Source organism: Trichococcus flocculiformis (genome assembly GCF_963662535.1).
GTDB classification, from domain to species: domain Bacteria; phylum Bacillota; class Bacilli; order Lactobacillales; family Aerococcaceae; genus Trichococcus; species Trichococcus flocculiformis.
In genome coordinates, this window is the sequence record NZ_OY759718.1 from 2,042,100 (window position 1) to 2,272,785 (window position 230,686).

The following is a 230,686-nucleotide window of genomic DNA, read 5'->3' on the forward strand; positions in this document are numbered from 1 at the left end:
AATAGAGCAAGGATGAGAGTATGTCGAATGTCGTATTGAAAGTAACGATGGGTCAACTAAAAAATTTGGCCGTCCATTATCAGGATTATGCTGTGAAACCAGTGCCGCACAGCCTTTTCACAGCCAAGAAGAACCAGACCACCATCACCGGTTACAACTCCGGGAAAGTGCTGTTTCAAGGCCAGAACGCCGAAAGCGAAGCAGCGCAGTGGCAAGCATCCGGCGACCAGGTTGTGGCCACTAAATCCCATTCCGCAAAAAACGGACTGAAAAAAGAGATTCCGAACAAAACCGGGCTCCCTGCAGGTTTTTCCGAATGGTCCGTCATCGGCAGCGATGAAGTGGGCAACGGCAGCTATTTCGGACCACTTACGGTCTGTGCCGTCTATGTATCCGCCGACCAATTACCGTTGCTGAAAAAGATGGGCGTTCAAGACTCAAAAGCTTTGACCGATGCCCGCATCATCACCATTGCGAAGCAATTGTTGGAGCATGTTCCGCACAGCGTCATCAACTTGATGCCCGAAAAATACAATGAGGTCCAACCAACGATGTCTCAAGGTAAAATGAAGGCATTGCTGCACAACCAAGTCCTCGATCAGCTGTTGAAGAAAATCGAGCCGGAAAAGCCCAAAGCGATCCTGGTCGATCAGTTTGAATTGCCTTCCACGTATTTCAAACATATCGCCGATCAAAAAGTGCAAGTGAAGGAAAACATTTATTTCCAGACAAAAGGCGAATCCCACCATCTGGCGGTGGCGGCGGCTTCCATCATCGCCCGCTACTACTTCCTGAAGACTTTGGCGGACATGACCGCAGCCTCCGGTTATCCGATCCCTTCAGGCGCCGGCGCCAACGTCGATCTGATCGCTGCGGAAATGTATCGTGAAGGCGGCTTGGAACTGCTGGACAAATACACGAAACTACACTTCGCAAACACCCAAAAAGCCATTAGATTGGCGAACAGATAGCTTGCCGGCGAATCGTACGGGGAATTCCCTTCAGCTGGGTCCGATGCTGAGTAGGTTGTCCGACAATCCGAATGAATCGGACAACTGATTACTAGCCACATCTTAATCTTCGCAAAACAAAGAGTGGACCGTCTCATCCCGAGACGGTCCACTCTTTGTTTGTACATCATTCTTCTAAATTAACGGATGGCAGCTCCACATTCGGTTTCCAAAGCTGCGACTAATTTCGTGAAGGCTTTGTTGATGTCTTCATCGACAAGCGTCGCTTCAGGATTCAGGAATGACATGGAATAAGCAACCGACTTCTTGCCGTCTTCGATGCCTTTGCCTTGATAGATATCGAACAGGTGGACATCCTTCAGGAATTTCCCGCCGTTTTCCTTGATGGTCTTGACGATCTGTTGGTGTGTTACGGTTTCATCCACCAATAAAGCCACATCGCGGGTCACGCCAGGGAATTTAGGGATCGGCTGTTGCGTGATCACTTCCTTCGGTGCGGCGATGATCGCTTCGAAATCGATTTCGAAAGCATACGTTTCCTTCAGGTCATAGGCATTTGCCGTTGCCGGATGGACTTGGCCGACATAACCGATATAGGCATCGCCCAGATAGACGGCAGCCGTTCTGCCTGGATGCATCCATTTCAGGTCTTTGGCAGCTTCAAAACGGATCTGATCGCTCAGGCCCATCGTCTCGAAATACCCATCCAGTACCCCTTTGGCGTGGTAGAAATTGACGGGTTCGGCATCCATTTGCCAATCTTTTTGGTAGGCCATTCCTGTCATCACGCCAGCCAAACGTTCCGCTTCGATCGGCAAAACGCTGTCAGCAGACGGGAAGAACACGCGACCGATTTCGTAAAACTGGATATCCGTGTTCTTGCGGGCAACGTTGTAAGCAGCGTTGTCCAAAAGCGTGCTCAACAAGTTCATCCGCAGCGTGCTGCGATCTTCGCTCATCGGCCAAGCCAAACGGATGCCTTCCTTGTCTTCGACTGCGTATTCCCGCGCTTTTTCGGCGGTAGTCAAGACATAGCTGATGTTCTGAGTAAGTCCCGCACCTTCCATGAATCTTCTGGTGATGCGCATCGTGTGTTGTTTAGGCGTCAATGCAGTCGGCAAAGCCGGTGTGATCGGCAATGTTTCCGGAAGGTTGTCGTATCCGTAGATGCGTGCGACTTCTTCCAGGATATCCGCATAGATGGAGATATCCCATCTTCTCGGTGGAACAGCAACGGTGAATGTTTCGCCATCAAACGTCGAGGCAAAACCCAACTGGTTAAAGATGGCAGTCACTTCACCGCTGGAAATGGCGGTCCCCAACGAACGGTTGATTTTTTCCAAAGTGATGACCACTTCCGTATCCTTCACTTCCACAGTATCGACGGAAGCTGTACCGGCAACGATAGTGCCCCCTGCCAATTCATGGATCAGTTCAGCTGCATGTTCTCCGGCTGTGCGGATTGTTGCGACGTTGATGCCTTTTTCGAAACGGGAACTGGATTCGCTGCGCAAGTTGAACTTCCCAGCTGTTTTGCGGATCAAAACCGGATTGAACAAAGCCGCTTCCAAAGCGACAGTCACGGTTCCATCAGTAATTTCTGAATCCAGACCGCCCATGACACCAGCCAATGCAATCGGTGCAGTACCATTCGTGATGACGATGTTATCTGTGTCGAGCGTTCTTTCGACCCCATCAAGCGTCGTCATTGTTTCATTCTCTTTGGCACGACGGACAATGATTTCCTTGGAACCGATTTGATCATAATCGAAAGCATGCAATGGCTGGCCGTATTCCAACAGGATATAATTCGTGATGTCGACTACGTTGTTGATCGGACGGATACCGCCGTTCATCAGTTTATTCTGCAGCCAAAGCGGACTTTCCGCAATTTTTACGTCTTTGATCACTTGGATATGATAGGCAGGCGCATCGTTCGTGTCCTCAACGGCAACTTTGATGTAATCCGTAACAGAACCTGTTTTTTCAGAAACCGGAGCCTCCGGGAATTTCAATGCTTTGTTGTAGATGGCTGCAACTTCATAGGCGGATCCGCGCATGCTTAAAGCATCGGCACGGTTAGGCGTGATATCGATGTCCAGGATTGCATCATCCAGTTCCAACAAGTCAACGACTTCTGTTCCGGGAACAGCTTCAGCAGGCAGGACAAATATCCCGTCCGCATATTTTTTTGAAACAACGCTTTCCGAGTAGCCCAGTTCAGCCAATGAACAGATCATCCCGTTCGATTCTTGGCCGCGCATCTTACCTTTCTTGATTTTTGCGTTGCCGGTGATCCGCGCGCCATGCAAAGCCACGATGACTTTCTGGCCTGCAGCTACATTCGGTGCACCACAGACAATCTGGATCGGTTCCTCAGCCCCGATATTTACTTGGCAGACATGCAGATGGTCTGAATCAGGATGGTCGACTACGGACAACGTTTCCCCGACGACGATCTTTGACAAACCTTTGCCCGGATAGATGACGTCATCCACTTCAATACCGGTACGCGACATTTTTTCCGCTAATTCATCTGGTGTTACATCTGATAGATCTAAATATTCTTTTAACCATTTATAGGATACTTTCATTATGTTACTCCTTTACATCGAATTGACTTAAGAATCGGATATCATTTTGGTAGAAGTGGCGGATGTCATCAACACCATATTTCAACATCGCTACACGTTCCTGGCCTAGACCAAATGCAAATCCGGAGTATTTCGTAGAGTCAATTCCAGACATTTCCAGAACATTGGGATGGACAATACCTGAACCCAGGATTTCAATCCAGCCGGTTTGTTTGCAGACGTTACAACCGGATCCGCCACACTTGAAGCAGCTGACATCGACTTCCACAGAAGGTTCCGTGAACGGGAAGTAGCTAGGGCGTAAACGGATTTCACGTTCTTCCCCGAACAATTTTTTGGCGAAGACGGCAAGGGTCCCCTTTAGGTCAGCCAAAGTGATGTTCTCTCCGATTACCAATCCTTCAATCTGGTGGAATTGGTGCGAGTGGGTCGCATCATCGCTATCACGGCGATAGACTTTCCCAGGACTGATCATCTTCAACGGACCTTTGGAAAAATCATGCTTCTCCATCGTGCGCGCTTGGACAGGTGACGTATGCGTACGCAACAACAATTCATCGGTGATGTAGAAAGTGTCCTGCATATCGCGGGCCGGATGATCTTTCGGGAGATTCATCTTCTCGAAATTGTAGCTGTCCTGTTCCACTTCTGGGCCGTCCACGATTTTGTAACCCATCCCCAAAAACAGATCTTCGATTTCCTCGTTGATCTGCGTCAATACGTGTGTCGTACCTTGCGCAATCTTCTTGCCCGGTAGGGTGACATCGATCGTTTCAGCCGCAATTTCAGCTTCCATTTTTTTAATTTCAAGTGCATCTTTTTTGGCTTGGATGGCGGCTTCAATATCGTCACGCAATTCATTTGCTAAAGTTCCGATGACCGGGCGTTCTTCAGGACTTAGATCTTTCATCCCTCTCAAAGCCTCCGTGATTGGTCCTTTTTTTCCCAAATAAGAAATACGGACTTGATTCAATGACTGCAGCTCCTCTGCAGATTCGACTTGCTGCAAGGCATCTATACGTAACGTTTGTAATTTCTCTTTTAATTCCATGTTCTGTCCCCTTCTCATAAAAAATGCAAAAAAATCCCGTCCCTGGTAAGGGACGAGATTTTCGTGGTACCACCCTTGTTTCGTTGCAAGCAACGACACTTCATTTGTTTAACGGTAATAAACCGGAACTTTATTCATTGCACAGGGCAAATCCCAAAGTCAGCTCGGGGAGTGAAAAAACACAATCATCTTCTATAAAGGCTCGCAGTCAATGGCCATTATTCCCTGAAAAAAGTTGCAGATTGTGAAGATTCCCTTCAACGCTTTTCGTATTCATTTTACTTACTTTGCCAGTTTAACCGGAAATGCCGTTTCCGTCAAGTTCGGATTCAGACCCACGCATCCGACCAAGTTTGGATTTCCTGCATCACACTGTTCAATGCCTTACCTTTTTCCGACAATCCGTACATCACTTTGATTGCCGCCGCAGGATTTTCGGTTCTTACCACAATTTTTTCATCTTCCAGCTCTTTTAAGCGTTCAACTAATACTCGATCACTGACATTAGGTATCTGTGCGGCCAATTCCTTGAATCGTTTATCTCCGTCCATCAAGACTTCGATGATTAAGCCGGTCCATTTCTTCCCTAAAATAGAGAATGTCTTTTCGAATTTTGGACAAATACATTTTTTTACTTCCAGCATTTCATTCACAGCCTTCACCTCTTTGACCTATTATAAACACCCTCATTTCCCCTGTCAAAGGGAATGTGCCTTTTGTCACAAAATGTTTACAAAAAATAAGCATCCTATCCCGCAAACAGCACTAACTGAATTGGTTCCCCAGATAAATGCCTGCAGGCGCCGAATATTTCCATCAAATTAGGAAAAACTTCACGAAAAATATTCGTGAATATTCGGCAACCAGCTTGCAAGCTGTACAAAAAGTTCATGTCTGTTTCTTATAATAGGATAGGAATTTCACAAAGGCAATACTTTTTCACGTTTAAATGAAAAAATAGCGATTTTTTAAAGATTTCTTCAGCCGACGAAGTGATAAAGCAAGATACCTGCCGCGACCGCAACATTCAAGGACTCGGCTTCGCCAAAAATCGGAATGTACAAATTCTGATCCGTCAACGCCAATATTTTTTCAGAAACGCCATTTCCTTCATTACCCATTACCAATACAACCGTATCGGTCGGAGGAAGAGTGCGGTAATCGACGGCAGCTTCGTTCAGTTCGGTTCCGTAAACGGGCATGCCTTTACTCTTCATTTCAGGTATCAACTCTTGCAAAGCGGCGCGATGAACCGGCAGATGGAAATGACTACCTTGCATAGAACGCAATACTTTATCATTGTACAGATCAACCGATCCCTCACCTAAAAAGACACCAGAATAACCGGCAGCATCCGCCGTCCGGATGATGGTGCCGACATTCCCTGGATCCTGGACCTGATCCAAAAGGATATATTTGCCCTTGTAATCCAAAATCGGAGCCGCTTCAGGAAACTGAACAATCGCGACGACTCCTTGCGGCGTTTCTGTCTGGGCCAGGCTGGCCAGGATTTCCTGGGAAACGATGATGATGTCCCTCTCACCAAGCGGCAGATCCGACTGTTGGTGAAAAGCTTCAGTCATCAAAACTTCCTGGATGCTTGCGTTTGCTTTGATGGCCTCTTTCAAAAGATGCGTCCCCTCGATCAGATAAGCGCCCGCCTCTTTCCGGCCTTTGGTGGTCTGCAGTTTTTTCCATTGTTTTACTTTTTGATTTTTCATCGATGCTATCTTTTCCATTTTGTAACTCCTCAGTTCAACATATCCCCTATTATAACGCATTTATTATTCCCTTTTCATCCAAAGATAGAAAAAAGAGACTGGGGAACTCCCAATCTCTTCGAAATTTTAAGTATATTAGCCACCGATATAATTCAATGGATCAACTAATCCACCATTTTCATGAACTTCAAAATGGAGATGAACACCCGTTGAATCGCCGGTTGTACCCATTATTCCAATTTGTTGACCTTGACTGACTGTTTGTCCCGGTGCGACCAATAACCCTGGTTGCATATGCGCGTAAAGTGTTTCAACGGTCACACCATTGATGGTGCCATGGTTGATTACCACATAGTAGCCAAAGCTAGCGTGATATGTTGCTGTTACTACAGTCCCGGATTGTGCAGCAGAAATAGCTCCACTGCCCGCAATATCTTGCCCTCTATGCAATTCAGAGCCACCTGTGATTGGTGAAAGACGATATCCAAACGGAGATGAGTAGTAGCCACTGGCTGGTTTTATGAAACCACTAGAGTTTACAGTATAACTGCTGGATGCAGTCGTAGTCGGCGCTGCTGATGCAGTCAAATTATTAGCTGCCGTAGCTGCTGCTGCAACTGCCGCCGCTTCAGATGCTGCTTGTTCGGCTGCTGCCCTCTCAGCTGCAATCCTTGTTTCTTCTGCTACCATGTCATTGCTGATGGTTTCAGTTTGTGCAGCCAAGTCAGCTCTGGTTGATTCCAAGCCATTTTTCTCGGCTTCAGTCAATTCGTAGTTCTCAATGACTTGCGCGATTTGGATGTCGATTTCAGTTTTTTGGGCTACGACATTATTTTTTGAAATCAGAATGTCTTGTCTCAATGCTTCAGCAGCAAGTTTTTCTTCTTCAACAGCCACTTTGCTGTCTTCGACTTTTTGCTGATCCGCTTCCTGTTGTTCCACGATGTCCTTGTTGGCAGTCACAATCTTTGAAACGACCGTGATTTTTCCGACTAAGTCAGAAAAATTCTCTGAAGACAACAGCATTGAAGCTATATCCGTAACACCCGCATCCGTTTGGATATAACGAGCCTGTGTATTTAATTTTTCGGTTCTCTGGTCGATGACCACTTGTAATGCTTCAATTTCAGCTTGCAATTCCAGAATTTTTGATTCGATATCAGCTAATTTTTGCTCTTGAGTCGCTAACCGATTCATCAATTCATCCAATTGCGATTGAAGTTCATTCACTTTTGTTTCCAAGTTTGCTTTTTCGGATTCCAAAGTATTCAATGAATTTGATTTTTCTTCTATCTGCGATTGAATCGTATTCGTTTCTAATTGCAAAGCATCTTTTTGTTGTTGTAATTCTTCTAATGTAGCCGCCTGAGCAGTAAATCCACCTGCAATCGGACTAAGCAATAAGATTGATGAGAACAACGCGATATGTTTTTTTCCCAATTATACTTCTCCTCCTGTTTCTACTACGAGATGAAGTATATCAAAATTAAAATACCATTGCATGATAGAAATATGACAATTGTGTTTCAATTTGTTACGACAGTCGTAAATCGTGAAATATTGTTCATGTTTACACATCGGTTTCCGAACACAGTCTGCATTTGATTGTTCGCGCTTCCAGCGATATACTTAAGCTGTACCAAGTGTTTCCTCCACCATCGCTCTTCAAGAAAGAAAGGGGCAATAACATGAGAATCGATCAAAAAGATTTACACAAACCAGGTACGGACAACCTTCCTCCTGGCGTCTACAAGGAAGTCGGCCCAAGAGGGGGCAAAATTACCGGCAGCAAAGAGGTCCATATCGTTGAAGGGCATAGACTTCCGCCTACCAACAAAGCCGGAAACAAATGGATCAAAAAAGACTGATTGTTCGCTGATAACTGATCATTTGAAAGCTTCGCGGTGGAGAAAACTTGGAAAGGCGTTCAGAAAAGGACCGTGCAGCAAGCGCCGCACAGTCCTTTTCTTATCCGATGCATTATTTTGCCAGAAGTTCCTTGATGATTTTGGATACGAGTGCTTTATCGGCTTTGCCATCCAGCACTTGCATCGAAAATTTCATCGCATCCTTCAATGACATTTCGGCTACACCGTTTTCGGCCAAAAAGAAGCGAACTTCCCGTTCATCCATCATCTTAGGCACATAAGCCTCCAAAATTGCCAACTTTTTCTGATTTTCTTCAATTAGGTCCGTGCGTTCAACTTGCTTTGCAAAAGCGATCGCTTCATTGGTTTTTTTTATGTCCTTCATAAAAACATGGATTTCCTCTGCTTCAGTCATTTCGCGCTTGTTGTCGATAATGAAAGAATCGTATTCCGTTTTGATCAGGCGGAGGACATCTGCCTTCAACGTGTCTTTGTCTTTCCTTGCTTGGATGAAGTCTTTGTTGACTGTTTCTTTCAATGTCATGATTACTGAGCTCCTCTCCGAAATTAGTTATAGACCGCCCCTCATTATGGATTCTTTCCAAGATCAGCGTCCTCCCTTAATTCTAAGGAATAGAATCGGAATTGGCAAATCTGTAACCATTGGCGTCGTTTCATCATTTTCTGAAAAATTTTACTCTATCTTATTTCATCTACTTGAAAACCTATTATCGTGTTAAGGAAGCATCATCAGATGAATTTCACCAAAAACAGAAATGCTGATTTAACAGCATTTCTGTTTTTGGTGGTATGAAACAATCAGACAGTTTGTTTATTTCAGCAATTCGTACATGGCTAATCTTATCAATCACTGATAAATCAAGATTTCTAGCATCAAATAGAAAAATATCCCGGGAAAATCCCGAGTAACAAAAGTCCGGGCAGGGCTTTTTTTCTTCCTATAATATTACTTCTAAAACAGATAAACAAAAATATAGGCAAAGTTCGCTCACATTGATACCATTGACTAAAGGAGGTGCCCGATGATCCCATTGCATTTCACACAAATCTTATTAGTCTTAGAAGTTTTGGATAATGAGGAATTTATCGCTGCGAGAAATAGCATCCAGCTGTAGCTCAATTTTTCGATCAAAATCCGGAGCAATTTAAGAAAGCGGAAATGCTGCGTGTGCTGACTTAAGAAGACCTGAAAAAGTACTTGCAAGGTTAAACTGAATAATAGTCATACAGTCAAGGCAGTTTGATAAAGCTAAAGACTACATACCCCTCTTTTTGCTCATAACTTGTAACATAAGTGATTCGGCATATTATCTTTCTTCCAGTGTAAGTTAGGCTTATATTATTCCATTCATTCAAGATAACGATATCTCCAACTTTAAAATTCCGATCGTTTTTTCTTATTTCAAAAGTTTTTGTACCTAATAATACATGTTCAAAATATTCGTTATCAATTTTTAGATCGTGCATAGCTAGCCCTTCTTATTCTTCAATAATAAATTTTTTCAGATTACCATATTTATTTATATTATCATATACAAATAAAGGTACATGATATGTTTCGCTCAATTTTATCGCACATTCTTCCTCGCATTTTTGAAATTTTTTAATAAATTCTACTTCATATTCCTTGTTGTCTCTTTTCCAGAGATTTCCGACTATTACTTCAGGATTATTCTTAATTAAGATTATTTTATTAAGGTCAGTATCTTTAAAAGTGTCTTGGGGTATTTCGTAAATGTTACCATTTTTATCTAGAAGACAACAATGACCATCTAACAGTAATTGGGCATTATTTTCGACGTTAATATCCAGTAACTGTTTTTTCCATAATTCTTGATTTCCACTAATATTTCCCGTATTTTTTTCACTCGTATCGATATTATTACCTGCGGAACGGATCAAATCACTTACAGAATAAGCACTAAGTTTAATTTCTTTTTGTAACTTCCTAATCAGAGTTGTTTTTCCTACACCATGTATACCCGTCATAAAAATATATCCCATTTTATCAGACTCCAATGTAACAAAATGACTGAGGCGCAACTTTAATATTCTTATCAAATTCTTGAAGCGTCAATGGTTCCTCAAACATTTTGAAACTTTTAATTTTAATAGCAAATGCTTGGTCTCGCCCTTCAAAATACTCATTATAAAAACGTTTTGAGGTTCCAGAATATTTTTTTGTTTTTTCCCATAAAGCTGAAGGAGAGTCAGAAATAATATTATCTATCTCAAATTCACCAACAACCTTACCGTATGGTTTTGTTGCATACACAACAACTGTAGATATATCATCACGCTTGAATATTAATTTACGGTATTCATATTTCTTATTACCATTTACTATTTCTTTAACAAACTCAGGTCTAATTGATAATAAAACTTTCATTTACTTCACCTAATTCTAGTATTTTATTGAATTGCTCTTCACTTAATTTCATAAACCCTGCATATCCGGTATCGATTCCTACTTTTTCCAATAATGCATCTCTTACAATACGTTTTTGTAAAGCTACATTGTATATCATTTTTATTACGTGAGGATAGTCTTTACTTCTCCAAAAAGACTTTAACTCACTTTCTTGAAAAATTGTACCCTTACCAACAAATTTACTGTATTCTTCAAAACTAGAAAATTCGGATATATTCTTATAATCTACAACCGTACATACTGACGTTGCAACAGAACTAAATCTAGCAGCTTTTCCATTCTCTGCAGTTCTATAAATAATTAGCAAATCATTTTTTTTGAGATTTTCAATCCCATACATTTTTGTTAAATAAACTTTTTCAATTGTATTAGTAAATGATAAATCCTGAATAACATGATCTCTTTCCGTGATTAATCTTGATTGAGGAAACAATAAAGTATGGAATTTTGGCCAAATACCCAATAAGTAATAATTTGCGTTCGAAACTTTTAACCGCGGATAGTTTTTAAAAATATCATCATAAACTTGAAGTGACTTTGTATAGACAAGTTCATGATTACTTTTCTCTCCCCACTTTAAAAATCCGAACTTTTCAAATAATCTTATTAGTCCTTCTTGTTTATCAAATAAAGTAACATAAACTTCATCATAATTTCCATAAATCATTTCATTCATAATAATACTCATAAATCGTTCACCAAGAACAGTTCCATGCGAATCAATTTTAAATGTTCCAATTTTTAACCGTCTTTTCTTCTCAAAAGGAGGGGCAATATCATTTGATGCTTCGTCCTCATCTTTTAAATAAAGAAACCCTCTCATTTTACCTTCATTTAAAATATATGCCGATTCTTCACTTTTTCTTATAAACCAATCTTCAAAACCAGGGTAATCATCTTTTAGTGAATCAAAAAAGGAATTACTTAAATCTATTTCTGAGAATTTAACATACTTTATGACATCGTTTTCCAAAAATATTCCCCCTAATTTAAAAGCTTAACTCCGTTTTATACAAAGTATGATCAAAAAATTAGTTTCTTTGTCACACAAATTTATATAATAACAAGAGATTACTCACTTAGTATAACACAAGAACATAGGTTTGCGTATTGATATGTAAAAACTACCTTTCCAGAGAAACTATAGTTATCGTTCAATCAAAATAATTCTTTTTTGAGTATATATTTTATTCGTTACGAAACTAGCCACCCTAGGAGCATTTCCTATGCATTAGATATGAGACTGGCTAACTTGGGGGGGGATAAAAACCAGCCTCACTAATACTATACGTATTTCTTTAAAAGCAATTTTTATTTATGCATATTTTTTCTCAATAAAAGCACCTTTCGACTCATCATAGCGAATCGCCACGTTGTCATTCTCTCAACGTGTTTAGCCCTTCACTCAGAATAACGAGAGCAAAAAATCAGCCTACCCTCATTTGAGAGCAGGCTTTTTAGGTTGAACACTAACCAACGCGGAACTCAATCGCCTCAATACTTAACCCTTTCCCCTTAGTACCTGACCATTCGCCACTGCGGACCCATGGTCTCCATCCTTGGTTCGCAACATGCGCCCTATACTGCACGCCGTTGCCGACGTTTATCAAAACTGCTTCCAGGCGTTTCTCCTCTCCTGCTGTACCAAAAATATTGGTACCGGAATTATACGACACGTCTCCGATATCCTGAATGTGTACAGATCCGTTTATAGGTTGGGCTTTACCGTTGTTTTTTACGACCAAGGAAAAAGCCTCCAATCGTAATCCCTTCCCGACTGTACCAAGAGTATTGTTGATCATCTCGCACCAACCTTTTTGCTGAATGTGTGCCTGACCTCCAAAGGTCACTCCAGCATCAGTTGTTGTGACAGGCGCTGCTACCGTCGTGCTAGGCTGCGCCAATTTTGCGCGGAAGGCATCCATCTGAGCTTTGGTATAACCCGGACAAGATGAGTTGTTATAAACCTCCCAGTGTCCCTTGACCTTGCTTGCTGGCACACTCAAATCACCCATGATTTTGCGTGTCAGCCAATCGCGTGCATCAATTTGCGCTTGTGAGTAATCATTGCCGTTTCCGGCCTCCACGCTAATGTGCACGCAGTACCCGTTGTTATTGTAGACTCCCCAAGTGATTCGCTCGTAGTCATAGTTCTGCCAGATATTCCCGTCCACGTCGATGTAAAAGTGATAGCCGCCACGATCCCAACCGAGCGTGTTTTTCCAGTATTCCTCGTGGCCAGTGATAAATTTGCGCACAGATCTAGTAACTGCAGAATAATGCCATACTATTGTCGTGATTGTAGACCGAGAGCGGTCTTTACTTTGGCCACCAAGCGCTGATGCGCGCCGATCATTAATTGTATAAGCCATTATTATTTTACCTCCTTAAGTGTCTTCGTAGCTACATCCCACATTCCTGAAGCTGAAGCGCCATACAGCAAACCTTCAAAAGCATTGACAAAGATGTCGCCTTTGTAGATAAAGCCGTACAAAGCGCCGAATAGAGCCCCAAAAACTACGGCCACAAATGCCAGGTACTTGCTTTCTAGCCCTGCGCGCTTGGTCATTTCAACAGCAATCATCGTGATCGGTGCGATAAAAATATTAAATTCCATTTTCTTGATCCCCTTTCAGGATGGCGTTCTCGATTTTCAACTCGTCATTTTCTTCCCGCAGAACTTCGACTTCATCTTCCAACTTTTCGACTATTAACTTGTAACCATTGATATCCTTGACGTACTTGTTTTCGATGTCTTTTATTTGTGATTTCAGTTGCCTGACCTCTTCCCCCAACGCATCAACCTGCTCTTTATAAAAAGTAAAAAGCTTGGTGATATTTTCGGTGTATTGCTGCTCAACTGATCCATTTGTCTGTTTATTAGCGACCGAGAAGGTCACCACGCCCGTTACCGCACTTGCGATTATTGCGGATATCCACTCCATTGCCCACGCTCCTTTTTCCATAATAAAAAGGCTGCCCGGGTGAGCAACCTTTTTTGTAGGTACTATTTACCTGTCAGTAACGCAACGAGGATTACTTGCTTATCCTCTAATGATAACTTATCGAAGTCAGTCATATGTCATTCTCCTCTCGGTTTAGTTACCTGTAACCTACCCCTTTACTCGAATCTCTGTCAAGTAGGAATCACAACTAAACGTGAGCCATTACCAAAGTGATCTCTTTCTCTTCCTCAGCGATGCGTCCTTTCCTTACTTCTCTGGAACGGATGAAGAAACATATATTACAAAAAGAGCAACCAAAATGGTTGCTCTTAATTAAATATTCACTTATTTCTTTATTTTTTTAACAAATATTCGATTAAATTTTCTTCTTCTTCGATATATTTATCAACTAAAATCCAAATATCCATTACATTCCGATGCGCAGATTCTAAATAATTATTATTATTCCCCATTATTCGAGATTCTGCAGAACTTGCTAACCACGTTGCGAGGGAAGTGCAATTATCCCTCAATCGTTCTGCAAATTTATTTTTCCGATTAATATTAATCCAAACTCCAACTTTATAACTAAGGCTTTCCAATAGAATAGATGATAATTCATCTTCTGTAATTTTTGAGTAAATGAATTTCTTTTCGATATCTAGTAACCCATTGACATTATCAAATAGCTTTCGTTGTTTTTCTCTTTGGTCTTCTACAGTCACCGAAATGCGCCTATCTATTTTTCTTTGTCTGCTGTTGTAGAAAACCTCATAAACAAGCATTCCAAATGTTCCTATTGAAAGTGATATCTGAACCATTCCAATCCAATCCATTGTTGAGAACCTCCTTCGATATAATATTAAGAATATTATATCACTTTTAGTTCTTTATTAATTTTCAGCCGTATGAGAACGGCCATTTTCATTTCACGGTGTCAACGTTATGGTTCAGCAACTAGTTTCTGAACTTCTCGAAGTATTGTTTGTATGTGATAACTTCCGCTTGACCTGCATCTACATAACCTTTTATTTTATTAAGGATCAATCGGTACTGACTCTCAATGATATTAATGCCGCTAGCATCATCGGTAGGCACAATCTTGTGAGTAAAGATAGCCAACGATCCACCGTTTGCGATTGCAGTATCAATGCCTGTCATGGTGTGAGAATACCAGTTTGTCGTGTTGTCACTCACGTAGATTTTTGTAAGCTGATTTTTACTAAAACTTGTCGGCAACATCGTGCCGCTTGTCCGCAATCGCTCAATGGCAAAGCCGTATTTCTTGAGCGCATTCTCCAAGTTGATTCCGGTTGTGAATTGTCTAGTTGACCAAACGAGTTGATCCTTAAATCCTAGCGCTTCTTGCATGTCAATTGCGCCTTTTACATAGGCATCCACCTTGTCAATATCCGCTTGTACCGCGCTTGAAAATTGCTCGGTTGTCGGAAGATAAGCAGCATCATTAAAGTAGGTTGCCATTTCACACCCTCTGCGAACCAAAGCACGGGCAATGGCTGCGTCTGTCGATACCCCGAAGTTAAATTTAAACGGATAGCCAAATTCATCCAGTACGATTGCAATATTTGCATCCGTCCAAGCCAAAGGAGAGTAGTCAAAATCAAGGATAAAGTAAGATTTTTGTGGTACATTTTCCAACGCTCCTACCCTACCGTCAATAGCCGTCACATCCGTTTCAAGCGTTCCTACTGTTGTTTCAAGGTTTTCAGTCCTTGCGACAATATCAAGGTCTTGTGCAATCACTGTTTTTAATTGCAGATTGCGGATGGTTAGGTGATTTTCGCCTGCAGCAAAAACGTTATAACCAAACAAGGTGATTTTTAACTTGGTTGCGCCTGCCGGCATTGTAATCGCTTGTGATTTACTTGTTGTCCCTGCTGTATACCCAATGTATTTTGTATCTAGCGTATTTGTACCATCCGTAATAATCATGGTAAATATACCAGCAACACTGGCATCGCCTTCGCACGTAAACAGATAGTCTGTCGGAGTCACGTCAAATTCGTTTTCGATTGCAATATAAGGTTTAGATGCTCCACCGAAAGCCGCAGTAGTGGATATTGTATACTCTTTTATTCCATTTACAATTGGTTCAGCATAGGCGGTATTGGCGGCATTACCAAAATAAGAAACAGTTGTCGAATCAGTGTTAAGTATTTCCATTGCGTTCGGGTTCGGGTCAAGTGGGAAAAGCAAGTTTATTTCATTTTCCAAGTCTGTGGATAGCTTGGATTTTGTCACACTATTATCTTGCGGAACAGACAACAAATTAATCGGTCCTCCGGTTCCTGTGACTAACCCAAGCGTTGCGGCGGATAAATCTTCAGGCTCGGCTTTTACTCCCCCACCTATCTTATGCTCCAGCTGCGCACCCAATGAATTTAACTCCTGTGGATATTTCGCTTCCATATTAATAGCTCGTTGGATGAAATCCTGCTCCACCACATCAATCCGCGCATTCCAGCCATTCACTTCCACGAGCGCATTCTCCAATGTGCTAAAACTTGTCTCACCCTGAATTGCCGCTGGATTAATCGCGCTGTTCTTAACAGTAAGCTTGAAATTATTGGATTCTATCGGCCTTCCTTCCCCAGGAGGAACGAGCTGCAGGGATGCATTCAGCGGTCCAATATTCGTGAGCATACCACTTGTATATTCAATCTCAAAAATCCCTTTTGTGATGTCAATATCATCGAAAGCATCCAGTCCAAACTTGGACGGGTCTCTTACGCTGGTCCAACCGAGGTTTAATGTATACCCCGTTAGGTCCTCTATGATGCCGGCATTCACAACTTGCACGCGCATAATCCGGCCGGGTTTCGCTTCTGGATTTTCGAAAAACGTCTTGCCGACCTGGTCCCAAATAATGTCGGCATCAATTATAAATTGTTCTAAGACCAATATGTATCACTCCTTTTTGGTAACTAAAAAAGGGCTACTCAGATGAGCAGTCCTTCTCTTAATTTTCCATTAAAATATTGTGTTTATTTCCATTGGATATCCCTTATACTAAAGATAGAAAGCGAGGTGAAAAAATGGATGAATTAAATTCTTACTACAAAGATCAATTGATTGATCAATTAGAGTCTCTAATTGAGTTATGTGCATCTTACGATTCAGGCAATTTTACACGTGCAAAAGGTATGTCAGCGATCATAAGAACGATGGTGAAAGACCCAATTCCCAGATCTGGTAAAAAATCTGATACAGTTAGTTTACTTAAAACTCTAAACATAAAAGATGACATGAAATTTTATAACACAGCTTATGAAGCTGTTGATCCTGAATTCATGTTCAATTTAGTGGGTTTTGTTACTGTTCCAACTAAAAATGTAAAAGAACATTTTGCACTCGAACATATTTATCTTCCAGTCTTTGAAAATAGTACTCAGGTTGATTGTGAGTGGTTAGATTTTGAGAATTGGTGGACAGCTAAGGTCTTAGTATCAAAATCTGAATCAAAAAACATCATTTTAAGCAGGAAAGACATCGTTTTAAGGTTAGCCGAACAATTTGGTGGAGTTCATGTTGATGAAGTAAAAGCAGGAAATCGAGACTATTTCGATTTAGTTACTTCAAGATATAGTATCTTAACTCATGTTACTAAAGAGCAACAAGAAGCAATTAAGTACTTGCCGTACGCTCTTGTTCGACAAATTGCACATGAAGTAATTGTCAGTTTGAAAAATAAATTAAATCTGACGATCGTTTATAATCCAACAAATAAAAACAATTTACGTGGGATTCCAGAGAGTAACATCCGGCAGCCCGGAATGTTTTCCGAGAGTACTAAAGCATATTCAAAGCACACCAAAAAACCTTTTAGGCTTGCAAAACAAACTGTTATAAAATCCCCTCCCAATGCTGCATATGTCAAATTATTCTTCTGAAGCCTTATAGTGTTTGAGGATGGACAAGTCGTCCATCCTTTTTTAATCTCCGTAATGGGATATGTCGACTATCTGTTCCTTACAAATATTAATTTCATTAACTTTCAAGTTTACATTTTTGGGTTCATCTCTAAATTGCCATTTTTCTATCGCCATCACCAATGCACGTTTGGCTGATGCGGCAACAATTACCATAGACACATCTTCATCAAATTGATAATCTTGTGACTCAATTTTAAATACTTTCATCGTATCCCTCCTCAAACTAAAAAGGACTAACTTATGCTAATCCCAATGATTTTTTTATCGTCGCAATGTCTGTTTTCATCATTGCATTTTCCGTCTCAAGTGCCTCAATCCTAGCCAACAACTCCTGGACTCCCTTTGTGGTCAATGCGATTGCCTTGTACAAATCAATACTCTTTCCACCGCTCCCTGATATGTATGGGCTGTTCTCTGCAATGAAGCCAAGCTGCTTGTTCTCTATTCCAGATTCAACGTTGTAGTTCAAATCGTATTCCACGACTGCTAAACTACTTATTTTATCCAAAGCACTTATTTCTGTACTCATGATGTTCTGTTTAAAGTCCTCACTAGATCCGACCTCAAACGCTGAAGCAGCAATCGGTGCAAATGATAAATCAGAGTCGTGTACAACGTGAACCCGATCAATCGTTTGAAAATACATGATCGCATTTCGCGCCGTGATACGCTGGTGGTTGGAAAGAGTTCCAGTCTCAAAATCTTTGTCCATAAAATCTATATACTTGTCTGATCCGAAGCCTCCACGCAGAATCAGCGAAGTGTTCAGCGATGTGCCTGTATTGCCTTCACCGGGTTCAAAGATGAAACCTTCTTCTGAATATCTTAAACGCCTCACCTTGGTTCCGTTTTGATAATAGATTTCCCCCTGATCAAACACCAAAATGTCGCCCGTCACTGGATTCGTGAACTGCATGATGCCGGTGATGAGGTTTAGCCAGAAGTTGGCGCCGCTCAGTGTTCCCGTAGAAATAGCATTGGCATCGATGTTAATTGCTTGTACCGTGGCAAAATCAACTGTTCCGGCTAAAGCGTCGGCACTGGTCTTTTGCAGGGCCCAAATGATACCGTCCCATCGATACATCTCTACCGCTCCGGACTCGACTGGCTTATACCATAAATCATTAATATTTGACGCAATGGGTTCAGCCACACCGGTGTAAATCTTCGTTTTGCCATCAGCAGCTAAGCGAATTGTATTCAGATTAACTGCTACGGTTTCCAACTTCCCATCAACGGTTGTGTTGATGCTCTGCGCCAAACTTGCCCGCGCCTCACCGACTTCGATTGAATCGTATTGCTGCAGCAAGTCATCCCAAACGGTTTTTATGATTTTCTCGTTTGTTTTGATGCCGTACTCTTCAAAATAGATCGTTACCCAATCGCAGACGTTCACTTCTTCAATCGCTTGCGTCGCTTCATAGTCCAAGGTTTTGGCCAGATCTACATACTTGATTTTAAGATTCACTTTCGGCACACCGATACGATTATTGATGATGTAGGCCTCGGCTTTGGCCCGGAGCTGTTCGACCGTCGTGACATCATTTCCCGAAAAATCAACAGTGAGAATTTTCCTTCTTGCATAATTGCTGACATATTCGCTGTCGAGATAGTATTCCGGCAGCGTCTGAATGATTTCATTCTGATTGTCGTCCGTCACCACCGCATTGGGATAGATGGAGGTATAGGTCTCTGCTATATTCTCTTCTTGTTCGAGATCCGTCAGATTTCGGCCGTATGCAATGAGCGCCCCAGACTGTTTCCCGCGGTTTGCATAAAGTCTGATATCGTAGTTATCAAACATATACTCCCCGCCATACGTGTCCAAAAATGAACCCTCGACACCACCGAGCGCGTCCCTTGCATTCTTGACTTCCTTGATGGACCAGGAGCCGCTGCCCGGCAGCGGAAGGAGAAACTACAATGACAAAAAGAATGAAGACAAATTATCCAAACATATACAAGTACGAAACAAAAAAAGGAACGCGTTACCAGGTTCGGCGCGCGTATGTGATCAATGGCGCTCCTGGTGAATTCGATAAATCAGGATTCAAAACGATGACGGCCGCCCGTGCCAAGTTGCGTGAGATCGAAGAATTCATTGAGAATGAAGAATTCGGGATGATCAGCAATCCCAATATCACCCTGGACGAATACTATCAGAAATATAAAGAAAAACGGATCGCCCGAAAGGAATGGACGGCCGATTCTCTTTCCAGCATCGACAGCCACTACCGGAATCACCTATCGAACCGCTTTGGCCAAACGCCGTTGAAAAAAATCGATCGGCATAGTTATGAGCTGTACCTGAATGAAATGCTGCACGATGAAGGATTGGCTGAAGAATCAGTCAAGACCTATCACCATCTGATGTGCGCCATCTTGAATGATGCCGTACGCAGCGGAGTCCTGGAACGTAACCGGTTATCTTACGTGAAGATCCGCAAGGAAGGCGCCAAGCCAAAATCGAAGAACATCGATCTCGCGAACTATAATCTATTCATGGATAAAGCAAAAGAAATTTTGACAAAACAGAATTATGCGATGCTCTACCTCACTACTTTTGGTCTCAGACGCGGTGAAATCATGGGTCTGACACAAAAGAACGTGGTTTTCCGGCCGGATGGGACGTTCATCAGGGTTTTACTCACTCGAACGCTAAAACGTCCTGAAGGCAAAGGAACGAAGACTCCGAGCAGTGAGCGTATGATTGCTTTGACTGAGGAAGCGGCAGCGCTTCTGGAGTATTGCATCCAGGAAGCACGAGACATCAAAGCGGACTTCGGCCAGATCCTGAACCAGGATGATTTTATCTTCTTGAATCCGAAACGAGGCGTCCCCTACTGCGTTACCCACTTGAACCGTATTATGTCCTATGTCTCGGAAGAAAGCGGCGTGAAGGCCAGCCCACACATGATGCGGCACACCTTCACCACACAAGCATCCCTGGCAGGCGTGAACGGAAGAGCCCTGGCAGATTACCTGGGACACAAAAAAACCTCCATGACGGAGCATTATACTCACGCCACAGAGGAAGGCAGTCAGAAAGTCATTCAGATTGCCAGCACCCGTATGCATGGCTAAAATGGCTACATAGCAACGAAAACGCACTCGGGATTTTTTCCGAAATGGATCAAAAAATCCCGGATAAATCCCGAGTGCGCATATTTTCGCATCGTTTCAAACCGATTTCAAAAAATTGGAAATGTTGATTTAACAGCTTTTCGTTTCATTTTTAAAAATAATTGAAACGTTGAAAAGTCAACATTATTTCAGCAATTCGTACATGGCATCCGCATAAATCGCGGTCGCGCGGAAAAGATCATCCAAAGCGATGAATTCGTTGGCTTGGTGCATCGTGTCGATGCTGTCAGGGAACATCGCCCCATAAGCAACACCGCGCTCCAACAAGCGCCCATAAGTTCCGCCGCCGATGGACTGTTCATGTCCCTTTAAGCCGGTGTGTTTCTCGTAGACAGCCAACAACGTTTTTACCAACGGATCGTCAGCCGGCACGTAATGCGGCAATTTTCCGTGTCCGCCTTTTGCAATCGTCACGCCATAAGTAGCCAAGGCAGCTTCTAACTTAATTTCGATGCCCTCTTCGGAAACGCCTTGCGGATAACGGAAGTTCAACGCCAATTCGCCGCCAGTTGATGGTGTAAAGGTGAAAATGCCGGCATTCATGGTCAATTCGCCCATTACTGAATCCGTGTAAGCCAAATTTAGTTTCTGAGCATCATGCTGCAGATGGATGCGGCCCGCGATCAATTCAAGGAACGTGGCCGCTTGTCCGCCGAAGTTGAACTTGTTCAAGAAAGTGGCAAGATAGGTTCCCGCATTCACGCCGGCAGCCGGATTCATACCATGAGCGGCTTTACCGATCAATTCGATTGTTACTTGTTCTCCAGCTACAGAAATCGTTCCTTTGACTGGATTATTTTCTAGGAAAGCAGCGAATGCCTGTTCAATTTTGTCGGCTTCCGGACTGATGAATACGGCAGTCGCATCCTGAGGGACCATGTTTTCGCGCAGCCCGGCATCAAAACTCAACAACTCGTTCTTTCCGCCTTTGTTGTCGCCTCTGAATTGGACCATGAAAGTCTGCATGCCTTTTTCACCATTGATGATCGGGAACTCTGCATCCGGAGAAAAACCGAAATCAGGTATCCGCTCGTTTTCAAGATAGTGGTCCATGCATTTCCAACCGCTCTCTTCATCCGTACCGATGATGACGCGGACCTTTTTGGAAATCGGTAGCTTCAGGTCGCGGATGATCTTCAATGCATAGTAGGCAGCCATCGTAGGCCCTTTATCATCGCTCGATCCGCGGGCGTAGATGCGGTCATCAATGATCACGGGGACAAAAGGATCCGTATCCCAGCCGGTCCCGGTAGGCACAACATCGACGTGACCGAATACGCCCATCAATTCTTCACCTTCGCCAAATTCGATATGTCCGGCCAGATTGCCGACATTTTTCGTGATGAAACCGTCCCGTTCACCGATAGCCAAGAAAGCTTCCAAAGCTTCTTTAGGGCCTGGTCCGACCGGTGCATCAGGAGTTATTTTCGAATCATCCCTTACACTGTCGATCCGCAATAATGTGAATAAGTCCTCCAACAGTTCCGTTTTTCTGATTTCCACTTCTTTTTTCCAATTGATTTCCATGAACGCACATCCTAACTTAAAATATCATGCTATCATCATATCACTTTTGGCAAAATATCCAAATAAAAGCTTGGTATTTTGGCCCTACCGAAGACAAAATCTTAGCCTTTTTTAATCGACTCCGGCAGATGTTCCCGCAATGCCGCAAGTTCCTCATCGCGCAACGGACGGTAATCACCTTTTGCCAGTTGCTCATCCAAACGAAGAGGCCCCATCGTCAACCGTTTCAGGAAAGTGACCTCTTTTCCGCAGGCCAGCACCATCCGTTTCACCTGATGGAACTTCCCTTCTTTGATCGTTATTTCTACCTCCGAACTGTCCCTTTCTTCATCGTAGCCCAGGATTTCAAGTTTGGCCGGCAAACAACGGTAGCCGTCTTCCAGAATGATCCCTTCTGCGAAGGCCTTTTGGTCCTCTTCCGTCATCCGTCCCGCTGCTTCAGCGAAATAGACCTTGTCCACATGCCGTTTCGGCGACAGCAGGAAGTGTGCTAATTGGCCGTCGTTCGTCAGCAGCAACAGACCTTCCGTATCTTTGTCGAGACGACCGACAGGAAAGAGCTCTTGCTGATGCAGTTCAAATGCCAATAGGTCGATGACCGTTTTTTGATGGTTATCCTCTGTTGCACTGAGGACACCCTGCGGTTTGTTCATCATCAAGTACATGTATTCCTGATAGTTGACCGGTTCACCTCCTACAAGAACAGTGTCCTTTTCGCTGTCCACTTTGGCTTCAGCTTTTGTTTCAACTTTCCCGTTCACCGTCACCCATTTCTTTTTCAATAATACTTTGACTTCTTTTCTGGATCCGAATCCGGAATTCGACAGCAGTTTGTCCAATCGCATGTGTTTTCTCCCTTATAAACCAAAAAGCACCCACTAAGGCTGCTTTTCGGTTTCGTTTATTTTATTTGATACGCATTTTTCTGCGCAGGCTGTTCGCTTTAGCACCCAAAATGTCATCAGCGATGCGCAATTTCAGGGTCAGAAATAAGTAAACGAAGCCTCCGACTGCCGCTACGATGGCGACTACCACCAATGCTGTCAATTTGCGATCGATTGGGATGACCAGCATACTGGTTTTCAAGGCGATGAACGCGCAGGCCGTCATGACCAAGGCCACTGCCAAAATTTTCCCGGTTTTCCGCAATGTATCAACCAGACCGAAATGGGTCAGGTGATAGATTTTCCAACCGCTCAACAGTACAGTCACGATGAAACCGATCGTCGTCGCAACCAAAGCGCCTGCCGTATCGAATAAAGCCAACATCGGATACTGCATGATTGCTTTGACAACAAGCCCTACCAGTAGATAGGAGATCATTGTTTTATGGCGACTCAAAGACTGCAAAATCGATCCGAGCACCGTGAAAAGTCCCAATACAATGCTCATCAGAGCCGATACCGCTAATAGTGTAGGACCTACCGGATGAAGCGGATAGAACACGTTGTAGATCGGTTCTGAAACGACCATCATCCCAAAAGCTGCCGGCAACATGATGAATGCGAAAAGCTGGATGATCTCCCTCACCTGGCTCTGCAGTATACGAAAGTTTCCTTTCGTGAACTCGGCGGCAATCAGAGGCACCGCTGCCGTAGCCATGCCGACCGCCAACGAAACGATGATCATGATCAATTTGTCGGCGTTGAAACTGAACAGTCCGAATAAATCCTCGATTTCTTTGCCGGAGTAGCTCGTCAAGTTCACCATCATCGGTTTGAACGTCACCTGATCGATCAACTTGGCGAAAGTGATGCCTGAACCGATCAGGATGAATGGAATCGATTCCTGCAGCATGCTCTTGATGGCCGCAGTCGTCTGGATGTTGCTTGAAGGTTCACTGTTGGCGATCAACGGTTGATATTCCTCCATCTTCTTTTTGTAATAAAAAAGAAGGATGATGGTTGCAACAATCGCACCCACGAACGCCGCGAAAGTGGAGTGCGCAACCGCTGTGGCGATGTTGCCATCCAGCAGTTGCATCACGATGTAGGTGGCTCCCAAAAGGTACACTACCCTACCAATCTGTTCGAACACTTGTGAAATCGCTGAAGGCACCATATCCTGATAGCCTTGGAAAAAACCGCGCATCAAGCTCATGCCCGGCACCAGCAATAAGGCGGGAGCTAACGCCCGGATCACCAACGCCCCGTCTTCAGGCGAAGCCGCCGGACTGTTCTCAGCGATCATCGGTGCCAATCCGTACATCAAGGCGGCACTGACCGCACCCGTCAAAAGCATGAAGAACATGCTCTTCTTGAAGATGTCGATCCCGGTACGGTATTGATTTTTGGCATTGTACTGGGCTACTTGCTTGGACATCGCTGCCGGGAAGCCTGCTATACCGATTGAAAGGAAAAGCTGATAAGGTGTATAGCCTATCGAATAAAGGGCATTGGCTGTATTGGCCGCATCAGTCGATCCCATCAAAGCATTCCACGGGATGATATAGAGTGCGCCGATCAATCGGGAAAAAATGCTCCCGAAAGTCATCCAAAAAGTCCCCTGTACCATCTTGTTGTTTGTTGTTTCATTTTCTTCTTTGACATTTCTATCTGTTGACATGTGCAACCTGCTTTCTTCCTGATGAATGAAAGAGAATAATAATACCATCACTCAAGTATTTTACCAAATATCCGTTTTTTTTCAATCTATAGTAGACTTATTTTGCAAAATCCTAACAATTTCAGAATAATCCCTGACATTTCCAGGTCGAACATCCCATCGATTTGCATGCGTTTTCATACCATCACCTGAACGTTTATGGTAAAATGTAAGTGTGGAAAAGAACTGAGCCAATCCAGTTTTTGTCAAAATCTCAAATCACCACCACTTGGCTTTCACTTCAACCCTGTCGCTCAGGCTGCAATAGAAAAGAGGAATAAAAATGAACACCTCAAGAAAGGCGTTCAGACGTTTATTCGGAGTCATCCTTTCGCTCCTGCTTCTCCTCACCCTTTCGGCAACCCCTGCTTTGGCCGCTACCTCGCAAATTATTTATCAAGGTTCGACATCCAATAAGGTTGTTGCCTTAACGTTTGATGATGGATCGGACGGATATAACATCCAATCAATTCTGAACGCATTATCAGCCAATAACATAAAAGCCACTTTCTTCCTCACCGGTCAAGGTGCTGAAAATCATCCGCAGGCAATCAAGAACATTGTCTCAGCTGGCCATGACATCGGAAACCACTCCTATAATCATCCGGATTTCACAACCGTAGCAACGACCGAAATGACAAACCAACTCACCCGAACCGAAACGATCATCACGAATCTCACCGGCAAGAGCACAAAACCATTTTTCCGCGCTCCATTCGGATCCTATAACAGTACCGTCCTACAAACTGTCGGAAACGCCGGCTATACTTACACGTTCCAGTGGACTATCGATTCGCTCGACTGGACAGGGAATTCAGCCACTGACATCTACAACCGCGTCATCAATAATATCGTACCTGGAGCCATCGTTCTGATGCACACCGGTTACGGCGCCAACGGGACGACTGCCGCATTGCCGAACATCATCAATCAGTTGCGTGCGATGGGCTACTCGTTTGTGACCCTTTCCCAACTTATGAACACCACAAGCACTCCGGGAACAGGAACGGGAACGAGCTACACAGTCAAAGCCGGGGATACGCTCTATGCCATCGCTTTGCGGTATGGTGTGACTGTCCAAGCGATTGTTAACGCCAATGGCTTGACTAATGCCAACCTGATCCGCGTCGGACAAGTGTTGACGATTCCGGGAACAGGCACACCGACTACCCCTACGACTCCAACAACAGGGACAAGTTACACAGTCAAAGCCGGGGATACGCTCTATGCCATCGCTTTGCGGTATGGTGTGACTGTCCAAACGATCATTAATGCTAATGGCATCACAAACGCCAACCTGATTCGCGTTGGACAAGTGTTGACGATTCCGGGGACAAGCACGCCGACAACACCTACGCCCCCTACAACGCCGACGACTGGCACAACTTACACAGTCAAAGCCGGGGATACGCTCTATGCCATCGCCTTGCGGTATGGGGTGACGGTCCAACAGATCGTTACCGCTAATAACATCACCAACGCCAATCTGATCAGTATCGGTCAAGTATTGACGATACCTGGCACAGGAACGCCGACGACTCCAACTACGCCTACAACCGGCACGTCTTATACGGTCAAAGCCGGAGACACTTTATATGCAATTGCGCTTCGCTACGGTGTAACCATCACCCAGCTCGTTAACGCCAACGGCATAGCCAATCCGAACCTTATCCGGGTCGGTCAGGTGCTGATCATCCCTTAAGCATAACACAGAAAAAAAAGAGAACGCACGCCCCAAAGCTGAAGGTGTGCGTTCTTTTTGATATGTTAAGATTAATTCGCTACAATATTGACCAATTTGCCTGGGATGGCGATTGTTTTCCTTACCGTTTTACCTTCGATGCCTTCTTTGATGATGCTGTTTTCCAATGCCATCGCGATCATGTCATCATTTGAAATATCGGACGGAACCATTTCTTTGGTTTTTACTTTGCCGTTGATCTGGAATACCACTTCGATCTCGGCTTCGACAAGGAAAGCTTCATCATATGTTGGCCATGCAACGTAAGAAATGCCTTCCGGTTTGCCCAGTTTCACCCAAAGTTCTTCACTGAAGTGCGGTGCGATCGGCGCAAGCAACTGAATAAAGCCGGTAACGTATTCGAACGGCAATGCGTCCACTTTGTAGGCTTCATTGATGAAGATCATCATCTGCGAGATTGCCGTATTGAAGTGCAGATTATCGTAATCCTCGGTTACCTTCTTGACTGTCTGATGGTAAACCTTGTCCAATTCATGCGTGTTGATGGTTGTGATGCGGTCCCGCATTTTATCGTTTTCATCCAGAAGTAAGCGCCAAATGCGATCCAGGAACTTACGGCTGCCTTCGATGCCGCCCTCGCTCCATGTCGATGATGCATCCAACGGTCCCATGAACATTTCGTACATGCGGAGCGTGTCTGCGCCATATCTTTCCACGATGTCATCCGGATTGACGACATTTCCTTTTGATTTGGACATTTTTTCATTGTTTTCGCCCAAGATCATGCCTTGGTTGTACAATTTTTGGAACGGCTCTTTCGTTGGAACGATGCCGATATCGTAAAGGAATTTATGCCAGAAGCGCGCATACAACAGATGAAGCACCGCATGCTCGGCTCCGCCTATATAAAGATCGACGTTCTGCCAGTAGTCCAATCTTTCTTTTGAAGCAAGGTCGTTGCGGTTATGCGGATCCATGAAGCGCAGGAAGTACCATGAGCTGCCAGCCCATTGCGGCATTGTGTTGGTTTCACGTCTGCCTTTCATGCCAGTCACCGGATCGACAACATTGACCCACTCATCGATGACGGCAAGCGGAGATTCCCCAGTGCCGCTCGGTTTCACCTGATCGGTCTTCGGCAACAGCAACGGCAATTCATTCTCGGGAACCGTTGTCGATGTGCCATCTTCCCAGTGTATGACAGGGATCGGTTCGCCCCAATATCTCTGTCTCGAGAACAACCAATCACGCAGACGATAGGAAATCACTTTTTCACCCAATCCGTTTTCGGACAGCCAGTCGTTCATCTTCGCGATCGCTGTCGCTTTATCCAATCCGTTCAAGAAGTCGGAGTTGATGTGTAAGCCATCTTCCGTATAGGCTTCCTCTTCGACGTTTCCACCTTCAAGAACCGGAATAATCTCCAAGTCGAATTTTTTGGCAAATTCATAATCACGCGTATCATGGGCAGGGACAGCCATGATGGCGCCGGTTCCGTATGTCGCCAATACATAATCGGCGATCCAGATCGGGATTTCTTTGCCATTGACTGGATTGATTGCATAAGCGCCTGTGAATACGCCGGTCTTTTCTTTTGCAAGCTCCGTACGGTCCAGATCGCTCTTCAGTGAAATGGAATCGATATAAGCTTTGACAACTTCGGCTTGTTGGTTGGACATGATTTCCTTCACCAACGGCAATTCTGGCGCCATGACCGCATAGGTCGCGCCATACAAGGTATCCGGTCTAGTCGTGAAGACCGTAAATTCCTTATCCGAATCTTTGATTTTGAAAATAACGTTCGAACCTTCAGAACGTCCGATCCAGTTCCGTTGCATCTCCTTGATGCTCTCAGGCCAATCCACCAATTCCAGATCATCCAGCAAGCGTTCTGCATAAGCAGTGATTTTCAGCATCCACTGTCTCATCGGTTTACGGTAGACCGGATGACCGCCGCGTTCGCTGACGCCGTCGACAACTTCTTCGTTGGCAAGAACGGTACCCAATGCCGGACACCAGTTGACGGAAACTTCCGCCTCATAGGCCAAACCTTGTTCGTACAATTTTGTGAAGATCCATTGCGTCCATTTGTAGTAGCTTGGGTCCGTCGTATTGATTTCACGGCTCCAGTCATAACTGAACCCTAGCGATTGGATCTGGCGCTTGAAAGTTTTGATGTTAAGCTCGGTAAAATCAGCCGGATCGTTACCAGTATCCAGCGCATATTGCTCAGCCGGCAAACCGAAAGCATCCCACCCCATCGGATGCAATACATTGAAACCTTGTGCGCGTTTTGCACGGGCAACGATATCCGTTGCCGTGTAGCCCTCCGGATGGCCTACATGCAAGCCTTGTCCGGATGGGTAAGGGAACATATCCAATACATAATATTTCGGTTTCCCGCCCGCTTCGGTCGTTTTGAAGGTGCGGTTGTCTGCCCAATATTTCTGCCATTTTTTCTCGATCGTTTTATGCGTATAACCCATTTCCAGCAACATCCTTTTCTTTTCATTCATCCAAACAGGCGATGGCCATAAAAAAAGTCCTATAGGCAACGTCCATCACTGGTTCTGCCTATAGGACGAAATGTTCGCGGTACCACCTATATTGAATGTCTTTGCATTCCTTATCATGCCTGTAACGCAGCGATGCGGTCCCGCTTACTGATGCTTTCGGCGGAACAACTCAAAGGCGAGTTCAAAAGGCTCTTTGTGCATTTTCACCACCCATGCACTCTCTTCAAAAAAGCTGCTCTCTACTATTCCTTCTCTATGTCTGTTTCAGTTATGAATTGATTCATCTGCTATTTTAACAAATAAAACTCATTTCATCAAGACTTGATGCCTTCAAGCGTGATTCAGTTGATTACTTAAAAAGTGATGACTTGTCCGACATAAATGACGTTGGAAGTCATATCATTCGCTTCGATCAAAGCTGCTAAGCTAACACCCTTTTTCTTGGCGATGCTGTACAAAGTGTCGCCTTTTTGGACAGTATAAGTATTGCCGGATGCCTCAGGCTCACTTGTGGTCGGCGCTGTTGTCTGCGTTGAACTCGTCGTTGCAGCCAACTTCAAGGATTGGTTCACAAAAATGATATCCGTGTTCAGGTTGTTCCAAGCCTTCAATTCAGCAACCGAAACACCATTAGCGGAGGCTATTTTATAAAGCGTGTCCCCTTTTTGGACCGTATACATTTTATTCACGACTGTCGGAACAGAAGGCTTCGTCACAGTCGGTGGCGTTACGCCTGTGGAATTATTCCCATTCGTAACTGATTTTGTTACTTTCAAGGATTGACCCGGATAAATATAATCGGAACTCAGATTGTTCAGAGTCTTCAATTCAGCTACACTCAATCCGTTCGCATTCGCGATTTTCCAAAGCGTATCGCCGGATGCCACAGTGATTGTGCTTACAGTCGAAGGCGGTGTCGGCACTGCTGGATTGCTTGGCGGCGTCACACTCGGTGTTGTCGTAGTTTTTTTAACCAATAATGTTTGCCCCGGAACGATGACATCACTCGTCAGGTTGTTCAGAGTCTTCAATTCAGCTACACTCAATCCGTTCGCATTCGCGATTTTCCAAAGCGTATCGCCGGATGCCACAGTGATTGTGCTTACAGTCGAAGGCGGTGTCGGCACTGCTGGATTGCTTGGCGGCGTCACACTCGGTGTTGTCGTAGTTTTTTTAACCAATAATGTTTGCCCCGGAACGATGACATCACTCGTCAGGTTGTTCAGAGTCTTCAATTCAGCTACACTCAATCCGTTCGCATTCGCAATTTTCCAAAGCGTGTCGCCGGATGCCACCGTTATAGAAGTTGTTCCAGGGGTCACTGTCGGCGTGGAAGGTTTGTTTGGCGTATCTGTGCCCGCGCTCTTCAAAATCAGTACTTGACCTGTCATAATAGCGTCACTTGTCAAGTTATTCAATTTTTTTAATTCCGCAACGGTCAATCCGTTCGCATTCGCAATCTTCCACAAAGTATCTCCGGACACGACAACGACACTGTTGCCGTTGGATGGTGTAGTTGGCGTTGTTGCTCCAGGGGTTCCAGTAGTGATGCCGTTGATGTAATTCATTGGGTTGACGACAGCCCCATTTTCCTGCACTTCGAAATGCAGATGGACGCCTGTCGAGCTGCCGGTTGTTCCCATCACGCCGATTTTTTGTCCTTGGCTGACGGTCTGTCCTACGGATACCGATAGACCTGATTGCATATGCGCATACAACGTTTTGATGGTCACGCCGTTAATTTTGCCGTGGTTGATGACGACATAGTTGCCGTAGCTGTAATGATAAGTCGCGACTTCCACTACGCCTGCCTGAGCCGCGGAAATATTACCACTCCCTGCGATATCAACACCTCGATGGAATTCCTGTGCCCCATTTATAGGAGATGTACGGTATCCGAAGGGAGATGAAATGTATCCACTGGCTGGTTTGATGAAAGCACCTGTGATAGTAGTGCCTGTATTCGTTCCAGTAGTTGGTGCTGACGTGCCAACAGTCTTCAAGACTTGACCCGGATAGATTGCATCGGAAGTCAAACTGTTTACGGCTTTGAGTGCGGCAACGGTCATGTTGGTTGCATTCGCGATCGACCACAATGTATCACCCGATTTAACGGTGTATGATTGGGTAGTTGTTTGACCAGCATTGTTGTTTGATTCATTTTCGGTCTTATCGGGAGCAGTCGTTGTTGTTTTAACCAGTAACAATTTTTGGCCAACAAAGATTGTATCACTCGTCAACGCATTCAAACTTTTCAACTCACCAACCGTCAAGCCGTTTGCTGCAGCTATTTTGTAAAGGGTATCGCCAACAACTACCGTATATTCTGAAGTTGGAGTGGTTGGTGCTTTTTCTTCATCCGTATCTTCATCAGGGTTGTTTCCCTCGACTATAACGCTGTCAGGCAACACCAGACGATCTCCCACATAGATCATATTGGAAGTCAGTTTATTCAGCGTCAACAGATCCACTAACGAAATACCATACTTTTTAGCGATTGCATAAAGCGTGTCGCCGGGTTGAACGACATGGAAAGCCTCCCCCGCTTGAACCGGAGCATCCGGTGTATCAACTTCTTCCGAATCTTCTTCAGGTTCACTTGGTTTCTCTTGTTCTCCAGTATCTTCTTCTGAATTCTCGGGCAGGTCGACATTCGGCAGGTCAGGAGTATCAGTAGGCTTTTCAAAATCGACATTGCCTGCATCCGGATTTTCGACTTCTTCGTCATCTACAAGTTGATAGTTATCATATTGATCCAAACCGTATTGTGCAATGATTCTGTTCAACTTGGCACTGTAGGCTGTATCCGTAGCATAGCGACCGGTCAAATAAGCTGTTGCATCCTGGTAAGAGGCTGCATTGCTTTTCCAAGCACCGGCATAATAATTCGGATTCCAACTTGTTCCATTCGCAAGAAGATTTGCATAATCCTGCAAGGATTCGGCATAGGAAGGATATTTTCTGAATTCAGCATTGATTGGGTAGTAATTCTGCCCGCCGCTGTCCTCAAGTGTTCCCATGTTGACAGATTCTCCGTTATAGTTCCCTTTGATCCCGAACAGATTATAGTTGGGAGCCGAAGCTAAAGCGCTGGTACCCCAACCGCTTTCGAGGATGGCTTGAGCCATCATCACAGAGGCATAAAGATCATTTTTGGCAGCGATTATGGTCGCGGAAGGGATGATCTGGTTCAAAAAGGGATTAGTGGAATATACTTGTGTATCCTTTGTTCCGAGCGCAGTCTTCTCTGCTGCCAGAACCATTTCGACTGGCTTCACGACAGTTGTCATGAATAAGGATGTACTCAATACCGCTACGCTGCGTTTCAGTCTTTTATTCGTGGTGATAAAAGAATTGGTCAGTTGTTCTTTTTTCTTTTGGTTGATGCGTTCGTTTCTGGATAACACCAAAATATACCACTCCTTGTATCAAAAATACTGCCTATATGGCAGTGAAAACATCTGGTTTTTTAACAATGATGGAAAGATAATTTAAATTTCTTTTAAGAAATAATCCAACATACCTATTATATGTTTGTTTATCACATTTTTGAATGGCTTTCATAATCATATTCTATATTTAATAATTGAAATAAATCTGTAACAAACCATTCCACGAACAATATGTAACCCCTTTCCCCATTCAACTTCTCCTGAAATCCGGAAAAGCTATCAAATAGACTACAGACAGACCAAAAATCATGATAAAATGGATACTGAGGTGAAAGTATTGACAAATCAATTTTTATACAGTGACACGAATAAACGTTACCATACATGGAATTATCATCTGCAACAACATTTCGGCGAAAAGATTTTCAAAGTAGCCATCGATGGCGGTTTTGATTGCCCAAACCGCGACGGCACTGTCGCACGCGGCGGCTGCACCTTCTGCACCGTTTCCGGATCCGGCGATTTTGCCCAGGACAGGGTCGATCCGCTGCCAGTCCAATTGCGCAAAGGCATTGATATGATGCACAAAAAATGGCCGAATGTTAAAAGCTACATCGCCTATTTCCAGAACTTCACCAATACGCACGCACCGGTTGACATTCTGCGCCACCGCTATGAACAGGTCGTAAACGAGGACGGCGTGGTCGGCATCATGATTGCAACGCGCCCGGACTGCCTGCCGCCGGAAACAATCGCGTACTTAGCTGAACTGAACAAGCGCTATTATATATGGGTGGAATTGGGACTTCAGACCATCCATGAGGAGACAAGCAAAATCATCAACCGCGCGCATTCCTATGATACCTACCTGAAGGCGGTCGATGAACTTCGTGCGCACAATATCCCGGTGTGTACCCATCTCATCAACGGTCTTCCGGGAGAAACTCATGACATGATGATGGAGAGCGTCAAACGTGTTATCCTGGATTCGGACATTCAAGGCATCAAAATCCATTTACTGCATTTGATGAAAAACACTAAAATGCTTCGGGACTACCATCAAGGACGGCTACGTTTGTTAGAGAAAGACGAATATGTTGGGCTTGTCTGCGATCAGCTCGAAGTCATTCCGGAAGAAATCGTCATACACCGGATTACGGGAGATGCTCCGCGTGACACGCTTGTCGGCCCGATGTGGAGCCTCAAAAAATGGGAAGTGCTGAACGCAATCGACCATGAGCTGGAGCGCCGCAGTACCTATCAAGGAATCCACAATATCAGAAATAAGGGTGAGGAACATGTTATTGTCCGCAGTGGACTTCAGTCATAGTTTGCTGAAGGAAACAGTCTGCAAAGGAGATTTAGTCATTGATGCCACTGTCGGAAACGGCAGCGATACCGTCCTTTTGGCTACACTGGTCGGTCCGACAGGCAAAGTGATCGGTTTTGACGTCCAGAAACAAGCCATCGAAAATACTGCACAAAAACTATTGTTGGCAGGACTGACGGATCAGGTTACCCTTCTTCATCAAGGGCATGAAACCCTTGGGGATGTGCTGGCCGACAATGCAAAAATCGGCGGTGCCATCTTCAACTTAGGATACCTGCCAGGATCCGATAAAACGATCATCACCAAAAAAAATACGACCATCCGTGCCATCGAAGCCTTGCTCCCGAAATTGCGGATCGGCAGTTACATTCTCTTAGTCGTGTACAGTGGGCATCCTGGCGGCATGGAAGAGAAGAATGCCCTGCTTGATTACTGCAGTAGCTTGAATCAATCCTTATTCAAGGTACTGCAGTACGGCTTCATCAATCAGATCAATCATCCGCCGTTCTTGATTGCCATCGAAAAAAAGAAAACTCCTTACATGAAATAGAAAAAAGGAAAGCGTTCCGGCAAATGACCGCAACGCTTTCCTTTTTTTGCTTGCTTTTATTTGTTCGCTTGAACATATGAAAGCAAAGCTTCTGTTTTGTCTGTCTTTTCCCAAGTGAAGTCAGCATCTTCACGGCCAAAATGTCCGTAGGCTGCCGTCTTTTTAAAGATAGGACGACGCAGATCCAACATTTGAATGATGCCAGCTGGCGTCAAGTTGAAGTTTTTGCGCACTGCCTCTATCAAAGTGGCTTCGGGATATTCGCTTGTACCGAATGTATCGATCGCAATCGATACTGGTTCAGCAACTCCGATCGCATAGGCCAATTGGATTTCACATTTTGTCGCCAATCCAGCCGCAACAATGTTCTTCGCAATGTAACGGGCCGCATAACTTGCAGAACGATCCACTTTTGTAGCATCCTTACCTGAGAAAGCACCGCCACCATGACGCGCATACCCACCATAAGTATCAACGATGATTTTTCTCCCAGTCAGACCGGAATCGCCTTTAGGTCCTCCAATGACAAAGCGACCAGTAGGATTGATGAAGTATTTCGTATCAGCATCCAACAAGGCATCGTCGATGACCACATGGATGACATGCTCCAAAATATCTTTTTTCAATTGTTCCAACGTGACATTCTCATCATGCTGCGTGCTCAAAACGATTGTGTCCACACGTTTCGGTTTGCCGTCTTCGTCGTATTCCACGGTGACTTGCGTTTTTCCGTCCGGTCTTAAATATTCCAAAGTACCGTCTTTGCGGACTTCAGATAAACGTTTCGCTAATTTATGACTAAGCGAAATAGGTAATGGCATCAGTTCTTCCGTTTCGTTGATGGCAAAACCGAACATCAACCCTTGATCCCCTGCCCCGATTTCATTGTAGTCCGTAGTCACCAGTTCTCTGCGCTCCAGTGATTCGTTGACACCGATTGCGATATCGTCGGATTGTTCGTCCAAGGATACCATAACGGCCAAATTATCCGCATCGAAACCAAATTTACCCCGCGTATAACCAATTTCAGTTACAGTATCGCGGACGATCTGCTGGATATTTACGTATGCGCTTGTCGTGATTTCTCCGAAGACAACCACCAGTCCGGTCGTGACTATCGTTTCGCAAGCAACACGCGCGTTTGGATCAGCAGCCAACAACGTATCCAAAATTGCATCGCTGATCTGATCAGCGATTTTATCCGGATGACCTTCCGTTACTGATTCTGAAGTAAATAATCTTTTTTCTACCATTTTTCATTCCCCCATTTTTTGGTTACAAGGCGTCTTCACATATTGTGAATCCTATCGGGATATTGCAATTAGCCTCTGAAATGCAACATGTCTAATATACGCTATCATCGCTAAAAAAGCAACATAAAATAAGAAGATTTCATCTTTGTATCATAGATGACGCAAACAAATACTGATGTAAATATTTTACGTCAGCTTTTTTCAATCCTGACATCGCTTGACATCGCAAAGACGTTAACCTATGATGAATTTGCGCAATAGATACGAGATGAAACACACTCTATCATTAATAGAGAAGGAAGAGATTATGCTGACAATCCAGAAACAATTCATGAATCTTATGCACAATACCTTTTTGTCGATGCTGACAGCCCCGTTGACGCTGCTTCTTTTCGGGGCATGGAGAGGAACGACTTTCAACGGTCCCAACTATCTGTTACTATTTATACTTTATCTTTTTTTGCTTTTTTCCCATGCCTTGGAACGCCTACTTTCAAAAAGAGAACATTCCAAAAGAAAGCTCCCCTATAAAATGATTTTGGTTTTAGGGTTTCTCTCAATCGTAATGCTGACCATCATATTTTATCTATCGAATATAGTCCTGACTGCGGTTCTTTTCCTGTATTTAATTTACCTGATCTTACAGTTTTATCCTTACAGTATGGCAAATACATTTTACGAAGTAATGCTGCAGCCTTTCTTTAAGGTGCTTATTCTTTCATCAGTATCTTTTTTTTCGCAGGCAAACTTTATTCCGTTACAGCTTCAATACGAAGTACTTCCAATGATCCTGTTCCATATTTTTTGTTTGATACAGGTCCAAATTAAGAATACTACATACAGCAATCAGCCAAATTCTTATTATCAAGAACTACTATTAGAGCATTCAAATTTTCTAAGAATGACCACTTTTCTGCTTCCCTACGCGGCAGGTATTCTCCAGATAGTTAATCTCAACAGCCCACTATGGGCCATAAGCTTATTCGGATTATCTATCCTAATGGTTTTCCCTTTATTCAAGAGAACACTTCAAAACGATCTCAGAATCGAACAATATTTAACTAACTATGCTTTTCTTTTCACACTAAGCTACTCATTATTATTTTTGGTCTAAGAAAAACAGGCATATGCGTCCTTCGACTGATGCATCTACCTGTTTTTTTGCAGGAATAGCTTTGTGGGTTCTTCATTCAGCCCTGAATAAGCAAACACTTATCACTTTTCCGAAGGGCTTACACGTGAAGCTGGCCATAAAATTTGATTGCATGAAACATGTTGTGAATCTGTGAAACACCTACGGTGACGCACTTTTCAATTCGAAAAATTTTATGCTTTCCCAATTATTAAAAAAAAACACTCAGAAGAGTGCTTTTCGATGATGATCCGTACGGGAATCGAACCCGTGTTACCGCCGTGAAAGGGCGGTGTCTTAACCGCTTGACCAACGGACCATAAATATACTAAAAAGAAAATCAGAACCAATTGCGGGGACAGGACTTGAACCTGTGACCTCCGGGTTATGAGCCCGGCGAGCTGCCAACTGCTCCACCCCGCGATAATAATAATAATAATAAAAGGAGGATAAGGGATTCGAACCCTTGCGCGCTTTTACACACCTGACGGTTTTCAAGACCGTTCCCTTCAGCCGGACTTGGGTAATCCTCCAAAGTTTATAATGATCCGTACGGGAATCGAACCCGTGTTACCGCCGTGAAAGGGCGGTGTCTTAACCGCTTGACCAACGGACCATCTTATTTATTTTTCTGATAAAGCTACGGAGAAGGAGGGATTTGAACCCTCGCGCCGCGTTAACGACCTACACCCTTAGCAGGGGCGCCTCTTCAGCCACTTGAGTACTTCCCCATAACAAGAAACGTTCTATTACTGTTTGTGCTTTATCAATGGGCCTAAATGGACTCGAACCATCGACCTCACGCTTATCAGGCGTGCGCTCTAACCAGCTGAGCTATAGGCCCTTCTTAAAAAAAGCGGGTGAGGAGAATCGAACTCCCGACATCAGCTTGGAAGGCTGGGGTTTTACCACTAAACTACACCCGCATGGCGGCTCCGACGGGATTTGAACCCGCGATCTCCTGCGTGACAGGCAGGCATGTTGACCCCTACACCACGGAACCATGCGTTAAACTTTTATGAGGTTACACTGTGGGCTTTCGCCCAAGTGTATCATGCTTGTAAGCTACTGAAGCAGCGACAATCATGACAATTGCGGGGACAGGACTTGAACCTGTGACCTCCGGGTTATGAGCCCGGCGAGCTGCCAACTGCTCCACCCCGCGATAATGAATAATAAGGAAACACTGTGAGATTACGCTCAAGTGTATCATGTCTGTACTGTCGCTAAAGCACCAACAGCCATGACAATGGCCGAAGGCCCCTAAAGGAGGATAAGGGATTCGAACCCTTGCGCGCTTTTACACGCCTGACGGTTTTCAAGACCGTTCCCTTCAGCCGGACTTGGGTAATCCTCCATAAGCTGATACATTTTTTCATGGACCTTGCAGGACTCGAACCTGCGACCGGACGGTTATGAGCCGTCTGCTCTAACCAACTGAGCTAAAGGTCCGAAGCAAGGCATTATAGCGGCGAAGGGGGTCGAACCCATGACCTCCCGGGTATGAACCGGACGCTCTAGCCATCTGAGCTACACCGCCAATAAATAAAAAAAATGGAGCCTAGCGGGATCGAACCGCTGACCTCCTGCGTGCAAGGCAGGCGCTCTCCCAGCTGAGCTAAGGCCCCATAATTTTAGTTATCGGGAAGACAGGATTCGAACCTGCGACCCCTTGGTCCCAAACCAAGTGCTCTACCAAGCTGAGCTACTTCCCGAAGTATTCTGTTAATGCACCCAACAGGAGTCGAACCTGTAACCGCTTGATTCGTAGTCAAGTACTCTATCCAATTGAGCTATGGGTGCCTAAATGCCGAGAATCGGAATCGAACCGATACGGTGATCACTCACCGCAGGATTTTAAGTCCTGTGCGTCTGCCAGTTCCGCCACCCCGGCATGTTACTGTTGTTTCTTTCATAAGGTCTGGCATAGTCCTTATGAAAGCGGAAGACGGGGTTCGAACCCGCGACCCCCACCTTGGCAAGGTGATGTTCTACCACTGAACTACTTCCGCGAATGGTGCCGGCTAAAGGATTCGAACCCTCGACCCTCTGATTACAAATCAGATGCTCTACCAACTGAGCTAAGCCGGCGTATTCAATTATGCGGGTGAAGGGACTTGAACCCCCACGCCTTGCGGCGCTAGATCCTAAATCTAGTGCGTCTGCCAATTCCGCCACACCCGCAAATGAGTTATGCAGGGCTCGAACCTGCGACCCTCTGATTAAAAGTCAGATGCTCTACCAACTGAGCTAATAACTCATGGATGGAGGTTGACGGGATCGAACCGCCGACATCCTGCTTGTAAGGCAGACGCTCTCCCAGCTGAGCTAAACCTCCATGATATAAATATAAATGCGCGGCAACGTCCTAGTCTCACAAAGGGAAACCCTTCACTACAATCGGCGCTAAGAAGCTTAACTTCTGTGTTCGAGATGGGAACAGGTGTGACCTTCTTGCCATCGTCACCGCACATTTTTAATTAGAGAACGTTGTTCTCTCAAAACTGAATCTACAAAAGTAAAGGGATTCCGAAAACACCACTTGAGTTTTCTTCTTTTTAAAAATTGGTTAAGTCCTCGACCGATTAGTATTGGTCCGCTCCATACATCGCTGTACTTCCACTCCCAACCTATCTACCTGATCATCTCTCAGGGGTCTTACTCACTTAAAGTGATGGGAAATCTCATCTTGAGGGGGGCTTCACGCTTAGATGCTTTCAGCGTTTATCCCGTCCACACATAGCTACCCAGCGATGCTCTTGGCAGAACAACTGGTACACCAGCGGTGTGTCCATCCCGGTCCTCTCGTACTAAGGACAGCTCCTCTCAAATTTCCAACGCCCGCGACGGATAGGGACCGAACTGTCTCACGACGTTCTGAACCCAGCTCGCGTACCGCTTTAATGGGCGAACAGCCCAACCCTTGGGACCGACTACAGCCCCAGGATGCGATGAGCCGACATCGAGGTGCCAAACCTCCCCGTCGATGTGAACTCTTGGGGGAGATAAGCCTGTTATCCCCAGGGTAGCTTTTATCCGTTGAGCGATGGCCCTTCCATGCGGAACCACCGGATCACTAAGCCCGACTTTCGTCCCTGCTCGACTTGTAGGTCTCGCAGTCAAGCTCCCTTCTGCCTTTACACTCTACGAATGATTTCCAACCATTCTGAGGGAACCTTTGGGCGCCTCCGTTACATTTTTGGAGGCGACCGCCCCAGTCAAACTGCCCGTCTGACACTGTCTCCCTGCTCGCTAAGAGCAGCGGGTTAGAGTGGTCATATCACAAGGGTAGTATCCCACCGTTGCCTCCTCCGAGACTGGCGTCCCGGTATCTTCGGCTCCTACCTATCCTGTACATGTGATACAAACACGCAATATCAAACTGCAGTAAAGCTCCATGGGGTCTTTCCGTCCTGTCGCGGGTAACCAGCATCTTCACTGGTACTATAATTTCACCGAGTCTCTCGTTGAGACAGTGCCCAAATCGTTACGCCTTTCGTGCGGGTCGGAACTTACCCGACAAGGAATTTCGCTACCTTAGGACCGTTATAGTTACGGCCGCCGTTTACTGGGGCTTCAATTCAAAGCTTCGCTTGCGCTAACCTCTCCTCTTAACCTTCCAGCACCGGGCAGGCGTCAGCCCCTATACGTCATCTTTCGATTTTGCAGAGACCTGTGTTTTTGATAAACAGTCGCTTGGGCCTATTCACTGCGGCTGACCTTGCGGTCAGCACCCCTTCTCCCGAAGTTACGGGGTCATTTTGCCGAGTTCCTTAACGAGAGTTCTCTCGCACACCTTAGGATTCTCTCCTCAACTACCTGTGTCGGTTTGCGGTACGGGCAGTTACTTTCTCACTAGAAGCTTTTCTTGGCAGTGTGACATCAGGAACTTCGCTACTAAATTTCGCTCCCCATCACAGCTTGTCCTTGAGAGAAAAAGCATTTCACTCGTTCTCAGACTTGCTGCTTGGACACACATTTCCGATCGTGTGCATTCCTTAGCCTCCTGCGTCCCTCCATCGCTCAAACAAAAGCAACTGGTACAGGAATATCAACCTGTTGTCCATCGCCTACGCCTATCGGCCTCAGCTTAGGTCCCGACTAACCCTGGGAGGACGAGCCTTCCCCAGGAAACCTTAGTTATTCGGTGGACGGGATTCTCACCCGTCTTGCGCTACTCATACCGGCATTCTCACTTCTAAGCGCTCCACCAGTCCTCACGATCTGGCTTCGATGCCCTTAGAACGCTCTCCTACCACGGAACCCATTGGGTTCCATCCACAGCTTCGGTGATCTGTTTAGCCCCGGTAAATTTTCGGCGCAGGGTCACTCGACTAGTGAGCTATTACGCACTCTTTAAATGATGGCTGCTTCTGAGCCAACATCCTAGTTGTCTATGCAACCCCACATCCTTTTCCACTTAACAGATACTTTGGGACCTTAGCTGGTGGTCTGGGCTGTTTCCCTTTTGACTACGGATCTTATCACTCGCAGTCTGACTCTCGGATCTAAATCAATGGCATTCGGAGTTTATCTGAATTCGGTAACCCGAGAAGGGCCCCTAGTCCAAACAGTGCTCTACCTCCATGATTCGCATATCCGAGGCTAGCCCTAAAGCTATTTCGGAGAGAACCAGCTATCTCCAAGTTCGATTGGAATTTCTCCGCTACCCACACCTCATCCCCGCACTTTTCAACGTGCGTGGGTTCGGTCCTCCAGTGCGTATTACCGCACCTTCAACCTGGACATGGGTAGGTCACTTGGTTTCGGGTCTACGACCTCATACTTATTCGCCCTATTCAGACTCGCTTTCGCTGCGGCTCCGTCTTTTCAACTTAACCTCGCATGAAATCGTAACTCGCCGGTCCATTCTACAAAAGGTACGCCATCACCCATTAACGGGCTTTGACTACTTGTAGGCACACGGTTTCAGGTACTGTTTCACTCCCCTTCCGGGGTGCTTTTCACCTTTCCCTCACGGTACTGGTTCACTATCGGTCACTAGGGAGTATTTAGCCTTGGGAGATGGTCCTCCCGGATTCCGACGGAATTTCTCGTGTTCCGCCGTACTCAGGATACTGGTAGAGCTGATTTGGATTTCGCATACGGGGCTATTACCCTATGTTGCGCAACTTTCCAGTTGGCTTCTGCTATCCATTGCAGTCTCATGTCCCAGTCCTACAACCCCAAAGAGCAAGCTCTTTGGTTTGGGCTTTTCCCGTTTCGCTCGCCGCTACTAAGGGAATCGAATTTTCTTTCTCTTCCTGCAGGTAATGAGATGTTTCAGTTCCCTGCGTGTTCCTCGATACACCTATGTATTCAGTGTAACGTAATATCCTATCAAAGATATTGGGTTGCCCCATTCGGAAATCTCCGGATCAAAGCTTACTTACAGCTCCCCGGAGCATATCGGTGTTAGTCCCGTCCTTCATCGGCTCCTAGTGCCTAGGCATCCACCGTGCGCCCTTATTCACTTAACCTATGGTTAAGCTCGCCATTGCTGGCTTGCTAACTTATTTCGTTAAAAACTCATTTAAGTCAACTTAAAACGCGGTAAAATGTTTAGGTTTCTTACTTTATTTTTGTAGTATTCAGTTTTCAAAGAACAACTTTTTTCTTGCTTGAGAGATTGATCTCTCAAAACTGAACAAAGAATGATTGGACCAAGCAAGGATTCCATTATATTCCTTAGAAAGGAGGTGATCCAGCCGCACCTTCCGATACGGCTACCTTGTTACGACTTCACCCCAATCATCTGTCCCACCTTAGGCGGTTGGCTCCATAAAGGTTACCTCACCGACTTCGGGTGTTACAAACTCTCGTGGTGTGACGGGCGGTGTGTACAAGACCCGGGAACGTATTCACCGCGGCGTGCTGATCCGCGATTACTAGCGATTCCGGCTTCATGCAGGCGAGTTGCAGCCTGCAATCCGAACTGAGAATGGCTTTAAGAGATTCGCTTGACCTCGCGGTCTTGCTGCTCGTTGTACCATCCATTGTAGCACGTGTGTAGCCCAGGTCATAAGGGGCATGATGATTTGACGTCATCCCCACCTTCCTCCGGTTTGTCACCGGCAGTCTCATTAGAGTGCCCAACTGAATGCTGGCAACTAACAATAGGGGTTGCGCTCGTTGCGGGACTTAACCCAACATCTCACGACACGAGCTGACGACAACCATGCACCACCTGTCACTTTGTCCCCGAAGGGAAAGTCCTATCTCTAGGATTGTCAAAGGATGTCAAGACCTGGTAAGGTTCTTCGCGTTGCTTCGAATTAAACCACATGCTCCACCGCTTGTGCGGGTCCCCGTCAATTCCTTTGAGTTTCAGCCTTGCGGCCGTACTCCCCAGGCGGAGTGCTTAATGCGTTAGCTGCAGCACTGAAGGGTGGAAACCCTCCAACACTTAGCACTCATCGTTTACGGCGTGGACTACCAGGGTATCTAATCCTGTTTGCTCCCCACGCTTTCGAGCCTCAGCGTCAGTTACAGACCAGAGAGTCGCCTTCGCCACTGGTGTTCCTCCATATATCTACGCATTTCACCGCTACACATGGAATTCCACTCTCCTCTTCTGCACTCAAGTTCCCCAGTTTCCAATGACCTTCCACGGTTGAGCCGTGGGCTTTCACATCAGACTTAAGGAACCGCCTGCGCTCGCTTTACGCCCAATAAATCCGGACAACGCTTGCCACCTACGTATTACCGCGGCTGCTGGCACGTAGTTAGCCGTGGCTTTCTGGTCAGATACCGTCAAGGCCGGAGCAGTTACTCTCCGACTTGTTCTTCTCTGACAACAGAGTTTTACGATCCGAAAACCTTCTTCACTCACGCGGCGTTGCTCCGTCAGACTTTCGTCCATTGCGGAAGATTCCCTACTGCTGCCTCCCGTAGGAGTTTGGGCCGTGTCTCAGTCCCAATGTGGCCGATCACCCTCTCAGGTCGGCTACGTATCATCGTCTTGGTGAGCCATTACCTCACCAACTAACTAATACGCCGCGGGTCCATCCATAAGCGACAGCACAAAGGCCGTCTTTCCTTTCTCAATCATGCGATCAAGAAAACTATGCGGTATTAGCACCCGTTTCCGGATGTTATCCCCCTCTTATGGGCAGGTTACCCACGTGTTACTCACCCGTTCGCCACTATCTTCTCAGTGGAAGCAAGCTTCCATAGAAAAGACCGTTCGACTTGCATGTATTAGGCACGCCGCCAGCGTTCGTCCTGAGCCAGGATCAAACTCTCATGTAATGTGGGTTCTTGTACAGAAACCCTCATGAAAAGCTGAAAAGCTCTTAATTTCTTGCTGACTTTATGTTTGCGATACTACGTATCGCCTTCGTTTGCTTCGACCGAAGTCTAAGCTCCCTGCACATTTGGTTCGTTCATTCTTTGTTCAGTTTTCAAAGGTCAATCGCGCATCACGTATTACGTGATTGCTTATTCATAATATCACGGCCACCGCATCTTGTCAACAACTTTTAAAAAATAAATTCGAGCTATTCGACTGATGAATCAGCAACTTTCATATGATAACATCATTTTATCTTGATGTCAACAATGAATCTTATCTTGCCGTCGCCTTACAAAAGACAACTTCACAATACTATCATCATTTCAAATCCATGTCAAACAGATTTTGAAAAAAATGTATCGGATTACCGAGGAACTAAACTTTACCACAAAAATGTAAGCCTTGTCAACACAAGCGTATCAGCATCCTTATGGATCCGACATCCAATTTTGAATTGTTTAACAACTAACTTTTTTGGTTGTGCTGCTCCAGAGAAGCCCTCCTCTCCGGAAGTCCTGACAAGATCGATTCGAATTCCTCCGCCCTTAGGGTTCTGAACTACTACACAAGAAAAAAAGCGGACAACGAATTGTCCGCTTGAAGTAATTTACATCTTATAATCTGTCGTTTAATTCCTTAGCTAATTCTTCAAATCCAGGTTTGCCAAGAAGTGCAAACATATTCTTTTTGTAAGCTTCTACACCTGGTTGGTCGAATGGATTCACGCCGTTCAGGTAACCGGAGATGCCTACGGCGATTTCAAAGAAGTACACTAGATAACCTAAAGAATAAGCATCCATTTCAGGCATAGTGACTAACAAGTTCGGTACGCCGCCGTCTGTATGAGCCAACAATGTTCCTTGGTAAGCTTTTGTGTTTACGAAATCAACGTCTTTACCTTCAAGATAGCCTAAACCATCTAAATCTTCTGCACTTAAAGGAATATCGATTGTTTTGCGTGGCTTAGCAACTTTAACGACTGTCTCAAAGATATTTCTTTGTCCATCTTGGATAGATTGGCCGATTGAGTGCAAATCTGTCGAGAAGTTCGCACTGGTTGGATAAATTCCTTTTTGGTCTTTACCTTCAGACTCGCCGAATAATTGTTTCCACCATTCTGAAAGGTATTGCATACCTGGCTCATAGTTAGCCAAAATCTCAGTCACTTTGCCTTTACGGTAAAGGATGTTGCGGATAGCCGCGTATTGGTAAGCAACGTTGGTTGTCAAATCAGGATTCATGTATGCTTCACGGGCATCAGCAGCACCTTGCATCAATGCATCGATATCAGCACCGCTGACAGCGATCGGAAGAAGGCCAACTGGTGTCAACACAGTGAAACGTCCGCCGACATCATCAGGAATTACGAAAGTCTCGTATCCTTCCATGTCTGCTTCATGCTTCGCTGCTCCTCTTGCTTTGTCTGTGGTAGAGTAAATGCGTTTTACTGCTTCTTCTTTACCATATTTTTTGATCAACAATTCTTTGAAGACACGGAAAGCGATCGCCGGTTCAGTTGTTGTACCTGATTTTGAAATCATGTTAACTGAGAAATCACGATCTCCGATCACTTCGATCAAGTCAGCTAAATAAGTTGAGCTGATGCTGTTGCCTGCAAAGAAAATTTGTGGTGTTTTGCGGTCTGCAGTTGTCTGAACGTTGTAGAAAGTGTTGTTCAGGAAGTCAATTGCAGCACGGGCGCCTAAATAAGAACCACCGATACCGATAACAACCAAAACTTCTGAATCGGATTGGATTTTTTTCGCTGCCGCTTTGATGCGCGCGAATTCTTCTTTGTCATAATCTTTTGGCAGATCAATCCATCCAGTGAAATCGTTCCCTGGGCCTGTACCTTCACGAAGCGCTTTGTCAGCGGCTGTTACTTGGTACTGGATGTAGTCCAATTCATGTTGTGCAAAAAATTTCAAAGCTTTAGAGTAATCAAATTGAATATGTGACATTTAATATCCTCCTAATTTGTTTTTATAAAATGACTACTGATGGGAAATAAGGCACCTTAATGGTAGATAGGTACACTGTCCAATTCCAAATCAGTAAGTATTTCCGAGATTTCTGAAGATTTTTTCCATGCGAACTTGCCGGGTTCATTCAGCAAGCTGTCCAAATCAGAAGGTTTTTCTAATGAATCGAAAACAAACAAAGGCATGTTTTTGCCATTTCCTCTCATGTTCGTCAAGTCAAGCAATCGCAACGACTCAGATTCAATGCCAATATGCGCCAGTAACACTTCCATTATGGATCCTAAGGGAGATTTTCCACTTTCGGATAAGTTCACATTAGGTAGGCTGTAGGTTCCGTTTTCTGTATTGACCAGAAAGTACGTCTCCTCTGCATCATTTGTGACCATAACAGTCCCTGCCACTATGTTTTCTTTTATCATCATGAATGTCCCCTTTCATCGGAAGTCGTATAGACAGGATTATTTCCCGTCGATTTCCTAACTTTCTCGTCTTCTTTGGCCTCTTCGATCCAGGTCGGCATCATTTCTTTCAATGTCTCAAAACCGATTTGCGGTAAGTATCTTCTTTTTCTTTTCTTTCTTTTTGCCGGATAACACGGTGTGGCCAACTTTTCCATAGCCCTGAGAGACAGGCTGATTTTCCCTGTGTACTCATCAATGTCTATAATTTTGGCTTCTACTTTATCATCGATCTGAATGAATTCGTCCAGGTTGGTCACATATCCATGCCTACACTCGGATATGTGGATCAGGCCTTGCGTATTCTTGTCCAATGAAATAAAGACACCATATGATTGGATACCTGTTACATTGCCTTCAATTATGTCTCCGATTTTATATTCCATTTTCATCCATAATTCCCCTCACAGTACCGAATAATTATACCACGTGCCTAAATGAAAGGATAGAATTTCTGATGCAACTTTAATCAGAAGCAACTCTTAGGCGGCTTTGTGATCCCTACTCTGAAAACACTCCAGCAATGTCAGGAGTGACGGAAATAGGATAATCTCATTCAAGTAGAAAAAGGGGCACTCTTTCAGCCCCTACTATTATAGAATCGTAATGCTCTCGATGACAACGTCTTCGACAGGTTTGTCTTGAGCGCCTTTTTTCACGCCTTCGATAGCGTAGACCGTGTCCATGCCCGCTTCCACTTGTCCGAATACGGTATGTTTTTGATCCAACCAAGGCGTTCCACCGTTTGCAGCATACGCTTCAACGATTTCTTTAGGCCAGCCACCCGCTTCCAATTGGGCTAACATTGTCATCGGCACTTCTTTTGCAGTTACGATGAAAAATTGGCTTCCGTTTGTGTTCGGACCAGCATTAGCCATCGACAATGCACCATTGAGGTTGAACAGATTCATTGAGAATTCATCTTCAAAAGAATCTCCCCAAATGCTTGATCCGCCCATGCCAGTTCCTGTAGGATCGCCACCTTGGATCATGAAGTTGTCAATGACACGGTGGAAAATGATGCCGTCATAATAGCCGCTTTCAGCCAAACCTAAAAAGTTCTCGACTGTTTTCGGCGCCATGTCAGGGAATAAACGGATAGTGATATCCCCTTTATTTGTTTTCATAATGACTTTCTTATCGTTTTCTGTTGGTTGTAATTGTGGAAATAAACTCATTATTCATCCTCCTTTTTTTACATTTTACCACAAGATGCAAAAGATTAGTCCTCTGATTCTCCAAAAATGAAAATTCAATCCGTTTTTTCTTTTTCATTAGGTTGTATCTATCGATTCATGTTATCATAAATGGAAAGTAGATATTTAAGTGAAGGATGAAAAATAATGATGATTTTCGAGAATTTTCCCCTAATTTGTTCCCTGGCAGCTATCATGTTCACCCAAGCTTTAAAATATCCGATTGCAATCTTTTCAAAAGACAAGAAAACTTCTTTGTCGATTGTTACGACTACAGGGGGAATGCCCAGTTCCCACTCGGCGGCCGTCAGTTCGCTGATAACGGCGCTTATTCTGCAATACGGCATCGGCTCCGGTTATGTAGCCATCGCTACAACTTTTGGCGTCATCGTCATGTTCGACTCGATGGGAGTCCGTCGCCAGAGCGGCGAACAAGGGATCGTCCTCATAGATGCCATCAAAGAGTTGACCCGCTTGTCACTCAAGTTCCCGAAAAACGAACAGGAATTAATCGCTGAGGAAGCGGAGGAGAAAATCTACCCTGAAGAAATGGCCGTAAAAAAATACCTTGGGCACAAACCTTCGGAAGTTTTTGTCGGACTGCTGACGGGTATTTTTGTGACATTCATCGTCAGAATGTTCTACGAACAAATCTGATACCGCTCCGGGCGACATTTCGCCTGGAACATAAATAACGGAGGAAGAAAATTGACAGATAAAGAAATATACGACATTACCATTATCGGCGGCGGCCCTGTCGGCATGTTCACGGCATTCTATGCCGGCCTGCGGCAAGCCAAAGTCAAAATCATAGAAGCCCTACCCCAGCTCGGCGGCCAACCCGGCATGCTCTATGCTGAAAAAAATATATACGATATCGCAGGCTATCCCGCTATTTCCGGCGGCGACCTCGTAACGAACCTGAAAGAACAGATGGACCGCTTTGACACAAAGTTGGTTTTCGGTGAAGAAGCGTTTGAACTCGAAAAAAACGCAGATGGTATCTTCGAAATTCAAACGACCAAAAATCGCCACTATTCGAAAGCAGTGATCATATCCGCCGGCAATGGCGCTTTCCGGCCGAGAAAATTGGAAATAGAACATGCTGACAAGTACGAAAATACTAATCTGCACTATTTCGTGAACAACATCGAAAGTTTCCGCGACAAGACGGTTGCCATCTGCGGCGGTGGGGATTCGGCAGTGGATTGGGCCTTAACTTTGGAACCTATCGCTAAAAAAGTCTATCTGATCCATCGTCGGCCGCAATTCCGCGCCCAAGAACACAGCGTTCATCTACTGCAAGAATCGTCCGTTGAGATCATGACACCTTTCGTTCCTATCAGTGTCAACGGAAACGATGCGTTCTTGACGAGCGTAACCCTTCAGGAAGCCCGGAAGGATAATACGTTGGAATTAGACATCGATGACTTTTTGATCAATTATGGCTTTTCGTCTTCTATCGGCGGCATGAAGAAATGGGGATTCGAGGTTCAAGGAAATGCAGTTGTCGTGAACTCGAAGATGGAAACCACCATCCCAGGCGTTTATGCTATCGGAGACATCGGTACCTATTCCGGAAAAGTAAAACTGATCGCCACTGGATTCGGAGAAGCCCCAATAGCCGTCAACAATGCGATGGCCTACATCAATCCGGACACCCGCGTGCAACCGATGCACAGTACCAGTTTATTCTAGATTTTATGGAGGACTGTCTCTTTCAGAGATGATCCTCTTTTTGCTTGTAGGCATGGATAATCGGCCGATATCCATCTTTTTTCGCACCCCAGCATCCGAAAAGGTGAATACTTGGCCTTTATTCATGTTCCGTTCATCACACGTATAACCGACCCAATCCAAGGTGCTTCCATACAGCTTATGTCGCAGTATGCGAACGAATACAACTAAATAAAGCAGCCTCAAAATAAAATGAGAGCACCTTTTTTTTACTTCCTCAGGCAGCCTCTCTTCCAAGTCCACCAGTGTAGTGCAAATAATGAATCAAAAATGCCTCTTCTTTTGTTTTCACTTGTCATTCCTCTATAATAAAAGTATCAAATACGAATTCAGGAGGAATTTATATGGTAAAATCAGGCAGCGAGTTGCATGCACGAGCGGTAGTTTTAATGGAGGAACGAGGTGTGAGCGTCGAAGATATTGCAGACCTCGTTTTGCATCTCCAAAAGTCGTATGTAGAAAACTTGACTATGGATGAATGCATCGAGAACGTTAAGGCCGTGTTCCTGAAACGGGAAGTTCAGAACGCGATCATCACGGGTATCGAAATAGATAAACTCGCCGAATCGGGGGAACTCTCACAGCCATTGGCGGATATTATCCTGAACGACGAAGGGCTCTACGGCATCGATGAGATCCTTGCCCTTTCCATCGTCAACGTATACGGGTCCATCGGCTTTACGAACTACGGATACATCGACAAAGTAAAACCCGGCATCCTGCAGAAACTGAACGACAAATCCGATTCAGAGTGCCACACTTTCCTTGATGACATCGTCGGCGCCATCGCCGCCGCAGCCGCCAGCCGCATCGCCCACGACAACCCAAACAAAAGCGACATAATGAAATAGAGTGTGATGATTCGCGGGAGGGGATGAGCACTAAGAAGCTATTACGAGAACGGCCGCTTTTTGGCCGTGACGTAATAGCAGCTTAGGCGGAATCCCCTGCGAATCAGAACACGTTTTAGAGAGTGTGACAAATCCCGGGGAGAAATCGAGCACTATCCAAAACAATAACGAGCCTGAATTGCCATCATAGTAGATAGCAGTTCAAGCTCGTTTGTTTTATGTTGTTTTCACTTTTCTGCGTACCCAGAAGTACACTAGCACAAGCACCAGTTCAAGCAGCACGAAGACCAGCACAAAGCAGTGCATGAAGAAGTCTTGCGGCAACGCAAGTATGATCGGGTCTGTCCGCGCATCAAATATCCAGGCATCATTATTGAAGAAGACGCCGTGAAAAGCCACAAACAAACGATCAAAGTTCATGAAAATAATTGCCAAAGCCACCAGTGGAGCTGCGATCATCACCCTTAACGGAGTCATCATGCGCCAGTATCCCTGCTCTTTTTTCACCATCCGCAAAAATAAGCCGGTCGCAACAGCCGACACACCCAGTATGGCGTAATCCAGCAAAAACAGCTGTTTAACCTCATAAAAATGGAATAATCCACTTTCGGATGCCGGAAAATCGGGCATCTTCAACTCCGTGATCCAGGGCAAATTCAGATACTGCATCAAGATCCGATAATTATCCAAAATGATGTCTTTCGACAATCCAGTCATTTGCTCTATGTTCAAGTAATCAATATCAAAGCTGTAAAGCGGTGTAAAGTTTATCGTAAAAGCAATACTCGCACTCAATACCAGTAAAAACATGGCTACATAGCCAAAAAAATATTTCAGTTTTTGCCCCATCGCTACACTTCCCACTCGGACAGATCATTCACGATGTAGGTCGGTTGCTCATCCTTGCCTTCAATGTCCACCCGTTGCGAGAATCCGGTCAGGACCATCAATGTGTCGACACCATAATGGACGCCAGCCAGAATGTCTGTATTATAGTTATCCCCGACCATTATGACTTCATCTTTCTCCAACTTCATCCGTTTGATGGCTCCTGCCATGATGGTTGGATAGGGCTTTCCGATGATAAGTGGTTCTTTCTGGGTGCAAGCCTTCAGAAAGGCCGTCAACGCACCTGCACCTGGAATAAAACCTCGTTCTGTCGGCAAATTGGTATCAGGATTCGTCGCAACAAACTTAGCCCCTTGTTGGATCGCCAAACAAGCAGCCTCCAATTGTTGGTAGGTAACCCCCCGATCCAACGCCTGCAGGACAAAATCCGGATGCTCATCCACCATTTCAAACCCAGCTGACTGCACTTCTTGCTTCAATGATGCTTCACCGATGACAAGAACCTTTTTACCGATGTTCCATTCACTCAAGTGATCCAATGCCGCCATTGCACTCGTATAGATGTGGTCTTCCGTCACATCAATCTGGAAGTTTTTCAAAAGGTTCTCTTTTACCTCCGCGGCTGTCTTGGTTGCATTATTTGTGACGAACAGGAACGGAATATTTTTATCCTGAAGTTCTTTGACGAAGATTTCCGCTGTCGGGATACGCTCAGCACCTTTATAGACGGTTCCGTCCAGATCGATTAAATAACCTTTATACTTTTTGATGATATTCTCCTCCTGATCATTGCTCAATCTTTTTGATTTGGAAAGTTTTCTTCTGTCCTTTAGCAGATTTGGTTGTCGTAGCCTTTGGTTTATCCTTTGGTTGTGGATCCTTGTCGTTCACATCTTTGATAACAAATCCTTTTTTCTTCGGTTGAGTTTTCGGTCTTTCGGCATTTTTTATTTCCTTATTTTTGTTCGTTTGGGCCGGAGCATGGTTTGGCTTGGCAGCCGCTTGAGCAGTTGTATCGGCCGGCAGTTCTTCCCTGTTTGCTTCACGATTTTTCCGTTTACGATTGCGCTTGGTTTTTGTGATTTTTTCTTTGTCCGCGCGTGTTTTTTCAATCACGAAATAGGCACAACCAAAATTGCAGTACTCATAGAGATAATCCTCCAAAAAGCTGATTTTCTTATCTTGAGCAACTTTACTGTTGTTGTTTCTGTAAAAGCCCTTCAGACGCAACTGATCATAGCCCCAATCCCCAACGATATAATCGTACTTACTCAAAATGGAGGTATATCTTCCGGCTAACGCTTCAGGATCAAAGCCTTCACGGTGATCAATGCTCAATTCGTATTCTTGGGTACCCACCAACAGACGGTTATCGTCCAATAACTTAACAATTTCTTCTTTGTGGTCGTTCTTTTCCGACCCAGTATCATCAGCAATAGTTTCCAGCAAGGAGTCCACTTGCGTTTTCAATGCCTCATCAACTATTTCTTTTTTATCCACGATAGCACCTCACATTTCTCTCATTATGGGAAATTTATTTTCCAAATGCAGACCGAACACATCCCTTAGGAAATACGGGAACAGCAGTCGGCTGCGGCCTTCGTTTTCAATTGTCGGGAAATAGCTGATGTAACGGAAATGGTCCACCGTCACAAAGGTGATGTCTTCTTCATCGAAAATCTGCTTACCTCCCACTATCACGTGGTTGGTGAGCGGATCAACTTCGAAACCCCGGTAGCAGAGCTCTCCGAAAATTCTTCCCCGGAAACCCATGCCGGTTATTTCCTTCGTCATCAGTTCTTCACGTTGCGATTCCATTTCCTCGATCATAGCTTTAAAATCCCGTCCTGTCAGCGTGCATTCCAGTAAGCGCATCGGATGCGGAAGGATTTGATGCAGATGGTTTTTGGTGATGATCCCTTCCGGTAGATCCTCCAAGAACAGTCCTGAGTTCAGGATAGCAAATGGCGTACCGGCATATTCAGTCACCGCGTCCAAACCCAAAAGTAATAAATCATTGATATGACCTTCATCTGCTTTCAATTTAACTGGATTATCCGCAATCGGAATCGCAGACAGGAGATTCTCTCCGCGTTCTTGCAGTTCCTCGACTTCCGCACGATCGCCAGTTTCTTCCGGAAGAGTAGTTGCTTCAATCAACTCGGCTTTTCGATCCAAAATCCTGTCGGAATCATAACTGACCGTGACATGCCCGATGTATTTCCCGAACTTACCCGCGCCCAACAATAGAGACTCATCCACATGCTTGCCTTCCGGAAGTACATGATGCGTATGCGCTCCAATGATAATCGGAATGGAGCGGTACATTTCGCCGATATGGATATCCTCGATGATGCCGACGTGCGAAAGTAGGATGATCAAATCAACGGACGGCGCTACTTTCAACAATATTTTCGGCAGCACTTCATCCGATTCCTTCGGGTCCCAACCGTTCGGAACATAGCTGAGATAAAGAGGTGCCGTCAAGCCGATGATCCCAACCTTCAGACCGCTGGACAAAGTCTTGATCAGATATGGTTGCGCCCAAGTTGGCAGAGCATCCGTTTCCGGATCGTAGAGATTTGCCAATACAACAGGGAACGCGGCATCATCGTACAATTCGTCCAACTGGCGTTTGTCGTTACCGATCCCTTCATTGTTGCCGATTGTCACGGCGTCGAAGGGAACCTGGTTCAGCAATTCGATGTTTGCTTTGCCGTTGGTGGCCTCCGTTAAAGGGTGCACCCTGTCGCAGGCATCACCTATGTCGAAAAGCAGGACTTCTTCTCCGTTCATTTCATGGAAAGCTTTCTTTTCCAACAAAAAGCGTCGGATCTTCGGCCAATTTTCAAAATGCGAATGCAGATCATTGATATGGTAGATGTGCAAATTCTTCATGATACGTTCTCCTTTTCCGTTGACAAAGAGGAACGTGCTTCATTCATCTTTCTCTTTAGTAATCTCTTCAACTTTGGCGTGCGCTGCTATCATCAGGTCGGCAGGACTGAGCTCAATCTGCGTACCGCGTTTTCCCCCGGATACGAGCACGCTCTTTTCATCAAGGATATGATGCGACAAATAGGTAGGAAAAGCCTTTTTCATCCCGATCGGCGAACAGCCGCCTCGGATATACCCGGTGGTTGCTTCCAGATCCTTCAAAGGCAGCATTTCGATCCGTTTATTGCCGCTGACTTTCGCAAAAGCCTTCAGGTCCAGTTCGTTCTGCGCCGGGATGACCCCAACGACAACACCTGTCTTATCGCCGACCGCTACAATGGTTTTGTAGACCGCGCCGGCATCCTGACTCATTTTTTCAAGAATGGACAGCGCATCGAGGTGGTCCTCCGACCAAGCGTATTCGTGGACTGTATAGGAGCACTTCTGTTTATCCAACATGCGCATCGCATTTGTTTTGGTTATTTTCTTATTTTTCACTGTCATCTTTCCTTTTTGTCTGATAATGCCTATTTTACCATATGTATAGGGATTGCATCCGGAAAAAGTGATGGTTCCTGCATAAAAAAGCGCAAAAAAAGGGACTTCCCAGCGCAATGCTGCGGCAGTCCCTGATATTTTGACGCTGGATTCTGATCAGTGCTCCAAGTTTTCGGCATGGAGCCCTACTCGTTTGGCCAAGTCAATGAACGTTTCTACTTCTTTATCTGAAAGGACAGAAAATATATCTGCGATATACGCAGCATGCAATGGGAAAATGCGGTCCATCAATTTGCGTCCTTCTTCGGTAATGGCTGTAAAAATAACACGGCGGTCAGTTGCACATGGGATGCGTTGCACTAGCCCTTTGCTCTCTAATTTATCGACAACGTACGTCAAACTGCTGCTGGCTAGCAAGACTTTCTTTCCGATATTTTGGATCGGTTGCTCTCCTTTATGATACAACAATTCCATCACGGCAAATTCGGAAAAATTCAAACCTTGCTTCATCATATCTTTCTTCAGTTTGTCCTGTACATGTTGGGATGATTTAAATAACACAGTAAGGGCCTTCAAAGTATCGCGATCTGTTGCAGACATCGTAACACCACCTCCCTTTAATATTTCGATTTCGAAGTAATAATAGCACGAAAGAAAAAGTTTGTCAAAATATACAAACGCTTGCATGATGGGAATAATAGCAGAATGTTTCATAATTGGGGAGCAGAGTCCAAGGCATAAACAGGCTGATTCCAAAAACGGCAAACAGTACACCCAAAATTACATGAGATGTATTTTTAATAATAGCTGCTTCTCGGTGATGAATCAGGAATTCCCTAATACACACGCTCAGCCAAATGTACTATACTATCTGAATAGCATATCACAAACAATCTTCATTACGAGGATATTGTTAACTATAAGCAACAAAAATCATCTGGTTTTTGCCAGACTTGAAGGAGACTATCCATTTGAAAAAATACCTATACATCGGCATGGGTTTCTTGACGTTCGGTCTCGGGACTGTCGGGATGTTCTTGCCGTTCCTGCCTACAACTGTCTTCTATCTGCTGACCGGCTTCTTCTGGGTCCACAGTTCGGACCGTTTGCATAAGCAATTCGTCGAATCGGAAAAATACAAGCAATACATCGAGGAGCCATTAGTGAAGAAAAACATCACGAACCCAGGAATGGTCCGGATGTTCGTGATGATGCTCTTTGTCTTTGCGATCCCTTTTGCACTGACCGACAGCGCGTTGTTGCGCATTGTACTGATAATCGTATACTTGGCCCACCTGATCGGATTGACCTGGCATTTGCGGTTCAGGAAATCGAAAAAAATGTAATACCAGCAATTTACTTCGATAAATATTCAATCGCCTTGCGGTATTTCTCTGCCCGCTCCCTGTCTTTTTGGGTGATCTTCTCCAGACGGCTCAAATCCGAATTGTGCTTCAGATCCGCCAGCTTCACGGCAGTGGCCAACCGGTTCTTTTTAACACCAGCCATATATGCGGCATAGTTTTGGTTATGCTTTTTGGTCAATGCTTCAACAGCTTCTACAACATTGTCCGGCAAACCCTTCGCCAGCAACTCACTTGCCGTCACGTCCGTGTCCTCGATGATATCATGCAGCAACGCGACAGCCTTCTCTTCATCCGTCGTCACCTCCGCAGCCACTTGCAAAGGATGCAGGATATAATCCAGTCCGGCTTTATCCGTCTGTCCGGCATGCGCTGCTTTCGCTATTTCAAACGCCAATTCTTCCAACATGATGGCACCACCTTTCTCATCCATTATAATCGACTTTTCTGCAAAACAAAAAAAGGATTAGCGTGAAGTTTATGTCAGTATCTTAATCAACGTGACAACTGTAAAAATGCGGGACCAAGATTGTCGCATGTTACTTGCGTATTCGACAATTGCAGTGCGATTTAGAAGCAATTTGCCGAATGTTTCTCGACATTCGACAATCTCGTCCCGAAGTGAAAGCAATTTGCCGAATGTTCCTCACCTATTCGGCAATTTCGGCCCATTTTGTTGAGTAGTTTGCTTTCTTGAGAATTTTTTGCTTGTCAGAACTGAAAGAGACAGTGGATACGAGTGAATTTATCTCCCGTTTCCACTGTCTCTTATTTTTAAATACCCTTAAGTTAATGACGCTGAGCGTGCACAGATTCTTTTGTTATTTATACTTCAATTTTGAGATCAAAATGATCAAGGCCAAACAGAAAGTGACGACATTTGCGATGAAAAGCGCCATATCACCAATCCTGTATCCGTGCACCATCCATAAAAAGATACCTATCACTGACATAAGATACATGCCCAGCGAAATGGCCTTTGTGTCCTTTGTCTGTAAAACTTTGATCACCTGCGGCAAAAATGCCAATGTCGTTAATACGCCTGCGATTGATCCAATCATGTTCTTTTCCCCCTGATTTGTATGTTTATTTTAGTTTGTAGAGCAAGTAGTCCAGACAATCGATTGCCTTCTGGTCCTCATGGATCTTATCCAACAAGCCATGCCTATGTTTTTTCAGTATCTCTATCTGTTTTAGTTGCTCGTTCTTTTTCCGATAGTAAAGGAAAGCAGCGATGGTTTCCTTCGTGCAACCGGCATCCTTCAGATTTGTGATCAGCATTTCTTCAGTTATGTCCATTCACCCCACTCCTCTTGAAAATAGAATACCTCTAACCTACAACAACATCAAATACCTATATCAGATACCTTGACATACTTGAAAGGCATAGCAAGGAGCGTTAAAATGGTACTGAAGGAGTGGAAGACATGGAAATAAGAGTGTTGCAGTATTTTTTGACAATCGCAAGGGAACAGAGCATTTCAGGAGCGGCAGAATTTTTGCATATTACGCAACCGACCCTTTCCAGACAAATGAAGGAACTGGAAGAGGAACTCGGTAAGCAGCTTTTCATCAGGGGTAACCGGAAAATCACTTTGACGGATGACGGCATGTTGCTGAGAAAACGGGCTGAGGAAATCATCCAGCTTGTGGAGAAAACCGAGTCGGAAATGAATACGGACACTACTGAATTCAGTGGCGACATTTATATCGGCGGTGGCGAAACCAAAGGCATGCGGATCATTACGCGCGCAATCAGCAAAGCCCAATCGGAGCACCCGCTTCTCAAATTTCATCTGTTCAGTGGTAATGCCGAGGATGTCACGGACCGTTTGGATAAAGGTTTACTGGATTTTGGGGTTCTTGTGGAGCCAACGAACATGTCCAAATATGATTTCATCAAACTGCCGACAAAAGATATCTGGGGTGTCCTGATGAGGAAAGAGAGTCCAATGGCTGTTTTGGAAAGCATCACACCGAAGGATCTGAGGGATAAGCCGGTCATCTGTTCGAACCAGCTTCTGGTCAAAAATGAAATCGCCGGCTGGCTCGGTGGCAATGAACGCAGCCTGAATATCGTCACATCCTATAACCTTCTCTATAATGCCTCCTTGCTCGTGGAGGAAAACAGTCATTATGCGCTGTGCTTGGATGGCATCATCCATACCGGTGAGAGCAGCGATTTGTGCTTCCGTCCGTTGGAACCGCGGCTTGAGGTCGGGCTTCATTTTGTATGGAAGAAATATCAAGTGTTTTCAAAAGCCTCGGACTATTTCTTAAGGTTGGTGCAGGAAGAGGCTCAGAGACAAGTCGACCGTTGATTTTCGGATGATTTGTCTGATTGATTTCGCCAGCTCCGGCGACGAGTATCCTTAGCGTAGGTGAAGGCTGTGATCAATTGGCCAGCTCCCCTCAGCCATCATTCGCCGGAGTTGCATACTTATTTCATGTCTTACCACCGCTGGAGCCTTGCCTCGCCGGTGGTAAAGAACCCCACGCAGCCTATTCGTTCAAAATAAAAAGCCCAAGTCTATCTATTGCGACTTGGGCTTTTTATTTTTTTAGTGAATCAAATGATGGTGGTATCAAAACTGATGCTGGCAGGATTGATCAAGGTATCGCCAACTGGGCAATGTGATTCAACAAACTCTACGAAATGATGGATCTCCTCTTCGGTGTTATCAGCTTTGACGCGGTATGTCGCGTGAATGTCAGTGAAACCGATTTTGACGTTCTCATCACCCAAAAATCCGTCCGTGTTCAGGTTTCCGCTCACTTCAATTTCCAGTTCATGAAGTTTGATGCCGAGCTTTTCGGCAAACATTCTTCCGGCGATGGCTTTACAGCTGCCTAATCCGGCAAGCAATGCCTCCACCGGGCTCAATCCGATGTCAGTACCTCCGAATGCTTCCGGCTCATCCAACACGATGGACTTGCCTCTGGCTTTGTTGATCACCTGGAAATTTTCGTGCAAACTGGTCGATGTGACTTTGTATAGTTGATTTGGCATATCTGCTTCCCCCTTTTAGATTAAAATTTGGTAAGGAAAGAGTACCATCTTCCGGGGCGTTTGGATAACATGCAAATTCGAACACATTTGATAGACAAAATCGAATGAACCCATGCAGAAAATCCAGTCATTGGACTATGTACGGTTTTTATTTCTTTTTTACGCTGAATCAGATATGATTAGAACGGCAGGAACAAACGTTCTCGCTTATTTTGTTTTTGAAAGGATTCAACATGACTGGAAAAACACACCTAGCGGTAGGGACTGCCGCCAGCTTGCTGGTTACGCAACCTTCCACGCTGAAAGAACTATTTATCTGTATCGGCGTCGCGATCGTCGGGTCCGTCATCAGCGACATCGATGTCAGCACCTCGGAATCCCATCAGACACTGGACTGGATACTTGGTTTGATACTGGCGGTATCGGTCCTGTTGGCATTCGCGGAGTCCAGATGGTCACTCGGGATTTTCTCAGCCATCTTGAACGATAGCTCCTACTCTCGGATTTTTTTCGGGACCGTCATTTTCTTGGGTATCTGCATCTTCGGAAAGGAACAGCCGCATCGGTCGTTTCTTCATTCCTTCCTTGGACTGACCTTGCTGAGCATGGCTGTCTATATTCTGTCTTCGCTGTTGGTCCCTTATTTTGCGGTTGCGATGGCATCCCATATTGCGATCGACATGCTGAACCACAAACGCGTGAAGCTATTCTATCCGCTGCCCGGCGGCATCCGCCTCGGCTTGTGCAGCGCGAACGGCATCGTGAACGACTGGTTGTTCAAAATCGGCAGTCTGGTAGTCGTCATCGAAATGGTCCTGCTGATCGGCAGAATGGGATTGGCATTCTTTTCATAGCTCTAAACTAAAAAACACAAGTATTCCGGCAACAGTTTAGCCGGGATGCTTGTGTTTTTGTTCATGACCGGCCGCAGAGTTGCTCCGTACTCCCGTGAGATTAGTCTTGGTCGGAGGTGGAATTCCGGATACCCCCTTCCTCCGGTTAAGCGGTCTTTGCAGGCGTTAAGACGCTTTAACTTTGCTGTTCTTCGGCGAAATCTGCTTTCGTCGGAACTGGAATCCCTCTATGCAGTCCTCTCAAATCCGTTCGAATTGTCTGAACCATTTTCTTTTGTACGTCAGCCGCCCATAATCACCGATGACATACTTGCGGTATACCCCTCTGCCAACACGGAAAGTGATGCGTTCGCCGCCGTCTATTTCGAATGTCAACACGTAGGTTGTTGTCGTAACCATAGAATCACCGTTCATGTGGCTCGCGTTCTCCGTATCTTTCCCAATCAATGTAGCTTTTTCGGTAACCTCAACGGCAGTCAGATTCAAAACCATATTTATGATCAGATATCCAAATACACTGATGATTCCGATACTCACCAGAGTCATTATCAACTCAAAATTCTCACCCATGTTCCATCACACTCCTTGTTAAAATAATAACACTTTTTGATGAAATATTATAACAAATCAGCATCTGATTATTTAGGAATACTTGTGATGTGCTCCCTCCAATCTTACACCAAAAAGACCGGGAAGCTTCCAAATGGAAATCATCTCGGTCTTTTTGTGTTTATTTTTTATTGCAATCACTGATCAATTTCTGATACCAATAGAAACTGTCTTTCTTGTAGCGTTTCAGGTCTTTCAGGTCCTCGTCTGTTCGGTCGACGTAAACCAAACCATAACGTTTCACAAACCCTTCCCTTCCGCTCAGGGAATCGAGGAAGGACCAAGGCGAGTAACCCAATAGCGGGATGCCTTCTTCCACTGCCTGGAAGCATTCGTCAAGATGCTCCTTCAGGTAGCCGATCCTGGTTTCGTCATGGATGTGCCCATCTTCCTCCAGTGTATCGCTGTTAGCATAACCGTTCTCCGTAATCATCAGGGGCAGGTTGTAACGTTGCCACAATTTGTAGATGGAGAGCCTCAACCCGGTAGGATCCGTTCCGAAGATCATCCACTCTGATTTAGCGCCTACCGGATTCGGTACAATCCGGTACTGTTGGGATCGGAAGAACTGCGGCATGTTGCTGTCATCCTTACCCGAGTAGGCCTCGGCGCAAAGACTTGCATAATAGTTGAAGCAAATCCAGTCCGCACTCTCCGACTGCAGCAACTGCACATCTTCCTCACGCGTTTCGGGATAAAGTGCTTGTTTTTTGAGTGTGTGCGCAATGCGAGCCGGGATGCTTCCGCGGACCGAGAGATCCAAAAGAGTGAAACTCAATATTTCCTCCGCTGCCATCGCGGCCTCGACATCAGCCGGGGCTGCAGAAGCCGGGTAAATATTTTGGAAAGCCGAAGCCGGACCAATCATCCCGTCCGAAACCAGTTCATGGCACCATTTGAAGGCCAATTTTTCGGCAAGCGCCATATGGTACATAATCTGATAGTTGGCCCGTTCATAAGCTTTTCCCTCATGGTCGCGGATACCATTGAAATCTTTCGAAAACATCACCATCAAAGGCTCATTAATGCTGATCCAATACTTGACTTTGTCACCGAATGCTTCAAATAAGGTTTTGGCATATTGTTCGTAGGCGTAAATCGTCTCCCTTCCCAGCCATCCGCCATATTGGTCCACTAATTTTTGTGGCAAGTCGAAATGATAGATTGTGACGACCGGCTCAATCTTGTATTCGAGCAAGCGATCAATGATTTTTGTATAGAAATCCAAACCTTCCTGGTTCAATTCGCCTTCGCCATCCGGGAATATCCTCGTCCAGGAAATTGAGAAACGGTAGGCTTTTACCCCTAATTCTCTCAGCAGTTCGATGTCCGCTTCCCAATGGTGGTAGAAATCACTTGCGACACTTGTGTCGGCAATGCCCGGTCTGACAAAACGGGTATCTACGGTCGAAGGTCCTTTGCCGCCTGTTTGGGCAGCGCCTTCGATTTGGAAAGCCGAGCTGGAAACGCCAAACATAAAATTCTTCAAGTCTGAATTTTTCATCATCAAGCTTCCTGGCTTTCTGTATTACTCATACTGAAAACTTCCTGATTTTCTATACTGTCCGCGCTTGCTGAACGTTCATTTGCCAAAGCTTGCTTATCCATCAATTTGAAGAATGGATAATAGATTCCTGCTGATAGTGCAACGGCAAACACTTGGAATACTGCGATTTTCCACCCGCCCTGCATCAAACCAGAGAAAACGATCGGCGTGCTTGCCGGAATAAACATGCCAGTCGGCGCAGGCATTATGCCGATAACAATCGCAGCATATCCTAAAAGAAGAATGATGATAGGTGTGAAAACGAAAGGTACGAAGACCAAAGGGTTTAAAATGATCGGCATACCGAAGATCAACGGTTCATTGATATTGAATAAGCCTGGCAATAACACCAACTTTGAGAACTTCTTGTACTGCTGGCTTTTCGCGAAAAGAGCCATGACAATCACAAAACCCAGAGTCGAACCAGCTCCACCAATCGTGGTTAAATCATAAAGAGCGATGTTGAAGATATGTGGAATCGGCAATCCTGCTTGGTAAGCTGCAATGTTGTCTTGGATATATCCCATCCAAATCGGCATCAGGATTGGCAATATTGTATAAGAACCGTGAATCCCGAAGAACCACAGTAGTTGTGCGACCAAAATTAAAATGACGAAGGCCGGTACAGAACTGGTTAAAGTCTGTAATGGTGTCTGCAGAATAGAGTAGACGAAATCAGTTGCAGAGCCAAAGCTGGTGAAAGAGAAGCCCCAGCGCACCAAAGCGAATAAACTCAAGATAATGAAGGCAGGGATGATATCCAAAAACGCTTTTGCAACTTGCGGCGGCACGTCTTCACCCATCTTGATCGTCCAATTTTTATCGATTACAAGTTGATAGATTTTTGCCACCAACAGACCAGTGATGATTGCAGTGAAAGCACCTCTCGAACCAATATAGGATGTGTTCAAATAAATGATTGGCTGGAATGCACCCTCTTCCATAATTTCTGTTAATGGAATTAGTATCAAAAAACTGACAAGCGCTAATATAGCTGTATTCACAGCACCATCCTTTTTACCATAGATAAGAGAGCCTTGGTATGCAACAAAGAATACCATGTAAAGTCCGATGGCGTTGATCGTCACTCCTGGTACAAAGGCGAAGAGAGCTGACAGTCCTGTAGCAGCCAGAAATTCCTGATAAACAGGAATGTTGATAGTGTTCAATAAAGAAAATATGGCACCTACGATGATGATCGACATCAAGGTCATGCTTCCGCCACTAACTGCCCGGACGACCTTATTATTGGAAATTTTTGTAGCCACTGGAATAAATCTGTTTTCCATAAAATTGATAAAATGTTTCATAATTATAATTCCTCCTGTCTTTTGATAGCTTTATGATAACAAGCGCTTTCACTAAAAATAATCATAAAAAAAAAGAGGAAATTCCTCTTTTCAAAGATTCGTTCGAAATTTCTGTGGAGTCTCGCCATGAAAGTTCTTAAACTTCTTGTAAAAGAACGAAACGGAAGAATATCCTATTTCCGCAACAATCTCTTCAACCGATAAGTTGGTGCTCGAAAGGAACACGGTGGCAACGGCCATCTTTTGGAGCTGAACCAATTCCATATAGCTCTTGCCGGTTTCATTCTTCAAGCGGTTGGAAAGGTAATTCGGATGGTAATTGAAATGCGCCGCCATATTGTTCAGGCTGTCGTGCTGGTAATTTCGTTCTATGTACTGAATGAAATCGATGGTCGTATATTTGTCTGCTGCTTTGTTCTCAGGTTTCGTGACTTTTTCGATAAAATGCCCTCGGATCAATTCGATGAAGAACAATGCCATGTAGGAATCGATGATTTCTTCAGAAAACTCTCGTAGATTATAATATTCCAACAAAATCCGATCCAACAGATTTACCGGTTCGTCCTGCTTTTTGGTCAGGAACATCAGATAGCTCTTCTCAAACTTCTTGTTCTTAATTGACTGTAGCATAAAATGTGTAATCAGGCTGTTCTTGGACAGACGATTCAACAGATGTTTGGTCAAATAATTTTTTTTGATGACCAAATTCAAAATGATATTGCCCTTTTTCACTTCTTCCACGCGATGACAAGTCCTCTTATCAATAATCAAGAGGTTTCCTTCGTTCAAAGAAATCCTTTCATCCATTAGCAACACTTTACAAGAACCTTTGTAAACATACATGATTTCCATATAATCATGGAAATGCCAAGGCACGAACGATCCATAAGGTTGTTGCGAAACATTTAGACTATCATTTGCCTGATCAAGCTTGCGATCCATATTGAAGCGGAAACGGTAAATCTCTATCCCATCGACGACTTCCATGTCATCCAAGGCGATATGCTTGATGTCTTTCCACGAAACCATCTTTTGGCGGTTTTCAAAAAAAGTATCCAGATTCTCAACTTTCATCAGCTGCACTCTCCATTAATTATATGTGTTACTGGAATCATATGGCCTAATGAACCTTTTATAGATTCCGTTTTTATATAGTCGTTTTCCTTATTGTATAACAAAATCAGTGAGTGTCCACTTCGGGTATATGGATTTTAATGTTAGACAAAGAACACCGGCATTCTGATCGGTCCGATTCGGGTCGATCTTGCCGAATATCAGACTAACATTCGACAAGTTCATTCCAGTTTTGGGCGAAATTGTCGAATGCTGCCTAGCATTCGACAAGCTGGCTCCTTTGCAGACCGAGTTTGTCGAATACATAACGTCTCAACTTTCGCAGTTAAAAAATCTGTTTAATCCTTTGATATAACGATGTTCTAAAGACTTAACTATCAAAAATGTACACAAAAAGACACCTCTCTTTGGTAAAATGTAGTTACCACACAACACATACGAAAGAGGGATGTCTTATGGCTACTATTTTACCAGAAAATCAAATCAATCAGGAACTTAATTCTTCCGTTCATCAATTTTTTCGCAATCAGAAACTGGGAACGTTACTGAATCAATCCAATATTCGGAAAGAATCAGGCCTTGCACCAGTAATGCTGGTCCAGTTCATCTTTTCATTGGTCCTTCAAAAGAAAAATTTGTATCGGACATTGGAATCCGGACGGGAGCCAGAGGCTCCTGCCAAGGATGCGGTTTATCGCTTGCTCAACAACGCAACCTATAATTGGCGCAAATTTCTGTTGCTGCTGAGTCAAAATGTCATTACCCAGAACTTGCTCCCGCTTGTCTCAGAAAACCGCGAACGCGTCCTGATTTTGGACGATTCCTTATACAGCCGTGCCCGCAGTAAATCGGTTGAGATGCTTGCGCTAGTTCATGATCATACCACTGGGAAGTTCGTCCGTGGCTTTCGCATGCTGACTTTGGGTTGGTCGGATGGGAACACTTTCGTGCCGCTTGCGTTCTCTTTATTGAGCTCAGAAAAACAATCGAACCGTTTCCAGGAAATCAACCCGACCATAGATAAGCGCACCGTGGGTTACAAGCGTCGGAAGGAAGCCGTCAAAAAGTCAACAGAAGCGCTGTTCGACTTGCTTGATGATATAAATCCGCTCCAACTCTGCGCTCGAACGTTACTTTTCGATAGTTGGTTCGCATTTCCAAAAGTAATCAAGCGCGTGGTTTCGGAGTATCCACTCGAGGTAGTCTGTATGCTGAAACGTATGCACCGCGTCTACTACACGTATGAAGGGCAAAAGTATACACTGACCCAGTTGTATCAAGTTGTGCGCAAAAAACGTGGTCGTGCCAAGATCCTCGCATCTGTTGTCGTCAGCTTGGGACTGGACGATAATGAAAAAGAAATTCAGGCCCGTATTGTCTTCGTGCGTGACCGAAATCGCTCCAAAAATTGGCTTGCAATCTTGTCCACGGATGTCAATCTGCCTGAAGAAGAAATTGTGCGTCTCTATGGCAAACGCTGGGATATCGAGTGTTTCTTCAAGGTGGCAAAGTCACATCTGGCGCTAGGAAAAGAGTTCCAGTGCCGCAGTTACGATGCGATGGTAGCCCACACGACAATTGTCTTCACCCGTTACATCATGCTCGCCCTTCGTACACGCGAAGAGCAAGATCCCAGGACCATCGGTCAGCTGTTCTTCTTGTGTTGTGATGAACTGGAGGACATTCGCTTTGCAGAGGCGATTCTATTGGTATTTGACTGTCTGAAGGCTTCTCTGACGGAAGAACCTGTCCTGTCCGAAGAAATGGTGGAGTCCCTTCTGGATAGAGTTTTCGATAATTTACCAACTTTCTTGAAACGAGCATTCCCACAACCGGAAAAGCAGCTTCCAAGTGCTTTAGCGGTATAATATTATAGCTGGAAATGTTGATGTATCAAGTCTATATGGTCTTTTTTAGTGTGCGAAAGTTGAGATAACGTCTATTCGGCTATTTTGATCCTAAATCCATACCGCCCTCGTATTGGTTCGCGGCGGTTGCACCGCCCCATAGACATGTTTCCGGAAATGCTTTATTCACTGTCATTATCCTCTTTGTCTTTGTGTCTGAACACTTATGTCTCCTTCCATTATTGATTTAGGTTATAATATCAGCATAAACAGTTACGGAGGTTTAATAGATGAGGAAAAATACGGAATTTAATAGTAAAGATTTAAAATGGATAAGGGAACCTAAAAACTATAGTATTACCGAAAACAAAATAGAAATTGTAACAGAGCCTCATACTGACTTATGGCAAAGAACCTATTACAATTTTAGGAATGATAATGCGCCTGTTTTGCAAATTAATACGGATGAAAAATACTTTTCCTTTATAGTAAAAACTGAATTTGAAAGCAATCATCGTTTTGACCAATGTGGAGTTGTTATGTATTTAGATAGCGAAAATTGGTTTAAATGCTCTATTGAATATGAAAATGAAGATTTTCAACATTTAGGAAGTGTTGTTACGAATAGTGGCTATTCTGATTGGGCTACGACAGTTATTGATGCATCGATTAAATCTATGTGGTATAGATTTAGTCGGAGAGAGGATGATTATTGTATAGAATCATCGATCGATGGAATTCATTATAGTCAGATGCGGATATTCCATATGTGGAAAGGTAATGGCGCCATTCAATTTGGTATCTATGCTTGTAGTCCAGAAAATTCATCGTTTAAAGCAACATTTACAAATATGGAGATAACAGATTGCAAATGGCTGGCTCATGATGGGCAAGCCTCAGATGGAAATGTATAGAGAGAAATTTCAATTTGATAATCAGATTATTGTGAATAGTTTGAGGCGCAACAATCGTTCAAAAAGAGAGGCTCTCCCACCAAATGATGGGAGCCTCTCTTTTTGAATATATGCTAACTGGCTGTTTTTTGAAACTGCGCAAATGTCAAAAACGGTTCCACTTTCTTCTTGAAATAGTTGATCAAGGGACCGGTGAAAAAGGCTGTGATGATTGTTCCGATACCGATTTTGGCACCCAAGATCAAGCCAACTGCAACACAACTGAGGTCCGTCATAATCCTGATTTCCCGGTAAGTTAATCGGAGAGGCAATTTTTCCAGCAGAATGATTCCCAAGGCGTCATAAGGAGCAATGCCCATATCGGCAGTCATGTAGACGGCCACCCCGAAACAACACGCGATGAGCCCGATGAGCAATCCCAGCATGCGCATCGTCAGCGTGTCGGGCAGATTCTGCAACATTCCCAACAAAAAGTCCGAAAAATAGCCAACGAAGAAGATTCCCAATACCGTCCCTAAATGGATCAACCTCGGCCGGAACCGAAGCATCACCAACAGAACCGCAATATTTGCCAGCATCTGTATCGTTCCGAAGTCCATTCCAATAAATTCACTGATGCCGATATTCATCGTCACAAACGGATCTGTACCCATTCCGCTGAAACGCATCCAAGCTATGCCACAACTGATGAGACTTGCTCCGAGAAACGTGATGCCACCCCGAAACAGTATGTTGCTCTTTCTTTCTATAGATGGTACGTTCATTGTAATAACCCCTCTCGTTGTCGGTTCGCGCTTAACCCATTTAATTATAGGTTGCTGGAAACGCATCCTATAGATTATAATGTTCTAAAATGCAGTCAAAATGTTAGGAGGTAATGATGGAAACTTCTTATTTCAAATCTTACTTTTTCAACAATCAAAAAGACCTCAAGATTCTTTTCTCCGGAAAAGCGCTCTGCGAGTCGCTTTACAGTTTCGGGCCGGCAGTCCGGCCCAATTACATCATCCATATCGTGACGAAAGGCAAAGGCCGCTATCAGCTGGATAATGAGTCCTATGAAGTGACGGCAGGCCAAGGTTTCATTATTCCGCCGGATACCAGAACTTTTTATCAAGCCGACAAAGAAGACCCATGGAGCTACTATTGGATCGGATTCGAGGGTGATCTCGCCGGGTTCTACCTGGATGCACTGGGGTGTTCGGGCCACCATCCGGTTTTCCAAACCGAAAATACGGAACGCATCATCCAAATCATAGAAGAATCCTTTTCCGAGGATCAAGTTTCTCTTTTTTCCGAATTGATGCTTTCGGCCCGACTGTATGAATTTTTGGCCTTGTTTAAACAGACAACGGAACACTCCATCACCAGAGGTCAGCTAAGGAACCCGCACATCCGGGAAGCGATCGCCTACATCAGGAGCTATTATGCCACACCGATGACCATTCAGAGCCTTGCGGAAGCATTGTGTTTGAACCGTAGCTATCTTTCCAGCATTTTCAAGCAGGAGATGGGTGTGACGCTGCAGCAATATTTGACGGATCATCGTCTGACAAGGGCTGCGGAACTCTTAGGTTTGAAGAATTTTTCGATCGATGAAATCGCAGAATACAGCGGCTATCGCGATACCCTGGTCTTTTCCAAAGCTTTCAAAAGAAAGTACTCAGTCACACCGACCACCTACAGAAAGGCGGAATACGAAAAGCGGGAGCAATACAACGAAAAAACGGCGCATCGTTTCTGACGATGCACCGTGTTTTTATTTTGCTTCGAATATATAAATTTTCGAATCGAAGTCACAAGAGGGTTTTCTTCCATCGAGAACCTGACCGCAGGAAGCATCACTTGTCACCAAGCCAATATGCATCAGTTCATCCCCGTAATAGCCCTTCCCATCGGCAATGTCGACGTACTCGGTCGAAGGATCCAATCCGATCAATTGCAGCCTTCTGAAAGGCGCATTGACCTCATTCAGAACTTTATATTGGCCCACCAGCACCGTCCGTTTATCTTCGGAAACAACCATCCATGCACAATAGTTTCCGTCAAAAGGGCTCATGAGACGGTAGAAAGTGCCGCTATGGATGATTTTTCTATACTTCTTGATGAACGTGATCTGTTCCTTGACGATTGCCCTTTCCTGTTGCGTCAGCTTGTTCATATCCAATTCATACCCGAATGAACCGAATGCCGAAACATTCCCGCGCGTCTCCAATGGTGTGTAACGGTGAAGCTGTTCGTTAGGAGCTGCGGAAACATGTGCTCCCATCGAACTCAAGGGGTAAACAAAAGAAGTGCCGTACTGGATTTTCAATCGCTCAACTGCATCCGTATCATCACTGGTCCACCCTTGCGGAGAATAATAGATCATCCCAGGATCAAAGCGCCCTCCCCCGGAAGCGCAAAATTCAAAAAGAATTTCCGGAAACTCGGATGTCAGACGTTCATACAGGTCATAGACGCCGACCATGTAACGATGGAACACCTCACCCTGTCTCCCGGAAGGAAGGCTAGGTGAATAAGCCTCAGTGATGCAGCGGTTCATATCCCATTTCACATAAGAAATTTTGGCTTGGCGCAATATCTTGGAAATCATGGCGTAAATATGATCGACTACTTCAGAGCGGGTGAAATCAAGGACATATTGGTGGCGCCCGTGGGAAACCGGTCTTCCAGGTGTATGGATGATCCAATCCGGATGGGCCCGGAAAAGATCACTATCCGCGTTCACCATTTCCGGCTCGAACCATAGCCCGAACTGCAAGCCGATCGCTTCAATTTTTTCAGCCAAACCGTCAATCCCCTCCGGCAGCAGTTCCCTGTTGACGAACCAATCTCCCAGCCCAGCTTGTTCATGACGTCGGCCACCGAACCAGCCATCATCCAGAACGAACAGTTCCACCCCGTCTTGATAAGCTGTTTCGGCAAAATCCAGCAATTGCTGTTCCGTGAAATCCATCCCGGTCGCTTCCCAGTTATTGATCAAAATCGGACGTTCCTTATCGCGCCACGTCCCTCTTGCCAACCGTTGGCGGTAGAGGCTGTGGAAAGTTTGGCTCATGCCGTTCAAACCATTCCCGCTGTGCACCATCACGACTTCCGGTGCCTGGAAAGTTTCCCCTGGTTCGAGCAACCAGTCAAAGCCGAACGGATTGATTCCCATACTGACGCGCGCAACATTGTAGGTATCCACTTCCACCTGCGCCAAGAAATTACCGGAATACACGAAACTGAATCCCAGGACCTCTCCGGTTTGTTCAGTGGCATCCGGTCTTTTCAAAGCAATGAACGGATTTTGGTAGTGGCTGGATGATCCTCTTGCACTTTCGACACTTTGGATGCCCGGAACCAATCGACGGAAGTACGGATGGCGTTCCCGTCCCCAAGCGCCCGACAACTGCAGCAATTCGTATTCAGCATCGGGCAGATCCAGGTTCATGCTCAGCAAACGTTCCAGCTGCACATTTTTCTGTCCATCATTCCGCACACACACGGATCTCGTCACGACAGGACGATCTTCATAGAGTGTGTAGCTCAGCACGACGACCACCCCTGCCAAGGAATCCTCCAAAGTGATTTCCAAAGTAGTCGCCTCTTCCGGAGATTCGACATAGGTGGCCGGCAATCCGACAAGCGTTTTCTTACCCGAATGGACCGCGTGTCCTTTCACTTGGAAAGCGGACACGCGGCTGCCGTTCTCGTGCAGCACGCTGATGGCCGGATGGCGGAAATCAGTCGTCCCGTAGACCGGAAATTCCTGGCGTGTATGCTCCCTCGAAAAGGAGTAGTCCTTTTGGCTGGCATAGGCTGTGTTCGGGCGATACGCCGATTCGATCAGATGGCTGAAATCCGTCCTGTCGGCTACCTTTTTTCCGAAATATAGATTCCCCAGACTGCCATCCTCCAGTACCTGTATGATGTAGCTGATTTTCTGATTGGTCAGATGAAATAATTTCCCTTGTTGATGAATATGAATTGGCATGGAATCGCCTCCTTTATGGTGTAACTGGATTGTAACCCCTTTTTCGCAAGAACCGGAGAGGATAGCGTCTGTTTAATCAGTCAAAATGTTGGAAATAAACTGAATTACTGCAAACGCTACCTTATGCCATGCGTTTTCTACATTAAGCATGTTAAAATAGAGTGGAAATAGCATTTGGAATGGATCATGCAGAAAAAGGAGTGTTCAAAACTATGATGCAAGCAAACAAGAATGCTTTCCCGAAGGATTTTCTCTGGGGTAGCGCTTCAGCAGCTTATCAAGTGGAAGGCGCATGGAACGAGGCCGGCAAAGGCCCTTCGATCTGGGATGAATTCGTGAAAGTACCCGGCACCACCTTCAAAAACACAAACGGGGATGTCGCGGTCGACCATTACCATCGCGTGGAGGAAGATATCCGCTTGATGGCGGAAATGGGCCTGAAAACCTATCGTTTCTCCATCGCCTGGGCACGGATTTTCCCGACTTCCATGGAAGAGGTGAACCAAAAGGGTTTGGATTTCTATCACAAGCTGATCGATCTGTGCCTCGAAAACGGCATCGAGCCGATGGTGACGATCTATCACTGGGATCTGCCGCAGTTCCTGCAGGAAAAATACCGCGGTTGGGAAAGTCGGGAAGTCATTACCGACTTCAAGAAATACGCTGTGACTTTGTTCGAGGCGTACGGCAGCAAGGTGAAATATTGGATCACGATCAACGAGCAGAACATCTTCACACGGATGGGCTGGCTGACGGCGCAGCATCCGCCGAAAATGAGCGGCGAAGAAAAACTCTATTACCAGGTCAACCATAACGTGTTCTTGGCGCATGCCGAGGCCGTGCTCGCCTTCCAGGATCTGGTTCCGGACGGCATGATTGGTGCGAGCTTCGCGCTGCATCCGAGCTACGCCATCGACTGCAAGCCGGAAAATGTTGTAGCAAAGATGGATTACGACGATCTGAAAAACTATTGGTGGATGGATGTTTACGCGCATGGGCGCTATCCGAAAGCAGCCATGAAGTATCTCCAGACTAAAGGCGTGGCACCTGAATTAGAGCCGGGCGATGCGAAATTGTTGGCGGAAGCGGCCAAGCACGTCGACTTCATGGGCGTCAACTATTACCGCAGCGATACGGTCGAGTACAACCCGTTGGACGGCGTTGATAGCAGCGGCGTGTTCAACACGACCGGCGAAAAAGGATCGATGACTGTTCCGGGCGTTCCTGGCTTGTACAAAAATCCGCTGAATACGAATCTGCCGACGACCGATTGGGATTGGACCATCGATCCGATCGGCATCCGTGTCGGCTGCCGCGACATCACGAGCCGCTATGACTTGCCGATCATCATTTCCGAAAACGGCCTCGGCGCTTTCGACACACTCGAGGAGGACGGCAGCATCCATGACCCTTACCGGATCGCCTATCTGTCGGAACACCTCAAGGAAATCAAACTGGCGATCGAAGAAGGCTCGGAAGTGCTCGCCTACTGCACATGGTCGTTCACCGATCTGCTCAGCTGGCTGAACGGGTACCAAAAACGCTACGGCTTCGTCTATGTCGACCAGTACGAAGAAGCCGTCGAACCTTCCCTTAAGCGCTACAAGAAGGATAGCTACTTCTGGTACAAGGACGTCATCGCAAGCGACGGAAAAACGCTTTTCGAGTGACAGTCCCTCATTCCAAAAATCATAGAATAGCGCAAAATACCCGATGGAGAGGGTTTCATCGGGTATTTTGCTGTACTTTGTCATCTATTTCCCGGTGAACGGACCCTCACTGGGAATTCCGGTCCGCTTTTTTCGAACAAATCTGTGAGCAAAACGTGATCGTGGATTTCCTCTTATTTTCTTTTTGAACGACATTTTACAATGAAAGCCATGTATCAAAAACTTTATTTGAAATCACCCCTTACAAAAACAGTCAATATTTGGTATAATATGTATACAACGTGTTGTTTTGACGAACGTAAGTCCTGTTGTCAAAAATCTGCACGCTTTTTTTGTTGCTTTTGGAAAAGATATGGAGGAAAAAATGTACAAAGTAAATGATTTGATAGTGTATGGTAACGAAGGGGTCTGCAAAGTCGAAGCGATCGAAGTTATGAATGTCACTGCTGTCGCAAATGATCGTCTATATTATGTTTTGAAGCCACTGTATCGTAACGGAACAGTATTCACACCCGTTGATACGAAAGTATTTATGCGTCCCGTTATATCGGCTGATGACGCGCAAGAAATCATCGAACAAATTCCGTCAATCGAAACGGATGTCTTATACAGCAGCGCAAATCTTCTTTCCGATCATTATGATAAAGCCATGGAACGGCATGATTGCAAGTACCTGATCCAAGTGATCAAAACAGTTTACCTCAAGAACCAGATCGCAGCCACAAAGAATAAAAAAGTCTCCGAAACCGACAGACGCTACATGAAAAAAGCAGAAGATATGCTTTACGGTGAATTCGCGGTCGTGCTTGAGATGCCAAAAAACGACGTAAAAGCTTATGTCGAAGAAAAAGTGGCGGCAATTGAACTAAGCTTAATCAAATAAAACACTTTAAATGAAAAACAGAAATCCGGATAAAGGATTTCTGTTTTTTTCTCTCGCATTCGTCTCTTTGCACACGTACACGCACGTGCCCTATTCCATTTGTTTTTCCCAAAAACGGACCGCCTCATCGATCCAGCCTTCAGCCTTCGTGCCGGTGCCCAGTCCGAAGCCATGCCCCAATCCTGCAACCACATTGAAAGCGACCGGTATCCCTAGCCCTTTCATTTTCTGCGCTCTTCTGCGCATGACTTCCGGGTCGCCAATGTAGTCGTTCGCACCGACGATGCTGAAAGTCGGCGCATCATTTTCCGAATAGCCCGCATGCCCGGTGTAGGCCATAACCACTGCTCGCGGCCTAATGACTGTTCCCCCTCCATAAGCACGCGCACCATTAGCACTGATGTTGGCAACGATGCGGGCTCCGGCTGAACCGCCCCAGAGCGAATAGTTCTGTCTATCGATACCCAACTCGGCTGCATGCCCTTCGATGAAATCGATGGCCGCAGCCATGTCTTCGGTTGCCTTCCGGTTCCCCAGACGGTAGCGGAGCACAAACGCATGATAACCATGCTCGGCGATTTTCGCGGCAAACGGGAAACCTTCATGGACGGACCCGACATAAGCAAAGCCGCCTCCGGGAGCGATCACTGCAAAAGGCGATCCGGCTTTGCCGCGAAAGCAGAACAAGCCGGTCTGCCTTTTTTCAGGATCCTTGGCTTTCTCTTCTTCCGAATAAATATCAAAGAAAATTTGTTCGCCCGCATCCACGGCAGCGATCATCCGATTGAGCGCCTGCACGACTGTATCCACATCCACCTGGCTGTGATACGGCAAAAGCCTGGCGATCCTCGATAACGGCAGATCAAAATCCGCCCTGTCGTTCCACGGCAGCAGCAAGTGGCCGAATCCACGGAAAGCCGGGTTAGCAACCATTGTTCCGAGCGTATCGTTTCTGGTGAGGTATGAAGTTCCTATTGTCATCGCTGGTCATCCTTTCTGCCTTGAAATGTGCTCCCTATTGAACAAGAAAAGCGGCTAAATTGAATCAGCCGCTTCCACATGTGTATGATTTTATGTTTACAACTGGCGTTGCCTTCTGATTTTCTTTTAAACGCCCATTTTTCTTTCCGCCAACCATTTGATGATCTTAGGATCGGCATGCGAGAAGAATTGGCTTTCGCCCTCATCAAGAGTCGCGATCTGCGCTTTGTCTTCATCCGTCAAAGCGAAGTCGAACACATCCAGGTTTTCAGCCATCCGTTCCGGTTTGGTCGATTTTGCCAAGACAACGATGTCCTGCTCCACCAACCAGCGGGTGATGACTTGCGCCACTGATTTGTTGTATTTTTTCCCGATGGCGACCAGCACTTCGTTGTTGAAGATGTCATTTTTGCCTTCCGCAAAAGGAGCCCAAGCTTCAGGCATGATGCCTTCCTCATTCAACGCAGCGATGACCTCGATGCGTTGGTGAAACGGATTGATTTCAATCTGGTTCATCTGCGGTGCGACTTTGTTGAAGGTTGCCAAATCCACCGCACGGTCAACGGCGAAGTTGGAAACACCGATTGCGCGCACTTTGCCTTGTTCCTGCAATTCCTCCATTGCTCTCCAAGCTCCATGGACATCACTGTATGGTTGGTGTATCAAAAGCATATCGACGTAATCCAGCCCCAAACGCTTGAGAGAGCGCTCGAATGAAGCCTTCACACCTTCATAGGAAACATTTTCCACCCAAACTTTGGTCGTCACAAAAAGTTCTTCGCGCGGCACGCCGGAATTTGCGATGCCGCGTCCGACAGCTTCCTCATTCATGTAAGACTGGGCTGTATCGATATGGCGATAGCCCGCTTTGATTGCTGCAATGACGGATTGTTCTGCCTCAACAGGATCGGTGATCTGAAAAGTACCGAAGCCTAAAACTGGAATCTCTACACCGTTGTTTAATTTTACTGTTTGCATATCATAACCTCCAATTGGAATATTTACTACAATGCTCAGTCTAAACTATGGAGTTCACTCCACAGCAAGCGGTATTTCTTGTTTTTTGAAATGCTTCATTGTCCAAAGTTCTTCGACCTCGTCATCACTCAGTTCGCCGGCATTGATTTTAGCGACATGATCATCAAACGTCTCAATTTTGTACTCCAGCAGATCCCTCGCCCGCACCATCTCCTCCAATTTGACATTGATTTCCGTCAACTGATCCTGCAGAATCTTTTTTTGGGCTGCCCGCACATTCTCCTTCGATTGCGCCAAGGTTGCGAACTCGATCAGCGACTCGATCGACAAGCCTGCTTTGCGCAAACTCTTTGCCAGAAAAATCCAATTGAGGTCCCGTTTCGCGTAGATGCGGTAGCCATTTTTGTCGCGCGTTATCGGCGGAATCACACCCACCCGTTCATAATATCTGATCGTATCGATCGGCAGGTCGAACATCAGCGCTACTTCTTTACTGTTCATCATCTTCACTTCTCTCTTGTACTTTGTCTATGCATCCATTATAAACCATGGAGTGCACTTCAGGTCAAATCGCGTGATTGAAGGACCAGCAGGCAACATTCTCAATCCCGCTGCAAATCATTCCAAAAAAAATCCCCGCCTCAAATTGTACACGCATCAAGCGTACAATCAGAAGCAGGGGTTATTTTCACTTTTCAGCCATCAATAAACTTTTTTTAGAACGTATCGTCTTTCTTGTAGCCAAAGAACCAAGTTAATGCGAAGGAGACGCTGAATGCTACCAGATTTACAAGTATATAGTAAGGCAATTGTTCATTCAAATATAGCAAGGTTCCAGGGATGCCAGTCAATGCCATTCCGGTTGCGCGCAGATTCAATAGTGAAGCCAAGAAACCACCCACACCACCACCGATCATCGACATCACAAACGGCCTTACCAATCGCAACGTCACACCGAAAACAGCTGGTTCTGTAATCCCTAGTGCGGCTGAAAAAGCTGAAGGATAAGCAATCTGTTTGATTCTTGGGGAAGTAGTTTTGATCGCTACTGCCAAGACCGCGCCAGCCTGCGCAATATTTCCGCAAGTTCCGATAGGATTAAGCATGTTCCAGCCAGTTTGACTCAACATATTTATTTCCAGAAAATTCAGAATATGATGGATACCGAAAATGCCGAGCAATTGTCCGAAGCTTCCGTATATCAATCCGCCAATTCCGAAAGGTAGTGTCAACAAGGCTTCTACTACATGCAATACACCCAATTCAACTTCATGGAATATCGGGCCAATGAAGAACAGCGCAATAATCAATCCAAGAAGCAACGTCAAAAATGGAGTGAGAATCAAGTCCAAAGAATCCGGAATTTTCCGTTTTAAAGCACGTTCAATTTTTGAACCGATGATGCCCGTGACAAAAGCCGGCAATACGGATCCCTGATAGCCGACAACTTTTATGAAACCGAAAAACACCAGAGGCTCAGCTGCTTGTTGTCCTACCTCATAAGCATTCGGCAGTACGGAACTGACTAACATCAAACCGAGAACGATCCCCAATATGGGCGTTCCGCCGAATATTCTGAACGTCGACCAGGCCACCAAAGCAGGCAGGAAAGCAAAAGCTGTATCCGTCAAAATTTGTGTGAACAATAAAAATTGCTGCGGAATATCGCTTGGGGTTAAGCCGATAAGTCCCAGGATTGCTTCCTGTGTCACTAATCCTCTGAGCCCCATAAATAATCCTGTCGCTACCAATACAGGGATGATCGGCACGAACACATCGCCAAAAATCCGAATAGCGCCTTGAAGAGTCATTTTTTGATCTTCTTGCGAATCAGCTGACGCCTGACTTCCGGTATTTTCAACTAAAGGCGCAAATTCGTCGTAGACCTTGTTCACAAGCCCGGTCCCCAGGATGATCTGATATTGACCCGAATTATAGAAACTGCCTTTGACTTTTTCGAGGGACTCGATCCCTTCTACATCGATTGCCTCTTTGTCGTTTGTTATGATGCGAAGTCTCGTTGCACAATGCTCAACCGACTTCACATTCTTTCTTCCCCCAACAAGTGCCAATATTTTTTCTGCAAGTTCTTTGTTGTTCATTAGACTTCCTCCTGATACGAATAATAATCGATTGAGCCGTTTTCTTGTAGACCCTTATAAGAAATATCGCGCTGTTCTTCTTCACAAAAGTAACGCATGGAGAATACTTTTTCACCTTTATTCATAAAAATTTCCATAGCTGACGTATCGTTGAATATTTGAATTTCAAATAGTTCGGGAACGTGCAATTCCTTTTGTTCACGTTGGCCGGAAACCCAGTTGATGCGACTAATGACCAATTTTGATCTGCCATCATAATGGATGACAGTGTTTCCGTTATTCATGGATACTTCTAAAGGAGTTATTTGATTCACGAGTTGTATATGCAGCTCATAAGCCCCGCTGTCAGAAAGAAGAGCAGCACTGCTTTCGGTTAACCTATTTCGTTTCTTCCTCAGCATTTTTAATTCTTCCAACGGCCGTTGATAAAGACGATCGTTTTCCCAAAATAATTCCCTTGGGATCGTAAGGCAATGCAAGTAATTGAAAGCTGCAGTTGGACAAGCCAGTTCTTCTGCTTCATCCATCCGGGACATCCATCCCACCACAATTCTTCTGTTTTTTTCATCGACAAAAGACTGTGGAGCGTAAAAATCAAACCCATCATCCAACAAAATAATATCGCTCTCTGGACGAAAACGCTTATCTCTTTTTTCAAATGTTCCCACAATATAGCCCGCATAGCTGGAAATATTTTCATTCCCATCTGCTATCGAAGTCCTTTTCTGGGGACAGACCACCAAAATTTCAGCATCGTCCAATTGGAAGTAATCCGGACATTCGCACATTTGATCCAGCGTTTGCGCCGAGTAGAACACCCCTTCATATTCCCATTCGCCTAAATCAGTTGCGCTGAACAAATTGACGGCACCAACTTGATCAATTGTCTGCGCTCCTACAATCATCCACCACTTTCCATCTGATTGCCATACTTTTGGGTCTCTGTGATGCTCTGTAAAACCTTTTGGTGTTTCAATTACCTTTTCGCTCTTGGTGAACGTACAGCCATTTGAGGAGCAGGCCATTCTTTGATAGCTTTTGCGTGTTCCATTGTTCTTTGTGTTGCCAGTATAAAAAACATACAGTTTATTGTCATGTTCAATCGCGCTTCCGGAATAAACGCCCTCGCTATCTTCCTTGCTGTCGGGCAGCAGTGCTGAACCCAAATGCTCCCAGTTATTCAAATTCGATGAAACAAATGCTCCCCATTCCTTGTAGCCGTGATCCAAACCAAACCTATTCCATTGATGGAAAAAATAATATCTCCCTTGAAATTGAACAAGCCCATTCGGATCGTTCAAGAGTCCTCGATCAGGTTCCAGATGAAAGAGATTCCGATATGGATTTTCCTTAATGATAATCACTCCTCTAATCAAATTAACAAACTGAAATTATGCGCTTTCATTCGTCCTTGTTAGATACATAATACCAGAGCTTGTCCCGAATAGAATATGGAAAAAATACAGAGGTATATGGAAAATTCTAATATCAAGATAGCCATCGGGAGAGATGTATGTATAATGAAACCATGGATAAAAATATCAGAGAGTACACCGATAAGTTCACAGATTTTTCAAAAAAGAGCATCTCGGATTTCATTCTTTACAACAGTGGGATTGAATATTGTGAAGCTGGGTACAGCTATGGACCAAAGCGCAGAGATTATCACTTTATTCATTTTGTTAAGGAGGGCAAAGGCTCACTGGAAATCAATGATAAAAAGTTTGAGGTTCATGAGAATCAACTCTTTATTGTCCCTGCAGGCGAAATTTCTACTTATACCGCCGCAATGGATTCGCCATGGAAATATTCCTGGATAGGCTTTTTGGGTATCCAATCGCATAATTATGTCCAAATGCTTTTGCAGTCAACTGAAGAACACTTTGTTTTGGACTGCGCGGATGCTGAATTGTATGAAACCAAAATAATGAAGATCATCGAAATGTCCAGCGATGACAGCACCGCTTCTTTCTTAAAGATCAACGGAATCATGTATGACATCATCGGAACCTTGCTCGAAGAATGCATCAAACATTCAAACACCAGCTACTCCTCATCTGTTTCATCGAAAGCAGTGAGATATATGGATTTACATTATCATGACGATATCCATATTTCTGATATCGCTGCCTTTGCGGGCATTCATCCGAGCTATCTGGCGGGAGTCTTCAAATCCGAAATGGGAATCAGTCCAAAAAAATACCTGACAAATTTAAAGATCAACAAAGCCAAAGAGTTGCTGATAGCTACGGAAGATCCCATCAACATCATCGGCAGCTCCGTAGGTTTCAGCGATGCCCTTTCATTCTCAAAATTCTTCAGAAAAGAAACAAGCCTGTCACCATCCCAATATCGAAAGGATTACAAAAAATGAACAAACAGATGATTTTATACGATAATCAACGACAAGTCTTCCACCTTATGAACGACAATATAAGCTATGTCTTTGAGATCGTTGAGGATACCTACTTGGCGCATCGTCATTGGGGCAAAAGAATTGAATCCTATTCCCTATCGAATAAACCGACATTAAAAAAACGGACGTTTGCAGCGATGACTGTTCCCGAGCGTCCTGAATTTTCCCTTGAATACGTGCCACTGGAAGTGAGTTTCCCTAACCAAGGCGATTATCGTGAACCTTCCGTCCAGATAAGAATGGGCAATGGCTATACCGTCAGCCGATTCGCCTATGAAAAATTCGAAATTTCAGACGGGGCACCTGAATTCACTGCTTTTCCGCATGCAAGAGACATCCCCGAATCACACGCGCAGACACTGACCATCCATTTGGTCGATTCCATTTCAAACATTCGCTTGTTGCTGTTTTATACGATTTTTGAGGATGCAGACATCATCATCCGTTCAAGCAACATCATCAACCAGAGCCGTTCAAGTGTGATGATCGAAAAGCTGTTCAGTGCCTCAATTGATATGCGGTACGATGGTCAGTTGAGCACCACTTTTTATGGGACACACCAAAAAGAATATCAATTGAACCGTCAACAGATCAGCCACGGGAAGTTTTCTGTCGGCAGCAACCGCGGCGCAAGCGGGCCTCAATACCCGCCTTATCTCTCGATTTCTAAGGATGCCACAGAATTTTCCGGTGACGTACACGCACTGACCTTGATCTACAGCGGCAACCATCTAAGTAATCTTGAAAGAGACCAGTACAATCATTTGCGTCTGCAGATCGGTTTGAACCCGGATACGTTCGCATGGCAACTTGGACCCGGTGAATCCTTTCAGAGCCCCCAAGCTGTGTTGAGCTTTAGCGACAAAGGCTACAACGGAAATTCGAATGCATTCCACCAATTTTTCAATAAGCATCTGATCCCACAAACCTGGTCCAAGAAACCGCGGCCTGTCTTGGTGAACAGCTGGGAAATGAGTTATTTCGACGTTTCAGAAAAAATAATGAAGGATCTGATCGACTCAGCTAAGGAAATGGGTTTTGAGACTGTTGTGCTGGACGACGGGTGGTTCGGGGAACGGACCAGCAGCAAGACTTCACTTGGCGACTGGCAAGTAGATGCAAACAAATTCCCGAACGGCATCAAACCACTTGTTGATTATGCAAAGGAACAGTGCCTGCAATTCGGCATCTGGTTCGAGCCGGAAATGATTTCGCCAAACAGCGATTTAGTCAAGAGCCATCCGGATTGGGTCATGCGCACCGCGGAATACGAACCCTTGCTGGGAAGGAGCCAGTACATTCTGGACCTTACAAACGCAGAAGTTCAGACTTTCATTATCGACCTGCTGACACGAAGCATCGAAGATTTCGGTGTCAGTTATATCAAATGGGACATGAACCGCCATATTACTGACCCGGCTTCCAACTTACCGAATCGAACTCACGCGAACGAGTACTCGCACCGTTACATGCTGGGGCTTTACCGCATACTCGATACGATAACGACTCTTTTCCCTGAAGTCCTTTTTGAGAATTGCTCAAGCGGCGGCGGAAGATTGGATCCGGGAATGTTATACTTCATGCCCCAAACTTGGGCCAGCGATAACACCGATGGCTTGGACAGACAGCGGATCCAATACGGCGCTTCCTACCTGTTTCCGCCTTATTCCTTGGCTGGTCATGTCTCATCCGTACCGAATCATCAAACGGGACGCGTGACAGATTTTGAAACGCGGAAGCATCTCGCTTCCTCCACGAATATGGGCTATGAGATGGACATCATGCAGCTCAGCGACCACGAAAAAGCTGTCGTCAAAGCTCATGTCGAAGGCTACAAGGAAGATCGGGACTTCTTGATGGCAAGTGAATTTTATCGATTGGAATCACCCTTCGACACCAACCACTGTACCTGGATGTTCACTGATGAGGCGAGGAATAAAATCATCGTTTACCTCTTCCGCAATACATATGACGTATCAGAGTTGTCTTTTCTGATTAAGATTCCCTTTATTGACCTGAAAGCAAACTACGTCAAGGTCAACAGCCAGACTCAGTATTCCGGATCGGAGCTCGCTAATTGCGGCATTGCATTGGAGAACCCGATCGGCGACCACCTAGCTTTGAGATTGGATTTTGAAAAGTGTTAAGAATACGTTTTAAAAATGAAAATAACCTCCACATAGAGCAGTATTGCTTGCTCGTTGGAGGTTATTTCTATTTTTTTATATTCCAGATTGATTAGTTGTGTCCAATCAGATAGATGGCATTGACAGTTCTTCATCCGCATTCAGCAAAAGCTGATACAGGGCTCCCAACAGGTTTGCATCATTCAGGAAGCGGCAGCTGTCGATTTCGACTTCCGTCAATGTGATTTCCACGAAAGGCAGCCCGGCGCGGATGGCGCGGTATTGTTTGCGGATTTCTTCGGTTACGATTGGTTGCGCGCTGATCCCTCCGCCGATGACGATCTTTTCGAGATCTAGGATGGCTTGGATGTTGCAGATCATATAGGCGATTTCCCTGGCGAAGGCTTCGAAAATCGGATAGACGTTCGGGTCTTTTTGGTTGATCGCTTCGAAAGCAGCTGCCCCGTCCTTCAGATCCTCTGTCCCCAACACCCGATTCACGCTTTTAACTAGCCCGACCGCCGAGCCCGTCTTACCGTACGTATCATCGAAACTAGGCTTATCAGACGGCTTCATCATGAAGCTCAATTCGCCGGCTTGGAAATTCTTGCCTTGATAGAGCTTGCCTTCAAGTATCAGCCCTCCTCCGATGCCGGTCCCGAGCACAAGCGCCAGGCCGTTCTCGATGCCTTTCAGGTTGCCGAGCCACAGTTCGGACAAAGCAGCCGCTTTCCCGTCATTGATAACGGAAACGGGAACTTGGTACTTCTCTTGAAATTCCTCGATGAAGGAAATGCCGTCCAAAAACGGCAAGGCTCCGCCGAAGGAAATCAGGCCCGTATCCGTATCGACTTTCCCAGGGCAACTGAAGGCGATTCCGCGAATCTCATCCTGCACCAATTCGATTTCATTTTCCAATGTCGCGATGAATTCACTGTATTCGTGCGGTGTCCGCACCTGCTTCTTGGACTGGATCTGCCCGGAATGGTCGATCAAGGCCAATTTGATGTTCGTGCCGCCGATGTCGATGCTTAAATAGTTTTTTTTCATGTCAGTCCCGCCTTCGCTCATTTATGAATACATCCGCTCTTCAATACAAAAATCAGGGCGCGGCGAGTTAACCCGCCTCACCCTGAACACTATTATTTTTCCAGTTTTCGTTCATCTAAGTCTTTTATAATATTATCATATTCTTTGTCCAATTTATAGAGGTAGACGAAAATTAACGAAACCGCTGTCAGTGCCAACGGGACGTAAATGTAGGCCACATTTACCGCACTGATGACACTGACAGAGAGCAATTCTCTCGCCGGAGGAGATTAGCCAAAAAATGATTACCTCCGACCATAGCGGCTTCGCCGGAGTACAGTCGCCTCAAATACAACCACCTCCGGCCAACATTCCCTCGTCGGAGGTTGCAAGCTGGCGTACTACTGGTCTCCGATGAGCGCACTTCTCATCGGGGCTGATGGTTTCCTCCGGTTAGCTGTTCTTCTTCCGGAGGAGAACATCCCACAAGATGATTACCTCCGACCCCAGCGGCTTCGCCGGAGTACAGTCGCCTCAAATACAACCACCTCCGGCCAACATTCCCTCGTCGGAGCTGACGGTTTCCTTCGGCGGGCCGACCTTCGAAACAGCAAACACAAAAAGGCCAGGATTTCTCCTGGCCCCACATTTATGCTCTTACGCGTTATCCGCGATGTATTTAACCAATTCTTCTGTATCTTCCCAGCCTAGGCATGGATCAGTAATGGATTGGCCGAAGACTGTTCCGTCGTCTTCTTGACGGCCGCCTACTAGGTAGCTCTCGATCATGAAGCCGCGCGCAAGTTTTTTGATGTCATCGTTCCAAGAACGGTTGAACATCGTTTCTTTGACGATGCGGATTTGTTCCATGTGCTTTTTGCCGGAGTTGTCATGGTTCGTGTCGATCATGATGAACGGGTTTTTGTAATCGCCGCCTTCGTATGCTTTCACGACTTTGACAAGATCTTCGTAATGGTAGTTCGGGATGTTTTCGCCGTAATCGTTCGTGCCGCCGCGCAAGACAACGTGCGCCAACGGATTGGAGCTGGACTGGACTTCCACGCCGTTGTGGATGAATTTTTGTTTTTGTTGGGCAGCGTAAACGGAATTGAACAACACTTTCAGGTTGCCGCTGGTCGGGTTTTTCATGCCGGCCGGGTGATCGATTCCGCTGGCAACGAAACGGTGCTGTTGGTCCTCAACGGAGCGCGCGCCGATTGCGTGGTAGCTGACAAGATCATCAACAAAATCCAGGTTTTCAGGGTACAGCATTTCGTCGGCTGTCGTCAGGCCTGTTTCTGTGATGACGCGGTTGTGCAGGCTGCGCACAGCAGCGATTCCTTGGATCAGGTTGCTCTTGCCGGTAGGATCTTGTTTATGCAACAACCCTTTGTAGCCATCGCCGGTCGTACGCGGTTTGTTTGTGTAGATACGGGGAACCATGAACACTTTGTCTTTGACTTGTTCCTGCAATTTCGCCAAACGACGCACATATTCCATTACCGCCTCTTCATCGTGGGCGGAACAAGGTCCGATGACCAAAAGGATGCGATCGTCTTTGCCTTCAATGATGTCGTGCAACTCTTTATCGCGTGCTGCCTTCATCGCTGCTTGCTCAGGCGTCAGCTTGGATAATTCTTTGACTAATTCAAAATCGATTTTTTCACTCAATGCTTTGAAACTCATAGTAATCCCTCCATTTTCTCTTCAACAAAAAAAGCTTCGTCCATTCCAAATTTTCATTGGAAAGGACGAAGCCGTATAGACTCGTGTTACCACCTTTGTTCATAGACCACTCGCGCAAGTCTACCTCGATAGGTACATTATAATACCCTAGCGAAATAACGAACGCTATCACCCGTCGCAGCCTACTTGATTCAGTGCGAAGTTCAAAGATGAATTCGGCTATCTCGCATGTGTGCCTCGCATCGACCGGCACCTTTCTGGTCAGCTCAATAACGTACTACTTCTTATCATCACTTTTTATGTTGTTTCTCAGAATATACTCATTTTTCAAGGAAATGTCAAATGGTTTTTTGAAAAAAAGTGAATGATAGGGTTTTCTTGTCGTAATTAGTCCAAGTCTCTTGCGATTTCGTCTTTAACAGTCACGCCTTCAGCTTCCAAGCGTTCGATCGTTTCAGCGAATTGCGGCAAGTGTTTTTTGTGTGCGATGAACAATTCGTTCATGATTTTGATTGCCGTTTCGCCTGAACGGATCAACGGGTTGATTGTGAATGCTTGCAATGCTGTACCGTAGTCGCCTGTTACAGCCGCTTCGATCGTCAACAACTCCATCGCTTTCATCACTTGCAACCAGCCTTTTTCAGCAGTCGGCAATTCACCGAAAGCAACGTTACGAGCGCCTTGTGCACCAACGTAAGCTGTTACTTCGACTACGCAGTCAGCTGGCAGGTCAGGAACAGCGCCATTGTTTTTGGTCGATACAACGATTTGCGTGTCTTTGTTGGCGTAGATGGCTGCGATTGTCTCACAGGCAGCATCGGAGTAGTACGCTCCGCCACGTTTTTGCAATTGTTCCGGTTTGTGATCCAAGTTCGGATCTTTGTATAATTCGAACAATTCAGCTTCTGTCTCTTTCACTTGTTGCGCACGCGTGCCTACGCCATTGAACTCTTCCAGACCGTGTTCCAGCATTTCTTCTTCGCGGTAGTAGTAACGGTGGTAGCCGCATGGGATCATGCCCATTTGTTCCAATTGTTCTCTGTAGAACGGAATATCATGGATGTTTTTCGGAAGGCCCGCATCTTTGTCGAACATGGCATCGATCACTTTGTAAGTAACATCATTGCCTTTTTTGTCAGCGACTTTATGCCAGTGGAAGTGGTTCAATCCGGCAAATTTGTAAATCAGATCCTCTTTTTCAACGCCTAATGCTTTCGGCTCAGTCATGGTAGCCATAACCGGAACGTTGCACAAGCCCATTACTCTGTCCCATTTGCCGTAGCGGACGACTGCTTCTGTTACCATGCCGCTCGGATTTGTGAAGTTGACCAACCAAGCATTCGGGCAAAGTTCTTTCATGTCTTCAACAATTTCCAGAATGACAGGGATTGTACGGAACGCTTTGAACATACCGCCAGCGCCGTTCGTTTCTTGCCCCAGCATGCCATAGGAGAAAGGAATGCGCTCATCTTTGACGCGAGCATTCAGTAAACCGACACGGAATTGCGTCGTTACGAAGTCAGCATCCTTCAAAGCTTCTCTGCGGTCCAAAGTCATATGGATCTTCACGTCGTAAGGGGAAGCATCCCACATACGTTGCGCCATTGTACCCACGATTTCTAATTTTTCTTTCCCTGCTTCGATATCCACTAACCAGATTTCGCGGATAGGCAGTTCATCGTAACGTTTAATGAAACCTTCCATTAATTCAGGTGTGTAGCTGCTTCCTCCGCCGATTGTTACAATTTTAACGCCTTTTGTCATATGTATATTCCTCCTCGTTTCGTTTACAAGGTTATTATCCATCATGTAAATACCGATAACAAGGGTTCTGGGTACACTTCAAAACCTTTTTACAAAATTCACGCAAAATCCGCCTAAATATTCAAATCTTTTTCGCTTTTTGACCTTTTTTGAGCATAATATCGTTTACATGTCATTTACATTAATTTATAATTTTTGTAAATAGAAAGAAAGGCTGAACGGGTTCGTTTAGCCCTGATTAAGGAAACACTGTGACCTAATCGGTCAAGTGTATCATGCCTCTAAGCGATTAAAATCGCAAGAGTCATGACAATTTAGGAAATCGGTCCGCAACGCTCCCTACGGTCACCTTGTACTGGGACTCTAAGGGATGAATCCCTAAAAGTCCCATGCAACTGAGCATCGAAGAGCGCAATAGGACCGATTTATCTAATTTCCGAAGGGCTAACCCGTGAAGCTGGACAACTTGTTAGTACAACTATTTTGAAAAGGAGGCTCCCCACTCATGCTGATACGCGAAAAAATGGAAACGATCAAGTTTTCTCCGGCTGAAAAAGAAGTCGTGGACTACCTACTGCGTTATCCGGAAGTGTTGGATGAAAAGACGATGCAGGAGATCGCAGCGGAAACCTATACGCAGCCTTCCACACTGATCCGCATCGCCAAAAAGTTAGGTTTTGCCGGATGGGTGGAATGCAAAAAGGCTTACCAGGAGGAGCACGACTATCTGACCCGCAATTTCGTCGACATCGATGCCAACCTGCCGTTCAAAGTCAACGACTCGATCATGACGATCAGTAAAAAGATGGCCTCTCTCGGACAATCAACTATTGAGGACACGCTCTCGCTGATCCACCACGATACGCTGCAGCAAGCGAAGCAGATGCTGCTGAAGGCAAAGCACATTCAAATCTTCGCCACCAATGCCAATATGCTCATCCCACAGGACTTTGCCTTGAAGATGAACCGGATCAAGCATCACACAGCCGTCTCTACCATCAAAGGCGAAGACGTCTACACAGCCTACAACTGTCCCGAGGGCACCTGCGCCATCTTGATTTCCTATACCGGCGAAAGCAACGCAATGAAGCAGATCGCGAATATATTAAAAGCTGAAGGCATCCCCACGATCGGAATCACGAGCATCGGCGACAACTACCTTTCACGTGCGGTAGACTGCTATCTGCCGATCACGACGCGCGAGAAACTATATTCAAAGATCGGCAACTTCACGGTCAACCTTTCCGTCATTTATCTGCTGGATGTCCTGTATTCGATCGTGTTTGCCGAAAAATACGAGGAGAACCTGGCCCATATCATCCGCTTGGGCAAAATAGCCGACAAAAGGAAGACCAGTTCGGATATCATGCAGGAAGATACTGGCGGGGAAAAGATGTAGCGATTTAGTTGGAGAATTGATAACTATAATATTCCATGTTATAATGGCTTTGCGATATGAAATTAAATCAGTGCAAACAGCACAAAAACCACTCCCTGACTGCGACGAAAGGGAGTGGCTTTTTTTACGTCTACTGCGACAATAGACGTGTAGGTTAGCGACAACTTGCGTGGTTATCCGCTAATCATCTAACCAATGCTCAACTAGCAATAATACTAGTCCCACAAAAAGTGGTGCGATAACCAATGAAATTAAATCAAACACAAACAGCACCCCCTTTCGGGGCAAGTTGCCATTCATGATTATAGCGCAGAATAATTTATAATTGAGCATAAACCATACAAAGGGCCACCCCTTAGTTGAGGTAGCCCTTCATTCCAGTATAATTATTCGTGCACCTCATCAGTGTCATGCAGCTAGTGGTATTTACTGACACAAGTCATCTCCGCAGATATTTTCCATTTTTTCGGTCATTTCGTCCGTCAGCACGTTGCTGACAAAAGCACCGTAGTAGTTTTTCTTCATTTCCATTTCAATTTGCAGATGCTCGCGTTCCTGCAACGTCATTTCGTTTGTATTAAAGTAATTTTTCATAGCATTTCCTCCTTGTATGAAACTTATGTAAAAGGCTGATTGTCAAAGCAACCGCGATTGGCAGACTCCTGATAAGGTGTAGTAAATTTATACAATGATTTGAGCTTCAAGTCAAGAATGATGCTCAGCCAATATTGTTCCAAAATAATATTTTGGTCGATAAAATGCAAAAAAACAGGAAGACAATCCTATTCCAGATGGGATTGTCTTCCTGTTGCATTTGTTGTTCTTTTTGTGTATTTACGAGCAATGTTTGCAGTTTTCGTTATACTTTAATCATACAACTAATCGATGACTTCCAAAATTTCATCCAAAGCTTGTCGTTTCTTCGGCGTGATCGGTTCGTTGCGGTAGCCCAACCCGAGCATATAAGAAACGCCGAATTCTTTCAGGTCGACCAGACCTTTTTCCGCCAGGTATTTCTCAACATTAACTTTATTGAAGCCCTCAATCGGACAGCTGTCGATTCCCAAAAGAGCTGCGGTGGTCATCATGTTGGCCATCGCGATGTATGTCTGCTTGGAGGCCCAATCGTACAAGGTACGCTCGTCCGTCAACTGCTGATTGTTCTTCTGGAAGTTGTCGAAGTACTGGCTACGCGGCGAGTCAATCGCAAATTCCGCGCCGAGCACATCCTCCACAATGTGCCGGACATGATCACTTTCGATCGTCACATTTTTTCTGGCCAGCGCAATAATGAAATGGCTGGCGCCGTTGAGACTGTTGACTGCTCCCGCAGCGATCCCTTTCAAATCATCCTTGATTTCCTGATTGTTGATCAAAAGGAATTTCCACGGCTCATACCCAAAGGAACTCGGCGATAAACGTGCTGATTCGATGATCGTTTCCCAATCTTCCTTGGCAATCTTTTTCGTCGGATCGAAGGATTTTGTGGCATAGCGGCTTTGATGCGCTTCAATGATTTGTGCTCTTAATTCAGGCGTCGACATAAATGGATTTCCTCACTTTATATGATGATATTTGCAATACATTCTATCTACTCAATATACTACTTTGATTCAGCACGAGAGTAATTGGTCATCAAATTCATTTCTTATTTGATGATTTATTGGAGTTCTGAAGTGTTTTGAACAATGTATCGAATTGTCCTTTGAACGACATGGCTTGGTCGAAAATATCTTCACCGTCATTCAACATTTTCACGGTTACCCAACCTAAGGATTCTGTGATAGTGCTGGCAACGGCACCGTTAATTGCGGCACCTGCAACAGTGCCTACTGCAGGAACCAATTTCAGGATATTGCCGACTGCAGCTCTCCCAAAACCAACAACGATCAATTCCCTGGATAGGCTTTTTCCAAGGCTTTCGGACCATGATTGACCGAATATCTTGTGCAGACGAGACATCATGGTTAATTGAACAGGAACCAACAAAAAAGCATCTGAAAACGGGATTGGCGAGCAACCGATTATGGCTGCTGTCAAAGAGGCGGCGTGAACAGTCTTATGACATTTCTTGCGTTTCTCTTCGTCGACACCATTCAAAAATTCGTCGAATATCCCATCAAATTGATTTTTACTTTTGTCGAGGATTTTTTCAGCCTGCTCTTTTGACTTGTCATAAGCGCTTAGGATACTGGTTGATGTCTTTTGCGGCAATTTTTTTAATACTTCAGAGAAGAAGGACTCAAATTCTTTTTCTTCTTGCTTCAGTTCACTGACAGGAAGTTCTGATTCAACCTGTACTTCCGCTAGCTCCTCAATTTCTGGATCTCCTGTTTCACCGATATTCGTCTTTTTTCTGAACATTTTTTTCATGATAATCCCACCTCTTTTAGTTAATCATCATAGTCTCTATTCTAATCATACACCAGAGTGCCAGAATCCCCAAAGAAAAGAAAACCCCACAAAACCGGCGCATTATTTAGCGGCCAATTTTTGTGAGGTCAAGTGTAATTAACCTTTATTGCTTGAAGTACAAAATTATTATGGTGCAGATATACGGCAGGCTCTGATCAGAAATGCGTCTCATCAATATCAAGAGCATCCAAGGCTACGTTGATTTCCTTCAATTCCTCTGGGCTCAACTCGATAGCAGCTCCGCCCAAATTTTCTTCCAAACGGTGCATTTTCGTTGTACCGGGAATCGGAACGATCCACGGTTTTTGTGCCAGTTCCCAAGCCAAAACGATTTGCGCGCTCGTGGCGTTCTTGCCGTCGGCGATTTCCTTCAATAAGGCCAACAGCGCTTGATTTTTTTGCATGACTTCAGGGCTGAATCTGCCCATCTTGTTGCGGAAGTCCCCTTCCGGATATACCGTGTTCGCATCATATTTTCCGCTCAAGAAACCATTTCCGAGTGGGGAATACGCGACAAAGCCGATGCCCAATTCTTCGCATACTTTAAATATTTCGTCTTCCGGCTCTCTGAAAACCATCGAATATTGATTTTCGATGCAGGTAACCGGGCAGACTGCATGGGCCCTTCTCAGATAATCCAAAGGTGCGTTGGACAAGCCCCAATGCTTGATTTTCCCTTCAGCCAGCAATTCCTTCATTACCCCGGCAACCACTTCCGGTTCAACCTCGGGATCGACACGGTGTTGATAATACAGATCGATATAATCAACGCCCAATCGTTCCAAGGACCCTTCCAGCTGTTCCCTGATGGAATCCGGCTTGCTGTTCAGATCATTTTCAGGTTTGCCATCAACCATTTTCTGCCCGTAGATGCCGAATTTGGTGGCGATGATCACGTCTTTGCGGTTGTAGATTTCCAAGGCTTTGCCCAACAACACTTCATTCGCTTCGCCGTAGACAACCGCAGTATCAAAGAAATTACAGCCCAATTCGACAGCGCGTCTGATCAGCTTGATCATTTCTTCCCTGTCAGCCGGCGCACCGTAGGCATGATCCATCCCCATGCAGCCCAGCCCGATTGCCGATACTTCCAACCCTTGTCCCAATACTCTTGTTTTCATCTCTGTTTCCCCCTTCTTACTATTACCTCTTCAGTATAGTAAAAAAGAGACTATTAAGAAGTCTCTCTTGGCTCACAAGTTGCAACCCAAAGGTTAGGACTGGACCTCGTATATCCGACTGATGATTTGCAGGAATTTTTTGACATCCTTGGATGGCGTGTTTGAATGCAGGATCCCCATCGGAATCGTATGCTTCCAGCTGATCGGAATGATTTTCAGCAAAGGATGGACATTTCCCCATTCCTTCACACCGATCAGAACCGCATTGTCATTTTCACATTTGTTGAAGACATTCACATCGAAAAATGAAAAATCTTCAATCTGGATCCTCGGATAGTTTTCTGCCAGATTATCCCTGACTTCATCAAAGGCACTCATGTAGCCGCGTTTGATGAGCATGACCTTTTCATCGAACAGGTCCTCGATCGCTATTTCATCATTTGATGCCAAGCGATGATGGAGCGGGACCGCCGCACAAAGAGGTGTATCATACAATTTCAATGCCGAACAACGCCGCTCGCTCAATATATTATCGCTGTAGATGCCGGCGATCACATCGATGTTCCTGCCGAAATGATTCATGATTTCCCGCGCATTCTCCGGGGTGTTCTCGAATGAGACCAGTTCAAATTTCAGATCCGGATTATGTTGGCGGATCTGGGGCCACAGACTGACCAAAAATTGGACCGGCGTCGTCAATGAGGTCCCGATCCTTAGTACGTGCTTGGGCTCTGCCACCATCTTTTCGGCTCTCGCGACGGAATCTTTGGCACATTGGATGAGATACTTCGCATCCCGGTACAAGGATTCGCCTGCTGGTGTCAAGCGGACGCCCCGATGCGTCCGGACAAACAAGTCAAATCCCAGACTGTTTTCCAGAAGATTGATTTGTTTCATGACAGCATTCGGTGATACATACAGTTCTTCGGACGCCTTATTGAAACTGCCCGCATCGGCGACTTTTATGAATGTATCCAATTGATGATTGTACATTTTATTTCACCTCCAAAACATTTCCGTTCAGTATAACCAGAGCGCAGTCTTCCGGTTACTATCTTACCAAACTATCCTGCGAATCAGGAATTTAATTGTTCCAAATAAAATAGAGCCAAATACCTCTGATGGGAGGCTTTCAGCTCTGAATTTCGTTATCGTCTTCCTATTTCAATATTTGATTCTCAGTTTTGCCAATACAGCCTCGGCTTCAGCGAAAAGCTCTTCGATGATTTGTTTGGCAGGACGGATGTTTCCGATCATCCCGGCGATTTCGCCTGCCATGCATGAACCCGTTTCAATATCCCCATCATGGACGGCGCGAGCCAACGACCCGACCGTCAGTTTCTCCAACTCTTCATGGGGTGTGTTCGCTTCTTCCAAGGCAGCGTATTGCTCCAGCATCGCATTGCGGAGTGACCGCACTGGCTCTTTGGCTTTGCGGCCGGTCACGATCGTCGCTGTGTCGTTTGCGTCCAACAGAAATTGTCTGTATCTGTCCGAAATCGGGCATTCTTCCGCGAACAGGAATAAGGTACCGACTTGTATGCCTTGCGCTCCTAATGCATACATCGCGACAACCGAACGGCCGTCCCCGACTCCGCCTGCCCCCAAAACGGGAATGGCAACGGCATCGACAACCTGGGGCAACAAAGATAATGATGAAGTCTGGCCGATGTGCCCGCCGGCTTCCTGTCCTTCAGCAATGACTGCGTCTGCCCCTGCCGCCTCCATTTTTATGGCATGTTTGACCGAGGCGATGACGGGAATCACCTTGATGCCCGCTTCTTTGAAAATCGGCATATATTTCTTTGGCGACCCGGCTCCTGTCGTTACGACTCCGATCCCTTCTTCGAGGATGACTTGCACAAGTTCATCACAATTTGGCATCTGCAGCATCAGATTTACTCCGAACGGCTTGTTTGTGATAGCGCGCGTCAAGCGTATTTCTTCGCGGAGCTGTTCTGCGGACATGCCGCACGCACCGATGATGCCTAACCCTCCCGCTTCCGAAACGGGGCCTACAAGTTTATGTGTTGAGATGTTCGCCATTGCCCCTTGCAGAATGGGATATGCGATACCCAATAGTTGTTCCACAGTTGTCATTATTCATTGCCCCCGTTTTTTATCATTTCGTAACCCATTGCTGTCCTTGCAAAGAGAACCGGAAAATGCTCCCTCTCCGGTTCCACCTGCTTCAAATACAATATTCGGACCTTTCCGGCCGATGATAGTTCCAAACTTGCTCGCTGTTGATCCCGAATACTGTTCCGGTGGGCGTCTTTGGCGAATCGATCAATTGGATTATCCGCGTTGCAACCTGCTCGCTCGAACCAATCCGCCAATAGTCAGGGAAAGGTTCGCCTTTCCTGGCGCATTCTTCCTCAGCGCGCTTGACGGCCGGAATCGTCATGTCGGTTTTGGCGGCTGGCGAAACAGCATTCACCTGGATGTTGAAGCGTTTGACCTCATCCGCCAAAGCATAGGTAAATCCGATCACAGCGGCTTTACTGGCGCTGTAGTTCGTTTGCCCAAAGACGCCGTACATTCCGGCGGTTGAAGTCATGGAATAAATATAACTGGTTTCCGACTGTTTCATCATCTGCTTCACCACTGGCTGGGTGACATTGTATAAGCTGTTGATATTGGTGTCCGTAACGTGATCCCAATTTTCCCCGCTCATCTTGTAAAATTGTCCGTCTGCGCAAACACCTGCATTGTTGATCAAAATATCGATCCTGCCAAATTCCTGAACAATTTCCTGGACCAACTGTTGGCAGTCCTTGCGGTTGCGGGCATCACAGCGCTTCGCCCAAAGCTGATCCTTGTACTGGACCAAAGCCGCCTCTGCCTGTTCAATGCTCTTCGCAGTCTTCGAGGTGATGACGACCTGGTCTCCCGAACTTAGGAATGCCCTTGACAAGGCAAAGCCAATGCCTCTTGTCCCGCCAGTTATCAATACGATCCTATTTGCCAATACAAACACCCTTCCCGACGCATTCACTCTCCCGCCAAACCTCAAATGTTCCTTCATGAAGAACTTTCACCTGTGCCCGTTCGCCCACAAATAAGGGCTTCAGGAACTTGTACTCATATTTGGTGATGGCTTGATAATCCCAATGGGCTGATAAAATCGCCTCGACTCTGGCCATTATCAAAATGCCGAATACCAAGCCGGTGTCATGAATCGGATTCGCATCCCTTGAAATTTTTTTGTAGGCCTGCAATTCCTCCAGAGAGAAAAGCAAGCAGTTTGCTTTTGATGTCATGTGTGATCCTCCACCAGCAAAGTGGTCGCGCATGTCGCAATCACTGCATTTTCTTCCTTGATGACCAATGTATACGTCCAACAAGCTTTGCCGGGTTTAAAAGGGGCTTTATCGGTAAGGCTTAATGAAATGGCATAAGCTTGATGGAATCCAAGTTCGCGGCACGAGCTGAAAGCTTGCTTCATCAGTATCGGCGTTTGATCGGCTAATTCAGGTAAGTCGAATTCCTGCCATAATGTCGCCAGATAGCTGAGACTTATTTTGCTGCCCAAAGTCGGATCGACGAGCTGATTGTACACACGGATATCCGCTTCCGAAAACTGCATGATTTTACTGTTCACCATCAATTGGTCCTGCCTTTCTGATGAGCATGGCCGCACCTTGACCTCCGCCCACGCACATCGTAACGATGCCGCATCGATTATTTTCTTTCCTATTCAGTTCGGTCAACAGCCTTGTGACCAGGATAGCACCTGTGGCGCCGTACGGGTGTCCGAATGCAGTCGCACCGCCGGAAGGGTTGATCTTCTCGATCGGAAAATTGCCCAGCTTGATGCAAGCCAATGCTTGCACGGCAAAAGCTTCATTCAGCTCAATCACATCGATGGCTTCGAGCGTTAACTCTTGGCACGCCAACAGCTTTTGAACGGCAGGAACGGGACCTAACCCAAAGTCATTTGGATTAACCCCTACAGCAACCGCATCGACAACTTGCGCAATCGGCGTCAGATGATAAAGCCGGCATGCGTGTTCCGATGCCAAAATCGTGAAACTTGCCCCATCATTGACGGGACAACAATTCCCGGCAGTTATGGTGCCGTTTGCCTTAAAGACTGGCTTCAACCGGTTCAAACTTTCCAAACTGTTCCGGCTTCTCAGGCATTCATCCTCACTAAGCAAGAGCTCGTCATTGTTCCGAAAAGGCGTTATTTCTGATTGGAATACTCCAGCTTGTTTGGCGGTTTGGTACTTAAATTGACTTTGAAGTGCGAACGCGTCCTGCTGCTCGCGGGTAATACCATACTTTTCAGCCAGTCCCTCAGCAGCTGCGCCCATATCCGGATCGCCATATTCGTTGGTGGACAGTGGCTGGCGGGTCAATATTTGAGGGGCTTGCATGCCATACAGGGATTTAGGCCGTTCAATCTGCCAAGGTGCGCGGCTGCTGCTTTCCACACCGCCACAAATCATCACTTCGCCGAAGCCTGACATTATTTTCATGTGTCCAACAGCAATGGCTTCAAGCCCGGACGCGCATTGACGGTCAACCGTAACCGCCGGCGTTTCCACAGGCAAACCCGCTTTTAAGGCGACGCGTCTGGCGACATTGCCGCCGCCACCGATTACATTCCCGACAATGACCTCATCAATGTGCTCGTTTAGGCCCGGATGCTTGTCCAGCATGGTTTTCATCAGGAATCCGCCTAGTTCTTCCGGACCAACGTCGCTGTACATCCCGCCGTACTTTCCGATAGGCAGACGTGCTGCATCGACAATATAAACTTTAGATGACACTGGGCACTCGCTCCTTTGCTAACTCATGCAGTAATTGTTTCCTGGATATCTTGCCGTTGTTTTGTTTCGGTATGCCTTGGACAACAAAAATGTGATCGATCTTTGCGAGACGGGACATTTGGGACGATAAATAAGTATTGACCTCGTCCAAGCTCATTGCTTGATTGTGGTCGGACCAAACAATGACTGCTCCGATTTTTTCATTGTAATGTGCGTCCGGGATGCCAAGCACGACGATTTCAGCAACAGCTTCCAATTTTAACAGATGACGCTCAAATTCCAGCGGATAGAATTTCTCGCCGCCTCGATTGATGCAGTCATCTTTTCGGCCATAGTATTCCAGTGAATTCCCTGCCAATTTACCCAGATCACCGGTAGAAACGCATGCGACTGTGGCTACGCGATCCTCGCCTTTGCGATGGTAACCCGCAAAATTCAACGGGCTGCGGACCTGTATTTCACCGATGCCTTCAGCATTCGGCTGATCAATGACTACCTCAACTCCGGGAAACAGTTGCCCGACACTATTATCGGAAGGTATGCCCTGCACGGTTTCCATCGAGATGTAACTTGTTTCCGATGAACCATAGAATTCATATAACTGTACATTTGGGCAATAGTGGTACAGCTTCCTGCGGATATCCACATTCAGCTTAGCGCCTGATGAAATGATCGTGTAGTTTTCCGTCAACACTTCATTTTGAACCTCCAACTTGGAAACGAGCGCGTGAATCATGGTCGGCACAAGATAACAAGTCAATGACTCCGTTTGCTTGACAAGGCCGATCAGCCGTTTTGTGGAAAAATGTGGATTCAGGATGAATGTCTGCCCAAAATAGAGCGTCTGCATCAGCGTGTACAGACTCAAAGAATAGTGCATCGAGCCAAAAACCGTGGTGTTTTGATTGCAGGACTGGCGTATCAACGCATTCGTCCCTTCAAAACTCTTGATCCAGGATTGATGGGTTCTGCGGTATCCCTTCGGTTGCCCGATCGTTCCTGAGGTAAAGCCAATAAAGGCCAAATCACTCGGTGACGCGTACTCAGCAGAATCAAACGGAACGGCAGCTTTTTCGGAAATTGTATGGATATCCGTCAACACCAGCGGATCCTCAAACTGATTCAATATGTCCTGCAGTCCCTGATCCGAATGGCCAGCATTGACAGGCACTGCCACTTTGTTCGCCCGGATCAACGCCAAAAAATTAATCAGTTGATCAAGGGCATTCGACATCGGTGCAAGGATCACTTTTTGAGGAATTCCCGCTAATATCTTCGCCCGTTCCTGAACGCGCTCCTCCAATTGCTTGTAGGTCACCAATTCTTTCCCATCAATTATCGCTGTCTGCATAGCATTTTTTGCATGCCAATCATCAATACGCTTCATCATCGCACCTGCCTAAATCAATTTATGCTAACTTTAAGGAAATCAGACTGTAGCGTTTCTTGAGGCGCAAGGTAATCCAAGCTGCTAAAATCGCTTTAACCGTATCCAGAGGAACAAAGCCCAACGTCATCTTCAATCCGTTTAACCAAGAGTTGCCCATGTAATACGCCATGGAAAAACTGCCGCAAAAATCAATCAGCAAAGTCCCTCCGACGATAAAAATAAGAACGGCTTTAGCAAAAGTAAGGTTTTCCCAATTCTTCTCAAGCAAGTAGCCGATCACAAGTGGCGCCAATACGTATCCAACCAAAAACCCGCCGCTTGCGCTGGCGAATATGGCAATACCGCCCCTTCCGCCGGATAAAACCGGAAAACCTACCGCTACCATCAGAAGAAAAACACTTACTGCAAGAGTGCCGAATTTCTTGCCAAGCAGCCCGCCCGCGAGCATCATCATCATATTTTGCAGCACGATCGGAACCGGCAACCCGGGAAGCGGAATCGTCAACACTCCCGATACAATCATCAAAGCCACCATCATTGTTACCCTAGTCAAAACTTTTGTCTTCATCGCTAAACTCCTCCTGTATATGTCTTTTCGATTGTTACCCATATTATATAATGGGTTTACAAAGAACATGATAACCCATTTATTTTTATCCGGCAACGCTCTTTTTAAAGATTCTTGCATGCATCAATAAAAGAACACACCAAAAACAGCAGCAAGGAAACCATCGTCGTGGTTTCCTTGCTGCTGTTTTTGGTGTAGAGATGAAGGGGAGAATTGAACTCCCTCCTGTCGGTCTTGAGCCCCAATTACGATATTCATGGATGCAGCAAATGAGTGCTTCTAAAGATCAAACCGCTTCTCGGTTGTACTTAAGAAATTATCCAGTGCTTCCTCGCTGTCGATGCCCATCCGGTCTGCCAACACCATCAGCCACCACATGCTCTCGCCGATTTTATGCTCCAAACCGGCTTCATTCGAATCACCGACCGGCCAACGTCCTTGCTGCGCCATGGTCAAGCGCCCAACCAAGCCCGCATCCGTCAAAAACGCCAATGCGTCCTCTTCCACGGACCATTCACTACCGTGGTGCTTCAGTTCCAATGAGCGGTAATGCTCCCGGATTTTTTTTGATCTTTCAGCTGCTTGTTTGATTGTTAGTTCGTCCATAATAAATCTCCTTTTTTATAATTCAGGGTGTTATTACAGCTCCGTATATTTCTCTTTATTCCCTTTGCTTTTGTCCACCGGATACTTGATGTTGTTCTTCTCCAGTTTCGCCTCGACGATCTCATCGATGTCCAGATCAAGATTGCTTGCCAGCATGTGGGAATAGATCAGCACATCGGCAAGCTCCTCCTTGATCCGTTCGATGCTGGTCTCTCTAACTTCCTCGGGAGATTTCCATTGGAAGAGCTCCAGCAGTTCTGCGGCCTCCAACGAAATCGAGATGGCAAGGTCCTTTTCGTTATGGAATTGGCGCCAGTCGCGGTCATCGCGGAATTTATTGATTTTGTCCATTGTGTTCATGTGTGTCATCCCTTTCTGGCATCCTTTAGTGCTTGTTGCAGTTCTTCATCTACCGCAAAGAGGTATAAGCCATTGACGCCCCTAGTCAGTAATACGTTCAGTTCGTTCTTCAGCAACGTGTCGGAGAAATATTCCTTGCTTCCGTCCTTCAGGCTCCTCTTTTGGGTGGCTTTTTTGTTTTTGCTCTCCTGACGGTCAAAGATAATTTTGCCGTTGCGGTATTTTACGGATGGCCCGATGATGACTCCTGCATAGTTCAGGTCAAAGCCTTGGACCGTGAAGGTGGAGCCAACTTCGTCAACCGTTTGCTCCTGTTCAGCCCACGAAAGATGCTTATTTTTGATCGACTGCGTCTTCGAAGCGACCGGCAGCTGCAGATTCCACGGCAATTTCCAGTCACCTACCTTGACGTACCAGTAGTCCTCTCCTTCTGGTTTACGCTTATCTACGTAATCCCAATCGAAGGTAGCCGTCAGTCGGGAAATGCCCGAATCCTGACTTGCTGCCTTTGCTTTGATGGCTGCATGCAGTTCCGCCGGGCTATCGAAAATCTGGATATCGTATTTTTTTGAATCGGCAGGTATTTTCCCTACCTCCTGTTCATCGATCAGGGAACGGATCCAATTGACCGTCGCTTTATCGGAATTGATACGCATCTGGTTCGACAGATACATCAGATTGCCGTTAAGCTGGGCTTCATGTTGAAGGCTCATCAATTCCTCGTATTCCCAATACTGTTGTGTCGAAAGTACCTGATTTTGGTCGAACACCGCCACAACTACTTTGGCGCGTTCCAACAGATCGTACAGTTGATTCTTTCCTTGATAGGACTGTTTCCCCTGCGTCCACAGCAAATGCGCCTCATCGACGATCACCACATCCACTTTCTCCTCCGGCTCATGATTATTGATGAAAGGGGTCGGTTTGGAAACGAGGTCGGGCTGTTTTTTGCTATAGATGCCCAATTTGGTCGCGATTTGCTGATAGACTTTCAGCTGCTGCTCATGGTTCACCAATAGGAAATTCTTTGTATCCTTGAAGATCAGATTTTCCGGATCATCCTTGGATAATTGGTTCAGTTCATAAAACAGACTGCTCATCAATACCGTCTTTCCGGATCCCGCTTCACCGGTCACAAGAATCAGCTGACCCGTTTCCCCTTTCGTCAGAGCTTGCATGATGCGCAAAGTGATGAAGTCCTTCGTGCGAATCTGCTCCTCCGTCAGTTTATGGAACGGAGAAGCCTTAAAAATGGCGGAATCCCTGATGATCTGCTCAACCGGAAAAAGCTCCTTATTTTTCTTCTGCAGCCCTCTCCAGACCTTCGAGAAGATATTGTCCAACTCTTGCGAGGTATAATACTCATTCTGCTGGTTGGTCCGGCGGTTGTAGACCGCATCAACGTTTTCAATGCTGGACATATATAGCATCAACTTGTTTTCGATGTCCAACGTAAGTGACTTATTGAAATGTTCATGGCCGATCACATACATCTTCGATGAATCCGAAATGGCCAGGTTCTCCCAATCGGTCCTTGTTTTCGGATCGACCGTCAGATGCTGTATGGTTCTCTTCTTGATGTCAGAAGTTTCCCCGATGTAAACCGAGAACTGTTTCTCTTTATTCTTGTCATTGACGATATACACTGTCGGATAATGCAAAAGGTACTTCGCATCCTTCCCGACCGTTTCTTGGACTTTTGAATCAAAATCCTTGATACCTGTATCACTGTAATCTACCTCATAGATAATCGGATTAGAAATATCTCCCACGCCAGCACCTCCTTATGATGGGATGTTATAACAATCATACAATTTAACAGGTTTCTTTACTAGATATATTTATACTGTAGTCTAGCCAAGTTAGCTTAAATACTCTGCTTTTTGAAATGCTCATCTTATTGTTTTTCACCTAGAAAGTGTTACATGTCTTTTCCAATTGATCGAGGTAAATGTTTGTGAGATACTAAAATCAAATTGGATCAGGATGTGGTGAAAATGCAAAATGAGAACCTACAAAATTTAATTAAACGTCAAATGGAAATACAAGACGCGATCAAAGAACTAAATGAAGAGTCGTTAGAAATCACACGGCAACTGCTGAACCATCAGATTATTTTAGAAAACAGTAAAAGCCGTCAAAAAGAAGATATTACAAAAAAATTAGAAGCCTTGGGTTTCAAGGTTACTGCTACAACTGAAAACAGGATCAGATTATGGAAACTCTCAAAGAACGACAACCATGTAAACTTAATTTACAAAGAGAGTTCATACCATGAAGGACCATATAATGCATGGTACACATTACAACCTGATATAGAAAAAAAGGTTGATTTTGTTATATTTAACTATACTGATGCTGCTCAACACATTAATTCTTTGGTCATTAATAATGAAACTTTGAAACGGATGCTTGCAAAAATCAAGAAGACTCCTGATGGGAGAGCCAACATTAATATCAAAGCAAATGCAATACAAGCTAAAGAGATACATTCAAATATTAACCTGACATCTTATGTCAATAATTTTGATCAACTCAATTGAGCAATCAAGACTCACATTTCTCTTTAGAGTGTTTTTTTGAGAGATCCCTGTGGTTCTTAATCACGAAGAATTAGGGGTAGTCAGGCAGATATTTAAATGCTATACCAATCATCAGAGTGTTCAAACATTCAGAAAATCCATAAATGACACAGATTATATTCTGTTCCTGAGTTTTCTTAGAGAAACTGATACCTAACAACGGATATTTACACAATTATACAATGAAAATCTGCAGTGAACTTTAGACGATTAAACAATATTTTCTGCTCTTCTTCAGCAAACGGGTACGGATTAGATAAAACGATCGCTAGAAACTGCTTAAAAGAATGACTTGCGGTCGGGCAAAAATAGGCTTATTAGAAAAGATTGTTTAATATCATCTATGATTTACCTTCAAAAAAAGCACAATTGATTATGGGAATATGTATATAGGTATTCACCAAACTTGCTTTAGAAGAAGTTTTCTTAAGCAATACTCTTATCTTTTATTTTTCACTAACCATTCAGACTATTGGAACTAAAAAAACTTGCCCCCTATTCATTACAGGGAGCAAGTTTTTATGTGGATCCGGTCTTATTTATCCGAATTTTGACAAGGTGAGTTCAGAGACGTTTAGACTAATATCAGTACCCATATTATTGATTACAATCTCCTCAATTTCACCGTAATCCATTCTTCTATTATTCGAAATAATATTGTTATATAAATATTCTGAAAGAGTATTTGCTTTAATAATTACTATTTCCTGCCCTTCTATATCATACTTCACACTCGGCACATAACGTGGCGTAACTACTATTGTGTATTGTGCTCCAATCAACTCACGGTGTCTTCTTAACCTACCTGCATTAATACCACTTAGTTTTGTTGAAGTTGATTTAGCATCGACAGCAAATTTTTTATTAATATCTAAGTATAGACATTCAATATCAGTTCTACCTGCACCTGAAAGTTTCTGGGCATCAACGTTTTCAAACATATTAAAGGCATCCTCCAAAACGTCCTCAAATTTATCAGCAGTCCGGTTCTCTGGATTAATCGAATATGCTTCAATTAACTTAGGCAATTCAAGCAACTGCATTTGCATAGGTTCTGGAATTTCCCCAATTACTCTTAGCAACTCGTCTGGATAAAAAGAATAAATTTCCTTGACAACATCTCCTGATTTGCGATTAGTGCTGTCCAGGTTAAGTGGAGTATCATAGATTGAGTGGTTATTTAGTAATTCTATAATTAATGATTTTACCGTTTCTGTGAGTGAAATACTACCATTATTTGCTATTCGTTTTGTTGGTCCCGATTTGCTATTTGGCTTTTGAGGATGGTACAAATCAACTGATTCATCACCATCATCTTTGTGAATCACTTTGATAGCAGCTAAAAGAGGTGAAACATAGTATTGCCATTCGTATACAGATTTTACAATTTCATGTTCATACAGTTTTAAATACTCAAATTTTTTACTAAAACTTTCATTTCGTGAAGCTAATATTTCCGAAATCAATTGCTCATACAATTCTTCTGTCATATTGTCCAAATAAATTAGGAACCTATATACTTCGTAATGATATAAAATTCCGTCTAATTTTGGGTCAATTAGCAACCTAAAAATCAATCTGAAAGGATAAAGACTAAAATCTTCGCTAGGTTTGCTTGACGGATGCGGAAACTGAATCCCTATTAGCATTGTTGCAAATATTTTAGAAAGGGCTTCGGTATCATCAAGGTATTTTAAAAACAAGTTTCCCAGTGGACTAAAGATGAATTTTTTTCTACCATTAAGAGTATCTGAGTACCCAAACATATAGTAGTTCAGTCCATCAAGTTTATGGTTTATCGCATCTAACGGTTCGTCTCTTAGAGATTTTCTTGGATTGTAAAATGGTGTCTCACTAAACTCTTCGTACATACGGTTCTTCTCATCTATAGAAATCCCAGCCTTATTTGATTTCAGATAAAGGGCAACCTCAGTAAACAAGTTCATGTCATTCGTATGTTTTTTAAACACCCAGTGCTTCCGTTCGTAGCTCTGTGCTACCAATTAAATCCTCTCCATTCGGAAAACAAATTTCTTCTAACAATTTTGGAGGGATCGCCTCACCAATAATCGTTCTAATATAATTATCTGAGGAACCCTTTGGAAATTCGATGTCGGTTCTAATTGAGCTTACAATGAACGTTTCCAATAGAGTTAGCACCCGTGGATCTGAATATGTACCATCTGACATCACTCGCCCAGGATGAACATTATTATGTGAACTAATACTGCCGCTATAGGTTGTTCTAGCTGGTGCCGGTTTATCCCAAACCATGCGTTTATAAGTATTATGGAATCCTTTGATTCGTTCACCATTATCTTTTTTAGGATAATATACCTTATTTGAAAATGCGCTTGTACCGGGCTTTGTATGGCGCATTGCTTCAACAATTGCTGGTCTTGCCCCTTTTGCCTCATGCCATTTTATTCCAGATTTTGCTCCAGAATCAAGGGATGGCAAATGTCCGATAGCATCTTTTAACGGTACTTCTGGTTGCTCAAGCGGCCATGGCCATTCAAGTTTTTTCTTAAACATCTTTATAATTGCACGAGGCCTTGACTGGCTTATTCCATAATCTTTTGCATTAAGCACTCGAATGTCTATGACATACTTTCCTTCATACCTAGATTTTAGAATATTTTCAAGCAAATAAAAACCACTGTCATACGGAAAGTACATTTCTAAAAATCTAGGCACATTTTCAATCAGCACATAATCCAAATCCAAATTGTCAATGTAATCAAACACTTCCATTACAAGGAAATTTCTCCTATCCTTAATGAAATGATCTTGATGTTTATTCCGTCCAACAGAACTCAAGCCTTGGCAAGGTGGTGTAGCTAGTAAAAACTTCACATTGTTTTTTTTCGCGAAGTTAATCATTTCAGATTTTAACTCGTCATCAACGATGTCTCCTTGAAACATCTTCACTTCTGGATAAAAAAACTCGTATGTCTCTGCTCGTTTGGCAAGTAATTCATTTGCAGCTACGAAGTTTAGATTTCCTTTGTGAAGGTTCAATTCTCCGATTCCAGCACTGGCGAACAGCGAAATCGCATTAATTTTCATACGTAAACTCCTTTACAATAGATTCAATTAATAATGGGGGAATACATTCTCCCATTATTTGCCGAATCAAAATTTCTGGCGTATCATCCGGAATTGGCCAATCATCGGGCAAGCCAGTCAGTCGCATCAATTCAAGTACTGACAGCACTCGTGCATCTGAGTAAGTTCCATCATGCATAAGTTTACCCGGATGAACATTTCTTTGTGAGCTGATTGCATCATTCCTCATAGTTATAGTTGGAGAAGGTTCATCCCACTTAATTCTTCTATAACTCGATTGATAACCTTTTATAGGTGTACCATCAGTTTTCTGCGGAAAGTATTTTTCATTTTCAAAAGCAGAGTGACCAGTTGGCGTATGCTTCATCCACAATACTTGCCTCTCATCATGATTACGACCAAAATGCCATTTGATATCTGATCTTTGGCCAGCTTCCAATGAAGGCAAATCCCCTATTACTTGTCTCACTGTAACCTTTTTTTCCATTTTCTTTGGCCATTTCCATTCAGTATTTTTCTTATACATACGAATGATCGCTCTCTTACGTATTTGAGGGGTTCCATAATCTGAAGTATCAAGAACGTTGTAGTCAATTTCATAGCTATCGTTAAATTCTTTTTCTAAAATTTCTTCAACAGTTAATAATTCACTTTCAATGAACAACTTTAACTTTAAAAGCGAGGGAACATTTTCTATAATAATATGGTTAGGCATTACTTCATGGATCATTCGTATAACATATGTAATCAAGTAATTTCTCTCATCTTGCGCCATATCTTCAATCTTTCTATTCTTCCCTGCCACGCTAATGCCCTGACAGGGAGGTGAGGCAATCATAAATTCAACTTTATTTTTTTTTGCAATATCGCGGACCTCATTGAAAATCTGCTCGTTTGTAATATCGCCAATTATCATACAATGATTTGGATAAATTTTTCTATAAAGTTCCCCTCTTCGAGGAATTAACTCATTCGCCACGACAATTTCAATTCCAGCTCTTGAAAGAAAAAATTCTCCTATACCAGAACTTGAGAAAAGCGACATGCCTTTAATTTTATTTTCCACTTTCAACAACAACCTTTTCCCGAATTGAGCTCATCACATCTGATACATCGCAATCTAGAACAGTGCAGATTCTATCAATCACATCAACCGTTACGTTTTGGTTTTTGCTCAAACGTGCAAGAGTAGAATTAGATATATCTGCCATATCTCTCAGCTGTGTTCGTGTCATTTTTTTATCTATTAATTTTTTCCATAATGAATCATACGAAATAGTCATTTTTCACCTCCTACAGAATTTTATTCTCTTAAAAGAGAATACCAAATAAATGTTCCCTTGTAAACAATCCTTTAAACTATGATAATATTATTTTTTTCAATAACGTAAAACTATATGAGAGTAACAAAATTAGCAATTACACATCATGCGAATAAAAATTTAACAAAGAGATTCATACAATCGTAAAACAGAATGTTCATTAGCAGCAGAGGTACAAGAAGTATCTTTTTACCTGAATTGCTTAGGAAACTCAAGTTATTTTTTTTGAACATAAAATTCGGAAACAAGGATTTTGACTTTTTAATATTCCTAATCTGAAAAAGCCGTAAAAAAAGCCAAGAATGGTAAGCTATAAATTGAAAAACCGATTGGATTTACAAAACTTATTAGTACAGATTATTACCCAGTTTTACCTTATTAAACAAATCAATATACCCTTCATCATATAATTGTGAATAACGTTGATACGCATGAAATAGATATGTTTGCTCATCACTTTCTATGTAATGCTCATATTGTTCAGATTCCTCGCGCTCATCAATTGCATCAATCAGACTATAGTAGACTTGTCCTTTAAGGATAAAAACAGAGTTAGAAAAAAAATTATCATTGCTTGTCATCCCAATAGGAAGCCGTGTGTTATATGTTTCAACTTCCCACTTATCATTTCCAACGTCACGAATCTCATATATATCCAACATTTGATCCACAATCTTTACCATAAAAACATCACTAAAATCTGAAAAAGTTAATTTATCTTGTCCCATGTTCTTACTCCTTAGATTTTTTCTTCTACACACCCACATAATAGAACATATGTTCTGTTATGTAAAGCGTGAACCCCATTTTACATATACTTATGCAATCCAAGTGGGCAAAAATATAGTATTATTTAAACTAGAGTGCCTATTTCTCAATCTAAATATAGGTAGGTGATATTAATGACGGACAGGATTACGCCTGAGCAAAGAAGTAAATTAATGAGTAAAATCAGAGAAAAATCAAATTTAGAGAATAGGGTGGTCCATGAACTATTTAGAAGAGGTATACGCTATAGAAGGAATAACAGAAAACTCCTCGGAAATCCTGACACTTCTATAGCAAAGTACAAAATAGTCATTTTTATAGATTCATGTTTTTGGCATAGTTGTCCAATCCATGGGTCCCGTCCTAAAAGCAACGTTGAATTTTGGAATAAAAAATTGAATCGAAACATAGAGAAGGACATTGAAGTCAACTCTTTCTATATATCAAATGATTGGAACATTTTAAGAGTATGGGAGCATGATATTCGTAATGATTTTGAAGAAACCATAAATATGATTGTAAATTTCATCAATAATTCAAAATTAAAACAATAAAGGGAAATGAATAATATTCTGAAAGATATCCAAAACATAAATGAACTATCTAGTAAAAAAATCATCCCTCACCCGAATTGCTGTAATTGTAAAAATTTCTCTACTTACTTTGCTTGATATAGCTCCAAAAGCTCTTTTTGTTGGATTTCAATCCCGATTGTATACAACTTTTTTTGAAATTTTTTGTACAGTTGATCAATGAGGTGCACACGTTCATAGTTTACACCATAATGAATACAACTATGACATACAGGGCATAGACATGCTATGTTTTCAACTTCATCAATCCCATATTTAAAGATTCCTTGATAGGCAATCGGAATTATATGGTGTGCCTCAACATAGTTTTTTTGGGTTCTTCTGGAAATAAAAAATTTGTGGAAGGAATCTATCTGACATTCATAATTTGATAATGCAATTGCATCAGCTCCGACTTTAGCATCTCTTGCATAACGAGTTGCGCTACCTTCAATAAGTTTTGCTCGAGGCCGAGGGGAGCTATTATATTCAGGCATGTTTGCCAAACTAGCTAAAGTTTCTTCCACCCTGAACTCATATTTATTATCTTCAAGGGTATTTGAGAAATCTGCTGTTTCAGATTGAAATTTTATATAATTGCTGACAGCAGATGAATACATTCTTCGAGGATCTTTTTCCATCAGTTTTTCCAATTTCCGAACGTCCAGCAATAACTGATTCAATTGCTCTACTGAATTGAGCTCATAAAAGCTGACACCAAGATCCTTAAGAATTCTGTTGTGTGATTGAGAAGCGTATTTGCTGACTGAACTTGGAGAAAGTCCTTTTTCCCGAAGCCAATGCTGAAATTTATCATTATTATCGTTGTATATCATCTGCTTCACCTCTTCATTTTAGGATAGCAGCTTTAGGTAAATATGCAAGAAAAATAAAGCTGGATTATTTTCTCTCAACAGAGCATGAAACAATCGGGAGAAGGTTTGGATATTTTTAAGGGGTCTACAATGTAAGTTCAATGAACAGACAAAAAACAAGCGCAAACGTTTTAGTGTTTGCGCTTGTTTTTGAGGAACAATCCAAATATCATTTAATTTTTTTGTGCACTTCCTGAATCCGTTTCGTTTATCCAATACACTTTGCCAAAGCCTTATAAAACCCATTCTCATCATTCGTATCCGTTACACAATCAGCTGCTTGTTTTACTTCGTCAGGAGCGTTGCCCATTGCGATTCCTTTACCAGCGTGTATGATCATCGGCATATCGTTGAAATTGTCTCCGATCGCTAAGGTATTTGCTAATGCAACGCCATATTTTTCGCATAAAAAGTGGAGTGCACCTAATTTTGATACTTGATTATTGACGATCTCCATATAGGTGTCTTTTGATCGGTAGTAGGAAATGTTTGATAAGTTTGCACCTGCCAGCTCATCCTCCAATTTTTGAATGTCATCCGGATTTCCCATGCACAGTATCTTGTGGACAGGAAAATGCTCGTTCAGGAAATCTTCCATTGCGATTGCTTCCGGATCCATTTTGGTGATGGCCGCTTCCTGCTTGACCCACTCATCTTCTCGTTCAACGTACCACCGCTCGCCGGAATAGATATTGAAGCTTATATCCGGAAAATTTGTGGATATTGTTTGATAGAGTTGTAACGCGTCCAGTCGCTCTAAAGTCAGACTGTACAGATCATCAAATGATCCTTCTTTATATTGGGTGATCAGAGCTCCGTTGAAGCAAACCAGTGGTGAAGACAAGTGAACTTCATCGGCGATTGAAGTCATTGCCCCTGGTGGTCTGGCGGATGCCAGAATGATTTTCGTGCCTTTCTTCACCAAGTCCTGAATGATTTGGCTTGCTTCGGCTGTAACTTCATGCTTAGAATCCAACAACGTGCCGTCTATATCGCTGAATACCAACTCGACCTTTGTCATATCGTTTCCTCCTCAAAGATGATCTCTGTTTGATCTTCGAAATAAGCCTGCTGCTTTGCTGTCGGACCTTTATCTGTAATGAAGCAATCGATGTCCTGGTAATTTGCGCCTTTGTACTGCGCTTCTTTGCTGAATTTCTGATTTTCAGCAACCAGTACCACTTGCCGGCTTTGTTTTACCACTTTCTGCTTGATCAAGGCGTTGTTCGGTTCTTTAAAAAAGATGCCTTCTTTCTCCAAACTTGCGGCGCCGATAAAACAAATATCAAATTTTATCGAATCGATTTCTTCCAAACTCCGGACCGAAAAGAAAAACCTGTCCTCATGATTGTACTCCCCGCCCAAAAGGTGAACCTTTATTTTGGGATTCATTCCCAATGCAAAAGCATTGTCCAGCGAATGCGTATAGACCGTACACTTTTTGTTTAATTTCTGCGCTGCCAACAATAACGTAGTCGAGACATCCAAAAACAGCGTACTGTTTTCTGGTATTTCTTCCAAAACTCTCTCAGCCATTTTTTCTTTTTCGGGTTTATGCATGCCTGTCCGTTCTCCAAAACTGAGTATCTTCGTTCTGTCTTCGGCTAACATAATGCCTCCGTGAGTACGGACAGCCATTCCGGTTTTCAAGAATTCCAGGATATCACGACGCGCAGTGTCAGCTGAAATCTGGAATGCTTCCATTATTTCTTTTTTGGAAAGTCTTTTTTTCTTCTCCAGCAGCTGTTGGATCTGCTGAATGCGCTCTTCTTGGTACATCTTCCCACCACCTTTAATTGAATTATATAAGCAATTATAAGCATTTGCAAGTTTATCTAAGTGTTAAAAATAATTAAAAACCCAGCACAAACGTTTAGTCGTTTGTGCTGGGTTATTTTTAGACATTCAAATTAAGATTTTATTTTTGAACGAAGAGCTATTCTTCAAAATGACTTTTTCTTCAAGTCCGCGGATCAGGCGGCCTTCTTTGTCATAGACATGGCTTCGAGCTTTTTGGATGTCAGCCATCGCAAGGATAAGCCTGTCGCGTATTGGTTCAGGCAATTCATCGAAAAGGAACGATTCTTTGTTAAGATTGTATTTCCCTCGCAGCGATTCCACTTCTCCGGCTTTCTTCAGTCGGTACGTTCGTTTGGGCAAGGCGCCTTCGATTGTGCGTTTTTCGATCCGATAGACATAGTTTTTGTCGTCGTAGACGATTTCGAGAGCACCGCTGTTGGTGCGGTTGTACTGCACATGCTTGTGATTTTCCTTATGCAGTTCCCACCAGGCTTTGATCCCCGCAATCGCTTCTTCCTCAGTTTTATAGCTGCCGTGTTCCTTACGAATGTTGCCGATACGATTCTGCCAATAGTTGGTATACACTGTTTGACTCATACAATCCGCCCTTTCGATAATGTTGTAATCGCTATCATTGTATGACTAATCCGGAAAATTTGCAAGGGATGCAACTTAAGTAAATATTGCTGCTCGTTTCGTTTTGTAAACGCATAATAAAATTTCAAATAATAGCACTTTACGTTTGACTTGGAGTACACTCCAAGGTTTAAAGTAGGCTTATACAAATAAATAGCTGGAGGAAAATCACTATGAAGCAAACGTATATCACATTGAACGATGGAAACAAAATCCCGCAATTCGGACTGGGCGTCTTCCAGATTCCGGGGGACGAAAAGACCAAAGAAGCTTGTTTGGAAGCCTTCAAATTAGGCTATCGCCACATCGATACTGCGCATGCCTATCAAAACGAACGCGGAGTCGGTCAAGCTGTAAAAGAAAGCGGCATTCCGAGAGAAGAAATCTGGATCACGACGAAATTGTGGCCAAGCGAATACGGAGAAGGCAAGACGGCAAAAGCAATCGACAAAATGCTGGAGCGTCTTCAGACGGATTACATCGACCTTCTTCTTTTGCATCAACAGTTCGGGGATTACCTGGGCGCATGGAAAGATATGGAAAAAGCTGTCGCTGAAAGTAAAGTGAAGAGCATCGGCTTGAGCAACTTCGAATCCGAGCGTTTGGAAGAAGTACTCGCTGCCGCAACGATCCATCCATCTGTACTGCAGGTTGAATGCCACCCTTACTATCAACAAAATGATCTGAAGAAACGGATCGCCCCTTATAACACAGTCATCGAAAGTTGGTATCCGCTGGGACATGGCGATGCGACCTTGATCGAAGAGCCTGTTTTCACCAAGTTGGCAGAAAAATATGGAAAAACGAATGCCCAGATCATCCTGCGTTGGCACATTCAGGAAGGCATCATTGTGTTCCCAAAATCATCAAATCCGGTGCACATTAAAGAGAACATCGACATCTTCGATTTCGAATTGACTGAGGAAGAAATGAACGAAATCCGCCAACTGGACAAAGGGTTCCGCTACTACACAATGACGCTTAAAGAACAAGAAGAAGCATTGGGCCAGTTTGTACCGGCTGATTAATTAAAATAAGAACAATTTGAAAATCCTCCAGAAATGCTTACACAAAGCATTTCTGGAGGATTTTAGTTTTTAGTAAACTTTGTAAGTTGCCTTATAGTTGACACTAATTTAAATACGTATTATATTACGTATCAAAGAAGGTCGATGCAGACTCTCGAGAAGGTTACGAATTGATTAAGCGGACCATAATTGATGATTCCCCTCAACATCGCAATGAGAAAGGAAGTATCCTGATGATTTTATATTATGCTATTTTTAATCCCGAAGGCACGCAATTCAATATATCGTTTCCGGATTTACCGGAGTTGTTCACCAGCGGAGATGACATGTCCGATGCCCTGCACATGGCAAAAGATGCTTTGGAAGGCTATCTGCTTTGGCTTGAGGATGAAAAAGAGGCTTTTCCTCCGGCATCCGAATATGATGAAATTTCTCCTTCTAAGGGAGATTTGTTGATTCCGATCGAAGCAAATCTCGAAGTGGCTAGACTCAAGGAAAACACGAAAATGATCAAGAAAACTTTGACGATTCCGAATTACGTCAATGCACTCGCGGAAAAAGAAGGCATCAATTTTTCGCAAACATTGACGGAAGTGTTGAAGGAGAAATTACAGATACATTAAGCAGTTGGATGTTCGTATATAGCAATCCTTGTTGGAGATGAGGTCTCACTTTAATGCCATTTGATATTTACAACCCAAATAAAAATCTGATACACTATTCATGTCGCAAGACAAAAATCCTCCTAAGTCCTGAATATTGGTTGGCGAACCGAATTTATTCTGTGGATTATCGAGGATTTTTTTGTTATAAAATTTCAGTTAGTCCGATGTCCTGGAAGGAGCAAAATATGAAAATTTTATATCCAGCAACATTCGAAAAAGACGGTGGCTATATACTCGTCCAGTTCCCCGATATACCTGAAGCAATGACACAAGGTGCAACTGCCCAAGAAGCAAACGCCAAGGCGAAAGAAGTATTGGGCTTGGCATTAGATGGTAAGCAAGATTTTCCTGAAGCAACTGCGGTGGATGTCTTGGAGAGAAAGTATCCGGATAAAACAGTCACTCTGATTGAGATCGATTTCTGACAGTCGGCTTGAGTTCTTTTGAGGACGTGTAGCAACAGCTGCCGTTCCATTTCAAAGCTTTGTTTTGATTTTCCTCACAGTACTCACCACCTTACTTGATTTATATACAACAAACCATAAATGAAAGCAGTACGAAAGTCATAAACAAGGCTTGAAAGAAATACTCGGGGTATGACCACCCCACTACTAAAAGACACAAAACCCATCATCCTCTTATTTTTCATAAAGGATGATGGGTTTATTTTATTATGTTTATTCCAACTAAAGAATTGCGGAAAAGATTTCCTTCAATAGACTGATTTCTTTGAATGATGTGCAGCAACAGCCGCCGATCCATTTGCATCCTGACTCGTGCCACTTCAAAGCTTCGTTAGAGAATACTTCATCAACCGCATGACTGTGCATCCATACTTTTGTAGTGGCATCGTAGGTCGCTCCCGAGTTTGGATAAGCAACTAATGGCTTTGTCGCAATCTCCTTCAGATATTCCAAGGCCGGCAAAACTAAATCCGGCTGCACGCAATTGACGCCGTAGGCAATGATTTGCTCGGACGACTCTGCCAATAGCTGGAATACACGCAGATCGGTTCCATCGCATAAATGATGGGCGTCTTTCAATGTCACTGTCAGCCAGGCTGTCGCCTTCGGATGTTGGGCCAGCAATTCAATCAGAGCCTGGATTTCCGTTAGGTCCGGAATGGTTTCGATGGCCAGCAAATCAGCCCCTGCTTCCAGCAGCAACTCCAACCTTTCGCGATGGAAATCGACCAACTCGGTTTGCGACAGACCGTAATTGCCACGGTATTCAGAGCCGTCCGCCAAATAGGCACCGTATGGCCCGACAGAAGCTGCCACCCATTTTTCTTGCAGGCCTTGGCTTTTCGTTTGGGCCTGTTTCGCTAGTTCTACCGTTCTTTTGATCAGAGCCCGGCTTTCTTCGGTTGTATGGCCCAAACGCTCGAACCCGGCAACCGTCGCTTGATAGCTCGCTGTGATGGCGATGTTTGCCCCGGCATCGTAATAGTTCTGATGGACTTTTTCAATTTTATCCGGTTCGTTCACTAATGCTTTCGCGGTCCATAACTCATCATTCAGGTCCAAGCCTTGCTCCTCCAGACCTAAGGACATCGAACCATCGATGAGGATCACTTTTTGATTCTTTTGCCACTCTTTAAAATTCATCGGAAAGCTCACCCACTTCTTGATTTTCGATTGCTACAGAAGCCTTTTTGCTGAAGAATAACTGGTAATAAAAGAAGCACAAGATCGTGAATGGGATGCCGATGATCAAGGCAATCCGCTGGTTCGGATCAAACGCGATGCCGATGATCGAAACGGAGCAAAGGATAATGACGAGCCACGGAACGATTGGATAGAATGGTGTTTGGTAAGCCAGTTCATCCAGTTTATGCCCCGATTTCAGATAGTATTTGCGGAAATTCAGTTGTGCCCAAGCGATGCTCAACCAAACCGCCACGACCGCGAATGCGGAGATGGATACCAAAGCCAGGTAAACGGTGTCCGCGGAATAGATGCTGGAAAACAGGGAGAGAAGCCCACCCAAAATGGTCAGCAACAACCCGTAAATCGGCAACCCGCGTTTGGATAATTTGGCGAAACGTTTCGGCAATGTTCCTGCATTGGCCAATGACCACAGCATTCTTGATGCTGCGTAGACCCCAGAGTTTGCGCCGGAAAGGACTACAGTGATCAGGACGAGGTTCATGATGTCTGCTGCGTATGGGATACCCATCAAATTCAGGATGACGGTCACCGGACTTTCATCCAAATTAGCCGCAGAATCCGGAAGCAGCGCACCGATCACAACAATCGTCCCGATGAACAGAACCACGAGAATGATGATTGTCTGCAGGATTGCTTTCGGGATATTTTTCTTGGGATCCGACGTTTCGCCAGCGGCTACGCCGATCAGTTCTGCACCGGAAAAAGCGAAGTTAGCCGACAGGATCGCCAAGAAAACGGAGCCTGCCCCTTTCGGAAACCAACCGTTTTCCGTCAAATGGCTGAAAAGTGCTGCTGATTCATTTCCCTGAATCGGTATAAATCCGAAAATGCCACCCAGACCCAGGATAAGGAAAATTGCCAGTGCGAGCACTTTGATCAACGACATCCAAAATTCGCTGACGGAAAACCAACGCACATCAATAATGTTTGAAAGTACAATAATGCCGATAAAAAAGATGCACCAAAGCCATGCGGGAATGCCGGGGAACCAGCGTTGTGACAAAATCGCCAAGGTGATGAACTGCGAACCCAATGCCACTGTCCACGTCAGCCAATAAAGCCACGCCACCACGAAACCTGCTCCGGGATGGATGTATTTTGAAGCGTAGTTGTGGAACGAACTCGTACTAGGCTCGTGGACCGACAATTCGCCCAAGCACATCATGACCAACGTCACCAAAAATGCTCCGATCAGATACGCGATGATGGTTCCGATCGAACCCGTCGTTTGAATTAAATACCCCGAACTCAAAAAGATTCCGGTTCCTATAACTCCACCCAATGAAAGCATAACTAGATGCTTTGATGTCATTTCCCTTACAAATGATTGCTCCATAAATTTTTCCCTCCAAAAATGTATTAAAATATAAAAAAAAAAGCACTCCCCCTATTGAAAGGGCGAATGCTCGCGTTACCACCTTTGTTCATAATCAAAAAGATTATCTCAGCAAGGGACTGTCATCCCTTCACGCGCTATCGGGCGTACCCGTCATCTGCTAAGTTTCCCTCACATGTGATAACTCAAAGACCATTTTCGCTGATTCCGAAACATCTGCTTTCACCATTCGCAGACTCTCTGTGGTTTCTTTCCCAGCTACTTATCTCATCAAAGTTTCATATATTTTTAATAAATATACAAGAATGATGGATGGTTGTCAATTATTTTGTGATATATTTTGTGCTTACTTTCATTCTTGTTGTTTAGTTGGTGTGAGCTTTGGGGGTGGCCGGAATTGGCTGTCCGTTCTTGCGCTGTCCTCCGGCAAGGCGGGTGTGGCCGGAGCTACGATACCGATCACGTCGCTCTGCTCCGGCGGGGAGACGCTGGACGGAGAACAGAGTCGTTTTTGACGCTCTCCTCCGTCCAAGCATTCTTTCACCGGAGGAGAGTTCCCCCGGTAACATTCGAAAAAAACTATAAAGCAAGCCCGCTGCACCCCTTTCAGTTGGGCGCAGAAGGCTTGCTGTTACTGACTTTTATCACCAAGGTTGAATCGTCGGTCCGATTGTAAATTCGTTGACGTTCGTATCCTCAGGCTGATCGATCGCGAAGGCGACCACATTGGCTACGCGATCCGGGCTGATGCCGTATTGTTTGTAGATGATTCCCATGTCTTTGGCCATTTTATCGTCGCTGATCGTTTCCAGCAATTCAGTGTTGATGGCGGCCGGATAGATCGTGGCTGTTCTGATGTTGGTGCCTTCCATCGCAGATTCCATGCGCAACACTTCCATCAGATCGCGGACTGCCCATTTCGTGGCGCCATAAACCGCTCCGCCCGGATAGGCTTTTAGACCCGCGACGGACGAGGTGGTGATCACGTGACCTGATTTTTGTTTCGTGAATTCCGGAAGAACAGCTTCGATCCCGTTCAGAACTCCTTTGATGTTGACGTCCACCATCAGATGCCAGTCCTTCGTTTTTAACTTCGATAACGGCGAGTTCGGCATCACGCCGGCATTAAGGAAAATGACATCCACTCTTCCGAATTTTTCTTTTGCCAGTTCGACCAACTTGTTGTTATCCTCGATTTTGGTGACATCCGTAACGCGGTAAACAGCTTCCCCGCCGGCCTGAACGATTTCGTCAACCAATTTCCGCAAATGCTCTTCCCTGCGCGCGCCCAAAACCAACTTGGCTCCTTTGCTTGCCAACTGTCGGGCTGTCGCCTCGCCAATTCCTGAAGAAGCTCCCGTGATGATTACTACTTTGTCTTTGATTGCCATTATCTTCATCCTTTCCAATTTGACCGGAGTATCAATAAAGAATCGAAAAACGGTTTTCTGCATCTGACAACTGTTTGTCCATTTTTATTATACCACCGGGTGCTTTTTTAGGCTTATTAGAACCTTACTCCTTAACCTCAAGGTGAAGTCAAGAGACAGAAGCTGGAAAGTTCAAAATGTTTGGCTGACTTCAGAACGGTGATCTCCGGTGAAGGGGCCTTTGCAGGAGATAAGATTTTGTTCGTTTCGCTGCTCTCCTGTTAACCGATCCTCACCGGAGAACAGCCCCGGTATCTCAGCCCTTCTCCGGCCAGCAGCCCTTCACCGGAGGAGAGCCCAAGGATTACTTATTTAAAAATGCTAACACTTCTTTTGTGAATTCTTCATGGTATTGAAAGATTGCGCCATGACCGGCATCTTTATAAATCACAAGTTTACTGTTAGGGAGGCGTTGAACCAGATCATAGGAGTTCTCGGTCGGTACCATCCGGTCAGCTTCACCGTTAACGACTAGAATCGGTTGCTTTATTTTTGAAAGGTCTGCTGGAGTTGATTTCCCCCAACGATTGATTGCTTTTAGTTGTGTATAATATCCCTTTAAGCTGATCATTTTGTCTCGATTTTGCTTTCGTTCCTTGATTCTTGCCAGGAACTCTTTTGCTTTTTTTTTGCCATTTGATGTGCGGGTAAAGAATAAATATGTTTTTACATCTTTTAATGTGAAAATGGCCCGCACTAAATCCTGATTGGAAATCTTCGTAACATTTTCAATCCCCTTCCCACCACGAGGACCCGTTCCGGTCAGAATTACTTTTCTAATCAAAGTTGGTTCCAGTTCTAAGAGTTCTTGAGCGATCATCCCACCCATCGAAAAGGACAGAATATCGATCTGCTTAAATCCTAGTGCCTTGATAAGATCAATCGCATCTTCGGCCATTTCTTTAATCGTACCGGGAACTTGTCCACTGGATAGGCCTACTCCTGTGTTATCGAATGTAATCACCCAATGCTGTTTTGCGATGCCGTCAATTATCCTTGGATCCCAATTGTCGAGATTCGCTGATAAATGCGTGAAGAAAACAATTGGAATCCCTATTTTTTCACCTAATTCACGGTACACATAGGTTATTCCATTAGCCGTTCGGATGCTTTTGTTTGGGGCATGAATATAGGTCTCAGATTCTCGCATACTTATACGTCCTCCTTTCTTTTTTTGTCATTCGGAAACCTTGATGACAACTTTCCCTTTTGGATGTCCACTCGCTACCAGACGCAAGGCTTCATTTACTTGGTCTAGCGTAAATTCAGTCGGATCGACAGCCGGGATAATATTATTTTCTTCAATAATTTTTGAAATTTCTTGCAGCTGCGAACCCTCGGAACGAACAAATATAAAACGATACGCCACACCCTGTTTTTTAGCTTTTTTATCAAATTTCGCCCCTGCCAGAGCGAACAGCAGTTGTTTCCACTTTGGAAATCCATGGTCTTTTGCAAACTGTTTATTTGGACCTGTTCGCAGGCTCAACAGTCTACCTCCAGGTTTGATGATTGATAATTCCCGATCGAATTCAGCAGCCCCGAGTGTGTCAATGACAAAATCCACTCCCTTTAGAATTTCCCAATAATTTTCTTTCGTATAATCAATGTATTGAGTCGCACCGGCAGCGAGTAGCTGTTCACGAGCAGATGGATTCCCCGATACAATGACATTCAGTCCCATGGCTTTAGCTATCGGAACAGCCATTTGTCCGAAACTCCCTGACCCACCAGGAATGAAGACCGTTTGCCCGGCTTTAGCATTTAGTTCTTCATGCAGGCCTTGATACGCAGTCAGGCCAGTCAATGGTGCAGCCGCCCCTGTAACAAAATCAAGATTCTTGGGCAAATGCCAGATTGCTTTAGCATCCACCGCGACATATTCAGCAAAAGCGCCTATTTTGTCCAACGGAAGTCGTGTATAGACCGTATCGCCTTTCTTAAATCCTGAAACAAGTTTTCCGACCTCAGAAATGACCCCTGTCAACTCATTGCCGATCGTTAGAGGCATATCGTAATCTTGAATTAATTTGACGCTACCAGTGATGTTCAGGATTTCCAAATGATTGACCGCCGCTACCTTTACTTTCACTAAAACCTCGTGATCACCAATCTCCGGGATAGGAATTTCTACAACTTCTGTTTCAATTTTTTTCGAGTATTTTTTGATTTGAACTGCTTTCATATTCATTTCTCCTTTATTTATATACTGATGATGACGCCATTCGAGAACGACCATTCTCAAAAGAGTCAAAAAAATGGATGATCGGTGATTACAAATTTATCTGCTTCTACAAAATTTGTAATCACCATCATCATTGATCATTTTTCAATATCGATAGCGTCATATCAATCGTTGAATCGAACTCTTTTGGATCTGCTGTCATTTTCACTAATACCCTGACACCGATAAGCGCATTATGGATATAGCGTGCGAGTTCATTGATGTCAAATGAACTTGCAACTTCCCCTCTTGCTTGTCCTCTGATCAACAAATTCGCTATCAAATTTTCAGTCTGCTTAAAAGCGGACTTTATTCTTTGAGAAATTTCATTATCAAGCAAAGACAACTCAACTGCCGTGTTGACCATCAAGCACCCTTTCGGAGAGGCATTATCAGAGTATACGGCCAGTTCAAATATTTTTCTGATGGATTCGACAGTGGTCATCTCTTCTGTAATCTGATTCCTGATTTGAGCAGCGATCAGCGATTCATAGCGTTCCAAAGTTTGTACAAAAAGAGAATGTTTGTCTCCAAACGTATCGTATAAACTCCGGCGATGAATCCCCATCTGATCCACCAAATCCTGGATCGACGTTTTTTCATATCCTTGTTTCCAAAAGATTTCCATCGCTTTATCCAGGGCCTCTTCTTCATTAAATTCTTTACTTCTAGCCAAATTATTTCCCCCTTTCAAAATCCGATTCCGTTTCTAGAATGAACGTTCTCAATACACAATACCACTTCTCATTTAATCCGTAAAGAAAATCAGCTTACCGAAAACCACAAAAAGGAGTGCTCAACTGGTTGGTGAGCACTCCTCTATTAATTTTTTCGCTGTTCTCCGATTAAGCGGCTTTGGCCGGAGTTGGGAATCCGTACGTTAGACTGTTCTCCGGTTGATCGGTTCACACCGGAGAACAGCCCCGGTATCTTCAATCTCCTCCGGCCAGCAGCTACTCCCCGGAGGAGAGCCATCCACACATCGATACCGAATCTATCCCTTCAACAATCCGCGTTCGCGGTACCACTCATCCGGTGTCCAGACCCACTCGTGGTTTTCTTTTTTCAACAAATCAAATGCTTCTTTTGGTCCCATTGTCCTTGCCGCATACTTCGGAATTTCTTCATTGTCGCTGTCCCACGTTTCGCGGATTGCGTCAATGATTCTCCAGGATTGTGCAACTTCTTCCCAACGCGCAAAGTTGGTTGCATCACCCAAAATAACATCGTAAGTCAGACGTTCATAAGCTTCCGGAGTATTTTCCATCATTTCGCTGTCGTGGCGGTACTCCAATTTGATCGGCTGCGTATTGAATCCCTGACCGATTTCTTTCCGGTTCATGGTCAAAGCAAAGCCTTCCGTTGGTTGGATGTAGATGGTCAGATCGTTCGCCGGGACATCTTTTTCAGCATCAAACGGATTAACGGGAACTTTTTTGAAAACGATATTGACGCGCGTTCCTTTTTCCGTCATCCGTTTGCCGGTGCGCACATAGAAAGGCACACCCTTCCAGCGTGGATTGTCCACCATGAACTTGCCGGCTACAAACGTTTCCGTCCTCGAATCGCTAGCAACATTCGGCTCTTCTTGATAGGCAACAAATCCATCATCACCCAAACGGCCTGCCGCATACTGCGCTCTGACAAAATTTTCCCGGACTTCTTCCGGTGAATAGACACGCACATCATTCAATGCTTTGATTTTGGCTGTTTGGATATTTGCATCCGATACGGAAGCTAATGGTTCCATCGCCAGCAATGACAGTACTTGTAGAATATGGTTTTGGACCATATCTTTCAGAGCGCCGCTGTGGTCATAGTAGCCACCGCGTTCTTCCACGCCCAGTTCTTCGGAAAAAGTGATTTGAACATTTTCGATGTACTCACGATTCCACGCGGGTTCAAGAAACGGATTCGTCAAACGCACGGCCAAAATATTTTGGATCATTTCTTTGCCCAAATAGTGGTCGATTCTGAAAATATCCTCTTCCGGGAACACTTTTGTGATTTCATTGTTCAATTTTTCGGCTGATGCATAATCCATCCCGAATGGCTTTTCGATGACGACGCGGTTGAACCCTTTGTCCGTCACGATTTGTTGCCCTTTCAGATGCGTCACGATCGGTCCGAAAAATTGCGGTGCCATCGCCAAGTAATACATGCGGTTCTGTTCCAAATCGTACTTGTCATCCAATTTGTCAGCCAACTCTTTGAGGTGAACATAATGCTCTACATCGGAAACATCATGCGCACGATAATAAAAGTGGCTTAAAAAGCCAGCTTTTTCCGCTTCTGTCGGCTGGAATGATTGAATCGAATCCGAAACAACATCCCTAAAATGCGCGTCGCTCCATTCTCTTCTTGCCGTCCCGATCACTGCGAAACGTTCTGCCAACGCACCGCTTCGAAACAATCGGAAAAATGAAGGATATAACTTTCTTTGAGCTAAATCACCTGTCGCTCCGAATAAAACAATCAATACTGGATTTGTTTTTACCACTCTATCGCCTCCTGCGTTACTTAATATTTCCATAATACCATGATTAGCAGAAAGTTCCTTTACTCTTGGAGAATTTAAACACCAGAAAAATCGAAAAGTTTACTATTTCTTTCGGATTTTCGGGTTTGATCATTTTTCTCCGGCGAGGAGGACTTCATCGGAGTTGAGGACCCGTATTCTGTTTTGAAAAATATTTGATTCACTTCGAAATATTCACGATACGGTTCTTCTCCGAAAAAATCATAAATGGCAGCAATCAAATTCCAACAGATACTCATTATCTTCAGCGAAGAAAAAATAGTTGAAGGAGACTGCTTTTTTTTTTTCGAGGCAGCCTCCTTCAACTATTTTCTACACTCTTCCACTAGGACATAGCAAGCATATGGTTCTGCTTCATGAAGTCCTTTTTCGAATGTTGTTCCTCGTAATACTTCATACATTTGTTTTTCTAGACTGAAAGAGCTCCTTTCATCTGAAAAGTTAACGATCCAATGCTGCATTTTTTCTCCCTTGCTTTCCCGGATAAAATCCAACACACCCTTAGATGTTTGAACAGACTCTCTTTCAGAATCAACTGATTTGCAGTACTTTTGGATCACAAGTGAGTTGAGGGACTTGCCTTGCTCGTCGACCATATCGGCACCCACGAATACGATTTTCCCCTTGCCGATCTGCCCTTCAAAAATGAAGGATAGGCTTTCCGCTTGCTCACCCTCAGTAATCTTACCAAGCACGCGGTTGTTGTTTGTATTCTTCACAGCCGTCACCATATTTTTCAAACAGACTGTCTTTCCTTCGAAATCAGCTTTGATTTCAGTATTTACTAGTGGAAATTGCATTACGCCTGAGATTCCTAAGAACTTGCCCAAATCGCCTAAGCCGTGTTCAGTGAACCATTGATGTTCCTTCGTACGGTCGCCGGACATCGGACCGACAATCCAAGTCCCACCTTGCTCAACAAAAGCGATTGCTTTCTCCATGAAATCCTCTGAAATATAGTGCATATATGGCGAGCACAATACTTTCAAATCTTTCAGACTATTTTGCTCGTTATATAGGCTACATCGTTTTCCTAACTGCATAAAGTGGTCAAAGTAGGCTGTTAAAACATGACGATAATCCAAATAGCCGCCGTTCTCATGATTCAGAAAAGATTTCGATTGATCTGAATATATTACCGCCACATCCGGATCGACTGCCTTAGACTCTAGCAATAAGTCTTTCGTCTTTTTTAGTAGTTCCCCGATGCGCTTGCTGGCTTCATAGCCAATCGTAGGCTCTCCCCAAGCGCTTATGACCGAACCATGTGGCTGTTCGACTCCTCCTCTTTGCTGTCGGAAAGGCCAGAACAAAAAACCTTTTCCTTCTGAAGCAAAGGTTATAAAACTTTCAGCTTCCACGAAACCTTTTGCATGTAATTTACGGTATTCTTGGATATGTCCGGGATAGGAAGTACTCGTTTCCATTAGTATATGCTCTTTAACACCTTCCTTCATGTTCGGCCAATAGGCACTGTTCATGGCAAAGGCAGTCGGATTGTCCACATACGTATCAAACGAAACAAAATCCAAGTTTTCAAACAGTCCAACATTGTCCAAATCAAAGGCAAAAGAGGAATTATGAGTAACCGGGATTGCTGAAATCTTCTTTATGATATCAGCCTGGTCTTTAGCAAATTGGTTGATTCGTTCATGGGTGAAGACAGAATAAGCCTCCACCAAAGATAGATTATGCAGGAACGCAGTTTTTTTCGGGACTACAACTTGTTCGAATGAACTGTATTCTTGACTCCAAATTTTGGTGTTCCATGCCTCGTTCAGATGAGCGATAGTCCCATATTTGTCTTGCAACCAGATATGCCAGTCTTTTTTGCAACCCTCACAATAGCAAGGACCAACATGTGCTTTGAATTCATTGTCCAACTGAACCGCAATCACGTTATCGTGGCCGTTCAGAAATTCAGCCAACCTCTTTGCATAAACCTCTGCCCGCTCTCGGAAATGAGCATTATTTGAACAGACGTGTTGCCGGGAACCATGTCCGTATTCTAGTCCTTGCTCCGTCACATGGAGCATATTCGGTTGACTTTCCGTCAACCAGAGTGGCGGGGTCATGGTCGGAGTACAAAGAATGGCGGACATTCCCTGTTCCTTTAATTCGGTTAGAGTAGTATCCAAAATTATAAAATCAAACTTATCCATTTGCGGTTCCAATGTTGACCAGGCGAATTCCCCAATCCGTGCAACATTCATTCCAATGCGTTTCATTTCGCAGATGTCTTGTCGGACGACTTCCCATTCCCACAACTCAGGATAAAGTGCTGCTCCGTAATAAATATCCCTAAACAATACCTCACCTCTTCTATTTTGTATTAGGATCTGATCATCTTTTCGATTAAACAATTGGAGATCCATTCCGCAATCAATCGTGATCCGGCTTCGCTAAAATGCGTGTTATCCCGAAAACCATCGGGATAGTTTTCGTGTTCACCTGGTTTTAACCACACAAAATGTTTTCTGTTTTCCAGTTCTCCTTTTTTGCGGTACCAATCTTTCGTTTGTTTATGCAGATCGATGCACAATAAATCTTCCTCTTCGGCAAGCGTACGCACGATTGTTGCCTCTTTTTCAAGAGTAGGAAACAGCTCATTCAGGAAAAAATTATTCCGTTCGGGAGGTGTAATCAGCACAGGAATTCCTCTGTTGGCTTTAACTTCTCTCACCATCCTCTGCAGATTGGCGACGTAATCTTCTGTGTATATTTTTCGTTCAGGCTTTTGATCATTATGCCCGAATTGGATGCACACAATGTCGGATACCTTCATCTGTTTGAGCAACATATCCCACAGCTGATCCGCCCTAAAGGAAGCAGTTGTGGAACCTCCTTTAGCGATATTCACTACCTGGATTTCTTTTGGAATATAGTCCTGCAAAAATTGTCCCCAACCTGCCATCGGTGCTTCATTATCCGGACAAGTCGCCACTGTTGAATCCCCTGCTAATAAAATTTTCATGCACACTCGTCCTTTCGTCCAAATATTCTTTAATCAGCCCTTTACGGAACCACCATAAATACCGGCAATGAATTGTTTCTGGGCGAACAAGAAAAGAATCAAGATAGGCAGCACACTGATGACCGTTCCAGTAAGTACCTGCCCGTATTCAATAACTTGCCCAGGTGCGATCAACATAGAGAGCATGACTGGCAATGTCTGTGCTTCATTGTCTTGAAGGATAATCAGAGGCCACAAATAGTTGCCCCATTGGTTAATAAAATTCAGTATAGCCAAAGAAGCGATGCTTGGGCGCATGGTCGGCAGCACAATCCTATTGAAGATCATGAACTCATTCGCACCATCCACCCTTGCCGCTTCGATCATTTCCGTAGGGACGCTCATCATATTTTGTCTCATGAAGAACACCCCGAAAGCATTAGCCAACGCTGGGAAAATGACCGAGATGGCATTATTTTGTAGATGAAGACCGGTAAAAACTTTGAAGAGCGGAATGAGCGTCACTTGGTTCGGCAACATCATCGTTATCAAAATCATGTAGAATAAAGCATCTTTACCTTTGAACTCGAATTTTGAGAAAGCATATCCTGCCAGTGAACAGAAATAAACGTTCATGACAGTGAAAATTACGGCGATGAAAAGGCTGTTCCATAATCCATTCCAAATGGGAGCGGATTCCATCAGACCTTGCAGATTATTCAGGAAATTAGTTCCGGGCAATAAGCGTGGCGGAAATTGAAAAATCTCACTCGTCGTCAAAGTGGAGCCGATGAACATCCAATAGAACGGATAGACGGATACTAAGCTCACGAAGCTCAGGAATAGGTAAGTAAATATTTTGTTGATTGATATTTTATTTTTAGGCATCAATTTTACCTCCCTTTGTTAATTTCATTTGCAGGAAGCTTAATGCTCCGACAATGATTGTCGTTATGTAGGCAGCCGCAGATGCATAACCATAGTTGAAGCTTTGGAAGCCATATTGGAAAATGTACATCACTGGGGTGTTCGTTGAGTTATTCGGTCCACCGTTCGTCAACAATGAGGGTTCGGTGTACAGGTTTATGGTTCCGATAGTTGAAAGAATAGCGCAGAACAAAAGGATTGGTTTCAGCATCGGCAAAGTAATCTGGAAGAACTGCTGCAGTTTCGTTGCGCCATCCAGATCGGCAGACTCATAAAGAGAATCATCGATTGATTGCATACTGGATAGGATGATTATAGTATTATAGCCCGCCCATCTCCAGGTCACAGCGATAACAATCAACGCTTTTGCCCAAAAAGGATTGGTGAACCAAGCGATCGGTTCCAAATTGATAAGAGTCAGCAAATAATTGATGATCCCGTATTCTTCATTAAATATTATCGAAAACACAATAGAATAAGTAACCAAATCGATCAACACCGGAAGGAAAATCATCAGGCGGAAACCACCCTTGAATTTCAGCCCTTTACGGTTTAGTGCATTCGCTAACACGGTCCCAAGGAACAACATCAGGGGTACTTGAATAATAAGAACTACAAAAACATTCCTTAAAGATTGCCAAAATAATTTATCCAAAAGAACAGACTTAAAGTTTTTAAATCCTACCCAATCAGCTGCCATACTCCCTTGTGCTGAAGTAAACGACAGATAGAGTGAATTGAAAATAGGATAAACCATGAACGCGACAAAGAAAAAGAAGAACGGTGCCAAAAACAGATAAGGCGTCAGTTTCTTTTTATCCCATTTTATCTTTTTTATTTTTTTCTCTTCAACACTGGTTATTGAACTCATTATATCTCCTCCATTTTGTTTGGATCAGTATGCGATGGTGTTGTTCTTCTTTGTTTTCATTATAAAACGCCAAAAATCATTGCATGACTCCATTACTAAAACTGAATACAATTTCCCCTTCACGGATCTTGATAAAATCCGGTGAAGGGGAAACAGCAAATTATAATCAGTATGTTGGTGATTGCGTTTACTTTTGTACTTCCACACCAGTTTTTTCAGAAATATCCTCAGCAGTTTCTTTCAACACGGTCTGTACATCTTCACCTGCCAAAATTCTACTTTGCATGTCCAATAATGGTTTTCCGGCATCCAACATGATCGATCCAAAATGGGCCGGTTTAATTTTATCGGTCTGTCCTGCAAAGAATGAATTGATGTCCATTCCGAAGTATTCATTCACTTCAGCAAAAGTCTCTGTATCGTATATCGGCATCCATGAAGGGAATAACGCGTTTTCAAGCATGATTTCTTGCCCTTCTTGTGTGGCCATCGCGTTTTCTATGAACAGGTATGCGGCTTCTTGATTTTCGCTTTGAGTGGTCACCGCCAAAACGGATCCGCCCGAATTGGCACTTGATTCTTGCCCTTCTTCAAAAGCCGGCAGCGGTGCAACGCTCCATTTACCTGATTGCTGCTCCAGTGCAGTTTGCAATGTACCCGCATACCAAACGGGAGTGAACAGGCTGGCTATTTTATCGTTACTCAAAGCCGTGATTCTGCCATCCCAATTTTGCACAGGAATAGCTACACCTTCGTCAACCATTTCTTTAACCAGTGAGATTGCGGTTTCGGATTCCGGAGATGCCAATCCGATAGTGCCCTCTTCATTTACAAAGCTACCTCCTAGTTGATTCAGGAACAATTTATAGAAAGCTGTACTCTCGTCATAGCCAGTCATTGCTGTGCCAGGAATGGCTTCCTTCAGTTGTTTTCCAGCTGCAATATAATCATCCCAAGTCTTGATGTCTTCAATATTGATGCCGGCTGCATCAAATAAGTCCGTACGATAAAATAATCCGGCAGGTCCAATATCCCAAGGCATCGCATAGATTCCTTCATCATCGGAGACGTTCGCCCATACAAAATCTACAAATTCATCTTTCTTGTCTGCAACGTTTTCTTCTATATTCATGAATTGACCCGGGAATTTTTTCATGAATGCTTGGAAGTCGGATCCGTTCACTTGAATCACATCAGGAGCGCCTGATCCGGCCGCTAAAGAAGGTGTTACTTTTGAATAGTCAGCATCGACTCTGAGTATCTCCACTTTGATGTTTGGGTATTCTTCATTGAAGTCAGGGATAGTCGCTTCCAGCGCATCTGCAGCAACGTTCCAGGCAGCGACTTGAATTGTTACATCTTCCCCATCGTAAACCTGCTGCTCCGCCTCTTCTGCTGCATTTCCGCCTCCGCAAGCTGTTAATACTGCCATACCGCTTAATAGTGCTAATGTTTTTGAGAACAAATGTCTTTTCAAAATAATCTCTCCCTTTGTCTGTTTATGTATAACCCTTCGTAAAGTAAGCCCTTTCAACGCTTTGTTCAAGAATTGCACATGAAAAGCTGTTCCGACTCCACGGAAGACAGCATTTCATATGCATGCATATTATCTTAAGGTTGTTTCCCGATGTAAGCCAGGATCCCGCCATCGACGTACAACACGTGGCCGTTGACGAAGTCCGATGCGTTGGACGCCAGGAAAATCGATGGGCCAGCCAAGTCGACCGGTTCGCCCCAACGCTCGGCTGGTGTGCGGCCGACGATGAATTGGTCAAACGGGTGGCGTTCGCCGTTCTCCTGCAATTCGCGCAATGGCGCTGTTTGCGGCGTCGCGATATAGCCGGGTCCGATGCCATTGCATTGGATGTTATATTGACCGTATTCGGAAGCGATGTTTTTCGTCAGCATTTTCAGTCCGCCTTTGGCGGCTGCGTAGGCGCTGACGGTTTCGCGGCCGAGCTCGCTCATCATCGAACAGATGTTGATGATTTTTCCGCTTCGTTTTTCGATCATGTCCGGAAGCACAGCTTTGGCCATGATGAAGGGTGCCGTCAGGTCGATGTCGATGACTTGGCGGAAGTCCGCCACGGCCATTTCGATCATTGGTGTACGTTTGATGATGCCGGCATTGTTGACCAGGATATCCACGGAGCCGACGTCCTCTTTGATTTGTTTGATCATTGCTTGCACGCCCGGTTCGTCGGTCACGTCGCAGACATAGCCGCGCGCTTCGATACCAACCGCTTTATAGTTGGCGATGCCGTCGTCCACTGATTTTTGGTCCAAATTATTGAAAACGATCGTCGCACCAGCCGCAGCCAATGATTTCGCGATCTCGAAGCCGATTCCATATACCGCACCCGTGATGAGTGCCACTTTTCCGTCCAAACGGAACAGATCCATACTAAAGTCCATGTGTATCCCTCTTTCTTGTTTCGTTTATTTTAATTGGTCCATCGGAACCATATCCATGTCAGTGTAAGTGATGTTTTCGCCGCACATCGCCCAGATGAACGAGTAGTTGCTTGTCCCTACGCCGGAGTGGATGGACCAGCTTGGTGAAATCGCAGCCTGTTCATTGCCCATGACCAAGTGCTTCGTTTCATCCGGTTTGCCCATCATGTGGAAAATGCGCGTGTCTTTTTCCATATCGAAATAGACGTAGGCTTCCATCCTGCGTTCGTGCGTGTGGGTCGGCATCGTGTTCCAAGAGCTGCCCGGTTCCAAAATCGTGTAGCCCATCTGCAATTGGCAGCTTTCGCAAACGTTCGGATGGATGTACTGGTAGATTTTGCGTTGGTTCAGCGTCAACGGCTCGCCGGTTTCCATCGGTTTGATGTTGTCGATGCTGATTTTCACGTTCGGATGTTTGTGGTGCGCCGGCACGGAGCTGACATAGAATTTGGCCGGATTCGCCGCATCTTCTGAAGTGAAGACGACTTGACGCGTCTCTTTGCCGATGTAGTAACCGTCCTGTTTTTTCATTTCTTCTTTTTCACCGTCGATTTCGATGAAGCCCGGTCCGCCGATGTTTATGACACCCATCTCGCGGCGCTCCAGGAAGTAGTCGACGCCCAATTCTTTGTCCAGGACAATCTCCAATGCTTTATCTGTTGGAGTGACGCCGCCGAAGATCATGCGGTCATTGTGTGTGTACGTCAGGCTGATTGCGCCCGGTACGAATACTTTCTCGACCAGAAATTCCTTGCGCAGTTGTTCTGTCGAGTAATGACGGATATCCTCCGGACTGTGTGTATAACGTGTTTCCATGTTTTGCATGTGATGATCCCCTTTGTTTTTGTATTTCGTGTTGCTTGTTTGATAGAAGCTTGTGCTTCACTCTGAACCTTTTTTACTTCCCTTTGATCTCGGCAAACTTATCCGCATACTGCCTGGCCACTTCGGTCACTTTGTCGAAGTCGCCGGTCGCTGCCGGTGCCAACAGATTGCCGCCAACTCCGACCGCGATGACGCCGGCAGCGAACCATTCCTGCATATTCGCCAGGCTGACGCCGCCTGTCGGCATCAGGTTCAGATACGGCATCGGCGCTTTGAAGCTCGACACGATGCTCGGACCGTAGGCGCTGCCCGGGAACAGTTTGATGATGTCGGCGCCGCTTTTCAGCGCTTCCTTCATTTCCGTGATCGTCATACAGCCCGGCAGGTACGGGATTTGGTACAAATTACATAACTCTGCCGTCTCTTTGTCGAAGTTCGGGCTGACGATGAACTCGGCGCCTGCCAAGATCGCCAGACGGGCAGTGATGGCATCCAATACTGTCCCTGCCCCGATAACGACTTCCGGTTGATCCTTGTAGACTGCAGCCAATTCGCGGATGACTTCATCCGCGTTCGGGACCGTGAAGGTCAATTCAATGCCCTTCAACCCGCCCGCGACGATCGCGTGACTGGACTTCAATGCTTCTTCTTTCGTGGCGCCGCGGACGACTGCCACGACCCCCGTTTTCTCCAAACGATTTAATATAGATACGCGTTTCATCCGATTCCCTCTTTCCTTATAATCATATTTTTCTGCCCTAAAATGATGTCCAGCATTCCAAGGCTTTCTCTTTTTTTTATAGTTCGAATACTTGCACCAATTCTTTTGAAACCGGCGAGTCATCCGGATTGGTCTCCATGATGTCGGCCATGTAGTGCCACCATTTCTGGTTGATAGCGGTAGCGGCTGTCTCTTTCCAGCGCTCTTCGTCTTCGATTTCGAGATAGCCAAACAACTTGCTCGTTTCCGGATCAAGGAAGATCGAATACTGGTGGGCGCCGTGTTCCTTCAGCATCTCGCGCATTTCCGGCCAGAGTTCGTCATGGCGCCTCCGGTATTCTTCGTGCTTATCGGGATAAATTTTCATGGCGAAAGCTTTTTTGATCAAGTTTATCCTCCTTTCTGCACCTCAGCCCAACAAGTTCAGGCTTCGAAATGTTCATAGTGGATTTTCTGGTTTTCTTTGTTTTTTGCCAAAAACTCTTTCGGCGTCATGCTGAATTCCTTTTTGAAAGCTTTCAGGAAATGCGGGTACGAAGTGAAGCCGCATTGGTTATAGACGAGGTTTGAACTCTGATAGGTCTTCAGCAATTGCTTCGCGTAAAGCAACTTCTTCTTCATCACGAACTGATGGAATGTGAAGCCCGTATGTTTCTTGAACTCACGTGTGATGTAGTACTTGCTGACGAAAAAGTTCTTTTCCATCTCTTCCAGCGTCAAAGGATTGTTCAAATTCGCGGAAATGTAGTCGATCATTTGCTCAATCCGCTCGTTCTGCACAATCACTTTCGGTTCCTCTTCGTTCTCCTCCGACTGCACTAACTGATTCAAGAACAACAGATACTCGATCAGGTTCTGCTCATACTTGATGTCCGAACCGTAGATCGAAGCATCCGGCTGATGGTCGATGAAGGAAAGCTTTTGCCGTAGCAGATCGGCATCAATTTTCAGGACTTTGCTGCGACGTTCGCCGCCCCCACTGAAACAGTCTTCCAGATTCGTCCATTTCGTGGAACTGCTCTGCAGAAATTCGGGCGTCAAAAAGATATAGACGCGTTCGCAAAAGTCCGTGTTCTGTTTGACGATCCGGTGCAAATCATTGTAATGGATGAGGAGAATCGTCCCCGCTTCGATATCGAACTGTTTACCATCCAAATAGAACGTGGCTTCGCCCGCTAACGTCGCATGAACCTCATAATAGTCATGATAGTGGTAGAGTGTCTTCTCTTGGCTGATGACATCCTTCACGTGATAAACCTCGTATTGATCCGATGTCATTGTGTTCACGTTTGAGGACTTTTTTAGTTGCTTCTCTCTGTTCATGCTTATTCCCCTCACCCATTCTTGCGTGTTTCTTCTATTATATAAATGAAATTATGGTTTGACTTCGCTTGCTTCCAAAAGCTGCAGCGCCTGCCCGATATGGTCATCCTTCGTTTCTTCGAGGACGACATAGGAAAGTGGCTTATACTTTGTAATAATTCCGGAAATCGCCGCGTAATCGATCAGACCTTCCCCAAGGTTGATCGGGATGACCCGATCTTCTTCGATTTTGAAGTCCTTCAGATGCACCGCCACGATTTTGTCTCCGAAGCTTTCAAAGGCCCGTTCGACCAAAGCGACCTGTCCTTGGTAATCTTCGCTCGTGATCAGATTCGTTGGATCAAGGATGATCCCCAAGTAGTCCGACTGCACCGCCGCCAGCAACTGTTCCACCCGCTCGAGACTGTAGAGCGGATGATTCAGGCCGGGCTCAATGCCCACCAACATGGCGGCTTCCTCGCCGGCCTTGACCAAGCGGCGGATGACGCCGACCATATCGGCGAAAGCTTCATCAGTGAAATTGTCTTCTGTATATTGGATTTCCGGCAGCACGCAGCCGGTCTCGGAAGCGACCATCGCCGCACCGAAATAGCGGGCATGGCGCAGATAGCTTTCGAATTTCTGCAACAGCTGTTCACGGATCTCCGGATTGGGATGGATCATGTTGATATAGCAGCTCAAAATACCGACCTGCACATCTTCATTTGCTAGTTCTCTTTTGATCGAAGCTCCCATACCCGGATTCAGGTTAGCGGCGCCGGAGGGCATATCCGGAAAGGACATACCCAGCGCCAGCTGCAGATTGTGGACACCTTGCTTTTTCGTTTGCGCAGCCAGTTCCTTTACCGATGCGATACCGGATAGGTCATGACCGCGGATTGTTATATTCAGCATATTTTATTACCCCGCCATATTCGGCAACCACATCACCAATGCAGGGAAGTACGTGATGAGGAACAGCACAGCCAGGATCGCCAAGTAGAACGGCACGAGCGGCTTGAGCATCTGCTCGGCTTTGACGCCCCCGACACTGGCCCCAACGTACAACCCGGTTCCGACTGGCGGTGTGATCGAGCCGACACATAAGTTCATGATGGAGAACAAACCGAAGTGGACAGGGTCGACGCCAACGCTGGTGATGACCGGCAAGAAGATCGGCGTGAAGATCAGGATGGCAGGACCAACGTCCATGAACATACCTACGATCAACAATACGACGTTGACCAACAACAAGATCAGGAATTTATTCGTAGTCAAGCCCAGAATCGCTGCACTGATTGCTTGCGGGATGCCGGTGAAGGCCATCGCGAATGACATCATGGAAGATGTCGCCAACAGGAATGTGATCGTACCGGTCGTCAAAACAGCTTCCTTCAGCATCGGATAAATGTCTTTGACGGTAACTGTCTTATAGAAGAACATTGCAATCAACAGCGAGTAGGCAACCGCGATTGCAGAAGCTTCGATCGCCGTGAAGATACCGGTCAGGATGCCGCCGATGATGATGACGATCAGCATGACACTGGGGATCGCTTCTTTGATGATCTTGAAAGCTGAACCCATTTCGGAAGCTTTCATCGTTGGATATTTATGTTTCTTGGCGTGGACGTAAGCAACCAACATGATCGCCAAACTCCAGAGAGCCCCTACCAAATATCCGCCCAAGAACAGTGAGGAAATGGATGCGCCGCCTGCGACCAACGAGAACATGATGAATGCGGTACTCGGCGGGATGACCATCCCGGTAGGAGCGGACGCGATATTCACCGCTGTAGCGAATTTGCGGTCATAGCCTGATTTGATCTGTTGCGGAATCAATACCCCGCCGATAGCGGTAGAAGCCGCAATCGCCGAACTGGACATGGAACCGAACAAGGCATTCCCCAAAACATTTGTATGGGCCAAGCCTCCAGGGATGCGTCCCACGAACAGCATCGCGAAGTTGACCAGCTTCTCGGCGATCCCACCATTATTCATGATGATCCCCGAGAGCACGAAAAACGGAATGGCGACGAGCGAGAAGCTGTTCAGACTGGAAACCATTTTCTGCGCGGAAGTGAAAACAGCAATTTCAAACGGGACAACCAACAGCAATGTGGCGATTGAGGAGACCGCGATACTGATCGCAATCGGCATCCCCACTATCAGCAATACTACAAAAACAAAGAATAATATCAAACCTGCCTGTAAAGCCATCTTAAATTTCCCCGCTTTCATCAACATTTTCGATCGCGACTTTTCCTTGGATCAGGTTCAGCAGACTATAAACGAACATGATGAATCCGGAGACCGGAACGGACAGATAGACATAGCCCATCGATAAAGACAACGAAGGAGAAATCTGGCCTGTTGTCACGGATACAGCTTTCCAACCGCCATAGACCATGATCAGAGCCGCAAAAACCAAAAACAATGATTGGATAACGATTTCCAGCAAGCGCTTGTTCGGTCCGCTCAAGTTATCGCTCAACAACGTCACCGCCAAGTGGCTGCGTTTGCCGACGACGTAAGCCATCGCCAACATCGATAACCAAACCAGGCTGAAGCGGACAAATTCTTCCGTTACTGTATTTGGATTGTTCAAAACCGTTCTGGTGAAGATTTGGTATAGCGTCGTCAGGATCATCACGACGAACACCGCCGAACAAAGGATCTCCAACGTCTTATCTAAAAACGTTCTTATTTTTTCCATAGTACTCTCCCCTTACTCTGCATCAGCGTGCGCGCGGATCATGTCGTACAATTCGCTGTAGGTTGCGTTATTTTTGAATTGATCATGCAACGGTTGAACAGCTGCCTGGAACGGTGCGATGTCCACTTCGTTGAACACGATGCCGTATTCCTTGACCGCGATTTCTTTTTCTTTCTCGACAGCTTCCTTGAACACACTCTTCTCGTAAGCAGTAGATTCTTCAGCCGCTTCCAGGACTGCTTCGTACTGATCGTCGTTCAAGCGTTCTTTCACGGCGTCGTTCATGATCACGACATCGGGAACACGCGTATGAGCGTCATAGGAATAGTACTTCGCAACACCACCGTGGCCGGCTGTGTACAATACGAATTCGTTGTTTTCCGCTCCATCGATCAGATTGGACTGGAGGGAGGTGTAGACTTCGCTGCTTCCCATCGGAACAGCTGATCCGCCCAACAGTTCGACCATCTTGATCGCCGTCTCACTCTGCATGACACGGATCTTTTTACCTTTCAGATCTTCGGGCGTATTGATCGGGCCATCCGTCATGTAGAAGCTCCGTTGACCGGAATCGTAATAAGTCAGCCCGACAAAGCCAAGTTCTGCAGTCGAGTTGTAGATGCCGTCCATGATTTCAGGATCTTCCATGACCGAGTAGAAATGCTCCTCACTGTCGAAGATGTAAGGGACCCCGAAAATCGAGTAATCTTTCGAAAAACTTTCCAATGCGGAACCGCTGACTTTTGTGAAGTCGATGCCGCCGGTTTGCGTCAATTCAATCAGTTCGGTTTCGCTGCCGAGCTGGCCATCCGGGAAATACTCAACAACCACTTCCCCGTCGGTCTTCTCTTCGATCAGACGACCGAATTCCTTCATCGAGTCAATAACCGGTTGGCTGTTGCTGGCGTAGGCGTATCGCAAAACGATGGCATCTTCGGCCGACGCCTCGGAGTTACCGCAGCCGGCGAGAACGCCGGTGCCCAGTACGGACATCAAAACAACTGATAATAAATGTTTCTTCTTCATGATCTATCTCCCTTGTTTGTATGATCAGCAGTATGATACGAGTAATTCCGTCAAGCACAGCACTGTCAATGATTGTCCGTATGGCATCGCTGTTTTATCGATGTTCTTGTAGAATTCCAGGCAATCGCCCATGCCGGTTCCGACCGATACATTCTGCACTTCGCCTTTTTCATCGATCTGTTCCAACAGACCGCTGATCGCTTTGTAGGCGACTTCCTTATACTCTTGTGGAAGGTAACGCTTATGAACCGCTTTCAGCAAGCCGTAAGCAAAACCGGCTGTCGCGGATGATTCCACATACGATGTCGGATCATCCAACAACGTGTGCCATAAACCGCATTCATTCTGAAGTTCGGCAATCGCTTTCGCTTGTGCTTCCAATGTTTGAATCAAGAATGCACGGAATCCATCGCCTTCACGCAAGTCCATAATTTCGATGATTTCCGGAATCGCAATCGTCAACCAGCAGTTGCCTCGGGCCCAAAATGCTTCAGCATAGTTGTGGTTGCCTTCGAAAGTCCAGCCGTGGTACCATAGGCCTGTTTTCTTGTCCATCAGGAATTTGATGTGCAGCAAAAACTGGTAACGCGCCTCTTCCAAATACTCGGGACGGTCCAGCAAAACGCCGATTTTAGCGAGCGGCAATACGGTCATCATCAATGTATCATCCCACAATTGGTTTGTGTTCGAGGGTCCGTAGGTTTCGTGCTGTAGTCCGTTTTCATCCGTCCGCGGCATATCCTTCATGACCCATTCGGCCCATTGTTCGAGATATGGAACATAGCGTGTATCTTGTGTGTCTTCGTAGAGATAAGCCATCGTCAGTAGCGGTGCCATTGTGTTCACGTTCTTCGGTGGAGCTCCCTCGGCCATCCGTGCTTCAAACCATTCTTCTACAACCGCTAATGAACGCGGATTTTTTGTATTGCGATAATTTTTATAAATACCATACAATCCGACACCTTGTGGCCAATTCCAGATTGTCCAGCTTTTGTCATCGACTTTTAGCCCATCAAAGTCCAAAAGGAACTCTCCACTGTCATCCTTGATTGTTGTCAGATTTTCGATCAGCAAGTCGATTTTAGACTCCACCAATTCCTTCGTCACAAATAATTGTTCTGTAATCACCATTGCTTTACCACCTTCTCAAAGTTATGAATCGCTTTCATTTGATAATCTAATAATAACAAGCAATCAATCTGAAAAAAATGGCGGTTGTTGAACAAAAACTGTCTAAAGTTGCACACCCATTGTATGCGGATTCAGCTGGAGATGCAACATATAATTCGAATAACAGCCTTACCGGTTTGTTTTCAGAGAGGTTTCATCCTAAAATATCCATTTTCCTCCCCGTAGCTGTTCCGCAATTATGAACACATATAAAAAAATCGACCGGAGCATGTTATCGCGGTCGATTTTTTGGGAGGGACAGGGTGTTCCAGATTCAATTATTGATCGGATTCCCCAGCTTTAGGGAATGCCAGAATGACATAACAGTAGCTGTCGAGCAGATGGTTCCCAGTAGCGTACAGCTTTCCCGTCAGCAGGTCCGTCGTCTCCTGCAGAAGCGTGAATTCCGACTCTGCCCGTGCCATATTGGTCAGATAGAGTTGCACTTGATCAGACGTTTCACGCCGATATTTAACGATTCCTTCACTGACAGAAAGCAAGTGCCGATCCGTTTCGTATGGATCAATCTCATCCGCGATGAAATTTTTCCAGAGCGTACTTCCGTTCAGTTCCTGCGGCAGACCGCCCAGATAAATGATTTCACCGTTCGCCAAGATCTGTTTAGCCGCCAACGTCTCGCCACCCGGACCAGAAATCAATGGCTCCCAATCCTTCGGACAGCGGAAAGTAGTCACCAGTCGATTCATGTTTTCCTGCATGCCCCGATAATTTCCCGGATAAGCAATATTTTTTACTGAGAACTGCCGGACCCCGGAAAATCCCAACCACTCACCGATTCGATCCAGTCCGTTCCGATCCGGCCAGGCCAGTTCCTCCGTGCGGTCGCCGGTCATCGGCCCGAGGATCAGCTTCCCGCCGCCTGCCACAAACGCCTGCAGTTTCTCCAGAACAGTCGCGCTGATCCAACGGACGAAAGGAACGATCAGGACTTCGTAGCCGGTATAATCGCTGTTCTCCTGGATCACCTCGAGCCGGATGCCGGCTTTGATCAAAGAGCTGTAGTAATCCGTGACGAGTCCGCGGTGATCCTGATAGCCTCCGTGATCAATCGTGAAAAAGCGCTTGGCGTTGTCCGAATACATGAAAGCAATCTTCGCCTTCCGGTATTCGCTCACCATCAGATGGGGTTCCATCTCCTTGGCCAATTTGCTGCTCTGAACGACATCATTGTAGCCCATATCTGGTTCTCCCCAGGCCGTCACGACCGCGCTGTGGGGTTGTTCGACACCATGACGGTGACCGCGGAAATGCCAGTAGCTGAACGACTTCAAGTTCCCAGCAAAGCCGATGAACATTTCAGCCGTGATGAAACCGACCGGATGCGGTGTCACATGGTTCTCCAGATGGCCGGTATGGGATGTAGTCGTCTCCAAAAGTAAGGATTCGTTGCTGTGCTTCCGCACATTGCGCCAGCGATCGACATTCAACAGGAAAGCTGGGTAATTATCCGCAGATGGGTACGTGTCAAAGCCCGCAACATCCAGATCCGCAAACAAATGGTCATTCATCAGGTTGAATCCAAAGGCTGAATTATGCGTGATTGGAATGGCTGTCTCCATCCGGACGAAATGACTCAGATCGTGGGCAAATTCATTGAGCGTCAACGCGGTAAATTTTCGGAAAGCGTTCATCAAGGAGGAGTTGTGCAGGAACGGTGTCCGCGTCGGCAGCACGATATCTTCGAAACAATCATATGCCTCACTCCAGACTTGCGTGCCCCATTGTTTATTCAAGTTGTCAACCGTTCCGTAGGCTTCCTCCAAGTGCTGGTGCCAACGTGTCCTGCAGGTATCGCAATAGCAGAGATCGACGTGGCATTTGAACTCATTGTCCAGCTGAATAGCGATGACATTCGGATACTTTACAGCCAAGCTGGCCACCTTGCGCGTCATCCGGTAGGCATAACGGCGGAAGTCCTCGTTATTCGTGCAGACATGCTGCCGCGAGCCATGCACCATCACTGTCCCGTCAGCATTCTTGATAAGAGCATCCGGATATTTGCGCGTGAACCAGCGTGGCGGGGTCGGGGTCGGGATGCACAGGCAGACGTCGATTCCATGTTTCTGAAAGGTCTCAAGCGCACGTTCGAACAAGGAAAGGTCAAAGCGCCCTTCCTCTGGCTCGATAGTCTTCCAGGCGAACTCCCCGAAACGAGCAAAATTCATACCAATCTCCTGCATGTGTACGACATCCTGTTCAAAAATTTCCGAGCTCCAGACTTCCGGATACATGCAGGCACCGTAATAATGCTTTTTGAACAGTGGCTCTTGCCGTAAAAATTCCTGCAGCCGGATTTTCACGTAACGAGCAATTTCATGCGCCCCTTTTTCCCGAAAATGGGTATCATCCACACTGCCCATCGGATAAGTCGCCTGCTCGCCCCGTCCCAGCCACATGAACAATTGCTTCGCCTCTTCAAGGCCGTATTCTCGGTACAGATAAAACGTATAGCGGTTCATGTCGAACAAAGGAATCTCCGCTTCCTCCGCAAGCCTGCGGCAGATCGGCAAAAAAGCCTCTAAAGTCTGCACCGCCCTGCCGTTTCCATCCACCCGGCGTTCAACCGGTGTGCACAGGATCGGCTGTCCTTTCTTCGCCTTCACATCTGCTATCATCCGTTGCAGCCGAAGATAATATTCGTTCAGCTTCACCCCGTTGGCCGGATTCTGGTCATTGTGGCCGAATTGGAACAGAACCAAAGCATCTTCATCGACCTTTTCCAGCAACTGCTCGAACAGCCCTTCCTCCATGAAGGACCGCGTCGTGCTACCGGGCTTAGCAAAATTGATCACCTCAGCTGTATCTCCCAGCTGCGCTGCCAACGCTTCCCCCCACCCCATCATGGGCGCAAATTCCTGGCTATAAGTGGCGACTGTAGAGTCGCCGGCAAGTAAAACTTTCATATCTAAACCTCCGTAATTTCCTACGTACTGTCAAAGTTTAGCTCTGCCAGACGTTCAATTTTGTATTTTTTCGTTGATTTAACGGGGTTAACGACAAAAACAACTTGCCACCCCCCAATTTTTGGTTAATAGTAATGGTAACGACACCGCACTATTTCCCCAAAAGAAAGGAAGATGACAAGTTGCTACCTCTATTATTAACCTATTTAGTTGATATTATCAAGCGTCAACGAATGATTATTCTTGCGTTAATTAACCTAGTAATCCTGTTGACGAAAAATTCCCGTATGCCTCAGTTAACTGCTCCGGATAATTTAAATTACCAGAAGCTCAAAGTCGATGAACTGCCTTTGATTGAAAAAGTTGAAAAGTTGGACTATCAGCTGCTTCTCCAAACTCATTTCGAAAAAACTGGGAAAGTTCTCCAGCCTATTCAACGCCGCAATGGCGTTAAAATCAACCTAGACCTCAATACAACCTGCCCACGCTGCAACGCTCCCTCGGACTACCTCTACGCCAATAATGGCTCCAAAGGCCAATGCAACTGTAAAGTCTGTGACGCCTTATTCAACCCTAAAAACCGTTATTCAAAAGAAGCCATTTTAAAGTGTCCGCATTGCTCACATCCGTTGGAGAAAATCAAAGACCGCAATGGATTCGATGTCTACAAGTGTAAAAGAGCGGACTGTCCTTATTACTTGCGTAGGCTGAAAGAATTGACTCCGGAAGAAAAAGAATTGTTTGAGAAGGATTCCCAACAATTCAAGATGCACTATCTCTTCCGCCAATTCAATATTCCTTTTCATCCGATCTCAAAGGATTCAGTCATTCAACCGAAGGTGAATCTGGCCAATATCCATTGTTCGCCCCATACTCTGGGATTGATACTGACCTACCACGTAAACTACGGTCTTTCGGCCAGAAAAACAGCGGCACTTATGTACGATGTACATAATGTCAGAATCTCAGGTCAAACCATACTCAACTACGCTTCCAGTACATCCGTGGTTCTGAAGCCGTTCCTGGAGAACTATCCTTACGAATTATCCGATCAATTCTGCGGAGATGAGACTTACATCCGCGTTGGCGGTCGCTGGAACTATTTGTTTTTCTTCTTTGATGCCGTCAAAAAAATAATTTTGTCGAACTATGTTTCGCCAAACCGAGATACGGAATCCGCTATTTATGCCTTGCGCGAAGTCTTCAAAAAGATGCCCCAGATACCGGAGGACCTAACTTTCATCGTCGACGGCAACCCCATCTACCTTCTGGCTCAACACTACTATGCCCAACACGGCATCCCCTTTGACGTGAAGCAAGTAATCGGACTTACAAATAATGATCCGGTGTCAAAGGAATACCGACCGTTAAAACAAATCATCGAACGGTTGAACCGAACATTCAAAGGCAATTACAGAGCGACCACCGGATTCGGATCCCAACAGGGATCAGTCTCTTTCGTGACCTTATTCTGTGTGTACTTCAACTTTTTGAGACCGCACGCTGCCTTAGAAAAGAAGGTACCCGTGTTGATTCCTGAGCTGGACAAACTTCCCAACATGCCGGCTAAATGGACAAAATTAATCTCTTTATCCCAAGATTGGCTGATGGACCAAACCCCTTAACTTTTGGCACCGGAGCCCTCTAAAAAAAGAGAGAACCAATAAACTAAACACACGGCGGAGCGTACTCTTTACAATCCGAAAAGCCAATGGTTTAAAATTAGCTAAGCCAAGGGCTACTTTGTGCTGCTCCTTTTGTATACCGTCGCCCTTGACGGCAAAGGAAGAAACCATTGGCTCGGTTGTCAAGAGCGTTTGTTTCACCTAACTTTGAATAGCAGGGCTTGGTTTTTCACATCACCTCGTTATTTGGGGCAGTTTCCATAGAATTTTTGGCACTACCATTTCCTAAGTTTTGGGTACAAGAAAAGGCAAGTTCCCAAAATGCGGCTTGCCTTAAATTTGATGTTCAGCGGACAAAAACCGCTTTTCTAAATTCTGCCTTTGCGGAATTGTCCAGGGGTCATGCCATTTATTTTTTTAAACAACCGATTGAAGTAGCTTGGATTGTAACCGATTCCTTCCGCAATCAGATTGATCTGCTCATCCGTTTCCAGCAACAAACGTTTCGCTTCTGCAATCCGTATGTCGGTCAGATAATCAATGAAATTGACTTTTTTGATGCGCTTGAACTCCTTGCTCAGATAAACCGGATCGATCTTGAATTGGTCGGCGACCGTCTCCAAAGAGATCTGCTCGTTTTGGAATTCTCGCTGCATGTACAAAGCGACATCTTGGATCAGTTCGTTTGCGGAGTCGCTGATTTTTTCCTGCCACAACAGTGTGATGGGCTTGAGGAAATCAGTGAAAAGGAAGCGGCTAATTTCATCCGGATCCAGCATCCGTCGAATCCGTTTGAGGATGACGTCTTTCGACAGATAGTCGCTCGAGGAGACGCCGTTTTCGTTCAGTTGAAATTCGATATGGTCATAGAGCCGCTCAACCGATACGAGAACGGCGAATTGGCGCGGTTGTTCATCCGTGACCTGACGGATAAACAAGCTGATATTTTCCTGTAGTTCCTCAAAATAACAACTCTTGAGCGCGGTGATGAGATTACGTTCGCAGCTAATCGGGTATTTCGGCGGTAACATCCGTCCCGTTTCGAGCGCCAATTGTTGGTTTTCCAGTTTCAGATGTTGGTAATCGGTATTCTTGCGCAACTTTTCCACCAATTCCGGAATCTGACGGAATTGATGTGTGATCGGTGTCGCCACGATTGTCACATAGCGCCCGGCGACCCGATTGATCTGTTCGAACAGATGCTGGATATAGGCATCGCCTTTACTTTGGTCCGAGACCATGGCAAATGTCAGCATCGTCAGGCCGTCGAACGGAATCACGACCCCGTCTTCGAAATGCAGACCAGTTATGTCGTTCACGATATTATCCAACGCAAACAGCGTGAACTCATCTTCGCGTCGATTGTCGGCGGTGTGGATTGGTCCATTGATCTGGATAAAGAACAGCTGATAACCGGCATAATCCAGATTCCAATGTTTCTTGCGGAGTAGGCGCCGGAGTTCTTCTTCCGGCAGATAGCCGTAATACCCTTCCAGAATGCGCCGGACGATCGACCGCTTCTCGGTCAGCGATGAACGCGCCGCAATTTTCTTCAGATTGCCCTGCTCGTCCGTCATCTGTTGCCAACGTTCCGCCAGGAAGGTCAGTTCATCCTGGCCCTCCCAGTTGTCGCCGAACATTTTCTCCATCGTTCTTCCAAACGGTTGGTACTGCTTTTTGGCAAAGAACTGGCTCAAAAAGACCATAACAACAATCAGAATCAGGCTGGCCGCCACCAAGGAACTGGCAAATTTGCTGACGGGCTGCGTGATGGCAGCCAGCGGGACCATGGAATAAAAGATCCAGGTCTGGTTCAAGCGTTCCGACGGGACAGCGGTCACGCTGTATTGATCCCCTCCATGGCTTTCGATCCAGGACCCGCTCTGTTTCTTCTCCTCAGTCAAATATTTAATCATACTGCTGTCGCTGGCGGCCGAGAAACGTCCTTTATCGAAAGAAATCGCAGTCGCGCTATAGTCGATTTTGGTGTCATTGAAGAAATGCAGCAGTTTCTTCTGGTCGATGACTGCTACCATATAGATCGAAGGATTGTTCCGGTCCAGATGACCGATATTCTGGATAAATAAGAGTTCATCATCACTGTTGAATTTCCACTGGTAGTCCTGGTCATTATCGATCTGGTACTTTTCATTGAATTTCTCGGCGTCCTGATCCGTGAACTCAAAGGTACCTCCGCTTTCCAACCCGAATGGCTGGTCTCCGAAGGAATAGACGCCGATATTCTTGACGTAGTTCGAACTATTCGTCAAATAAAACAATTCTTCGGATATTTGGTTGAGCGTCATGTAATCGGTGGTCAGCGAGTAGTTCTCGGTCTGGTAGCGTTCCTGAAAAGATTGGCCCCAGACACTCAGCGATACTTCCAGCTGGGAAAGCTGCTGGTTGATGTTCTCGACGACACCTTCGACTTGCTGGGTGTGCTGATCCTGATAGGCTTTTTGGATTGGCTCTATCAGGTAGAAATGCAGCAGAATCGCGACCAAAAGAATCGGCAATGCCACCCATAGGCTGAGTATTTGCAGGCGGCGTTGATAGCCACCCTTCTTAAAAAAAATCATCATGCAACATCCTTACGCTAGTGTATTTAGCCCAGTATGAAGTTTCTTGATTTCACCATCGATGGTTACCCATATCGGTTGATCGGAAGGATTCAGGACCGTTTCTCCGGAAACGGAAAAGACGAGCCGCTGGGACGCGGACATGTACCTCATGAATTCAATATTCGTGCAGTACCAGATATCCGTCCTGTTTCCCGTTGCTCTGCAGAAGGACTCGATCAGATCCCAGTTGCCATCATTATCGAACTCGTAGCTGTGGCCCCAGACATACATCAGGTGCAGATACTGCTTCTTCGATAGGCCGATGAATGTTTCGCCGTGCTTCAGCAAATCATGGTTATGGTGACAGGTCGCCTGCCACTCATACCAATCATTCGGCAACGAAAAGTTATGGCTGCTGCCGACGATGCGCCCGTATTCGATCCCCAACGCCGGCAACAAGCGCTTGATCTCCTCCGTATAGGAACCGTTAGGGTAGGAAAAGCCTTGCACTGGATACGGGACCAACGCTTCCAACGCGCGGCGGTCCTCCAGTATTTCCTCCGTCACCTTGTCCAATGGGCAACGCGCGATGGTCGGATGCGTATACGTGTGGCAAGCCAGCTCATGGCCGGCATAAAGAGCCGCGACTTCTTCTTCCGGGATGCGTTCCGGATCGGGAAAGAGCCCGCCGTTCAGGTGAAAAGTCCCCTTCATACCGTAACGGTCGAAAATTTCTACTAAGCGTCGATCGCTCTGCTTCCCGTCGTCATAACTGAATGTTAGCGCTTTAAATTTACCTTCCGGATAACATATATAGTACTGTTTCATAAGATCCTCCTGGTCAAAGGCGTCTCCTTCATACTCCAACATCATAAAACAGAAATGAAGGATGCGCCACTATCAATTTTTTCACACACTCAAAAAAGCGATGCTCAACCCTTCACGGAACCTACCAACATGCCCTTTGCGAAGTGTTTCTGCAGGAACGGATAAAAAATCAGAATCGGCAACGTCGCCACGATGATGACCGCAAATTTCATGCCTTGCTCAGGCGGAATGTAGTTCGGGTCCAAGTTGCTCAAGGCACTACTTGCGCTCGAAGACATCGTGATCTGGCGCAGCAGCAATTGGATCGGCCACTTTGAGGAATCATTGATGTACAGCAGTCCGCTCATGAAGTCATTCCAGATTCCGACTGCGTAGAACAAAGTGAAAGTCGCGATTACCGGTTTCGAAAGTGGTAGCATGATTTTCCAAAGGATGCCCAACTCGGTGCAACCATCCATCTTCGCGGACTCCTCCAGCTCGATCGGCATCTCCTGGAAAAAATTCTTGATGATCATCAGGTTGAATGGATTAATTGCAATCGGCAGGATCAAAGCCCAATAGGAGTCGATCAGTCCAAGATTCTTCACGACGATAAAAGTCGGGATCATCCCACCGGAAAACAGCATTGCAAAAATGACCAGGTTCAGTAACACGTTTCTACCTTTCAGATTTCTTCTTGAGAGTGGATATGCGAACGTGAACGTGAAGAAAAGCTGCACGAACGTTCCCACAATCGTTACGCCAGTCGTGACTAACAGACTGCGCATGAATGCCGGCGTTGAAAAAATATATTTATAGGATTCCAGGCTGAAGGTATTCGGCCAAAGAAAGAATGCCCGCGTAGACAATTCGTGTTCGGTAGCGAAGGATCCAGCAACCACGTAAATAAACGGGAGGACCATCAAGATGCCGAGCAGTCCCAAAAAGATTATGTTCAGGACATCGAAGATGCGCCCTCCCTTGGTATTGTGCATATTTTTCATATATTTTTCTCCTTTCGTAGCTTAGTAAAGGCCGCTTTCGCCAAATTTTTTCGCTAATCGATTTGTCGAGAAGACTAGGATGATGCCGATTAGCGATTTGAATAGACCGACTGCCGTCGAATAACTGTAGGCGCCATTCGTAATCCCCATCATGTAGACATAGGTATCAAAAACGTCCGCAACCGGCCGATTCAGCTGATTTGTCATCAAGTAGAACTGATCGAACCCCGTTGAAAGTATCGACCCGACTTTCATAATCAACATAATGACAATCGTAGAACGTATTGCCGGTAAAGTGATGTGCCAAACCCGGCGGAATCGTCCGGCACCATCCATGATAGCCGCTTCGTATTGTTCCTGATCGACCCCAGCCAAGGCGGCAAGATAGATGATTGTACCCCAGCCCATCTCCTTCCAAATCGACTGGAGGATGATCATCGGACGGAACCAAGCAGGATCCGTCAAGAAATCTATCTCTCGTCCTGTCAAACTCAAAACGATTTCTGTGATGGCACCGTGATCGAGATTAAAAAGAATGTGCCATAAGCTGACGACGATTGTCCATGACAAAAAATGCGGCACGTAGACGAAAGTCTGGATTGCGCGCTGATAGACTTTCAGGCGTACTTCATTCAACAGGAGCGCCAAAAGTATCGGTGCGGGAAACGCAAACAGGATGTTCAGGAAAGCGATCGCCAAAGTATTCCAGAAGATCCGGAAAAAATCCGGATTGGCGAAGAAATCTTGGAAATTCTGCAACCCGACCCACTTGCTTTCCGAAATTCCCAGGAAAGGCACGTAATCCTTGAAAGCGATGATGAGTCCATACATCGGGGCGTATTTAAAAATAGCAAAATACAACAAGCCCGGTATCGTCAAAATATAGAGCCATTTATTCTGCCTGATGTGATTGAATGCACTGATTTGTTTTTTCTTCGATATTTCTTTGATTGTTGATTCCATTCCTTTTCCTCCTTCAGCTCCGGTCGGTCAGGTGACCGCCGATCCATTCCAAGCAACCTATTGTGTTCAGACACCACTGCGACACTACATTGGTGGAAATCCAAGGCATTTCTTCTACCGGCTTCCAGATGTCAGCCTGTTTCAGTGTTTCTTCAACCGGTAGCGGTACACCGGACAGTTCATTCGTGGTGAGGATCTTCCAAGCGTGGTCGGCGATAGCTTGATCATTTCTGACGACTGCCCCGTAAGCCATCATCGTGGTCCCGAACATTGGCCAAGAAAAATGCGGTTCCGACAACTTCTCTTTGGATGCCTGAAGCTTCTCTTCGGGGGAGAGACTATACATCCAACCGAATTCACCGAGCATCTGATTCCATTCGGGATCCTCTATGTTCTGCGCCAATTCCAGCCAGACCTGCGGAGCTCCAAACGAAATGACCATATGATAACCACCTGCATTTCCTGTCCCCATGTATTGGAGTTCCTTCGTTTTTGGGTTGAAGCGATAGGTCGGACCGGAAAGCAACCGGTCCGGCGTTGCTTTGATGCAGGTAATCCCGGTCCTGATTTTTTCGAGGTAGTTTTCGTCGCCTGTCCTCTCCCACTGCGTAAACCAGTTGGAAACAAGCGCCGACCAATCCGGACCGACCCGGATCGGTACCCATTCCTCGGTCCGTTCGTAGAATTCGCGCATCGGCGCCAAGCCTTCGAAGGCGTAAGTTTCATTATCTTTCACCTGCTCCATGATTTCACCGATACGCTCATCCGCCGTTAAATAATAATAATAGCGGTGCAATCCGGCCATCGAAATACGCACTTCTTTGCACTGACAACCCCAATGCAATACGTTGTGACGCGATCCTAGTCCTCTGTATTCCCCGGCATGGTACTGGTCCACCTCGGAGGTATGGCGTGTCATCGCCTCGGCAAAACGGAATACTTCCGGATCGCCCGTGCGTAGGAAGTCGAGCCATAGCCACATGTTCGGCACGAGTTCGGTGTTCTGCCAAGCATAACCACCCAGATCGTAGCGCCACTGATGGCGGTATCGGTCGTAGGTATGCATGACGTCTCCGTAGTTCCAATAGCCGTACCAGCTGCGGTTATCGACTTCCTTCACATAGAATTTCCGTAACGCCAGCATCTGATCTTCAAGTCGCGCCGTTTGCGGATTGGTGCGGTTCGGCAGGCTGAAGGAACCGAATACTTTTGTCTGACGGTAGTCTTCCGGAGTAGCTACGATCAGGGCCGGGTTCCGGTTCTCTAGGGCTAGTTCAAAGAGTTCGGCATTGCTGAGCGGTTCCCCGCAGATGTCCAGCCACAATCGGGTCGTGTTGGCGACACCGACTGCCGTCGAACGGATCTCCTCCATCCCTTCATAGGCGCTCAGCATATGGTCACGCGGTGAATAGTGCGAAAAATCCATCTGCCCGGCCTCCGGACTCCACAGCCAGGCAATCATTTTGGTGCGGTGCCCGGTCAGGTCCCGGACTTCGATCGCGGAAGGCGCTTTTTCCCAGAATTTTTCGATGCTGCAGGCGACGCCGCCTGTTTCCCCGCCGGCATAGATGCTGCCGAGAGAACGGCTGCCATCCCCTATCAGGAGCGGCGCATAGCCCGGTTCAGTCTGTTTCTTCAGCGTATAGGAACGGTGGTTGAGCTGCGTCAGCCAAAAATTGTTCCAGACCGCATTTTCCTTGGCATGGATCAGCATCGGTTTGTCCGCTTCGGTCAGCTGGACGATTTCGCCGACCGCCTGTTTAGCGTATTGCGGATGATTTTCATAAAAACGGCGGGACATCAGCAATTGGCCCGGTTCGGCATAGACGCCACTTTCACCGACGAATTTCACATGGCGGTTCCAACTTTCTCCTGTCAGCGCGGTCTCATACACAATACCGACTCCTTCGATTGGTTTGGAATCAATCACGATTAAGGTATGAACGATCTCCAGACGAGAAACTTCCCTGTAAAATCGGAAACGGACGATGAATTGCTGTAGCTCTGTATTGTCCTGATAGATGTAGCCACTGACCTTCACAACAGCTTTGAGCGGACCATTTTCTTCCAGAATCAAATCAGTAACTTTTGAAGAGAGCGTTCCTTCCGCGTATTTTGCTTCAATCCGCAAATCTGTCAATTTTGCTTCACCGGCAATCTTTACCCAATCCAATAAGTTCTTCCCTTCCCCGTGTTTCGGAAAGAAAGCTTTCAGGGAACCGTTATCGATATAGATGCCGTTATAGCGTGATTCAGCGATATTACCGGAAAGCTGCTTGCCTTGTTGCAAATCGATCAGCGTACTTGTTTTGTCAAAGATACCAACGTGTCCAGTCCATTTGATGCTGCCGTCCGGCCAGAATGCCAGCGCTTTTGTCTGCAGCGGCGTTCCTCCAATCCAGAAATCTTGGGATTGCAAAGCCTCTTTTGTCAATTCCCCCTTTTCCCAGGGGGTTCCCCAGTTGATGCCTCGTTTAATTCCAGGTTGTTTTTCAAGCCATTTCAGTGTCATTTTTCAGTTGTGCTCCTTTCAATTTTTCTTCATTGTCTTCAAAATACTTCAGGTAAAGCCCCATATTTCCATAGACCCACACGCCGATGCTTAGGAACGGCAACAAGCCGGGCAACATATACGAGACTGTGCTGCAGATGCCCAGCCAGAGGAGCGCCAACAAGCAGCCGAATGGATTATAGGTCAAAAATTTCAATGCGGAAGGAAAATAGCTGCGGATCGGCAGCTCGTAAAACTCGTACATCGCGAATAGCGTATTCACAGTCGCCACCATCGCCCCTTGGCTCAGCAGAAAAACAAGCAATGCTGCAGTTCCGAGATGCGGCAAGAAAAGCTGTTGAACCGCCAACATCGGCAAACCGTAGAGAACTACAATTGCCAGAAAAATTCGGTTAGATGAAATGAAGTGCTTACGGTAATAGGAAAAAAAATTTGAATAAAGATTCATACCTTGCTGGCGATGGATTGCTTTCGCCACATGGTGTGCCGCTTGGAGGCTCGGTGCCAATCCGAAGATGCCAAATCCAAGCAGAGTTCCCAATATTACTGCGCTGTTCAAACGTAGACAGTCATAGATTTTTTCCGTCCCATTGTAGAGCTTGTTCCAGTTCATATGCCTTCCTCCTTGATTCCGAAAACTTTCAGGTTGCGGTACTTGGCCATCATCGGTGCCATCTGACGGAATCCAATGTAGCCTTCCTGCAGGACTGGGCCCAGCTCCCCGTCATCCTCCCAGCGGAACAACACGAGATCGTTGATGCTGAAGGTGATCAGTTGTTGCCGCTTTTCGACCGTCAATTTGTAGAAATCAATCGCATCAGCCACTGCCGGGAGCGGATCCGCACCTTGGGCAACTAGATGGAAGCCATGACTTTTCCGAAGGTTGCATGTTTCGAAATAGCGCTCCGAGGCGAATTTTCTCCTGTAATAGGAGATGTGGTAGGCATTGATGTCGCCTGAATGATACTGCGGGTAATAGCCATCGCGTTCCTGAAGCTCCGGGCTGAAGAGCGGTTGCCCCTCCCTGCCGAATGCAGCAAAGAACAACATGCACAACCCTGGCTCACGCAAAGGCTGAAATTCCCATTCGATCTTGATGTCGGCCGGAAAAACCCGATTCAACCACAAAACCCAGTGGGCATAATCGCCCAGTTCTTCCGGATCCGCATTCGCGAGGATGACACCGTTTCCGTCGAATGCGATTTCTGGATTTCCTTCATTCACGAAATCGTTGAGATGCTCCGGCCCCAACAAAGGATTATCATAAAGCAGTCTGTATTCCGTCATATCCTTGTCCTTTCCAACGTTAAAACGTTTTCATGTTTATGCTCTTATCTTATAGTTGCACTGGGTTTCCCTCAATTGACATTTTTTGTTTTTCTCCTCAGAAAAGGCTACAGGGAAAGGGGTTTCTGTAGGTGCTGCAAAAAAGGGCTAGACTGTTTTGGATTTGGAAATTATGCGATTGGCGAGGATTTATGATGCGTAGCTCCGGTGAATGGCTGTTCGGCGGAAGTTGGCGTCCCTTCGCTGGTCTGTCCTACGGTGAAGTTGGTCTGGTCGGAGAAAAGGACTACGGCCTGAGGTTACCTCCGGGGACACACGGCTTCGCCGGAGGAGGGCTGCTCTCCCAGGCCGGCTGCTCCGGCCGAACAGGCTTTCACTTGATAATCAAAAAAACAGCGTCGGACTGTTCCTGAGGAATCAATCCGACGCTATTGTCATTTAGTTTTTGTGCAATTCGTTCGTTTCATCGATCAAATCTTGGCCGCCTTGGTTCTTCCAAAGCTCGATGCTGTCGGCCCAGCCTTGGTCATCGATCTGGCCGGCTACATATTTGACGCGCGCATCGCTGATGATCTGATCCAGCTGTGCCCCTTTAGTGACATAAGTGTCGGTGATGTAGGAGGAAGCCGGATTGTAGACTGCGGATCCCAGATCGGCTGCCATCAAAGAAAGGCGTCTTTCGAATTTCTGCGTCATTTCATCCGTTTCAGGTTTGGCACGGTAGTATAGGATTTCTTCGGTCACGTTCATACCGATCTGCGAATAACTCTTGACATAGTTTGCATATTTTTCGGCTTCGGCATCTTCCTTGATCGCTTGCGACATGCCGTCGACCACATTGAAGTTCACACCTTCCAGGCCGTTCGTCAATAAGATCTGCGCTTCTTCGTCGTTGAGTTGATCCAGGAACGACAACACTTCCTTCAGCTCGTCCTCGGTTTTGACGCTTGTCTTCGGAATAGCCAAGAATCCGGAATACCCATCAGTCGGCAAAGCATTCAGTTCGCCCTCAGCGTTTTCCAGGTTGCCGGTGAAGACGACGATATCCTCACTATCAGGGTTCGCTTGGCGCATTTTGTTACTGATGGAATCTGCTCTGGAATAAGTATCGACAATAATACCGCCTTTGCCGTTCAAGAACGGTTCATCCCATTTGTCGGCAGTCAGCGTCGCAAAGTCTTTATTCACATACCCATTTTCGACCATGCTACGCATAAATTGCATGGATTCCAAATATTCCGGCTGCATGAAGGATGGTTCCAATGCGCCGTCTTTTTCAATCCAAGCATTCCCTGCTCCGAACCAAGTTGCCAAGGTATCGTATGGGCTATTGGTATTGATGGAGGCCGGCCATTGCGGCACGATCAAACCGTATGTATCTGCTTCGCCGTTGCCGTCCGGATCATTTTCCGTGAAAGCTTGGGAGATAGCGTAGAGATCGTCAACTGTTTCCGGCAACTCCAAACCCAGGTTCTCCAGCCAATCTTTTCGGATCATCACGGCGGTCCGCATGCCATCACGCGACCGGTAGATGCCGTAGATTTTCCCGTTCACAGAAGAGTTGCGCAGGACATCCGGATTCGCTTGCGAAAGATTCGGATAGTCCTTCAGGTAATCTGTCAGGTCCCAGAAAGCGCCATTCTCGGCGGATTTGATGAAGCCACCAGACTTTCCTTGGATGACCATGACTTTCGGGATGTTATCGGAAGCAAGGGTAATGTTCATCTTATCCTCATAGGAAGTATTCGGTGCCCAGGTTATTTCGATTTCCTTTCCGGTCAGTTCCTCCAGTTTTTCTACAATTTTATTTTCTCCTTCTGGGGGATCAGTTTCGATAAAAGGAGACATGATTGTGATTGTGTCCGTCGTCGCGCTGGCCGTTTCCCCTTCCTCGTTATTTCCGCAAGCCGCCAGTATAGTGGTAGCTGCCATCGCCACTCCAAATACCGAAAAGATCTTTTTCTTTTGCATCTTTTTTCCTCCTTTAATTTTGAAGCATGTTAGTTAACCGCTTTCATGATTAAATCATAATCAATTACCTGATTTCCGACAATTGACTGTTTTTACTGGAGTCGAAAAACCTTGTCAGCACAGTGTTTATTGGCGCGTTAAGCAGATTATATCAATCTTTTTGTCAAAATGAAGAACAATACTCGCAAAAGAAATCAGATTTCCGCCAAAAATGTCGAGAATCCGCGCTTGTATGTCAAGCCTGCCATAACTACAATGAAAGCATCACCATAAAGGAGACCAAAGTATGAAGAAAAAATTGTTCATCGCCGGCGATTCGACGGCAGCGCAAAAATCCGGCGAAGCGAAGCCGGAAACCGGTTGGGGGGAAAAGTTATCCTGCTTCCTCTCATCTGAAATCGAAGTGCGCAACTATGCCCAAAACGGCCGCTCCACCGAATCGTTCATCACCGAAAAAAGGCTCGATCAGATTATAAAGGAAATCGGACCGGGAGATTTCCTGCTTATCCAGTTCGGGCACAACGACCAGAAGATTGATACTCCGATTGGGACGATGCCTTACGGTGATTATCAAGAGAATCTCGCTCGGTTTGTGGAAGTTGCGCTGGCTAAAAATTCTTTTCCCTTGCTGCTGACGTCCGTCACTAGACGAGATAACTTACCTGATGGTCGACTCAATCCGAAAACACTTGGCGACTACCCTGAAGCAATGATTGCTTTGGGGGAGACGCTGGCCGTTCCCGTCATTGATGTCTATCGCCTGACGCAGGACTACTACGGACGATTGGGTATGGAGGAAACAAAAAAACTGCATCTGCACCTTGCACCTGGGCAACATCCCAACTATCCTGCGGGTGTGACTGACAATACGCATTTCAATGACTATGGCGCACATCAGATTGCGCGGATTATTGCCGCAGCAATACGCGAAACGGAACATCCGTTAAAACGGTATGTTCGCTAGCTTCTCCAGATAGGCTCCGGTCGGTCGGACATGATCATGGAAACGCAACTACGCAAAAAACGATCGAAGGGAATTTCGATCGATTTTTTGCGTATCATTGATTTCACACGGATGCAGAGCAGAATGCTGTCCTCCGGCGAAGCGCTCCTTACCGGAGTTGATGCATAGCTCATTCTGGTTATCTCAGGGGAAGCTTCCCTCGCAAGAGGTGGTGCATCCCTTCCAGTGTTACTTCCTTGGACGCACGGCTTCGCCGGAGCTGCGGGTCCCGCCCCGCAGCGAGCATTCCTAATACCACCTTAGGCCTGTGCTTCCTCCAGTACTGCATCCATGACAATTGCTTGATGTTCGTAGCGATTGGCCAAGGCTTTCTTGCCGAAATTGAGGACGATCAGACCGATTCCGATGGCAAAGCAGCAGACCGCTCCGAAGAGGACTGCACTCTGGCCGGACGCAACGCCCAAACCGGCAAGCACGATTGGGGAAATGATTCCGCCCAGACCGTTCAGGAATTGGAAGATGGACATGGCGATGGCGATCTGGAATGGTTTGGCGATGATGGAGACATAGAACGGGATGGTCGAGTAGATCATAGCCATCGCGATACCGGATATACCGGCGCCCAACACCATCATCACAAAATTCTGCGCGTAGCAGACCAGCAGGTAGGACAGCGCCAGCAGGATGAATCCGGTGGCGATCGATTTGTCTTTCAGGATGCGGTTGATTCGGCTGATCGTGAAGCCGGCGATGAGGCCGCCGATGGTTCCAAGAGCGTTGATGAGTCCGGTGATGGCTGTGCCGCCGAAATTCTTTTCCGCGACAATGAGCGACAGGTTGCTTGGGTAGATGGTATAAAGGAATGAGACCGCGAACGCCAAGAGCGATACCCAGAGCACATACTTGTTCATGTCCTTGATCACGGCAAGCAAGGATGTTTTCGCCTGCGGGCCTTGTGCATGGGTGGTGTGATCCGATTTCGTTTCGACTTTATCCAACGGCAGGAACAGCATCACGACGAAGAAAATCAACAACGCGAGCAGGAACACAAGATAGGTATTTTCCCACTTTGCGGCGCCGAGCGTGCTGCCGATGATCATCATGACCATCAGGCCGATCGAGTTGATGGCCGTCCCGATGCCCATCAAGGAACCGCGCTCTTCGCCTTCGAAATACATCGAAATCAGCATCGGATTGATTGTCCCGATGAAGCCGAGGCCGATTCCCATGATCAGAGCGCAGACGAGTAAAGCGTTTACAGTTGTGTGAAAAGCGAGCGGCAGCAAGCCGCCCAAAGCGACGCAGAGGATGCCGATGAGGGCCAGGGTCTTTTTGGGGATGCGCATCGCCAGAACCCCGACGACCAAAGTGATCAGCATTGAACCCAGACCGGGGATCGTCCCGATCATCTGGATTTTCGAAATCGGTTCTTCCGGAAACGACGCCATGATCGCTCCGAACGCGCTCGTGATTACCAATGCACTCATGTTCAACAAGGTCATGCTCAATATGCCGACCTTCAATTTTGTCTTTTTCATTCTTCTCTTCCCTTTCGTCTTTCAAAATGGTTCCCGATCCCGGACCGCACATGGCGTCCGGGGCGGAAACGGATATTTGCTTGCTTCAGCCAATCGTTGTCGGCTCAACCGCGGATGCATCAGTGGACGGACGCAGCTCAAATGAGTGCGTACCAGCGCCCACTGCAGTCTCTGTCGTTTCGGTCGGAAGCTTGATGTATGCCGTGGTGTTTTCGGGAACCGTGACCGTGAGTTGCCCTTCCGCCAGAACGATTTCGATCAGTCCGTGGGCGGAGCGGTAACTGAATTCAAAAGCCGCGATGCCCAAATCTGGATTCGGCATGATATAAAACTCCTTGAATCCCGGTTCTTTGACCTGCAGTCCGGCTATTTTCCGGACCATCCAGTCGCCTACGCAGCCGAAAGCGTAATGGTTGAATGAGAAATCGCCGACTTTTCCGTTGGGCTGGATCCCTGCCCATGATTCCCAGATGGTGGTCGCACCATGATTCACCTCATACAGCCAGGACGGGCAGGCTTCCTGCAGGAACACCTGCTTCGCCAGGTCGGCATGGCCATGGTCCACCAGCACATCCAGCAGGTAAGGGCCCGCTAGGAAGCCGGTGTCCAGACGCTTGCCGTTCGCTTCGATCAGTTCCACCAACCGCTTGACAGCCTGCTGCACGGCAGTTCCACTCAAGAGCCCAAACGCGACCGCAATCACGTAGCATCCTTGAAGGTCACTGGTCAACCGGCCATTTTGCCAGTAGGCCTCTTCGAAGGCGCGCTTGACCGTTTGCGCATAATTGCGGTACTCCTCAGCTTCGGTCGCATTTCCCAGTATGTCGGCTATTTCCGCCAACAGCGCGCTTGAATGCGCCAGAAATGCCGTACCGAAAATATCCTTCGTCGCTTCCGAAGTCGCGATCGGCCCTTTGAAATCGGGTCCGATCATATAGCTCGGGAACATCCAGTCCCCGAAATGAAATTTTGTGTCCCAAAGATAACGCGCGTTCCCCTCTTTGTCGCCGGCCGCACTTTGCTTGCTGAATGCATGCCATTTGACCATGGCCGCATAGTTTTCGGCCAGGATGTCTGCGTTTCCGTAACGCTGGTAAAGCGTCCAGGGTACCATAATGACTGCATCTCCCCAGCCAGCGGAAGAAAGTGTTCCGGTCAAGGATGGCAGATTGAAGTAATCGCTCGGTGCCGGCGAGTAGTCCAGCACTTCCCCTTCAGCCGTCTGATCCGCCCGGACATTGTCCAACCAACGGCTGATGAAATCCTGGATATCCATGAAGAAAGTCGCTGTCGGCGCAAACACCTGCATGTCACCGGTCCAGCCCACCCGTTCACGTTGCGGGCAATCGGTCGGGATCGATAGCATATTGCCCTTCTGGCTCCACTCGATGTTGTGCAGCAGTTGGTTCACCTTCGGATTGTCCGTCCGGAAGCTGCCCGTCTTCTGCATGTCCGTATGCAGGACGATGGCTTTCACGTCCGCTTTTTCCAAAGCCCCGTCGAAGCCACTCAAGCGGACGTAACGGAATCCGTGGAAAGTGAAATCCGGCTCCAGCAGTTCTTTTTGGCCCCGGCCGATGTAGACATCGCGCTGATCTTTGTTGCGCCCGACGATGTTATTGAAGAAAAGCCCATCCTCGTTCAGTGTCTCGCTGTGTTCCAGCACAATTTCCTGTCCTGCTTCTAAAGTGATTTCCAAACGCACGCGTCCGGCGATCACTTGGCCGAAGTCGATGATGTGGGAATCCCCCTCTTTCCAGATTCCGATTGGCGCAAGCTCTTCTTGGGCTTTGACGTAGGCACCTTTTTGCGGGACGAGATTGTCGAAGGGATAGTCCGCAATCGTCACATTTTCCGCACCGCTGCAGTCGAAGTTGGTTTCCCAGTCATCCGCCTCCAGCCGCAGATCCTGCTTCTCCCCGATAAAAATATCGCTGTAGACGTATTTTCCGATCGTGGAAACAAATTGTTCATCGGTGCCGATCGTTTCGGTTGTCCCGTCAGTATAATTGACCGTGACTTCCCCCAGGATGCCCAGCCTATTGCCGAACTGCGCGCTGCCGCCGTTGACGCTGACGCGGCCACCGTACCACCCATCGGCCAGGACCACCGACCAGACGTTCCGTTCCTGCAGCAACCCGGTTATCTCATATTCCTGCACCTGCAGATACTTGTGATATGCGGTGTAATCCGGAGTGAACAGTGCATCCGTCACATTACGGCCGTTGATTTTGGCTGAATAAATGCCGTGCGCCGTCATCCGCAAGGTTGCTTGCTTCACCTCTTTTTTCGGATCAACCGCAAACGTCCGTTTCAGTAGCTTGACCGGATGCAGCCGTTCCTCCACCGGCCGTTGCGGCAAAATCTTGCCGGAAAACATCTCCTGAAGCGTAAAAACCGGCTCTTTGTTGATGGGCACCTGCACCGGCTCGATCCATTTGCCTTTCCATTCCCGTAATTCTTTTTTCAACACAGCATTTCCTCCTTGAAGTCGCATTAAAAACCTGTTATCATCGGAACGAAATGGAACAAAATATCACATCGCTCTCTGGTAACCTTTACATACATAACTTTAACACCGCGATGTATGCGGTAACAATATCATTCCTTGTCCTCATCATGCGTTTTTTTGTCCTAAGGAGGTTTTCTGATTGAATCAAGTGTTTTTTCAACATTACGATAAAATTTTGATGGATGATTTCATTCCATCAATCGATTTTGAGGGTCTGTGGGCCGACAGCCGGATCACCACCGACAACCAATTGAAGGGCATCGAAGCCGCTGAGCAGCAGGACATCTTCCTGATCGGCCACCGGATGTCGCAGGAAACGCCGCACCACAGCCACAATTTTTATGAAGTGATTTGCATCCTCAACGGTGTCATCGAGAATTGCATGGGCTCCAAATCGTTCTATATGAGCAGCGGCGACATCTGCATCATGAACTTGGCTAGCGCCCATTCCCTCAAAGTAGTCGATCCCGATGCGATCATCTTCAACATCTGCATCAAAGCCGACGAGATGCAGCACGGCACCTTCCGTAATCTTTTCCGCTCCGACACCTTCATCGGAACCTTTTTGCGGGAAAATGACAATCTCGACTATCTTTACTTCCCGAACAACCATAAGCGCAATCTGGCGGGACTGCTTCAGATTATCCTGACGACTTACGCCAGGGAAGGCGCGGCCACTCCCTTTTTGTTGGCCAGCGAAGTGCTGCAGTTGTTCGCCGAATTGCTTGAGCTCAATGAGTACAGCTATTACGGGATCGACGAAAAGGTCCTGGAAATATTGAGCTACATTGAAGCCAACTACCAGACGACTTCCCTTGCCGATGCCTCTGTCCGCTTCAACTACAGCGAAAGCTACCTGTCGCGGTACATCAAGAAACACACAGGCAAACAGATCACAAAGATCATCACCGAAAAGAAAATGGAAAACGCCGGTCTGTTGCTGCAAAACACCGACCTTCCCGTTCACAATATTGCAACTGAAGTAGGTTACCAAAGCTACAGTCATTTCCACAAAATATTCAAAGATTGGTATAGCGAGACCCCGCAGATGTACCGCACGAAATTCGACAATCGGCTGCCGCAGAATAAATAACTGCGTGTCCAGAGGTGGCGCGGTGGCACCCTGTCCTCCTGCGAAGAAGCCCTCGCCGGAGATCCGATCCCGTGTTCCCCGCCATCTCTGGCGAAGCGGGCTTCATCGGAGATGACTGTTGTTTTCGGTATTGTTCTCCTGCCAGCCGGTCGCTCGCCGGAGGTACGGGACCCCCACGCCACACACAAAAAATAAGCAAAAACGCCGGTAATGATTCTCGGCGTTTTTGCTTATTCGTTTACTTGAATCTGAAGGCCACGGGGACCAACATTTGTTGAAAAGACTATATGCGTTTTGGTATCGCCGAAGCGTTGTAGGTCGTTAATGAATTCGTCAAGTTCGATCGTGTTGGAATAGTAGACTTTCAATAACATTGAGTAGTCACCGGTAATGCAGTCGCATTCCACGACATTGGGGATTTCTTCGATGTAACGGTAAAAATCTTTTTTATCCTTTGCCGGGACTGCACAATTCACATATGCCTTGATTAAAAAGCCTAATTTCTGATGGTCCAGAATAGCTTGATAGGTACGAATATATCCAAGACCTTCCAAATTCTGCAAACGCACAGATACGGAAGGCGACGAAATGAAACATTCCTCTGCAATCTGTTTGACAGTAATCCTGCTGTTTTTTTGCATGATATTCAAAATTTTCCGATCTAATGCATCCATAATGACCCCTCCATCCTAACAATTCTCATCATTTTCTTAATTTTAGTAAGAAATGATAAGAGTTGCAAGGCTGGGCTCACAAGATGTGTCATGCTTTATGACATTTGCTTTTTCCTGCCATCAAAAAATAGGTACACAAACAGCGCTGCCAGTCCGAATCCTCCACAGAAGAGGTACATGACTTGAAACCCGAACACACTGGCGATGATGCCCCAAAGCATTGCCCCGCCGCCGTACGCTACATCCAGAGCTGCCGAGAAAATCGCTATCGCGCGTCCGCGTTCTTGGTCTGAAATACTTTGCAAAACAATCGTATTCATGACCGGCAGCAAACTGGCAAAGCCGATTCCATAAAGAGTAGCCGCTAAAAGAAGATGGACAAGATCATCGGCATAAGCAAGTATCCCAAACGCTGCACTGATACTGAGTATGCTGCCGCAAATCAAAAACGTTTGATTGATGCGATTCATCATACGGGGGAAGAGAAAACGAATCAGAACCGTGATGACCGTCATCACCGTAAAGTAGTAGCCGGCTCCGCTTATATTCTTTTCGATTGCAAACTGCGCGATAAATGCAATCACACCTGAATTCGCGAAGCAAATCAGAAACATGATCAGACTCGGAAAGGTAACGCCTCGATTCTTCATGACGGACAATGCTTCAATCGCTCCGCCCTTCGTCTTTTGTGTTCCTCCAAAAAATAGCGTTCTTGGCGACTCCGCACTCAAGAAAAAACTTAAACCAAAAGCGACACTTGTCAACAATAGCGCCACCCGAAACAAGGCCTGGAATCCGTATGTTTCCACCACCGCCAACCCCAGCAAAGGTCCGATTGCGCCAGGGACTGCTTGGGCGATGCTGAAGTAGCCTAAGCCGACGGATAACTGTTCCTTTGGGATCAAATCCGCCGCCATCGTCGCTGCGCTTGTCGCTTGGATGCTGTTGCCGATGCCTTGGATCAATCGCAGACAAAACAGCATCAGGAGCGTCTGCAGCACATTCAATAAGGCGAAATCGATGAAAAGAATGCCTAACCCGATCGTGAGCAACAGTCTGCGACCGTATCGGTCCAACAATATCCCGATCGGCAAGCGGAAAAATAAAGCCGAAATGCCTAAAATACCAACGATGCTTCCGGCAACCGCTTTAGACCCACCCAGGGCAGTCACGTAGAGGGGCAGCGTTCCCATTTGGGTCGTGATTGCCGTCATTGCCAAAAACGTGATGCTGTTGACCAAAAGGAAATCCTTGGTCCAAATCTTGCTTTTTACTTCCGTATATTCCACTTGTCATCCCTCTCAGACTGCTGTTTTGAAACGAACTTGCATCAAAAATTGTTTTGTCCGCTCTTGTTTAGGATCATCAAAAACTTCCGCTGGTGTGCCTGCTTCAACGACTACGCCATCCGCCATGAAAACAACTTTGTCCGCCACCTCTTGTGCGAATTGCATCTCATGGGTGACGATGATCATCGTTTGACCCGTGTCGGCCAATTGTCGCATCACATGCAGCACATCCCCGACAAGTTCTGGATCAAGGGCCGATGTGGGTTCATCGAACAACAGAAGTTCTGGAGATAACGCCATCGCACGGGCAATGCCGACCCGTTGCTGCTGCCCTCCGGATAGTTGACTGGGATACATCCCGGCTTTGTCCGCCATGCCTACCTTTTCCAAGACGGAAGTGGCAATTGTTTCTGCCAGTATCTTGGGGACTTTCCGGGGTGTAACCAATCCTTCCATCACATTTTGCAGAACCGTCATATGGCTAAACAGTTCATAGGATTGAAAAACCATTGCTGTTTTTCTGGCTATTTCGCGGCTCTGATGCGAACCGATACGACTGAGGTCATAACGAAGGTCGCCGAGTTCATACATGCCTGCATCCGGCCTTTCCAAGAGATTCAAACAACGCAAGAAGGTGGTTTTTCCCGATCCGCTCGGTCCGATAATGCAGACAACTTCGCCTTTATTGATGGTCATACCCACGTTTTTCAATATTACGTTCTTTCCGAAACTTTTTTTCAGTCCTGTTATTTGCGCCTGGATCATCGTCATCTCCTCCTTCCTTTTGGTTCTCAAAGTGAAATCGTGTTGCGCGAACTTCCTGCTGTTATGATATCCCGCGCATTGTTCAACGAGGTCTCAACAATTTCTTGCACGGCCAATTCTGTATGGTAGGCAATATGCGGTGTGATCAGCACATTCGGGAAGGCCATCAAGCGGGCATAATACGGGTTCTTTTCCCAACCGCTGGAAAAATATTTCTCCTCGTCCTCCAACGCATCCAAGGCCGCACCCGCCAGTTTTCCGGTTGCCAAAGCTTGGATAAGCACTTCGGTGTCGACGATTTTTCCGCGTGCTGTGTTCACAAGACAACTACCAGGTTTCATTTTTCCAAAAACTTCTTCAGAAAAAAGATGCGTGGACTTATCGGATAAAGGAATGTGGATAGAAAGGACATCCGACTCTTCCAACAGTTCTTCAAAAGAAACATAGCCGACTTTCCCTTTCAAGCGCGGATTTTCTTTTGAGCTTGAGGCGATCACACGACCGCCCAAAGCATGGATCCCTTCCGCGACCACAGAACCGATGCGGCCTGTCCCCAGGATGCCGACCGTCACATCCTGCAGTTCCCGACCGATTGTTGTTTTGCGGAATGGATTTGTTTGCAGCACGGTCGGGATATTCCGCAGCACCATCAAAATGGACATGATCGCAAAATGACCGACTGAAGTGGGGCTGTAGGAAGGAACGTTCGTCACCGTCAAACCGTATTTCTGCGCCCATTCGAAGTTGACGCCATCCACCCCTGTTGATTTGATCGACAATTGGTGGATGCCTTGCTCCCGCAGCTTGCGGTAAAGCAGCTCGCTTTGGCGCATTTCCGGACTCGGATACAGGCAGACCCCATCATGCGGGCCGGCAAAATGGACATTTTCGCTGGATATGCCTTCATTGATGATGGTCACGGGTATTTTGTTGCTGAAACTCCAGCGTTTGATGAATTTTTCTTCGTCAGCGCTGACTCCATAATAAATCAGTCTCATATTTGACCTCCTCAAATCACTTGTTTGTACGATGCGGGTGTCGCTTGTTCCAAAGCTTCACCGATTACTTTGACACCGGCCACGATTTCCGATAGTGTCGGTTTGGTGAAATTCAAGCGGAAATAACGGTCGTAGCCTTCCTGCGCCACGCTCATTATATTTCCCGGGATAACGGCGACTTTGGCTTCGTCCAATGCCGTATAGAATGTCTCCGGATCCAATTCGTCCGACATTTTGCAGCAGATAAAATAGCCGCCGGTCGGTTTGATGAATTGAATTTTGTCTTCAGGCAATGCTTCCAGACCGGCAATCATTGCTTCAAATTTCCCCTTATAATACAGCTTCAACTCCGATACATGTTCTTCAAACTGATGATTCTGCATGAATTCCGCTAACATCACTTGCCAGTAAAAATTGGTGTGGGAATCGGAGACTTGCTTGGCCAAAGCCAGTTTTTCCATGATTGAATCCGGCGCCATAATGAAGCCTAAGCGTGCGCTCGGTGCCAAAATTTTGGAAAACGAACCCGCGTACATGACGCGCCCATCCGTATCCATTTCCTTCAGCTTCATGATCGGATCGCCGTAGTACAGGAGATCTCCGTAAGGGTCATCTTCGAATATCAGCACATCATATTTTCGGGCCAAGCTGTAGATCGCTTGGCGTTTTTCCAGAGGGATCGATGTCCCCAATGGATTTTGGAACGTGGGAATGAGGTAGATGAACTTGATGCGCTGATCAAAACGCAACAGCTCTTCCAGTGCTTCCAAATCGACGGATTCTTCTGAGACGTTCATCGGGATCGGTACAGGAATGGCTCCGTAGCCTTTGATCGCATTCACCGCCCCTGAAAAGGTTTGTTCTTCGCACAACACGACGTCTCCCTCATCACACAGGACTTTCACGGCGATATCCATCGCTTGAGTGGAACCCGATGTAATCAACACCTGTTCTTCGTTATGAAGATTAGCGGTTGCCGCCAACCGTTCTTTGACCAGCTTACGCAATAAGGGATAGCCTTCGGACGCGCCATATTGCAAAAATGTTTCCGGATCGACTTCCGTGTATAATTTTTGCGAAATTTTTTGGAGTGTCTCCATCGGAAAAGCTTCCACCGGCGGAAAGCCGTAAGCAAATGAAATCACATCTTTAAGCTCCATGTTTTTACTTGCATTCTCCCGTAAAGGGGATGATTTCAGTTCCTTCATACGATTTGCGAAACGATATCCCATCTGTTTTCCTCCTCTATCTAGCCATTTGAGTTGTGAAACGGGCCAAAAAGGCTTTGGTCCGCTCTTCTTTTGTTTGTTCAAACACTGCTTTGGGTGACCCTTGTTCAACCACTAGGCCGTTTTCCATAAAGACGATTTTGTCCGAGACTTCATAAGCGAATTTCATCTCATGCGTCACCAGCACCATCGTTGCGCCAGTTTCTGCGATGTCCCGCAGGAGCGTCAGCGTTTGTCCGACCAATTCCGGATCCAACGCTGAGGTCGGTTCATCGAACAAGATCACTTTGGGATTCAGCGCCAAGGCACGCGCAATTCCGATGCGTTGCTGCTGGCCACCGGATAATTGGCTGGGATAAAAATCTTTGCGTTCGGTCAGTCCCACTTGTTCCAACAAGGCATCCGCCACTTCGTACGCTTCCTGCTTGGTTCTCTTTTTCGTCAGCAACAGCGGCATCACGATGTTTTCGCGTGCTGTCTTGTTGTGGAACAACGCATAATTTTGAAAGACCATCGCGGTTTGGCGTTGATGCGTCAAAATCTCTTTTGGATTCGCTTTGTTAACGATCGTTTCGGTCTCTCCCAGGAGAATGCTGCCTTCATCTGCCCGTTCCAAAAAATTCAGACAGCGGAGAAAAGTCGTTTTGCCGGAACCGCTTGGCCCCAGAAGGGTTACAACTTCCCCTTTGGCGACATCCATATCGATGCCTTTGAGGACTTCCTGCTTGCCGAAGCGTTTGTGGATATTGCGTACTTCCATCATAAAATCGCCCTCCTCAATTTACGGGTCATGCGCTGTTCAAGGATTTGCGCACCTTTCTCGATCACCAGACTGATGCCCCAGTAGATAACCGCAACCGCCACATAGGCTTCCAGGAAGCGGTAGTTTTGCTGGGCTGTGATCTTCGCGGCTGCAAAGACATCGACGACACTGACCATCGAGGCTAAGGATGAAGCCTTAATCAAGCTGATCAATAAATTGCTGAACATCGGTAATGAAATCGGGATTGCCTGGGGAAGCAGCACCCGGCGGATTGTCTGCAGGTTGGTCATGCCCATCGATTTGGCGGCATCGAACTGGCCTTTTTTGATAGCCGCGAAGGCCCCGCGGAAAATCTCGCTGCTGTTGATCGTGGCCAACAGACTCAGTGCGGAAATGGCGATCCAAACCATGTTGAAATCTCTGAACCGCAGCGACCAGTTCATGGATTCCGACCAAACATCAAACTGTTTGGAAGCGATCAGGTAAAGCGCGAGAATGATCAATACCATCGGGATGCCTTTCAACAAAGTGACAACCACTTGGAAAAACTGGCTCAGTCCTTTGATGCGATACAGCCGGATCAGCGCTATCCCTAACCCTAAAATAACGCCGATGACGATCGCTGTGATGGCCATGAATAGTGTTGTGCCGATGTATTGGCTTGCTACTTGCAATGATTGGATCATCACCTCAAATTTGAAACTCATGGCCCTCATCCTTTCTTATTCTGGAACGTAATCACCATCTAAGTATTCTTCAGAAAGTTCTTTAATGGTTCCATCTGCTTTTAATTCCTCCAATGCTGTATTCACGGCATCGATGAAGGCTTGGTCGGTTTCTTTGTTGAACAGCAGGTATGCATCTGAGTTGTGGACTGGTTCACTGCCAATCGCTAAATTTTCGCTGAAGGATTTGTTCCAGTTGTCGACTTGATATTTCGGCGCTAAGCTCGCGTCCACTGCTCCGGAAGTGATTGCTTGGACAATCTGCTCATTGTTATATTCGCCATAAACCAATTCAAAAGCATCGGGATTTTCTTCTAAATAGGTTTCAGCCATTGCTGCCTGGTTCGTTGCGGTTGTGGCGTAGACTTTTTTGCCGGCAAGATCGTCGAAGGACTCATAAACCGCTCCTGCATCCGGATCCGAAACGATGTAGGTATCCCATACCACGTAACCGACATCCCCATAGACGAATTTTTCTTGGCGCTCTGCGTTCACTTCATATTCATAGGCCGCCATCTCAACTTTGCCGCTCTCCAGATTCGACAAAGTTGTCGGGAAGTCCGCTCCTTCAAATGTGAACGTGTACTCCGTCAGTTTTTCATCAATGGCTTTCACTACAGCGACATCATAGCCATCGTATTCGCCATTTTCATCCAAATAAGCATAAGGCAGAGCTTCATTCCCGGTTCCTACTTTGATCTCTGTCGCCCCGCTGTCTGCTGTACTATCGGTTTCAGCTGAACCGCTGCCGCATCCAGCCAAGATAACCCCTGCCATCATCAAACTTGCTCCGAATCCCACTGTTGATTTTTTCATAATAATTCCTCCTTCAGGTTAGTCTCGATTTTTTGAACCTTTTTCATTTGAACCTCTTTATTTTTAATAAGGAATAATCTCGGCAGTGGGAACGACGATTTTTTTGCTTCTGTGAAATTCATCCGTTTCTCCAACACGTCAAAGACTCTTTCAAGAATAACGCTCAACGTAATGAACAGAATTGCCGCGCCTACATAGCCTTCCAACGTGTGGTAGGTCACGGCACCAATGGCCCGCGCTTTCCCAACCACATCCACGATCCCGATCGTAAATGCCAACGATGTATCCTGCAACAACGCGACGGTCGTTGTGCCAAACGAGGGTAATGCTACGACAACAACTTGCGGAAGAATGACACGCAGGTACATTTGCGACTTCGTCAATCCACATGCAATGCTTGCTTCTTTCTGCGTGGTCGGTACACTCAAGATTGCGGCTCGAATGGTCTCTGATTGAAACGCTGCGGTATTCAATCCATAGGTAATGTAGATGAAAATAATTTTGTCCCATGATGACACATCAATCTGGATCGCCTGTAAGAGGCTGGGCACACCGTAATAAACGATGTATAGCTGGACAAGAATCGGCGTCCCGCGAATAAAGGAAACAAATACTGCGGCTATTTGATTCAATATCGGAATTTTTTCCACCCGTATGAACGCAATAAAACTTCCTAACACCAAGCCTACAAGAGTCGCAATGCCTACAATCAACAAGGTCACGGGCAACGCACTGAGAATTTTTGGAAAAAACTCCCACACTAGATCCCAACTAAAGAAACTTGACATTTTATTCCCTCCTCTCACATTTCGTTAAATTCATTACTGTCAGAACTTTCTGAACTTCTTGAATTTCCAATAGAATACCTTACTGTCCCGTTCTTCCACAATATGTTGTGCCTTCTTGATACTTTAATTCGTAAATATCGTGCTTTTGATTATGAAAATAAAAAATGAAGCGTAACCATGGTTATTTTATTTTGCGAGAAAACTCTTGAGCGATCGCTTCCCTCGCAGGGAAAACCTCGTGCCAAAGAGTTCTATTTTGATTTCTTTTATTTTGGTAAATAAAGAAATAGCCGAAATACCCGCGAATAAATCGCATGGTATTCGGCTATTTCTGGTGCGAACTAAAGGGTGCGTTTTTTTTATTTTTCTAAACAAGTCATTTCTATTAATGAGCAAATTTTCCATACTTATCATCCTGTTCAACGTAAGTAAATTCATTATTTTCTTTGACAAAATAGTAATGCGAATCATGATACTGATTCAACCCAACTTTATCATAGTAGCATTGCCAAACAATTGTGCAATCGTTTTTTAAACAAAAATCGTCTATGAAATTTTTTTTCCCCAAAAGTACACTTTCTGACTCAATAACTCTACCATCAAAACAAATAATATTATTTTCGTCATCCCTCCAATAATAATCTGAATCCATTTTCAAATTTCCAAACTCTACTAAATGCCTACTAGGCATTAACATAGAAAGTATATTGTTGGGTAAATCTTCTTCTAACGAAGTGAATTGTTGTGATTTTTCCCAACCATAACAATGACTTGAATGTATATAAAACTGACTTGTTTCATTATAATCATCAAGTTCTTCCCAATTCATGTACACATTCGACCAATAGTACTCTCTTAAAAATATATTATGAGTTGATGGAGATGAAACATTACCAATATCACTCATGAATTCTTCATGAAATTTTTTTAATTGAGAATTCCTAACAAATACTGCTCTACCCATTATCGTCAAATTATCATCTTTACCAAGTAAGTAATCCTTAATATCTTCATTTTTCCGGCGTTCATCATGGTAGAACGATAAAGCGTAAAACTTCTCAGAATCAACTTCCGTAGTTAAATAGTACTTAAGATTTTTTATACCTATTTTCTCTAAAATCCATTCATTAGTGAGATAGTCTGGCAAAGAAAATTGGAATAGTTTGTTTTTAGTTACAGGGAGATTCTCATCAATTACAGTTACATCAATGTCCCGTATAGAAGTATCCCAAACTTGCCATTCCCCTTGGTATTTTTTTTCTGTACTTACAATATGCTCTGACTCATCAATGTCCTCTCCATTAAAAACAGCCAAATTTCCATGTTCTAATAAAGAAAACATTTTTTCTCCTTTATCTTTAAGATATTCTTTGTATTCATCATCAAAAATCACTTCAAGTTGATAAGGAATAAAATTATCTGAAATTTTGGCTAACATCTCATGAAAAGCAATCCATTCATATTTTTTTCCAATTCTTTCTTCTTTATACGAGTGTCTATCAAAGTAGCGATTATCCATAGTGTCAAAGTCAGAGAACAATTCTGGTGAATAGCCTAAATCCAAACATCGTTTAACAGCAATATTACTCAAATCTTGCAAATCAAATTGTTCTGCCCAAGGAGAAAGAGCCGATTGGAATGTATATCTTCCAAAGTCCCCATACCCTCCTTGAGCTCTTCCAAAGTTGGTTACCATAGAACGAACTATACTATTAAACCCATGGTGTTCATCATATTGTTTTTCTAATTCTAAAATTTGCTCATCTGATATCGCTTCATAATCCCATACGCCTTCATATGTTGGAAAAACTTTTGAAAAGTCTATTTCTTGTCTGTCCAACGCTCCACAATAAATAGCATAGTTCATTATTTGCCGTCCATAATCTCTAGCTAAAACATGTGGGACAACTTCTTCAACATCAAAAAATTTCTTGTAAACACACTTTGATATTTCGTGTATTTTTTTATTATCAGTTATATTTGTGACTGCACCATATACAGCAGCCATCACTCGTTCCACAACATAGCGATCATTTACATTTACAAACTTTGATAAGAACAATTCAATTAAATCAGAATCTAGACTTAATATTTTAACTATTGCGATAGTTGCTTGATCTCTATAATATCTGTTTGTACTTGAAAGTATCCAACCTAACTGCAACAATATTAATTCAGCTTCTGTTCTATTTCTAATCTTATAAGACTCTCTATACCATTTAGCAAATTGACTAACAAATGTTCTATATGGTTTTGATATATTAATAGTCCAGATCAAATCAATTTCTTGCTGGGTTTTCTTTGAAAGAAATTCATGCAACCACTTAGAATTTACTGGTGAATCACTATTTGTTGATAATTGAAATTGTGAATACACGAAATATTTCATCAAATCTGGAACAGTAGTTATATTTTTTTCAATAAATTTTATAAGTCTATCTGAAACAGATTTAGAATTTCTGAAAGGGAGACTTTCAAAAATAACTTCAAAAATGAGGTTACTATTACCTGCTTTCGGCAAATACGAATTTATTTCTTTTTTCTCATGATTTGCAATTAGTGTAGATAACATAATTAGCATCCCGTAATTATTACGTAATGATAAATCATCTCTAAAATATAAAGCTAACTCTGGGACACTCTCCAAATCATCAATTTCTTCACCTTTAACATACTTCTGATAAACATAATCTGCAATAAAGAAATCACTGAATTTTTCAAATTGAAAATCAAGGAACGACTTGTTTTCACCCATATCAATAACCTGTAATAAACCTTCGTTGATCAACTCTTTGAGCAAGTTTCCAGAACTATCGATAGCTAATTCTCTACCAACTTTTATTAACCTATCATACACCGTGTTGTATTCTAAGAATGACCACTTGCTCTCAATTTTTAACTCTGCAATAGCTAGGATTGATTCTCGAATAACTTCTCTCCGTGAATCAAAATTCATACGATTTTCTGAAGATAATATTAATTCTAAGTTGGATATATAATGTTTCATAATAACTTCTATTGAGAAGTTAGAAGAGAACTTATCTAAATTTGAATCGATAAGTAACTGACAGACCATTTTCAAAAATAATGGATTGTTATACTCCTCATTAAAAGAAGGAACTGTAGGATAAGCTAATTTATAATATTTACAGAACGCTTTAATCGAGTCATTAACAGTCCCCTCTAACCCAGTATGCACTATTTTTTTAAAGTTTAATTTTTCTTCTATATCATCCGGAATGATTAGCTCATCATATTCTGATCTAACAGATAAAACGATTCCAATATTTGGATATTCTTGAATCTCTTTGACTAATCCATTTAGGCGCTCTTTCCAAAATACTCTACCCACACCTTCATTTAAAGCATCTAAGAAAATTATTGATCTTAGACCTGTTTCCACGCTTTTTCTTTCAAGCTGCTCCAAAATGGATTTAAAAGATGAATTAGGCAACCTTAACCACTCCATAATTTGATTACTTGGCTGGGATTCATTGTAAAAATAGGAACCCAAAAACAGAAAAGTAGCATGCCCTCTTTCAGTAAACTTTTTTGCGTAATCAGCTAGCAGATGGCTTTTTCCAATACCCGCATTACCTGTTATTATTAGATACGGTTGATTAATCAATTCGATTTTTGAGACATCTAAAAACTCCGTTAAGAAAGTTAAATCATTTGTAGCAAGTTCAATATAATACCGCAAATGAGATTTTTCTTCCTGACTCAATTGCTCTATCCAGTAAACATCAGGGAGATTTATAGATTCGAGTGTTTTTCTTAAATCTATAAATTCTGATTCAAATGAAATCTCTGTTTCTAATAATTCAAGATATTGCTCTAAAACCGCACTTTTCAATTCTTTAATTGAACTATATCTCTCGCTACTCGTAATTACTTGACAGAGCTTTGAATAGCTACTTGACGCTCTGCATCTATTTTTATTTATCTCTAAAACAAACTCCGTTGATTTCCCTAAACACTCTAGAGACCATCTATTTTGTGTTTTTATATTAAAATCTGAAGTATATCTTCCACCTAAATTATTAATTGTCCGGTTTAATGAATGTGTTAAAAATTCTGTAGAAAGTTGTATTTCACTATTATAATAAAGCTGTGAAAACCTTTTATCTAACAAAGTACTTATAGCACTCAATTGTGTTTTTGACTCTATAGTCATACCAGAGAACATTCTGCCATTCAGCTTGGCAAACAAATCAGCAAAATATTGTTGCAGTAATTTTTCATTAGTAAAAATAGGACGATTGTATTTGGAGTTTTGTTCGTTCATATAACTCATTGCCTGAGTGACAAGTTTGGATACAAAAATTTCTTTCTCGGAAGTAATTACGCTAGAGTATTTCTCATATACAAATCGGTATATTGCAAATCGTATACTGCTTTTTAGCATAAAATCTTGAAAGCTTTTTCTATCTATTTCAGAATCTACAAATTGTATCTGAAAACTTGAGATGGAGTTCATAATTTTTTCATATTCTTTCTTTTCTAGCAAGTTATCTATTTTTTTTGAGATACTTTTTTCCAGAAACATTTCAGATATAAATGTGCAAAACCATGTTAGAATCATTTTACTCCTCCAAAAAATTATTAAAATAGTCATTACTGTTATTTATTCCCCCAAAAATACTCTTCAGATGAAACAAATCTATTTTATTTTTTAAATTCAAACCAATAAATTAAGTATAACAAAGAAGAAATAAACAAACTACATTACCAAATTGTATTTATTTCTTACCTTTAAAACAATGAACTTTAGTAAAAACGAAAAATAATGTTTATTGCTTTAAATTTGGGTCGTACTCCTCAATTAGTTGCGCTCAAATTTCAGTCGTTTCGAGCGGCATATGCATATGCCGCTCTGGTCATTCCTCTATCTACAATGGTGGGCTTGCAATTGAATCCTCAACCATCAACATGACTATGAATATCTACACATGTAACCAAAAAACAGAAGAAAATGCTTATGAACAATTTTCAGAACACTTCAACTTTTACTTTTCCAATCGAATGGAATTCCCTCCGCTATTTTGGGGAAAAAAAATGCTAGAAAAGGCTTGATGCAGCCTTTTCTAGCATTTTTAATGGTTTACCCCACGCTGCCTTCCATCTCATACGCAATCAGTCTGTTCAACTCGACTGCATACTCCATCGGAAGTTCTTTGGTGAATGGCTCTACGAAGCCCATGACGATCATTTCGGTCGCTTGGGACTCGCTGAGGCCCCGGCTCATCAGGTAGTAAAGTTGCTCTTCGGAGATTTTGGAAACTTTCGCTTCGTGCTCCAGGGAGACTCTACCGTTGTGGATTTCGTTGAACGGAATCGTGTCGGAAGTGGAGATGTCGTCCATGATGATCGTGTCGCATTCGATATGCGAGATCGATCCTTCCGATTTCTTGCCGAACTTCACTTGTCCGCGGTAGTTCACTGCCCCGCCGTCTTTGGCGATCGACTTGGAGACGATCGAGCTGGACGTGTTCGGCGCGTTGTGGATCATTTTCGCACCGGTATCCTGCAGTTGGCCTTTGCCGGCGAATGCTACGGAAAGCATCGTTCCTTTGGCGCCACGGCCGTTCAGGAAGATACTTGGGTATTTCATGGTCACTTTGGCACCCAAGTTGCCGTCGATCCATTCCATGGTCGCATTTTCCAGGGCTACTGCACGTTTCGTAACCAAGTTGTAGACGTTTCCGGACCAGTTTTGGATGGTCGTGTAGCGGCAGTAAGCATCCTTCTTCACGATGATCTCAACAACTGCGGCATGCAGGCTGTCGGCCGAATAAGTCGGTGCGGTACAACCTTCAACATAGTGGACGCTGGCGCCTTCGTCGACGACGATCAACGTGCGTTCGAATTGGCCGGAGCCTTCGTTGTTGATACGGAAGTAAGTCTGCAACGGCACATCGCATTTGACACCTTTCGGCACATAAATGAACGTACCTCCGGACCAAACGGCCGAATTCAAGGCTGCTTGGAAGTTATCTGTCGGTGGTACAACAGTGGCGAAATGTTCCTTGAAGATTTCCGGATATTCCTTCAGGGCTGTATCCGTATCGGTAAAGATGATGCCCAATTTCTCGAACTCGTCCTTCATGTTGTGGTAGACGGCTTCCGACTCGTACTGGACCGTTACGCCGGCCAAGTATGCACGTTCGGCTTCAGGAATCCCGATTTTTTCGAAGGTTTCCTTGATTTCGTCCGGCACATCATCCCAAGTCCGGGCAACTTTATCGGTGGCTTTCTGGAAATAGGTGATGTCATCGAATTGGAGAGTGGATAGATCCGGCCCCCATTTCGGCAACCCTGCTTTTCTGTAGGCTTCCAATGATTTCAGACGGAAATCCAGCATCCATTCCGGTTCATCCTTTGATGCGGATACTTCCCGGACGATTTCCTCAGTCAGTCCTTTACCGGTGGAATAGATGATTTTTGCGTCGTCATGAAAGCCAAATTTATAATCGTCAACTACTGGTACTTCACTCATACAATCTCTCCTTCATGCGGGGATTCCGCTTGTTCTTCCCCTTTTTCTTTTTTGTCCTGGATAATTGCTCTTTCCAAAGCCTTCCAAGCCAAAGTGGCGCATTTGATGCGGGCAGGGAATTTCGCGACGCCGTTCAGGACGATCGCTTCGCCAAGGTGTTTTTCATTCGGCTCGATTTTATCCTGGACCAGCAGGAAAAATTCTTCCGCCAGAGCCACTGCTTCTGTCTTTGTTTTGCCGATGACAACGTCGGTCATCATGCTGGCGCTGGCTGTGCTGATGCTGCAGCCATGACCGGAGAATTTCGCGGCCGTGATCGTGTCGCCGTCCATCGCCAATTGAAGTGTGATGACATCGCCGCAGGTCGGGTTGTTCAGTTCGATCTGCTCGTCGGCGTTTTCCAAGGTGCCGTAATTGTGCGGGTGACTGGAGTGGTCAAGAATGACATGGCGGTATAGGTTTTCTAGTTTAGATAAAGCCATCTTTGAAAAACTCCTTTATTTTATGCAAGGAGGCGATGAATTGATCGGCCTCTTCGAAAGTGTTGTAGAAATAGAAACTCGCCCGGGCTGTCGAGGATACGTCCAAATAACGCATCAACGGTTGCGCGCAGTGGTGGCCGGCGCGGACAGCGATGCCTTCCATGTCGAAAGCCGTAGCCAAGTCATGCGGATGGATCCCTTCCAGGTTGAAAGTGATGACGCCCGTGTGCTTTTCCGGATCGGCAGGACCGTAGACAGTGATGCCTTCGATCGCCTGCAGTTTCGGTAGGACGTAGCGCACCATTTCCTTTTCATAGGCTTCGATGGCATCCATGCCGATCGCTTCCAGATAGTCGACTGCAGCCCCAAGGCCGATTCCGCCGGCAATGTTCGGTGTGCCCGCTTCGAATTTCCAAGGCAGGACACTCCAAGTGCTTTCCTGATCATAAACAAAATCGATCATTTCGCCGCCGAATTCGACAGGCTCCATCTTTTCAAGCAAGGCTTCCTTGCCGTAAAGCACGCCTGACCCGGTAGGACCGAGCATCTTGTGGCCGCTGAAGGCGTAGAAATCGGCGTCCAATGCCTGCACATCGACTTTCATATGCGGCGTCGATTGGGCGCCGTCCACGACGATGTAGCCATTGTGCTGGTGGATCAATGCGGCCAGTTCCTTGATCGGGTTGGTTACTCCCAACACGTTCGAGGAATGGCAGACCGACAGAATTTTGCCTTTTGCAGTGATGACTTCAGCCGATTTTTCGACATCGACGAAGCCGTCTTCTGTTAGCGGCAAGTAGACCAATTTGGCCTGCTTGCGTTTCGCCAACTGTTGCCAAGGAACCACGTTGGAGTGGTGTTCCATCGGCGTGATGTAGATTTCATCGCCTTCTTCGACGATCAGATCGCCGAAGCCGACAGCAACCCAGTTCAGGCCGGTTGTCGTGCCACGGGTGAAAAGGACTTCCTTCTCTGAAGCGGCATTGATGAAGCGGCGCAGCTTTTCGCGGGCGGCTTCGTAAGCTGAAGTCGCGCGTTCCGCCAACGTATGCACGCCGCGGTGGATATTGGCGTTGTCATGCTCGTAATAGTGTTGGATGGCTTCCAGCACCTGTTTCGGTTTTTGGGAAGTGGCCGCATTGTCCAGATAAATCAGCGGCTCGTCGTTTACGGTCTGGAAAAGGATCGGGAAGTCTTGTTTGATTTTCTTTGCATCGATCAAAGTTTCATCAACTTCCTTTCGATCATCTCCACCAAACCGTCACGGATTTCTTTGACCGGGATGGCCGCGATGACCGTACCCAGGAATCCGCGGATGACCAGACGTTCTGCTTCTGCCTTAGGGATACCGCGGGAAAGAAGATAGAACATCTCTTCCGGATCGACGCGTCCGACGCTGGCGGCATGGCCGGCTGTGACGTCGTTCTCGTCGATCAACAGGATCGGGTTCGCATCCCCTCTGGCGTTATCGGACAGCATCAGCACGCGGCTTTCTTGTTGAGCATCTGCACCCTTCGCGCCTTTGATGATGTGGCCGATGCCGTTGAAAGTCAAAGTCGAACGGTCCATGATGACCCCGTGCTGCAAAATATGGCCGATTGAATGTTTGCCGTAGTTCGTGACGCGAGTATCGATGCCTTGCACTTGTCTGCCGGTGGAAACGGCCACGACTTTGATTTCACTGTGGGAGCCTTCACCGATCAGATCGGAATCGAAATCGGAGATGACATTGCCATCGTTCATGACGCCGATCGCCCACTCGATGGAGGAATCTTTCAACAGGTGGCCGCGGCGGTTGATGTAGACGGATGTGTTTTCGCCCAGCGTGTCGACTGCCGAAAATTTGACTTGCGCGCCGGTTTTCGTGATGACTTCGACGATGATGTTGGCGCTGTTCTTTTCATTGCCTTCAGTTTCATAGCGCTCCACGTATTTGACGGAGCTGTTCACGTCAGCGACCAAAAGCACGTGTTTGACGAAGCTTTCCTTCACATGGGAGTTTTGGATGAACAGAGCTTCCAACGGCTCTTCGATGACGACGTTCTTCGGCACATAAAGGAAGACGCCGCTGTTCATGAAGGCTGTGTGGAAAGCAGTAAAACGATCTTCTTCCGGTTTCACGGCTGTCGTCATATAGTATTCTTGGACCAGTTCAGGATAATCCTGAGCGGCTGTGTATAAATCGGTGAAAATGACGCCTTGATCGATCAAATGCTGCGGTAATTGCTCCATCAGCGTCACATTTCCGTATTGTACGATTTTCGGTGTGTCGCCCAAATCATATTGGAGACCTTGGCTGTTCACCAATTCCTCGCCGTATGCACCGGCGGAGATGGTCGTTTCAAACAGCGGCCAACGGTGGTAGCTGATGCGTTCCATCAATGGTAAAGCCAGCTCTTCGTATTTTTCAAGCCATTCCAAACGTTTATTGCGCATCCATTCCGATTCTTCCTTTTCAATGGAAAACAGACGAACCGCATCCAACAAGGACGTTTTTTCTTCGTTCAGCATGTGACGTCCTCCTATTCTTCATCCAATTGGATATCTAGACCTAATTCGTCGCGGATGCCGCGGTAGCCTTCCGCTTCCAGACGTTTCGCCAAGCTAGCGTCGCCGGATTTCACGATGCGGCCGTCCATCATGACATGGACGAATGTAGGGTGTACATAATTCAAGAGACGTTGGTAGTGGGTGATGATCAGGACGCCGAAGTCAGGACCGGACATCAGATTGACGCCTTTGGAAACGACTTTCAGAGCATCGATATCCAAACCGGAGTCGATTTCGTCAAGGATCGCGAATTTCGGTTCGATCATCATCAATTGCAGGATTTCGTTGCGTTTCTTTTCTCCGCCTGAAAAGCCTTCGTTCAAATAGCGTTCGGCCATTTCTTCCGGCATATTCAGGATTTCCATTTTTTCGTCCAATTTCTTGATGAAATTCATGACCGAAATTTTGTCGTCTTCCGGGCGGCGGGCATTGATGGCCGCGCGCATGAATTCAGCGTTTGTGATGCCGGCGATTTCGCTCGGATATTGCATCGCCAGGAACAGGCCTGCGCGTGCGCGTTCGTCGACTTCCATTTCCGTAACATCTTCGCCGTCCAAGAGAACTTGGCCTTTTGTGATTGTGTAGCTCGGGTGACCCATGATTGCTTGTGACAGAGTCGATTTACCTGTACCGTTCGGCCCCATGATGGCGTGGATTTCACCGGTGTTCATCACCAGGTTGACGCCCTTCAAAATTTGTTTATCCTCAATGGAGACATGCAGATCTATTATTTCTAAAGTAGACATAAATTAACTCCTCACAATCTATATATTTTAATCGAACCTTCATTATTGACACTACGACTATTTTAACCCAATTGAAAACCTTTCGCAATGGAATCATTATGAAAACCCCATTAATCAACGATACTTCTTTTCAATTTATAATCATTATAAACTATCGACCGATTTTGTCCACTCATAAGAACGATTCTTTCCCATATTCACGATTATGATGTAAAATGATGAAAATCAGCCAAGAAAGAAAGGAAGACATCATAAATGAGACCATTGATCGGCATCACCGGCAACCAATTACTGGAGGCTGTCCCTGCTTTTTCAGGAATTTCCGTCGCCTACACACCCATTGGATTCGTGAAAGGCGTACAGGCCGCGGGAGGTAATCCTTTGATCATTCCGATCGGCGCCCCCGAAACGGCAGCCGACTATATCGCTAAAATCGACGGACTGCTGCTGACTGGGGGACAAGATGTTTCGCCAAATTTTTACGGCGAAGAACCGAGCCTGCACATCGGCGCGACCTTCCCTTTGCGCGACGACTTCGAAATGGCGCTCGTGGAGGAAGCTTTGAAACAGAAGAAACCGATCCTGGCCGTCTGCCGCGGCTTGCAGATCCTGAACGTTCAGAAGGGCGGCAGCTTATATCAGGACCTTGCGCATGAATATCCGGATATGCGCATCCAGCATGTACAAAAGACCGACTTCAAATATGCGACCCACTCCGTCATCGTGATGGAAGGCAGCCACCTCCACGAACTGGTCGGTGAAAAACTGTCGGTGAATTCCTTCCACCATCAAGCGTTGAAAGTTGTTGCCAAAGGTTTGCAGCCGGTCGGATACAGCCCTGATGGTCTTGTTGAAGCCGTTGAAGCGACTGACCCGGAACAAAGCATCCTCGCCATCCAATGGCACCCGGAGACGATGATACCGGAAGCTAAAAACATGCGTCTGTTCTTTGAGGATCTGGTCGCGCGGGCTGCGCGCTAGGAGGATTTCGGTTTTCGGATTCGGGTCTCGGGTTTCGGGTCTCGGGTTTCGGGTTTCGGGTCTCGGGTTTCGGGTCACCAGCTCCGGCGAGGGAACCTTGGCCGGAGTTGGTGGCGGAATAGTTTCGCGTCCTCCGGTGAGGAAACGTTCGCCGGAGGATCGCACAGGATAATCCGTTTTCCTCCGGCTAAATCCCTCTCACAGGAGAAAAGAACAGTTCCTGGCCGGCTCCTCCGGCCGACCCGGCCTTCGCCGGAACACAATTAAAAATCAAAAAGGCAAACACTCGGACACGATGTCCGCATGCTTGCCTTTTCATCTTTTCACATTCTTCTAAAGTCCGGATTCATTCTGCAAACCTACGAAGTCTTCAGTAGATACGTCCGTCAGCTCGACGATCCAGTTCATTGCTGCATCTGTGCTGTTCAGGTTCTCCGGATTGTTTTCCAATGCTTCGTTGACTGCCGTAACCGTACCGGCCAATGGAGAGGCCAAGTCGGTCATCGCTTTAGCGGCTTCGACACCGATCAGCGTGTCGGTCGTTTTGATTGCGCCCGTTTCAGGAAGATCGATGAAGCTGACTTCGCCCAGATCGTCCTGGCCTTTTTCGGATAGGCCGACGATGTATTTGTCCGCTTCCTTTTTGATCCAGAAGCCGTTTTCACTGTATTTCACTGTATTTTCAGTCATGTTTTTCCCTCCTTAGCTTATTTCCAGGTCGTGCTTAATTTTTCTTCGTCGTGGCCGACAGTGATCTGCGTGCCGTCCGTTACGAATGGCCGGCGGATCAGCATGCCGTCCGATTCCAGCAGGTCAAGCGCTTCTTCAAGTTCCATGCTGTCGAGTTTGTCCTTCAGTTGCATTTCCTTGTACAGATTCCCGCTCGTGTTGAACATACGGCGAAGCGTCAAATTGCCGGATGCAATCGCTTGGCGGATGCTTTCACGATCGGGACGCTCTTCACGGATGTCCTTCAATTCGTAGGCGATGCCTTCTTCGTCGAACCAAGCGCGCGTTTTTTTGCAGGTCGAGCATTGGGGATGTTGGTAAATTGTGATCATATAAGTGCCTCCTTGGGTTTAGATTCAGATTCCGAAATGTTCGTCCTCTTCCGAGAACATGTAGCTGCGGTAATGGTAGCGCATCGACATGACCAGTCCGATCCCCAGCATATTGCCGAGTAGCGCCGAGCCACCTTGCGAGATGAACGGCAACGGTATACCGGTGATCGGCAACAACCCGATCGTCATGCCAATATTTTCCAATACGTGGAACAGGATCATCATGATGACGCCTGTCGCCATGTAGGCATAAAATTCATTTTTCGTGTCAAAACAGATGCGGATCATTTGGTAAATCAGCAGAAAATAGATAAAAATGAGAAAACAACCGCCGATGAAACCGAAATTCTCGCCGATAGTGGAAAAGATCATATCGGAGACGCGCACCGGCACGTAGACTTCGGAAACGCCGAGGCCTTTGCCGAACAGTTTGCCTGATCCGATCGCTTTCATGCTTTGGGCCAATTGATAGGCGTCCCCGGTACTGTCCCCAAACGGGTCGAGCCAGGAATCGATCCGGGCGAATTGGTAATTCTGGAAACCGAAATTCAGGAGCACATCGCGGTTGTAGACGACCAAGTAGATAAGCAGCGACCCGATGGCACCGATCGTCCCGAATACGGGCAACAGGATTTTCCAGGATACGCCGGAAAGGAACGTCATGCCGATGATGATCGCCAGAAAAACGAGTGTCGTACCGAGGTCGTTCTGCAGGATGACCAAAAGGAGCGGCGGCGCCGACCACATGGCGATCTTCAGCAGCAGGTTCATGTCGGTTTTTTCGGTCCGGTCATCAATCTGCATATTGTGCTCGGTGATGACCCGCGCCAACATGATGATGAGCGCAACTTTCACGACTTCGGACGGCTGAAAAGTGACACTACCGAAGCGGAACCAACTTTTTGCCCCTTGGAGATAGTAGGTATTGCGGTCATAGAAGATCAGGACCAGGAACAGAAGCAGGATGCCGGCCCCATATGCGATCGGGGCAACTTTCCAAAGTTGTTCGGAATCGAAATGCATCACGATGGCGGCGGCGATGATGCCGATACCATACCAGACGATCTGCATGATGGTCGTACTGATGTCACCATCCGTCTGCAGGACGGTCGTTGAATAAATCGTCAGGACGCTGATGATGGCCAGAAGGAATACGGACAGGATAATGCCGTAATCGATCTTCGAAACATCCGCATTCTGCGTAGTTTGTTGATTTCGCATGATTAAATCCTTTCTTTCAAAAACAATAGGCGTGCTATCCTCTCATTATATAGAAACTTCGCGCAAAAAAAAAGGCGCCGAGGTTTAAAAAAACCTAAACCTCTTTGCCCTGTCTTTCTGGATTCGATCATATGTCTGCTTGTTTGTTCGTTTGGATACGCAGTTTTTTACGGATCAAACGCCGTTTCAGAGATTGCTCGTTGACACTCAGCGCCAATGCGTTCTTCGAATAACGGATTAAGTAGCGGCTCTCTTCCTTCAGCGCGACCGGCAACGGCTGGAAGTAATGGTACAGCATCACATTCAAGAAGCCACCAAGAATCAGCACCGTTCCCATCAGATACAACCACAACAGCAACGTGATCACGACCCCGATCGCACTGTTACCGATGGCCTGATTGCCGGCGACACCGACATACAAGGAGAACAGCTGCGAAATCAAGAGGAAGCCGATCGTTGCGAACGCTGCACCCGGTAGCGAATATTTAAATGACCAGCGCACATTCGGCACCACGTAATAAATGACTGTCATGATAATGGCGATGATCAAAAAGGCAACGATCCAGCGGAAATTTTCGAAGGCTGTGATGAAGTCCAACTGGATGGACAAAAACTCTTCGAAGAAATCCCGGATATACCTGCCGAACATGAACAGGAAAGCGACAAACGCAATCATGGCGACAAGCAGAAAGGCGATCACGAACGAAAAGATTCTGTGGACGATGAAATTTTTCCGCATCTTCGTGTTGTACACTTGATTCAAAACGTTCTGGAAGACATTGAATGCTTTCGACGCCGTCCAGATCGACAGCACTAGTCCGAATGAAACGACCCCACTGCTGCCACTGTTCAAGTATTGTTCCAGTATCGGGGTGAGTGTATTGCTGACTTCAAGCGGTAGGGCCATCTCCACGTAGGAGAGTACCTGCTCCCGCGGCAACGGTAATAACGGGATGATGTTCCCCAGCAACAACAGTGTAGGAAGCAGCGCCAACAAAACATAGTACGCCATCTCAGCCGACTGTCGCCCGATTTCCATCCGGCCCCAATGTTGCTGGAAAAGGACCATGATTTGGCGAATTTTTGGATTCTTGATGTATTTTCTTAATGCGTTCATTTGCTTTTTCCTCCCGCCAAGATCTATAGCTTAATCATAGACAAAAGTGAGATCGATTGCCACAGATATGCATTGTGCATGCTTATTCCAGTGATCTGACCTGGTCCGGGGAAGGTAGTTCTCGCCGGAGATGAAGATCCCGGTAAACTGTCACCTCCGGTTGGCTCGGCTTCGCCGGAGGTCAGCCCTCCGGATAACGCCTGTCCTCCGGCCAACATTCGCTCGCCGGAGTTGGTCGCCGGCACGCTCGCTGTTCTCCGAGGAACGGCCCGCTCACCGGCGCTAGCGTTTTCCGCCGGCGAAGACGGCCCTTGCCGGAGATGAATATCCCGATAAAATGTCACCTCCGGCCTGCTCGGCTTCGCCGGAGGTCGGCCCCCGGATAACGACTCTCCTCCGGCCAACATTCGCTCGCCGGAGCTGGTCGCCGGCACGCACACTGTTCTCCGAGGAGCGACCCGCTCACCGGCGCTAGCGTTTTCCGCCGGCGAAGGCGGCCCTTGCCGGAGCTGACGATCCCAGGAAAATGTCACCTCCGGCCTGCTCGGCTTCGCCGAAGTTCGGCACCCGGAAAACGACTCTCCTCCGGCCAACATTCGCTCACCCGGAGTTGGTCGCTGGCACGCACGCTGTTCTCCGCGGAGCGACCCGCTCACAGGGGCTAGCGTTTTCCGCCGGCGAAGACGGCCCTTGCCGGAGCTGGCGGTCCCAGGGAAATGTCACCTCCGGCCTACGAGGCTTCGCCGAAGTTCGGCCCCCGGATAACGACTCTCCTCCGGCCATCATTCGCTCGCCGGAGCTGGTCGCCGGCACGCACACTGTTCTCCGAGGAGTGACCCGCTCACCGGCGCTAGCGTTTTCCGCCGGCGAAGGCGGCCCTTGCCGGAGCTGACGACCTGTTCCGGCATCCAGAACCAAAAAAACAGCCCTCCGCCAGCATAAAAGCTTTGGGAGAGCTGCATTTCGTTCAATCGGATCAGTCCACTTTCACAATCCAACCTTCCGGCGCTTCGATGTCGCCGAATTGGATGCCGGTCAGTTCTTCATACAATTTGCGCGTCACAGGCCCGACTTCCGTTTCCGAATAGAAGACATGGAAATTTTCCCCATGCTGGATGCCGCCGATTGGTGAGATGACAGCCGCGGTACCGCACGCGCCGGCTTCGCTGAATTCATCCAACTTGTCGATGTAGACATCGCCTTCTTCGACTTGCATGCCCAAGTGGTGCTCGGCCAAGTACAACAAAGAGTACTTGGTGATGCTCGGCAGGATCGAGGGCGATTTCGGTGTCACAAAGCAGTTGTCCTTCGTGATGCCGAAGAAGTTTGCGGAGCCAACTTCTTCGATTTTCGTGTGCGTTGCCGGGTCAAGATAGATGCAGTCGCTGAAGTTGCGATCATGCGCTTCTTTACCGGGCAGCAAGCTGCTTGCGTAGTTACCGCCGACTTTCGCTGCACCCGTACCATGCGGTGCGGCGCGGTCGTAGTCGGACACGATGAAGTTCGTAGGCGTCAAGCCGCCTTTGAAGTAAGGGCCTACCGGCATCGCGAAGATGGAGAAGATGTATTCGGTCGCCGGGCTGACGCCGATGTTGTCGCCGACTCCCATCAGGTATGGACGCAGATAAAGTGTGCTGCCTGTGTTGTACGGCGGAACCCATTTCTCATTCGCCTTTACGACCGCTTTAGCCGCTTCGACAAATTTTTCAACCGGAAACTCTGGCATCAACAGTCGTTGGCAGCTGTTGATCATCCGCTTGGCGTTTTCTTCAGGGCGGAACAGGTTAATGCTGCCATCTTTTGTGCGGTACGCCTTCATCCCCTCGAAGCAGGATTGGCCGTAGTGAAGTACCGGAGAGCCTTCGCTGATGTGGACTTTGTTGTCGGTCGTCATTTCGCCGTCGTCCCATTTGCCGTCTTTCCAATAAGAAATGAAGCGGTAATCCGTCTTGATGTAACTGAATCCTAGATTTTTCCAATCGATGTTCAACGCTTTTTGTTCTTCTGTCTGTGTCATTTCTGTCATCCAAACCACTCCATATCTCTATTATTTACCTGTCATACTGAAAAAAAAGAATGAGCCTATGTGATTAGGCTCATTCTTTATGAGAGCCCAATGAAACGGAAAGAGGACTCTACTTGTAATAAGTAAGAATCCTGGGCTAAATCACTTCTAGAATGACTAGGGCATCGAATGAGAACAACGCTCTCTTTTTGTTCTGTAGTGTGCACATTCCGCAAGTCGCATCCATTCTCATTCTCCCCCTTTTGTTTGTTAGATTATGATGTAATTCTATGCCTGATACTAATGAATGTCAAATGCTTTTTTCATCATTTTGTAATGTAAGCTTTTTGATGAACAGAAAATCACTTCGGCAAGCGGTATGATGCCGGGAAAGCCTGCTGGATCAAAGCAATGTCCGCTGCATCCAGACGGACTTCAGCGGCTTCGAGATTCTCAAGCACTTGCTGCCGGTTGCGCGCGCCAGGAATGACGGCGTCGACGACGTCTTTGGTCAAATAATAGGCCAGAACGATATTCTGCAGACCAGTGTGGTGCTTCACAGCAAGCGGCCGAATCAGGTCCACGCGTTTCAGGATATCCAGATAAGTATCCCCTTGGAACTGCGGACGCTGCTGTTGTTTCTCCGACAGGACCGAAGTTTCCGTATACTTGCCGGCCAATAGCCCGGATGCGAACGGGAAGTACGGGATAAAAGAGATGCCCTGTTCGCGGCAGTAAGGTAACAGCTTCTCTTCAGCCGACTGGTTCAGGAGGTTGTATTCATCCTGGACAACGTCGATATAGCCGTTGGCATTGCCTTCCTTCAGCTGCTCCAGATTGAAATTGGAGACGCCGATGGCACGGATCTTTCCTTGCTCCTTCAGTCGCTGCAGCGCGCCAACAGCTTCGGCTTTGGGTGTCGCTTCATCCGGAAAATGGATGTAGTAAAGATCGATATGATCGGTCTGCAGACGTCTCAGACTGTTTTCGACCTGCTCCGTCAGAAAACCCGGATTGTTGTTCAGGACCATTCCCGCTTCAGTCACCTCGTGTGCACCTTTTGTAGCGATGAACACGTTATTGCGCAGGTTGTGTTCCTTCAATGTCTTGCCGATGATCGTTTCGGAAGTGCCCATTCCATACATAAACGCCGTGTCGATGAAGTTAAGTCCTTTATCGATCGCGCTCAAAAGCACGTCACCGCCGTATTCGGTGTTCGTTTCCGGATCGGCTGCGGCGATTTTGTTCGCACCCAGCCCGATCGGATGGATCAGCAGGTCGGTTCTTCCCAATTTCACAAGTTCTGTCATGTCGTTTCCCCTTTCCTTATCCATTCATTTATTCATTCATTATTTGCCGAGGTGGACGCGCTTGGACCAGAAACCTCCATGGATGTATTTGGGATCGTATGATACCATGAAAGCTTTCGGATCGATTTCCAACACTTTATTTTGCAGGTGGCGTTCGGCCTTACGCGTCAGCAGGATTTCGAGCACAAGGCGCTCGCCGTCTCTTCCGTTGGCTCGGTAGCTGGAAACCCCGTAGCCGAGATCGCGCAGTTGATTCGGCATCGTACTGCCTACATCTTGTGTCATGACCGTAATCATCGTATAACCGAGTGCGAGCCAATCCTCGATTTTAATGCCGATACCGATGCCGGCGCCATAGCCGAGTGCATAGGCCGCCAGGTTGAGCGGATTGTCCAGGCTGTTCATGACCATCGACAGACCCAATACATAAATGACGATCTCCACCATGCTCAAGAGCGGAGCCAAGATGCGGTACCCTTTCATTGTCAGCATGAAGCGGATCGTATTCAGCGTCACATAACTCAAATTGATTGCAAATATTCTTGCCAATAATCCTAAATCGAAAATCATCATCACTCCTTATTATTCTCTACCGTTCGACCCATCAGTATTGTGCAGGATGGCGGACGTATTCGCCGGTGACGATATCCATTTCCAACAATTCCCCGGTTTCGCCGTTATAGCGGTAAAAACCGACGGAACTGGACACTTCGGCCCCATTTTCGCGGACGTTGATGGTGACTTCATTCCCCTCGACTGATTCGACAATGAACAAGTACACTTCGCTTTCGACATAACCTGTCAATTGCGTGATTGTCTGTTTTGCTTCAGTGATCAGCGTAGCCTGCTCAGCGGTTTGGTCAGTGCCAACGCTGGTTGCGGAATCTGCAGTAAGGCTGCTTGCCGATGGTGTTTGAGTCTGGACACTCTCGGATTTTTCCGAAATGCTGGCTCTGGAAGCTGCTTGATCGCTCGCTTCGCTGGCTGCTTGTGTATCGGATTGAACTTGTGAGCTGCTTGTCGCCTTCTCGGTAGCTGATGTATCTGTTGCTGGATTTTGGCAAGCGACAAGCAGCCACGCGGTTGATCCTAAAAGAAATGCGGATAATCTCTTCTTTTGCATAATTCCCCTTCTTTCATACAGTATATGTTTCTATTGTACCTTTTTTGCGGAGAAATTGCTTTTGCGATCCATCAACTTAATCGAACCTTTACAATTTTATTGGATGTGGCGCAATATTGCAGCAGTTCATCAGGGCGGAAAGATAGTGTTGCCGTCCGGAACTCCGGTGAAGAACGCCTTCATCGTAGGACGGCGATGCAAGCTGACCGGTAATACCGGCCACTCCTCCGAGGAGGCTTATGCTAGTCGGAGGAGCACGTCTGAATGCGGTCCTGTCCTCCGGCGACCCCCCCTCGCCGGAGGACGGCAATCATCATCCGCCTCGAAAGCAAAAAGCACCCCAGTGAGGGTGCTTTTTGGTCTTATTATGTGTTCGGTGATTTGCTGTTGGCTTTCAGCCCTTCAGCCCTTCCTTTTCCAGGATCAGGTCGTAACATGCGATCCCTTTCAGCAACACCTTCTCATCGAAGTTGAAGCGGCTGCTGTGGAGCGGATGCGTCCAACCCATGTCGGGACGGCCGGTACCGAGCAGGATGAAGGCGCCGCGGATGCTTTCTTGGTAGAAAGCGAAGTCCTCGGCCAGCATCAATGGTTTGACGACCTCGTAGGCATCGACCGGCAAAGCGTCCATCAAGGTGCCGATCATGTCCGCATCGTTTGTGACTTCCGGATAGAAATCGCGGATATCCAACGTGCAGATGACACCGCTCAAACGCTCGATGCCGGCACAGATGTCGGCAAGGCGTTCCTTGATGGAAGCATAGACCGCCTTGTCGTAACTCCGGATCGTCCCTGTCAATTCAGCCTTTCCGGCCACGATATTGCGGGCTTCCCCGGCATGCAGCGTACCGATGTTCACGACAGCTGGTTGCAGCGGATCGAGATCGCGGGCCAGAATGTTCTGGACCGAAAGCAGGATCTGCGCGGCGGCAATCAAGGCATCCTTGCCGAAGTGCGGCTGCCCGGCATGCGAGCTGACGCCTTCAAGCGTGATGTCGAATTCACCGTTGCGCGCCATCAATGGACCCTTGGCCAAGCCGAGAATACCTTCCGGCAGGCTCGGATACAGGTGGTAACCGTAGATTTTTTCGACCTGCAACTCCTGCAGGATACCAGAATCCATGATCCATTTCGCACCGCCTGGCCCTTCCTCAGCGGGCTGGAAGACCAAAACGACTGATTTTTCCAGCATCGGCAGGGACTTCAGGTATTTCGCGAAACCCAACAACAGGGCCATATGCCCATCGTGTCCGCACGCATGCATTTTTCCAGGGTGAAGGGAAGCGAAATCCGCTCCAGTTTCCTCGGTTACCTCAAGGGCATCCATGTCCGCACGGAAAGCAACCGCTGCCGGGGACTTACCCTCCAGAACTGCTACCCAGCCCGTTTCGGCGGTGCTGATCGGTTCATAACCGAACGCCACCAGCTTCTGGCGGACGTATTCCGAAGTCAGCGGCAGATCGAAACCGATCTCCGGAATCTGATGGAGTTCCCTTCGGATCATTTTCACCGTATCGTATAATTCTGCAATCTGCATGCTGTTCACCTGGTCCCTCCGCGTGTAGTTATTAGTCTCTTAAGTCAGCCAACAATTGAGTTTTTTCGCTTGTCTTTTCGTCCTTCATCTTCACGATTTTTGCAGGGGATCCCGCAACTACCGCGTTAGCCGGTACGTCTTCCAATACGATCGCGCCTGCTGCGACAACAGCGCCTTCGCCGATGTGCACGCCTTCGATGATGACAGCGTTCGCGCCGACCAAAACACCGTCTTCGATGATGACTGGTGATTTCGATGGTGGCTCAAGAACACCTGCAACCACTGCGCCTGCTCCGATGTGGCAGTTTTTGCCGATCGTGCCGCGTGCGCCGACTACTGCGCCCATGTCGATCATTGTGCCTTCGCCGATGACGGCGCCGATGTTGATGACAGCCCCCATCATGATCACAGCGCTCTTGCCGATTGTTACATGATCACGGATGAATGAGCCAGGCTCGATGCGTGCATCGATTTTGGTAGTGTCCAACAGCGGAATCGCAGAATTGCGTCTGTCGTATTCCATGACTTGATCCTTGATCTTGTCTTTGTTTGCTTCCAAGAAAGGATAAATCGCTGAAGCGTCTCCGAAGACTGTGTAGCTGTCTCCGCTTCCGAAGAATTTCAAGCCTTCGTAGGCAGGATTTTCAAAATCCCCCTTGATGTAAAGTTTTATAGGTGTTTGCTTTTCGGCAGCTTTGATGTAAGCAGCGATTTCATAAGCATCTGTCAATAATAGTTCGCTCATTTTATGTTTCCTCCCGATCATTTTTTTCTGTTCCAACATGCCCATTATAGCATGCCAGCCTATTTTTGCCCTATGCGGCGGACGACCGTTTGTTCCTGAAATGCAAAAAAAATAGCGGTAAGCGAGTGCTTACGGCTACGGAGACCTGCATTCGCCCAACCAAGCTAAAGCGCAATCCTTTGTCATCGGGCAACGACAATGGAACAGCCCCACATTTGTTCAACCTGGGTCCAGCATTCGCATGCTTCGGCGACCGTCCCTTTCCCTTGCGGTACTCTTGACCAGCCGCGACCTCTTTTCGCTTGGCGATTCATTTATTTTTCTAATCGTACACTTATCCGGCAATCCTGTCAACCGCTCTGGCACAGAAGCTTCTTTCCGCTTGTCCTTTGCGTGTTTTTGAGGTAATTGTTTGGATACGAACGGGGCTCCGGATCGGAAAGTGCCGGGAAGGATCGGCCGCCCCTATGTGAAAACGCTCATTAAACTCGCGAATTTCTAATTTTCAGCCCGGAGGATACAAATTTGCATAGAAATACGCCTGCAATCGTGTTATGTTATTTTCATGAGTTTGGACGTCAGCAGTCGGTTGGCGCATGTTCGGCTATACATTAGATCAAGGATATTTCATCCGGAGGAGATAATAAATTATGAGTAGAGAAACGAATCGTTTTGTCAAGCAACTGAAAGGATCGCCCATCCGTAACTTTGACGCCGCCATCAGTGATGTGAAGGACCTGATCCGTTTCACGATGGGAGAACCTGATTTCGATACGCCGGATTTCATCAAGGCTGCCGCCACAGAGGCTTTGAACCAGAATCAAACGCACTATGCCCCTTCTGCCGGTGTTCTCGAGACCCGCAAGGAAATCGCAAAATTCATGGAGCGGAAATACGGCTTGCACTACAACCCGGAGACCGACATCGTCCTGACGGTCGGCGCAACGGAAGCGATTACTGCCTCGATGTTCGCGCTGATGAACCCGGGCGATAAGGTGATCATCCAATCGCCTGCTTTTCCGCAGTATGAATACGTTACGCATTTGGCGGGCGGGCACAGCGTCAAGATCGACACTTCGGAGACCGGCTTCCTGATCACACCGGAGGACCTGACGACTACGTTGGATGCGAATCCGGAAACGAAGATGATCGTGCTGACCTATCCCAACAATCCGACCGGCGCGACTTACACAAAAGAAGAAGTCGAAGCATTGGCCGCGGTCATCAGGAAATATGATGTTTTCGTGCTAAGCGATGAGATCTACAGCGAACTGACCTACGACGGTGGTCATACATCCATTGCCGAGTTTATCCCTGAGCAGTCGATCGTGATCAATGGCACTTCGAAAAGCTATGCGATGACCGGCTGGCGCGTCGGCTTTGTCGCTGCCAAAGCAGACTTGATCCGCGAAATTTTGAAATATCACCAAAGTCTGGTCACATGCGGTTCCACGCCTGCACAAATGGCGGCTGGCGTGGCCTTCCGCGACGGCGATGAAGTGACAGCCACGATGAAAGCCGCCTACCGCAAACGCCGGGACATCCTGTTGGAAGGTCTGACTGCTGCTGGTCTGAAGATGAACAATCCGGATGGTGCCTTCTACCTGTTCCCGCGCATTCCCGAGCAATACGGCGACGATGATTGGAACTTCTGCATCGACCTCGCGCGTAAAGCCGGCGTCGGCGTCATCCCTGGATCGGCTTTCGGCGAATCAGGAGTCGGCTATTTCCGCATGAGCTACGCCGCCAGCGATGAGAATGTCATCGAAGGCTGCCGAAGGATCGTTGCCTTCCTGGAAGAATTGAACAAGAAATAAGGGAATAAATGTTGAACCGCACCGCACAATCGGGCGATTGTGCGGTTTTTTTCTGTTGACTTTTCAGCCGGGGATACGGCTAACATTTTCGCTTTTTCGTATTTTTGCTTTTTGCTCCGGCGAGAGCCGGTCTCGCCGGAGGTCCGGCTAACATATCAGTTGTTTCCTCCGGTTAGGGTGGCTTCCCCGGATGTAGTGGCGGTATTTTAATTTATTCTCCGGCTAAAGTCTCCTTCGCCGGAAGAGCAGTCACACCGCCCTCCTCCGCACCAAAAAGAAGTGCGCGCCGGATTAACAGCCGGCGCACACTTCTTTACTTCATTCAATTACTCGGCAGCCATCGCTTCGGCTTCCATCTCGCGGATCGATTCCGCGACCTTCACCATCATCGAGCATTCCACGCGTTTGCGGAACAGGTCGCAACTGAATTCATAATTGCCTTTCAGTGAACCTGTTGCATGCAGGGAGTTTGCAGGACAACCGCCGCTGCAATACAATTTTGCCCAGCAATCTTGGCACTCCGGTTTGGAATAGCAGTTGACTTCCTTGAATTGGCTTTGCAGTTCCGGTTTGGTCACGCCATCCCAGATGTTGCCCAGGCTGAATTCTTCATCGCCGACGAACTGGTGGCAAGGGAACAATTCGCCCCAAGGTGTGACAGCCATATATTCCGTTCCTGATCCGCAGCCGGAGATACGTTTCTGGATGCACGGGCCTTCGGAAAGGTCCAGCATATAGTGGTAAAAAGTGAAATCATTGCCCTCTTCGCCGCGCTTCAGCATTTCCTCCGCCAGGATTTCATACTGTCTGTACAGTGCCGGAAGATGTTTCTCCGTCAAAGCGTAAGGTTCTGAAGGATCACAGATGACCGGTTCCATCGACAGTTTGTCGAATCCAAGATTAGCGACGTGGAAAATATCGTTTGTGAAATCGACATTATTGCCGGTGTAAGTGCCGCGGACGTAGTATTCCTTGTCGCCGCGCCCTTCCACGAATTTCTGGAATTTCGGCAAGATGTAGTCGTAGCTGCCTTTTCCGTTAACAGTACGGCGCAGACGGTCATGGATTTCCTTGCGCCCGTCCAAGCTCAATACGACGTTGTACATTTCTTTATTCAGGAATTCATTGATTTCGTCGTTCAACAGCATGCCGTTCGTTGTGAAAGTGAAACGGAAAGTCTTCCCGGACTCCTCTTCCTTACTGCGCGCATATTCGACGATCTGCTTCACGACGCGCCAAGCCATCAACGGCTCACCGCCGAAGAAGTCGACGTCCAAGTTACGGTGGAATCCGGAATTCTCAAGCAGGAAATCGATTGCTTGCTTGCCGACTTCGAATTTCATGATCGCCCGGTCGCCGTTGTACTTGCCTTGGCTCGCGAAACAGTAATCGCAGGTCAGGTTACACGTGTGCGCCACGTTCAGGCACAGAGCCTTCACGAAGGTTTGGCGGTTCTTCAAGTCGACGGAAAGGTTTTGGTACATGTCTTCCGTGAACAATTCTCCGTTGGCCTTTAATTCTTCAACATCCGACAGCGTATCACGGATTTCTTGTTCGTTGATTTCAGGGTCGTTCGCATATTGTTCCAACATCATCGTGACGATTTCTTCGATTGGCGTTGCTTCATAGAGTGCGATGATGTCGAAGGCAAGATCATCCACGACATGCACAGCACCGCTGTAGGTATCCATTACGATATTATATCCATTCAGTTTATATTGATGAATCATTTCGGTTTCAAACTCCTTTTTGTCCATAAAATTGCCGCCTAACTGAAATCAGTCAGGCGGACTCTTTTTTACTTCGCTGCTTGTTTAGGGTTCACACAGCTCTGATTAGCGATTCCGCAAGAAGTTTTGCATGCGGATTGGCAAGATGTTTGGCATGCGCCGCAGCCGCCGTGTTTGGCAGTATCCTTCAGGTTGCGGGTGCTTAATGTTACGATTCGTTTCATAACGACATCTCCTCTGAAATAGGTTAAGGAAGCATATTGCTTGACAGAAAAACGCTCCCTTTGTGATTAATTTTACCAACAAATTGTTAGCCCGTCAATCTACCGTCCTATCAGCATAGTGACCGTTTTTATCGCTATCGTGATTCATCCAATAACTATCAAAATGCAAGTTAGTGAGCAAGGCTTTCGTGATGCATAATTTGGATAATTTTCCGGAAGCCCATCAGCATCGCTGTAGACCTTTGTTCCCTTTTCCAAAAGCGTATGGACTTGGCGGATAAACCCATTGCTGATCCGTTCCCCAGGCACCAGCAAAGGAATTCCGGGCGGATAAGCCCAGACGTATTCGGCTGCCATTTGCCCTATCGCGTTTTCAATCGGGCAATCTACTTTTTCCGATTCCAAGGCCTGCCAGATTTCGCATTGCTTATCGGGTAAGGAGAATAGCAACGTTCCGTTGTACAGAGTGTGCTCGCCAGACTTAGAGTCGAGCGTGCCGTCGATGGCCAATAGCGCATCGGCCAAAGCATCCATAGCGACGTCAGTATCGCAGACGCTGGTCATCGCCAACGCATGATCGCCGAAAACCATCTCCATTTCAATATGGTATTCGCTCCGTAACATTTCGGAAAGTTTCTGTCCGGTCAATCCGGTTCCTTGCGTCGAAATCAAAATTTTGCCTTTGTCGAAGGCGAAAAAGGTTGGGTGCAGCGCCGGCCTATCGTTCCCGTGGCAAAGCACCTTGAGATGCTGTAGCTGTTCCATTTTTTCCGAGAAGCCGGCTAACCTTTGATTGTAGTTTTCGAATAGCTGCTCTCCCTCGTCCCGCAGCAAGCGGAAACAGCGGTCGATCGAAGCCATCAATACATAGGACGGTGAACTGCTTTCGAAGATGGCGAGTTGCCGTGCCACTTCTTCCGGTCTGATCAGGTCGCCAGTAAGATGGGCCAAAGACGTCATGGTCAACGATGGCAACGTCTTATGCAGACTCTGAATTACGATGTCAGCGCCCAGTGCGGTCGCGCTGGACGGAAAATGTTCCGAGTGATTGAAATGCGAGCCGTGCGCCTCATCGACCAACAATGGGATGCCGTATGCATGGCAGATTTCCGCAATCGCCGCGATATCACTGACAACGCCTTCGTACGTCGGCGAAGTCAATACGACCAACTGCGTATCCGGATGCGTTTTTAGCGTATCTGCGATGCTCGCAGTCGCAATACCACCATAGATTCCAAACGCTTCGTCCATCTCAGGCATCAGATAGACGGCTTCCAATCCAAAAAGCTCGATCGCATGGTAGACTGACTTGTGGCAATTCCGGGCGATGGCAATCTTGCCACCGCGTTTCATCGCGGCGCGGATTCCCGCCAAGATTCCGCAGGTACTGCCGTTCACGAGGTAGAATGAGCGCTCGGTGCCGTAGAAGTCTGCGATTTCTTCCATATATTCATTGAGGATGCCGCTCGCGCCGTGCAGATTGTCGAATCCGTCTATTTCCGTGATGTCGATGTTGTAAGGAAGATCTGTGCCGAGCAGCGCGGTGTTCCGCTTATGCCCCGGCATGTGCATCGGAATGCTGTTGGATGCCGCATGTGCTTTCAGTCTGTCCGACAAAGAAGGTTTATTTGTATGTTTATCCATTTGTTTTTCCTTTTCTGGGTGATAGTTGTCTGCCTTCATTATAGCAGAGGAAAAAAGAACCGAGACAAACAAAATACCCATCCTCACGCTTTTTCGTGAGGACGGGTATTTCCAGCGTTTACTATTTCGGTTGTTCTGTGCTTTCGATCAATTGGACAAAAGCATCCACAATTGATTGGAAATATTCTTTCGTCGTTTCTTCCTTAACGGAACCGTCTTCGTTCAACAATTTGTGGACATTTCCGATATAGGCTTCCGGCTGCTGCAAAGGCACCATATTAAGGAAAACAAGCACTTGCCTTAAGTGATGATTTGCACCGAATGCCCCTAGCGCACCCGGGGATTGGCTGATGACCGCGACCGGCTTACCGTCCCAAAGGTTGGCACCATAAGGCCGCGAACCGACATCCAAGGCATTCTTCAAAGCCGCCGGATAGGAACGATTGTATTCAGGGGTCACAAGCACAAAGGCATCATAGCTTTTGATTTCTTCACGGAACGGGGTGTATGCATCAGGAAGCATGCCCGCCACATCGTCGAAATCCTGATTATACAAAGGTAAATGGCCAATTTCCATCAACTCAGTTTCATACCCGTCCGGGAACAGTTCCGCAAACGCCAAGGCTACTTTTTTGCTGTAGGCCTCTTCGCGCAGACTGCCAACCAAGAATCCGATCTTCTTCACCATAAAAATCATCGCCTCTCTTATTTTTGAATTGCTTCACACTCTTATTATAGTGAAACAAAATTACCTTTTCCAATGATTTGATTTACCAGAGAAGCCTCTTCTAAGACAACTTCACGCGGAACAATCCGCCAGCCAACGGCTCTTGCGTTTCGCCATCCTTTGCGGTCGTTATATACAGATACTCCAAATTTTCCCCACCCAGACAGCAGGACGTCACATTCTTAACCGGCATCCGGATTTCCTCAAGCTTTCCGCCGCTCTCCGGGTCCCACCTGCAGACTTTTTCGCCGCCGTATTGCGCCACCCAGATCATACCTTCCAGGTCCACACACATGCCGTCCGGATTGCTACCATCAGTAATTTCAATCACATATTTTTCAAATATCGCTTCACCTGTTTCAGGATCATAAGCATAGCTGCCCACTTTTTTGGTCGGCGTGTCAATGAAATACAGCGTCTTTCCATCCGGTGACCAGCCCATCCCGTTGGCTAAAGTGAGGCCATCCAAAACTGTTCGGACCGTACCGTCCTTTTCGATGGCGTATAAAGCGGCTTCCCCTTCATAGGTATCGTCATAGCCCATCGTCCCGACAAGCAGACGGCCTTTCGGGTCCAGCTTCCCGTCGTTGTAGCGCATCCGTTCATCGTCGTGTGCCTTTGCCACTAGTTGCTTTTCTTTCGTCCGCGGATCGATCCGGAAAATACCGCTTTTTTCAGCCTCCAGAATCATGCCCTTCTGATCGAGAACGGCGCATCCGACTGGCCCCTCAGTTAAGTAGGTCCCCACCTCCCCAGTTTCAGGATCGATGGCGTAGATCATGTTGTCTTCGATGGAAACACAATAAATCAGATTGTTCTGCGCATCCCAGTGCGGTCCTTCCAACAATGTCGATCCAGCATAGAAAACCAGTTCCGGTTTTCTCACCTTATCCTTTTCGGATTTCTTTTCCATATTTCTTCACCTCATATTCCTGTGTCATGCTTACACACAGTATATACCAATAAAAAATGCTTTCCAATTGATATGATTTTATGGATAGTTTTTGACATCCGGTGCTTGCGATTTTTTGTTCCGCTCCGAAAAATGCTATACTTTATGTGACTGTCCAAATGGAAAGATACTTTTGTACACATCTCGTTTAAAGGAGAATGGCCATGGAAGAACGCAATACGCTTTTGATCAATCAGAGCACCATCAAGGAATTATTGGATATTGCAGATTTCAACAATCTCGTGCATCAGACTTTCCAAGGACTCGGCGACGGTACGGTCATCAACCCGACAAAATTGACGCTGGATCTGGGCGAAACTGGCGGTTATCCGCCTTACGAAGGATTCATGAACGCAATGCCGGCCTACATCGGCTCGCAGGATATCGCCGGCTTGAAATGGGTCGGCGGATTTTTAGGCGAACGCAAAACTGCCGGACTGCCTTATATCACAGGGATGATTTTGCTGATCAATCCGCATCTCGGTACTTTCACCGCTGCACTTGAAGGCGCTTATATCACCAATATGCGCACCGGAGCCCAGACCGCAAACGCATTGCGGTATTTGCTTAAGAAACCGACCGTCACGATCGGCCTTTACGGAGCAGGGATGCAAGCGAGCACCAACATCCGGGCAATCGCGGATCTGTTCGACATCACCGAATTGACCGTCTGGAACCACAGACGCAGCACCGCGGAAGCATTTGCCGAAAATATGCAGGAACACGTCAAAGGCGCCATCCGGGTCGTCGATGATCCCCAAGAAGCCAGTCAGGCTGAGGTCCTCATCACCGTCACGTCAGCGCAGACTCCCCTCATCAAAGCAGAGTGGATCAAACAAGGCACCATCATTTTTCCGTTGGGATCTTTCCAGGAAATCGAGGATGAACTCATCCTGAAGGCGGACAAGATCATCGTTGACCATGTGGACCAAGCTCTCCATCGCGGTGCTTTAAAAAAACTGACAGGTGAAGGACAATTATCCGAAAATAATATTTTTGCTACGTTGGGCGAATTAGCGGTCGGAAAGAAAGATGCCGACGACCTTTCACAGGGCATCACCCTCTGCATCCCGATCGGCACCGGAGCGATGGATGTTGCGATCGCCGGAGAAGTTTACCGAAGAGCACTCGAAAAAGGAATGGGTTACGCCTTTGATTTTGAAGCATAAAAACAGGAACGAGTAGGAGGGATTTTTATGAATACCAACAACATCGAAAAACAAAACAGCCACTTGAACTTGCAGGGTCAAGCGGTGCAGGATATTTTCTTGCTCTATCAGGATTATCCGGAAGTGCCTTACATCTCCGAAAAACGCGACAAGGAAGGTTGGCTCAATGCCGTCCGGATCGGGTCAGAACAGCTTGTCCCAAAACGCAATATAATCCGTTTTGAAGAAGATATCCTACCTGGACACTTGATCTTGTTGTGGCGCATTCAGTTTGGCACCTTCACGAACGAGAGCGTTTATCCGAAATATTTCGAATACAATTACGGTATCAATGGCCGTCAAGCTTTGGATGAAGTGATCGAAAAAGGCTATGCGGTGGAACAGTCAGCGACCGATTCGCTGGACCACCTGAACGCAGCCGGCCTGAAAGCCATCCTGAAACACTACGCAGTAACCGGGTATTCTAAGATGAAGAAGCCGGAATTGATGAAGCTCGCTAAACAGGAATTGAGCGAAGATCAGCTCGCCTCCCAATTCCCACTGAGGGGCTACCGCATCACTCCGGCAGGCGAAGCGATCCTGGCAAAATATCCGGAAGTCGTCGACCGCCATCCCAAGAAGAAATACTGAAAAAAATAGCAAAAGCCTCAGGAATCCGAAGCAGCATCGGATTCCTGAGGCTTATTTATCTATATTTCGATCCACTTCTCCAGTGAAGAAGTGTTTCCTCGGAGGAAGATTGATCCATTTGATGCCAAAAAAAGAACCTAATCCGAAGACTAGGTTCCTATAAGTTTAATTTTGAATTAAGCTTTGTTTACGTTTGTTGCTTGAGGTCCACGGTTACCTTCTTCTACGCTGAAAGTTACTGCTTGGCCTTCTTCTAAAGATTTGAAACCTTCAGATTGGATAGCTGAGAAATGTACGAATACATCGTCTCCGCTTTCGCGTTCGATGAAGCCAAAACCTTTGTCTGCGTTAAACCATTTTACTGTACCTTGTTCCATAATTGAAAATCCTCCTCGTGCTGTTGCACTTTATCATACATTGTTGCTAACGCTACGGATCGGAATTTTCGTAATGCAATTCTTTTCTCTAACCCAACAAAATGTTAAATTCATTGTATCATGCTTTATTCAATAATGCAAATCGAAATGGCAAACAATCTGAAAAACGACAACTTTATTGATAAAAGCCACAACTGACAGGCTGTTTCTCTATTTTTTTCGTGAATCCACTTCCAGTCAAATCTCTTTTGCTTCTTCAGCTCTCTTTTCTGATTTTATTTCCTCCAAGATATAGCTACCGGCAAAGCCCAGCAAGAATAAAATAGCTACGATGACGGCGCTCATACCGGCAAAAATCCCGAATGCATCGGATAAAGCCCCTGTGACCATCGGCATGATGATGGAACCCAAACCACCAATGACCAACAAAGTGCCCAAAGCCATGGGATAGGTCTGCAAGGTTTTCCCGACAGCGGCGATGATCGTCGGATAAATGCCGGCCATCGAGAAACCTACACCAAAAATCGCAAATGTTATCAAACGGACATTTGTTGTGGACAGCAGCAACAAATAGAAAACTGTCGTCCCGGAACAAGTCAACAGCAAAAGGGTTCCCTTCTTAAAGAAGTCACCGTAGAAGGCTGTAAGCAGTCTGCCGGCCAGCATCGCCACCCAAAGGAGCGAAGCCAGGACTTGCGCGTATTCCGTCGTCATCAGATTTGAATCCACAAAATATTTGACCATCCACCCGTTGATGCACGCTTCCGCACACAGATAAAAGAAGAGAATGCCTGCCCCGACCCAAAAGCTTTTCAATTTCAAAAAAGTATAGGAGGTCGCATTCTTATTTTTCACCGCACTATCGCTGAGTTTCATTCTCGAAAAAAGGACCATAGACACGAGGGCCAAGACAATGATAATGCCCGCAGCAACCTTCCAGCCCGAAAGTCCGAACAATCGCGTTGAAAAAATGACCAAAAAAGGTGCGCTCAATGCCCCTACTGCGAAGATACTGTGCAAAAAACTCAGGGCAGCAGGACTGCTGTCCGACACCTCGTTGACTACACTATTGTTGAAATTGGAGATACTTCCCCGGCTGATGCCGGTAAACAGGAAGCCCAATATCAACAGGACTGGATTTCCGGTCATTATCATGATGGCAAAGCCCACCACGACGAAACTGCACAGAAAGATGATTGCTTTTTTTCTGCCTAGATATACAGGAAGAATCCCCGCCAGAAATCCGGCAGTGAGATTCCCAAGTGAATGGGCGGACAGTAACGTACCACTTACGGTATTGCTTAGGCCATACTCATCACTTATCAACGGTAGCATTGAGCCCAAAATCATTCCGTATAAGCCATTCACCGCAAATACAAAGAAGCAACAAAGCAAGATGTACCTCTCTTGTTTGTCCAATCTGGAATAAAATGTTTCTTTTGCCAATCCTCAAACACACTCCTCAATCATTTTTTTGCACGTAATAATAATTCCTATATGCGCTTACTGCAATCATATCATAAATCTTCATAACCGGATAAGGCTCTGTACCCATCGAACAAATGCAAAAAAAAGAACCTGATCCGAAGATCAGATTCCTAAAAGTTTAATTTGAATTAAGCTTTAACAACGTTAGTTGCTTGAGGTCCACGGTTACCTTCTTCTACGCTGAAAGTTACTGCTTGGCCTTCTTCTAAAGATTTGAAACCTTCAGATTGGATAGCTGAGAAATGTACGAATACATCGTCTCCGTTTTCGCGTTCGATAAAACCAAAACCTTTTTCTGCGTTAAACCATTTTACTGTACCTTGTTCCATAATTGAAAATCCTCCTCGTGCGTCTTGCACTTTATGATACATTGTTGCTAACGTTACGAATCGGAATGTTTTGAAACAATTCTTTTCTGCGCTTCACAAAATGTTAAAGTCATTGTACCATGTATTTTTGGATTGTGCAAGCCCTATCTTGTATTCGTATGATAACTAATTGCAGAAAAAGAGAAGCAATCACTGCTGGATTGCTTCTCTCATAGATTATTTATTTTCTTTATCGAGAATTTCGGATATTTTTCTGTCGACATAATTTAAGCCCATGCTCATGAAATATTCAGCCAGCTCTTCATCGCTGATATTTTTCACTTCGTAGCCGCCCTGTTTTCTTTTTGCGGCATAGCCTTTTCTCATTTTTTCCAGCATATCTTCGGGTAGCTCCACTTGAAATTTCTTCATTGTCATCGCAACCGCCTCCTATGTCATTGTCAGCCTGAACGATCGGATAAGATACTGGTTCTTCCGCATTGATCAGGTAACGCTTTCATTATACCCTTCTTTTCAAAATATATACAGAATTTTGTGCAAGAAGCAGCAATATAATCGATGACTGTTATTCTAATATAGAAAAACCTTGAAAGAAAAGGTATAAATCCAATCCCTTCAAGGGTTCCCCCTTTGGTTTTCTATTCAAATAAGAAAAGATATTACTTCAGCCAGTTATTTTTCCGGACTGTTGATGATCAGTGCTCCGTTCTCGGTATTTCTCTGGTAATCCTGGAAGAAGTCCCAGATGAATGCCGCTTCCGGTTTGTAGTTCCAATGCGCCAGATCTTTTACGGCCGCCAACTTCATCATGACGCCGCTCTGATTCGACAACGTACCTGTCAGCATCTGTTTTTCGCCGAGTGTCGTCCATTCCTGATTGTCCAACGCCACACCGTAGAATTCGTTCAACGACATGTCGTACTGCGGCGCTGCCTCAAGCTTGTTGATTTTTTGGTAAGCTTGGATGAACGGGAACATGTCGACGTTCGGGTCATTTTGGAAAATGCCCGGTGTGCCGAATTGGCCGGAACCGTCCACAGGGATCATCTGGAAATTATCGTGATTGCCGCAGATGTAAAGATACGGCACTTCAGGCCCAGCATAGGTTTCCGCGATTGCGGTGAGTTCCTGTTTATCGACGCCCGGTGCCGATACAGCTGCCACAGCCGCGAAAACGCCCGGATATTTGACGCCCATCAGGGTAGCTTTGGAGCCGCCTGCCGACAAGCCGGTCAGGTAGATCCGCGAAGGGTCGATCTGCGGATATTTTTCTTTCAGATTCTCGACCAGATTCAGGACACCCTCTTCACCCAAACCTTCAACGCCACCGAAATTCACTTCTTTGTCTTGCCATTCCGGGGAAACGACGATCAGATTTTCTTCCACAGCCAACTCGGTCAGACCGCTGGCATCACCCTGCAGTCTTGGATCGTTCGCAAATCCGTGGAGCGTCACGATCAACGGCACGGTTTTTTCATCCTGCCCCATTGTTGCTTCAGGAATGTATTCGTACCAGTTATACGCACCCTCCCCGTTGACAGGCTCAGCTATCATCTGATTATAGGTGATTCCAAGTTCCTCAAAGTCGGGAACCCCAACAAACGGGTAAGGCTCTGTGTATTTGCTGACGTCAGCCATGTAAAACTCAGTCAGTTCGTTATGCATCCGGTAATTTTTCGAGAAGACATGCTCCCAAGCGTTGGCATACGCTTCCTGAACGGTTTCTTCTTCCGCATTCACGACGACTTGCTGGAACTCATTATCCTGATTTTGGTAAATGGCCAGATCATCCTCTTCCAGCTGCTCTTCGGCTGCATTGGCCGAGATGTAGAAGTCCGTTACAGCTTCTCCGGCATTGCTGAGGTATACGGGAACTGGCGTCGTCGAGGTGCTGTCAGCTTCGACATCCCCGCCGTACAGCATCATCCCTGCGATCGGATAGCTTTTCTTCGCCAGATAGTTATTGGCGAAGGTCGCACCTTCATCCAGCGCGATCACTTTGACGTTCTTCACCGGCGCTTTCGCCAACAATTTGATGAAGGCTTCCGCATCCTCCGCTTGATACCCCTCCATATCCAGAGGATTGATCACGTAGGCCTGCCCTGCCCATTGCTGGACATCCGGCAACAATCCGATTTCGGCCAACAGTTCTTCTGCTTCCTCCTCAGTCTTTTGGCCTGCGTAGATGTAGAAGGTCGGCGTCAGCACATCCGAGCGTGAACTTGCGAAGCCATCCTTCATGGCATCGTACGTAAAATAATGCAGTTGTGAAGCTTCATCCGTTTCCGTCTCTTCTAACGTGATGCCTGTTACCGGTGAACTTGCGACTGATTCCGCTGTTTCGGAGGGAGCCGCGCAGGCCCCAAGGTTCAGCAAGGCCAGCATCATTGCCGCTTGACCGATTTTTTTGATATTCATAATTTTGCCTCCATTATTTTGAAATGGTTGTTCAAGCATTTCCCCATCTTACGGCTTCGATCGGATCAGCAATCTGGAGCGACAGCTTGATTGTTTCGCGACCGTCTCCAGAAGCAGTTATCTCTTTGTTGATGATTCGATACGCGTACCCTAATCGGAAATCGTAGTCCATTGATTCAGGCAGCGTCACGCTGTACATAAAACTATTAGCATCGGTCCGTACCCACTGCGCTTCAATTTCCCCTTGCGCAGTGAGGAGTGAACCATTCATTTCCGTCAGATCTGTTGCGAAATAAGGCGCCAATTGAATACTGCAATCTTTTTTGACGGAGATGCCGACCAGCTTTTCCATCATCCAAACCGTGTATGAGGAGAACATCGCATGGTTCAAGGAACCTTGCACCTTGTTCGTGCCGCTCTGCAGCGGGAAATACTCACTCAAGGTCTGGTTGCCGTTCGTCAGCATGCTAAGATAATTCGGTTCCTGGCGGCGGGACAGCCAATTGCAGATCAAATCGTCCTCACCGAGCTCGGAAAGGATGGTGTATGCCCATGACATCCCGAAAATGCCGAAGCGAAAAACGCCATCTTCTTTCTGAATTCGTTCGATCAGGTTCCTTTCAAGCTGATGCTTTTCAGCTTCATTTCTATGCAATCCCGCCTTCAAAGCGAAGATTGTGCTTGATTGCGTACCTGAGGAAAAACTGCCGTCCTCATTGCGGAACAGATCGATGATTGCACTTCTGGCTTCCACGATGCGCAATTCCAAGGTTTCCATCATCGTTTCAGAAACATTGTGTGCAGCAAACAACGCTTTGTATTCCTCCAAAAGGATCAGATACATGCTGGCCGAACAGAATTCCTGATCCGGCGATACGATGCGCCTATTCTGGATGGCGGCATCGACGGACCCCCAATCGCCCAAACAGCAGTAACGGATATAGTCGAAATCAAAAGCCAGCAGATATTCCAGATGCTTCAACAATTCAGGCAGATGTTCTTGCACAAAGGCAGTATCTTGATAATACTGCCCGATTCTAGAGGCAAGCACCGGGAAAACCAGCTGCCAGCCCAAGGAGCCAGCCCCGTTGGAAGTCCCGTTCGTCATGATGCCGACGTAAGGGGCTGTCTGCGGAATCCCGCCTTCCGGTGTCTGATCATGAGCGAAATCCATAAAGACTTTCTTCAGCAGCTTGTGCATATCGTGGCTGTAGAGCTGCGAATCGATCAGGGCGACGATATCCCCGCCATAACCGAAACGTTCCCTTGTGCAATCTTCGAAGTAGGAATGGATATTGTTCAAGCGGGTATTCTGCGCCGCTTCCCACAAACGGTTCAACTCATCCGAAGATGAATGGAACTTGCTCACAGAAGCAAGGTCTGTGTGCAGGCTGTAAGCCCGGACGTTCGAAAGCAACTCCTCAAACGAGCCTGTGTCCGGTTCTGTCTTCACTAGAACATAGCGGAAGGAGTGATAGCAGAACTGATTTTCATATTGGAAGATTTCTTGTTCAGTTTTTTTGATGACGTCTTTCTGGATGATCGGATCGCCCGCGTTTATGCCATGCGCCTCATCCGTCACGCCGTAGGTTCCACTGATGCTGGAATCAAAACTAAGGGTGCCATCAGCGTTCAGTTCCTCGGCGTACAGGAACGTAACCTGACCCAGATAATCGGCGGCGATATCGCAAAGGAAATGCCCGGACAGGATCGTCCCGAAATCGATCAGGATGCCTTCATTTGCAGAATGGTTCGCGACCACGGCAGGAAGGTACTGTTTCTGCCTCTTGATCTTGGGAATGAAACTGGGTGTCAAATTCCCGCCCGGTCCAGCGATTTTTACAGTCTTCTGTCGAGTGGCTGCCCCCGTGATGTCATCCGTCACCGTTTCACCGATATAGAGATTATTGAACAGATAGTTGCCTGGCTTGCTTTCCCAGCTCGAATCCGATTCGATCACGATTTTTTCATCTGAAGCAGTCGTGATCGTCAGTTGACTGATCAGGCAAGGCTTGCCGACAGCGAGCTGCTTGCGCACATTGTATTTCCCCAAAATCGTGATGGGAGCCGCATTGTACCAACCATTCGCCAGTTCCACCGACAGCTTGTTGCTGCCCTGTTTCAAATAATTTCTGATGTCATAGGTGTCATAATAGACCGTTTTGTCGTAATTCGTCACATCGTTGTTCAAGTAGGCATCAGAAATCCGCTGCCCATTGACGTACAAGGTGTAATAACCCAAGCCGCATATATCAATCAGGGCTTCTGTGATTTCATCTGGGATGTCGAACGTCTTTTCAAGAATGATGTTAGGCCGTTCATTCAGAAATTCTGCTTCTTTTTCAAGCGGATTGTCCAACCGTGTAATCCAGCTGGCCTGACCCAAACTGGCGCTCAATGGTTGGACCCTTCCGTTTAACGTTAGTTGATCCGTTGCGGTCATTTAACGGATTCCTTCAGCTTCCTGTACAGCCGCATCCGAACCTGTGCTGTCCATTTCTTTTTCCTCTTTGTACAGTTCTTTGTCTGCCATCCGTACGAAAGGAATCCAAACAATTGTTGTGATTGCGATCAGGGCAATCTGCAGAAGTGACCCTCTGATGCTGCCGGTCACGAAGTATCCGCTGATGATCGGTGGCGTTGTCCATGGAATCTGCGCCAAACCTGTCGGAAGCGGCACTAAGCCTAGCGCGAAAACGACATAAGCGATGACAGTCGAAATGGCATTCGAGAAGATGAACGGGATGAAGTACAAGAAATTCAGCATCAATGGGATACCGAACAACGCTGGTTCGCCGATATTGAACATGTAAGGTACGCTTGAGATTTTTCCGACTTCTTTGTATTGTCTGCTCTTCGCCACAATAAGGATCGCGATGACGGCGCCGACGACACCGATAGATGCAAAATGACTTCGGAAGCTCATACTGATAATGTTCGGCGGGATTGCCCCTGCCAATGAAGCCACTTTGTTTTGATCTTCTAAAACTTGGTGGATCGGATCCATTACAGCTTGGATGATCGAGCCACCGTGCAAGCCAAAGAACCACAGGAATTGTTCGAAAATTTTGACGACGACCAAGCCGCCGATCGAGCCGCCTAGGTAAGTCAATGGTTTGCCTAATGTGCCGTTGATCAATGTCAAGGCATCACTCTTCAGCAGCAGCTCGATGATCAAACGGATGATGAAGAAGGTAGTGACCACGATAAAGGATGGAATGACCGATTCGAATGGTCCAGCTACTGCGGGCGGTACGGATTCCGGCAATTTGATTTTGATTCCCTTTTCTTCGATTTTTTTGTAGATGATGGTGCTGAACATGCCGACCAAGATGGACAGGAACATGGATTGTGCACTGATCTTTGTGATGTTCAGAAAATCGATGCCTTCGATGTTATCCAGCGGCGTCAGCAAAAGGAAGGAAACGACTGCTGTAATGATGCATTGCAGCACGTTGGTTTCCAGCTTATCCGCCAAGGATTTCGCCATGGAAATCACGACAATCAAGCCGCCTACCGCCAATGTTGCGTTGTTCACATACAATAACTTCGACTGCCATACGAATGCATTTTCTGTTCCTAACACCATCGTAATAAAGTCAGTAACCTGAGTAATCGGGAAAAAGGCAATAATCAAAAAGATCGATGCGATAAAAGTAAAGGGCATGTATGCCAGCATAGCGTCCCTGACGGAAGTCAGGTAAATGTTGTTGTTCACCTTGGTGGCGAAAGGTCCAACTGTGTTTTGAATCTTGTCGCTGAGGGACATTTTTTCAGTATTCATGAATTTTCCTCCTATATTTGATGCTTCTGTGCAAAGTACTATGTCGGGCGAATCATATTGACTAAATTTATCATCCGGATTATCATTATGATATCGCTAACAAGTACATCTTAACGGATAGAACGTAATTTATTAATATCATATTCTTACGACATGATTAACCATTTCTTACCTGAAGGAGATTCCATGGATAAAGCACAGATTCGTGAAAAACTATTCACCCATACAAAAACGGAGACACATTTGCTGCAGAAAAAAAGCGAACCCCAGTCCAATTTCGTTGAAAAATTTGATTTCTATTTGAACGATGATGGCGAACGGATCTATCGCTATACATTCGAAAAGCATCTGGAAAGCGCAAGGGAAAAACAAAATGAACGCGCTGCTTTTATCGAAGGCAGCCAGCTGCTGATTCTGAAGCACGCGCGCTTTTCCTATACCCCGTTGCACGTCCATGATTTCATCGAAATGAACTACGTCTATTCAGGCAATATAGATATTATAATCGATGGGACAGAAGTTTCATTAAAGGAAGGTGATTTTTGCATTTTGGACACCGGCGTTTGCCATCGGATCCTGGAAACGGGCGAAAATGATATTTTGATCAACTTCTTGATGAGGAAGGAGTACTTCTCTACCCACATGTTGAGCCGGCTGGCCTCAAACAGCATCATCACCCAGTTTGCCGTCAATGCCCTTTCAAAAACACAGAAGCATGACCGCTATCTTCTTTTCAACACAACGAACAGCGAATTTTTGATCGATGCCATCGAGGGCATGCTCGCCAATTATTACGAGCCGTCATCCTATTCAAAAGATGTGACCGATGCTTACATGATCATCCTCTTTTCCGAGCTGTTGAAGGCATTTCAACAGAAACAATCCAGCGATCATCGCAAAGCGGATCATTCCTACATCGGCGATATCCTGCTATTCATCGAAAAGAATTATCAGGACTGTAGCCTGCAGCTGATCGCGGATACCTTTAAGTTCAATCCGAGTTACCTGAGCCGATTCATTAAGAGCCAGACCGGAAAATCCTATGTTGCCTTGGTTCAGGAACTGCGCCTTAACAATGCCTGCATCCTGCTGAAGAATACCGATATGCCGATAGAAAGCATCAGCGAACAGATAGGCTACAGGAATGTCACTTTCTTTTATCAAAAATTCAAACAAGCCTACGCTATGACGCCGCACGAATACAGGATGAACGTGAATTGAGCGAGCATTTTTGCACTAAACAAAAAATGACCGCTTTCCGGTTAAGGAAACGATCATTTTTATTGTTGGTTTATTTTCTTTTTTTGAACAGATCCCAAATCGAGAACGTGGCTTTTTTATATATTCGGTTGTAGGCCGTCCTTTTGGCGTCGCGGATCAGGCCCATTCCTTGTTTGCCATAGAACGGATTGGTTTTCCGTTTGAACGCACGCTTCATCTTCCCGGTTGTCCTAGCCTTCAATGCGCGTTTCAGACTCGGTTTGCGCATACCGAATTTCATTACGACCCTTCCTTTCTTAGAGGCAGGAATATTTCTGGATGTTCGAATGTTAGTCACGGCGCTTCAACTGGTGCAAGTTCCTGTTCGATCACCCACTTGTGATTTTTGATCGTTTCCCCAGTGACAGTATCTGTATAATCCACCATATAGACTGTGGTCATTTCAGCGGCATCAATAGTCGCAGTGGCGCCGTTCATGCCTTCCATGTGCTCAGCTCCCAACATCACTTCGCTGCCGACGCCGAATGGATCCGTTCCGGCGTCCATGATTTCTTCCTGGATCACCCATTGATGGTTCTCCACTCTCGGGTCTCCATTGGTTGGATCATAGGAAACTTCATAGGCAACCGTGTCGAAGGCTCCAACGATTGTCGCTTCCGCACCTTTCATGCCTTCCATATGCCCCGCCTGCATGAGGACGGAATCGCCAACTTTATAACTAGGATTCTGCGCTTCCATCAACCCTTCCGGAATTACACCGGAATCGTCATGGACCATATCTCCCATGCCTTCCGAACTACTGGTGGAAGACTCCTCAGACATGCTTTCCATCGAAACGCTTTCAGATCCCACAGAAGCTTCCTCCGTAGTGGTGTCCGTTGAACAAGCTGCCAATAATACAGTAGCCGATAGACTGAACAAACTCAATACTATTTTTCTTCGTATCATCTCTATCCATCCTTTCTTAATGGGAGTGCTTGTCGCTTAGTTACAGTGTACTGAAAGTGACTACGCAATTCAAAGGATAGCCCTTTCAGAAAAAATGCCGCGCTAAGCATTAAGCTTAAGAACACCTTCGCTCCGGTTCTGAACAACTTTGCAATTCCTTATTTGCTTGCGGCACGCTGCAAAAATATTTTGTGCATAATCCTTGCTTTTTGGTATGGATGACGTATAATATGAAATGCAAGATAACTCTGTGCATTCCCATTAAGGGGACGTTACGGATTCGACAGGTATAGGTCGAGCTTTTGATGCGCTCCGTAGGTTACGTCTACGCTAAAACGTTACAGTTAAATACAACTGACAAAACACAAAACAACACTTTAGCTTTCGCTGCTTAATTGTAGCTAGCTAAGATCCTCCTGGTATCGCCCATGTACTCAGATCAGGGTCTCAATGATGTGGGATACGCTGTGACCTTCCATCTGGAGGAATCAGAAGAGATCAATCAGATTAGCCAACAATAATGCCTGTTAAACGGCTAGTTCAAGGCGAATTCCAAATAGTTTAACTATGAGCGTAGATTTGGAAGTGCCGATATGCTTGGACACGGGTTCGACTCCCGTCGTCTCCATACTAGTATGAGGCAAACACCCCACAGACATGCCGACATGAAGCGATTCATTCGACAGTCTACGGGGTGTTTTTTTGTCGTTGTGCGGATTTTTTGGTTTGCCTGACCGATTGGGTAGACTGTCGGGTGTTCGGATCACCGCGCTGCGCTGACAACCGACAGTTCGTCTCTGTCTCGGGTGTTCGGATCACCGTCCTGGTCTAACGACCGACACAAACAAAACAAAGAAAAGAGAAGCGGCCGCCTCCAATGAGGTACCCGCTTCTCTTTTCTGCTTTATAGCTTATTTACTCATATCTTCCAATTGGAAATGGATGGTTTCCATTGCTTGCAGCAAAGCTTCTGCTGTATCCAATGAAGTCAAACATGGGATGTTGTTTTCGACTGCTTCACGGCGGATCAGGAATCCGTCGGTCTCGCTTGTCTTACCTTCCGTCATTGTATTGATGACCAGATTGATACGACCATCACGGATAGCGTCAAGAATGTCGTTGCTGTTCTCATTGATTTTTTCAATGACGTCGACTTTGATTCCTTCCGCTTCCAAAGCTTTACCGGTACCTGTCGTAGCAACGATATGGTAGCCTAACGAAATCAAACGTTTCGCCAATGGAATGACTTCTGCTTTGTCTTTATCCGATACCGTCATCAACGCTGTGCCGTAGTCAGGTACGTGCACGCCGGATGCGATGAAGCCTTTATACAAAGCTTTAGGCAAGTTGACATCTTTACCGATGATTTCTCCGGTAGACTTCATTTCAGGTCCCAGAACCGTGTCGACTTTCTTCAGTTTGCTGAAACTGAAGACTGGCATCTTCACGTATACGCCGGATTTCGACGGAACCAGACCTGTCTTGTAACCCATATCCTTCAGTTTCAGTCCCAGAATTCCTTTTGTGGCTAACTTCGCCATCGGAATGCCGGTTACTTTGCTCAAGAACGGGATTGTCCGGCTCGCGCGCGGATTCACTTCGATAATGTAGACGACACCGTTGCTGATGACGAACTGGATGTTCACCAAACCGATGGTGTTCAGCCCTTGCGCCACGCGGATTGTGTAATCTTCAATCGTTTGGATCAGTTCAGCCGACAGATTCTGCGGCGGGTAAACAGCGATCGAGTCGCCCGAGTGGACGCCGGCGCGTTCGATGTGTTCCATGATGCCCGGGATCAGGACGGTTTCGCCGTCGCAGATCGCATCGACTTCCAGCTCTTGTCCGATCAGGTAATGATCGACCAGGACCGGCCGTTCGGGACTGGCCACGACCGCTTCGCGCATGTATTTCTCCAAATCGTCTTGGTTGTAGACGATCTGCATCGCCCGGCCGCCCAATACGTAGGACGGACGCACCAGGACCGGATAGCCGATTTCGTCGGCAACTGCGACCGCTTCTTCAACGGTCACGGCTGTTTTGCCGGGTGCCTGCGGGATATCCAAGTCGCGCAACAACTGTTCGAACAGTTTACGGTCTTCGGCACGGTCCAGATCTTCCAGGCTCGTGCCCAGGATCTTCACGCCGTGTTTGACCAATTTGTCGGCCAGATTGATGGCCGTTTGGCCACCGAACTGCACAACGACGCCCAACGGTTGTTCCAGGTCGATGATCGCCATCACGTCTTCTTCGGTCAGCGGTTCGAAATACAGCTTGTCGGAGATCGAGAAGTCTGTCGAAACGGTTTCCGGGTTGTTGTTGACGACGATCGCTTCATAGCCGGCTTCCTGGATTGCCCAGACCGCATGCACAGTCGCGTAGTCGAACTCGACCCCTTGGCCGATACGAATCGGACCGGAACCCAAGACGATGACTTTTTCGCGGTCGCTCGGGAATGATTCCTGTTCCATCTCATACGTGCTGTAGAAGTAAGGTGTGAAGGATTCGAATTCACCCGCACACGTATCCACCATCTTGAAGACAGGAACGATGCCGTTGGCTTTGCGCAACGCGTAGATGTCTTCCGAAGCCATGCCCCACAATTCCGCGATGATTTCATCGCTGAAGCCGTATTTCTTCGCTTCGCGCAGGATCTCAAGGTCTTTCGGTTCGGCTGCCGCCACTTCCTTCTCCAAGTCGATGATGTGCTTGAATTTGTAAAGGAAGAAGTAGTCGATTTCGCTCCATTCGTGGATCGTTTCCGGTGTCACGCCGCGGCGCAACGCTTCTCCCAGATAGAAAAGACGTTCGTCGCAAGCAACGCGGATATTCTGTTCGATTTCTTCCATCGTCACAGTCTGGCCTTGGTCTTTCGGCAATGCCAGATGGTTGACGCCGTATTCCAAAGAACGGACGGCTTTCAGCATCGATTCCTCGAACGTATGGCCCATGGCCATAACTTCGCCTGTAGCTTTCATCTGTGTTCCGAGGGTACGGTCGCCCTTTTCGAATTTATCGAACGGGAAACGCGGGATTTTGGATACGATGTAATCCAAAGCCGGTTCGAAAGCCGCGTAAGACGTGCCGGTTACCGGGTTCTTCATTTCATCCAAGGTCAAGCCGACAGCGATCTTCGCCGCCATCTTCGCGATCGGATAACCGGTCGCTTTACTCGCCAAAGCCGAAGAACGGCTGACGCGCGGGTTCACTTCGATGATGTAGTAGTCGAACGAGTACGGATCCAATGCCAACTGGACATTGCAGCCGCCTTCGATTTTCAAGGCGCGGATGATCTGCAGGGAGACATCGCGCAGCATTTGGTATTCTTTGTCAGACAAGGTCTGGGAAGGCGCCACGACGATGGAATCGCCTGTGTGGACGCCGACCGGATCGATGTTTTCCATGTTGCAGACGACGATGGCGTTGTCGTTGCTGTCGCGCATTACTTCATATTCGATTTCCTTGAAACCGGCAATCGATTTCTCCAACAGACATTGTGTCACTGGTGAGTAGCGCAAGCCGTTGGCCACGATTTCGCGCAGATCGGCTTCATTATGACAGATGCCGCCGCCGGTGCCGCCCATTGTGAAGGCTGGACGGACGATCAACGGATAACCGATTTCCGCTGCGAAAGCCAGAGCTTCCGCCACCGTGTGGATGATATCACTCTCAGGAACCGGCTGATTCAATTCTGCCATCAATTGACGGAACAGATCACGGTCTTCAGCTTGTTGGATGGAACTCAATTTTGTTCCCAACAACTCGACATTGAATTCTTCCAATACGCCTGCTTTATCCAATTCCACAGCCATATTCAAGCCGGTCTGGCCGCCCAAAGTCGGCAATAAGGCATCCGGGCGCTCTTTGCGGATGATGTTCGTGATGAATTCTACAGAGAGTGGCTCCATGTAGACTTTATCGGCGATCTCAACGTCCGTCATGATTGTAGCAGGATTGGAGTTGACCAAAATGACTTTGTATCCTTCTTCTCTTAAAGCCAAGCATGCTTGCGTTCCGGCATAGTCAAATTCTGCGGCTTGACCGATGATGATGGGGCCAGAGCCGATCACTAAGATGGATTGAATGTCGGTACGTTTAGGCATGTTGTTTTCCTCCTTGGACTGCTTTCATCATATCTACAAAATGATCGAACAAGTAATTGGCATCGTGCGGTCCGGGCGCTGCTTCCGGATGGTATTGAACCGAGAAGACTGGTTTGGTTTTGTGTTTGACGCCTTCGTTCGTGCCGTCGTTCAGGGCGCGGTGGGTTGCGACCAAGTCGGTTTGGCTCAGGCTTTCTTCATTCACGGCATAGCCATGATTTTGGCTCGTCAAGCTGATTTTGCCGGTTGCAAGATCCTTCACCGGATGATTTGCGCCGCGGTGACCGAATTTCATTTTGTAGGTTGTCGCACCACCAGCCAATGAGATCAACTGGTGGCCTAAGCAGATACCGAACATCGGCAGGTTTTCCTGCGCGATCAATTGCTTGATCGTTTCGATTGCTTCAGGAACGGATGTCGGATCTCCAGGTCCGTTGCTCAACATAATGCCGTCCGGATTGTAGGCCAGGATTTCGTCTGCGCTTGTGTTCCAAGGCGCCAGAATGACTTCGCAGCCTCTTTTCAATAATTCTGCAAGGATGTTGTCTTTGAAGCCGAAGTCTAGCAAGACGACACGCGGACCTTCTCCTGCATATTTTTTGATTTCTTTTGTCGAATTCATTTGGATTTCGTCAACCGGTAATTCGTAGGCTTTCAACGATGCGACAATCTCATCCAAGTTGTCCGCATTATTTACCATTGTGCCGCGCATTACGCCGGCATTGCGGATTTTTTTGGTGATGCTGCGTGTGTCCACGCCGTAGATTCCTGGTACATCAAAGCCCTTCAAAGCTTCATCCAATGTTTTGGTGGAACGGAAGTTGCTTGGATGTTCCGCCACTTCATGCACGACCATCCCTTTCAAGCCTGGGTGCACACCTTCATAGTCGTCTACGTTGATGCCATAGTTACCGATCAACGGATACGTGAAAGTGATGATCTGGCCTGTGTAGGAAGGGTCGGACAAAGTTTCTTGGTAACCTGTCATCCCTGTGTTGAATACGATCTCCCCGATTGCATCCTTTTCTGATCCGAAAGCATATCCTGGATAGCAGCTGCCATCTTCTAAAACTAAAAATCTACGTTGTTTCATGTTCTTCCTCCTGATTTCTGATTGACAAGGTTCATACCTCACGCTTGCATGAAAAATAGGAAAATGTAAAAAAAACACACCTATTATTGGGCGTGTTTCAACGGTTGTTTACATTAATCGTTTCACATGCCTTGTTAGCCTCTCTGTGCTAATTTAAAGACGTTCTAGCCACGCTGTATCCCGTACAGTATTGTGGATTACGTTAATTTTAGACTATCCGGACGGAATTTTCAATTGATATTTCCAAAAAATGAAAAAAAGATGTGATTTTTAATTGTTTTTGTCTTTTAGCTACAGAAAAACCCTTGGAAACAAAGGGTTTTGTTCCAAGGGCACTGTGTATTATTTATTTGACGTCCTCTTCAACTTTATCGGCAGGTGTCACTTTATGGACTTCCGGTTCCTGCTCATCGCCAGGTGTGAAGTCATCGACAAAATGATCGGTGCCGTTATATAGATCCAAGTGATAAAAGCCATCCTCATAGCGGACGACCGAAATGCTGGCATTATCCAGATGGCGGTCAATCGAGAAATCAGGAATGACAGCGTGGATCATGTTGCGGATCGTCATCCCGTGGGAAACAATCAGTATGTTTCTTTCGGAATCACGGTGCTCGCTGATCAGTTTGATCAAGCCGCGCTCGACGCGTAGCCAGAAAGTCATATAATCTTCCGCTTCATGATACGGATCCATTTCTTTCAATCCGTTCAGCTCTTCGATGACGGAGCGGTGGGCTTCATAATTCGGTTGACCATCTGCGCTTCCCAGGAATTTATTCAGGTTCCCCCAGGTTTCGCTCGCATCCAGCCCTTCAAAAGAGCCAAAGAATATCTCCCTGAACTCAGGCATAGCCACTACTTTCAAATGATCGGCATGCTGATTTTCTTTCAAAATGATCTGTGCTGTTTCAAATGTCCGTCTCAAGTCGCTGCAGTAGACCGCATCGAACTTGACATCGCCCAAGCCTGCTCCGCTTCTCATGACATCGCGTCTGCCTCTGGGCGTCAGTGGGGTATCGGACCAGCCTTGCATCCGATTGTATTTATTAAGATACGTTTCTCCGTGTCGCATAAAATAAAACGTTACTCCCTTTTTCAAGGTTAACCCGCCTCTCTTAAGCTATTTTCGCTTTTGGATACTTGCTTTCCTTCTCTTATCTTAACAATTCCGGCGGCCGATTGCATCTATTTCGTGCAACTATTTGTCGCTGAGCAGATCTTCCACGATTTCACCGGATTTATAGGCGCGCAACAGCTGGTGCAGGTCAGTGACTTGCTGGGTCAGCTTCTTGCCGACATCCGTCTGCCTTACCGTCTTGCGTTCCAATTCCTTGTCGACGATGCGTCGGGTTGAAACGATGTCCTTTTCGTTCTCGATGGCATCCTGACGGGAAGTGAACGGCTGATGCGAAACCAGCTGCATCCCAAAAGAGTTGTACAATAATGTATAACCGGCCAACCCCGTCGTGTTCTGGTAGGCTTTCGAAAAGCCACCGTCGATGACGATCAGCTTGCCATCCGCCTTCAGCGGATTCTCACCGATTTTTTCTTTGACCGGTGTGTGCCCGTTGATGATATGGCCTTTATTTGGATCCAGTCCGAATTCCTTCAGTATTTTGTGTGATAGTTCCACATTGTCGCGTTGCTCGTAATACAGGTTCTTCTTCTCGATATGCGTTTCTTTTTCCGCGACATAAAGACGCTCGAAAGTCGTCATCTTATCCTTGCCGAACAAGGACGATGCTTTTCCTTCCCATAGATACCAAATCAAATCCAGAATACGCACATTATGTTTCTTTCCTTCGCGGTTCAAATAGCCTTTGCGCAATACTTCTTCGTACTTGTCCAGGAGGGCTTTGCCGCTGTACTTGACGTTCGCGATCGGCAACTCCATGAAGCTGCCGTCCGGATTCAGCGGCACACACCCATGGAACAAAAGATTATCATTGTATCTCAAATACATGCTGCCTTTGCTGAAAAGGAATTGGACGTGCTTCTGCAGTCTTTCCGAATTCAAGAAGCCAGTCATGAGTCTTTCTACAACTAATCTTTCCTCTTCGGTCAAGCGGTAGGGATCAGCTGGATCGACTGTCGGAAAATAATCGCACAGCATCGGATATTCTTTCCCATCCAATTTCACCGTTCCTGTTTCGTAATTGATGAAATCCAGCACCATCCGATCGGCCATATCGAATTCCGGATGGCGTTTGATGATTTCCCCTTCAAGCTTGAATTGGATGATTGAAATCGCCTGGTTCATTTTAGCGATTTGGCGGAGTTCTTCCGGGAAAATTTTACTTTCGTCTTCGGTGTTGATTTTCGGCATGAACGGTTCGTAGCGGTCCTCTTTGTAAACCATTTCCGCAAACGTGATCAGCGGACGCAAAGAAATTCCGTAGGCATCCTCGATGATCTCAAGGTTGTTGTAGCGGGCACAGATGCGGATGACATTAGCCATACAGGCTGCTGACCCGCTAGCGGCACCCATCCAGAGGACATCATGGTTGCCCCATTGGATATCCAGTTCGTGGCCATCCATGAAGGTATCGATGATTTTGTCAGGGAATGGACCACGGTCGTAGATGTCCCCGACAACATGCAGGTGATCGACGACCAGGCGCTGGATGACATGTGAGATGGCCGCGATCAGTTCGGGCGCGCGGTCCAAAGAGATAACGGTCTTGATGATTTTTTCGTAATAATCCTCTTTATTTGTCATGATCGTATCTTTGAACAGCAGCTCTTCGATGATGTAGGCATAGTCGGCCGGAATCGCCTTTCTGACTTTTGAGCGCGTGTATTTCGAAACGGTGAAAGCGCAAAGTTCCGTGATACGCAACAAGGTCAACGAATAAAACTCATTGATCTCTTCCTCGGACTCCAAGCTGTCCACGATCATATCGATTTTGTCTTCCGGATAGTAGACGATCGTTGCGAGCTGGTTCATCTCACGGGTGCTCAATCTCCCCTGAAAAATCTCGCGGATCTTTTCTTTGACGTTTCCGGATCCATTCCTGAGCACATGCTGCACGGCATCATACTCCCCGTGCAAGTCGCTGATGAAATGCTCGGTTGCTTTCGGCAAGTTCATGATGGCTTCCAAGTTGATGATTTCGGTTACTGTTTTTGCTGCTGTCGGATATTCTTTTGCCAGCAATCGGAGATACTTGTCTTTCGTTATCATTACAATTACACCCCTACTTTTTTCATTTCACTCAGAACGGAACCCCGCAAGACAAACATTGCTTACAGGATTATCTTTATTTTTGGTGACAAGATGATTACTTCTATCATAGCTTGAATTAAAAAAAAATGATAGACAAGATACAAAAATTACACAATTGGTCACAATTTCGACAGTATACCTGTCCGATGGTTGCTGTAGTCCAAACCGGAGTGCGCCAGCTCCGGTGAGGATTGCCTCATCGGAGTTGGCGACGACAACATGATCCGCTTCTCCGGCGAAGCCTGCTTCGCCGGAGCTGGATGCGGATTCTAAATTCTCCTCCGACGCAAGACGGCTTCGCCGGAGCTGACAGTAATTTACCACTCATACCGAAAAAACGCGCCTGCACTCCATCAGGAATGCGGGCGCGTTCGTTATTCACATTTATGCTTATCTTTCCTTCATTGCTCTGTCGATTTCACGTTTCATATCTTTTTGTTTCAATGCATCGCGCTTATCGTAGCTCTTTTTCCCTTTTGCCAGCCCGATGAGCACTTTCGCAACTCCATTTTTGAGATAGACTTTCAACGGCACCAACGTGACGCCCGTCGTCTTGGTCTCTTCAATCAAATATTTGATTTGTTTTTTATGCAGCAGTAATTTCCTGGTACGCAGCGGGTCGTGGTTAAAGATATTGCCCTGTTCGAATGGGCTGATATGCACATTCTGGAGAAATACTTCCCCGTTCCGGATACTTGCATAGCCATCCTTCAAGTTTATTTTCGCTTTGCGGACGGATTTGATTTCCGTTCCTGTCAGCACCATCCCGGCTTCTATCGTATCCAGGATGATGTAATCATGACTGGCTTTTCTGTTCTGCGCTAAAACTTTTCCTTCGCCTTTTGGCATACTTCGACACCTTCATTTCGTTAGCTTACTTCTTTTTGCCTCTGTCCTTTTTCCCTTTGGTTTTTTTGCCTGTACGGGAATAGAATGGCTCTTTTCCTTTTGCGGTCTTTTTGCGCGGCCCGCTGTCGCGATCGGATTGGCCCGGTTTCCGTTTTTTGCCCTTCGGAATCTTCGAGCGGATCTGTTTGACCAGATCCTGATCGCTCTGGCTCTGAGTCTTATCCTTATCGATGACCAATGAGAAATCGATGGCGCGCGTGACAGGATCAGAATTTTCTACTTTGATTTTGACTTTTTGGCCAATGCGGTACATGACCCCGGTGCGTTCACCCATCAAAAGCATATGACTTTCGATGTAGTTAAAGTAATCTTCCGCCATTTTCGAGATATGCACGAGGCCTTCCACGGTGTTAGGCAACTGCACAAAAATACCAAATTTTGTAACGGAACTGATGACGCCTTCGAACTCTTGTCCAATTTTGTCCATCATGAATTCTGCCTTCTTAAGCGACTCGGTTTCGCGTTCCGCATCTACGGAGCGGCGTTCCATCTGCGAACTCTGAACAGCGATATCCGGCAATTGCCCCTTCCATTTCTCAACCACCTTCGGATCGACGATACCTTTTCCATACGTGCGGATCAACCGGTGAACGATCAGATCGGGATACCTTCTGATCGGTGAAGTGAAGTGAGTATAATCTTTTGCAGCCAGACCGTAGTGGCCCACGGGAACTGCATCATATTTCGCTTGCTGCATGCTGCGCAACAGCGTGGTCGAAACAACGGCTTCGTAGGGCTCGTCCTTGACTTTCGCCAAGACAGCCTGCAGTTGCTTCGGTTTTACGTTTTCATGCGTACCGCTCACAAGAATGCCGAAGGTCGTCACAAATTCCAGGAAGCGCATCATTTTGGTCGGGTCCGGTTGCTCGTGGATCCGGTAGATGAAAGGCAGATTTGCCTTCGTGAAATGATGGGCGATCGTTTCATTCGCACTCAACATGAAAGATTCGATGAGGCGCTCGCCGACACCGCGGTCTTGCACATAGATGTCCAGCGGGCGGCCGTTTTCGTCCACGATGATTTTCGCTTCATCGGATTCGAAATCGATGGCCCCGCGTTTTTGACGTTTTTTCAAAAGGGTTTCATGGAGTATTGCCATATCTTCGAACATCGACACAAAATCGCTGTATTTATCACGTAGTTTTTTGTCGTGATCCATCAAGATTGCGTTGACGTCGGAGTAGGTCATCCGTTGTTTCGACTCGATGACACTCGGGAAAATATCATAAGCAACCACTTCCCCATCCGCATCCAATTCCATCTCACAGGATAATGTCAAACGATCTTCATGCGGCAGCAAGGAACAGATACCATTCGATAATTTTTGGGGAAGCATCGGAACGACCCGATCCGTCAGATAGACACTGGTTCCGCGTTCATAAGCTTCGCGATCGATTGGAGAATTTTCCGTCACGTAATAGGAAACATCCGCGATATGTACACCCAACAGATAATTGCCATTTTCCAGTCGTTTCAGGGAAATCGCATCATCCAGGTCTTTTGCATCAGCGCCATCAATCGTGACGATCTGTTCCGAACGCAAATCCCGTCTGCCTTCCAACGCCTCGGCCGGAATCTCCAAAGGAATATTTTCGGCCTGGGCCAACACCTCCTCCGGAAATTCGGAAGGGATGCCGAACTTATACAAGATGGCCAGAATGTCCACACCAGGCGCATCCTTATGGCCGATTTCTTTCGTGACCAGCCCCTCCATTTTGATGGGATTCTGCGGTGTCGGATAGCTGGTGATTTCAACCAGACAGACACTGCCCTCCACAGGATGAAGGCCTTCTGGCTTGATGTAGACAACAATGCTGTTGATTTTAGTATCTTGTGGGATGACAAACCCCAAAAACCCAGTTTCTTCACGACGGTCCGAATCGTAAGGAACAAACTCACCGACGACCTGATTCGACTTGCGCGTCAAAACAGCAGTTACCTCGGCTTCGACACCTCTGTCATTCCAAGGCTCGGCCTCACGGGTGATTTTAACTTCGACCGTGTCCCCTTCCATCGCGCTGCCGGTTTTGCCGCGCGGGATGAAGAGATCACTCTCATTCGGATCGATCGTCACAAAGCCGAAACCACGATCGTTGCTTCTGAAAGTACCTGTCATTGTGGCACTTTGCGTTTTAAGACGGAATTGTCCGGTTTTGTTCAGCACCAGAATCCCTCTTTCTTCCAACTGAGCAAAGACTTTTACTAGTGCTTTGAATTCATCGGATTCCGTGTAACCCAACGCTTCACTTACTTGCTTCAAGGTCATGCTCTTTGCGGCATGCTCTTGAAAATAGGCTAGAACGTCAATTTGGATCTGATCTATCTTTCTCATACTTATCCCTCATTCCAATATAGTCGGTTCAAAAATGCCAAAACTGTTTCCTCAAATACGTTTCTGTCTTTCCCGACAGTAATAACATGCGTTGCTTCAGAGAAGAAATGATAATCCACTTCTGCATTTACGAGGCGATCCGCCAACAATTTCCCGCAGTCGGCGCTGATCATTTCATCCTTGCCGGATTGTGCGATGTAATAGGGAACTGTGATGTCGGCAAGATTCGCCTTGATCAGTTCCGTAAACTCATCCAATTGGGCAAGCTGGGCATTCAATTTTGGCTTCATCAGCGCCAGTTCGTGCTCGATTTCCAGATTCGCCATACCGAGTTTCTTTTTCGACAGCTTGGCGAAATGCATAAAACTGATCGGCACGCGGGAATCCTCAAAACTGATGATTGGTGAATTGAAAGATCCGCCACCGATAAATCCGCCTGTTTCGATGGCTCTTGTTGCCATAATGCCACCCATCGACAGTCCGAAAACGGCAAGCTGATCGTATCCCTTTTCCATCAGTTCTGCTTTTGCACGCATGGCATCAGCGAACCAGATATCAGGGCCGCCTAAATCGAGGATATCCTCAAATCGGTCGGTTGCATGCCCCGTAAAATTCGGTGCATATACAGTATACCCATTCCGTTCCAAAAACCGTCCCAACAAACGCACATCATTTGCACTGCCGGTGTAGGCATGCAGCAAAAGGACGGCGCGCGGGCCTGCTTCGAAGAAAAAGGGTTCTGGTAAATGGATTGCTTTCATAATATTCCTCCCAACTCGTTCATCTTCATTTTACTGTATTTACAGCTTTTTTCCTAATATATCCAATCTGACTATAAATAATTTTGACCGTTTGTCCATTGGGAAAATATTTTGCTCGATGTCGATCCCGCTCTGGAAATTCTCGGTGAACTGCTCCTCGCCGGGAATTTTGGTCTGTTTGCGTGCCTTAACTAAAAAAAGCAGAAACCGGATAGTGGGTCTCTGCCTGCAATAGTTAATTTGAGGATAGATAGGTCAAAGCCAGGGCGATCAGGATGAACAGCGCTCCGAGAACGACTGTGATCTGACGCAATACCGCTTCAAAACCTCTTGCCTTTTGTTTTCCGAATAATTGCTCTGCTCCACCTGTAAGTGTACTGGCTGCATTTGTTTTTGACGGTTGCATCAGCACAACAATGATCAACAGCACAGAAACAACCAACAGGGCCGTTAATAGTACATCGTATAATGACAAAGGATGGACCTCCCTATAATAATTTTCTACTACTAACTTTAGCACAAATTATAGGGTTTTGCTAGCAATTTCAGAAAAGAAAAGCGCCCGGACCTGCCGCCTCCAACGAAGGGAACTGTCCGGACACTTTTGCCGTTCTTTTTTAGGGGGATGTCCCACGTTTAAAACGGAGATCCATCACGCTCTTCTTGAAACGCGAATCATCACACTCTCTTTGAAATGTGTTCTGATTCGCAGACACCACTACCGTTTCGAAACCAGCTGTCGTTCACAAAAGAGGTGAACGACAGCTGGTTTCTCCAACGTACGGGTGTCTAAACGCGAATCATCACACTCTCTTATCTTCTGATGACGCGGACGTTTACGATGCCGTCGATTTTTTTGAAATTCTCGACAACTTCATCCAGTACTGCTTGGTCAGTTTCGGCGATATCGATGACAGTGTAGGCATAGTTGCCGCGGCTGCGGTTCAGGATATCTTCGATGTTGATGAAGTATTTAGCCAAACCGGATGAAATCTGTCCGACCATGTTCGGGATGTTCTTGTTGATGACCGTTATGCGGATAGGAGAATGCATCGCGATATCGACTCCCGGGAAGTTCACGGAATTCACGATGTTCCCTGTTTCCAGGAAGTATTTTAATGTTTGGGCTGCCATGATTGCGCAGTTCACCTCAGCTTCTTCAGTAGAAGCGCCCAAGTGAGGCATTACAATGATGTCATCATTATGAAGCAAAGCTTCGTCAGCGAAATCTGTAACATATTTGCGGATGCTCTTTTCTTTCAATGCTGCCAGCATATCAGCTGTGTTGACCAATTCGCCACGGGCAAAATTCAAAAGAACAGCATTGTCTTTCATTTGAGCCAGGAAAGCTGCATCAACCATACCTTTTGTTTCGGCATTGACGGGCACATGGATGGAAATGTAATCAGCTTTAGCCAATACTTCAGCGATTGAAGCTGCCTTTTGGACACGACGGTTGATGTTCCATGCTGTTTCCACTGAAACATATGGGTCATAACCAATGACTTCCATGCCTAAACGGAATGCATCGTTGGCCAACATCGCGCCGATAGCACCAAGGCCGATGACACCCAATGTTTTACCGGAGATTTCCGTCCCCGCAAATTGGCTTTTGCCTTTTTCAACTTGCTTCTCAACATCGTCACCACTTAATGTTTGGACCCAATCCAGTCCTTCTTTGATTGGACGGGCAGCCATGATCATAGCTGCCAACACAAGCTCTTTGACCGCATTGGCATTCGCGCCTGGTGTGTTGAAGACAACGACGCCTGCTTCGGAACATTCTTCAACGGGTACGTTGTTGACGCCGGCGCCGGCACGGGCAATGGCTTTCAAGCTCTCAGGGAATTCCATGCCATGCAGTTTTTCACTGCGGAGGATGATGCCGTCAGGATTTGCGCCTGAATTAAGGACAAATTGATCTGCATTCAGTAAATTTAAACCTTCTGGGGCAATCGCGTTGTAAGTTTTAATCTCGAACATTATTTGAATTTCCCTTCCTTAGCTTCAAAAGCTTTCATAAATTCTGTTAATTCTTTGACACCTTCGTACGGGAATGCGTTGTAGATACTTGCGCGCATACCGCCGACAGAACGGTGGCCTTTCAGGTTAAGGAAGCCTAACGCTGTAGCTTCTTTGACGAATTTCGCATCCAATTCTTTATCTCCGGTAACGAATGGGATATTCGTCAATGATCGGGAATTGACAGCAACTGGAGAAGAGAATAAATCTGATTCTTCAATCGTACGGTACAGTAAGCCAGCTTTTTCTTCGTTCATTTTTACCATAGCTTCCACGCCGCCCAAATCCTTCAACCATTCGAAGACTAATTTAGCTACATAGATAGAGAAACTTGGTGGTGTATTGTATAGAGAATCGTTTTTGATGTGTGTACGGTAATCAAGCATGCTTGGTAATGCATTCTCGGTTTGGATCAGGTCTTCTTTCACGATCACAATCGTCAATCCTGCAGGCCCGATATTTTTTTGTGCTCCAGCGTAGATCAATCCGAAGTCGTTGACATCGTAACGATTGGATAAAATGTTGGAAGACATATCGGCAACGATCGGTGCATTCACGAAACGAGGGATTGTTTGGAATGCTGTTCCTTCGATTGTGTTGTTGGTTGTGATATGGATGTAGTCATATGCTTCGTCTGTTTCCGGAATTTCAGGAATGTAAGTGAAATTATCCGCTTCGGAACTTGCCAATACTTCAATATTGGGCACTTTTAAAATCTTAGCTTCAGAGATGGCTTTCTTAGCCCATGATCCGGAGTTGATGTAACCGACTTTGCCGCCTTTTCCAAGATTCATCGGAATCATGGAGAACTGCAGACTTGCACCACCTTGCAGGAACAAAACTTTGTATCCATCCGGAATATTCATTAATTCCCTTAATAATTGTTCTGCATCCTGAATGATTTCTTCGAACAAGGAGGAGCGGTGACTCATCTCCATAACTGACATGCCACTATCTTTGTAGGATAGCATTTCACTCTGTACTTTCTCTAAGACTGATTCTGGTAATATTGCTGGACCAGCGGAAAAATTTCTTGCTCTTTTCATCCTTTTGTCTCCCCCTTATCAATTGTCCTCATTATTTATTAATAATAATTTAATCTTATTATAGCAGATTATGCGACGAATGAAAGCGGAAATAGCTAATTTTCAAAAAAATTTACATGCAGATGTTAGGAACGGCAATTAAAAATATGATCATATTGGAGTTTGAGTCAATTTTATTGCCTAAAATCCGAACAATGCAGGCAGAAACAACAAAAAAAGTCCGGCGTTCCAAGCGCCGGACTTAATCTCGTGTCTGGTCATCCCAGACTGTTTTTATGTGAAGGCAGTGTTCCAAGCAACTGACTTCCTGTTAGTGAATAAAAATTATTTGTTTTTTAAGTTGTAGAAAGATTTCAAGCCATCGTATACAGCCAATTCGCCTAATTGATCTTCGATGCGTAACAATTGGTTGTATTTAGCGATACGGTCAGTACGGCTCAATGAACCAGTTTTGATTTGTCCAGCGTTAGTTGCAACAGCGATGTCAGCGATTGTAGCATCTTCTGTTTCGCCTGAACGGTGAGAAATAACTGCAGTGTAACCAGCTTTTTTAGCCATTTCGATAGCTTCGAAAGTTTCAGTCAATGAACCGATTTGGTTAACTTTGATCAGGATTGAGTTACCGATTCCTTTTTCGATACCGTTAGACAAGATTTCAGTGTTAGTTACGAACAAGTCGTCACCAACTAATTGAACGCGTTCGCCCAAACGTTCTGTCAAAAGTTTCCAGCCATCCCAGTCATTTTCATCCATACCGTCTTCAATTGAGATGATTGGGTATTTGTTGACTAATTCTTCCAAGTAATCTACTTGTTCTGCAGCAGTGCGTTTCGCTCCGCCTTCACCTTCGAATTTAGCATAGTTGTAAACGCCGTTTTCGTAGAATTCAGATGATGCACAGTCGAATCCTAGGTATACATCTTTGCCTGGTTCCAAACCAACTGATTTGATTGCTTCCAAAATAGTTTCTACGCCATCTTCAGTTCCTTTGAAGCGAGGAGCAAATCCGCCTTCATCCCCAACAGAAGTTTCCAATCCGCGTTTTTTCAGGATTGATTTCAATTCGTGGAAGATTTCAGCACCCCAACGCAATGCTTCTTTGAAAGAAGGCGCGCCGACTGGCAAGATCATGAACTCTTGGAAAGCGATAGGAGCATCTGAGTGAGATCCGCCGTTGATGATGTTCATCATTGGTGTTGGTAAAGTTTTAGCGTTGAATCCGCCTAGGTATTGGTATAAAGGAATATCCAAGTAATCTGCTGCAGCGTGAGCTACTGCGATAGATACTGCCAAGATTGCGTTAGCGCCCAATTTTTCTTTGTTAGGAGTGCCATCTAAGTCGATCATTGTTTTGTCGATAGCTAATTGGTCACGTACGTCGAAACCTAAGATAGCATCAGCAATGATGTCGTTTACGTTCGCTACAGCTTTCAAAACACCTTTTCCAAGGTAACGCGTTTTGTCTTCATCACGTAATTCGATTGCTTCGTGTTCGCCAGTAGAAGCTCCTGATGGAACCATTCCGCGTCCGAAAGCGCCGCTCTCTGTGTAAACTTCAACTTCGATAGTTGGGTTTCCGCGTGAATCTAATACTTCTCTAGCTAAAATATCTGTAATGTATGGCATGGTTTTCTCTCCTTTTAGTTGGCTGAATTACTTGTGTTACCAAGTATCATTTTAGACAATTATCTTACTTTATGCAATAGCTGAAGCGTTTTGCTTACGCTTTAACGATCAGCGATTCGCCTGTCATTTCTGCTGGTTTTTCTACGTTCAACAAATCAAGCATAGTTGGAGCAACGTCGGCCAATTTGCCGTCGGTGCGCAACGTAACGCCTTCTTTGGTTACGATCACAGGAACCGGTACGGTTGTGTGCGCAGTATGCGGTTGTCCGTCTTCAGTGGACATAGTATCCGCGTTACCGTGGTCAGCGAAGATGATGGCATAGCCACCTTTTGCATGGATAGCGTCAACGACAGCACCCAAGTTCTCATCCACTGCTTCAATCGCTTTGATTGTAGGTTCCAACATACCTGAATGGCCTACCATGTCAGGGTTCGCAAAGTTAAGGATGATGGCGTCGTATTTGTCGTCATTGATCTCTTTCACTAATGCTTCGCCCACTTCATAAGCACTCATTTCAGGTTTCAAATCATAGGTTGCAACTTTCGGTGAAGGGATCAGGATGCGTCCTTCGCCTTCGAAAGGCTCGTGACGTCCGCCGTTCATGAAGAAAGTTACATGCGGATATTTTTCAGTTTCCGCGATACGCAGTTGTGAAAGGTTGTGTTTTGCCAACACTTCACCCAGCACATTCGTCATCGGGATCGGCTTGAAGGCGATATCCGCAATAACTGTGTCTTGGTAAGAAGTCATTGTCACAAATTTCACGTTTGTTGCGCGCTCTTTGCGATCGAAATTCGTCCACTCTTCGTTAGTGAAGGCATTCGACAATTGAATCGCGCGGTCCGGACGGAAGTTGAAGAAAATGATCGCATCATTGTCTTGCAGCGGTCCTACTGGCTTGCCGTCTTTAACGATGACAGTCGGCAGTACGAACTCATCCGTTTTACCGTCTGCATAGCTTGCTTTTACGACATCTTGTGCAGACTCAAACTTCTCGCCTTCGCCGTGTGCGATGGCGTTGTATGCCAATTCAACACGTTCCCAACGGTTGTCACGGTCCATTGCGTAGTAGCGACCGGAAACAGTCGCAATTTCGCCCAGTCCGATCTCTTCCATCGCATTTTCCACTGTTTCGATGTAGCCTGGTGCAGCGTGAGGATCCACGTCGCGGCCATCAAGGAAAGCATGCAGATACAGTTTTTTGACACCTTTTTCTTTAGCGCTCTTGATCAAAGCGATGACATGATTGATGTGACTGTGCACACCACCGTCGGAAAGCAGACCGAAAAGATGCAAAGCAGAATCATTTTCAGTCGTGTGATCGTAAGCACCGACAAGCGCTTCGTTCGTCAAGAATTCACCATCGATGATGGCTTTATCAATTCTGGTCAAACTTTGGTAGACAACGCGTCCGGCACCAATGTTTGTATGCCCTACTTCGGAATTACCCATTTGGCCTTCAGGAAGTCCTACAGCCAATCCGGAAGCCAGCATCGTTGCATGCGGAAAATTGTTCCAATAACGGTCAAAGTTCGGTTTCTTTGCTAGCTTAACCGCATTGCCCATCATTTCGTTTCTCCAGCCGAAGCCGTCCAAAATAATTATCGCTACCGGTTTTTTACTCATTATTTAATAGCCTCCAATAATGCTAAGAATGAATCAGAAACCAAACTCGCACCACCGACCAAAGCGCCATCGATATGTTCTTCAGCCATGTATTCTGCAATGTTCTCAGGTTTAACGCTGCCGCCGTATTGAACGCGGACTTTGTCAGCCACTTCTTGGCCGAAGATTGAAGCTACAGTTGCGCGTACTACGCCGCAAGTGTCGTTCGCATCTTTTGCAGTAGAAGATTTCCCTGTACCGATTGCCCAGATTGGCTCATAAGCGATAACCAGGTTAGCTACTTGGTCTGCAGTCAAATCTTTCAAGGCTGCTGTAATTTGTCCTGAAACCCACTCGTTTGTTACGCCTGATTCGCGTTGTTCCAACGTTTCGCCGCAGCAAACGATCGGTGTCATACCATTGCGAAGAATAGCGTGCGCTTTTTTGTTGATATCTTCATCTGTTTCGTGGAAGTACTCACGTCTTTCAGAGTGTCCGATAATGACGTAGTCGACGCCTAAGTCGCCTAAAGCTTTCGGGCTGATTTCACCTGTGAAGGCACCCTCTTCTTCAAAGTAACAGTTTTGCGCGGCAACTTTCAAATCAGTTCCCTCTGTAGCTGCTACCATGTTTTCTAAAAATAAAGCCGGTGATCCAATAACAGCTTCTACTTTATCAAAAGCAGGAACCTTAGTTTTTACAGCCTCGATGAATGCTTGTGCTTCCTTAGCTGTTTTGTTCATTTTCCAGTTACCGGCAATAATCGGTTTACGCAATATACTCACTCCTTAAGATAGGTTGCTTATTTGTCAGAAATTGATGCTACACCCGGAAGTTCTTTACCTTCAAGGTATTCCAATGATGCTCCGCCACCAGTTGAGATGTGCGTGAAGTCATCCGCAAAGCCTAATTGCATAGCAGCTGCAGCTGAGTCTCCGCCGCCGATGATTGTTACAGCATCGTTCAATTTAGCGATTGCTTCGCAAACACCGATTGTTCCTTGCGCAAAGTTAGATAATTCGAACACACCCATAGGTCCGTTCCATACGACAGTTTTCGCGCCTTCAAGCTCTTTAGTGAACAATTCGACGGAAGCAGGTCCGATATCCAATGCCATTTGGTCAGCAGGGAATGCATCGTTTTCAGCGATTGTGATTTCTCCATCGTTGCCGAACTCATGAACCATTTTAGCATCGATAGGCAAGACCAATTTATCGCCAGCGCTCTCCAACAATTCTTTCGCCAATTCGACTTTATCAGCTTCCAATAAGGATTTACCGATTTCCAAGCCTTGTGCTTTCATGAATGTGTAAGCCATTCCGCCGCCGATAAGTACTTTGTCGGCTTTGTTCAATAAGTGTTTGATGACGCCGATTTTGTCGCTTACTTTAGCTCCGCCCAGGATAGCTACGAATGGACGAACAGGCTCGTCAACAGCGCCGCCGATGAACTTGATTTCTTTCTCCATCAAGAATCCAGCTGCGCTTTCAAGGTTAGAAGCGATTCCGACGTTGGAAGCATGTGCACGGTGAGCCGTACCGAATGCATCGTTTACGAACAGGTCGCCTAGGCTAGCCCAGTATTTGCCCAATTCAGCATCGTTTTTGCTTTCTTTTTTACCGTCAACATCTTCGAAACGAGTGTTTTCGAATACCAAAACATCTCCGTCTTTCAATGCTGCGATAGCAGTTTCCAAAGCTTCTCCGCGTGTTTCAGGAACGAAAGTGACTTCTTTGCCCAATAATTCAGCCAAACGATCAGCTACAGGCTTCAAGCTCAACTTCGCTTTGTCTTCTTCAGTTTTTACTTTTCCTAAGTGAGAGAAAAGAATGACTTTTGCGTTATTTTCGATCAAGTAGTTGATTGTAGGAAGAGCCTGAACGATACGGTTGTCGTTAGTGATTGCTCCATCTTTCATAGGAACATTGAAATCAGCACGAACCAATACTTTTTTTCCAGCTACATCTAAATCTGTTACAACTTTCTTTGTCATTACGTCGCCTCCTGATATGTGTATCTACATAAGAAAAGCGAGGAAGCGCGTTGCCTCCCCGCTTTTGATATCTTCTACGATTCAGCTTTCATTAGATGAAAGATGAGATCTTATAAGCTAGCAAATTCTACTAAAGTACGAACTAATTGTGAAGCGTAAGACATTTCATTGTCGTACCAAGCAACAGTTTTAACCAATTGTTTGTCTCCAACTGTCATTACTTTAGTTTGTGTTGCATCGAATAAAGAACCGAAGTTCATGCCTACGATATCGCTTGAAACCAATTGGTCTTCAGTGTAGCCGTAAGATTCGTTAGAAGCAGCTTTCATAGCAGCGTTAATTTCTTCTACAGTTACAGTTTTTTCCAATACAGTAACTAATTCAGTCAATGAACCAGTTGCAACAGGAACACGTTGAGCAGCTCCGTCCAATTTGCCTTTCAATTCAGGCAATACGTCACCGATAGCTTTAGCAGCACCAGTCGTGTTAGGAACGATGTTTTCTGCAGCAGCACGTGCACGACGGAAGTCACCTTTAGGATGTGGAGCATCCAAAGTGTTTTGGTCGCCAGTGTAAGCGTGGATTGTAGTCATTAAGCCTTCAACGATTCCGTATTGATCGTTCAATACTTGAGCCATTGGAGCTAAACAGTTAGTTGTACAAGATGCGCCTGAAACGATAACATCGTCAGCATCCAAAATGTTGTGGTTAACGTTATAAACGATTGTTTTAACGTCGCTGCCTGCTGGAGCAGACAATAGAACACGTTTAGCACCTGCATCAACGTGAGCTTGAGCGCCTGATTTGCTCATGAAGAAACCAGTACATTCCAATACGAACTCTACGCCAAGTTCTGCCCATGGAAGATCCGCTGGGTTACGTTGTGATAACACTTTGATGTCTTTTCCGTTTACAGTGAAGAATCCGTCATTAACTTCTACATCACCATTGAATCTGCCTTGAGTTGTATCATATTTCAATAAGTGAGCCAACATTTTAGCGTCAGTCAAGTCATTGATTGCTACAACTTCGATTCCTTCTACTTCTTGAATACGGCGGAATGCTAAACGTCCAATACGTCCAAAACCGTTAATACCAACTTTTACTGTCATACTGAGATTTCCTCCTTAGGATAAGTCAAAATTTTTATTTTAAAGGGTTACCCCTTTTAAAATCAGATTAGCTGCGCCCTCATCTGTAATCAGCCATGTTTGATGCGGGGCATATTTCATGAATGCTTTAATTGCCTTGGCTTTCGTGCTTCCCCCTGCAATGGCCATTGCGTACGGGATCTTTTCGATTTCTTCAATCTGAAGCCCGAAGCGGGACAATCGATAGACGATTTCTCCATTTTCATTGAAGTAACAACCAAAGGCTTCACCTACCGCATTATGCGCTTCTAGGGACGAAATCAACCCATGCGACATCCTGCGTCTTTCCATCATTACTTTAGCATTACCGATGCTATATAACAAGCAGTTTGCCTTTTTCATGACGGATAAAGTATGTTTGATCGATGGCTCGGATTTCATTGATGCATAAGCTTTTTCGCTCAAGTTATCTGGAACGAAAAGCGCCATGTTCTCACCGCCGACCAATTGCGCCATACGATCGCTGACACTGTTGGCTTGTATCGACATCGATTCGCCTAAACCACCTCGTGTCGGAACAAAAATAAAATTCCTGTTCTGGGACAATTCAGGTGAAAAATGTTCGGCAGCCCGTGCCATTGTACTCCCACCAGCCACAGCAACGATAAATTCGCCTGCCGGCAATAACGCATGCAGTTCTTTGGCGGCCGTTTTTCCGATTTCATCCAGAATGGATGCATCTTCATCGCTGTCACCAGGAACAATCCTACAAAACTGAATGTTCAAATAATCCGCTAAGGCCTTCTCTTTCGCATTCATATTCAGCAATAACCGCATGAATTTTTCCAGGTGACGGAAAACATTTTCGCCTTCCTCGGTCAACTCCATTCCGTTCTTGGAACTCGATAGGAGACCTTGTTTCCGCAAAAAATCTGTCTCAGTCCGCAAAGTCCTTTCTGATAAGGAAACTTTATCGGCCAGGACGCGTCTTCCGACTGGAGCGTACATTTGGATATTACGCATGATATGGTAACGATTTTGAAGGACTGACATAATATCCGGGACTATTTGCTGCAAGACTGAAATAGACTCTTCCATAACAACCCTCTTCATTTGCACGTGGACGCTTTTCGCCCCGCTGCAATCTCAGGCGGTCCTCGTTTATTTCATATCAGGAGAGATGGAATAAGACTGTAAATATTTTTTTACTTCCGTCTATTCTCCCTCGTCTTTACTTCATTATTTTAACAGTAAACACTAGACGTTTCAAGAGTTTTGATAAATTAATTCAAATTCCTTCAAAAAGGATTCGTTCAATATATCACGAGTAGCGTATAATCCGATTGCCTTTCGGATGTACGCTTTCAAAAAACCTTGATACAACAACCATTCAAAAAGGGTCGTTTTATGTCCCGTCATTGTTTAGCGCTTCGCATCTTTTTACTTATCTTAACCGCTTTTCGTGGCT

199 protein-coding genes, 21 tRNA genes, 3 rRNA genes, 1 other RNA gene, 2 riboswitches and 3 other annotated features (1 of these 229 running past the window's edge) are annotated in these 230,686 nt (G+C 45.9%); of the genes, 35 read left to right on the top strand and 189 right to left on the bottom strand.

Features of this window, described 5'->3' with window-relative positions; genetic code table 11:
* Positions 1-20: 20 nt before the first annotated feature.
* On the top strand, positions 21-971 hold the full coding sequence (gene rnhC / locus ACKPCD_RS09740) for a ribonuclease HIII (RefSeq protein ID WP_321433063.1): 951 nt from the start codon (positions 21-23) through the stop codon (positions 969-971).
* 179 nt (positions 972-1,150) lie between these two features.
* On the opposite strand, the gene pheT is transcribed toward rnhC, so the two are convergent.
* From pheT to ACKPCD_RS09765, 5 genes are all read right to left on the bottom strand, one after another.
* Complete coding sequence (pheT, locus tag ACKPCD_RS09745) at positions 1,151-3,565, bottom strand: phenylalanine--tRNA ligase subunit beta (protein WP_321433064.1); 2,415 nt, start codon at positions 3,563-3,565, stop codon at positions 1,151-1,153.
* 4 nt (positions 3,566-3,569) lie between these two features.
* Positions 3,570-4,616, bottom strand: coding sequence for a phenylalanine--tRNA ligase subunit alpha (pheS, locus tag ACKPCD_RS09750; protein ID WP_321433065.1), 1,047 nt, complete (start codon positions 4,614-4,616; stop codon positions 3,570-3,572).
* Positions 4,617-4,945: 329 nt separating this feature from the next.
* Positions 4,946-5,260, bottom strand: a complete 315-nt coding sequence (locus ACKPCD_RS09755) for a winged helix-turn-helix transcriptional regulator (RefSeq protein ID WP_086941806.1) — start codon at positions 5,258-5,260, stop codon at positions 4,946-4,948.
* Between the two features lie 336 nt (positions 5,261-5,596).
* Positions 5,597-6,355: a TrmH family RNA methyltransferase gene (locus ACKPCD_RS09760; protein ID WP_321433066.1), complete on the bottom strand. Its 759-nt coding sequence runs from the start codon at positions 6,353-6,355 to the stop codon at positions 5,597-5,599.
* A 117-nt stretch (positions 6,356-6,472) separates the two neighbouring features.
* On the bottom strand, positions 6,473-7,777 hold the full coding sequence (locus ACKPCD_RS09765; RefSeq protein WP_321433067.1) for a murein hydrolase activator EnvC family protein: 1,305 nt from the start codon (positions 7,775-7,777) through the stop codon (positions 6,473-6,475).
* Positions 7,778-8,025: 248 nt separating this feature from the next.
* Between ACKPCD_RS09765 and ACKPCD_RS09770 the strand changes: the two genes are divergently transcribed.
* Positions 8,026-8,205, top strand: coding sequence for a YjzC family protein (locus ACKPCD_RS09770; protein ID WP_086989222.1), 180 nt, complete (start codon positions 8,026-8,028; stop codon positions 8,203-8,205).
* Positions 8,206-8,317: 112 nt separating this feature from the next.
* Here ACKPCD_RS09770 and ACKPCD_RS09775 read toward each other — a convergent pair whose 3' ends face one another.
* The 10 genes from ACKPCD_RS09775 to ACKPCD_RS09820 form a co-directional block, all read right to left on the bottom strand.
* On the bottom strand, positions 8,318-8,749 hold the full coding sequence (locus ACKPCD_RS09775) for a GatB/YqeY domain-containing protein (protein ID WP_068562618.1): 432 nt from the start codon (positions 8,747-8,749) through the stop codon (positions 8,318-8,320).
* Positions 8,750-9,456: 707 nt separating this feature from the next.
* Positions 9,457-9,693, bottom strand: coding sequence for an ASCH/PUA domain-containing protein (locus ACKPCD_RS09780; RefSeq protein WP_321433068.1), 237 nt, complete (start codon positions 9,691-9,693; stop codon positions 9,457-9,459).
* A 12-nt stretch (positions 9,694-9,705) separates the two neighbouring features.
* Positions 9,706-10,230, bottom strand: a complete 525-nt coding sequence (locus tag ACKPCD_RS09785) for an ATP-binding protein (RefSeq protein WP_321433069.1) — start codon at positions 10,228-10,230, stop codon at positions 9,706-9,708.
* Between the two features lie 4 nt (positions 10,231-10,234).
* Entirely contained in the window at positions 10,235-10,615 is a 381-nt protein-coding gene (locus ACKPCD_RS09790) for an ASCH domain-containing protein (RefSeq protein ID WP_321433070.1), read from the bottom strand.
* Positions 10,593-11,630, bottom strand: coding sequence for a hypothetical protein (locus ACKPCD_RS09795; protein WP_321433071.1), 1,038 nt, complete (start codon positions 11,628-11,630; stop codon positions 10,593-10,595). Before ACKPCD_RS09795 ends, ACKPCD_RS09790 begins: the two co-directional genes overlap by 23 nt.
* A gap of 496 nt (positions 11,631-12,126) precedes the next feature.
* Entirely contained in the window at positions 12,127-13,029 is a 903-nt protein-coding gene (locus ACKPCD_RS09800) for an N-acetylmuramoyl-L-alanine amidase (protein WP_321433072.1), read from the bottom strand.
* Positions 13,030-13,031: 2 nt separating this feature from the next.
* On the bottom strand, positions 13,032-13,274 hold the full coding sequence (locus tag ACKPCD_RS09805; RefSeq protein WP_321433073.1) for a holin: 243 nt from the start codon (positions 13,272-13,274) through the stop codon (positions 13,032-13,034).
* The gene (locus ACKPCD_RS09810) at positions 13,264-13,602 is read right to left on the bottom strand and encodes a hypothetical protein (RefSeq protein ID WP_321433074.1); all 339 of its coding nucleotides are present in this window, start codon (positions 13,600-13,602) and stop codon (positions 13,264-13,266) included. The genes ACKPCD_RS09805 and ACKPCD_RS09810 overlap by 11 nt, the downstream gene beginning before the upstream one ends.
* A gap of 353 nt (positions 13,603-13,955) precedes the next feature.
* Positions 13,956-14,438 carry a hypothetical protein gene (locus tag ACKPCD_RS09815; RefSeq protein ID WP_321433075.1) on the bottom strand — a complete coding sequence of 161 codons (483 nt, stop codon included), beginning with the start codon at positions 14,436-14,438 and terminating at the stop codon, positions 13,956-13,958.
* Positions 14,439-14,559: 121 nt separating this feature from the next.
* Positions 14,560-16,524: a hypothetical protein gene (locus tag ACKPCD_RS09820; protein ID WP_321433076.1), complete on the bottom strand. Its 1,965-nt coding sequence runs from the start codon at positions 16,522-16,524 to the stop codon at positions 14,560-14,562.
* Positions 16,525-16,658: 134 nt separating this feature from the next.
* Here ACKPCD_RS09820 and ACKPCD_RS09825 point away from each other — a divergent pair, with 134 nt between their 5' ends.
* On the top strand, positions 16,659-17,513 hold the full coding sequence (locus tag ACKPCD_RS09825) for a hypothetical protein (RefSeq protein ID WP_321433077.1): 855 nt from the start codon (positions 16,659-16,661) through the stop codon (positions 17,511-17,513).
* A gap of 42 nt (positions 17,514-17,555) precedes the next feature.
* Here the strand turns inward: ACKPCD_RS09825 and ACKPCD_RS09830 are convergent, their stop codons facing one another.
* Positions 17,556-17,762: a hypothetical protein gene (locus ACKPCD_RS09830; RefSeq protein WP_321433078.1), complete on the bottom strand. Its 207-nt coding sequence runs from the start codon at positions 17,760-17,762 to the stop codon at positions 17,556-17,558.
* A gap of 31 nt (positions 17,763-17,793) precedes the next feature.
* Entirely contained in the window at positions 17,794-19,461 is a 1,668-nt protein-coding gene (locus ACKPCD_RS09835) for a phage tail spike protein (protein ID WP_321434555.1), read from the bottom strand.
* A gap of 17 nt (positions 19,462-19,478) precedes the next feature.
* On the opposite strand from ACKPCD_RS09835, the gene ACKPCD_RS09840 reads away from it, so the two are divergent.
* Entirely contained in the window at positions 19,479-20,639 is a 1,161-nt protein-coding gene (locus ACKPCD_RS09840) for a tyrosine-type recombinase/integrase (RefSeq protein WP_321433079.1), read from the top strand.
* Between the two features lie 183 nt (positions 20,640-20,822).
* Here ACKPCD_RS09840 and pepV read toward each other — a convergent pair whose 3' ends face one another.
* The 3 genes from pepV to ACKPCD_RS09855 all read right to left on the bottom strand — a co-directional run bounded on the left by pepV (position 20,823) and on the right by ACKPCD_RS09855 (position 24,791).
* The gene (pepV, locus tag ACKPCD_RS09845; RefSeq protein WP_321433080.1) at positions 20,823-22,226 is read right to left on the bottom strand and encodes a dipeptidase PepV; all 1,404 of its coding nucleotides are present in this window, start codon (positions 22,224-22,226) and stop codon (positions 20,823-20,825) included.
* A gap of 101 nt (positions 22,227-22,327) precedes the next feature.
* Positions 22,328-23,071, bottom strand: coding sequence for a pseudouridine synthase (locus tag ACKPCD_RS09850; RefSeq protein WP_321433081.1), 744 nt, complete (start codon positions 23,069-23,071; stop codon positions 22,328-22,330).
* 61 nt (positions 23,072-23,132) lie between these two features.
* On the bottom strand, positions 23,133-24,791 hold the full coding sequence (locus tag ACKPCD_RS09855) for a putative polysaccharide biosynthesis protein (protein ID WP_321433082.1): 1,659 nt from the start codon (positions 24,789-24,791) through the stop codon (positions 23,133-23,135).
* 322 nt (positions 24,792-25,113) lie between these two features.
* Here ACKPCD_RS09855 and ACKPCD_RS09860 point away from each other — a divergent pair, with 322 nt between their 5' ends.
* Positions 25,114-26,532, top strand: a complete 1,419-nt coding sequence (locus ACKPCD_RS09860; protein ID WP_321433083.1) for a LysM peptidoglycan-binding domain-containing protein — start codon at positions 25,114-25,116, stop codon at positions 26,530-26,532.
* 71 nt (positions 26,533-26,603) lie between these two features.
* Here the strand turns inward: ACKPCD_RS09860 and leuS are convergent, their stop codons facing one another.
* Complete coding sequence (leuS, locus tag ACKPCD_RS09865; protein WP_321433084.1) at positions 26,604-29,018, bottom strand: leucine--tRNA ligase; 2,415 nt, start codon at positions 29,016-29,018, stop codon at positions 26,604-26,606.
* 88 nt (positions 29,019-29,106) lie between these two features.
* Positions 29,107-29,313, bottom strand: a binding site (T-box leader).
* An 88-nt stretch (positions 29,314-29,401) separates the two neighbouring features.
* On the bottom strand, positions 29,402-32,455 hold the full coding sequence (locus tag ACKPCD_RS09870) for a LysM peptidoglycan-binding domain-containing protein (protein WP_321434556.1): 3,054 nt from the start codon (positions 32,453-32,455) through the stop codon (positions 29,402-29,404).
* Between the two features lie 322 nt (positions 32,456-32,777).
* On the opposite strand from ACKPCD_RS09870, the gene mnmL reads away from it, so the two are divergent.
* Positions 32,778-33,770, top strand: a complete 993-nt coding sequence (gene mnmL / locus ACKPCD_RS09875) for a tRNA modification radical SAM protein MnmL/YtqA (protein WP_321433085.1) — start codon at positions 32,778-32,780, stop codon at positions 33,768-33,770.
* Positions 33,739-34,320: a tRNA 5-(aminomethyl)-2-thiouridylate-methyltransferase MnmM gene (gene mnmM, locus ACKPCD_RS09880; protein WP_321433086.1), complete on the top strand. Its 582-nt coding sequence runs from the start codon at positions 33,739-33,741 to the stop codon at positions 34,318-34,320. The genes mnmL and mnmM overlap by 32 nt, the downstream gene beginning before the upstream one ends.
* 56 nt (positions 34,321-34,376) lie before the next feature.
* Here mnmM and metK read toward each other — a convergent pair whose 3' ends face one another.
* The 29 genes from metK to ACKPCD_RS10025 all read right to left on the bottom strand — a co-directional run bounded on the left by metK (position 34,377) and on the right by ACKPCD_RS10025 (position 47,617).
* Positions 34,377-35,573 (bottom strand): methionine adenosyltransferase, encoded by a 1,197-nt coding sequence (gene metK, locus ACKPCD_RS09885; RefSeq protein ID WP_068562627.1) that lies wholly within the window; start codon positions 35,571-35,573, stop codon positions 34,377-34,379.
* Positions 35,571-35,646: riboswitch (SMK box riboswitch) on the bottom strand. It overlaps the preceding gene by 3 nt.
* Before the next feature lie 1,306 nt (positions 35,647-36,952).
* Positions 36,953-37,024, bottom strand: a tRNA-Glu gene (locus ACKPCD_RS09890).
* Positions 37,025-37,055: 31 nt separating this feature from the next.
* A tRNA-Met gene (locus tag ACKPCD_RS09895) sits at positions 37,056-37,128 on the bottom strand.
* A gap of 20 nt (positions 37,129-37,148) precedes the next feature.
* Positions 37,149-37,238 (bottom strand) — tRNA-Ser (locus tag ACKPCD_RS09900).
* Between the two features lie 11 nt (positions 37,239-37,249).
* Positions 37,250-37,321, bottom strand: a tRNA-Glu gene (locus ACKPCD_RS09905).
* Positions 37,322-37,348: 27 nt separating this feature from the next.
* Positions 37,349-37,436 (bottom strand) — tRNA-Ser (locus ACKPCD_RS09910).
* Positions 37,437-37,475: 39 nt separating this feature from the next.
* Positions 37,476-37,549: transfer RNA gene (locus ACKPCD_RS09915), tRNA-Ile, on the bottom strand.
* Between the two features lie 11 nt (positions 37,550-37,560).
* A tRNA-Gly gene (locus tag ACKPCD_RS09920) sits at positions 37,561-37,631 on the bottom strand.
* A 1-nt stretch (position 37,632) separates the two neighbouring features.
* Positions 37,633-37,708: transfer RNA gene (locus tag ACKPCD_RS09925), tRNA-Asp, on the bottom strand.
* Positions 37,709-37,797: 89 nt separating this feature from the next.
* Positions 37,798-37,870: transfer RNA gene (locus ACKPCD_RS09930), tRNA-Met, on the bottom strand.
* Positions 37,871-37,972: 102 nt separating this feature from the next.
* Positions 37,973-38,062 (bottom strand) — tRNA-Ser (locus ACKPCD_RS09935).
* 21 nt (positions 38,063-38,083) lie between these two features.
* Positions 38,084-38,157, bottom strand: a tRNA-Ile gene (locus tag ACKPCD_RS09940).
* Between the two features lie 14 nt (positions 38,158-38,171).
* Positions 38,172-38,245, bottom strand: a tRNA-Met gene (locus ACKPCD_RS09945).
* Positions 38,246-38,260: 15 nt separating this feature from the next.
* Positions 38,261-38,333: transfer RNA gene (locus tag ACKPCD_RS09950), tRNA-Ala, on the bottom strand.
* A gap of 13 nt (positions 38,334-38,346) precedes the next feature.
* Positions 38,347-38,420, bottom strand: a tRNA-Pro gene (locus ACKPCD_RS09955).
* Between the two features lie 14 nt (positions 38,421-38,434).
* Positions 38,435-38,508 (bottom strand) — tRNA-Arg (locus tag ACKPCD_RS09960).
* A gap of 5 nt (positions 38,509-38,513) precedes the next feature.
* Positions 38,514-38,599: transfer RNA gene (locus ACKPCD_RS09965), tRNA-Leu, on the bottom strand.
* Positions 38,600-38,645: 46 nt separating this feature from the next.
* A tRNA-Gly gene (locus ACKPCD_RS09970) sits at positions 38,646-38,717 on the bottom strand.
* A 3-nt stretch (positions 38,718-38,720) separates the two neighbouring features.
* Positions 38,721-38,796, bottom strand: a tRNA-Thr gene (locus ACKPCD_RS09975).
* 11 nt (positions 38,797-38,807) lie between these two features.
* Positions 38,808-38,889 (bottom strand) — tRNA-Leu (locus ACKPCD_RS09980).
* Between the two features lie 3 nt (positions 38,890-38,892).
* Positions 38,893-38,965 (bottom strand) — tRNA-Lys (locus tag ACKPCD_RS09985).
* Between the two features lie 5 nt (positions 38,966-38,970).
* Positions 38,971-39,043, bottom strand: a tRNA-Val gene (locus tag ACKPCD_RS09990).
* Between the two features lie 17 nt (positions 39,044-39,060).
* Positions 39,061-39,176 (bottom strand): 5S ribosomal RNA (gene rrf / locus ACKPCD_RS09995).
* A gap of 94 nt (positions 39,177-39,270) precedes the next feature.
* A 23S ribosomal RNA gene (locus tag ACKPCD_RS10000) occupies positions 39,271-42,185 on the bottom strand.
* 212 nt (positions 42,186-42,397) lie between these two features.
* A 16S ribosomal RNA gene (locus ACKPCD_RS10005) occupies positions 42,398-43,956 on the bottom strand.
* Together the 16S, 23S and 5S rRNA genes with 21 tRNA genes alongside form the textbook arrangement of a ribosomal RNA operon.
* A 657-nt stretch (positions 43,957-44,613) precedes the next feature.
* On the bottom strand, positions 44,614-45,960 hold the full coding sequence (locus tag ACKPCD_RS10010; RefSeq protein ID WP_068561192.1) for a glucose-6-phosphate isomerase: 1,347 nt from the start codon (positions 45,958-45,960) through the stop codon (positions 44,614-44,616).
* 56 nt (positions 45,961-46,016) lie between these two features.
* Positions 46,017-46,403, bottom strand: a complete 387-nt coding sequence (locus tag ACKPCD_RS10015) for a hypothetical protein (RefSeq protein WP_068561191.1) — start codon at positions 46,401-46,403, stop codon at positions 46,017-46,019.
* Positions 46,400-46,831, bottom strand: coding sequence for a CvfD/Ygs/GSP13 family RNA-binding post-transcriptional regulator (locus ACKPCD_RS10020; RefSeq protein ID WP_232309313.1), 432 nt, complete (start codon positions 46,829-46,831; stop codon positions 46,400-46,402). Before ACKPCD_RS10020 ends, ACKPCD_RS10015 begins: the two co-directional genes overlap by 4 nt.
* A gap of 201 nt (positions 46,832-47,032) precedes the next feature.
* Positions 47,033-47,617, bottom strand: a complete 585-nt coding sequence (locus tag ACKPCD_RS10025) for a peptidylprolyl isomerase (protein ID WP_276646617.1) — start codon at positions 47,615-47,617, stop codon at positions 47,033-47,035.
* Between the two features lie 165 nt (positions 47,618-47,782).
* Between ACKPCD_RS10025 and ACKPCD_RS10030 the strand changes: the two genes are divergently transcribed.
* The 3 genes from ACKPCD_RS10030 to ACKPCD_RS10040 all read left to right on the top strand — a co-directional run bounded on the left by ACKPCD_RS10030 (position 47,783) and on the right by ACKPCD_RS10040 (position 50,223).
* Entirely contained in the window at positions 47,783-48,292 is a 510-nt protein-coding gene (locus tag ACKPCD_RS10030; RefSeq protein WP_068561189.1) for a divergent PAP2 family protein, read from the top strand.
* A gap of 51 nt (positions 48,293-48,343) precedes the next feature.
* On the top strand, positions 48,344-49,333 hold the full coding sequence (locus ACKPCD_RS10035; RefSeq protein WP_068561188.1) for an NAD(P)/FAD-dependent oxidoreductase: 990 nt from the start codon (positions 48,344-48,346) through the stop codon (positions 49,331-49,333).
* 383 nt (positions 49,334-49,716) lie between these two features.
* Positions 49,717-50,223 carry a phosphatidylglycerophosphatase A family protein gene (locus ACKPCD_RS10040; protein WP_086990661.1) on the top strand — a complete coding sequence of 169 codons (507 nt, stop codon included), beginning with the start codon at positions 49,717-49,719 and terminating at the stop codon, positions 50,221-50,223.
* A gap of 216 nt (positions 50,224-50,439) precedes the next feature.
* Here ACKPCD_RS10040 and ACKPCD_RS10045 read toward each other — a convergent pair whose 3' ends face one another.
* From ACKPCD_RS10045 to ACKPCD_RS10070, 6 genes are all read right to left on the bottom strand, one after another.
* The gene (locus ACKPCD_RS10045) at positions 50,440-51,033 is read right to left on the bottom strand and encodes a TIGR01906 family membrane protein (RefSeq protein ID WP_321434557.1); all 594 of its coding nucleotides are present in this window, start codon (positions 51,031-51,033) and stop codon (positions 50,440-50,442) included.
* A 41-nt stretch (positions 51,034-51,074) separates the two neighbouring features.
* On the bottom strand, positions 51,075-51,869 hold the full coding sequence (locus tag ACKPCD_RS10050) for a TIGR01457 family HAD-type hydrolase (RefSeq protein ID WP_232309312.1): 795 nt from the start codon (positions 51,867-51,869) through the stop codon (positions 51,075-51,077).
* A complete protein-coding gene (locus tag ACKPCD_RS10055) occupies positions 51,859-52,572 on the bottom strand; it encodes a YutD family protein (RefSeq protein WP_321433087.1) in 714 nt (237 codons plus the stop codon). Before ACKPCD_RS10055 ends, ACKPCD_RS10050 begins: the two co-directional genes overlap by 11 nt.
* A gap of 9 nt (positions 52,573-52,581) precedes the next feature.
* Positions 52,582-53,970 (bottom strand): bifunctional metallophosphatase/5'-nucleotidase, encoded by a 1,389-nt coding sequence (locus tag ACKPCD_RS10060; RefSeq protein WP_321433088.1) that lies wholly within the window; start codon positions 53,968-53,970, stop codon positions 52,582-52,584.
* A 39-nt stretch (positions 53,971-54,009) separates the two neighbouring features.
* On the bottom strand, positions 54,010-54,513 hold the full coding sequence (ybaK, locus tag ACKPCD_RS10065; protein WP_321433089.1) for a Cys-tRNA(Pro) deacylase: 504 nt from the start codon (positions 54,511-54,513) through the stop codon (positions 54,010-54,012).
* Positions 54,514-54,663: 150 nt separating this feature from the next.
* A complete protein-coding gene (locus ACKPCD_RS10070; protein ID WP_068561182.1) occupies positions 54,664-55,107 on the bottom strand; it encodes a MarR family winged helix-turn-helix transcriptional regulator in 444 nt (147 codons plus the stop codon).
* Positions 55,108-55,478: 371 nt separating this feature from the next.
* Between ACKPCD_RS10070 and ACKPCD_RS10075 the strand changes: the two genes are divergently transcribed.
* Positions 55,479-55,853, top strand: a complete 375-nt coding sequence (locus ACKPCD_RS10075; RefSeq protein WP_321433090.1) for a YbaN family protein — start codon at positions 55,479-55,481, stop codon at positions 55,851-55,853.
* Positions 55,854-55,863: 10 nt separating this feature from the next.
* Here the strand turns inward: ACKPCD_RS10075 and ACKPCD_RS10080 are convergent, their stop codons facing one another.
* From ACKPCD_RS10080 to ACKPCD_RS10090, 3 genes are all read right to left on the bottom strand, one after another.
* Positions 55,864-56,304 carry an HD domain-containing protein gene (locus ACKPCD_RS10080; RefSeq protein ID WP_321433091.1) on the bottom strand — a complete coding sequence of 147 codons (441 nt, stop codon included), beginning with the start codon at positions 56,302-56,304 and terminating at the stop codon, positions 55,864-55,866.
* Between the two features lie 388 nt (positions 56,305-56,692).
* The gene (locus tag ACKPCD_RS10085) at positions 56,693-56,932 is read right to left on the bottom strand and encodes a SemiSWEET transporter (protein WP_276642063.1); all 240 of its coding nucleotides are present in this window, start codon (positions 56,930-56,932) and stop codon (positions 56,693-56,695) included.
* Positions 56,933-56,957: 25 nt separating this feature from the next.
* Positions 56,958-57,170, bottom strand: coding sequence for a hypothetical protein (locus tag ACKPCD_RS10090; protein ID WP_218142764.1), 213 nt, complete (start codon positions 57,168-57,170; stop codon positions 56,958-56,960).
* A 128-nt stretch (positions 57,171-57,298) separates the two neighbouring features.
* Between ACKPCD_RS10090 and ACKPCD_RS10095 the strand changes: the two genes are divergently transcribed.
* The gene (locus ACKPCD_RS10095) at positions 57,299-58,192 is read left to right on the top strand and encodes a LysR family transcriptional regulator (RefSeq protein WP_321433092.1); all 894 of its coding nucleotides are present in this window, start codon (positions 57,299-57,301) and stop codon (positions 58,190-58,192) included.
* Positions 58,193-58,440: 248 nt separating this feature from the next.
* Here the strand turns inward: ACKPCD_RS10095 and ACKPCD_RS10100 are convergent, their stop codons facing one another.
* The gene (locus tag ACKPCD_RS10100; protein WP_276642057.1) at positions 58,441-58,881 is read right to left on the bottom strand and encodes an OsmC family protein; all 441 of its coding nucleotides are present in this window, start codon (positions 58,879-58,881) and stop codon (positions 58,441-58,443) included.
* A gap of 233 nt (positions 58,882-59,114) precedes the next feature.
* Between ACKPCD_RS10100 and ACKPCD_RS10105 the strand changes: the two genes are divergently transcribed.
* A complete protein-coding gene (locus tag ACKPCD_RS10105) occupies positions 59,115-59,735 on the top strand; it encodes a metal-dependent hydrolase (protein WP_276642056.1) in 621 nt (206 codons plus the stop codon).
* Between the two features lie 240 nt (positions 59,736-59,975).
* Here ACKPCD_RS10105 and ACKPCD_RS10110 read toward each other — a convergent pair whose 3' ends face one another.
* The 4 genes from ACKPCD_RS10110 to ACKPCD_RS10125 all read right to left on the bottom strand — a co-directional run bounded on the left by ACKPCD_RS10110 (position 59,976) and on the right by ACKPCD_RS10125 (position 64,274).
* Positions 59,976-60,305: a DUF2500 domain-containing protein gene (locus ACKPCD_RS10110; RefSeq protein ID WP_321433093.1), complete on the bottom strand. Its 330-nt coding sequence runs from the start codon at positions 60,303-60,305 to the stop codon at positions 59,976-59,978.
* A 160-nt stretch (positions 60,306-60,465) separates the two neighbouring features.
* A complete protein-coding gene (locus tag ACKPCD_RS10115) occupies positions 60,466-61,848 on the bottom strand; it encodes a glycoside hydrolase family 1 protein (RefSeq protein ID WP_276642052.1) in 1,383 nt (460 codons plus the stop codon).
* Between the two features lie 2 nt (positions 61,849-61,850).
* Positions 61,851-63,200: a PTS sugar transporter subunit IIC gene (locus ACKPCD_RS10120; protein ID WP_321433094.1), complete on the bottom strand. Its 1,350-nt coding sequence runs from the start codon at positions 63,198-63,200 to the stop codon at positions 61,851-61,853.
* Positions 63,201-63,290: 90 nt separating this feature from the next.
* Positions 63,291-64,274, bottom strand: coding sequence for an AraC family transcriptional regulator (locus ACKPCD_RS10125; protein ID WP_276642047.1), 984 nt, complete (start codon positions 64,272-64,274; stop codon positions 63,291-63,293).
* 455 nt (positions 64,275-64,729) lie between these two features.
* On the opposite strand from ACKPCD_RS10125, the gene ACKPCD_RS10130 reads away from it, so the two are divergent.
* Together ACKPCD_RS10130 and ACKPCD_RS10135 are read left to right on the top strand one after the other, a co-directional pair.
* Complete coding sequence (locus ACKPCD_RS10130) at positions 64,730-66,142, top strand: IS4 family transposase (RefSeq protein WP_321433095.1); 1,413 nt, start codon at positions 64,730-64,732, stop codon at positions 66,140-66,142.
* Between the two features lie 269 nt (positions 66,143-66,411).
* Positions 66,412-67,035 carry a DUF1349 domain-containing protein gene (locus ACKPCD_RS10135; protein ID WP_276642046.1) on the top strand — a complete coding sequence of 208 codons (624 nt, stop codon included), beginning with the start codon at positions 66,412-66,414 and terminating at the stop codon, positions 67,033-67,035.
* Positions 67,036-67,148: 113 nt separating this feature from the next.
* Here the strand turns inward: ACKPCD_RS10135 and ACKPCD_RS10140 are convergent, their stop codons facing one another.
* A complete protein-coding gene (locus ACKPCD_RS10140; protein WP_321433096.1) occupies positions 67,149-67,799 on the bottom strand; it encodes a YczE/YyaS/YitT family protein in 651 nt (216 codons plus the stop codon).
* Between the two features lie 116 nt (positions 67,800-67,915).
* On the opposite strand from ACKPCD_RS10140, the gene ACKPCD_RS10145 reads away from it, so the two are divergent.
* Positions 67,916-68,779 carry an AraC family ligand binding domain-containing protein gene (locus tag ACKPCD_RS10145; protein ID WP_321433097.1) on the top strand — a complete coding sequence of 288 codons (864 nt, stop codon included), beginning with the start codon at positions 67,916-67,918 and terminating at the stop codon, positions 68,777-68,779.
* Positions 68,780-68,794: 15 nt separating this feature from the next.
* On the opposite strand, the gene ACKPCD_RS10150 is transcribed toward ACKPCD_RS10145, so the two are convergent.
* Positions 68,795-71,017: an alpha-galactosidase gene (locus ACKPCD_RS10150; protein WP_321433098.1), complete on the bottom strand. Its 2,223-nt coding sequence runs from the start codon at positions 71,015-71,017 to the stop codon at positions 68,795-68,797.
* Between the two features lie 212 nt (positions 71,018-71,229).
* On the opposite strand from ACKPCD_RS10150, the gene ACKPCD_RS10155 reads away from it, so the two are divergent.
* Entirely contained in the window at positions 71,230-72,687 is a 1,458-nt protein-coding gene (locus ACKPCD_RS10155) for a glycoside hydrolase family 1 protein (protein ID WP_407702671.1), read from the top strand.
* A 364-nt stretch (positions 72,688-73,051) separates the two neighbouring features.
* Positions 73,052-73,570, top strand: a complete 519-nt coding sequence (locus ACKPCD_RS10160; RefSeq protein ID WP_177187499.1) for a CarD family transcriptional regulator — start codon at positions 73,052-73,054, stop codon at positions 73,568-73,570.
* Positions 73,571-73,660: 90 nt separating this feature from the next.
* Here the strand turns inward: ACKPCD_RS10160 and ACKPCD_RS10165 are convergent, their stop codons facing one another.
* From ACKPCD_RS10165 to ACKPCD_RS10185, 5 genes are all read right to left on the bottom strand, one after another.
* Positions 73,661-74,551: an alpha/beta hydrolase gene (locus ACKPCD_RS10165; RefSeq protein WP_321433099.1), complete on the bottom strand. Its 891-nt coding sequence runs from the start codon at positions 74,549-74,551 to the stop codon at positions 73,661-73,663.
* Positions 74,552-74,677: 126 nt separating this feature from the next.
* A complete protein-coding gene (locus ACKPCD_RS10170) occupies positions 74,678-75,529 on the bottom strand; it encodes an aldo/keto reductase (RefSeq protein ID WP_321433100.1) in 852 nt (283 codons plus the stop codon).
* Positions 75,530-75,583: 54 nt separating this feature from the next.
* Positions 75,584-76,030 carry a MerR family transcriptional regulator gene (locus ACKPCD_RS10175; protein WP_321434559.1) on the bottom strand — a complete coding sequence of 149 codons (447 nt, stop codon included), beginning with the start codon at positions 76,028-76,030 and terminating at the stop codon, positions 75,584-75,586.
* Positions 76,031-76,245: 215 nt separating this feature from the next.
* Complete coding sequence (locus ACKPCD_RS10180; protein ID WP_321433101.1) at positions 76,246-77,631, bottom strand: PTS transporter subunit EIIC; 1,386 nt, start codon at positions 77,629-77,631, stop codon at positions 76,246-76,248.
* Positions 77,631-78,995, bottom strand: a complete 1,365-nt coding sequence (locus ACKPCD_RS10185) for a glycoside hydrolase family 32 protein (RefSeq protein ID WP_321433102.1) — start codon at positions 78,993-78,995, stop codon at positions 77,631-77,633. The genes ACKPCD_RS10180 and ACKPCD_RS10185 overlap by 1 nt, the downstream gene beginning before the upstream one ends.
* A 149-nt stretch (positions 78,996-79,144) precedes the next feature.
* On the opposite strand from ACKPCD_RS10185, the gene ACKPCD_RS10190 reads away from it, so the two are divergent.
* Together ACKPCD_RS10190 and ACKPCD_RS10195 are read left to right on the top strand one after the other, a co-directional pair.
* Positions 79,145-80,005, top strand: coding sequence for an AraC family transcriptional regulator (locus ACKPCD_RS10190; RefSeq protein ID WP_086988751.1), 861 nt, complete (start codon positions 79,145-79,147; stop codon positions 80,003-80,005).
* Positions 80,002-82,194, top strand: a complete 2,193-nt coding sequence (locus tag ACKPCD_RS10195) for an alpha-galactosidase (protein ID WP_321433103.1) — start codon at positions 80,002-80,004, stop codon at positions 82,192-82,194. Before ACKPCD_RS10190 ends, ACKPCD_RS10195 begins: the two co-directional genes overlap by 4 nt.
* 105 nt (positions 82,195-82,299) lie before the next feature.
* On the opposite strand, the gene ACKPCD_RS10200 is transcribed toward ACKPCD_RS10195, so the two are convergent.
* The 3 genes from ACKPCD_RS10200 to ACKPCD_RS10210 all read right to left on the bottom strand — a co-directional run bounded on the left by ACKPCD_RS10200 (position 82,300) and on the right by ACKPCD_RS10210 (position 86,652).
* On the bottom strand, positions 82,300-83,223 hold the full coding sequence (locus ACKPCD_RS10200) for an ROK family protein (RefSeq protein WP_321433104.1): 924 nt from the start codon (positions 83,221-83,223) through the stop codon (positions 82,300-82,302).
* A 636-nt stretch (positions 83,224-83,859) separates the two neighbouring features.
* Positions 83,860-84,888 (bottom strand): 3-deoxy-7-phosphoheptulonate synthase, encoded by a 1,029-nt coding sequence (locus ACKPCD_RS10205; RefSeq protein ID WP_288926063.1) that lies wholly within the window; start codon positions 84,886-84,888, stop codon positions 83,860-83,862.
* 58 nt (positions 84,889-84,946) lie between these two features.
* Positions 84,947-85,188: a binding site (T-box leader), on the bottom strand.
* A gap of 87 nt (positions 85,189-85,275) precedes the next feature.
* The gene (locus ACKPCD_RS10210; RefSeq protein WP_321433105.1) at positions 85,276-86,652 is read right to left on the bottom strand and encodes a 6-phospho-beta-glucosidase; all 1,377 of its coding nucleotides are present in this window, start codon (positions 86,650-86,652) and stop codon (positions 85,276-85,278) included.
* Positions 86,653-87,157: 505 nt separating this feature from the next.
* Here ACKPCD_RS10210 and ACKPCD_RS10215 point away from each other — a divergent pair.
* Entirely contained in the window at positions 87,158-88,051 is an 894-nt protein-coding gene (locus ACKPCD_RS10215) for a MurR/RpiR family transcriptional regulator (protein ID WP_321433106.1), read from the top strand.
* A 180-nt stretch (positions 88,052-88,231) separates the two neighbouring features.
* Here the strand turns inward: ACKPCD_RS10215 and ACKPCD_RS10220 are convergent, their stop codons facing one another.
* The 16 genes from ACKPCD_RS10220 to ACKPCD_RS10295 all read right to left on the bottom strand — a co-directional run bounded on the left by ACKPCD_RS10220 (position 88,232) and on the right by ACKPCD_RS10295 (position 101,061).
* A complete protein-coding gene (locus ACKPCD_RS10220; protein ID WP_407702672.1) occupies positions 88,232-88,384 on the bottom strand; it encodes a type I toxin-antitoxin system Fst family toxin in 153 nt (50 codons plus the stop codon).
* Positions 88,385-88,477: 93 nt separating this feature from the next.
* Complete coding sequence (locus tag ACKPCD_RS10225; protein WP_157080392.1) at positions 88,478-88,645, bottom strand: hypothetical protein; 168 nt, start codon at positions 88,643-88,645, stop codon at positions 88,478-88,480.
* A gap of 284 nt (positions 88,646-88,929) precedes the next feature.
* On the bottom strand, positions 88,930-89,595 hold the full coding sequence (locus ACKPCD_RS10230) for an NAD(P)H-dependent oxidoreductase (protein ID WP_321433107.1): 666 nt from the start codon (positions 89,593-89,595) through the stop codon (positions 88,930-88,932).
* Between the two features lie 97 nt (positions 89,596-89,692).
* Positions 89,693-90,424, bottom strand: a complete 732-nt coding sequence (locus ACKPCD_RS10235) for a YcjF family protein (RefSeq protein WP_321433108.1) — start codon at positions 90,422-90,424, stop codon at positions 89,693-89,695.
* Positions 90,425-90,621: 197 nt separating this feature from the next.
* Positions 90,622-91,587, bottom strand: a complete 966-nt coding sequence (locus ACKPCD_RS10240) for an aldo/keto reductase (RefSeq protein WP_321433109.1) — start codon at positions 91,585-91,587, stop codon at positions 90,622-90,624.
* Positions 91,588-91,680: 93 nt separating this feature from the next.
* On the bottom strand, positions 91,681-92,580 hold the full coding sequence (locus ACKPCD_RS10245; protein ID WP_321433110.1) for a LysR family transcriptional regulator: 900 nt from the start codon (positions 92,578-92,580) through the stop codon (positions 91,681-91,683).
* 171 nt (positions 92,581-92,751) lie between these two features.
* Complete coding sequence (locus tag ACKPCD_RS10250) at positions 92,752-93,687, bottom strand: nitronate monooxygenase (RefSeq protein WP_321433111.1); 936 nt, start codon at positions 93,685-93,687, stop codon at positions 92,752-92,754.
* A 91-nt stretch (positions 93,688-93,778) separates the two neighbouring features.
* Positions 93,779-94,558: an SDR family NAD(P)-dependent oxidoreductase gene (locus ACKPCD_RS10255; RefSeq protein WP_321433112.1), complete on the bottom strand. Its 780-nt coding sequence runs from the start codon at positions 94,556-94,558 to the stop codon at positions 93,779-93,781.
* The gene (locus ACKPCD_RS10260; protein ID WP_321433113.1) at positions 94,548-94,850 is read right to left on the bottom strand and encodes a hypothetical protein; all 303 of its coding nucleotides are present in this window, start codon (positions 94,848-94,850) and stop codon (positions 94,548-94,550) included. Before ACKPCD_RS10260 ends, ACKPCD_RS10255 begins: the two co-directional genes overlap by 11 nt.
* A complete protein-coding gene (locus ACKPCD_RS10265) occupies positions 94,847-95,194 on the bottom strand; it encodes a hypothetical protein (protein WP_321433114.1) in 348 nt (115 codons plus the stop codon). Before ACKPCD_RS10265 ends, ACKPCD_RS10260 begins: the two co-directional genes overlap by 4 nt.
* Positions 95,181-96,365 (bottom strand): thiolase family protein, encoded by a 1,185-nt coding sequence (locus tag ACKPCD_RS10270; protein WP_321433115.1) that lies wholly within the window; start codon positions 96,363-96,365, stop codon positions 95,181-95,183. Before ACKPCD_RS10270 ends, ACKPCD_RS10265 begins: the two co-directional genes overlap by 14 nt.
* Positions 96,355-97,752 (bottom strand): class I adenylate-forming enzyme family protein, encoded by a 1,398-nt coding sequence (locus ACKPCD_RS10275; protein ID WP_321433116.1) that lies wholly within the window; start codon positions 97,750-97,752, stop codon positions 96,355-96,357. The genes ACKPCD_RS10270 and ACKPCD_RS10275 overlap by 11 nt, the downstream gene beginning before the upstream one ends.
* A 22-nt stretch (positions 97,753-97,774) precedes the next feature.
* The gene (locus ACKPCD_RS10280) at positions 97,775-98,323 is read right to left on the bottom strand and encodes a biotin transporter BioY (RefSeq protein WP_321433117.1); all 549 of its coding nucleotides are present in this window, start codon (positions 98,321-98,323) and stop codon (positions 97,775-97,777) included.
* Positions 98,324-98,602: 279 nt separating this feature from the next.
* Positions 98,603-98,929 (bottom strand): nucleoside triphosphate pyrophosphohydrolase family protein, encoded by a 327-nt coding sequence (locus ACKPCD_RS10285; protein ID WP_321433118.1) that lies wholly within the window; start codon positions 98,927-98,929, stop codon positions 98,603-98,605.
* Positions 98,930-98,962: 33 nt separating this feature from the next.
* Complete coding sequence (locus ACKPCD_RS10290; RefSeq protein WP_321433119.1) at positions 98,963-99,289, bottom strand: nucleotide pyrophosphohydrolase; 327 nt, start codon at positions 99,287-99,289, stop codon at positions 98,963-98,965.
* 5 nt (positions 99,290-99,294) lie between these two features.
* Positions 99,295-101,061, bottom strand: a complete 1,767-nt coding sequence (locus tag ACKPCD_RS10295) for a DUF2075 domain-containing protein (RefSeq protein WP_321433120.1) — start codon at positions 101,059-101,061, stop codon at positions 99,295-99,297.
* A 225-nt stretch (positions 101,062-101,286) separates the two neighbouring features.
* Here ACKPCD_RS10295 and ACKPCD_RS10300 point away from each other — a divergent pair, with 225 nt between their 5' ends.
* Complete coding sequence (locus ACKPCD_RS10300) at positions 101,287-101,832, top strand: hypothetical protein (RefSeq protein WP_321433121.1); 546 nt, start codon at positions 101,287-101,289, stop codon at positions 101,830-101,832.
* Positions 101,833-102,410: 578 nt separating this feature from the next.
* On the opposite strand, the gene ACKPCD_RS10305 is transcribed toward ACKPCD_RS10300, so the two are convergent.
* The 5 genes from ACKPCD_RS10305 to ACKPCD_RS10325 form a co-directional block, all read right to left on the bottom strand.
* Positions 102,411-103,841: a restriction endonuclease gene (locus ACKPCD_RS10305; RefSeq protein WP_321433122.1), complete on the bottom strand. Its 1,431-nt coding sequence runs from the start codon at positions 103,839-103,841 to the stop codon at positions 102,411-102,413.
* Positions 103,834-104,940, bottom strand: a complete 1,107-nt coding sequence (locus ACKPCD_RS10310) for a DNA cytosine methyltransferase (protein ID WP_321433123.1) — start codon at positions 104,938-104,940, stop codon at positions 103,834-103,836. The genes ACKPCD_RS10305 and ACKPCD_RS10310 overlap by 8 nt, the downstream gene beginning before the upstream one ends.
* Positions 104,930-106,006 (bottom strand): DNA (cytosine-5-)-methyltransferase, encoded by a 1,077-nt coding sequence (dcm, locus tag ACKPCD_RS10315; protein ID WP_321433124.1) that lies wholly within the window; start codon positions 106,004-106,006, stop codon positions 104,930-104,932. The genes ACKPCD_RS10310 and dcm overlap by 11 nt, the downstream gene beginning before the upstream one ends.
* Positions 105,996-106,223 carry a helix-turn-helix domain-containing protein gene (locus ACKPCD_RS10320; RefSeq protein ID WP_321433125.1) on the bottom strand — a complete coding sequence of 76 codons (228 nt, stop codon included), beginning with the start codon at positions 106,221-106,223 and terminating at the stop codon, positions 105,996-105,998. The genes dcm and ACKPCD_RS10320 overlap by 11 nt, the downstream gene beginning before the upstream one ends.
* Positions 106,224-106,609: 386 nt before the next feature.
* Positions 106,610-106,990, bottom strand: coding sequence for a hypothetical protein (locus ACKPCD_RS10325; protein WP_321433126.1), 381 nt, complete (start codon positions 106,988-106,990; stop codon positions 106,610-106,612).
* A gap of 174 nt (positions 106,991-107,164) precedes the next feature.
* On the opposite strand from ACKPCD_RS10325, the gene ACKPCD_RS10330 reads away from it, so the two are divergent.
* Positions 107,165-107,584 carry a very short patch repair endonuclease gene (locus ACKPCD_RS10330; protein WP_321433127.1) on the top strand — a complete coding sequence of 140 codons (420 nt, stop codon included), beginning with the start codon at positions 107,165-107,167 and terminating at the stop codon, positions 107,582-107,584.
* A 104-nt stretch (positions 107,585-107,688) separates the two neighbouring features.
* On the opposite strand, the gene ACKPCD_RS10335 is transcribed toward ACKPCD_RS10330, so the two are convergent.
* The 4 genes from ACKPCD_RS10335 to ACKPCD_RS10350 form a co-directional block, all read right to left on the bottom strand.
* Positions 107,689-108,438 carry an HNH endonuclease gene (locus ACKPCD_RS10335; RefSeq protein ID WP_321433128.1) on the bottom strand — a complete coding sequence of 250 codons (750 nt, stop codon included), beginning with the start codon at positions 108,436-108,438 and terminating at the stop codon, positions 107,689-107,691.
* Between the two features lie 247 nt (positions 108,439-108,685).
* Positions 108,686-109,498 carry a Cof-type HAD-IIB family hydrolase gene (locus ACKPCD_RS10340; protein ID WP_321433129.1) on the bottom strand — a complete coding sequence of 271 codons (813 nt, stop codon included), beginning with the start codon at positions 109,496-109,498 and terminating at the stop codon, positions 108,686-108,688.
* On the bottom strand, positions 109,495-110,256 hold the full coding sequence (locus tag ACKPCD_RS10345; protein ID WP_321433130.1) for a DeoR/GlpR family DNA-binding transcription regulator: 762 nt from the start codon (positions 110,254-110,256) through the stop codon (positions 109,495-109,497). The genes ACKPCD_RS10340 and ACKPCD_RS10345 overlap by 4 nt, the downstream gene beginning before the upstream one ends.
* Positions 110,257-110,382: 126 nt before the next feature.
* Complete coding sequence (locus tag ACKPCD_RS10350) at positions 110,383-110,874, bottom strand: hypothetical protein (RefSeq protein ID WP_319995852.1); 492 nt, start codon at positions 110,872-110,874, stop codon at positions 110,383-110,385.
* A gap of 212 nt (positions 110,875-111,086) precedes the next feature.
* Between ACKPCD_RS10350 and ACKPCD_RS10355 the strand changes: the two genes are divergently transcribed.
* The 3 genes from ACKPCD_RS10355 (at position 111,087) to ACKPCD_RS10365 (ending at position 113,031) form a co-directional block, all read left to right on the top strand.
* Positions 111,087-111,941, top strand: coding sequence for an aldo/keto reductase (locus ACKPCD_RS10355; protein ID WP_321433131.1), 855 nt, complete (start codon positions 111,087-111,089; stop codon positions 111,939-111,941).
* Positions 111,942-112,174: 233 nt separating this feature from the next.
* Positions 112,175-112,564, top strand: a complete 390-nt coding sequence (locus ACKPCD_RS10360; RefSeq protein ID WP_276646590.1) for a type II toxin-antitoxin system HicB family antitoxin — start codon at positions 112,175-112,177, stop codon at positions 112,562-112,564.
* 227 nt (positions 112,565-112,791) lie between these two features.
* Entirely contained in the window at positions 112,792-113,031 is a 240-nt protein-coding gene (locus ACKPCD_RS10365; RefSeq protein WP_321433132.1) for a type II toxin-antitoxin system HicB family antitoxin, read from the top strand.
* A 261-nt stretch (positions 113,032-113,292) separates the two neighbouring features.
* On the opposite strand, the gene mmuM is transcribed toward ACKPCD_RS10365, so the two are convergent.
* The 23 genes from mmuM to ACKPCD_RS10480 form a co-directional block, all read right to left on the bottom strand.
* On the bottom strand, positions 113,293-114,213 hold the full coding sequence (gene mmuM, locus ACKPCD_RS10370) for a homocysteine S-methyltransferase (RefSeq protein WP_321433133.1): 921 nt from the start codon (positions 114,211-114,213) through the stop codon (positions 113,293-113,295).
* Positions 114,203-115,612 carry an amino acid permease gene (locus ACKPCD_RS10375; protein WP_321433134.1) on the bottom strand — a complete coding sequence of 470 codons (1,410 nt, stop codon included), beginning with the start codon at positions 115,610-115,612 and terminating at the stop codon, positions 114,203-114,205. Before ACKPCD_RS10375 ends, mmuM begins: the two co-directional genes overlap by 11 nt.
* Before the next feature lie 55 nt (positions 115,613-115,667).
* Positions 115,668-115,895, bottom strand: a binding site (T-box leader).
* 361 nt (positions 115,896-116,256) lie between these two features.
* Entirely contained in the window at positions 116,257-117,003 is a 747-nt protein-coding gene (locus ACKPCD_RS10380; RefSeq protein ID WP_086629118.1) for an SDR family oxidoreductase, read from the bottom strand.
* Positions 117,004-117,346: 343 nt separating this feature from the next.
* Positions 117,347-118,192, bottom strand: a complete 846-nt coding sequence (locus ACKPCD_RS10385; RefSeq protein ID WP_321433135.1) for an alpha/beta fold hydrolase — start codon at positions 118,190-118,192, stop codon at positions 117,347-117,349.
* Between the two features lie 27 nt (positions 118,193-118,219).
* On the bottom strand, positions 118,220-119,227 hold the full coding sequence (locus tag ACKPCD_RS10390) for an NADP-dependent oxidoreductase (RefSeq protein WP_321433136.1): 1,008 nt from the start codon (positions 119,225-119,227) through the stop codon (positions 118,220-118,222).
* A 130-nt stretch (positions 119,228-119,357) separates the two neighbouring features.
* Positions 119,358-119,942, bottom strand: a complete 585-nt coding sequence (locus tag ACKPCD_RS10395) for a TetR/AcrR family transcriptional regulator (RefSeq protein WP_321433137.1) — start codon at positions 119,940-119,942, stop codon at positions 119,358-119,360.
* A 318-nt stretch (positions 119,943-120,260) separates the two neighbouring features.
* Positions 120,261-121,766: a glucose-6-phosphate dehydrogenase gene (gene zwf, locus ACKPCD_RS10400; protein ID WP_321433138.1), complete on the bottom strand. Its 1,506-nt coding sequence runs from the start codon at positions 121,764-121,766 to the stop codon at positions 120,261-120,263.
* A gap of 344 nt (positions 121,767-122,110) precedes the next feature.
* A complete protein-coding gene (locus tag ACKPCD_RS10405; RefSeq protein WP_321433139.1) occupies positions 122,111-124,114 on the bottom strand; it encodes a beta-galactosidase in 2,004 nt (667 codons plus the stop codon).
* 23 nt (positions 124,115-124,137) lie between these two features.
* Complete coding sequence (locus tag ACKPCD_RS10410) at positions 124,138-124,779, bottom strand: rhamnogalacturonan acetylesterase (protein WP_321433140.1); 642 nt, start codon at positions 124,777-124,779, stop codon at positions 124,138-124,140.
* 33 nt (positions 124,780-124,812) lie between these two features.
* Positions 124,813-125,646 carry a carbohydrate ABC transporter permease gene (locus tag ACKPCD_RS10415; RefSeq protein WP_321433141.1) on the bottom strand — a complete coding sequence of 278 codons (834 nt, stop codon included), beginning with the start codon at positions 125,644-125,646 and terminating at the stop codon, positions 124,813-124,815.
* Positions 125,639-126,556 carry a carbohydrate ABC transporter permease gene (locus tag ACKPCD_RS10420; protein ID WP_321433142.1) on the bottom strand — a complete coding sequence of 306 codons (918 nt, stop codon included), beginning with the start codon at positions 126,554-126,556 and terminating at the stop codon, positions 125,639-125,641. Before ACKPCD_RS10420 ends, ACKPCD_RS10415 begins: the two co-directional genes overlap by 8 nt.
* 187 nt (positions 126,557-126,743) lie before the next feature.
* Positions 126,744-128,033, bottom strand: coding sequence for an ABC transporter substrate-binding protein (locus ACKPCD_RS10425; protein WP_321433143.1), 1,290 nt, complete (start codon positions 128,031-128,033; stop codon positions 126,744-126,746).
* Between the two features lie 134 nt (positions 128,034-128,167).
* Positions 128,168-128,971 carry a gluconate 5-dehydrogenase gene (locus tag ACKPCD_RS10430; RefSeq protein WP_321433144.1) on the bottom strand — a complete coding sequence of 268 codons (804 nt, stop codon included), beginning with the start codon at positions 128,969-128,971 and terminating at the stop codon, positions 128,168-128,170.
* A 24-nt stretch (positions 128,972-128,995) separates the two neighbouring features.
* The gene (kduI, locus tag ACKPCD_RS10435; protein WP_321433145.1) at positions 128,996-129,835 is read right to left on the bottom strand and encodes a 5-dehydro-4-deoxy-D-glucuronate isomerase; all 840 of its coding nucleotides are present in this window, start codon (positions 129,833-129,835) and stop codon (positions 128,996-128,998) included.
* 73 nt (positions 129,836-129,908) lie between these two features.
* Complete coding sequence (locus tag ACKPCD_RS10440) at positions 129,909-130,556, bottom strand: bifunctional 4-hydroxy-2-oxoglutarate aldolase/2-dehydro-3-deoxy-phosphogluconate aldolase (RefSeq protein WP_321433146.1); 648 nt, start codon at positions 130,554-130,556, stop codon at positions 129,909-129,911.
* Positions 130,557-130,632: 76 nt separating this feature from the next.
* Entirely contained in the window at positions 130,633-130,944 is a 312-nt protein-coding gene (rhaM, locus tag ACKPCD_RS10445; RefSeq protein ID WP_321433147.1) for an L-rhamnose mutarotase, read from the bottom strand.
* Positions 130,945-130,979: 35 nt separating this feature from the next.
* Positions 130,980-131,834, bottom strand: a complete 855-nt coding sequence (locus ACKPCD_RS10450; protein ID WP_321434560.1) for an AraC family transcriptional regulator — start codon at positions 131,832-131,834, stop codon at positions 130,980-130,982.
* Between the two features lie 96 nt (positions 131,835-131,930).
* Positions 131,931-132,773 (bottom strand): sugar phosphate isomerase/epimerase family protein, encoded by an 843-nt coding sequence (locus ACKPCD_RS10455; RefSeq protein ID WP_321433148.1) that lies wholly within the window; start codon positions 132,771-132,773, stop codon positions 131,931-131,933.
* A 6-nt stretch (positions 132,774-132,779) separates the two neighbouring features.
* Positions 132,780-134,075: a TRAP transporter large permease gene (locus tag ACKPCD_RS10460; RefSeq protein ID WP_321433149.1), complete on the bottom strand. Its 1,296-nt coding sequence runs from the start codon at positions 134,073-134,075 to the stop codon at positions 132,780-132,782.
* 1 nt (position 134,076) lies between these two features.
* A complete protein-coding gene (locus ACKPCD_RS10465; RefSeq protein ID WP_321433150.1) occupies positions 134,077-134,571 on the bottom strand; it encodes a TRAP transporter small permease in 495 nt (164 codons plus the stop codon).
* Between the two features lie 12 nt (positions 134,572-134,583).
* A complete protein-coding gene (locus tag ACKPCD_RS10470) occupies positions 134,584-135,597 on the bottom strand; it encodes a TRAP transporter substrate-binding protein (RefSeq protein ID WP_321433151.1) in 1,014 nt (337 codons plus the stop codon).
* A gap of 24 nt (positions 135,598-135,621) precedes the next feature.
* Entirely contained in the window at positions 135,622-136,728 is a 1,107-nt protein-coding gene (gene bglB, locus ACKPCD_RS10475; RefSeq protein ID WP_321433152.1) for a beta-galactosidase BglB, read from the bottom strand.
* A 317-nt stretch (positions 136,729-137,045) separates the two neighbouring features.
* On the bottom strand, positions 137,046-139,691 hold the full coding sequence (locus ACKPCD_RS10480) for a beta-galactosidase (RefSeq protein ID WP_321433153.1): 2,646 nt from the start codon (positions 139,689-139,691) through the stop codon (positions 137,046-137,048).
* A gap of 287 nt (positions 139,692-139,978) precedes the next feature.
* Here ACKPCD_RS10480 and ACKPCD_RS10485 point away from each other — a divergent pair, with 287 nt between their 5' ends.
* Positions 139,979-141,316 (top strand): DDE-type integrase/transposase/recombinase, encoded by a 1,338-nt coding sequence (locus ACKPCD_RS10485; protein ID WP_321433154.1) that lies wholly within the window; start codon positions 139,979-139,981, stop codon positions 141,314-141,316.
* Positions 141,317-141,684: 368 nt separating this feature from the next.
* Here the strand turns inward: ACKPCD_RS10485 and ACKPCD_RS10490 are convergent, their stop codons facing one another.
* The 8 genes from ACKPCD_RS10490 to ACKPCD_RS10525 all read right to left on the bottom strand — a co-directional run bounded on the left by ACKPCD_RS10490 (position 141,685) and on the right by ACKPCD_RS10525 (position 152,421).
* On the bottom strand, positions 141,685-143,895 hold the full coding sequence (locus ACKPCD_RS10490; RefSeq protein WP_321433155.1) for a helix-turn-helix domain-containing protein: 2,211 nt from the start codon (positions 143,893-143,895) through the stop codon (positions 141,685-141,687).
* 12 nt (positions 143,896-143,907) lie between these two features.
* Positions 143,908-144,705 (bottom strand): polysaccharide deacetylase family protein, encoded by a 798-nt coding sequence (locus ACKPCD_RS10495; RefSeq protein WP_321433156.1) that lies wholly within the window; start codon positions 144,703-144,705, stop codon positions 143,908-143,910.
* Positions 144,706-144,809: 104 nt separating this feature from the next.
* Positions 144,810-145,688 (bottom strand): carbohydrate ABC transporter permease, encoded by an 879-nt coding sequence (locus ACKPCD_RS10500; RefSeq protein WP_321433157.1) that lies wholly within the window; start codon positions 145,686-145,688, stop codon positions 144,810-144,812.
* Between the two features lie 21 nt (positions 145,689-145,709).
* A complete protein-coding gene (locus tag ACKPCD_RS10505) occupies positions 145,710-146,651 on the bottom strand; it encodes an ABC transporter permease (RefSeq protein ID WP_321433158.1) in 942 nt (313 codons plus the stop codon).
* A 13-nt stretch (positions 146,652-146,664) separates the two neighbouring features.
* Positions 146,665-149,163 (bottom strand): exo-rhamnogalacturonan lyase family protein, encoded by a 2,499-nt coding sequence (locus ACKPCD_RS10510; protein ID WP_321433159.1) that lies wholly within the window; start codon positions 149,161-149,163, stop codon positions 146,665-146,667.
* Positions 149,144-149,776 (bottom strand): YesL family protein, encoded by a 633-nt coding sequence (locus tag ACKPCD_RS10515; protein WP_321433160.1) that lies wholly within the window; start codon positions 149,774-149,776, stop codon positions 149,144-149,146. Before ACKPCD_RS10515 ends, ACKPCD_RS10510 begins: the two co-directional genes overlap by 20 nt.
* Complete coding sequence (locus tag ACKPCD_RS10520; protein ID WP_321433161.1) at positions 149,773-150,450, bottom strand: DUF1961 family protein; 678 nt, start codon at positions 150,448-150,450, stop codon at positions 149,773-149,775. The genes ACKPCD_RS10515 and ACKPCD_RS10520 overlap by 4 nt, the downstream gene beginning before the upstream one ends.
* A gap of 438 nt (positions 150,451-150,888) precedes the next feature.
* Complete coding sequence (locus ACKPCD_RS10525) at positions 150,889-152,421, bottom strand: extracellular solute-binding protein (protein ID WP_321433162.1); 1,533 nt, start codon at positions 152,419-152,421, stop codon at positions 150,889-150,891.
* Positions 152,422-152,707: 286 nt separating this feature from the next.
* On the opposite strand from ACKPCD_RS10525, the gene ACKPCD_RS10530 reads away from it, so the two are divergent.
* Positions 152,708-153,385, top strand: a complete 678-nt coding sequence (locus tag ACKPCD_RS10530) for a rhamnogalacturonan acetylesterase (protein WP_321433163.1) — start codon at positions 152,708-152,710, stop codon at positions 153,383-153,385.
* Between the two features lie 299 nt (positions 153,386-153,684).
* Here the strand turns inward: ACKPCD_RS10530 and ACKPCD_RS10535 are convergent, their stop codons facing one another.
* On the bottom strand, positions 153,685-154,923 hold the full coding sequence (locus ACKPCD_RS10535; RefSeq protein WP_321433164.1) for an MFS transporter: 1,239 nt from the start codon (positions 154,921-154,923) through the stop codon (positions 153,685-153,687).
* 85 nt (positions 154,924-155,008) lie between these two features.
* Entirely contained in the window at positions 155,009-157,393 is a 2,385-nt protein-coding gene (locus ACKPCD_RS10540) for an alpha-L-rhamnosidase (RefSeq protein WP_321433165.1), read from the bottom strand.
* A gap of 190 nt (positions 157,394-157,583) precedes the next feature.
* Between ACKPCD_RS10540 and ACKPCD_RS10545 the strand changes: the two genes are divergently transcribed.
* Positions 157,584-158,528 (top strand): AraC family transcriptional regulator, encoded by a 945-nt coding sequence (locus tag ACKPCD_RS10545; protein ID WP_319219668.1) that lies wholly within the window; start codon positions 157,584-157,586, stop codon positions 158,526-158,528.
* A gap of 230 nt (positions 158,529-158,758) precedes the next feature.
* Here the strand turns inward: ACKPCD_RS10545 and ACKPCD_RS10550 are convergent, their stop codons facing one another.
* The 15 genes from ACKPCD_RS10550 to sufC all read right to left on the bottom strand — a co-directional run bounded on the left by ACKPCD_RS10550 (position 158,759) and on the right by sufC (position 176,852).
* Positions 158,759-159,202, bottom strand: a complete 444-nt coding sequence (locus ACKPCD_RS10550) for an Lrp/AsnC family transcriptional regulator (protein WP_068561124.1) — start codon at positions 159,200-159,202, stop codon at positions 158,759-158,761.
* Between the two features lie 95 nt (positions 159,203-159,297).
* Entirely contained in the window at positions 159,298-160,491 is a 1,194-nt protein-coding gene (locus ACKPCD_RS10555) for an MFS transporter (RefSeq protein ID WP_321433166.1), read from the bottom strand.
* Positions 160,492-160,503: 12 nt separating this feature from the next.
* A complete protein-coding gene (locus ACKPCD_RS10560; RefSeq protein ID WP_086988794.1) occupies positions 160,504-161,256 on the bottom strand; it encodes an amino acid ABC transporter ATP-binding protein in 753 nt (250 codons plus the stop codon).
* A 26-nt stretch (positions 161,257-161,282) separates the two neighbouring features.
* On the bottom strand, positions 161,283-162,254 hold the full coding sequence (locus tag ACKPCD_RS10565; protein WP_321433167.1) for an NAD(P)-dependent oxidoreductase: 972 nt from the start codon (positions 162,252-162,254) through the stop codon (positions 161,283-161,285).
* Between the two features lie 11 nt (positions 162,255-162,265).
* Positions 162,266-163,486 carry an aminotransferase-like domain-containing protein gene (locus ACKPCD_RS10570; RefSeq protein WP_321433168.1) on the bottom strand — a complete coding sequence of 407 codons (1,221 nt, stop codon included), beginning with the start codon at positions 163,484-163,486 and terminating at the stop codon, positions 162,266-162,268.
* Positions 163,487-163,499: 13 nt separating this feature from the next.
* The gene (locus ACKPCD_RS10575; protein WP_068561119.1) at positions 163,500-164,246 is read right to left on the bottom strand and encodes an amino acid ABC transporter ATP-binding protein; all 747 of its coding nucleotides are present in this window, start codon (positions 164,244-164,246) and stop codon (positions 163,500-163,502) included.
* A complete protein-coding gene (locus ACKPCD_RS10580; RefSeq protein WP_321433169.1) occupies positions 164,243-164,953 on the bottom strand; it encodes an amino acid ABC transporter permease in 711 nt (236 codons plus the stop codon). The genes ACKPCD_RS10575 and ACKPCD_RS10580 overlap by 4 nt, the downstream gene beginning before the upstream one ends.
* A gap of 15 nt (positions 164,954-164,968) precedes the next feature.
* Positions 164,969-165,787, bottom strand: coding sequence for a transporter substrate-binding domain-containing protein (locus ACKPCD_RS10585; protein ID WP_321433170.1), 819 nt, complete (start codon positions 165,785-165,787; stop codon positions 164,969-164,971).
* Positions 165,784-166,575, bottom strand: coding sequence for an amino acid ABC transporter permease (locus tag ACKPCD_RS10590; protein ID WP_321433171.1), 792 nt, complete (start codon positions 166,573-166,575; stop codon positions 165,784-165,786). The genes ACKPCD_RS10585 and ACKPCD_RS10590 overlap by 4 nt, the downstream gene beginning before the upstream one ends.
* Positions 166,576-166,960: 385 nt before the next feature.
* Complete coding sequence (locus ACKPCD_RS10595; RefSeq protein ID WP_321433172.1) at positions 166,961-171,160, bottom strand: NACHT domain-containing protein; 4,200 nt, start codon at positions 171,158-171,160, stop codon at positions 166,961-166,963.
* Positions 171,161-171,679: 519 nt separating this feature from the next.
* Entirely contained in the window at positions 171,680-173,074 is a 1,395-nt protein-coding gene (gene sufB, locus ACKPCD_RS10600) for a Fe-S cluster assembly protein SufB (protein WP_276647314.1), read from the bottom strand.
* Positions 173,071-173,556, bottom strand: coding sequence for a Fe-S cluster assembly sulfur transfer protein SufU (gene sufU, locus ACKPCD_RS10605; protein WP_321433173.1), 486 nt, complete (start codon positions 173,554-173,556; stop codon positions 173,071-173,073). The genes sufB and sufU overlap by 4 nt, the downstream gene beginning before the upstream one ends.
* The gene (locus ACKPCD_RS10610) at positions 173,543-174,778 is read right to left on the bottom strand and encodes a cysteine desulfurase (RefSeq protein WP_068561113.1); all 1,236 of its coding nucleotides are present in this window, start codon (positions 174,776-174,778) and stop codon (positions 173,543-173,545) included. Before ACKPCD_RS10610 ends, sufU begins: the two co-directional genes overlap by 14 nt.
* Entirely contained in the window at positions 174,775-176,067 is a 1,293-nt protein-coding gene (sufD, locus tag ACKPCD_RS10615; protein WP_321433174.1) for a Fe-S cluster assembly protein SufD, read from the bottom strand. The genes ACKPCD_RS10610 and sufD overlap by 4 nt, the downstream gene beginning before the upstream one ends.
* An 11-nt stretch (positions 176,068-176,078) precedes the next feature.
* Positions 176,079-176,852: a Fe-S cluster assembly ATPase SufC gene (gene sufC, locus ACKPCD_RS10620; RefSeq protein WP_068561111.1), complete on the bottom strand. Its 774-nt coding sequence runs from the start codon at positions 176,850-176,852 to the stop codon at positions 176,079-176,081.
* Between the two features lie 255 nt (positions 176,853-177,107).
* On the opposite strand from sufC, the gene ACKPCD_RS10625 reads away from it, so the two are divergent.
* Positions 177,108-177,833 carry a gamma-glutamyl-gamma-aminobutyrate hydrolase family protein gene (locus tag ACKPCD_RS10625; protein ID WP_321433175.1) on the top strand — a complete coding sequence of 242 codons (726 nt, stop codon included), beginning with the start codon at positions 177,108-177,110 and terminating at the stop codon, positions 177,831-177,833.
* 333 nt (positions 177,834-178,166) lie between these two features.
* On the opposite strand, the gene ACKPCD_RS10630 is transcribed toward ACKPCD_RS10625, so the two are convergent.
* From ACKPCD_RS10630 to dapD, 10 genes are all read right to left on the bottom strand, one after another.
* Positions 178,167-178,523, bottom strand: a complete 357-nt coding sequence (locus ACKPCD_RS10630; protein ID WP_321433176.1) for a glycine cleavage system H family protein — start codon at positions 178,521-178,523, stop codon at positions 178,167-178,169.
* Between the two features lie 17 nt (positions 178,524-178,540).
* Entirely contained in the window at positions 178,541-178,894 is a 354-nt protein-coding gene (locus ACKPCD_RS10635; protein WP_119093513.1) for a Spx/MgsR family RNA polymerase-binding regulatory protein, read from the bottom strand.
* Between the two features lie 24 nt (positions 178,895-178,918).
* Complete coding sequence (locus ACKPCD_RS10640; RefSeq protein WP_321433177.1) at positions 178,919-180,115, bottom strand: FtsW/RodA/SpoVE family cell cycle protein; 1,197 nt, start codon at positions 180,113-180,115, stop codon at positions 178,919-178,921.
* 127 nt (positions 180,116-180,242) lie between these two features.
* The gene (locus ACKPCD_RS10645) at positions 180,243-181,232 is read right to left on the bottom strand and encodes a YihY/virulence factor BrkB family protein (protein WP_086988164.1); all 990 of its coding nucleotides are present in this window, start codon (positions 181,230-181,232) and stop codon (positions 180,243-180,245) included.
* Positions 181,233-182,208: 976 nt separating this feature from the next.
* Positions 182,209-183,249 carry a branched-chain amino acid aminotransferase gene (locus ACKPCD_RS10650; RefSeq protein ID WP_321434561.1) on the bottom strand — a complete coding sequence of 347 codons (1,041 nt, stop codon included), beginning with the start codon at positions 183,247-183,249 and terminating at the stop codon, positions 182,209-182,211.
* A 350-nt stretch (positions 183,250-183,599) separates the two neighbouring features.
* A complete protein-coding gene (locus ACKPCD_RS10655; protein WP_321433178.1) occupies positions 183,600-184,547 on the bottom strand; it encodes an aldo/keto reductase in 948 nt (315 codons plus the stop codon).
* Positions 184,548-184,586: 39 nt separating this feature from the next.
* Positions 184,587-185,117 carry a DUF2179 domain-containing protein gene (locus tag ACKPCD_RS10660; protein ID WP_321434562.1) on the bottom strand — a complete coding sequence of 177 codons (531 nt, stop codon included), beginning with the start codon at positions 185,115-185,117 and terminating at the stop codon, positions 184,587-184,589.
* Positions 185,118-185,151: 34 nt separating this feature from the next.
* Positions 185,152-185,670 (bottom strand): hypothetical protein, encoded by a 519-nt coding sequence (locus ACKPCD_RS10665; protein WP_086988167.1) that lies wholly within the window; start codon positions 185,668-185,670, stop codon positions 185,152-185,154.
* A gap of 394 nt (positions 185,671-186,064) precedes the next feature.
* Positions 186,065-187,207, bottom strand: coding sequence for a M20 metallopeptidase family protein (locus ACKPCD_RS10670; protein ID WP_321434563.1), 1,143 nt, complete (start codon positions 187,205-187,207; stop codon positions 186,065-186,067).
* A 31-nt stretch (positions 187,208-187,238) separates the two neighbouring features.
* Positions 187,239-187,952: a 2,3,4,5-tetrahydropyridine-2,6-dicarboxylate N-acetyltransferase gene (gene dapD / locus ACKPCD_RS10675; RefSeq protein ID WP_068561102.1), complete on the bottom strand. Its 714-nt coding sequence runs from the start codon at positions 187,950-187,952 to the stop codon at positions 187,239-187,241.
* 159 nt (positions 187,953-188,111) lie between these two features.
* A riboswitch (Lysine riboswitch) is annotated at positions 188,112-188,257 on the bottom strand.
* 345 nt (positions 188,258-188,602) lie between these two features.
* Here dapD and ACKPCD_RS10680 point away from each other — a divergent pair.
* The gene (locus ACKPCD_RS10680; protein ID WP_321433179.1) at positions 188,603-189,769 is read left to right on the top strand and encodes an aminotransferase class I/II-fold pyridoxal phosphate-dependent enzyme; all 1,167 of its coding nucleotides are present in this window, start codon (positions 188,603-188,605) and stop codon (positions 189,767-189,769) included.
* 326 nt (positions 189,770-190,095) lie between these two features.
* Here ACKPCD_RS10680 and scfB read toward each other — a convergent pair whose 3' ends face one another.
* The 5 genes from scfB to ACKPCD_RS10705 form a co-directional block, all read right to left on the bottom strand.
* Complete coding sequence (gene scfB, locus ACKPCD_RS10685) at positions 190,096-191,526, bottom strand: thioether cross-link-forming SCIFF peptide maturase (RefSeq protein WP_321433180.1); 1,431 nt, start codon at positions 191,524-191,526, stop codon at positions 190,096-190,098.
* 41 nt (positions 191,527-191,567) lie between these two features.
* Positions 191,568-191,723 carry a six-cysteine ranthipeptide SCIFF gene (gene scfA / locus ACKPCD_RS10690; RefSeq protein WP_086988169.1) on the bottom strand — a complete coding sequence of 52 codons (156 nt, stop codon included), beginning with the start codon at positions 191,721-191,723 and terminating at the stop codon, positions 191,568-191,570.
* 144 nt (positions 191,724-191,867) lie between these two features.
* Entirely contained in the window at positions 191,868-193,367 is a 1,500-nt protein-coding gene (locus tag ACKPCD_RS10695; protein WP_321433181.1) for an aminotransferase class I/II-fold pyridoxal phosphate-dependent enzyme, read from the bottom strand.
* A 121-nt stretch (positions 193,368-193,488) separates the two neighbouring features.
* Positions 193,489-194,055 (bottom strand): NADPH-dependent FMN reductase, encoded by a 567-nt coding sequence (locus ACKPCD_RS10700; RefSeq protein ID WP_177187516.1) that lies wholly within the window; start codon positions 194,053-194,055, stop codon positions 193,489-193,491.
* Between the two features lie 100 nt (positions 194,056-194,155).
* Positions 194,156-195,007: an SMP-30/gluconolactonase/LRE family protein gene (locus ACKPCD_RS10705; RefSeq protein ID WP_321433182.1), complete on the bottom strand. Its 852-nt coding sequence runs from the start codon at positions 195,005-195,007 to the stop codon at positions 194,156-194,158.
* 203 nt (positions 195,008-195,210) lie between these two features.
* Here ACKPCD_RS10705 and ACKPCD_RS10710 point away from each other — a divergent pair, with 203 nt between their 5' ends.
* Positions 195,211-196,215, top strand: a complete 1,005-nt coding sequence (locus ACKPCD_RS10710) for an ornithine cyclodeaminase family protein (protein ID WP_321433183.1) — start codon at positions 195,211-195,213, stop codon at positions 196,213-196,215.
* A gap of 27 nt (positions 196,216-196,242) precedes the next feature.
* Positions 196,243-196,845 carry a hypothetical protein gene (locus tag ACKPCD_RS10715; RefSeq protein ID WP_321433184.1) on the top strand — a complete coding sequence of 201 codons (603 nt, stop codon included), beginning with the start codon at positions 196,243-196,245 and terminating at the stop codon, positions 196,843-196,845.
* Positions 196,846-197,021: 176 nt separating this feature from the next.
* Here ACKPCD_RS10715 and ACKPCD_RS10720 read toward each other — a convergent pair whose 3' ends face one another.
* From ACKPCD_RS10720 to ACKPCD_RS10750, 7 genes are all read right to left on the bottom strand, one after another.
* Positions 197,022-197,222: a cold-shock protein gene (locus ACKPCD_RS10720; RefSeq protein WP_068561097.1), complete on the bottom strand. Its 201-nt coding sequence runs from the start codon at positions 197,220-197,222 to the stop codon at positions 197,022-197,024.
* A 237-nt stretch (positions 197,223-197,459) separates the two neighbouring features.
* Positions 197,460-198,668: an MFS transporter gene (locus ACKPCD_RS10725; protein ID WP_086988175.1), complete on the bottom strand. Its 1,209-nt coding sequence runs from the start codon at positions 198,666-198,668 to the stop codon at positions 197,460-197,462.
* Between the two features lie 170 nt (positions 198,669-198,838).
* On the bottom strand, positions 198,839-199,039 hold the full coding sequence (locus tag ACKPCD_RS10730; RefSeq protein WP_068561095.1) for a cold-shock protein: 201 nt from the start codon (positions 199,037-199,039) through the stop codon (positions 198,839-198,841).
* A gap of 216 nt (positions 199,040-199,255) precedes the next feature.
* Positions 199,256-199,456 (bottom strand): hypothetical protein, encoded by a 201-nt coding sequence (locus ACKPCD_RS10735; protein ID WP_086988176.1) that lies wholly within the window; start codon positions 199,454-199,456, stop codon positions 199,256-199,258.
* 255 nt (positions 199,457-199,711) lie between these two features.
* Positions 199,712-201,457, bottom strand: coding sequence for a PHB depolymerase family esterase (locus tag ACKPCD_RS10740; protein WP_321433185.1), 1,746 nt, complete (start codon positions 201,455-201,457; stop codon positions 199,712-199,714).
* Positions 201,458-201,488: 31 nt separating this feature from the next.
* Positions 201,489-203,900, bottom strand: a complete 2,412-nt coding sequence (locus ACKPCD_RS10745; RefSeq protein WP_321433186.1) for a family 78 glycoside hydrolase catalytic domain — start codon at positions 203,898-203,900, stop codon at positions 201,489-201,491.
* Complete coding sequence (locus ACKPCD_RS10750) at positions 203,901-205,241, bottom strand: PTS sugar transporter subunit IIC (protein WP_321433187.1); 1,341 nt, start codon at positions 205,239-205,241, stop codon at positions 203,901-203,903.
* A gap of 186 nt (positions 205,242-205,427) precedes the next feature.
* Here ACKPCD_RS10750 and ACKPCD_RS10755 point away from each other — a divergent pair, with 186 nt between their 5' ends.
* Positions 205,428-206,462: an AraC family transcriptional regulator gene (locus tag ACKPCD_RS10755; RefSeq protein WP_321433188.1), complete on the top strand. Its 1,035-nt coding sequence runs from the start codon at positions 205,428-205,430 to the stop codon at positions 206,460-206,462.
* Between the two features lie 70 nt (positions 206,463-206,532).
* On the opposite strand, the gene ACKPCD_RS10760 is transcribed toward ACKPCD_RS10755, so the two are convergent.
* Positions 206,533-206,742 carry a hypothetical protein gene (locus ACKPCD_RS10760; protein WP_321433189.1) on the bottom strand — a complete coding sequence of 70 codons (210 nt, stop codon included), beginning with the start codon at positions 206,740-206,742 and terminating at the stop codon, positions 206,533-206,535.
* 53 nt (positions 206,743-206,795) lie between these two features.
* Entirely contained in the window at positions 206,796-207,410 is a 615-nt protein-coding gene (locus ACKPCD_RS10765) for a YdhK family protein (protein WP_321433190.1), read from the bottom strand.
* Positions 207,411-207,675: 265 nt separating this feature from the next.
* Here ACKPCD_RS10765 and ssrA point away from each other — a divergent pair.
* Positions 207,676-208,041: a transfer-messenger RNA gene (ssrA, locus tag ACKPCD_RS10770) on the top strand.
* A gap of 280 nt (positions 208,042-208,321) precedes the next feature.
* Here ssrA and carB read toward each other — a convergent pair.
* From carB to ACKPCD_RS10855, 17 genes are all read right to left on the bottom strand, one after another.
* Positions 208,322-211,513, bottom strand: a complete 3,192-nt coding sequence (gene carB, locus ACKPCD_RS10775) for a carbamoyl-phosphate synthase large subunit (protein WP_321433191.1) — start codon at positions 211,511-211,513, stop codon at positions 208,322-208,324.
* The gene (carA, locus tag ACKPCD_RS10780; RefSeq protein WP_321433192.1) at positions 211,506-212,606 is read right to left on the bottom strand and encodes a glutamine-hydrolyzing carbamoyl-phosphate synthase small subunit; all 1,101 of its coding nucleotides are present in this window, start codon (positions 212,604-212,606) and stop codon (positions 211,506-211,508) included. Before carA ends, carB begins: the two co-directional genes overlap by 8 nt.
* 346 nt (positions 212,607-212,952) lie before the next feature.
* Positions 212,953-213,705, bottom strand: coding sequence for a histidine phosphatase family protein (locus ACKPCD_RS10785; RefSeq protein ID WP_321433193.1), 753 nt, complete (start codon positions 213,703-213,705; stop codon positions 212,953-212,955).
* Positions 213,706-213,804: 99 nt separating this feature from the next.
* Positions 213,805-215,790, bottom strand: coding sequence for a fructose-1,6-bisphosphatase (locus tag ACKPCD_RS10790; protein ID WP_321433194.1), 1,986 nt, complete (start codon positions 215,788-215,790; stop codon positions 213,805-213,807).
* A gap of 432 nt (positions 215,791-216,222) precedes the next feature.
* Positions 216,223-216,681, bottom strand: coding sequence for an SsrA-binding protein SmpB (gene smpB / locus ACKPCD_RS10795; RefSeq protein ID WP_068561084.1), 459 nt, complete (start codon positions 216,679-216,681; stop codon positions 216,223-216,225).
* A 25-nt stretch (positions 216,682-216,706) separates the two neighbouring features.
* Entirely contained in the window at positions 216,707-219,073 is a 2,367-nt protein-coding gene (gene rnr / locus ACKPCD_RS10800; RefSeq protein WP_276645499.1) for a ribonuclease R, read from the bottom strand.
* A 2-nt stretch (positions 219,074-219,075) separates the two neighbouring features.
* Complete coding sequence (locus ACKPCD_RS10805; RefSeq protein ID WP_068561082.1) at positions 219,076-219,834, bottom strand: alpha/beta hydrolase; 759 nt, start codon at positions 219,832-219,834, stop codon at positions 219,076-219,078.
* Between the two features lie 235 nt (positions 219,835-220,069).
* The gene (gene secG, locus ACKPCD_RS10810) at positions 220,070-220,309 is read right to left on the bottom strand and encodes a preprotein translocase subunit SecG (RefSeq protein WP_068561081.1); all 240 of its coding nucleotides are present in this window, start codon (positions 220,307-220,309) and stop codon (positions 220,070-220,072) included.
* Positions 220,310-220,647: 338 nt separating this feature from the next.
* On the bottom strand, positions 220,648-221,817 hold the full coding sequence (locus ACKPCD_RS10815) for a phosphoglycerate dehydrogenase (RefSeq protein ID WP_086988188.1): 1,170 nt from the start codon (positions 221,815-221,817) through the stop codon (positions 220,648-220,650).
* Positions 221,817-222,902 carry a 3-phosphoserine/phosphohydroxythreonine transaminase gene (gene serC, locus ACKPCD_RS10820; RefSeq protein ID WP_068561079.1) on the bottom strand — a complete coding sequence of 362 codons (1,086 nt, stop codon included), beginning with the start codon at positions 222,900-222,902 and terminating at the stop codon, positions 221,817-221,819. Before serC ends, ACKPCD_RS10815 begins: the two co-directional genes overlap by 1 nt.
* A gap of 324 nt (positions 222,903-223,226) precedes the next feature.
* A complete protein-coding gene (gene eno / locus ACKPCD_RS10825) occupies positions 223,227-224,528 on the bottom strand; it encodes a phosphopyruvate hydratase (RefSeq protein WP_276645493.1) in 1,302 nt (433 codons plus the stop codon).
* 94 nt (positions 224,529-224,622) lie between these two features.
* Positions 224,623-226,155: a 2,3-bisphosphoglycerate-independent phosphoglycerate mutase gene (gene gpmI, locus ACKPCD_RS10830; RefSeq protein ID WP_321433195.1), complete on the bottom strand. Its 1,533-nt coding sequence runs from the start codon at positions 226,153-226,155 to the stop codon at positions 224,623-224,625.
* Positions 226,155-226,910, bottom strand: a complete 756-nt coding sequence (gene tpiA, locus ACKPCD_RS10835) for a triose-phosphate isomerase (protein WP_068561076.1) — start codon at positions 226,908-226,910, stop codon at positions 226,155-226,157. Before tpiA ends, gpmI begins: the two co-directional genes overlap by 1 nt.
* Positions 226,911-226,936: 26 nt before the next feature.
* On the bottom strand, positions 226,937-228,127 hold the full coding sequence (locus tag ACKPCD_RS10840) for a phosphoglycerate kinase (protein ID WP_321433196.1): 1,191 nt from the start codon (positions 228,125-228,127) through the stop codon (positions 226,937-226,939).
* 110 nt (positions 228,128-228,237) lie between these two features.
* Positions 228,238-229,239, bottom strand: a complete 1,002-nt coding sequence (gene gap, locus ACKPCD_RS10845; protein WP_321433197.1) for a type I glyceraldehyde-3-phosphate dehydrogenase — start codon at positions 229,237-229,239, stop codon at positions 228,238-228,240.
* A gap of 39 nt (positions 229,240-229,278) precedes the next feature.
* A complete protein-coding gene (locus ACKPCD_RS10850; protein WP_086988193.1) occupies positions 229,279-230,316 on the bottom strand; it encodes a sugar-binding transcriptional regulator in 1,038 nt (345 codons plus the stop codon).
* A 368-nt stretch (positions 230,317-230,684) separates the two neighbouring features.
* On the bottom strand, positions 230,685-230,686 hold a 2-nt sliver of the coding sequence (locus ACKPCD_RS10855) for an RNA polymerase factor sigma-54 (protein ID WP_321433198.1). Its footprint extends 1,093 nt past the window's final position; a 2-nt sliver of its 1,095-nt coding sequence is all that appears in the window; the start codon falls outside the window, past its right edge — the gene reads right to left on this strand; its stop codon straddles the right edge of the window (only 2 of its three bases are visible, at positions 230,685-230,686).

What these genes read in the sequence shown, in the direction of transcription:
- ACKPCD_RS09855 (WP_321433082.1), bottom strand. Translation starts at nt 24,791, where the DNA reads ATGTCAACAGATAGAAATGTCAAAGAAGAAAATGAAACAACAAACAAC.
- ACKPCD_RS10155 (WP_407702671.1), top strand. Translation starts at nt 71,230, where the DNA reads ATGATGCAAGCAAACAAGAATGCTTTCCCGAAGGATTTTCTCTGGGGT.
- ACKPCD_RS10085 (WP_276642063.1), bottom strand. Translation starts at nt 56,932, where the DNA reads ATGATTGGATCAATCGCAGGCGTATTAACGACATTGGCATTTTTGCCG.
- ACKPCD_RS10695 (WP_321433181.1), bottom strand. Translation starts at nt 193,367, where the DNA reads ATGGATAAACATACAAATAAACCTTCTTTGTCGGACAGACTGAAAGCA.
- ACKPCD_RS10045 (WP_321434557.1), bottom strand. Translation starts at nt 51,033, where the DNA reads ATGTTTTTACTGGTATTGAGTGCGAGTATTGCTTTTACGATAAACTTT.
- ACKPCD_RS10080 (WP_321433091.1), bottom strand. Translation starts at nt 56,304, where the DNA reads ATGGATGAGAAAGGTGGTGCCATCATGTTGGAAGAATTGGCGTTTGAA.
- ACKPCD_RS10740 (WP_321433185.1), bottom strand. Translation starts at nt 201,457, where the DNA reads ATGAATATCAAAAAAATCGGTCAAGCGGCAATGATGCTGGCCTTGCTG.
- ACKPCD_RS10145 (WP_321433097.1), top strand. Translation starts at nt 67,916, where the DNA reads ATGGAAACTTCTTATTTCAAATCTTACTTTTTCAACAATCAAAAAGAC.
- ACKPCD_RS09775 (WP_068562618.1), bottom strand. Translation starts at nt 8,749, where the DNA reads ATGACATTGAAAGAAACAGTCAACAAAGACTTCATCCAAGCAAGGAAA.
- scfA (WP_086988169.1), bottom strand. Translation starts at nt 191,723, where the DNA reads ATGAAACGAATCGTAACATTAAGCACCCGCAACCTGAAGGATACTGCC.
- ACKPCD_RS10275 (WP_321433116.1), bottom strand. Translation starts at nt 97,752, where the DNA reads ATGAAGCGTATTGATGATTGGCATGCAAAAAATGCTATGCAGACAGCG.
- bglB (WP_321433152.1), bottom strand. Translation starts at nt 136,728, where the DNA reads ATGGTGATTACAGAACAATTATTTGTGACGAAGGAATTGGTGGAGTCT.
- ACKPCD_RS10750 (WP_321433187.1), bottom strand. Translation starts at nt 205,241, where the DNA reads ATGAATACTGAAAAAATGTCCCTCAGCGACAAGATTCAAAACACAGTT.
- ACKPCD_RS09815 (WP_321433075.1), bottom strand. Translation starts at nt 14,438, where the DNA reads ATGGATTGGATTGGAATGGTTCAGATATCACTTTCAATAGGAACATTT.
- ACKPCD_RS10120 (WP_321433094.1), bottom strand. Translation starts at nt 63,200, where the DNA reads ATGAAACATTTTATCAATTTTATGGAAAACAGATTTATTCCAGTGGCT.
- ACKPCD_RS10520 (WP_321433161.1), bottom strand. Translation starts at nt 150,450, where the DNA reads ATGACGGAATACAGACTGCTTTATGATAATCCTTTGTTGGGGCCGGAG.
- ACKPCD_RS10760 (WP_321433189.1), bottom strand. Translation starts at nt 206,742, where the DNA reads ATGAAATTCGGTATGCGCAAACCGAGTCTGAAACGCGCATTGAAGGCT.
- ACKPCD_RS10205 (WP_288926063.1), bottom strand. Translation starts at nt 84,888, where the DNA reads ATGAGTTTCAAAGCATTGAGTGAAAAAATCGATTTTGAATTAGTCAAA.
- ACKPCD_RS09830 (WP_321433078.1), bottom strand. Translation starts at nt 17,762, where the DNA reads ATGAAAGTATTTAAAATTGAGTCACAAGATTATCAATTTGATGAAGAT.
- ACKPCD_RS10210 (WP_321433105.1), bottom strand. Translation starts at nt 86,652, where the DNA reads ATGACAAAAGGCGTTAAAATTGTAACAATCGGCGGAGGAAGCAGCTAC.
- metK (WP_068562627.1), bottom strand. Translation starts at nt 35,573, where the DNA reads ATGGTAGAAAAAAGATTATTTACTTCAGAATCAGTAACGGAAGGTCAT.
- ACKPCD_RS10300 (WP_321433121.1), top strand. Translation starts at nt 101,287, where the DNA reads ATGCAAAATGAGAACCTACAAAATTTAATTAAACGTCAAATGGAAATA.
- ACKPCD_RS10115 (WP_276642052.1), bottom strand. Translation starts at nt 61,848, where the DNA reads ATGAAAAATTCAGACTTGAAGAATTTTATGTTTGGCGTTTCCAGCTCG.
- ACKPCD_RS10410 (WP_321433140.1), bottom strand. Translation starts at nt 124,779, where the DNA reads ATGAAAATTTTATTAGCAGGGGATTCAACAGTGGCGACTTGTCCGGAT.
- ACKPCD_RS10360 (WP_276646590.1), top strand. Translation starts at nt 112,175, where the DNA reads ATGATTTTATATTATGCTATTTTTAATCCCGAAGGCACGCAATTCAAT.
- ACKPCD_RS09785 (WP_321433069.1), bottom strand. Translation starts at nt 10,230, where the DNA reads ATGGGATATATTTTTATGACGGGTATACATGGTGTAGGAAAAACAACT.
- ACKPCD_RS10680 (WP_321433179.1), top strand. Translation starts at nt 188,603, where the DNA reads ATGAGTAGAGAAACGAATCGTTTTGTCAAGCAACTGAAAGGATCGCCC.
- kduI (WP_321433145.1), bottom strand. Translation starts at nt 129,835, where the DNA reads ATGCAAAACATGGAAACACGTTATACACACAGTCCGGAGGATATCCGT.
- ACKPCD_RS10195 (WP_321433103.1), top strand. Translation starts at nt 80,002, where the DNA reads ATGAACAAACAGATGATTTTATACGATAATCAACGACAAGTCTTCCAC.
- ACKPCD_RS10630 (WP_321433176.1), bottom strand. Translation starts at nt 178,523, where the DNA reads ATGACTGAAAATACAGTGAAATACAGTGAAAACGGCTTCTGGATCAAA.
- ACKPCD_RS10705 (WP_321433182.1), bottom strand. Translation starts at nt 195,007, where the DNA reads ATGGAAAAGAAATCCGAAAAGGATAAGGTGAGAAAACCGGAACTGGTT.
- ACKPCD_RS10235 (WP_321433108.1), bottom strand. Translation starts at nt 90,424, where the DNA reads ATGAAAAAAATGTTCAGAAAAAAGACGAATATCGGTGAAACAGGAGAT.
- ACKPCD_RS10840 (WP_321433196.1), bottom strand. Translation starts at nt 228,127, where the DNA reads ATGACAAAGAAAGTTGTAACAGATTTAGATGTAGCTGGAAAAAAAGTA.
- ACKPCD_RS10090 (WP_218142764.1), bottom strand. Translation starts at nt 57,170, where the DNA reads ATGGACATAACTGAAGAAATGCTGATCACAAATCTGAAGGATGCCGGT.
- ACKPCD_RS10790 (WP_321433194.1), bottom strand. Translation starts at nt 215,790, where the DNA reads ATGATAACGAAAGACAAGTATCTCCGATTGCTGGCAAAAGAATATCCG.
- ACKPCD_RS10165 (WP_321433099.1), bottom strand. Translation starts at nt 74,551, where the DNA reads ATGACAATAGGAACTTCATACCTCACCAGAAACGATACGCTCGGAACA.
- gap (WP_321433197.1), bottom strand. Translation starts at nt 229,239, where the DNA reads ATGACAGTAAAAGTTGGTATTAACGGTTTTGGACGTATTGGACGTTTA.
- ACKPCD_RS10700 (WP_177187516.1), bottom strand. Translation starts at nt 194,055, where the DNA reads ATGGTGAAGAAGATCGGATTCTTGGTTGGCAGTCTGCGCGAAGAGGCC.
- ACKPCD_RS10340 (WP_321433129.1), bottom strand. Translation starts at nt 109,498, where the DNA reads ATGACAAAGGTCGAGTTGGTATTCAGCGATATAGACGGCACGTTGTTG.
- ACKPCD_RS10150 (WP_321433098.1), bottom strand. Translation starts at nt 71,017, where the DNA reads ATGCCAATTCATATTCATCAACAAGGGAAATTATTTCATCTGACCAAT.
- ACKPCD_RS10415 (WP_321433141.1), bottom strand. Translation starts at nt 125,646, where the DNA reads ATGCCTAAAAATAAAATATCAATCAACAAAATATTTACTTACCTATTC.
- ACKPCD_RS10480 (WP_321433153.1), bottom strand. Translation starts at nt 139,691, where the DNA reads ATGAAAGTTTTACTTGCCGGCGACTCTACAGTCGCCACTTATAGCCAG.
- ACKPCD_RS10230 (WP_321433107.1), bottom strand. Translation starts at nt 89,595, where the DNA reads ATGTCGACGCCTGAATTAAGAGCACAAATCATTGAAGCGCATCAAAGC.
- ACKPCD_RS10030 (WP_068561189.1), top strand. Translation starts at nt 47,783, where the DNA reads ATGATGATTTTCGAGAATTTTCCCCTAATTTGTTCCCTGGCAGCTATC.
- ACKPCD_RS10325 (WP_321433126.1), bottom strand. Translation starts at nt 106,990, where the DNA reads ATGGGACAAGATAAATTAACTTTTTCAGATTTTAGTGATGTTTTTATG.
- ACKPCD_RS10735 (WP_086988176.1), bottom strand. Translation starts at nt 199,456, where the DNA reads ATGACAATGAAGAAATTTCAAGTGGAGCTACCCGAAGATATGCTGGAA.
- ACKPCD_RS09760 (WP_321433066.1), bottom strand. Translation starts at nt 6,355, where the DNA reads ATGGAAAAGATAGCATCGATGAAAAATCAAAAAGTAAAACAATGGAAA.
- ACKPCD_RS10670 (WP_321434563.1), bottom strand. Translation starts at nt 187,207, where the DNA reads ATGCAGATTGCAGAATTATACGATACGGTGAAAATGATCCGAAGGGAA.
- ACKPCD_RS10715 (WP_321433184.1), top strand. Translation starts at nt 196,243, where the DNA reads ATGAATACCAACAACATCGAAAAACAAAACAGCCACTTGAACTTGCAG.
- serC (WP_068561079.1), bottom strand. Translation starts at nt 222,902, where the DNA reads ATGAAAAGAGCAAGAAATTTTTCCGCTGGTCCAGCAATATTACCAGAA.
- ACKPCD_RS10720 (WP_068561097.1), bottom strand. Translation starts at nt 197,222, where the DNA reads ATGGAACAAGGTACAGTAAAATGGTTTAACGCAGACAAAGGTTTTGGC.
- ACKPCD_RS09810 (WP_321433074.1), bottom strand. Translation starts at nt 13,602, where the DNA reads ATGGAGTGGATATCCGCAATAATCGCAAGTGCGGTAACGGGCGTGGTG.
- ACKPCD_RS10645 (WP_086988164.1), bottom strand. Translation starts at nt 181,232, where the DNA reads ATGAACGCATTAAGAAAATACATCAAGAATCCAAAAATTCGCCAAATC.
- ACKPCD_RS10170 (WP_321433100.1), bottom strand. Translation starts at nt 75,529, where the DNA reads ATGCAAACAGTAAAATTAAACAACGGTGTAGAGATTCCAGTTTTAGGC.
- ACKPCD_RS10805 (WP_068561082.1), bottom strand. Translation starts at nt 219,834, where the DNA reads ATGAAAGCAATCCATTTACCAGAACCCTTTTTCTTCGAAGCAGGCCCG.
- ACKPCD_RS09800 (WP_321433072.1), bottom strand. Translation starts at nt 13,029, where the DNA reads ATGGCTTATACAATTAATGATCGGCGCGCATCAGCGCTTGGTGGCCAA.
- ACKPCD_RS10525 (WP_321433162.1), bottom strand. Translation starts at nt 152,421, where the DNA reads ATGCAAAAGAAAAAGATCTTTTCGGTATTTGGAGTGGCGATGGCAGCT.
- ACKPCD_RS10095 (WP_321433092.1), top strand. Translation starts at nt 57,299, where the DNA reads ATGGAAATAAGAGTGTTGCAGTATTTTTTGACAATCGCAAGGGAACAG.
- ACKPCD_RS10500 (WP_321433157.1), bottom strand. Translation starts at nt 145,688, where the DNA reads ATGAAAAATATGCACAATACCAAGGGAGGGCGCATCTTCGATGTCCTG.
- ACKPCD_RS10710 (WP_321433183.1), top strand. Translation starts at nt 195,211, where the DNA reads ATGGAAGAACGCAATACGCTTTTGATCAATCAGAGCACCATCAAGGAA.
- ACKPCD_RS10160 (WP_177187499.1), top strand. Translation starts at nt 73,052, where the DNA reads ATGTACAAAGTAAATGATTTGATAGTGTATGGTAACGAAGGGGTCTGC.
- ACKPCD_RS10310 (WP_321433123.1), bottom strand. Translation starts at nt 104,940, where the DNA reads ATGAAAATTAATGCGATTTCGCTGTTCGCCAGTGCTGGAATCGGAGAA.
- ACKPCD_RS10580 (WP_321433169.1), bottom strand. Translation starts at nt 164,953, where the DNA reads ATGAGTTTCAAATTTGAGGTGATGATCCAATCATTGCAAGTAGCAAGC.
- ACKPCD_RS10135 (WP_276642046.1), top strand. Translation starts at nt 66,412, where the DNA reads ATGAGGAAAAATACGGAATTTAATAGTAAAGATTTAAAATGGATAAGG.
- ACKPCD_RS10380 (WP_086629118.1), bottom strand. Translation starts at nt 117,003, where the DNA reads ATGGCAATCAAAGACAAAGTAGTAATCATCACGGGAGCTTCTTCAGGA.
- ACKPCD_RS10285 (WP_321433118.1), bottom strand. Translation starts at nt 98,929, where the DNA reads ATGGACGAACTAACAATCAAACAAGCAGCTGAAAGATCAAAAAAAATC.
- ACKPCD_RS09780 (WP_321433068.1), bottom strand. Translation starts at nt 9,693, where the DNA reads ATGCACGATCTAAAAATTGATAACGAATATTTTGAACATGTATTATTA.
- rnhC (WP_321433063.1), top strand. Translation starts at nt 21, where the DNA reads ATGTCGAATGTCGTATTGAAAGTAACGATGGGTCAACTAAAAAATTTG.
- ACKPCD_RS10130 (WP_321433095.1), top strand. Translation starts at nt 64,730, where the DNA reads ATGGCTACTATTTTACCAGAAAATCAAATCAATCAGGAACTTAATTCT.
- ACKPCD_RS10590 (WP_321433171.1), bottom strand. Translation starts at nt 166,575, where the DNA reads ATGTCAAGTTTCTTTAGTTGGGATCTAGTGTGGGAGTTTTTTCCAAAA.
- ACKPCD_RS10595 (WP_321433172.1), bottom strand. Translation starts at nt 171,160, where the DNA reads ATGATTCTAACATGGTTTTGCACATTTATATCTGAAATGTTTCTGGAA.
- rnr (WP_276645499.1), bottom strand. Translation starts at nt 219,073, where the DNA reads ATGAGAAAGATAGATCAGATCCAAATTGACGTTCTAGCCTATTTTCAA.
- sufB (WP_276647314.1), bottom strand. Translation starts at nt 173,074, where the DNA reads ATGAGTGAAGTACCAGTAGTTGACGATTATAAATTTGGCTTTCATGAC.
- smpB (WP_068561084.1), bottom strand. Translation starts at nt 216,681, where the DNA reads ATGCCAAAAGGCGAAGGAAAAGTTTTAGCGCAGAACAGAAAAGCCAGT.
- ACKPCD_RS09840 (WP_321433079.1), top strand. Translation starts at nt 19,479, where the DNA reads ATGACAAAAAGAATGAAGACAAATTATCCAAACATATACAAGTACGAA.
- ACKPCD_RS10350 (WP_319995852.1), bottom strand. Translation starts at nt 110,874, where the DNA reads ATGAGTCAAACAGTGTATACCAACTATTGGCAGAATCGTATCGGCAAC.
- ACKPCD_RS10215 (WP_321433106.1), top strand. Translation starts at nt 87,158, where the DNA reads ATGCTGATACGCGAAAAAATGGAAACGATCAAGTTTTCTCCGGCTGAA.
- ACKPCD_RS10265 (WP_321433114.1), bottom strand. Translation starts at nt 95,194, where the DNA reads ATGGTGAACAGTAAAATCATGCAGTTTTCGGAAGCGGATATCCGTGTG.
- ACKPCD_RS10365 (WP_321433132.1), top strand. Translation starts at nt 112,792, where the DNA reads ATGAAAATTTTATATCCAGCAACATTCGAAAAAGACGGTGGCTATATA.
- mmuM (WP_321433133.1), bottom strand. Translation starts at nt 114,213, where the DNA reads ATGAATTTTAAAGAGTGGCAAAAGAATCAAAAAGTGATCCTCATCGAT.
- ACKPCD_RS10535 (WP_321433164.1), bottom strand. Translation starts at nt 154,923, where the DNA reads ATGAAAAAGACAAAATTGAAGGTCGGCATATTGAGCATGACCTTGTTG.
- ACKPCD_RS10220 (WP_407702672.1), bottom strand. Translation starts at nt 88,384, where the DNA reads ATGCTCAATTATAAATTATTCTGCGCTATAATCATGAATGGCAACTTG.
- ACKPCD_RS10180 (WP_321433101.1), bottom strand. Translation starts at nt 77,631, where the DNA reads ATGAACAACAAAGAACTTGCAGAAAAAATATTGGCACTTGTTGGGGGA.
- ACKPCD_RS10515 (WP_321433160.1), bottom strand. Translation starts at nt 149,776, where the DNA reads ATGAACTGGAACAAGCTCTACAATGGGACGGAAAAAATCTATGACTGT.
- ACKPCD_RS10020 (WP_232309313.1), bottom strand. Translation starts at nt 46,831, where the DNA reads ATGAAAATGGAATATAAAATCGGAGACATAATTGAAGGCAATGTAACA.
- ACKPCD_RS10660 (WP_321434562.1), bottom strand. Translation starts at nt 185,117, where the DNA reads ATGATTTTCGATTTAGGATTATTGGCAAGAATATTTGCAATCAATTTG.
- ACKPCD_RS10485 (WP_321433154.1), top strand. Translation starts at nt 139,979, where the DNA reads ATGCCTCAGTTAACTGCTCCGGATAATTTAAATTACCAGAAGCTCAAA.
- ACKPCD_RS10335 (WP_321433128.1), bottom strand. Translation starts at nt 108,438, where the DNA reads ATGATATACAACGATAATAATGATAAATTTCAGCATTGGCTTCGGGAA.
- ACKPCD_RS10105 (WP_276642056.1), top strand. Translation starts at nt 59,115, where the DNA reads ATGACTGGAAAAACACACCTAGCGGTAGGGACTGCCGCCAGCTTGCTG.
- pepV (WP_321433080.1), bottom strand. Translation starts at nt 22,226, where the DNA reads ATGGAAATCAATTGGAAAAAAGAAGTGGAAATCAGAAAAACGGAACTG.
- scfB (WP_321433180.1), bottom strand. Translation starts at nt 191,526, where the DNA reads ATGGACAAAAAGGAGTTTGAAACCGAAATGATTCATCAATATAAACTG.
- ACKPCD_RS10755 (WP_321433188.1), top strand. Translation starts at nt 205,428, where the DNA reads ATGGATAAAGCACAGATTCGTGAAAAACTATTCACCCATACAAAAACG.
- ACKPCD_RS09770 (WP_086989222.1), top strand. Translation starts at nt 8,026, where the DNA reads ATGAGAATCGATCAAAAAGATTTACACAAACCAGGTACGGACAACCTT.
- ACKPCD_RS10025 (WP_276646617.1), bottom strand. Translation starts at nt 47,617, where the DNA reads ATGAGTTTATTTCCACAATTACAACCAACAGAAAACGATAAGAAAGTC.
- gpmI (WP_321433195.1), bottom strand. Translation starts at nt 226,155, where the DNA reads ATGAGTAAAAAACCGGTAGCGATAATTATTTTGGACGGCTTCGGCTGG.
- ACKPCD_RS10650 (WP_321434561.1), bottom strand. Translation starts at nt 183,249, where the DNA reads ATGACACAGACAGAAGAACAAAAAGCGTTGAACATCGATTGGAAAAAT.
- ACKPCD_RS10640 (WP_321433177.1), bottom strand. Translation starts at nt 180,115, where the DNA reads ATGCGAAATCAACAAACTACGCAGAATGCGGATGTTTCGAAGATCGAT.
- ACKPCD_RS10560 (WP_086988794.1), bottom strand. Translation starts at nt 161,256, where the DNA reads ATGATCCAGGCGCAAATAACAGGACTGAAAAAAAGTTTCGGAAAGAAC.
- ACKPCD_RS10635 (WP_119093513.1), bottom strand. Translation starts at nt 178,894, where the DNA reads ATGATCACAATTTACCAACATCCCCAATGCTCGACCTGCAAAAAAACG.
- ACKPCD_RS10140 (WP_321433096.1), bottom strand. Translation starts at nt 67,799, where the DNA reads ATGAACGTACCATCTATAGAAAGAAAGAGCAACATACTGTTTCGGGGT.
- ACKPCD_RS10430 (WP_321433144.1), bottom strand. Translation starts at nt 128,971, where the DNA reads ATGGACTTTAGTATGGATCTGTTCCGTTTGGACGGAAAAGTGGCACTC.
- ACKPCD_RS10345 (WP_321433130.1), bottom strand. Translation starts at nt 110,256, where the DNA reads ATGTACCAAGAAGAGCGCATTCAGCAGATCCAACAGCTGCTGGAGAAG.
- ACKPCD_RS10450 (WP_321434560.1), bottom strand. Translation starts at nt 131,834, where the DNA reads ATGACATCGGATCAATACGAGGTTTATCACGTGAAGGATGTCATCAGC.
- ACKPCD_RS10290 (WP_321433119.1), bottom strand. Translation starts at nt 99,289, where the DNA reads ATGAACACAATGGACAAAATCAATAAATTCCGCGATGACCGCGACTGG.
- dapD (WP_068561102.1), bottom strand. Translation starts at nt 187,952, where the DNA reads ATGAGCGAACTATTATTGACAGATGCTTATGAAATCGCTGCTTACATC.
- ACKPCD_RS10565 (WP_321433167.1), bottom strand. Translation starts at nt 162,254, where the DNA reads ATGAGACTGATTTATTATGGAGTCAGCGCTGACGAAGAAAAATTCATC.
- ACKPCD_RS10250 (WP_321433111.1), bottom strand. Translation starts at nt 93,687, where the DNA reads ATGACAACTGTGGAACAACTATTGGGTATCGCATATCCCATTCTGCAA.
- eno (WP_276645493.1), bottom strand. Translation starts at nt 224,528, where the DNA reads ATGCCATACATTACAGATATTTTAGCTAGAGAAGTATTAGATTCACGC.
- ACKPCD_RS09755 (WP_086941806.1), bottom strand. Translation starts at nt 5,260, where the DNA reads ATGCTGGAAGTAAAAAAATGTATTTGTCCAAAATTCGAAAAGACATTC.
- ACKPCD_RS10730 (WP_068561095.1), bottom strand. Translation starts at nt 199,039, where the DNA reads ATGGAACAAGGTACAGTAAAATGGTTTAACGCAGAAAAAGGTTTTGGT.
- ACKPCD_RS10375 (WP_321433134.1), bottom strand. Translation starts at nt 115,612, where the DNA reads ATGGAGCAATCATTTGTAAGGGAAATGACATCAAAGCATCTAGTTATG.
- ACKPCD_RS10320 (WP_321433125.1), bottom strand. Translation starts at nt 106,223, where the DNA reads ATGACTATTTCGTATGATTCATTATGGAAAAAATTAATAGATAAAAAA.
- ybaK (WP_321433089.1), bottom strand. Translation starts at nt 54,513, where the DNA reads ATGACAGTGAAAAATAAGAAAATAACCAAAACAAATGCGATGCGCATG.
- ACKPCD_RS10385 (WP_321433135.1), bottom strand. Translation starts at nt 118,192, where the DNA reads ATGCGAGAATCTGAGACCTATATTCATGCCCCAAACAAAAGCATCCGA.
- ACKPCD_RS10110 (WP_321433093.1), bottom strand. Translation starts at nt 60,305, where the DNA reads ATGGGTGAGAATTTTGAGTTGATAATGACTCTGGTGAGTATCGGAATC.
- sufD (WP_321433174.1), bottom strand. Translation starts at nt 176,067, where the DNA reads ATGCTGAACGAAGAAAAAACGTCCTTGTTGGATGCGGTTCGTCTGTTT.
- ACKPCD_RS10455 (WP_321433148.1), bottom strand. Translation starts at nt 132,773, where the DNA reads ATGCTGAATATAACAATCCGCGGTCATGACCTATCCGGTATCGCATCG.
- ACKPCD_RS10355 (WP_321433131.1), top strand. Translation starts at nt 111,087, where the DNA reads ATGAAGCAAACGTATATCACATTGAACGATGGAAACAAAATCCCGCAA.
- ACKPCD_RS10200 (WP_321433104.1), bottom strand. Translation starts at nt 83,223, where the DNA reads ATGAAAAAAAACTATTTAAGCATCGACATCGGCGGCACGAACATCAAA.
- ACKPCD_RS10655 (WP_321433178.1), bottom strand. Translation starts at nt 184,547, where the DNA reads ATGACAGAACTTGTGAAATTGGGAAGAACCGACCTGCTGATCCATCCG.
- mnmM (WP_321433086.1), top strand. Translation starts at nt 33,739, where the DNA reads ATGTTATTGTCCGCAGTGGACTTCAGTCATAGTTTGCTGAAGGAAACA.
- ACKPCD_RS10530 (WP_321433163.1), top strand. Translation starts at nt 152,708, where the DNA reads ATGAAGAAAAAATTGTTCATCGCCGGCGATTCGACGGCAGCGCAAAAA.
- ACKPCD_RS10745 (WP_321433186.1), bottom strand. Translation starts at nt 203,900, where the DNA reads ATGACCGCAACGGATCAACTAACGTTAAACGGAAGGGTCCAACCATTG.
- sufC (WP_068561111.1), bottom strand. Translation starts at nt 176,852, where the DNA reads ATGTCTACTTTAGAAATAATAGATCTGCATGTCTCCATTGAGGATAAA.
- carB (WP_321433191.1), bottom strand. Translation starts at nt 211,513, where the DNA reads ATGCCTAAACGTACCGACATTCAATCCATCTTAGTGATCGGCTCTGGC.
- ACKPCD_RS10550 (WP_068561124.1), bottom strand. Translation starts at nt 159,202, where the DNA reads ATGGATGCATTAGATCGGAAAATTTTGAATATCATGCAAAAAAACAGC.
- ACKPCD_RS09790 (WP_321433070.1), bottom strand. Translation starts at nt 10,615, where the DNA reads ATGAAAGTTTTATTATCAATTAGACCTGAGTTTGTTAAAGAAATAGTA.
- ACKPCD_RS10625 (WP_321433175.1), top strand. Translation starts at nt 177,108, where the DNA reads ATGAGACCATTGATCGGCATCACCGGCAACCAATTACTGGAGGCTGTC.
- ACKPCD_RS10510 (WP_321433159.1), bottom strand. Translation starts at nt 149,163, where the DNA reads ATGACACTGAAATGGCTTGAAAAACAACCTGGAATTAAACGAGGCATC.
- ACKPCD_RS10015 (WP_068561191.1), bottom strand. Translation starts at nt 46,403, where the DNA reads ATGATGATAAAAGAAAACATAGTGGCAGGGACTGTTATGGTCACAAAT.
- ACKPCD_RS10495 (WP_321433156.1), bottom strand. Translation starts at nt 144,705, where the DNA reads ATGAAACAGTACTATATATGTTATCCGGAAGGTAAATTTAAAGCGCTA.
- ACKPCD_RS10240 (WP_321433109.1), bottom strand. Translation starts at nt 91,587, where the DNA reads ATGAAAACAAGAGTATTGGGACAAGGGTTGGAAGTATCGGCAATCGGG.
- ACKPCD_RS10225 (WP_157080392.1), bottom strand. Translation starts at nt 88,645, where the DNA reads ATGAAAAATTACTTTAATACAAACGAAATGACGTTGCAGGAACGCGAG.
- ACKPCD_RS10765 (WP_321433190.1), bottom strand. Translation starts at nt 207,410, where the DNA reads ATGATACGAAGAAAAATAGTATTGAGTTTGTTCAGTCTATCGGCTACT.
- carA (WP_321433192.1), bottom strand. Translation starts at nt 212,606, where the DNA reads ATGAAACAACGTAGATTTTTAGTTTTAGAAGATGGCAGCTGCTATCCA.
- ACKPCD_RS10505 (WP_321433158.1), bottom strand. Translation starts at nt 146,651, where the DNA reads ATGGAATCAACAATCAAAGAAATATCGAAGAAAAAACAAATCAGTGCA.
- pheT (WP_321433064.1), bottom strand. Translation starts at nt 3,565, where the DNA reads ATGAAAGTATCCTATAAATGGTTAAAAGAATATTTAGATCTATCAGAT.
- ACKPCD_RS09860 (WP_321433083.1), top strand. Translation starts at nt 25,114, where the DNA reads ATGAACACCTCAAGAAAGGCGTTCAGACGTTTATTCGGAGTCATCCTT.
- ACKPCD_RS10440 (WP_321433146.1), bottom strand. Translation starts at nt 130,556, where the DNA reads ATGAAACGCGTATCTATATTAAATCGTTTGGAGAAAACGGGGGTCGTG.
- leuS (WP_321433084.1), bottom strand. Translation starts at nt 29,018, where the DNA reads ATGGGTTATACGCATAAAACGATCGAGAAAAAATGGCAGAAATATTGG.
- ACKPCD_RS10175 (WP_321434559.1), bottom strand. Translation starts at nt 76,030, where the DNA reads ATGAACAGTAAAGAAGTAGCGCTGATGTTCGACCTGCCGATCGATACG.
- ACKPCD_RS10470 (WP_321433151.1), bottom strand. Translation starts at nt 135,597, where the DNA reads ATGAAGAAGAAACATTTATTATCAGTTGTTTTGATGTCCGTACTGGGC.
- ACKPCD_RS10245 (WP_321433110.1), bottom strand. Translation starts at nt 92,580, where the DNA reads ATGTACAATCATCAATTGGATACATTCATAAAAGTCGCCGATGCGGGC.
- ACKPCD_RS10665 (WP_086988167.1), bottom strand. Translation starts at nt 185,670, where the DNA reads ATGCAAAAGAAGAGATTATCCGCATTTCTTTTAGGATCAACCGCGTGG.
- ACKPCD_RS10850 (WP_086988193.1), bottom strand. Translation starts at nt 230,316, where the DNA reads ATGGAAGAGTCTATTTCAGTCTTGCAGCAAATAGTCCCGGATATTATG.
- ACKPCD_RS10125 (WP_276642047.1), bottom strand. Translation starts at nt 64,274, where the DNA reads ATGAAAGTTGAGAATCTGGATACTTTTTTTGAAAACCGCCAAAAGATG.
- ACKPCD_RS10070 (WP_068561182.1), bottom strand. Translation starts at nt 55,107, where the DNA reads ATGTCTGCAACAGATCGCGATACTTTGAAGGCCCTTACTGTGTTATTT.
- sufU (WP_321433173.1), bottom strand. Translation starts at nt 173,556, where the DNA reads ATGGCTTTATCTAAACTAGAAAACCTATACCGCCATGTCATTCTTGAC.
- pheS (WP_321433065.1), bottom strand. Translation starts at nt 4,616, where the DNA reads ATGGAATTAAAAGAGAAATTACAAACGTTACGTATAGATGCCTTGCAG.
- ACKPCD_RS10390 (WP_321433136.1), bottom strand. Translation starts at nt 119,227, where the DNA reads ATGAAAGCAGTTCAAATCAAAAAATACTCGAAAAAAATTGAAACAGAA.
- ACKPCD_RS10060 (WP_321433088.1), bottom strand. Translation starts at nt 53,970, where the DNA reads ATGAAGAATTTGCACATCTACCATATCAATGATCTGCATTCGCATTTT.
- ACKPCD_RS10465 (WP_321433150.1), bottom strand. Translation starts at nt 134,571, where the DNA reads ATGGAAAAAATAAGAACGTTTTTAGATAAGACGTTGGAGATCCTTTGT.
- ACKPCD_RS10570 (WP_321433168.1), bottom strand. Translation starts at nt 163,486, where the DNA reads ATGGGATATCGTTTCGCAAATCGTATGAAGGAACTGAAATCATCCCCT.
- ACKPCD_RS10100 (WP_276642057.1), bottom strand. Translation starts at nt 58,881, where the DNA reads ATGCCAAATCAACTATACAAAGTCACATCGACCAGTTTGCACGAAAAT.
- ACKPCD_RS10490 (WP_321433155.1), bottom strand. Translation starts at nt 143,895, where the DNA reads ATGATTTTTTTTAAGAAGGGTGGCTATCAACGCCGCCTGCAAATACTC.
- ACKPCD_RS10010 (WP_068561192.1), bottom strand. Translation starts at nt 45,960, where the DNA reads ATGTCACATATTCAATTTGATTACTCTAAAGCTTTGAAATTTTTTGCA.
- ACKPCD_RS09825 (WP_321433077.1), top strand. Translation starts at nt 16,659, where the DNA reads ATGGATGAATTAAATTCTTACTACAAAGATCAATTGATTGATCAATTA.
- ACKPCD_RS10260 (WP_321433113.1), bottom strand. Translation starts at nt 94,850, where the DNA reads ATGACATCAAAAGCAAACTGCTTGCTTTTCTCTCTGGAGGAATTGCAG.
- ACKPCD_RS10420 (WP_321433142.1), bottom strand. Translation starts at nt 126,556, where the DNA reads ATGAGTTCAATAACCAGTGTTGAAGAGAAAAAAATAAAAAAGATAAAA.
- ACKPCD_RS10815 (WP_086988188.1), bottom strand. Translation starts at nt 221,817, where the DNA reads ATGTTCGAGATTAAAACTTACAACGCGATTGCCCCAGAAGGTTTAAAT.
- ACKPCD_RS09805 (WP_321433073.1), bottom strand. Translation starts at nt 13,274, where the DNA reads ATGGAATTTAATATTTTTATCGCACCGATCACGATGATTGCTGTTGAA.
- ACKPCD_RS09850 (WP_321433081.1), bottom strand. Translation starts at nt 23,071, where the DNA reads ATGCGATTGGACAAACTGCTGTCGAATTCCGGATTCGGATCCAGAAAA.
- ACKPCD_RS10460 (WP_321433149.1), bottom strand. Translation starts at nt 134,075, where the DNA reads ATGGCTTTACAGGCAGGTTTGATATTATTCTTTGTTTTTGTAGTATTG.
- ACKPCD_RS10575 (WP_068561119.1), bottom strand. Translation starts at nt 164,246, where the DNA reads ATGATGGAAGTACGCAATATCCACAAACGCTTCGGCAAGCAGGAAGTC.
- ACKPCD_RS10330 (WP_321433127.1), top strand. Translation starts at nt 107,165, where the DNA reads ATGACGGACAGGATTACGCCTGAGCAAAGAAGTAAATTAATGAGTAAA.
- ACKPCD_RS10585 (WP_321433170.1), bottom strand. Translation starts at nt 165,787, where the DNA reads ATGAAAAAATCAACAGTGGGATTCGGAGCAAGTTTGATGATGGCAGGG.
- ACKPCD_RS10040 (WP_086990661.1), top strand. Translation starts at nt 49,717, where the DNA reads ATGGTAAAATCAGGCAGCGAGTTGCATGCACGAGCGGTAGTTTTAATG.
- ACKPCD_RS10280 (WP_321433117.1), bottom strand. Translation starts at nt 98,323, where the DNA reads ATGAAGACAAAAGTTTTGACTAGGGTAACAATGATGGTGGCTTTGATG.
- ACKPCD_RS10190 (WP_086988751.1), top strand. Translation starts at nt 79,145, where the DNA reads ATGTATAATGAAACCATGGATAAAAATATCAGAGAGTACACCGATAAG.